General features: G+C 45.2%; 200 protein-coding genes, 2 tRNA genes and 2 pseudogenes. 70 read left to right on the top strand and 134 right to left on the bottom strand.

From position 1 onward, the window contains the following. Window positions 1-677 precede the first annotated feature (677 nt). The gene (gene aroQ / locus ACZ2XM_RS06900; protein WP_490587663.1) at window positions 678-1,229 is read left to right on the top strand and encodes a type II 3-dehydroquinate dehydratase; all 552 of its coding nucleotides are present in this window, start codon (window positions 678-680) and stop codon (window positions 1,227-1,229) included. 185 nt (window positions 1,230-1,414) lie between these two features. Continuing rightward, the gene (locus ACZ2XM_RS06895; RefSeq protein WP_490587662.1) at window positions 1,415-2,746 is read left to right on the top strand and encodes an ABC1 kinase family protein; all 1,332 of its coding nucleotides are present in this window, start codon (window positions 1,415-1,417) and stop codon (window positions 2,744-2,746) included. A gap of 45 nt (window positions 2,747-2,791) precedes the next feature. Here ACZ2XM_RS06895 and ACZ2XM_RS06890 read toward each other — a convergent pair whose 3' ends face one another. Continuing rightward, window positions 2,792-3,622: an ion transporter gene (locus ACZ2XM_RS06890; protein WP_490587661.1), complete on the bottom strand. Its 831-nt coding sequence runs from the start codon at window positions 3,620-3,622 to the stop codon at window positions 2,792-2,794. Window positions 3,623-4,186: 564 nt separating this feature from the next. Here ACZ2XM_RS06890 and ACZ2XM_RS06885 point away from each other — a divergent pair. Then, the gene (locus tag ACZ2XM_RS06885; protein ID WP_490587660.1) at window positions 4,187-4,945 is read left to right on the top strand and encodes a YebC/PmpR family DNA-binding transcriptional regulator; all 759 of its coding nucleotides are present in this window, start codon (window positions 4,187-4,189) and stop codon (window positions 4,943-4,945) included. Here the strand turns inward: ACZ2XM_RS06885 and ACZ2XM_RS06880 are convergent. The 3 genes from ACZ2XM_RS06880 to ftsY all read right to left on the bottom strand — a co-directional run bounded on the left by ACZ2XM_RS06880 (window position 4,914) and on the right by ftsY (window position 8,017). Next, window positions 4,914-5,729 (bottom strand): hypothetical protein, encoded by an 816-nt coding sequence (locus ACZ2XM_RS06880; RefSeq protein ID WP_490587659.1) that lies wholly within the window; start codon window positions 5,727-5,729, stop codon window positions 4,914-4,916. The two genes, ACZ2XM_RS06885 and ACZ2XM_RS06880, sit on opposite strands and share 32 nt — an antisense overlap. 337 nt (window positions 5,730-6,066) lie before the next feature. Continuing rightward, on the bottom strand, window positions 6,067-6,633 hold the full coding sequence (locus ACZ2XM_RS06875) for a methylated-DNA--[protein]-cysteine S-methyltransferase (RefSeq protein ID WP_490587658.1): 567 nt from the start codon (window positions 6,631-6,633) through the stop codon (window positions 6,067-6,069). A gap of 76 nt (window positions 6,634-6,709) precedes the next feature. Then, on the bottom strand, window positions 6,710-8,017 hold the full coding sequence (gene ftsY, locus ACZ2XM_RS06870; RefSeq protein WP_490587657.1) for a signal recognition particle-docking protein FtsY: 1,308 nt from the start codon (window positions 8,015-8,017) through the stop codon (window positions 6,710-6,712). Between the two features lie 543 nt (window positions 8,018-8,560). On the opposite strand from ftsY, the gene ACZ2XM_RS06865 reads away from it, so the two are divergent. The 3 genes from ACZ2XM_RS06865 (at window position 8,561) to ACZ2XM_RS06855 (ending at window position 12,319) form a co-directional block, all read left to right on the top strand. Further along, window positions 8,561-8,746 carry a hypothetical protein gene (locus ACZ2XM_RS06865; RefSeq protein ID WP_490587656.1) on the top strand — a complete coding sequence of 62 codons (186 nt, stop codon included), beginning with the start codon at window positions 8,561-8,563 and terminating at the stop codon, window positions 8,744-8,746. 307 nt (window positions 8,747-9,053) lie between these two features. Then, entirely contained in the window at window positions 9,054-10,469 is a 1,416-nt protein-coding gene (locus ACZ2XM_RS06860) for a M16 family metallopeptidase (protein ID WP_490587861.1), read from the top strand. Window positions 10,470-10,582: 113 nt separating this feature from the next. After that, window positions 10,583-12,319 carry a M16 family metallopeptidase gene (locus ACZ2XM_RS06855; protein WP_490587655.1) on the top strand — a complete coding sequence of 579 codons (1,737 nt, stop codon included), beginning with the start codon at window positions 10,583-10,585 and terminating at the stop codon, window positions 12,317-12,319. Window positions 12,320-12,400: 81 nt separating this feature from the next. Here ACZ2XM_RS06855 and ACZ2XM_RS06850 read toward each other — a convergent pair whose 3' ends face one another. Both ACZ2XM_RS06850 and ACZ2XM_RS06845 read right to left on the bottom strand, forming a co-directional pair. Then, on the bottom strand, window positions 12,401-13,027 hold the full coding sequence (locus tag ACZ2XM_RS06850) for a hypothetical protein (protein WP_490587654.1): 627 nt from the start codon (window positions 13,025-13,027) through the stop codon (window positions 12,401-12,403). A 325-nt stretch (window positions 13,028-13,352) separates the two neighbouring features. Continuing rightward, on the bottom strand, window positions 13,353-14,561 hold the full coding sequence (locus ACZ2XM_RS06845; RefSeq protein WP_490587653.1) for a D-Ala-D-Ala carboxypeptidase family metallohydrolase: 1,209 nt from the start codon (window positions 14,559-14,561) through the stop codon (window positions 13,353-13,355). A gap of 395 nt (window positions 14,562-14,956) precedes the next feature. On the opposite strand from ACZ2XM_RS06845, the gene rodA reads away from it, so the two are divergent. Beyond that, the gene (gene rodA / locus ACZ2XM_RS06840) at window positions 14,957-16,102 is read left to right on the top strand and encodes a rod shape-determining protein RodA (RefSeq protein WP_490587652.1); all 1,146 of its coding nucleotides are present in this window, start codon (window positions 14,957-14,959) and stop codon (window positions 16,100-16,102) included. Window positions 16,103-16,751: 649 nt separating this feature from the next. Then, entirely contained in the window at window positions 16,752-17,360 is a 609-nt protein-coding gene (locus ACZ2XM_RS06835) for a septal ring lytic transglycosylase RlpA family protein (protein WP_490587651.1), read from the top strand. A gap of 173 nt (window positions 17,361-17,533) precedes the next feature. On the opposite strand, the gene radA is transcribed toward ACZ2XM_RS06835, so the two are convergent. From radA to nspC, 18 genes are all read right to left on the bottom strand, one after another. After that, window positions 17,534-18,973, bottom strand: coding sequence for a DNA repair protein RadA (gene radA / locus ACZ2XM_RS06830; RefSeq protein WP_490587650.1), 1,440 nt, complete (start codon window positions 18,971-18,973; stop codon window positions 17,534-17,536). A gap of 376 nt (window positions 18,974-19,349) precedes the next feature. After that, window positions 19,350-20,108, bottom strand: a complete 759-nt coding sequence (gene lptB / locus ACZ2XM_RS06825; protein ID WP_490587860.1) for an LPS export ABC transporter ATP-binding protein — start codon at window positions 20,106-20,108, stop codon at window positions 19,350-19,352. Window positions 20,109-20,231: 123 nt separating this feature from the next. Beyond that, window positions 20,232-20,801, bottom strand: a complete 570-nt coding sequence (gene lptA, locus ACZ2XM_RS06820; protein ID WP_490587649.1) for a lipopolysaccharide transport periplasmic protein LptA — start codon at window positions 20,799-20,801, stop codon at window positions 20,232-20,234. A 197-nt stretch (window positions 20,802-20,998) separates the two neighbouring features. Continuing rightward, a complete protein-coding gene (gene lptC, locus ACZ2XM_RS06815) occupies window positions 20,999-21,577 on the bottom strand; it encodes an LPS export ABC transporter periplasmic protein LptC (RefSeq protein ID WP_490587648.1) in 579 nt (192 codons plus the stop codon). Then, window positions 21,574-22,143 (bottom strand): KdsC family phosphatase, encoded by a 570-nt coding sequence (locus ACZ2XM_RS06810; RefSeq protein WP_490587647.1) that lies wholly within the window; start codon window positions 22,141-22,143, stop codon window positions 21,574-21,576. The genes lptC and ACZ2XM_RS06810 overlap by 4 nt, the downstream gene beginning before the upstream one ends. 67 nt (window positions 22,144-22,210) lie before the next feature. Further along, a complete protein-coding gene (locus ACZ2XM_RS06805; protein ID WP_490587646.1) occupies window positions 22,211-23,191 on the bottom strand; it encodes a KpsF/GutQ family sugar-phosphate isomerase in 981 nt (326 codons plus the stop codon). A gap of 275 nt (window positions 23,192-23,466) precedes the next feature. After that, on the bottom strand, window positions 23,467-24,024 hold the full coding sequence (gene hfq / locus ACZ2XM_RS06800; protein ID WP_490587645.1) for an RNA chaperone Hfq: 558 nt from the start codon (window positions 24,022-24,024) through the stop codon (window positions 23,467-23,469). Between the two features lie 205 nt (window positions 24,025-24,229). Further along, window positions 24,230-25,372, bottom strand: a complete 1,143-nt coding sequence (gene miaA / locus ACZ2XM_RS06795; RefSeq protein ID WP_490587644.1) for a tRNA (adenosine(37)-N6)-dimethylallyltransferase MiaA — start codon at window positions 25,370-25,372, stop codon at window positions 24,230-24,232. Between the two features lie 10 nt (window positions 25,373-25,382). Beyond that, window positions 25,383-27,182 (bottom strand): DNA mismatch repair endonuclease MutL, encoded by a 1,800-nt coding sequence (mutL, locus tag ACZ2XM_RS06790; RefSeq protein WP_490587643.1) that lies wholly within the window; start codon window positions 27,180-27,182, stop codon window positions 25,383-25,385. A 218-nt stretch (window positions 27,183-27,400) separates the two neighbouring features. Next, window positions 27,401-27,913, bottom strand: a complete 513-nt coding sequence (tsaE, locus tag ACZ2XM_RS06785; RefSeq protein ID WP_490587642.1) for a tRNA (adenosine(37)-N6)-threonylcarbamoyltransferase complex ATPase subunit type 1 TsaE — start codon at window positions 27,911-27,913, stop codon at window positions 27,401-27,403. Then, entirely contained in the window at window positions 27,914-28,507 is a 594-nt protein-coding gene (locus ACZ2XM_RS06780; protein WP_490587641.1) for a 6-pyruvoyl trahydropterin synthase family protein, read from the bottom strand. 317 nt (window positions 28,508-28,824) lie between these two features. Next, window positions 28,825-29,658: a 1-aminocyclopropane-1-carboxylate deaminase/D-cysteine desulfhydrase gene (locus tag ACZ2XM_RS06775; protein WP_490587859.1), complete on the bottom strand. Its 834-nt coding sequence runs from the start codon at window positions 29,656-29,658 to the stop codon at window positions 28,825-28,827. A gap of 97 nt (window positions 29,659-29,755) precedes the next feature. Continuing rightward, complete coding sequence (locus tag ACZ2XM_RS06770) at window positions 29,756-31,540, bottom strand: potassium/proton antiporter (protein ID WP_490587640.1); 1,785 nt, start codon at window positions 31,538-31,540, stop codon at window positions 29,756-29,758. A 224-nt stretch (window positions 31,541-31,764) separates the two neighbouring features. Beyond that, window positions 31,765-32,655, bottom strand: coding sequence for a hypothetical protein (locus ACZ2XM_RS06765; RefSeq protein WP_490587639.1), 891 nt, complete (start codon window positions 32,653-32,655; stop codon window positions 31,765-31,767). A gap of 266 nt (window positions 32,656-32,921) precedes the next feature. Then, entirely contained in the window at window positions 32,922-33,461 is a 540-nt protein-coding gene (locus tag ACZ2XM_RS06760) for a hypothetical protein (RefSeq protein ID WP_490587638.1), read from the bottom strand. Window positions 33,462-33,657: 196 nt separating this feature from the next. Then, window positions 33,658-33,906: a DUF2164 domain-containing protein gene (locus ACZ2XM_RS06755; protein ID WP_490587637.1), complete on the bottom strand. Its 249-nt coding sequence runs from the start codon at window positions 33,904-33,906 to the stop codon at window positions 33,658-33,660. Window positions 33,907-34,101: 195 nt separating this feature from the next. Next, a complete protein-coding gene (locus ACZ2XM_RS06750) occupies window positions 34,102-35,376 on the bottom strand; it encodes a saccharopine dehydrogenase family protein (RefSeq protein WP_490587636.1) in 1,275 nt (424 codons plus the stop codon). A 332-nt stretch (window positions 35,377-35,708) separates the two neighbouring features. Further along, entirely contained in the window at window positions 35,709-36,884 is a 1,176-nt protein-coding gene (nspC, locus tag ACZ2XM_RS06745; protein ID WP_490587635.1) for a carboxynorspermidine decarboxylase, read from the bottom strand. A gap of 334 nt (window positions 36,885-37,218) precedes the next feature. On the opposite strand from nspC, the gene ACZ2XM_RS06740 reads away from it, so the two are divergent. The 3 genes from ACZ2XM_RS06740 (at window position 37,219) to ACZ2XM_RS06730 (ending at window position 40,453) form a co-directional block, all read left to right on the top strand. After that, window positions 37,219-37,863 carry a DUF924 family protein gene (locus tag ACZ2XM_RS06740; RefSeq protein WP_490587634.1) on the top strand — a complete coding sequence of 215 codons (645 nt, stop codon included), beginning with the start codon at window positions 37,219-37,221 and terminating at the stop codon, window positions 37,861-37,863. A 65-nt stretch (window positions 37,864-37,928) separates the two neighbouring features. Then, window positions 37,929-39,119: an alanine racemase gene (locus tag ACZ2XM_RS06735; protein ID WP_490587633.1), complete on the top strand. Its 1,191-nt coding sequence runs from the start codon at window positions 37,929-37,931 to the stop codon at window positions 39,117-39,119. Further along, window positions 39,107-40,453: a D-arabinono-1,4-lactone oxidase gene (locus ACZ2XM_RS06730; protein WP_490587632.1), complete on the top strand. Its 1,347-nt coding sequence runs from the start codon at window positions 39,107-39,109 to the stop codon at window positions 40,451-40,453. Before ACZ2XM_RS06735 ends, ACZ2XM_RS06730 begins: the two co-directional genes overlap by 13 nt. A 92-nt stretch (window positions 40,454-40,545) precedes the next feature. On the opposite strand, the gene rnhB is transcribed toward ACZ2XM_RS06730, so the two are convergent. Further along, on the bottom strand, window positions 40,546-41,445 hold the full coding sequence (gene rnhB / locus ACZ2XM_RS06725; RefSeq protein ID WP_490587631.1) for a ribonuclease HII: 900 nt from the start codon (window positions 41,443-41,445) through the stop codon (window positions 40,546-40,548). A gap of 104 nt (window positions 41,446-41,549) precedes the next feature. After that, the gene (gene lpxB, locus ACZ2XM_RS06720) at window positions 41,550-42,806 is read right to left on the bottom strand and encodes a lipid-A-disaccharide synthase (RefSeq protein WP_490587630.1); all 1,257 of its coding nucleotides are present in this window, start codon (window positions 42,804-42,806) and stop codon (window positions 41,550-41,552) included. 296 nt (window positions 42,807-43,102) lie between these two features. Here lpxB and ACZ2XM_RS06715 point away from each other — a divergent pair, with 296 nt between their 5' ends. After that, a complete protein-coding gene (locus ACZ2XM_RS06715) occupies window positions 43,103-44,185 on the top strand; it encodes a 3-deoxy-7-phosphoheptulonate synthase (RefSeq protein ID WP_490587629.1) in 1,083 nt (360 codons plus the stop codon). Between the two features lie 82 nt (window positions 44,186-44,267). Here ACZ2XM_RS06715 and pepN read toward each other — a convergent pair whose 3' ends face one another. Then, the gene (gene pepN / locus ACZ2XM_RS06710; protein WP_490587858.1) at window positions 44,268-46,877 is read right to left on the bottom strand and encodes an aminopeptidase N; all 2,610 of its coding nucleotides are present in this window, start codon (window positions 46,875-46,877) and stop codon (window positions 44,268-44,270) included. Window positions 46,878-47,332: 455 nt separating this feature from the next. On the opposite strand from pepN, the gene ACZ2XM_RS06705 reads away from it, so the two are divergent. The 3 genes from ACZ2XM_RS06705 to ACZ2XM_RS06695 all read left to right on the top strand — a co-directional run bounded on the left by ACZ2XM_RS06705 (window position 47,333) and on the right by ACZ2XM_RS06695 (window position 49,690). Further along, complete coding sequence (locus ACZ2XM_RS06705) at window positions 47,333-47,950, top strand: DUF6231 family protein (RefSeq protein WP_490587628.1); 618 nt, start codon at window positions 47,333-47,335, stop codon at window positions 47,948-47,950. A 315-nt stretch (window positions 47,951-48,265) separates the two neighbouring features. Then, window positions 48,266-48,817, top strand: coding sequence for a peptidoglycan-associated lipoprotein Pal (gene pal / locus ACZ2XM_RS06700; RefSeq protein ID WP_490587627.1), 552 nt, complete (start codon window positions 48,266-48,268; stop codon window positions 48,815-48,817). A gap of 180 nt (window positions 48,818-48,997) precedes the next feature. Further along, window positions 48,998-49,690, top strand: coding sequence for a 4'-phosphopantetheinyl transferase family protein (locus tag ACZ2XM_RS06695; RefSeq protein WP_490587626.1), 693 nt, complete (start codon window positions 48,998-49,000; stop codon window positions 49,688-49,690). A 161-nt stretch (window positions 49,691-49,851) separates the two neighbouring features. On the opposite strand, the gene ACZ2XM_RS06690 is transcribed toward ACZ2XM_RS06695, so the two are convergent. Further along, window positions 49,852-50,712, bottom strand: a complete 861-nt coding sequence (locus ACZ2XM_RS06690; protein WP_490587625.1) for a hypothetical protein — start codon at window positions 50,710-50,712, stop codon at window positions 49,852-49,854. 454 nt (window positions 50,713-51,166) lie between these two features. Between ACZ2XM_RS06690 and ACZ2XM_RS06685 the strand changes: the two genes are divergently transcribed. Next, window positions 51,167-51,928 carry an IclR family transcriptional regulator gene (locus tag ACZ2XM_RS06685; RefSeq protein WP_490587624.1) on the top strand — a complete coding sequence of 254 codons (762 nt, stop codon included), beginning with the start codon at window positions 51,167-51,169 and terminating at the stop codon, window positions 51,926-51,928. Window positions 51,929-52,115: 187 nt separating this feature from the next. On the opposite strand, the gene mmsB is transcribed toward ACZ2XM_RS06685, so the two are convergent. From mmsB to ACZ2XM_RS06645, 8 genes are all read right to left on the bottom strand, one after another. After that, a complete protein-coding gene (gene mmsB / locus ACZ2XM_RS06680) occupies window positions 52,116-53,057 on the bottom strand; it encodes a 3-hydroxyisobutyrate dehydrogenase (protein ID WP_490587623.1) in 942 nt (313 codons plus the stop codon). Window positions 53,058-53,290: 233 nt separating this feature from the next. After that, window positions 53,291-54,550, bottom strand: a complete 1,260-nt coding sequence (locus ACZ2XM_RS06675; RefSeq protein ID WP_490587622.1) for an enoyl-CoA hydratase/isomerase family protein — start codon at window positions 54,548-54,550, stop codon at window positions 53,291-53,293. Window positions 54,551-54,599: 49 nt separating this feature from the next. After that, on the bottom strand, window positions 54,600-55,382 hold the full coding sequence (locus ACZ2XM_RS06670) for an enoyl-CoA hydratase (protein ID WP_490587621.1): 783 nt from the start codon (window positions 55,380-55,382) through the stop codon (window positions 54,600-54,602). A gap of 119 nt (window positions 55,383-55,501) precedes the next feature. After that, window positions 55,502-56,674, bottom strand: a complete 1,173-nt coding sequence (locus ACZ2XM_RS06665) for an acyl-CoA dehydrogenase family protein (RefSeq protein ID WP_490587620.1) — start codon at window positions 56,672-56,674, stop codon at window positions 55,502-55,504. Window positions 56,675-56,780: 106 nt separating this feature from the next. Further along, the gene (locus tag ACZ2XM_RS06660) at window positions 56,781-58,268 is read right to left on the bottom strand and encodes a CoA-acylating methylmalonate-semialdehyde dehydrogenase (protein WP_490587619.1); all 1,488 of its coding nucleotides are present in this window, start codon (window positions 58,266-58,268) and stop codon (window positions 56,781-56,783) included. A gap of 618 nt (window positions 58,269-58,886) precedes the next feature. Next, window positions 58,887-60,914, bottom strand: coding sequence for a propionate--CoA ligase (locus tag ACZ2XM_RS06655; RefSeq protein WP_490587618.1), 2,028 nt, complete (start codon window positions 60,912-60,914; stop codon window positions 58,887-58,889). A 551-nt stretch (window positions 60,915-61,465) separates the two neighbouring features. Beyond that, the gene (locus tag ACZ2XM_RS06650; RefSeq protein WP_490587617.1) at window positions 61,466-63,136 is read right to left on the bottom strand and encodes a fatty acid--CoA ligase; all 1,671 of its coding nucleotides are present in this window, start codon (window positions 63,134-63,136) and stop codon (window positions 61,466-61,468) included. Window positions 63,137-63,503: 367 nt separating this feature from the next. Further along, window positions 63,504-64,643: an MFS transporter gene (locus ACZ2XM_RS06645; RefSeq protein ID WP_490587857.1), complete on the bottom strand. Its 1,140-nt coding sequence runs from the start codon at window positions 64,641-64,643 to the stop codon at window positions 63,504-63,506. A gap of 570 nt (window positions 64,644-65,213) precedes the next feature. On the opposite strand from ACZ2XM_RS06645, the gene cas1f reads away from it, so the two are divergent. Then, window positions 65,214-66,203 (top strand): type I-F CRISPR-associated endonuclease Cas1f, encoded by a 990-nt coding sequence (cas1f, locus tag ACZ2XM_RS06640; protein ID WP_490587616.1) that lies wholly within the window; start codon window positions 65,214-65,216, stop codon window positions 66,201-66,203. Between the two features lie 29 nt (window positions 66,204-66,232). On the opposite strand, the gene ACZ2XM_RS06635 is transcribed toward cas1f, so the two are convergent. Next, window positions 66,233-66,649, bottom strand: a complete 417-nt coding sequence (locus ACZ2XM_RS06635) for a type II toxin-antitoxin system VapC family toxin (RefSeq protein WP_490587615.1) — start codon at window positions 66,647-66,649, stop codon at window positions 66,233-66,235. Between the two features lies 1 nt (window position 66,650). Then, a complete protein-coding gene (locus tag ACZ2XM_RS06630; protein ID WP_490587614.1) occupies window positions 66,651-66,917 on the bottom strand; it encodes a type II toxin-antitoxin system Phd/YefM family antitoxin in 267 nt (88 codons plus the stop codon). 101 nt (window positions 66,918-67,018) lie between these two features. Here ACZ2XM_RS06630 and ACZ2XM_RS06625 point away from each other — a divergent pair, with 101 nt between their 5' ends. The 5 genes from ACZ2XM_RS06625 to ACZ2XM_RS06605 all read left to right on the top strand — a co-directional run bounded on the left by ACZ2XM_RS06625 (window position 67,019) and on the right by ACZ2XM_RS06605 (window position 74,183). Then, window positions 67,019-70,027: a CRISPR-associated endonuclease Cas3'' gene (locus ACZ2XM_RS06625; RefSeq protein WP_490587613.1), complete on the top strand. Its 3,009-nt coding sequence runs from the start codon at window positions 67,019-67,021 to the stop codon at window positions 70,025-70,027. Between the two features lie 25 nt (window positions 70,028-70,052). Further along, window positions 70,053-71,006, top strand: a complete 954-nt coding sequence (gene cas7fv / locus ACZ2XM_RS06620; protein ID WP_490587612.1) for a type I-Fv CRISPR-associated protein Cas7fv — start codon at window positions 70,053-70,055, stop codon at window positions 71,004-71,006. Window positions 71,007-71,014: 8 nt separating this feature from the next. Beyond that, window positions 71,015-72,022, top strand: coding sequence for a type I-Fv CRISPR-associated protein Cas5fv (cas5fv, locus tag ACZ2XM_RS06615; RefSeq protein ID WP_490587611.1), 1,008 nt, complete (start codon window positions 71,015-71,017; stop codon window positions 72,020-72,022). Window positions 72,023-72,032: 10 nt separating this feature from the next. Beyond that, window positions 72,033-72,632, top strand: coding sequence for a type I-F CRISPR-associated endoribonuclease Cas6/Csy4 (gene cas6f, locus ACZ2XM_RS06610; RefSeq protein WP_490587610.1), 600 nt, complete (start codon window positions 72,033-72,035; stop codon window positions 72,630-72,632). 339 nt (window positions 72,633-72,971) lie between these two features. Next, window positions 72,972-74,183, top strand: a complete 1,212-nt coding sequence (locus ACZ2XM_RS06605; protein WP_490587609.1) for a tyrosine-type recombinase/integrase — start codon at window positions 72,972-72,974, stop codon at window positions 74,181-74,183. A 91-nt stretch (window positions 74,184-74,274) separates the two neighbouring features. Here the strand turns inward: ACZ2XM_RS06605 and ACZ2XM_RS06600 are convergent, their stop codons facing one another. From ACZ2XM_RS06600 to ACZ2XM_RS06420, 37 genes are all read right to left on the bottom strand, one after another. After that, window positions 74,275-74,769, bottom strand: a complete 495-nt coding sequence (locus tag ACZ2XM_RS06600; protein ID WP_490587608.1) for a glycoside hydrolase family 108 protein — start codon at window positions 74,767-74,769, stop codon at window positions 74,275-74,277. A gap of 10 nt (window positions 74,770-74,779) precedes the next feature. After that, on the bottom strand, window positions 74,780-75,043 hold the full coding sequence (locus ACZ2XM_RS06595; protein ID WP_490587607.1) for a hypothetical protein: 264 nt from the start codon (window positions 75,041-75,043) through the stop codon (window positions 74,780-74,782). Next, window positions 75,040-75,558 (bottom strand): hypothetical protein, encoded by a 519-nt coding sequence (locus tag ACZ2XM_RS06590; RefSeq protein WP_490587606.1) that lies wholly within the window; start codon window positions 75,556-75,558, stop codon window positions 75,040-75,042. Before ACZ2XM_RS06590 ends, ACZ2XM_RS06595 begins: the two co-directional genes overlap by 4 nt. 35 nt (window positions 75,559-75,593) lie before the next feature. After that, on the bottom strand, window positions 75,594-77,723 hold the full coding sequence (locus tag ACZ2XM_RS06585; RefSeq protein ID WP_490587605.1) for a sialidase family protein: 2,130 nt from the start codon (window positions 77,721-77,723) through the stop codon (window positions 75,594-75,596). Between the two features lie 372 nt (window positions 77,724-78,095). Continuing rightward, window positions 78,096-80,753, bottom strand: a complete 2,658-nt coding sequence (locus ACZ2XM_RS06580) for a hypothetical protein (protein ID WP_490587604.1) — start codon at window positions 80,751-80,753, stop codon at window positions 78,096-78,098. 18 nt (window positions 80,754-80,771) lie between these two features. Continuing rightward, complete coding sequence (locus ACZ2XM_RS06575; protein WP_490587603.1) at window positions 80,772-81,689, bottom strand: phage tail tip lysozyme; 918 nt, start codon at window positions 81,687-81,689, stop codon at window positions 80,772-80,774. 9 nt (window positions 81,690-81,698) lie between these two features. Further along, on the bottom strand, window positions 81,699-83,354 hold the full coding sequence (locus ACZ2XM_RS06570) for a hypothetical protein (protein ID WP_490587602.1): 1,656 nt from the start codon (window positions 83,352-83,354) through the stop codon (window positions 81,699-81,701). Beyond that, window positions 83,354-83,956, bottom strand: a complete 603-nt coding sequence (locus ACZ2XM_RS06565; RefSeq protein ID WP_490587601.1) for a hypothetical protein — start codon at window positions 83,954-83,956, stop codon at window positions 83,354-83,356. The genes ACZ2XM_RS06570 and ACZ2XM_RS06565 overlap by 1 nt, the downstream gene beginning before the upstream one ends. A gap of 1 nt (window position 83,957) precedes the next feature. Further along, window positions 83,958-84,383, bottom strand: a complete 426-nt coding sequence (locus tag ACZ2XM_RS06560; protein WP_490587600.1) for a hypothetical protein — start codon at window positions 84,381-84,383, stop codon at window positions 83,958-83,960. Window positions 84,384-84,385: 2 nt separating this feature from the next. Continuing rightward, window positions 84,386-84,682 (bottom strand): hypothetical protein, encoded by a 297-nt coding sequence (locus tag ACZ2XM_RS06555; RefSeq protein WP_490587599.1) that lies wholly within the window; start codon window positions 84,680-84,682, stop codon window positions 84,386-84,388. Continuing rightward, window positions 84,679-84,999: a hypothetical protein gene (locus ACZ2XM_RS06550; RefSeq protein ID WP_490587598.1), complete on the bottom strand. Its 321-nt coding sequence runs from the start codon at window positions 84,997-84,999 to the stop codon at window positions 84,679-84,681. The genes ACZ2XM_RS06555 and ACZ2XM_RS06550 overlap by 4 nt, the downstream gene beginning before the upstream one ends. Then, window positions 84,986-86,404: a packaged DNA stabilization protein gene (locus tag ACZ2XM_RS06545; RefSeq protein ID WP_490587597.1), complete on the bottom strand. Its 1,419-nt coding sequence runs from the start codon at window positions 86,402-86,404 to the stop codon at window positions 84,986-84,988. The genes ACZ2XM_RS06550 and ACZ2XM_RS06545 overlap by 14 nt, the downstream gene beginning before the upstream one ends. Window position 86,405: 1 nt before the next feature. Beyond that, window positions 86,406-86,819 carry a packaged DNA stabilization gp4 family protein gene (locus ACZ2XM_RS06540; RefSeq protein WP_490587596.1) on the bottom strand — a complete coding sequence of 138 codons (414 nt, stop codon included), beginning with the start codon at window positions 86,817-86,819 and terminating at the stop codon, window positions 86,406-86,408. 5 nt (window positions 86,820-86,824) lie between these two features. Further along, window positions 86,825-87,268, bottom strand: coding sequence for a hypothetical protein (locus ACZ2XM_RS06535; protein WP_490587595.1), 444 nt, complete (start codon window positions 87,266-87,268; stop codon window positions 86,825-86,827). 84 nt (window positions 87,269-87,352) lie between these two features. After that, window positions 87,353-87,547, bottom strand: a complete 195-nt coding sequence (locus tag ACZ2XM_RS06530) for a hypothetical protein (RefSeq protein ID WP_490587594.1) — start codon at window positions 87,545-87,547, stop codon at window positions 87,353-87,355. Between the two features lie 10 nt (window positions 87,548-87,557). Continuing rightward, on the bottom strand, window positions 87,558-88,832 hold the full coding sequence (locus ACZ2XM_RS06525; protein ID WP_490587593.1) for a P22 phage major capsid protein family protein: 1,275 nt from the start codon (window positions 88,830-88,832) through the stop codon (window positions 87,558-87,560). An 18-nt stretch (window positions 88,833-88,850) separates the two neighbouring features. Beyond that, window positions 88,851-89,708 (bottom strand): hypothetical protein, encoded by an 858-nt coding sequence (locus ACZ2XM_RS06520; RefSeq protein WP_490587592.1) that lies wholly within the window; start codon window positions 89,706-89,708, stop codon window positions 88,851-88,853. A 100-nt stretch (window positions 89,709-89,808) separates the two neighbouring features. Beyond that, window positions 89,809-90,003 (bottom strand): hypothetical protein, encoded by a 195-nt coding sequence (locus ACZ2XM_RS06515; protein ID WP_490587591.1) that lies wholly within the window; start codon window positions 90,001-90,003, stop codon window positions 89,809-89,811. A gap of 36 nt (window positions 90,004-90,039) precedes the next feature. Continuing rightward, window positions 90,040-92,214: a portal protein gene (locus tag ACZ2XM_RS06510; RefSeq protein WP_490587590.1), complete on the bottom strand. Its 2,175-nt coding sequence runs from the start codon at window positions 92,212-92,214 to the stop codon at window positions 90,040-90,042. 6 nt (window positions 92,215-92,220) lie between these two features. Continuing rightward, complete coding sequence (locus ACZ2XM_RS06505) at window positions 92,221-93,498, bottom strand: PBSX family phage terminase large subunit (protein ID WP_490598326.1); 1,278 nt, start codon at window positions 93,496-93,498, stop codon at window positions 92,221-92,223. Next, window positions 93,498-93,890 (bottom strand): terminase small subunit, encoded by a 393-nt coding sequence (locus tag ACZ2XM_RS06500; RefSeq protein WP_490587588.1) that lies wholly within the window; start codon window positions 93,888-93,890, stop codon window positions 93,498-93,500. Before ACZ2XM_RS06500 ends, ACZ2XM_RS06505 begins: the two co-directional genes overlap by 1 nt. 21 nt (window positions 93,891-93,911) lie before the next feature. Then, on the bottom strand, window positions 93,912-94,184 hold the full coding sequence (locus ACZ2XM_RS06495) for a hypothetical protein (protein ID WP_490587587.1): 273 nt from the start codon (window positions 94,182-94,184) through the stop codon (window positions 93,912-93,914). Beyond that, window positions 94,184-95,020, bottom strand: a complete 837-nt coding sequence (locus ACZ2XM_RS06490; RefSeq protein WP_490587586.1) for a phage head spike fiber domain-containing protein — start codon at window positions 95,018-95,020, stop codon at window positions 94,184-94,186. The genes ACZ2XM_RS06495 and ACZ2XM_RS06490 overlap by 1 nt, the downstream gene beginning before the upstream one ends. 1 nt (window position 95,021) lies before the next feature. After that, window positions 95,022-95,267 carry a hypothetical protein gene (locus tag ACZ2XM_RS06485; protein ID WP_490610534.1) on the bottom strand — a complete coding sequence of 82 codons (246 nt, stop codon included), beginning with the start codon at window positions 95,265-95,267 and terminating at the stop codon, window positions 95,022-95,024. A gap of 171 nt (window positions 95,268-95,438) precedes the next feature. Next, entirely contained in the window at window positions 95,439-95,627 is a 189-nt protein-coding gene (locus ACZ2XM_RS06480; protein WP_490587584.1) for a hypothetical protein, read from the bottom strand. Next, entirely contained in the window at window positions 95,620-95,883 is a 264-nt protein-coding gene (locus ACZ2XM_RS06475; protein WP_490587583.1) for a DUF1456 family protein, read from the bottom strand. The genes ACZ2XM_RS06480 and ACZ2XM_RS06475 overlap by 8 nt, the downstream gene beginning before the upstream one ends. Continuing rightward, window positions 95,884-96,159 (bottom strand): hypothetical protein, encoded by a 276-nt coding sequence (locus ACZ2XM_RS06470; RefSeq protein WP_490587582.1) that lies wholly within the window; start codon window positions 96,157-96,159, stop codon window positions 95,884-95,886. Window positions 96,160-96,180: 21 nt separating this feature from the next. After that, window positions 96,181-96,519, bottom strand: coding sequence for a hypothetical protein (locus ACZ2XM_RS06465; RefSeq protein ID WP_490587581.1), 339 nt, complete (start codon window positions 96,517-96,519; stop codon window positions 96,181-96,183). Window positions 96,520-96,634: 115 nt separating this feature from the next. Continuing rightward, entirely contained in the window at window positions 96,635-97,063 is a 429-nt protein-coding gene (locus tag ACZ2XM_RS06460) for a hypothetical protein (RefSeq protein ID WP_490587580.1), read from the bottom strand. Between the two features lie 97 nt (window positions 97,064-97,160). Next, window positions 97,161-97,517, bottom strand: a complete 357-nt coding sequence (locus ACZ2XM_RS06455; protein ID WP_490587579.1) for a DUF3310 domain-containing protein — start codon at window positions 97,515-97,517, stop codon at window positions 97,161-97,163. Beyond that, the gene (locus ACZ2XM_RS06450; protein WP_490587578.1) at window positions 97,514-97,711 is read right to left on the bottom strand and encodes a hypothetical protein; all 198 of its coding nucleotides are present in this window, start codon (window positions 97,709-97,711) and stop codon (window positions 97,514-97,516) included. Before ACZ2XM_RS06450 ends, ACZ2XM_RS06455 begins: the two co-directional genes overlap by 4 nt. Continuing rightward, window positions 97,708-98,082: a RusA family crossover junction endodeoxyribonuclease gene (locus tag ACZ2XM_RS06445; RefSeq protein WP_490587577.1), complete on the bottom strand. Its 375-nt coding sequence runs from the start codon at window positions 98,080-98,082 to the stop codon at window positions 97,708-97,710. Before ACZ2XM_RS06445 ends, ACZ2XM_RS06450 begins: the two co-directional genes overlap by 4 nt. Beyond that, window positions 98,079-98,393: a hypothetical protein gene (locus ACZ2XM_RS06440; RefSeq protein WP_490587576.1), complete on the bottom strand. Its 315-nt coding sequence runs from the start codon at window positions 98,391-98,393 to the stop codon at window positions 98,079-98,081. Before ACZ2XM_RS06440 ends, ACZ2XM_RS06445 begins: the two co-directional genes overlap by 4 nt. 233 nt (window positions 98,394-98,626) lie before the next feature. After that, complete coding sequence (locus ACZ2XM_RS06435; RefSeq protein ID WP_490587575.1) at window positions 98,627-100,927, bottom strand: bifunctional DNA primase/polymerase; 2,301 nt, start codon at window positions 100,925-100,927, stop codon at window positions 98,627-98,629. Between the two features lie 59 nt (window positions 100,928-100,986). Next, window positions 100,987-101,142 carry a hypothetical protein gene (locus ACZ2XM_RS06430; RefSeq protein WP_490587574.1) on the bottom strand — a complete coding sequence of 52 codons (156 nt, stop codon included), beginning with the start codon at window positions 101,140-101,142 and terminating at the stop codon, window positions 100,987-100,989. Then, complete coding sequence (locus ACZ2XM_RS06425) at window positions 101,132-101,371, bottom strand: hypothetical protein (RefSeq protein WP_490587573.1); 240 nt, start codon at window positions 101,369-101,371, stop codon at window positions 101,132-101,134. Before ACZ2XM_RS06425 ends, ACZ2XM_RS06430 begins: the two co-directional genes overlap by 11 nt. Continuing rightward, the gene (locus tag ACZ2XM_RS06420) at window positions 101,368-101,583 is read right to left on the bottom strand and encodes a hypothetical protein (protein WP_490587572.1); all 216 of its coding nucleotides are present in this window, start codon (window positions 101,581-101,583) and stop codon (window positions 101,368-101,370) included. The genes ACZ2XM_RS06425 and ACZ2XM_RS06420 overlap by 4 nt, the downstream gene beginning before the upstream one ends. 139 nt (window positions 101,584-101,722) lie before the next feature. Here ACZ2XM_RS06420 and ACZ2XM_RS06415 point away from each other — a divergent pair, with 139 nt between their 5' ends. The 18 genes from ACZ2XM_RS06415 to ACZ2XM_RS06330 all read left to right on the top strand — a co-directional run bounded on the left by ACZ2XM_RS06415 (window position 101,723) and on the right by ACZ2XM_RS06330 (window position 111,704). Beyond that, a complete protein-coding gene (locus tag ACZ2XM_RS06415) occupies window positions 101,723-102,433 on the top strand; it encodes a S24 family peptidase (protein WP_490587571.1) in 711 nt (236 codons plus the stop codon). 15 nt (window positions 102,434-102,448) lie between these two features. Further along, window positions 102,449-102,946 carry a hypothetical protein gene (locus ACZ2XM_RS06410; protein ID WP_490587570.1) on the top strand — a complete coding sequence of 166 codons (498 nt, stop codon included), beginning with the start codon at window positions 102,449-102,451 and terminating at the stop codon, window positions 102,944-102,946. Between the two features lie 265 nt (window positions 102,947-103,211). After that, window positions 103,212-103,394, top strand: a complete 183-nt coding sequence (locus ACZ2XM_RS06405) for a hypothetical protein (protein ID WP_490587569.1) — start codon at window positions 103,212-103,214, stop codon at window positions 103,392-103,394. Between the two features lie 9 nt (window positions 103,395-103,403). Then, window positions 103,404-103,544: a hypothetical protein gene (locus ACZ2XM_RS06400; RefSeq protein ID WP_490587568.1), complete on the top strand. Its 141-nt coding sequence runs from the start codon at window positions 103,404-103,406 to the stop codon at window positions 103,542-103,544. Between the two features lie 74 nt (window positions 103,545-103,618). Further along, a complete protein-coding gene (locus tag ACZ2XM_RS06395; RefSeq protein ID WP_490587567.1) occupies window positions 103,619-103,822 on the top strand; it encodes a hypothetical protein in 204 nt (67 codons plus the stop codon). Between the two features lie 24 nt (window positions 103,823-103,846). Further along, entirely contained in the window at window positions 103,847-104,302 is a 456-nt protein-coding gene (locus tag ACZ2XM_RS06390; RefSeq protein ID WP_490587856.1) for a DUF7173 family protein, read from the top strand. A 1-nt stretch (window position 104,303) separates the two neighbouring features. Beyond that, window positions 104,304-104,453 carry a hypothetical protein gene (locus tag ACZ2XM_RS06385; RefSeq protein ID WP_490587566.1) on the top strand — a complete coding sequence of 50 codons (150 nt, stop codon included), beginning with the start codon at window positions 104,304-104,306 and terminating at the stop codon, window positions 104,451-104,453. Next, window positions 104,453-105,193 (top strand): ATP-binding protein, encoded by a 741-nt coding sequence (locus ACZ2XM_RS06380; protein ID WP_490587565.1) that lies wholly within the window; start codon window positions 104,453-104,455, stop codon window positions 105,191-105,193. The genes ACZ2XM_RS06385 and ACZ2XM_RS06380 overlap by 1 nt, the downstream gene beginning before the upstream one ends. Before the next feature lie 11 nt (window positions 105,194-105,204). Next, window positions 105,205-105,726 carry a DUF669 domain-containing protein gene (locus ACZ2XM_RS06375; RefSeq protein ID WP_490587564.1) on the top strand — a complete coding sequence of 174 codons (522 nt, stop codon included), beginning with the start codon at window positions 105,205-105,207 and terminating at the stop codon, window positions 105,724-105,726. Window positions 105,727-105,989: 263 nt separating this feature from the next. Then, entirely contained in the window at window positions 105,990-106,292 is a 303-nt protein-coding gene (locus tag ACZ2XM_RS06370; protein ID WP_490587563.1) for a hypothetical protein, read from the top strand. Between the two features lie 19 nt (window positions 106,293-106,311). Continuing rightward, window positions 106,312-106,800, top strand: coding sequence for a hypothetical protein (locus ACZ2XM_RS06365; RefSeq protein WP_490587562.1), 489 nt, complete (start codon window positions 106,312-106,314; stop codon window positions 106,798-106,800). Further along, window positions 106,784-107,785: a PD-(D/E)XK nuclease family protein gene (locus ACZ2XM_RS06360; RefSeq protein ID WP_490587561.1), complete on the top strand. Its 1,002-nt coding sequence runs from the start codon at window positions 106,784-106,786 to the stop codon at window positions 107,783-107,785. The genes ACZ2XM_RS06365 and ACZ2XM_RS06360 overlap by 17 nt, the downstream gene beginning before the upstream one ends. A gap of 191 nt (window positions 107,786-107,976) precedes the next feature. After that, on the top strand, window positions 107,977-108,402 hold the full coding sequence (locus ACZ2XM_RS06355; RefSeq protein ID WP_490587560.1) for a hypothetical protein: 426 nt from the start codon (window positions 107,977-107,979) through the stop codon (window positions 108,400-108,402). Between the two features lie 33 nt (window positions 108,403-108,435). Beyond that, entirely contained in the window at window positions 108,436-110,160 is a 1,725-nt protein-coding gene (locus tag ACZ2XM_RS06350; RefSeq protein ID WP_490587559.1) for a DEAD/DEAH box helicase, read from the top strand. A gap of 10 nt (window positions 110,161-110,170) precedes the next feature. Then, the gene (locus ACZ2XM_RS06345; RefSeq protein ID WP_490587558.1) at window positions 110,171-110,674 is read left to right on the top strand and encodes a hypothetical protein; all 504 of its coding nucleotides are present in this window, start codon (window positions 110,171-110,173) and stop codon (window positions 110,672-110,674) included. Continuing rightward, window positions 110,671-111,129: a nucleoside triphosphate pyrophosphohydrolase family protein gene (locus ACZ2XM_RS06340; RefSeq protein WP_490587557.1), complete on the top strand. Its 459-nt coding sequence runs from the start codon at window positions 110,671-110,673 to the stop codon at window positions 111,127-111,129. Before ACZ2XM_RS06345 ends, ACZ2XM_RS06340 begins: the two co-directional genes overlap by 4 nt. Beyond that, window positions 111,122-111,499: a DUF551 domain-containing protein gene (locus tag ACZ2XM_RS06335; protein ID WP_490587556.1), complete on the top strand. Its 378-nt coding sequence runs from the start codon at window positions 111,122-111,124 to the stop codon at window positions 111,497-111,499. The genes ACZ2XM_RS06340 and ACZ2XM_RS06335 overlap by 8 nt, the downstream gene beginning before the upstream one ends. 1 nt (window position 111,500) lies before the next feature. Beyond that, complete coding sequence (locus tag ACZ2XM_RS06330; RefSeq protein WP_490587555.1) at window positions 111,501-111,704, top strand: helix-turn-helix transcriptional regulator; 204 nt, start codon at window positions 111,501-111,503, stop codon at window positions 111,702-111,704. A 921-nt stretch (window positions 111,705-112,625) separates the two neighbouring features. Here ACZ2XM_RS06330 and ACZ2XM_RS06325 read toward each other — a convergent pair. Then, window positions 112,626-113,426 carry an ankyrin repeat domain-containing protein gene (locus ACZ2XM_RS06325; protein ID WP_490587554.1) on the bottom strand — a complete coding sequence of 267 codons (801 nt, stop codon included), beginning with the start codon at window positions 113,424-113,426 and terminating at the stop codon, window positions 112,626-112,628. 284 nt (window positions 113,427-113,710) lie between these two features. Between ACZ2XM_RS06325 and ACZ2XM_RS06320 the strand changes: the two genes are divergently transcribed. From ACZ2XM_RS06320 to ACZ2XM_RS06310, 3 genes are all read left to right on the top strand, one after another. Then, the gene (locus ACZ2XM_RS06320) at window positions 113,711-114,457 is read left to right on the top strand and encodes a hypothetical protein (protein WP_490587553.1); all 747 of its coding nucleotides are present in this window, start codon (window positions 113,711-113,713) and stop codon (window positions 114,455-114,457) included. 141 nt (window positions 114,458-114,598) lie between these two features. Further along, window positions 114,599-116,557: a bilirubin reductase, long form gene (gene bilR / locus ACZ2XM_RS06315; protein WP_490587552.1), complete on the top strand. Its 1,959-nt coding sequence runs from the start codon at window positions 114,599-114,601 to the stop codon at window positions 116,555-116,557. A 145-nt stretch (window positions 116,558-116,702) separates the two neighbouring features. Beyond that, window positions 116,703-116,936, top strand: a complete 234-nt coding sequence (locus ACZ2XM_RS06310) for a hypothetical protein (RefSeq protein WP_201499509.1) — start codon at window positions 116,703-116,705, stop codon at window positions 116,934-116,936. A 79-nt stretch (window positions 116,937-117,015) separates the two neighbouring features. Here ACZ2XM_RS06310 and ACZ2XM_RS06305 read toward each other — a convergent pair whose 3' ends face one another. Together ACZ2XM_RS06305 and ACZ2XM_RS06300 are read right to left on the bottom strand one after the other, a co-directional pair. Further along, window positions 117,016-118,248, bottom strand: a complete 1,233-nt coding sequence (locus tag ACZ2XM_RS06305) for a CAP domain-containing protein (RefSeq protein ID WP_490587551.1) — start codon at window positions 118,246-118,248, stop codon at window positions 117,016-117,018. A gap of 345 nt (window positions 118,249-118,593) precedes the next feature. Then, a complete protein-coding gene (locus ACZ2XM_RS06300) occupies window positions 118,594-120,078 on the bottom strand; it encodes an aldehyde dehydrogenase family protein (RefSeq protein WP_490587550.1) in 1,485 nt (494 codons plus the stop codon). Between the two features lie 301 nt (window positions 120,079-120,379). Between ACZ2XM_RS06300 and ACZ2XM_RS06295 the strand changes: the two genes are divergently transcribed. The 6 genes from ACZ2XM_RS06295 to ACZ2XM_RS06270 all read left to right on the top strand — a co-directional run bounded on the left by ACZ2XM_RS06295 (window position 120,380) and on the right by ACZ2XM_RS06270 (window position 128,023). Beyond that, complete coding sequence (locus tag ACZ2XM_RS06295; RefSeq protein ID WP_490587549.1) at window positions 120,380-121,030, top strand: TetR/AcrR family transcriptional regulator; 651 nt, start codon at window positions 120,380-120,382, stop codon at window positions 121,028-121,030. A 397-nt stretch (window positions 121,031-121,427) separates the two neighbouring features. Then, window positions 121,428-122,636 (top strand): iron-containing alcohol dehydrogenase, encoded by a 1,209-nt coding sequence (locus tag ACZ2XM_RS06290; protein WP_490587548.1) that lies wholly within the window; start codon window positions 121,428-121,430, stop codon window positions 122,634-122,636. A 58-nt stretch (window positions 122,637-122,694) separates the two neighbouring features. Next, entirely contained in the window at window positions 122,695-123,759 is a 1,065-nt protein-coding gene (locus ACZ2XM_RS06285; protein ID WP_490587547.1) for an NADP-dependent oxidoreductase, read from the top strand. A 47-nt stretch (window positions 123,760-123,806) separates the two neighbouring features. Continuing rightward, the gene (locus ACZ2XM_RS06280; RefSeq protein WP_490587546.1) at window positions 123,807-124,496 is read left to right on the top strand and encodes a type 1 glutamine amidotransferase domain-containing protein; all 690 of its coding nucleotides are present in this window, start codon (window positions 123,807-123,809) and stop codon (window positions 124,494-124,496) included. A 456-nt stretch (window positions 124,497-124,952) separates the two neighbouring features. Then, complete coding sequence (locus ACZ2XM_RS06275; RefSeq protein ID WP_490587545.1) at window positions 124,953-126,584, top strand: MFS transporter; 1,632 nt, start codon at window positions 124,953-124,955, stop codon at window positions 126,582-126,584. Between the two features lie 113 nt (window positions 126,585-126,697). Beyond that, the gene (locus tag ACZ2XM_RS06270) at window positions 126,698-128,023 is read left to right on the top strand and encodes an HlyD family secretion protein (protein ID WP_490587544.1); all 1,326 of its coding nucleotides are present in this window, start codon (window positions 126,698-126,700) and stop codon (window positions 128,021-128,023) included. Window positions 128,024-128,346: 323 nt separating this feature from the next. Here ACZ2XM_RS06270 and pdxH read toward each other — a convergent pair whose 3' ends face one another. The 5 genes from pdxH to cysS all read right to left on the bottom strand — a co-directional run bounded on the left by pdxH (window position 128,347) and on the right by cysS (window position 136,534). Next, the gene (gene pdxH / locus ACZ2XM_RS06265; RefSeq protein WP_490587543.1) at window positions 128,347-128,997 is read right to left on the bottom strand and encodes a pyridoxamine 5'-phosphate oxidase; all 651 of its coding nucleotides are present in this window, start codon (window positions 128,995-128,997) and stop codon (window positions 128,347-128,349) included. A gap of 175 nt (window positions 128,998-129,172) precedes the next feature. After that, complete coding sequence (glmM, locus tag ACZ2XM_RS06260) at window positions 129,173-130,537, bottom strand: phosphoglucosamine mutase (protein ID WP_490587542.1); 1,365 nt, start codon at window positions 130,535-130,537, stop codon at window positions 129,173-129,175. Window positions 130,538-130,833: 296 nt separating this feature from the next. Further along, window positions 130,834-132,306: an IMP dehydrogenase gene (gene guaB, locus ACZ2XM_RS06255; RefSeq protein ID WP_490587541.1), complete on the bottom strand. Its 1,473-nt coding sequence runs from the start codon at window positions 132,304-132,306 to the stop codon at window positions 130,834-130,836. Window positions 132,307-132,554: 248 nt separating this feature from the next. Next, on the bottom strand, window positions 132,555-134,714 hold the full coding sequence (locus ACZ2XM_RS06250; RefSeq protein WP_490587540.1) for a mechanosensitive ion channel family protein: 2,160 nt from the start codon (window positions 134,712-134,714) through the stop codon (window positions 132,555-132,557). Between the two features lie 362 nt (window positions 134,715-135,076). After that, window positions 135,077-136,534 carry a cysteine--tRNA ligase gene (cysS, locus tag ACZ2XM_RS06245; RefSeq protein WP_490587539.1) on the bottom strand — a complete coding sequence of 486 codons (1,458 nt, stop codon included), beginning with the start codon at window positions 136,532-136,534 and terminating at the stop codon, window positions 135,077-135,079. 283 nt (window positions 136,535-136,817) lie between these two features. Here cysS and ACZ2XM_RS06240 point away from each other — a divergent pair, with 283 nt between their 5' ends. Further along, the gene (locus ACZ2XM_RS06240; protein ID WP_490587538.1) at window positions 136,818-137,438 is read left to right on the top strand and encodes a cob(I)yrinic acid a,c-diamide adenosyltransferase; all 621 of its coding nucleotides are present in this window, start codon (window positions 136,818-136,820) and stop codon (window positions 137,436-137,438) included. Window positions 137,439-137,602: 164 nt separating this feature from the next. On the opposite strand, the gene ACZ2XM_RS06235 is transcribed toward ACZ2XM_RS06240, so the two are convergent. Beyond that, window positions 137,603-138,553 carry a hypothetical protein gene (locus ACZ2XM_RS06235; protein ID WP_490587537.1) on the bottom strand — a complete coding sequence of 317 codons (951 nt, stop codon included), beginning with the start codon at window positions 138,551-138,553 and terminating at the stop codon, window positions 137,603-137,605. A 596-nt stretch (window positions 138,554-139,149) separates the two neighbouring features. Here ACZ2XM_RS06235 and ACZ2XM_RS06230 point away from each other — a divergent pair. The 8 genes from ACZ2XM_RS06230 (at window position 139,150) to ACZ2XM_RS06195 (ending at window position 150,256) form a co-directional block, all read left to right on the top strand. Further along, window positions 139,150-140,100: a glycerophosphodiester phosphodiesterase gene (locus ACZ2XM_RS06230; RefSeq protein WP_490587536.1), complete on the top strand. Its 951-nt coding sequence runs from the start codon at window positions 139,150-139,152 to the stop codon at window positions 140,098-140,100. Window positions 140,101-140,626: 526 nt separating this feature from the next. Continuing rightward, window positions 140,627-142,018 (top strand): fatty acid desaturase, encoded by a 1,392-nt coding sequence (locus ACZ2XM_RS06225; RefSeq protein ID WP_490587535.1) that lies wholly within the window; start codon window positions 140,627-140,629, stop codon window positions 142,016-142,018. Between the two features lie 368 nt (window positions 142,019-142,386). After that, window positions 142,387-143,934, top strand: a complete 1,548-nt coding sequence (locus tag ACZ2XM_RS06220; protein WP_490587534.1) for a protein adenylyltransferase SelO — start codon at window positions 142,387-142,389, stop codon at window positions 143,932-143,934. Between the two features lie 371 nt (window positions 143,935-144,305). Further along, window positions 144,306-146,639 carry an NADP-dependent malic enzyme gene (locus tag ACZ2XM_RS06215; protein ID WP_490587533.1) on the top strand — a complete coding sequence of 778 codons (2,334 nt, stop codon included), beginning with the start codon at window positions 144,306-144,308 and terminating at the stop codon, window positions 146,637-146,639. A 199-nt stretch (window positions 146,640-146,838) separates the two neighbouring features. Then, window positions 146,839-148,068 carry a tRNA nucleotidyltransferase/poly(A) polymerase-related protein gene (locus tag ACZ2XM_RS06210; protein WP_490587532.1) on the top strand — a complete coding sequence of 410 codons (1,230 nt, stop codon included), beginning with the start codon at window positions 146,839-146,841 and terminating at the stop codon, window positions 148,066-148,068. 108 nt (window positions 148,069-148,176) lie between these two features. Beyond that, entirely contained in the window at window positions 148,177-148,944 is a 768-nt protein-coding gene (locus ACZ2XM_RS06205; protein ID WP_490587855.1) for a pteridine reductase, read from the top strand. Window positions 148,945-148,995: 51 nt separating this feature from the next. Beyond that, window positions 148,996-149,072, top strand: a tRNA-Ile gene (locus ACZ2XM_RS06200). 383 nt (window positions 149,073-149,455) lie between these two features. Beyond that, window positions 149,456-150,256 carry a DUF5020 family protein gene (locus ACZ2XM_RS06195; RefSeq protein WP_490587531.1) on the top strand — a complete coding sequence of 267 codons (801 nt, stop codon included), beginning with the start codon at window positions 149,456-149,458 and terminating at the stop codon, window positions 150,254-150,256. Between the two features lie 129 nt (window positions 150,257-150,385). On the opposite strand, the gene ACZ2XM_RS06190 is transcribed toward ACZ2XM_RS06195, so the two are convergent. Together ACZ2XM_RS06190 and ACZ2XM_RS06185 are read right to left on the bottom strand one after the other, a co-directional pair. Further along, the gene (locus tag ACZ2XM_RS06190) at window positions 150,386-150,769 is read right to left on the bottom strand and encodes a TehB family protein (RefSeq protein ID WP_490587530.1); all 384 of its coding nucleotides are present in this window, start codon (window positions 150,767-150,769) and stop codon (window positions 150,386-150,388) included. A gap of 241 nt (window positions 150,770-151,010) precedes the next feature. Then, entirely contained in the window at window positions 151,011-152,702 is a 1,692-nt protein-coding gene (locus tag ACZ2XM_RS06185) for an alpha-keto acid decarboxylase family protein (protein ID WP_490587529.1), read from the bottom strand. A 247-nt stretch (window positions 152,703-152,949) separates the two neighbouring features. On the opposite strand from ACZ2XM_RS06185, the gene ACZ2XM_RS06180 reads away from it, so the two are divergent. Then, window positions 152,950-153,024, top strand: a tRNA-Gly gene (locus ACZ2XM_RS06180). 154 nt (window positions 153,025-153,178) lie between these two features. On the opposite strand, the gene ACZ2XM_RS06175 is transcribed toward ACZ2XM_RS06180, so the two are convergent. The 4 genes from ACZ2XM_RS06175 to ACZ2XM_RS06160 form a co-directional block, all read right to left on the bottom strand. Continuing rightward, on the bottom strand, window positions 153,179-153,478 hold the full coding sequence (locus tag ACZ2XM_RS06175) for an AtuA-related protein (RefSeq protein WP_490587528.1): 300 nt from the start codon (window positions 153,476-153,478) through the stop codon (window positions 153,179-153,181). Continuing rightward, a complete protein-coding gene (locus ACZ2XM_RS06170) occupies window positions 153,479-154,822 on the bottom strand; it encodes an acyclic terpene utilization AtuA family protein (protein WP_490587527.1) in 1,344 nt (447 codons plus the stop codon). A gap of 21 nt (window positions 154,823-154,843) precedes the next feature. After that, window positions 154,844-156,133, bottom strand: coding sequence for a CitMHS family transporter (locus ACZ2XM_RS06165; RefSeq protein WP_490587526.1), 1,290 nt, complete (start codon window positions 156,131-156,133; stop codon window positions 154,844-154,846). A 357-nt stretch (window positions 156,134-156,490) separates the two neighbouring features. Then, window positions 156,491-157,846, bottom strand: coding sequence for an aminotransferase-like domain-containing protein (locus ACZ2XM_RS06160; RefSeq protein WP_490587525.1), 1,356 nt, complete (start codon window positions 157,844-157,846; stop codon window positions 156,491-156,493). 971 nt (window positions 157,847-158,817) lie between these two features. Here ACZ2XM_RS06160 and ACZ2XM_RS06155 point away from each other — a divergent pair. Next, the gene (locus tag ACZ2XM_RS06155; protein ID WP_490587524.1) at window positions 158,818-159,681 is read left to right on the top strand and encodes a leucine-rich repeat domain-containing protein; all 864 of its coding nucleotides are present in this window, start codon (window positions 158,818-158,820) and stop codon (window positions 159,679-159,681) included. A 190-nt stretch (window positions 159,682-159,871) separates the two neighbouring features. Here the strand turns inward: ACZ2XM_RS06155 and rluF are convergent, their stop codons facing one another. The 5 genes from rluF to ACZ2XM_RS06130 form a co-directional block, all read right to left on the bottom strand. Further along, a complete protein-coding gene (gene rluF / locus ACZ2XM_RS06150) occupies window positions 159,872-160,870 on the bottom strand; it encodes a 23S rRNA pseudouridine(2604) synthase RluF (RefSeq protein ID WP_490587523.1) in 999 nt (332 codons plus the stop codon). Between the two features lie 284 nt (window positions 160,871-161,154). Beyond that, a complete protein-coding gene (locus ACZ2XM_RS06145; protein ID WP_490587522.1) occupies window positions 161,155-161,595 on the bottom strand; it encodes an MgtC/SapB family protein in 441 nt (146 codons plus the stop codon). Between the two features lie 229 nt (window positions 161,596-161,824). Further along, window positions 161,825-162,826, bottom strand: coding sequence for a WG repeat-containing protein (locus ACZ2XM_RS06140; protein WP_490587521.1), 1,002 nt, complete (start codon window positions 162,824-162,826; stop codon window positions 161,825-161,827). Window positions 162,827-162,982: 156 nt separating this feature from the next. Beyond that, a complete protein-coding gene (locus ACZ2XM_RS06135; RefSeq protein WP_490587520.1) occupies window positions 162,983-165,184 on the bottom strand; it encodes a molybdopterin oxidoreductase family protein in 2,202 nt (733 codons plus the stop codon). 68 nt (window positions 165,185-165,252) lie between these two features. Then, window positions 165,253-165,993 carry a TetR/AcrR family transcriptional regulator gene (locus tag ACZ2XM_RS06130; RefSeq protein WP_490587519.1) on the bottom strand — a complete coding sequence of 247 codons (741 nt, stop codon included), beginning with the start codon at window positions 165,991-165,993 and terminating at the stop codon, window positions 165,253-165,255. A 325-nt stretch (window positions 165,994-166,318) separates the two neighbouring features. On the opposite strand from ACZ2XM_RS06130, the gene ACZ2XM_RS06125 reads away from it, so the two are divergent. The 6 genes from ACZ2XM_RS06125 to ACZ2XM_RS06100 are packed head-to-tail and all read left to right on the top strand — an operon-like array spanning window position 166,319 to window position 172,503. Continuing rightward, window positions 166,319-167,296 (top strand): trehalose-phosphatase, encoded by a 978-nt coding sequence (locus ACZ2XM_RS06125; RefSeq protein WP_490587518.1) that lies wholly within the window; start codon window positions 166,319-166,321, stop codon window positions 167,294-167,296. Between the two features lie 46 nt (window positions 167,297-167,342). After that, window positions 167,343-169,109, top strand: coding sequence for a trehalose-6-phosphate synthase (locus ACZ2XM_RS06120; protein WP_490587517.1), 1,767 nt, complete (start codon window positions 167,343-167,345; stop codon window positions 169,107-169,109). Between the two features lie 46 nt (window positions 169,110-169,155). Continuing rightward, window positions 169,156-170,250, top strand: coding sequence for an acyl-CoA dehydrogenase (locus ACZ2XM_RS06115; RefSeq protein ID WP_490587516.1), 1,095 nt, complete (start codon window positions 169,156-169,158; stop codon window positions 170,248-170,250). Then, window positions 170,238-171,050: a PIG-L deacetylase family protein gene (locus ACZ2XM_RS06110; protein WP_490587515.1), complete on the top strand. Its 813-nt coding sequence runs from the start codon at window positions 170,238-170,240 to the stop codon at window positions 171,048-171,050. Before ACZ2XM_RS06115 ends, ACZ2XM_RS06110 begins: the two co-directional genes overlap by 13 nt. Further along, on the top strand, window positions 171,043-171,780 hold the full coding sequence (locus ACZ2XM_RS06105; protein ID WP_490587514.1) for a class I SAM-dependent DNA methyltransferase: 738 nt from the start codon (window positions 171,043-171,045) through the stop codon (window positions 171,778-171,780). Before ACZ2XM_RS06110 ends, ACZ2XM_RS06105 begins: the two co-directional genes overlap by 8 nt. A gap of 6 nt (window positions 171,781-171,786) precedes the next feature. Further along, window positions 171,787-172,503: a glycosyltransferase family 2 protein gene (locus ACZ2XM_RS06100; protein ID WP_490587513.1), complete on the top strand. Its 717-nt coding sequence runs from the start codon at window positions 171,787-171,789 to the stop codon at window positions 172,501-172,503. A 221-nt stretch (window positions 172,504-172,724) separates the two neighbouring features. Here ACZ2XM_RS06100 and ACZ2XM_RS06095 read toward each other — a convergent pair whose 3' ends face one another. The 9 genes from ACZ2XM_RS06095 to ACZ2XM_RS06055 form a co-directional block, all read right to left on the bottom strand. Further along, entirely contained in the window at window positions 172,725-174,431 is a 1,707-nt protein-coding gene (locus tag ACZ2XM_RS06095; protein ID WP_490587512.1) for a class I adenylate-forming enzyme family protein, read from the bottom strand. Between the two features lie 161 nt (window positions 174,432-174,592). Then, complete coding sequence (locus ACZ2XM_RS06090; protein WP_490587511.1) at window positions 174,593-176,110, bottom strand: class I adenylate-forming enzyme family protein; 1,518 nt, start codon at window positions 176,108-176,110, stop codon at window positions 174,593-174,595. Between the two features lie 18 nt (window positions 176,111-176,128). Next, window positions 176,129-177,457 (bottom strand): short-chain fatty acid transporter, encoded by a 1,329-nt coding sequence (locus tag ACZ2XM_RS06085; protein ID WP_490587510.1) that lies wholly within the window; start codon window positions 177,455-177,457, stop codon window positions 176,129-176,131. A gap of 306 nt (window positions 177,458-177,763) precedes the next feature. Continuing rightward, entirely contained in the window at window positions 177,764-179,005 is a 1,242-nt protein-coding gene (locus tag ACZ2XM_RS06080; RefSeq protein WP_490587509.1) for a thiolase family protein, read from the bottom strand. 117 nt (window positions 179,006-179,122) lie between these two features. Next, complete coding sequence (locus ACZ2XM_RS06075; RefSeq protein ID WP_490587508.1) at window positions 179,123-180,685, bottom strand: class I adenylate-forming enzyme family protein; 1,563 nt, start codon at window positions 180,683-180,685, stop codon at window positions 179,123-179,125. 87 nt (window positions 180,686-180,772) lie between these two features. Further along, the gene (locus ACZ2XM_RS06070; protein WP_490587507.1) at window positions 180,773-181,777 is read right to left on the bottom strand and encodes an MBL fold metallo-hydrolase; all 1,005 of its coding nucleotides are present in this window, start codon (window positions 181,775-181,777) and stop codon (window positions 180,773-180,775) included. Window positions 181,778-181,849: 72 nt separating this feature from the next. After that, entirely contained in the window at window positions 181,850-182,626 is a 777-nt protein-coding gene (locus ACZ2XM_RS06065) for an SDR family NAD(P)-dependent oxidoreductase (protein WP_490587506.1), read from the bottom strand. 98 nt (window positions 182,627-182,724) lie between these two features. After that, on the bottom strand, window positions 182,725-183,537 hold the full coding sequence (locus tag ACZ2XM_RS06060) for an enoyl-CoA hydratase/isomerase family protein (RefSeq protein ID WP_490587505.1): 813 nt from the start codon (window positions 183,535-183,537) through the stop codon (window positions 182,725-182,727). Window positions 183,538-183,629: 92 nt separating this feature from the next. Continuing rightward, window positions 183,630-184,775 (bottom strand): acyl-CoA dehydrogenase family protein, encoded by a 1,146-nt coding sequence (locus ACZ2XM_RS06055; protein WP_490587504.1) that lies wholly within the window; start codon window positions 184,773-184,775, stop codon window positions 183,630-183,632. 247 nt (window positions 184,776-185,022) lie between these two features. Here ACZ2XM_RS06055 and ACZ2XM_RS06050 point away from each other — a divergent pair, with 247 nt between their 5' ends. Together ACZ2XM_RS06050 and ACZ2XM_RS06045 are read left to right on the top strand one after the other, a co-directional pair. Beyond that, window positions 185,023-185,664, top strand: coding sequence for a TetR/AcrR family transcriptional regulator (locus ACZ2XM_RS06050; protein ID WP_490587503.1), 642 nt, complete (start codon window positions 185,023-185,025; stop codon window positions 185,662-185,664). 104 nt (window positions 185,665-185,768) lie between these two features. Further along, window positions 185,769-186,437, top strand: coding sequence for a DsbA family oxidoreductase (locus tag ACZ2XM_RS06045; RefSeq protein WP_490587502.1), 669 nt, complete (start codon window positions 185,769-185,771; stop codon window positions 186,435-186,437). Window positions 186,438-186,498: 61 nt separating this feature from the next. On the opposite strand, the gene ACZ2XM_RS06040 is transcribed toward ACZ2XM_RS06045, so the two are convergent. The 3 genes from ACZ2XM_RS06040 to ACZ2XM_RS06030 form a co-directional block, all read right to left on the bottom strand. After that, window positions 186,499-187,371, bottom strand: a complete 873-nt coding sequence (locus ACZ2XM_RS06040; protein ID WP_490587501.1) for an HpcH/HpaI aldolase/citrate lyase family protein — start codon at window positions 187,369-187,371, stop codon at window positions 186,499-186,501. Between the two features lie 38 nt (window positions 187,372-187,409). After that, entirely contained in the window at window positions 187,410-188,264 is an 855-nt protein-coding gene (locus tag ACZ2XM_RS06035) for an enoyl-CoA hydratase (RefSeq protein ID WP_490587500.1), read from the bottom strand. A 180-nt stretch (window positions 188,265-188,444) separates the two neighbouring features. Beyond that, complete coding sequence (locus ACZ2XM_RS06030) at window positions 188,445-193,103, bottom strand: AAA domain-containing protein (protein WP_490587499.1); 4,659 nt, start codon at window positions 193,101-193,103, stop codon at window positions 188,445-188,447. Between the two features lie 307 nt (window positions 193,104-193,410). Here ACZ2XM_RS06030 and ACZ2XM_RS06025 point away from each other — a divergent pair, with 307 nt between their 5' ends. Continuing rightward, window positions 193,411-194,610: an MFS transporter gene (locus tag ACZ2XM_RS06025; RefSeq protein WP_490587498.1), complete on the top strand. Its 1,200-nt coding sequence runs from the start codon at window positions 193,411-193,413 to the stop codon at window positions 194,608-194,610. Between the two features lie 128 nt (window positions 194,611-194,738). On the opposite strand, the gene ACZ2XM_RS06020 is transcribed toward ACZ2XM_RS06025, so the two are convergent. The 4 genes from ACZ2XM_RS06020 to ACZ2XM_RS06005 all read right to left on the bottom strand — a co-directional run bounded on the left by ACZ2XM_RS06020 (window position 194,739) and on the right by ACZ2XM_RS06005 (window position 199,214). Then, window positions 194,739-195,500: an SDR family oxidoreductase gene (locus ACZ2XM_RS06020; protein WP_490587497.1), complete on the bottom strand. Its 762-nt coding sequence runs from the start codon at window positions 195,498-195,500 to the stop codon at window positions 194,739-194,741. An 80-nt stretch (window positions 195,501-195,580) separates the two neighbouring features. Then, the gene (locus ACZ2XM_RS06015) at window positions 195,581-196,348 is read right to left on the bottom strand and encodes an SDR family NAD(P)-dependent oxidoreductase (RefSeq protein WP_490587496.1); all 768 of its coding nucleotides are present in this window, start codon (window positions 196,346-196,348) and stop codon (window positions 195,581-195,583) included. 3 nt (window positions 196,349-196,351) lie between these two features. Further along, window positions 196,352-197,398 (bottom strand): NADP-dependent oxidoreductase, encoded by a 1,047-nt coding sequence (locus ACZ2XM_RS06010; RefSeq protein WP_490587495.1) that lies wholly within the window; start codon window positions 197,396-197,398, stop codon window positions 196,352-196,354. A gap of 10 nt (window positions 197,399-197,408) precedes the next feature. Then, the gene (locus ACZ2XM_RS06005; protein WP_490587494.1) at window positions 197,409-199,214 is read right to left on the bottom strand and encodes an acyl-CoA dehydrogenase; all 1,806 of its coding nucleotides are present in this window, start codon (window positions 199,212-199,214) and stop codon (window positions 197,409-197,411) included. A 262-nt stretch (window positions 199,215-199,476) separates the two neighbouring features. On the opposite strand from ACZ2XM_RS06005, the gene ACZ2XM_RS06000 reads away from it, so the two are divergent. Continuing rightward, complete coding sequence (locus ACZ2XM_RS06000) at window positions 199,477-200,475, top strand: GlxA family transcriptional regulator (RefSeq protein WP_490587493.1); 999 nt, start codon at window positions 199,477-199,479, stop codon at window positions 200,473-200,475. Here the strand turns inward: ACZ2XM_RS06000 and ACZ2XM_RS05995 are convergent. The 23 genes and pseudogenes from ACZ2XM_RS05995 to ACZ2XM_RS05885 form a co-directional block, all read right to left on the bottom strand. Beyond that, the gene (locus ACZ2XM_RS05995; protein WP_490587492.1) at window positions 200,411-201,676 is read right to left on the bottom strand and encodes a DegT/DnrJ/EryC1/StrS family aminotransferase; all 1,266 of its coding nucleotides are present in this window, start codon (window positions 201,674-201,676) and stop codon (window positions 200,411-200,413) included. The genes ACZ2XM_RS06000 and ACZ2XM_RS05995 overlap by 65 nt on opposite strands. A gap of 181 nt (window positions 201,677-201,857) precedes the next feature. Then, window positions 201,858-202,913, bottom strand: coding sequence for a GNAT family N-acetyltransferase (locus ACZ2XM_RS05990; protein ID WP_490587491.1), 1,056 nt, complete (start codon window positions 202,911-202,913; stop codon window positions 201,858-201,860). After that, window positions 202,900-203,529, bottom strand: a complete 630-nt coding sequence (locus ACZ2XM_RS05985) for a sugar transferase (protein WP_490587490.1) — start codon at window positions 203,527-203,529, stop codon at window positions 202,900-202,902. Before ACZ2XM_RS05985 ends, ACZ2XM_RS05990 begins: the two co-directional genes overlap by 14 nt. 87 nt (window positions 203,530-203,616) lie before the next feature. Further along, window positions 203,617-204,774: a glycosyltransferase family 4 protein gene (locus tag ACZ2XM_RS05980; RefSeq protein WP_490587854.1), complete on the bottom strand. Its 1,158-nt coding sequence runs from the start codon at window positions 204,772-204,774 to the stop codon at window positions 203,617-203,619. An 87-nt stretch (window positions 204,775-204,861) separates the two neighbouring features. Next, window positions 204,862-205,488 (bottom strand): annotated as a pseudogene (locus tag ACZ2XM_RS05975) (glycosyltransferase); the annotation flags it as partial. Between the two features lie 706 nt (window positions 205,489-206,194). Continuing rightward, a complete protein-coding gene (locus tag ACZ2XM_RS05970; RefSeq protein WP_490587489.1) occupies window positions 206,195-207,406 on the bottom strand; it encodes an O-antigen ligase family protein in 1,212 nt (403 codons plus the stop codon). Window positions 207,407-207,454: 48 nt separating this feature from the next. Further along, window positions 207,455-208,558: a glycosyltransferase gene (locus ACZ2XM_RS05965; RefSeq protein WP_490587488.1), complete on the bottom strand. Its 1,104-nt coding sequence runs from the start codon at window positions 208,556-208,558 to the stop codon at window positions 207,455-207,457. Beyond that, window positions 208,551-209,795: an oligosaccharide flippase family protein gene (locus ACZ2XM_RS05960; protein ID WP_490587487.1), complete on the bottom strand. Its 1,245-nt coding sequence runs from the start codon at window positions 209,793-209,795 to the stop codon at window positions 208,551-208,553. The genes ACZ2XM_RS05965 and ACZ2XM_RS05960 overlap by 8 nt, the downstream gene beginning before the upstream one ends. Beyond that, a complete protein-coding gene (locus ACZ2XM_RS05955) occupies window positions 209,776-210,801 on the bottom strand; it encodes an NAD-dependent epimerase/dehydratase family protein (protein WP_490587486.1) in 1,026 nt (341 codons plus the stop codon). The genes ACZ2XM_RS05960 and ACZ2XM_RS05955 overlap by 20 nt, the downstream gene beginning before the upstream one ends. Before the next feature lie 167 nt (window positions 210,802-210,968). Continuing rightward, window positions 210,969-212,297 carry a Vi polysaccharide biosynthesis UDP-N-acetylglucosamine C-6 dehydrogenase TviB gene (gene tviB / locus ACZ2XM_RS05950; RefSeq protein ID WP_490587485.1) on the bottom strand — a complete coding sequence of 443 codons (1,329 nt, stop codon included), beginning with the start codon at window positions 212,295-212,297 and terminating at the stop codon, window positions 210,969-210,971. Between the two features lie 64 nt (window positions 212,298-212,361). Next, window positions 212,362-214,134 carry a polysaccharide biosynthesis protein gene (locus ACZ2XM_RS05945; protein ID WP_490587484.1) on the bottom strand — a complete coding sequence of 591 codons (1,773 nt, stop codon included), beginning with the start codon at window positions 214,132-214,134 and terminating at the stop codon, window positions 212,362-212,364. Window positions 214,135-214,522: 388 nt separating this feature from the next. Beyond that, a complete protein-coding gene (locus ACZ2XM_RS05940) occupies window positions 214,523-216,787 on the bottom strand; it encodes a polysaccharide biosynthesis tyrosine autokinase (RefSeq protein WP_490587483.1) in 2,265 nt (754 codons plus the stop codon). 131 nt (window positions 216,788-216,918) lie between these two features. After that, on the bottom strand, window positions 216,919-218,079 hold the full coding sequence (locus tag ACZ2XM_RS05935; protein WP_490587482.1) for a polysaccharide biosynthesis/export family protein: 1,161 nt from the start codon (window positions 218,077-218,079) through the stop codon (window positions 216,919-216,921). Window positions 218,080-218,455: 376 nt separating this feature from the next. Further along, window positions 218,456-218,734 (bottom strand): hypothetical protein, encoded by a 279-nt coding sequence (locus ACZ2XM_RS05930; RefSeq protein WP_490587481.1) that lies wholly within the window; start codon window positions 218,732-218,734, stop codon window positions 218,456-218,458. Window positions 218,735-218,818: 84 nt separating this feature from the next. Then, window positions 218,819-219,784, bottom strand: a complete 966-nt coding sequence (locus ACZ2XM_RS05925; RefSeq protein WP_490587480.1) for a DUF4184 family protein — start codon at window positions 219,782-219,784, stop codon at window positions 218,819-218,821. Window positions 219,785-219,903: 119 nt separating this feature from the next. Next, window positions 219,904-220,914, bottom strand: a complete 1,011-nt coding sequence (locus ACZ2XM_RS05920; protein ID WP_490587479.1) for an ATP-grasp domain-containing protein — start codon at window positions 220,912-220,914, stop codon at window positions 219,904-219,906. After that, the gene (locus ACZ2XM_RS05915; RefSeq protein WP_490587478.1) at window positions 220,911-221,699 is read right to left on the bottom strand and encodes a metallophosphoesterase family protein; all 789 of its coding nucleotides are present in this window, start codon (window positions 221,697-221,699) and stop codon (window positions 220,911-220,913) included. The genes ACZ2XM_RS05920 and ACZ2XM_RS05915 overlap by 4 nt, the downstream gene beginning before the upstream one ends. 384 nt (window positions 221,700-222,083) lie before the next feature. Further along, window positions 222,084-224,039, bottom strand: coding sequence for an asparagine synthase (glutamine-hydrolyzing) (gene asnB, locus ACZ2XM_RS05910; RefSeq protein WP_490587477.1), 1,956 nt, complete (start codon window positions 224,037-224,039; stop codon window positions 222,084-222,086). 168 nt (window positions 224,040-224,207) lie between these two features. Continuing rightward, on the bottom strand, window positions 224,208-225,614 hold the full coding sequence (locus ACZ2XM_RS05905) for a capsule assembly Wzi family protein (protein WP_490587476.1): 1,407 nt from the start codon (window positions 225,612-225,614) through the stop codon (window positions 224,208-224,210). 241 nt (window positions 225,615-225,855) lie between these two features. After that, a pseudogene (locus ACZ2XM_RS05900) lies at window positions 225,856-226,737 on the bottom strand (DUF4184 family protein). 140 nt (window positions 226,738-226,877) lie between these two features. Continuing rightward, window positions 226,878-228,422, bottom strand: a complete 1,545-nt coding sequence (locus tag ACZ2XM_RS05895) for a hybrid nucleoside-diphosphate sugar epimerase/sugar transferase (protein ID WP_490587475.1) — start codon at window positions 228,420-228,422, stop codon at window positions 226,878-226,880. A gap of 26 nt (window positions 228,423-228,448) precedes the next feature. Continuing rightward, on the bottom strand, window positions 228,449-229,567 hold the full coding sequence (locus ACZ2XM_RS05890; protein ID WP_490587474.1) for a glycosyltransferase family 4 protein: 1,119 nt from the start codon (window positions 229,565-229,567) through the stop codon (window positions 228,449-228,451). A gap of 516 nt (window positions 229,568-230,083) precedes the next feature. Then, a complete protein-coding gene (locus ACZ2XM_RS05885; protein WP_490587473.1) occupies window positions 230,084-230,545 on the bottom strand; it encodes a hypothetical protein in 462 nt (153 codons plus the stop codon). Between the last annotated feature and the right edge of the window lie 141 nt (window positions 230,546-230,686).

Raw genomic sequence — 230,686 nt, 5'->3', positions numbered from 1 at the left:
GATGCTAGTACTAGCTCATAAATTACTAGTTAATAAATAACGAACTCTTAAATAGCTAGTAGCAATAAACTATTATGTCGCAACATCAGCGTAATCCCGATTACTTAAAAATATCATAGCATGGGCATTCAACAACTAAAAGCACTTTAAGCAAACATTAATAAATTAACTATTAAACTTTTATTATCAATACTAATTTATTATTACCGCCTATTTGCAGGTGCTTATTCTATAAGTTTAAGCTCGTAAAACTAGGACTGGTGTAATGTAGGCTTATGGATTTAATCATTTATTCATATATATTAAGGGGATAAATACTCCTAAGCCTTATACTATTATTAGTAATTGCTATAAGCTAGCTTTGTTAAATTTGCTCCCCTATAAATATGAACTTAACTATCTCTGCTTCAATACTAGCTAAGATAACATTAGCTGATCTATAGCTATCTTCTATAATTATCTAATGAAATATGGCTAAAGAATGTCGCAAACTATTATTACAACTCGAAACTATTAAACAGCTTGCTAAAAGACTGACTTGGCATAAAAATAACTTTATCACTCGCAATAGTTGATTCAAATTTATTTGACCTTGCCTATAGGATTGCGTCGTTAGAAGGAGTCGATTATGCTAGCCCTCTATATCCTTAATTAAATTGTGTACTGTGAGAGACTTTATGGCCGCTTCCCACCTCAATGATGACCCTAAGCTAGCTGATGCGAATACTGACAAATCATCACCCATCGCGCCTTCTTTATCCCGTAAACTATTGATAATCAATGGCCCCAATCTTAACTTATTGGGCAAACGTGAGCCGGAAATTTATGGTTATACGACCTTGCAAGATATTGAGAGCGATTTAGTAGCCCGAGCCGCTAAACATGGGGTAACGGTGGTCAGCGTCCAGTCTAATCATGAGGGAGAGTTGATAAGCGCCATTCAACAGCATGGTTTACTCAATGCTGCTGCAGAGCAGGTGGATGCCATTATTATTAATCCAGCCGCCTATACCCATACTTCAGTAGCCATTCGTGATGCCTTAGCTGCCACCAAAAAACCTTTTATCGAAGTGCACTTATCTAATGTGCATCAGCGTGAAAGCTTCCGTCATCACTCCTATTTCAGTGATTTGGCTGTCGGGGTTATTTGTGGTCTTGGTGCGCAGGGCTACCATATGGCCTTAGACTATTGGTTGGCCAATTTATACCATACTCCAGTAGCGTCTTAGCGCCACACTGGATTGTATTAAACAGTTAAGAAGAATAAGAAAAATTATAAATAAAATAAGTTAACTGCAGCAATAAGTGAGCTTAACCTTGGTATTCTGTATCTTGGTATTTTGTATATAGCTGGTCATGTCTTAGGGCTTACCTTTAATCCTGTATTTTGTGTCGTCACATAGCGGTGGAATCAATGAGCAACTCGTCTGGAAAACGCTTTTTAAAGTTGGCAGGAATGACTGCCAGTATCGCTGGCAAGGCGGCGAAAAACTCATTCAAGCACTTATCGAGTGATGAAGAAAAACGTTTGCAAGCCCGCTCTGAGTTAATGCAAGACGTGGGGCTACAGATAGCAGATACCTTAGGCGAGATGAAGGGCGCCGTCATGAAAGTGGGGCAAATTGCCTCGCAGTACAAAGATGTGTTCCCACCAGAGGTTGCTGCTGCCCTAGAAAAACTGCAAAAAGACGCGCCAGCTATGCCCTACTCGCAGATTAAAGCGCAGGTCGAACGCGAACTGGGTGCGCCTATTGAGACTTTATTTGAGCGCTTTGAAGAGCAGCCTTTTGCCGCAGCTTCCATCGGACAGGTCCACAAGGCTATTCTGCCGGATGGTGAGTGTGTGGTGGTGAAGGTGCAGTACCCTGATGTGGATAAAAATTGTGATAGCGATTTAAAACAGGTGCGGATGGCGCTCCGTATCGCCGGCGTACTCAATATGAGCCGCGAGCTGCAAGAGCAATTGTTTGCTGAGATTCGCCAGAGCTTACACGATGAGCTCGACTATATTAAAGAGGCGCATAACCTACGTGTGTTTGCAGCCTTCCACGCTGATGATGAGGGCCTTATTATTCCCCGCGTGATTACCAGCCACTCTTCTAAACGCATCTTAACCTTGTCGGAGGAGATGGGCGAGCCTCTGTCGGTTGCGGCAACTTGGGACAATGACATTAAGCAGAAGATTGCGCAACGCTTATTCCATTTTACGGCGGGTCAGTTGTTTGAGCTCTATCGCATGCATTGCGACCCCCACCCTGGCAACTTTGCCTTCCGTCCCGATGGCAGTGTCGTCGCTTATGATTTTGGTGGTATTCGCAGCTATAGCGATGCTGAGGTACAGCTGTTTAAGCGCTTTGCTTTGCACGCCATTAAAGGCGATGTGACGGCGCTAGAGCAAGACTTGGTCACCTTAGGCATTCGCCGTGAAGATGACAAAAATATCCCAGGTGAGTTTTATGAGTCTTGGCTAGCGATTGGTCTGAAGCCTTTGTCCATTGAACCTTACTATACGGGTGACTTTAAATTTGGTGAAAGCCAAGTGCATCATGAGGTCATGGCCTTAATGAAGACCTCTTTGAAATACTTTGGACAATTTCAACCTTCTGCCTCAACCATGATGTTAGATCGTACCGTCTCAGGGCAGTACTGGAACCTAGTCAATCTTGGGGTCACGATTGACTTATCTCCACTAGTGGCTGAATACTTAGATATTCCTACTCCAGCAACCCATGCAGTGACCTCATAAAACCCCCAAACAAAAACGCATGCCTATAACAGACATGCGTTTTTATTAAACATGCAAATCATGGCCACATCGATCACAGAACTCGGCCCCATTAGCATGGCCAAATTTACCACAGTTAGGGCAAGTGATAGGATGCAGCTGGGGTCGCATACTTTTGGTCAGCTCTGAGGTAAAGATGCCCGTCGGTACCGCAATAATCGAGTAACCCGTGATCATGACCATGGTTGCAATAGCCTGACCTAGCGGAGTCTTTGGTGACATATCACCGTAGCCCACCGTAGTCATCGTGACTACCGCCCAATAGATAGAAATAGGGATACTGGTAAAGCCGTTTTCCGCGCCTTCCACCACATAAATGACCGAGCCGAAAATCGTTACCAACAGCACTAGCGATAAAAAGAATACCGTAATTTTATGCTGACTGGTGCGCAGCGCCGATGCTAAAAATCCTGCCTGCTGCATATAGGACTTTAATTTTAATACTCTAAATATGCGCAGGATACGTAAGACACGCACGACGATTAGGTATTGGATACCGCCAAAGAATAAACTTAAGTAGCTGGGCAATACGGACAATAAATCCACTACCCCAAAAAAGCTAAAGACATAACGAAAGCGGTTGGGCGCCGAAAACAGTCTTAATAGATACTCCATGGTAAAGAGAATGGTAAAAAACCATTCGGCATAAAAAAATATAGTGCCATACTGCAAGCGCATATAGAGCACACTGTCCAACATCACTACCGCGACACTGACCACGATAGCTATTAATAGGACAATATCAAACAGCTTACCTAACCGAGTGTCTGTGCCCTCGATGATAATATGAATGCGGTTACGAAAGTGCGTGATGGCTTCTGAGGTGGGTCGTTTCATAAAGGTATCATATGAGTCAAAGACAAGTCACCGCATACAAGTCACGATGACAGAAAAAAGTTATCACTATAGCTAGCAACCAATAAGAATCGCATTGCCGTATAGTCTAGCCCTACCCTATTTAGCCAACAGTCTTGACCAAACCTTTTAGTGCCGCGTGGTTATGAATTTTAAACAGCGACAAAATAAGTGGTTTATAATAGCGGGGCTGTCATGGCAATATTTTGCTATAGCGCACTCTGTTATTGCTAGAGCGACTGCTCTGGGCACACGCAGGTGACAGTGTAGCAAATATCCCCAATAGGCAACATACATAATATATCAACTCAGGCGTAATCTTATATCTTTATAAAGGCTCGCTAAAACAGTGCTGGTCTTATAAAGCCGTATTAGGATCAGCTACAGCCTAAGATAACGTATAGTTATCTGTATATATAGAGCAGCTGTAAGGTCATATAAGACGCTATCACAGTGACTTATAGCTATTAGCGCTAGCGGCTATCCGTCACTTTATAACTGGCACTCAACCATAGCCAACTGAACTAACGAGAATAAGGAAAGAACATGGCAGGTCATTCTAAATGGGCAAATATTAAGCATCGTAAAGCCAGACAAGATGCGGCCAAGGGCAAGATTTTCACCCGTTTAATCCGTGAGATTGTGTCTGCAGCCAAGCAAGGGGATCCGGACCCTGAAAAAAACCCTCGTTTGCGCGCCGCTGTCGAAAAAGCCTTGTCGGCCAACATGACCAAAGATACGGTCAAACGCGCGATAGAGCGTGGTGCAGGCGGCGGTGAGAATGATAACGTCGAAGAGATTACTTACGAAGGGTATGGTATCGGTGGCGTCGCGGTGCTGGTAGAGACCATGACCGATAACGTCAACCGTACGGTGAGCGAAGTGCGCCACGCCTTTACCAAGTATGATGGTAATTTGGGCACCTCAGGGTCGGTCAGCTATCTGTTTAGCAAACGCGGCGAGATTAGCTATGATGATGTGAGCTTAGAAGATGAGCTGATGATGGTGGCGCTAGAAGCCGGTGCTCTAGATATCGAAAATGATGGTGAGAGCTTAATGGTCATCACCGAGCCAGAAAACTTTGGGGCGGTCCAAGATGCCTTGAGTGCAGCAGGCCTAGCCTCTGACAACGCTGAAGTGACTATGTCTCCGGCTACTACTGCAGTCATAGACAATATTGATGACGCGCAGAAAGTTATGAAAATGCTTGAGATGTTAGAGGACTTAGACGATGTGCAAGAAGTCTATAATAACGTCAACTTTACGGAAGAAGTCATGGCGCAGCTCGAGGAAGGCGCGGAATAACTTCTATCAGCTTATGGCTGGGATAGCGGGTGATATGCACTTGGTCAAAGTTGCTATTGTGACTTAACTGAGTGGCGGCCGCGGGCTCAGTTAATATATAGTTCGGTTGATACTGCTGCTGGCACTGATATTTGTCCGTGTGTATCAACAACCAAAGCTCATCAAGGGGTCGGCGTTTATGATAAGCCGATACCTTGTGAGCTTTTTTTTGCATGGCCGCCTCAATATCCATTTGCGTAATCTGCAAGCGTGGCAGCTGACGTGGGCGCTTGTTAGAGCCCTCTGTAGCCATATAAAGCGTCTTAACCGGCATCTGAAAGTTCAGATAGCTCGCCTGCTGTTGTCGCTGCCTGGCTATTGCTTGTAAACCCTGCCAATACCAGCGTTTTGCAATCAATGCCGTCTCCCCCATCTGATCCCATAACCTTGGCAAGGTGGTCAGCTCTATACCAACATAATATAAGCGGCACTGCCGATAAAAAATCAAGGTAAAGTCAGGCTCGCGGCCATCATCCTTCCCTGAGATGATGTGCAACGGATTCAGACCGCTAATCATAAGGTAATGACTGAGATATACCCATTCGCGTTGCCGTTTACTTTGGTTTTGGCGACTGCTACTGGCATAGCTATTGAGCAGCGTAGACACTACTGGCGCAGTATTTTGTGATGGTTTTAAGGGTGTTTGCTTTACAGGGGCGGGCTGATGAGATGGGGCGGTATCTAAAGTCGTTGGCTGAGCAGCTACAAGCGACTGAGTATCATCTAACCTACTGCCCGCTTTCATAATATCGGGGCGCTAGCGGTCAGCTCCGTCTCAATATTGCGGGTATTATAAGTTTTATTTTGCCAATAACCGCTGCTGCGCAAACTGTGTCGTCGGCTATATTGTCGGCTAGCCCTGACCATCCTCACCCCCTTTTATTAGCGTATGCCCTGTTAATCGCTTTTATCACTATTTATCTCTACTCTCTACTATAGCAAATAAGCGGGTCAACGATTAAGACGGTTTTATGACAGTGGTTAGCTGTTTTGCATAAGGCTATTAGCAAGGCTAGTTATTAACAAGGTTAGGGTTTAATAAGACAGGGAGATGCAGCAGCCTGATTAGCGCCATACAAGGGTTATGACGCCTCTATACTAAGCAGATAGCGTTTTTTATCAAGACCACCAGTATAGCCGCCTAAGCCACCATCACTGGCAATCACTCGATGACAAGGAATTATAATAGAAAAGGGGTTTTTGCCATTGGCATTGGCGACGGCTCGAAAAGCGGTCGGTTGACCAATATTGGCTGCTAATTGCGCATAGCTGATGGTTTGGCCATAAGGAATAGCCTGCAGGGCTCGCCAAACCCGCTGCTGAAAGGCCGTGCCCATGGAAATATCCAACGGCAGCTCAAAAGTAGCTAAGTTACCCGCCGCATAATCTTTGAGCTGTCGTATAGCGGTGAGCAGTAAATCCTGTAAATCGTTTTCCTTACTTAGGCTATTTTGCTGAACAAAGGTTGTATCGTCATCCGTAAGGCGATAGTGTTTTTTCAATTTACCCAGTGATTTACTGTCCTGCTCGGCGGTATGGGCATTATCTGCAGTGAGCCAATCTAAAAATACCAGCTTCGGCTGGCCGTCCACATAATGACTGGCCAGCAGTAACTCAAAGTTGGGTATGCTTGCCGCTGTCATTATCATGGTCATCTCCTAGGGTTTTAATTAGCAACACTGCCGCGCTTCACGTAGTCCTTATAGTCGTTGTTTTAGTAGCAACCTACTCATCAGTCTCAAATAAGGCTGCGACGAACTGCTTAGGACTAAAGGCACGTAAGTCATCGATAGACTCACCCACCCCAATATAACGAATCGGCACATTGGTGGTCTCAGCAATGTTGAAGACCACGCCGCCTTTTGCTGTACCATCTAGCTTGGTCACAGTAATACCGGTTAGCGGTACGGCTTGGTTAAAGATTTCTACTTGGTTAATAGCATTCTGACCGGTACCGGCATCTAGGACAATCATCCCTTCATGCGGCGCTTCGGGATCGGCCTTGCGCATAACGCGGACGACTTTTTCTAACTCTGCCATCAGATGCGTTTTATTCTGCAAGCGACCTGCAGTATCGGCGATAAGCACATCAATACCTCTAGCCTTTGCCGCTTGCATAGCATCAAACACTACCGAAGCACTGTCGGCGCCATGACCTTGGGCGATGACCGGAATATTATTACGCTCGCCCCAAACTTGTAACTGCTCAGTCGCTGCTGCACGGAACGTATCACCTGCCGCTAACATGACCGACTTGCCCTCACCTTGTAGGCGCTTGGCCAATTTACCAATCGTGGTGGTTTTACCCACGCCGTTGACACCGACCATAAGAATAACAAAAGGCTTTTTCGTCGTATCAATCACTAACGGGGCGACTTTGGGCTCTAAGATATCCACCAGCTCTTGCTGCAAGGCTTTATATAGCGAATGTGAATAAATCAAATCGCCACGCGCCGTCTGCTCAGTCAAACTCTTGATAATACGGTTGGTCGCATTGACCCCAATATCGGCCACCAGCAATTGGTCTTCAACTTCTTCTAACAGCTCGTCATCGATTTCTTTACCACCGATAAGGATGTTGACCATACCTTCGGCTAAGTTTTTCCGCGACTTGCTTAGCCCCGACTTCATGCGGTTAAACCAGCTGCCTTTTTTAGGTTCAGCGTCTTGAGGTTGCGCAGACTTGTTTGCGCTAATATTGGCTTGGCTAAAACTGTCGGTAGCGGTTTGATTGGCTACTGCGCTACTGACCGGCTCTGGTGTTTTTGGTGCAGGAGCTGGCGTTGGGTTAGCGTCTGCCTTAGTCTCATCAATAACGGTAATTTGCGGTGGCAGGTTTGGCACGATATCAATATCACTGTCCTCAGTAGGACTAGCAAGATCAGCGCTGGCTACAGGAGTACGGGGAGCCTCCTCTACAATCGCAACCGACTGCACCGGCATACTTGGCAGCGTAATATCATCGTCCTCTAACTCATCCAGACTTCCATCAAGATCAATGACTACTCGGGTTGGATTATTTTGGTTATTCATACACCTGGCCTATCATAAAGTTAAACAAAAAAGTTAGATGAAAATATCGAGGCAACGCACACCCTTGTGGGCTGTATTTAGCTTAACGTCCTGCCGCTGCTGGCCCTATAGTTTAGCATATTTCCTCTCAAGTCATATTTGCCTTTGTCAGTCTGATAGCATGATTAACATTGGTTATCTTAGTATTTATAAGCCCTTTTAGGTTTTATAAGACTCTTTATAGTCCTGCAGCCATCATGCGGTAACTGTGATAGATTAGAGAGCCGCTACTTACTCTGATAGCGAACCCTAACCTTGTGAGAGTTGCTTAAGAATTCATCACAAAAATAGCACCTAGACCACGTATACCCTAGCGTATAACTTAGCTACAGTCTGTTCAGGATGGTAGGGTATAAATTAGCATAATGGCTACCTTTTTATAGGGCAGCTCTTCATATACAAATATTTTATGCGAATATAGGCAAAAACTTTTCTATCCTACCTATTTTATTAGTTCACGTTTTATTAGCCTACGCTCTTTTTTATTACTTGTAAGGATTTACCATGTCTAAAGTATCAGCTATCACGGTAGCTTCTCCCTCTGTTAATGCTGCCAAATCAAAGCTACCGCAAGCGGTTATGACCCTAGCTACTCTGTTGGTGGCGGGTACGATAGCGACGGGTTGCAGCACTACCCCAACCGTTAAACCTACTGCTACGGTCATTATGGGCGTGCATACCAGTCTTTAATAGCCCGTTTTTTAATAGCGGCTTTTAATAATGGCTGTTAATAATAACGGTCACTACTGACTTTTTAACCACGGCTTTTTAACAACAACTGCCAGTGAAGCAAGCTAGTAATAAATAAGTGGCCTCTTTTGCCACCTATCTTAATCCATTATATTTACAGCACTCAATCCAATAATAAGAGAGTCCCATGCTGCCCTTTATCGACCTTATTGCTACCCCACGCTCAGCGCTTACGCTCGCCCGCCAGCCTATTTTTAAACCCGCTATCAAGATGGTGCTCACTATGAGTATTAGCAGCGTTCTGCTAATGGGTTGCCAGTCTCTATCATCACCAGCAACCAGCACTACGGCTCCTACTTCGGTGGCGGTGACTGATAAAGCTGAAGCAACTATTCCTACTACCAGCGGCAATGAGCAAGCTAATGCGCTAACTATGGATTTATCAGGCCGTCATGAATACCAGTTGGATAATGGCTTAAAGGTAGTGATTAAAGAAGACCACCGTGCGCCCGTGGTAATGACGCAGCTATGGTACAAGGTAGGCTCTAGCGATGAACCGGTGAATAAAGGCGGTATTTCGCATCTGCTCGAGCATCTTATGTTTAAGGGCACGGCGAAAGTCTCGAGCACCGACTTTGAGCGTTTAATCTCTAAATATGGTGGGGTCAATAATGCCTTTACCAGTTACGATTACACAGGGTATTACGAACTGTTCCCTGCCAATCGCTTGGGACTAGCGCTCGAGTTAGAAGCTGATCGTATGACCAACCTTAAGTTTGATGCGGGCACTTTTGCCAAAGAGCATCAAGTCGTCATGGAAGAGCGCCGCCAGCGTACCGATGACAATCCTCTGGCCAAAGCTTATGAAGAGTTTCGCTTATTGGCGCTACCCGACAGCCCTAAGGGAGAGTCCGTTATTGGCCCCATGGCTGAGCTCGAGTCGATTACCTTACCCGAGCTTAAAGCCTGGTATGAGCAGTGGTACGCCCCTAACAATGCCACTTTAGTCATCGTAGGTGACGTCAAGCCCGCAGCAGCGCTCGCCCAAGTGAAACGATACTTTGGTGGGTTAAAAGAGCGGCCTTTGCCCGCGCGGCCAAGTGTGCGCCAGACCGGATTCCGCGGCTATCAAGAGACTACGACCAAGCAAGCCGTCAAAGTGCCTACCTTATTAATGGGCTATAACGTGCCAAGCCTGTGGTCGGCCAAACAGAAAGAGTCCGCACAACCGCCAGTCGCCAGCAAAGATACTTTTGCGCTGTCCTTAGCCCAAGATGTTTTAGATGGTGGCTTATCTGCCCGTCTTGAGAGTCGCTTAGTGCGTGAGCAAGGCTTGCTGGCCTCCGTGGGTACTTCTTATAGTCTATTAGATCGTGGTGATGGACTCTTCTTAATTCAGGCCACGCCAAGAGATGGGGTGACCTTAGCGCAAGCGCAAGCCGCTATTCTGGCAGAAATCGACAAGTTAAAAGTCGAGCCTATCGATACCGATGAGATTGCCCGCGCTAAGACCAATACCATGACCGGGCTTATCTATGCCCAAGACAGTATGGAGGGGCAAGCGCAAATGATTGGCTCTTTACAATCTATTGGTCTAGACGATACCTTATTGGCACGCTTGCCAGCCGAGTTGGAGGGCATCAGCATTGCCGATATTCAACAGGCTGCTAAGACTTATCTGGTAAAAGACAATTTGTCAGTGATGTATGTCGAGCCTAAATAATGAGTCATAGCCTCCGTATTAATGCTAATGACTAATGATAAATTGCTACTTATCGAGAGACGCTCATGCGCCCTACCCTTGCTAACTATAAAAAAATTTTAGATAAAAATCTTATGATGAATAAACTTACTAACAATCAATCGGATAACATTAATTTAACGGATAACACGACTTTAACCGACCCTGTTGCTTTAACAGCCATCCGTAAACTCGGGCAGCCACGTCGTGTCTCCGCAGCGCTGATCTCATTACTCATCGGCACAGCAGCCACAGTACCGCTTAGCGCGCAGGCGGTAGCAGAAGAGCAACGCGGCGGTAGCGAAATATCGGCAGAAGAGGCTGCAAAACCTTTGCCTAAACTCAGCAGCTTAGCTAATACTAGCGAATTAACGCTAACTTTACCCGATATTCAAAAGTTTAAAACGGCTTCCGGCGTGCCCGTAGCTTTTGTCTCTACCCCTACGCTGCCTATTGTGGATATAGATTTACGGTTTAATGCCGGCAGTGCCAGAGATGCCGGTATCCGTGCGGATGGTTACGGTATTGCCAGTATGACGGCGACCATGCTTGAGCAAGGTACCAAAGATCTGAATGAAGATGAGTTTACCCGAGCGGTAGAAACTTTAGGTATCGAGCTTAGTAGCAGCGCTTACAAAGATATGTTTATTGTCTCGCTGCGCAGTTTGTCTGACGAGGCGCATTTAGCTCCTGCCTTAACCTTGGTCGAGCAGATGCTAGCTAACCCTAGCTTCGATGAAGCCACATTAGCTCGTAATAAAGCCCGTCTGTTGGTCGGTTTACAACAGCAGCAGCAAGACCCCGGTAGCATTGCCAGTATCGCTTTTAGTGAAAACTTATTTGGCAATCACCCTTACGCCCATCCTTCTAGCGGGACCCTAGAGACTGCCCCTAGCTTAACGCAAAGCGATTTACAGCAATTTAAAGACCGTTACTTGGTAGCCAATAATGCTACTTTAGCGATCACAGGCGATTTGAGCTTAGCGGAAGCAAAAGCGCTAGCAGATAGCCTAACCGGGGTCTTGCCAAAAGGCAGCGCTGCGCCCAAACTTCCAGAGCCTAAAGAACTGACGACCAGTAAGCGTATTCACATCCCTTTTGATAGCACACAAACGACCATCATCATGGGGCAACTGGGTGATAAACATGCACAAAACGTGAGCGAGCTGCAGAGTCGCACTAACTTTGCGGTGGGTAATGACGTGTTGGCAGGTGGCGATTTTAATGCGCGTTTAATGACGGAAGTCCGCAAAAACTTAGGTTATACCTATGGCATCTCCGGTGGCATGAGCCCTATGCAGACTCGTGGACCTTATCAAATTAGCTTTTCTACCCGTAATGACAAAGCGGAAGCTGCTATTGACGCCACTTTAGCCACTATTAACACTACTTTGAGCGAAGGTATTAGTAATGAAGAAATGGCGCTCACTAAAGACAGCATAAAAAATAGCTTTCCCATGAGTTTTGCCAGTAATGCCGGAATTAATGGCTTAATGGGCATGATGAATTTTTATCAATTGCCTGACAGCTATTTAACTGACTATTTAACCAGAGTCGATAAGGTTGATTTAGAAGGTGTAAATACGGCCTTACGTCAGAAAATTGATCCGAAGAAATTCTTGATCGTAACGGTAGGCGACCAAGCTAAAACGGTAGATGAGCAAAAACCAGCGACTCCAGAGGATACCGCAGCAGCAGTGGCTACTACCGTAGACGAAGGCAATGCTCCAACAACAAATGCTCCAAAAGCAGAGATTCCACAAGCCAATACTGAGCAAGCAGCTACTGAAAATAATATCGTAGAAAAAAGAACCATTAAAAGTATTAAGTAGTTAATATTGGACAACAAAAAACCGGCCTATCCTACCAAGATAGACCGGTTTTTTTATATCAGCTGACCGTCACTGTTATGACTAATCTTCTATGGTGACCACGACATCATAGCTCACGGGTTTTGGCTGATGAGCAATCCCATTATAAGTGATACGAATCACGTGCTTACGCGAGCTCTTAGCAATATAATCGCCGTTCTTAAAGCTGTACATTTCCGGCGAAATCAGTAAGGCTTCTAATAACGCATTGTTACTGGTCACTAAAATATGTTGGCCTGGCTGCGGATAAATAAAATAGTCACAATGTTTGTCAAACATGACATCATTGCTGCGTACTATCTCACTAGAATCCACCTCTTTTTGCAGCAATTTAGGGCAAACATCGTTATGCTTTGCTGCCAGACGAGCATAAGAGTTTCTTAAGCTTTCCTCTAAGGCTGCCGTCTCTGCTTCTGTCGATTTTCCGTGACTCTCGGCAATTCGCAATTTCGCTTCTGCCACCGCAGCACTCGTTACCTTGGTTTCTGCCGTCCCTTTGGTGGCTGAATCCATAGCGGCCTTATTTTGCGTCTCTTGTCTTTGCACAGTCGCTGGCTCGTTTGGCGCACAACCTATCAGCACTACGCTGCTTAGACTCAAGGCTATAGCGCCCAATCCTAGCTTATTAACGACTAAATGCTTAGTAAGTATTTTATGAAATAAGCTCATGTTTGATACGATCGGTCTCAATATTATTATATCTGACGAAGTCTAAAAGAGGTCATCTTACCTGCTTCCTCAACATAATGCTTAGCATTTTTAATGATAATTTCTGATAAATGTAATAAATTTTTATCAATCGACGGGTCTAAATGCTGTCTGCTGAGGCTGTATAGCTACTTTCCAAACCGCAGCATAGCCCATAAAAAAAGACCATAGCTAACAGCCATCGTCTTTTAAATCATTCGGGTAAGCAGAGCAAGCAATTAGCAGTGAAACCATTATTTTTTCAGTAGCGCCAACTATAACCCTACCCCTACCTTAGTCAGACTTGCTAGCCATAGCGACACGGAGAGCTGCTGCTAGAGTGATTACTGCCCCATTTACGATAACCTTGAGTATCTAAATGAATAGCACCGGTCGCATATAGCCCTAGACCAAAGTCGTAGGCCACGCCTTGATAGAGCCAAAAGTCGCAGAGACTGTCTTGGACACCGCTCCTAAGCCAAGGCGTATTCTGATATTCTGGTATCCAAATATCTATCGCACCCGCACTCATATGCTTACTGGCATTGGCACCACCCGCACACTGATTGAGATCAGGACTGCGATAGACAGAACGAATTTCGGTAGTAGCGGGCAGTAGACCTTGTTGCTTTAGCGTGGCATACAGCTTTAGAGTCGGTACCATATTTTGCCAAAGATACTGCGGCGGTAATTGGTAAGGCTCATAACCACAAGTCTCCCAACTGCGTGCAGTCGTTAATAATTGGTCCATTGGCGGCACGTTGCTCGCGCCCACTTGCTGACTTAGGTAACGCTTATACTCCGCCACTTGCTGAGCACGATAGGAATTAGCGTTTAACCACCACTCAAAATCCATGCCACTAACGTCGATGCCTATACTATAGTCTTCGTCATTGATATAACGCGTATTATTGCTGCCTTGTGCCCGTATCCGGCTATTCTCTTGTATAGAAAGCTGCGAATTTTGTACTTGCCCATACTGTTGTTGTTTTTGCTGAATTAGCCCCTGCATACTATCGCCTGAGACTTTCTGAGCACCAAACACATAGTTAGAGACATTGCCCGATAAATCATCACTGCCCGCCTTATTAGCAGCGGTGCCGTAACGGGTAGACGAGGTACTTACTGGGGTTTTGTTAACCTGTTTATAAGTGATGGTGTTGCTTGCAGGCGCTGCAGTGGCAATCGCACGAATTTGTCGCTCACTACTGTCCGTTATCACTTCAGCAGCGGCGGGCAGGCTCAACCCCGATAGCCCAACACTGACCGCAGCCAACCAACTGAGCTTATGACCCAAGCTACGTTTTTGTGTAGCGTCATTAGTAGCATGGCTATTAGCGGAATGACTATTATCAAAGCGGCTACTGGTGAGATTAGGCTCATGCGGTATTGTTAGCGTCATCGCTGCTCTCTTGGCCTGCTCTATTGAACGCTTATGCTCGTTCTGCGCGCCAGACCAAGCCGCCCACGGCATTTTATAAATATGACGGCTCAGAGTGCCTAATTTTAGACTCATAACAATTTATCATCGCAGCAAAAACATCTTGTCGATACTATCAAAAAATTGATTCGCAAGCTAAACTATTGACCCTGCATTGTGTAACTATCGTGACAGAACTTCTGTAAAATAGTCGCTACTAAGTGTTCTAAGTAACTTGCCTATAATTTATAAGCAACTTACCTATTATAGAGTTATACCACGCTGGTTCATTTATGCTAGCAAGCTTATTACCCGTAGCGTTCAGGTTTTCTAGTTGGATTTAAGCGGCGCCTGCCCCACTATACTGGCTTGGTTGCAAATACCTTTAGTTTTAAACCCCTTTAGTTTTAAATACTCTTTACTCTCATATAGCGCATCACTTCGCAGACCCTTACTGTCACCCCCTATTACCCTCAACTGATCCTGTGCTTATGTCTTCCAATCAGCAATACCGATTTTCCCGCCAAAGCCATCACTTAGGCCGAGATTTTGAACCTAAGTTTTGGGAACGCACCCATATAGACCCTTGGATTACGCTGTTATTATTAACTATTTGCTTTATCGGTTTAACCATTCTCTATAGCGCATCGACTCAAGATGTCGATATGGTCCTGCGTCAAGCCGTCAGCTATGGGATAGCCTTTACTGTCATGTTTGCCATGGCACAAATCCCGCCAAGTTTTTATCGAACCCTGACGCCAATTTTTTACCTGCTGGGCTTGGTATTGTTGCTGTTGGTCGACGTGATTGGTGAGGTGCGCATGGGGGCGCAGCGTTGGATTCGTATACCAGGATTTGGTAGCGTCCAGCCTTCAGAGTTTATGAAACTGGGCATGCCAATGATGTGTGCTTGGTATTTGTCTAAGCGCGACCTACCTCCCAACTTGACCAGTGTCGCAACCACGCTAGCTTTAATTGTAGTGCCGGTATTACTAATCGCTAAAGAACCCGACTTGGGAACTTCGCTATTGGTTGCGGCCAGTGGCATATTCGTCCTGTTTTTAGCAGGGCTGCCTTGGTGGATGATTGGCGGTGCCGCAGCGCTCTCCGTGCCTCTCGTTGCTTTTGCTTGGCAGTTTTTATTGCATGACTATCAACGTACTCGTGTTTTGACCATGCTTAATCCCGAGGCGGATGCCTTAGGCGCTGGCTGGAATATCATGCAGTCTAAAACAGCCATTGGCTCAGGGGGCTTGACGGGTAAAGGCTTTTTAGAAGGCACGCAATCGCATTTGCATTTTTTACCTGAAGGTCATACGGATTTTATTATTGCCGCTTTTTCAGAAGAATTTGGCCTGCTAGGCGTTAGCTTATTAATGTTTTTATATGCCTGTTTATTACTGCGCGCGCTCTATATTACTTTTGTGAATCCTGATGTTTATTCACGGTTATTAGCCGGGGCAATCGCCCTGTCATTTTTCGTTTATGTCTTTGTGAATGTAGGCATGGTCGGCGGCATATTACCGGTGGTAGGGGTACCGCTACCCTTTATTAGTTATGGCGGTACGGCTATTGTAACCCTCATGGCGGGGTTCGGTTTACTGATGTCTTTACATACTCATCGCAACAATCGCTAGTGCGATATAGGGGAATTATTGGCGCTATAAAACCACCGTTACAAAAATATTCTCATCTGCAGCATAGGGTTATAAAATAATGGCTTGCGGGTCTAAATAGAATATTTTTGCCAAGTTGTCTAGAATATTTTTACTTGTCATTAACAATTTTTTGCGGTAACCTCTAAATCTGGTAAATATCCACACAAAAAATATACAGTTATAGATTATAACCTACGTAAAGTTCATAATGAGGTTATATTCGTTTGTTAGTATTCGCGATTAGTAATTCAATCCAAATTTCTAAGAGTTTGTAAAATTTAAGGTAACAATGATTTAATATCCTACTGAATGGGGCTAGTGATCAAAGGACTTGAGAGCCAACCCAACTAAGTAGTCAATACTGTCATTAATTAATATACCTTGAAATTTGTCATACATGCTCTTATATCATTACCCGGTGACAGCCCGAACGGTTAATTAGTTTATTAATAGTCGACTAGCACTGAGTAATAAAAACTGATTCTGACTACTCTAGTTACTATCCTCTTAGCATAAGGTTGAGAGACATCTATTGTCCTTATAGTGGCAATGACCGACTAGAGATATGGAATGGATGTTCACGGCAATTTGCCAAGTCCGCCATCGGTCAAAACAATATGAGGTATCTATGAATAAGCGTCTATCTGGCCTAATCCTTTCGTCAGCAGCTCTATGTGCTGGTATGGGAATGGCCTCAAGTGCCAACGCTGTTAGTTCACAAGCTCCAACGATTTCTCAAGACTCAGGCTCAAATATAGACCGTGTCCTGAGCGAACTCACTAAACAACACGACAATGCCTCAAGTTTAGTGAAATCTGCCCGTCAACCTACTTCTCTCGCCTTAAATAGCCCACTCCTGAGCGCCCAAACTGACGTTACTGCTACTGATGAAGACGTGCTTGAACGTTTGACAGCCGTGGCTTCAAACACAGTGAGCAAATTTAAGCAGACTGGCCTCGCCTCTTGGTATGGCCGTAAGTTTCATGGTCGTAAGACGGCCAGCGGTGAAACTTTTGACATGAATGCAATGACAGCAGCGCATCGCTCGCTCCCATTGAACTGCTATGTGAAAGTTACGAATAAGTCTAATGGTAAGAGCGTCGTGGTCAAAGTGAATGACCGTGGTCCTTTCCATGGTAAGCGCGTCCTTGACCTGTCTTACGGTGCTGCGAAGAAATTAGGCATCACTAGTGAAGGCGTAGGTAACGTAGCTATTGAGCGTGTTGCTGGACCATAATGCACAGCTGTGAATTATAGACAGCTTAAAACTATATAAGTTTAACCCTTGAAGAAGCCCCAAGTTTATTAGCTTGGGGCTTTTTTGTGGCCTTACAAATTAGCTATCAAAACAGCTGTAAAAACAACTTTTAAAATAGACAGCTGAATCATAACAGCGCAGGTAAGCTTTCTTTAACCCTGAATCTCAAACGCCCGCTCTAAGGCATCATCCAAGCGTTCTACCGCAATGACTTCAATCCCTGCAAACTGCGGCGAATTTTTCGCTGGTGCATTGCCTTTAGGGACGATGGCATAAGTAAAACCATGTTTTTTAGCTTCTTTTAAGCGCTCCTGCCCATTGGGTACAGGGCGAATCTCACCTGATAGCCCCACCTCACCGAAGACAGCTAAAGATGAGGGCAGCGGCTTCTCTTTGATACTCGAGGCACAAGCCAACAGTACTGCCAAATCTGAGCCGGTCTCGATGACTTTTACCCCACCGACCACGTTGACGTACACGTCTTGACCGCTAGTATGGATACCACCGTGTCGGTGCATAACCGCTAGCAACATTGATAAGCGCTGAAAGTCTAGACCCAGTGCCATCCGTCTGGGCTGCCCTTGTGCATCATCTACGAGTGCCTGCACCTCAACCAATAAGGGCCGCGTCCCCTCACGACTGACCATGACGATAGACCCAGCTATAGGCTTATCATAGCGGCTTAAAAATATTGCCGATGGATTGGCCACTTCTTTTAGGCCTAAATCGGTCATCCCAAAGATACCCAGCTCATTCACCGCACCAAAGCGGTTTTTTACGGCGCGAATCATACGAAAACGCGAGTCCGACTGGCCTTCAAAATATAATACCGTATCTACCATATGCTCGAGTACACGCGGCCCTGCCAGTGAGCCTTCTTTGGTGACGTGACCGACCAAGAATAAGGCGGTGCCCGTTTGTTTCGCATAACGGGTTAGCATGGCTGCCGACTCACGGATTTGGCTAACCCCACCTGGCGCTGAGCTAATAGCATCGGTATAGATAGTCTGAATCGAATCGATAATCGCAATGGCTGGCTGCTCTTGTGTTAATGCCGCACAAATCGTTTCGACATTGGTCTCTGCTAATACGCGCAACCGGTCTGCGGGCAATCCTAAACGCTGCGCCCTCATGGCTACCTGCGAAAGGGATTCCTCACCCGTAATATACAGGGCACTGCCTGCAGGCGAATCTATCTTGGCCATATTGGTCGCTGTCTGCAAGAGTATCGTGGATTTACCAATACCGGGAGGCCCACCAATCAGCACGACTGAACCAGCGACTAGCCCGCCACCCAATACCCGATCAAATTCGCCAATACCAGTTGGTAAGCGAGAGTCAAAAGTGACATTGACGGCATTCAGTGGCATGACGGCACTGCGTGAGCCGGCGTAGTTTCCAGCTGGGCCTTTGGTACTGACAGTGGCTTTACTACCGCCACTCTTTGCTGCATTCGGCTTATGGTGCGGCATACTCACATTTGGAGCTTCAATTAGCGTATTCCATTCGCCACAATCGCTACACTGTCCAGACCATTTACCAAAATGTGCCCCACACTCTTGGCAGACGTAGCTGCTTTTATTTTTTGACATCGATAATATCCTTGCTTAATAAGATCTGCTTTGCAGCTATCTAAGCCGCTTGGCAGCTAAAATAGAAACAATGAGAGGCAATAAGGTCATTGAGCCAATAATACTCGGCATGGCCTTAATAGATTGCATATATGAATTATAAGTTGAGTTTATTTAGAATAATAAAATTTTGCGACTCCCTCAGAGTGACTGATGCTAAGAGGATAGTCAACTATGGAGAGAATGACGGATTATGATAATGGCTAAGGAGGTGTCGCTATTTAGAGATAATAGCGACAGAGGGTGACAACCACAATGGCAGGTCATATTTAGAATTTACAGCTTATCTAAATTTAGAGCTTATCTACAGTCTAGTTAAGCAAGGCTAGCTAAAAGCTTATACCTGAAAGTCTTTTCCTAAGTAGACCGATTTTACTAAATCGTTATTTAAGATATCTTCTGGCGTGCCTTCAGCAATAATAGCCCCTTCCGAGACAATATAAGCTTTTTCACAAATTGCTAGGGTCTCACGGACATTATGGTCAGTGATTAGAACCCCAATACCGCGGTTTTTGAGCGCCAAAATGACGTCTTTAATATCGCTGACAGAGATCGGGTCGACCCCTGCAAAAGGCTCATCTAGTAAGATAAATTTTGGATTCGCCGCTAAAGCACGCGCAATTTCACAACGGCGCCGTTCACCACCGGACACGCTCATGCCTAACGAATTGCGCACATGCTCTAGGCTAAACTCACCAACGAGCTTTTCCAGTTCGGCTTTTTGCTGCTTGCTATTGAGGTCTTTACGAGTTTGTAAAATAGATAAAATATTATCTTGAATCGATAGCTTACGAAAAATAGAGGCTTCTTGCGGCAGATAACCAATACCCGCACGCGCGCGCTCATGCATGGCATACTTGGACAAATCCATCTTACCCAAGGTCACTTGGCCTTTATCCATGTTCACTAGACCTACCACCATATAGAAGCTGGTCGTTTTGCCCGCTCCATTGGGCCCTAGCAAACCCACCACTTGGCCTTGCTCTACCGAAAAGGACACGTCTTTGACCACCCAACGCTTGCCATAGCGCTTGCCTAAATGCTGCATCGCTAACCGAGAAGTCTCGGGCGTGGTATTAGGATAGGTACTGGGCATCTGAGCGTTATCATTGAGCGCAGCGCTAGGCTCTAGCACTGCGCTAGATTGGCTATCAACAGCCTTGATAGACCGCTCATTGTCATAGTCATTCGGGCGCGGATTAGAGGAGGTAGTCATAGATTAACGTAAGCTTTTTTGGTTGGCGCCATTACTCGGTGGGAAGACCAACTCAACCCGCTGATTGCCGCCTGCTGTCGCTTCTACATCCCCTGCTTTTAGGCTATAACGAATCACGTTACCCGCAAAGCTCGCGCCATTTTGGACTAATTTAGCATTGCCAGTCAAAGTGATAATTCCGCTGACGGCATTATAATCAATCTTATTCGCTTGACCCTTAGCGAGACCCTTTTCTTTGGTTACTACTTGCTGCATGGTCGCTGGACTGCCCGTAGCTACTGCAGAGTTGATGCTTCTGGATGGTGATAGGTTGACCGTAATATCGTTGGCCGTCAGGCGTAAGGTGCCTTGAGTAATAATGACATTACCCGTATAGCTGGTCACACCCGTACGCTCGCTATAGGTGGCTTTATCTGCTAGCAGCTTGATAGCCTGATTAGAGTCTTCAGGCAAAGCATAGGCTGAAATACTCACGCCTACGAGACTGCCTAGCAAAATAGTCGCGGCCAATTGCTTGCGACGCGCAAGCGTTTTATTAAAAATATAAGACACGCTACTAGGAGTTGAGATCATAAATAGTACTCTATATGCAGACAGTAGATAATGAGGGTAGACTGACGCCAATTCAATGATTACTCTAAGATAAAAGCCATGGCTTCAATAGAAAAACAGCATTTAACTTAGAAAAACAGGGGCTATCTTAGAAAATCAGTAGAGCTCTTAGGAAAGCAGTTATTTTAAAGGCTATTATAACGGTTTATTGGCGGCTTTTAGAATAACTTTGCGTCTTGGCGTGCAGCCGGCATAAAGGTGACCGCCACCTGCCCAAACTCATAATCACCCGCTTCTAAATCTGCTTGCATACTGGCGGCTTCAAAGCGATTATCGCCCTGCTCTACTTTGACCGGCTCCTTACTGTAGACCGCTCTTTTTTTAGTATTACCAAATAACGTTTGCCCGGTCACTTTAATGGGCGTTGCCTTTTCGCCAGTTCCTTTACTGGTCAACACAAAGCCACCAGTAAGCTTCAGCTCACCTGTCTCTTGGTTAATAGAGGCAGTACCTGCTGAAATTTGATAGCGCTGCTCAGTACCAGGCGCCCAATCCATAGTAATGCCGGACATCTCGTCTTCATTGGTCGTAGGATTGTGGGTTAGCGAGTCGGCATTGAGCTCATACTCGGCCTCGCCCTCATCATTGGTCTGCACCGCTTTGATATCTGTCGCCTCATAGTCGACTTCAGAAGGGGCTATGTTGACGGTAGGCGTGACTGAGTCTTGCTTATAAAAAAACCATCCGGCAATAGCCGCCATCACTAGCGCCAAAACTATCAGAATACGCGTATTCACGAGCGGTCATCTGCAGTTGTAGTGCTATCTAGAGTATAGCCCGCAATATACTCATCATAATGACCGTGACCTTTCAAAATAAGATCGCAGACTTCACGGACAGCACCATCGCCCCCAGCGTGACTAGTGACCATATCAACCCGATTGATGACTTCTAAATGAGCATTAGGTACTGAGGCGGCAAAACCTACAGTCTGTAAAGCTTTGATATCCGGCAAATCATCGCCCATATAAGCACAGTCTGCTGCCTCGATTTGCTCACCCTTCTCCTGCAACTCTTGCAGCAACTCTTGTAGCGCAACCAATTTATCATCACGCCCTTGAACGACATAATCAATGCCAATCTCAGTAGCGCGTTTTGTGACCATAGGGCTACTACGCCCAGTAATAATAGCGGTTTTAATACCGTATTTATTCAATGCTTTAATACCAACGCCGTCCTTTACGGAGAAAGCCTTGGTCTCGATACCATTCGCATCATAAATAATTTTGCCATCAGACAAGATGCCATCGACATCCAATACTAGCATCTTTACCTTACCTGCTTCTTGAATCAAATCTTTCATAAAAGTCTCTTGTTATGGTAGCTAGTTTAATAATGGAGAAACTGGGAAAATCCGCTTGCAGAATCCGCTATTTTACACCAGCTTGCAATAAATCGTGGATAGTAATAATACCTTCTAAAGTTTTATCACTGTCTAAAATTAATAACTGGTTAATGCTTTTTTCATTCATGACACTGAGCGCATCTGAGGCCCGCATATTTTTGCTAACCCCTTGCGGGTCTTTGGTCATAATATCTTGCATAGGGGTGGCTAAGTCGATGCCTTTTTCTAGGCCCCGACGCAAATCCCCATCGGTAAAGACTCCTACCACTTTATTGTTGTCTTCAACCACCACGGTCATACCTAAGCGGCCACTGGTCATGATAAATAAAGCTTCATGCAAAGGCGCGCTGGTTTTGACGATAGGGAGTGACTCGCTAAAGGGATGCATCAAGTCTTCTACTTGCATTAGCAATTGCCGACCTAAAGCCCCTGCTGGATGCGATAAAGCGAAATCTTCTGAGGTAAAACCGCGTGCATAAACCAAGGCTACGGCTAAGGCATCGCCCAAAGCTAAAGTAGCTGTGGTACTAGAGGTTGGCGCTAATCCTAAGGGACAAGCCTCTTCTGACTTGCCTAACGTTAAGGGGATATCGGCGGCTTTTGGCAACATACCACGCTTATCTCGGCTGATACTAATCAAAGGGATTTTTAGACGTTTCACAACTGGGAGTAAGGTTTTGATTTCGTCCGACTCACCTGAGTTAGAAATAGCGACTAACACATCGCCTTGCACCAACATGCCTAAATCACCATGACCCGCTTCGCCAGGATGCATAAAAAAGGCCGGAGTACCTGTAGACGCCAAGGTAGCCGCTATTTTACGACCTATTAAACCTGACTTGCCCATGCCCGTCACAACCACCCGGCCTGAGCAGTTTAATATAATTTCACAAGCACGCACAAAACGACTGTCCAATTGCTCAATCAGTAAGCTCAGCGCGGCCTGTTCAGTTTGAATGGCTGCGACTGCATTGTTAATAACTTGATCATCGCTCAATAGCGTCATAAGAGGGCTCTATACTTGGGGAGAATGGACTGGGTAACGGTAGACTAAGGATTTAATCACTTTAATTACAATAGATCTGAATTATAGTAGATAAAGCTAATAGCTGACTGAGATAAGCCGGACTAATACTCAAAAAATTCCTAAAAAATGACCTACTTAAGAGTAGGTCAGAATATAAATACAAATTAGGCAGTCATCTACTCACTAGCTTGAATGAGCTCAGCAACTTTATCCATGGCCATCAGCAGCTTAACGGACTACTGCTAATTAACGGATTACTGATTGTTATTGCCAAAGTCATCTTTTGGCGGCTGATCATCAAAGTCATTTTGATCTTCTTTAGCGTCAAAACCACGGTCTTCAAAGCCGCGGTCTTGGCTAAAGCCACTACGGTCAAAACCACGGTCCTGACCAAAGCTACGGTCTTGTGAAAAGCCGCGATCTTGGTTGAAACCACCGCGGTTAAAACCACCACGATTGCCACCAAAGCCGCCTTGGTCAAAATTGCCACCTGCGCCTGCATTACTGCCCATGCGATCACCACCACGATCAAAGCCACCGCCCATTGAGCCGCCACCTTGATAACCGCCTTGCTGAATACCACCGGTCGCCGTTGGGCTGCTGCCGCGAGGATTGCGCGCAGGCACGACGGTAGAAATCGCATGCTTATAAACCATCTGACTGACCGTGTTCTTTAGCAGTACCACATATTGATCAAAAGATTCGATTTGGCCTTGTAGCTTGATGCCATTCACCAAAAATATAGAAACAGGGATGCGGTCTTTACGCAACGAATTTAAGAATGGGTCTTGTAGGGTTTGACCTTTAGACATGAGATGACTCCTGAATGTGGCGTAATAATAAGTATGTTATAAATAATTTATAAGGAATATTAGTTAAATGTCGTTATTAGCTGTTGTTAAATGATACGGTCACAAGAAACGGGTGCTATTCTGCCACACCTCTAATCAGATTTAAATACACCTATTGCAAGAAGAGCCATTCACTCATAGTTTGAATACATACTGCCCTTCAAAGTTATTCTAAGTATGGTTTTATTTCTTGGATATTGCTAAAAGTATAAAATACGGGAACGGTAGCAGCACGTTGATCTGCGGCTACGTTAGATGAAAAGTCATGAGGTGGCTTAGTTATCTTCCGCAACCATGTATATTGGCGTTTGGCCAATTGCCGTGTAGCATATAATGCCTTATTTCGCATAGTAAGACAAGCAAGCTTGTATGCATCACTGTGGTGGTTTAGTGGAGAAACTGTAGCCAAGTTTGCGCTATTATCAGCGTCTAAAAACGTTTGATAAAAAGCAGCGGTATCAAGATGAGCACAGCTTAAAACAGGATGAGACACAGCTACTAAATACTCTAACACTTGGCGATAGCCGACACAGCGCATGGCGGCCATATTAGGAGTCAATGGGTAGTTCTCTAGCAGGCCAATTACCTCCTCAATTAGCCCTTGCTCCCACATAATATCCAAGCGCCTATCAATACGCTCATGCAGCCATTCTCTATCCGGCATCACGGCCAAGCCATACCATTGGGTGTCGCTGCTGCGTGCCAAGGCATTTTTAGGTTGATCTTGCCACTCACTAAGCGCCCGCCCTGTCTGTTTATAGACCTCGATAGCCCGAGTAATCCTTTGCGTATCCGTAGGTTTTAATCGAGCATAGGCGGCGGGATCAATGTGCTCTAGATACTGATGGAGCGCCTCGATACCTGCTGCTTGCCGCCATGCCTCTACCTCTGCGCGTACTGCAGCAGCACTTTCGGGCACGTTAGACAACCCTTCAAACAATGCCATGTAATACATCATAGTGCCACCGACTAGCAGAGGGATTTTGCCACGGCCATGGATTTCTTGGACCAATTGCTCAACATCCCGTACAAACTCTGCCACGCTATAACTTTCTGTCGGATCGATAATATCGACTAAATGATGCGGATAACGTGCCAACTCTTCAGCGGTTGGCTTGGCCGTACCGATATTCATATCGCGATAAATAAGCGCGGAGTCCACTGAGACGATTTCGTAGCGACCACTGTCGTAGAGCTCGTATGCTAAAGCGGTCTTACCACTGGCTGTTGGCGCCATTAAGCACACCACGCTATTGTCAGCAATGTTATTCAAGGCGCTCTCTTTAATCATAGCTATATCTTCAGTCATGAGAACCACCCTATTTAGTTTTTGAATTCAGCATTATAGTTAGTAATTGCGGCACGTCTATCATCGCCAACGCCTGCTCGTTTAAGTTTTGGTATAGCCAAGTTACAGCGCTGCCCTTTTCATCAACATCAACATCAACATCAACATCAACATCAACATTAACATCGACATCAAATGGCTGAAGACTAGCTTGGTAATGCTGAACAATAGCAGCTTCGGTCATTTGCTCAGCGCCCTCGTCTTGTTGCGCTAATAAACTTAACCAAACATCATAATGAATGAGGTAATGCTGCTCGCACCAGAATAGTAATAATAGTGGTGACTTCGAGGCTACTGCTTTCAATGAGTCGTCTAACAATGGCGCAGTATCTGTAATGACTTTAAGTAATACCGGCAAATCACCAATCTGCGAGTCGGCTGTCTCATTGATTGGCTGGTTTACTATGGCAAGAGCGTTAGTAGAAACAACTTCGCTATTGGCAAAAGGGGCTATTGCGTCTGCAAAGGTGGGCTGTGGTGTGGTTACTTTAGGAAAGTTATTGGTAGTTTGATAGCTTGATGTAGGCTCACGTACTTGATTAGTGGACGGTTGTGATACGCGATAATCACTATGATGTGCGGTTTTTTCAAACGAGGCATAAGGCGTATCTTTTGGCGAAAACGCCCCTAACTTGGCTTTAATCGCATAATTAAGGTGCGCCATGATATTAGCCAGCGCATGGATGTTAATGCGTTGTTTGCTAGGATGCACATTGACGTTGAGCCAAGCGGTGGGCAGCTCAAAATATAAAGCATAGCCATAATGATTGAGCGCAAGACTTTGAATAGCCTGGCGCAATTGACCTGCGATAATAGGGTCTTTTATCAGGCGCCCATTGACATAAATAAGCTTGGGTAAAGGCTGTGCGCTATGGTTAGCGACCCATAGCCACCCTTGTATTTGCGGCGTATCGATAGCACCACTATAAGTATCCTTATCAGTATAACTGTCGCTATCGGCAGTACTGGCTATAGGATCAGTCCCTGCTGCCCCTAATGAGTCACCCAATAGCGCTGATAAATCTACCAATAGCGCCATACTTTGCGACTCTAGCGACATGCCCAAAGCTTGCTCAAGGCGGGATAGTGGTAGTCGAGAAATAGCCTCCCCTAGACCCTCTTCTCGCTCAGCGGTATGCGCTAGCAAGATAAGCCGCTTACGGTGATCATGGTATAACGTCAGACTCACATCCGCATGCGCTAAAGCGACCTCGCGTACGACAGACTCTATATGAGCAAACTCAGTAGCGACTGACTTCAGGTTGCCGCGCCGCGCCGGGACGTTAAAATACAAGTCTTTGACCAAGACGGTCGTGCCCTGCTCTTGCACTATTGGGGTCAATACTGGCGTATCCTCCAAGATACCCGCCACACTCAGTTGCCGGCCAATGCCACTATTGTCATGACTGCTCGATAGTGTGAGTCGCGATACTGCTGCTGTCGAAGCCAAAGCCTCCCCGCGAAAGCCTAAGGTACGGATGCCTTGTAAATTCGCCACATCCGCCACTTTACTCGTGGCATGACGAGTGACCGCCATGACCATATCATCGGGATGAATACCGCAGCCATTATCACTGACTTCTATCATCCCCATGCCACCTTGGGTGACCTTAATGTCAATTATCGTGGCACCGGCATCAATGGCATTCTCTAGCAGCTCTTTGACCACTGAAGCCGGTCTCGTGACAATTTCGCCCGCTGCCAGTTGATTGATTAGCAGAGGGGGCAGTTTTTTAATACGGGTAGTCATTGTGGAATTTGGGGTTACCATAGAGAGGAGAGCTTATTATTAGAGGGTATTAATACGAATGGTTTAAGAGGGTGTGGAAATATTAACTATTAAAAAAGTAGCAAGCTTAATAAGAAAGCAATATTAGTAAATTATTTGCTTAGGCTATTTTAAAGACTGTTTTTCGAGGCTAGCATAATTAAAGCCTGAACATAATCAGGCCTGCTGTTATAGAGAGTTCTCTAATTAATAAATGACCTCTAGAAACTGGCCAACGCGGCTAAATCGATAGCTACTGCAGCCCCTTGCTCGGTTATTTGCAAGGTTACGCGGCGAGCTTCGCTACTGTCCGCTTGCGCAATATCAATCAATAGTACAGGGGCAGCTAAATACTCCGCTGCGCGACTCGCCCACTCAATAATAAGTAAGGCATTAGCATCGTCCTGGTACTCGTCAAAGCCAATAAATGACAACTCTTCAGGGTCTTGCAGGCGATATAAATCCACATGATACACAGGCTTAGTACTATTGGTACTGCTGTCACCTCGTAGGACAATATCATACGGCTCTACTAAGGTATAAGTCGGGCTTTTTACTGCCCCCGTATGACCTAGAGCTTGTAACCAGTACCGTGTCAACGTGGTCTTGCCGGCGCCTAAATCGCCCGATAACCAAACACTACCCGATAGATTTAACGCGGCCAAGGCTTGCGCCAAACGTTGGGTATCAGCTTCTGATTGCAAAGTTAACTCTAAGAAAGTTTGCGTCGCCATTTAAGTCACCTGCAATTGCACAGTAGGGTTAATAAAGGGTTGACCTGCAATCAGTTTGGTAAACATTTCTGAATCATGCCATTCCATTTTTACCTGCTCGCTAAATTCGAAGTCTGCCAGCTCAAGCTGACCCATATGCTCGTTGCTTACGTCCTCATTGAAACACTGGGCATAGCCCGTAGCCGTTTCATGAGCAATCACAGAATAAACGCTGACATCCGCCTCACCATTTTGCATCTGCGTCTGCTGCAAAATAGACTGCGCCCAAAAGAAAATGACTCGCGAAAACTGCTCAGCCGACGGTGATACCGGCAAACTAATCCAACGAGCGCTAAATTTTTTGCAGGCCTCGATATACTCGGGGTCGTCTTTATTCCAAAAGCAGATGGCATGGTCAAAGCTGTCGATGATGTCTTTAATCGAAGATTTCAGCAGGCCAAAGTCATAGACCATCTGGCCATGATCGAGGCGATGCGCCTCTAGGATCAGCTCAATCTGATAGCTGTGCCCATGAATAGAGCGCTTACAGCGGTCTGAGCTACAGTTGCGCACAATATGAGCGTTTTCGAATTTGAATAACTTGCGGATACGCATAATTGACTATGAATCATTATTAATTAAGATGACTTCATTATAGCAAAGAGCGTCTAGGCTAGATATTGATAATACAAAATCTAACTTTTGGCCCTTTTGATTGGTCAAGTTCAGGGCGTTTCCTCAATTAACAACACTATCGTGTAATGGACTAAAACTGGCTATATTTCTACCACTCTGCGAAAATTTCTAGACAATATGCTTATATTCTCTGCAAAATTTCCATGGACTGGCAAAAATCTATCTCACTTTTAGTCTCATGATTCAATTGAGGACACGCCCTAGGATCGTATTAGTGACATTAGCAATGAATACCCTTACGGTGAGAAAGCTTGTAAGCCTCCGGTATGAATAAACAATATCCGGCTGTTAGGCGCAAACTCACCTTGCTCAATTAGATCTAATAAACGATACATCGCTTTACCCGTATAAATAGGCTCTAAAGGCACCTCGTACTGCTGTTGCACCTCATTGATAAACGCTAATAAAACCTCATCAAACTTGCCATAACCGCCGAATACTTCTTCAGAATACAGCGTCCAGTTTTGCTTATTACTATCTGTCCACTCCTTAACATCGGCTATTAAGAAGTCGCCTTTTAACGCTGAAAACCCTAATAAGTGTTGCTTAGGATGACTGGCATTAATTAACCCCGCAAACGTACCCCCCGTCCCTACCGCACAGACAATCGTGTCAAAGTCCTGTCGGTCTTGCTCACTGAGAATTTCTTCACAGCCTTGTACCGCCAAGGTATTGCTGCCCCCTTCGGGAATAATATAAGCGTTAGGATAACGGGCTTGTAGTTCCGCCAAAAACTCAGGAGTATGCTTGAGTCGATAGTCACTGCGAGCAATAAACTCAAATTGCATACCCAAACCTTGCGCCGTAGTCAGGGTTGGGTTTAAGGGTTTATCTGCTAATTCGGCTCCACGGATAATCCCAATACTGGTAAATCCGTACTCGTTAGCAGCATGCGCTAAGGCATGAATATGATTGGAATACGCACCACCAAAACTCAGCAGCTGCGAATACCCTAATCGTTTCGCCTCAAGCAGATTGTATTTGAGCTTAAACCATTTATTACCCGAGATAGTCGGGTGCACTTGGTCAATACGCTTAACAGTAATGGTGATACCGTGTGGTAACCGCATGGTTTGATAAGGAATGGTTTGGCAGGAAAGCTTTTGCTCATCAATAGCGAAAGGAGTAGACGATGGAGAAACGCACATATTATTAGGAAGGCGCATATTAAGACGCCTTTTTCTGCTGTTTTAGACCAATAGTACGCAGCACCCCTTTACCATCAATATCTTTAATGACCAGTAACCACTCATCATTGATAGCGACCGTATCTCCAGCGACAGGCGCCGACTCTAAATTAGCATTAATATACTCCGCTACCGTTTGCTGCCAGATGTTTTCTGAGTCGGCATCTGCAGCTTTCGTCACGCCATCCACAACTAGATTGACCGGCATATCATCACTAAAGAAGGGCAAGTCCACCAGCTTTACACTGGGCGACACCATCCAATCTCCATAGAAATCTTCTATAGCCCTCAGATCAAAATTGGTGTCATTAAATATCTGCGCGATATCGCGAGCATAGTTACCGCGCATCGCATACCAGACACTGTCGCCAAATTTTAGCTGGGTATTTTCGTCAATGACCATAATCCTTTGATTACGCACCAAGGCGAAAACATCAATATCTTCACTGCTGATTCTCCTAGAGATTACCTTGGGATGACGACCAGTAGCAAAGGCGCCCGCTTTTACTTCAAACTCATACAAGGTAATACTGGCCTTATCCGAGACCCAAATCTCACGCTGTTCTTTAGGGTCTTGATTCATCGGAATGCGCACTTTGAATAAGTCAGCCATAAAGGAAATAGTAGTGCCTTGCAGTACCAAAGACAGCACCACGACCCCAAAAGCAATATCGAACAACATAAAGGCATCATCGACCATCGCCATGACTGGCAAGATCGCTAGGGTAATCGGTACTGCACCGCGCAGGCCGACCCAAGAGATAAATGCCGCCTCACGGTCTTTAAAGCCAAACGGTTTTACGCTGGTAAAGACGGCAATGGGGCGCGCCACAAAAATCATAAAGGCGGCGATAGCGACCGAATAAGGCCAAAGTTTTATGACGTTTGATGGGGTAACCAACAGTCCCAACACCACGAATAGTACGGCTTGCGATAACCAAGCAAAACTGTCCATCACCCGCAGCACATGCTCAGTAGCTCGTACCTTGCGGTTACCTATCAGCACTCCAGTGAGATAGACCGCTAAGAAGCCACTACCGCCAATCATATTGGTCGCCGCAAATACCGCCAGACCCGCCGACATAATCAGGATGGCATACATACCATCGGCAAGCCGCACCTTAGGCAGCATTCTCGATAGCACATAGCCTGCCAGTATCCCAATCACGAGACCAAAGCCCAGTTGCTGTGCTAATAAACCCAGAAAACCCAGTATCGTCTGCCCTTTGGGATCGACATTCAGAGCAATCAATCCTGTGACCAATAAGATAGCTAACGGGTCATTGGCCCCTGACTCTAACTCCAGAGTCGCCTGCACCCGGTCATTTAACTTGACCCCACCATTACGTAATAAGGAGAATACCGCTGCCGCATCGGTTGAGCCGACAATCGCGGCCATCAGTAGGCCGACCCGCCAATCAACATCGAGCAACCAAGTGACGAAAATACCTAGAATAAAGACTGTAGCGATAACACCCCACGTGGCTAAGGTAACCGCAGGTTTCAGCCCGACTCGAAAAGATTTAAAGGCAGTCCGCAGTCCGCCATCGAGCAAGATACAGGCTAAGGCGGCTTGACCGACAAAGTTGGCTAGCGCATATTGGGAAAAATGAATCCCTAAAATACCCTCCTCGCCTGCTAGCATGCCGACTGCCAAGAATAGCAGTAGTAAAGGGACACCTAGCCGCGCTGATAAGGTGCTGGCCATAATGCTGGTAAATATTAATAACGACCCTACCAAATATAGGATGTTCAGGGTTTGCATTTTATAGACCTATGATTCAGTCAGGTTGGTTTTAGTTGTAGGGTATAAGCAGGCAGCATTAAAGCCACAGTTTCTGTGTTGCTGCAGCATATTTTAAAGGGGTCGTAGCATGAGTTACGAGGATACAAGGCTAACAGATAGTGTAGGAATAATGCCTATGTTAGTGCAGACTAACCTTAGCTTACTTTTGCGAACTTCAAGTTAGTATTGAGTTAACAAAGTCATCAACTTATTGGTAAAAATTCCTCAGGGTGCGGGGCAGGTAGCGCCAGATATGAAGTCTGATAAGGCGCTAACACCTGCTCCATATGTCGCCGCTGCTGGTAATACTGTAGGGTCAGCCATTCAGCATCATTTCTATGTCGTAGGGTTAGCGTATAAAAAGCGGTCTTATCTTTGCTATTTTGAAAACATAGGGCATAAACACTGCCTTGAAATAGGCACTTTCTCTGAATACTGGCATCCACTTTTTCATACAGCGTTGGGTTGCCCAGCTGGCTCATAATACTTTTTTGGAAGTCGTCTATATAGTAGCCTACCAGTAGTTTAAATAGACTTTTCTTTTTGGAGCTGGTGTCTTCACTGATATAGATGGCCTGAACCACTACTTTATAGGTTCTCTCCGTGGTCATCACTGAGCGATACTTAATAGATAAGCTCTGATCTTTAGCTTTTAGTTTAATGTTAGATGGGTTTGCTACAGTACTATCTTTCTCATGCTTTAATCGTTGTAATGCCTCTTGCGCCTCCATATAAGCATAGTAGCGCTGCTTGGCCAACTCACACTGCTCATCACTCACTGCCCAAGCTAGACGCCGATGGTACTCTAATGGCAATACCGTGACCACCTTGCCATAGCGAGGGTCCTGAATCGCCACAAAACACGTGTCATCGGGTGCGCTATAAAATAGCAAGTGGCGACGGTGCATGCCAGCGTGATAGCCCATATTGACGCAAACGTCTGCATCCAAGTAACTCATTAGTTTTAATAGGTCTATAGAGGTACGCTGAGCTATCCGCTTGCGGGCATGAAACGACGCATAGGCAAACCTTTGGCCGGCGACTCGGGAGCTAGACTCTGTGCTTAAGGTATCCTTGATGCCAGTTGCGCTCATGACCGCATGCCTAATATAGTAGGAGCTGTGAGTTATTAGAATCTTTGATTAGCATAGTGTTTATTAATCAAAGCTTAAGTAGTCGTCTGCTAGGCATATCATGGGATATAAAGCAGGCGTAACGCGCCTTACCCTTAGCCTACCCTACCTAGCGCTTTAGGACAATACCAACTGTAGAAATATCAACAATGATATGCGGTTAGAGAAAATTGTTAGCAATGGCGGGTTGAGCGAATTGATAAGTTTAAGAGCTGATAATCGACTCGTTATACAGAGCGCGATTCACGTAATGTACTGCCCCTATATACAGAGCTTTCTGTTATTTCCGGTAGCTTAATATAGCTAAAACTCTCGCATATCTCTTTACTTATATCGAATTGAGCGATTGGATTGTTTTTTGCATCAGAATAGATAAAGTGAATGCTAATGCCTAAGGCAAACATCTTTACTATTTTCGGGTCTTGGCAAGCTTGGTGGGTGATGTCGTTTCTAACAGCCTGAGTCCACTCCACCACATTTAACTTATCAATGTCAGCATTTACTAAAGTGTAATAATATTGCACCTCTAAACCAGAAACCTCCACCTTCTCAAGCCTTGTAGCGCCATCTACCATGATGGGCAGCCTCTTATTCATATCCGTTACCATCTCTGTTATATAGATGGCTAATTCATCATCTTTATTGACTTTTTTGTTTACCGTATTGCCAATACCTTTGACGGCTGCAAGTGTTACTAAAACTACTAAAATTATCAGCACCACCCCGATGATTTGTTTTGCTGTATTTTTCTTTGATGTGCTGCTCATTATTTTTCTCTGGTTTATTATATTTTTTACTTAGATGGTGGGTTATCAAGCCACCCTACGGTCCTATTAAAAAAATAACGGGAATTGAAGTTATAGCTATTATTTAAAAAAGTTCGTAGCGTGTGGTTAGCGAAGCGTAACCCACGGAATTGATGAAAACAATCTAAAATAAACCTCCTAATCTATTACTCCAAACTCAATTTTTCTTAAAAGCATGCATGTCTTCTAGAATACCAGTAAAGCGGTCGTACAACCACGGTTCCATATCCTCTATGACCTGATTGTATATCGTCGGCCCTATGGTCTCGATGATAAAGTCTAGCAGGAACTTGGCGGGTAAATTGCCGATATCCACATCAAACTCTTCGCTCATATAACTTCGTAAACTGTCCAACACAATATCTTCGTCTTCCTTTGATAAATCGATTAACTTTTCCTTACTCATGGTAAATCCTTACTTTACTCGGGGATTGGTCTAGCAAAAAATATAACTCACTCCATCATAATGCTTTAAAAAATAATAGGTTAATCAGTAACAACTCTTCATAAAATTGACGCAAAAAAGCCCGACTATGATAGCCGGGCTCTTGTTAATCTACTTTGCTAAATCATCACTTACTAAGCCAATTGCCTATAAGTCTTAAATATCAAACTCTAAAGGACGGTCGCCATCTGCATCTTTAATACGCGTTGGCAGGCCAATCTTGTTCAATAAGTTAATAAACGGGCGCGCGTCCAATTCTTCGACGTTAACCATCTTGCCAGCATCCCATTCGCCAGTAGCGATTAGCATAGCCGCAGCAACTGGTGGCACGCCAGCCGTGTAAGATATACCTTGGCTGCCCACCTCGTTATAAGCGTCTTTATGGTCAGAAACGTTATAGATGAAGACTTCAGCATCTTCGCCATTTATCTTACCTTTCACTTGGTCGCCGATACAGGTCTTGCCCGTATAGTTTGGCGCCAGTGAGCTTGGGTCTGGAAGGACCGCTTTCACAACTTTCAATGGCACTACTTCTAAGCCTTCAGCAGTTGTGACCGGTTGCTCAGACAGTAAGCCTAAGTTCTGTAGGACAGTGAAGACGTTGATATAGTGCTCACCAAAGCCCATCCAAAAGCGGATGTTTGGCACATCTAAGTTGGCGGATAATGAGTGAATCTCATCGTGACCCGATAAGTAGCTGTTCTGCTCACCAACAACAGGTAAATCGTCAGTACGCTTCACTTCAAACATCTTATTAGACTGCCACTGGCTGTTCTGCCAAGAGTAGACCGTACCAGTAAATTCGCGGAAGTTAATCTCAGGATCAAAGTTAGTCGCGAAGTATTTGCCATGGCTACCCGCGTTGATGTCGATAATATCGATATCCGTCACGCTGCCTTTATCCATCATGTCATAGCCCAGACGCGCGTAGGCATTGACCATACCGGGATCGAAGCCCGCGCCTAAGATAGCAGTGATGTTATTGTCGGCACAGCGCTGTTTGCGTTTCCACTCGTAGTTGGCGTACCACGGTGGCGTTTCACAAATCTTGCGTGGGTCTTCATGAATGGCCGTATCGATATAAGCGACGCCCGCCTCTATACAAGCTTCAAGAACGGTCATATTGATGAAAGCTGAGCCTACGTTTAGGACGATTTGTACGCCGGTATCACGGATAAGCTGAGCTACTGCTGCGGTATCCATCGCATCCACTTCATGCGTGTGTAGGGTGGCGGCTTGTTTAAAGCTGCCCTTCTCTACGACACTAGCGGCGATTTCATCACACTTAGACTTGGTACGCGAGGCGATATGGAGCTCACCTAACACGTCATTGTTCATGGCACATTTATGCGCGACGACTTGCGCTACGCCGCCGGCGCCAAGGATAAGAACGTTACGTTTTGGGGTTTTAGCTGGGTTGGTGGTGTTCAACAGGTGAATCCTCCTTTGTGTGCCGTAAGGTTAGGTGTGGCACGGGTTAGTGATGTACGTGAATTAAAAAGGAAGACCAGAGGAAAACCCACGTACCCGAATTGTGCTGTAATTTTTGTGCTATATATCTTGTTGTGTGGCTCTTGTTCTATAACCAGTGATAAAAACTTTTAGAACTGCTATTTATATTAGGCGCTTAGCTCACTATTACAAGGCAGCTTAACCAAATAAGCCCATAGTACGTTAAATCAATTGCACTCAATAACGCTTATAACGCTTATAACGCTTATAACGGCTAAGCTACCTAGAATAATAAAAGATTAACAGGCTGCTTACGACAAGCTGGCTTTAAATTCTTCGTAACCAAAGGTCTTTTGTACCTGCAGTACCCCGTCATCATCGCAAATCACGATGGCGGGCATAGCGACTCCATTAAACCAGTTCTTTTTGACCATGGTATAACCAGCAGCATTACCAAAGGAGACTCGGTCGCCCGTCTTTAAAGGTTGCTCGAGCTGGTATTCACCAAAGATATCACCGGCTAAGCAAGATTTACCGCAGATGATGGTGTTTTGTTGGTCCACATCGCTATCCGCTGCAACGGCCGTCAGTTGAAAAGCCTCACCGTTAATCTCAACTACCGGCGCAGTCTCACGATAAATCAATAAATCAAGCATATGCGCTTCGATTGAGGAGTCGACTACCGCTAAAGGTTTGCCATTATGGAGCGTATCTAGCACCGTCGTGACCAATTTGGCGGCCCCATGAATACAAGCTTCGCCAGGTTCTAAATAGACTTGCACACTGTACTTCTCGCTAAAGGCTTTAAGTCTGGCGGCAAGCTGCTCTAACGGATAATCCGGCGCAATAAAATGAATACCGCCACCCAAGCTCACCCACTCAAGCTGATGGAATATCTCTCCAAATTTGGTTTCGATATCATCCAGACTAGCGCTAAAGGCGGCAAAACTGTTATTTTCACAGTTGTTATGAATCATAACGCCTGTGATATCGCCCAATACTTCGCTCACTTTGCTAATATCGTGTTCACCCAAACGGCTAAAGGGACGCGCAGGATCCGCTATCAAAAATGAGGAATTACTGGTTTGCGGATTTAGACGTAGCCCAACCGGGACATTTTGCGCTTGCGCTTTGGCTTTAAAAGCGTTTAACTGATTGAATGAATTAAAGATTATTTTATCAGCGTATTGGAGTACTTCGTCAATTTCAGCTTGAGAGTAAGCGACACTATAAGCATGCGTTTCTTTATCATGACCATTGCCAAAGGTCTCTTTACCCAAGCGCACTTCATTGAGTGACGAAGAGGTCGTACCATGTAAATACGGGCTCATAAAATCAAACACGCCCCAAGTCGCAAAGCATTTTAGCGCGAGTAAGGCCTTGGCACCCGACAATTCGCATAGGCGCTGTACGATGCTTAAATTATGGCGTAGTGCGGGCACATCGATTTGATAATAAGGCGTATTTAGGTCGGTAGCTGTTGTCATGGTTAGAGCCTTTGGCAAGTCGTCGTCTTTAGCGGGCCACTATACAGGTCGATAATAGTAGCTTGGACTATAAGAGCGATGTAAGGTCAAAAAATCGCGGCAATTATAATAGGTTATGGCGTAGAACCCAATATTAAATCTCAGTATTTAACACATTAATTGGCCCTACTTAAATGAGCCGTAATATTTGCTGAGAAATAATGGGTTACCGGTCGCCATCTTACCTAATATAAGCAGCGTATACCAATGGAAGTCTTAGATTTTTGTGAGTAACGGGTAATACTGCAACCAAACTGTATTTATTAAAATATTGTATTAATAATAAGGAAGTTATATGACAACTGTGAGTAATGAGCTGTTAATAAAGACCCACCCAGATGCAGTGGCAGTACTGGATTTTTGGTTTGCAGAGGCGCATCAGCCTTACTGGTTTGCCAAGGATGAGGCGTTTGATGAAGCGATTGCTGAGCAATTCTTTGCCAATTGGCAACAAGCGTCGTTAGGAGAATGTGCGCATTGGCGCGAAGATGTATACGCTGAGCAAGATACTAAAGAAGCTAATAGCCCTGCTACAACCCCTCGCTTGCTCGGTAATCTCGCCGGTCGGCTAGCCGAGATTATTGTCCTAGACCAATTCTCTCGCAACCTCTTTCGTGAGCAGCCACAGGCTTTCACGCAAGATACGCTAGCCTTGGTATTGGCGCAAGAAGCGGTCAAACACCCTGACTATGCCCAACTGCCCGCCTCTTGGCAACCGTTCGTTATTATGCCCTTTATGCACTCTGAATCCACGCATATCCATGATATGGGTCTGCCCTATTTTAAAGCGTTGCGGGATGGCAACACTTTAGAGTTTGAATATAAGCATCGAGAAATTCTCGATCGCTTTGGTCGCTACCCCCACCGTAATGCGGCTTTGGGTCGCGATAGTACTCCTGAAGAAATTGAGTTTTTGCAGCAGCCTGACAGTTCTTTTTAGGAGCTTGGTTGTTTCTTTCGCATGATGTTTGTTTAAATATTGGTTCTTATAAATAAGGAAGCAAAATGGATTTTGCCCAGATGGACTTTCAAAACATTACCCCACCCTATGCCCCCTCTGCGTGGCTAGACTTAGACGCTCTAGATGCCAACATTCAGCGCGTTAATGCCATGACGCAAGCCGTGAATCTACGCATTGCCACTAAGTCAGTACGCTCTCTTGAGATACTTAAATATATCGAAGCGCAGACCCCGAATTTTATAGGCTTAATGAGCTTTTCTGCTAGCGAGTCTGTCTACCTGCTTGAGCAAGGCTTTGATAACATTCTGTGCGCTTACCCCAGCTTTGATCGCAACGCTATCGCCAAGACCATTCCTTTTGTCCAAAATGGCGCGACGATGGTTTGGATGGTGGATAGTCTCGAGCACTGGCAAGTCTTAGAAGATATCGGACGCGCTCACGATACCGAACTCTCTCTATGTCTCGATATTAATATGTCGATGCCGCTGCCTAAGCTGTATTTTGGCACTAAACGCTCAGCCTTATTTAAGGTAAGCGATGTGAAAAAACTGCTGAAACAAACGAAGAAATTTACCCATGCAAAAGTTACCGCAATGATGGGTTATGAAGCGCAAATTGCGGGTTTACCTGAAACCTTACCGGATAAAGCCCTACTTGCTCCTGCCATTCGTACCCTAAAATCGCTTTCAAAAAAACAAGTCAGTACTCGCCGGCCCAAAGTCGCTGACTGGTTAAAAAAACAAGGCTATGACTTAAATATCATCAATGGTGGTGGTAGCGGCAGTATGGCCTTTACCTGCGCCCAGCCTGAAGTGACCGAGATTACTGTAGGGTCGGCGTATTATTATCCGGCATTATTTAGCCATATGGACAGTATGCAGGACTTCTCGCCAGCAGCAGGGTTTGTGTTACCCGTTACGCGCCAACCTGAGCCCAATGTAATTACCTGTCACGGTGGCGGTTTTATCGCTTCTGGCTCTCTGGGAGCGGATAAATTGCCGCAAGTGCTTTATCCCGATAACCTAGCTATGCTAAAAGATGAAGGCTTCGGTGAAGTACAAACGCCAATGCAAATCACAGGTAAACAGACCGTGGCTATCGGCGATTATGTCTGGTGTCGTCATGCCAAGGCGGGCGAACTTTGCGAGCATTTTAATGAGCTCATTACCTACCGTGATAATAAAGCTTGCGGCACTATGCTAACTTACCGAGGAGCGGGCCAATGTTTTCATTAAGCGAATGGCAAGGTAATACCCAGTGGCAGAATTGGACCGGCTATGTCACCGCCATCCCTGAGCAGAAACTGGCACCGGACTCTATTGAAGCGCTGCAAGCTATCGTCAAGACGGCAGTGCAAGAGAATAAACGGGTACGGGTCACAGGAGCCGCCCACTCTTTTAGTGGTTGTGCGCGACCGGAAGAGATAGCAGTGACATTGCACCATCTGCGCGGTATTGATGCAGTCGATAAAGGAGCAAAAGAAGTCACCGTCTTTGCCGGCACTTACCTGCATGAGATAGGCGAAATGCTACGCGAGCATGGCTTTGCGCTAGAGAATATGGGCGATATCCAAAATCAAACCATTGCAGGCTCTATTAGTACGGGCACGCATGGTACGGGCATTACCCTCGGCTCGGTATCAAGCCAAGTGGTTGCTTGGGAATGGGTCGATGGTACAGGGACGCTACGCAGTCATCGCCGTGCTAAAGAACCTACGCATGATGATCTATCGCAAGCGCTGCATATTAGCATGGGCATGCTGGGTATTTTCACCCGTCTGACGCTGAAGGTGGTGGACATATTTGGGCTGCGTGAGGAAAGCGCAGTCTATAGCTTTGACGAAGGGTTGGCGCAGTTTCATCAAGCCACGCAGGCACACCGTCATATGGAGTGGTTCTTATTCCCAGGTACCAATAAGCTACAACAGAAAACCCTCACCATGATTCCACCGCAGCCCATGAGTGGCTGGCAGAAGTTTAAAGATGGTATCGAAAGCAAGGTGGTGTTAAATGGGGCCTTCTACCTAATCTCCGAGGTCGCTCGAAAGAACCCTAAATATACTCGTCAAGTCAGTCAACTCTCGTCGAATAATATCCCTAATACGGTTCGCGAAGGCTATAGTTATGAGGTCTTTCCCAAACCGCGGGGCGTAGTCTTTAATGAGTCAGAGTACTTTATTAAAATGAGCGATTTTGAGCGTTGTATTACTGAGATAAATGATGCTTTATTAGAAGATACCAAAGGCTCGCATTTCCCTATCGAGGTCCGTTCGCATAAAGCGGAAAGGGGGTTTCTTAGCCCGACACAAGGGCAAGACAGCATTGCCCTCTCCTTTCATGTCTATAAGGGTATCGATAGCGAGCCGTTTTTTAATTGGGTAAAAACCACGATGGCAAAATGGCAGGGACGACCGCATTGGGGCAAGGTGAATAAATTGAGCCGTGACGAGATAGCTGCGCTGTACCCAGACTTACCAAAGTTTCTGGCATTGCGTGAGCGCTACGACCCGCACAATGTGTTTATGAATACTTGGTTGGATGAGAAGTTTTTGGGAAAAACAGCTCTTTAAAAAGGGTTGATAGAATAAATAGGTCTAAAATTATCTACCATTTTATTAAAGATTGCTCCCTTCCTTTCTTAAAGGAAGGGTTGGGGATGGATTCAACCTTCCAAAGCCCGTCGAACAGGCCCAAAACTACGGCGATGAGCCGGCAAAACCCCATGCTCAGCAATAGCCGCTAAATGCGCTTTAGTAGGGTAGCCTTTATGCTGCTCAATACCAAACTGTGGATACCGCTTCGCCATTTCATACATACCCAAATCTCTGCCTACTTTAGCCAACACACTGGCGGCGGCAATACTGGTATGGCGACCGTCGCCTTTCACCCAAGCTTGCAAATCAATCTGCTTACGATGCAGACCTAGTTCTGCAAACCGAGCAAAATCAAACTCAGGGCAACGATTGCCATCGAACAATAACTCGACTTTCAGTCTAGCGGCATCCAATAAATTGCCATTCTCCCCGGCCCCTTGCACGCCTGCCCTTTGCACCTCAAACACCACACTTTGCAGCAATTGCTCGGTACAAAGCTGCATGCCTAGCATGGTCGCTTGCAAAATATTGACCTGGTCAATCACTATAGCCGGTACTTCCGCCACCACATAACCTAATGCTTGCTGCTGGATTAACGGATACAGTAAGTCGCGTTTGTTTTCACTAAGCTTTTTGGAGTCGGTTAAGATGGCCAATGCTGTGTCCTGCAAAGGTTGGTCTTCGATTTCACCAGACCAAGCGCTAGGCAAGATAGCCGCTGCTACCACCACATCGCCCAACAGGGGCCCCCGCCCCGCTTCATCCACCCCGATTTGCAGCACTATATCAGCTGACTCTGTGTGACCAGTCGCTAGCTTATTGATATCGCTAAGCAATTCGGCGACATTTAACGAGCCGGTTAATCGGATGGGCGCTTCAAGGTTGACATATTGGCCTTTAACAACCACTTGCTGAACGTCTTGTAGGATGGACTGCGGATTAGCGGACACAGGGGAGCTAGTAGTCATAACAATATCTTTTGGGTTAATGGGTCGTGAGTTAATGAGTAAGTAGGCAGTCAAATAAGAATAAAAAAGGAACTTCTGACCAACCGAGTGCCTTTTTCATAAAACTAACGATGCTGCTGGGCAAGCCAATATTCAATGACCGTATGAGCAGGCTGTTGATTACTTTGCGCTTGCATATCAGTTTTAGTAGCAATGAGAGCCTCCTGCTGCGCTTTATACGCCCGCACTTGCAGCAATTGGGTCACGGTACGGCAGATACTCTCAGCCGTCGCTTGCTCTTGAATCAGCTCGGGGACGATTTCTTCACCCGCTAAGATATTAGGCAAGGACACATAAGGGACTTTTAGCATACGGCTGACCACTTTATAAGTGAGCTTATTCATCTGATAAATCACTACCATAGGCCGCTCAAGCAGCATGGCTTCTAAAGTCGCTGTGCCGGATGCAAGTAGAATAATGTCAGAGGCTGCCATCGCTTGCTGACTGAAATTAGGTTGATCTTGGTCATACACTACCGTGACCGCCTCACGCAGCTGCGGCGAATGTTGATCAATCAGGTCTTGCACGATATATTGATGGTTTTGATCGACAGTAGGTACGATAAAGCATAGTTTTGCATCGACCAATAGCAGCTTTTCCATACCCTCTAACATCAACGGCAAAATAGCGTTAATCTCGCCCCGTCGCGAGCCTGGCATCACACAGATAAGCTGACTGACCTCGTCATAACGCTCAATAAAGTACTGCTGCAGGCCGTTATTGTGCCAAACCAAAGCACTGCGCAACTCTAGGGTTGGGGTGTCATGCAGCTCGGCAGGGATTGTATGCAATAGCGGATGCCCCACACAAATAGCCGGATGATTGTGTTTCTTATATACCGGTAGCTCAAAGGGGAATAAGCACAAGACTAAATCGGTGGCCTCTTTAATCCCCTTAATACGCGATTCGCGCCATGCCCAGATAGAGGGGCTGACATACTGCACACAGAATATGCCCTTAGGCTTGAGCTTTTTAGCGACCCTTAGGTTAAAATCTGGCGCATCTATGCCAATAAATAAGTCTATATTAGACTTTCTAAATGCCGTTAATAACTCACGGCGGGCTTTTAATAAGTCAGGCAACTGCGACATAACCTCGACCAGACCCATCACCGCCAGACGCTCTAAAGGAAAGATACTCTGCAGCCCTTGCGCTTGCATCTTGGCACCACCAACCCCTACCCACACGATATCTGCCACCAAATTATTCATCTGTGCCATGAAATCGGCACCGAGGCTATCCCCTGACACTTCGCCGGCTACGATACCGATGACTAAGGGCTCAGTACGAGTATTTACGGTAATAGGGGTAGAATGTGTCATAAGCCTCTCATCTATAACAATTAAAATTTACTCAATAGCTTTTTTAGTTAGAGTATTGGTTTTTTTGAATCTAGTTATTAGTTCTTTGTAATCTTACCGTAGCATAGCCCCGCTATCATCTAGGCCCAATTTGGCATAAAGTCAAATCAGTACTGGGCTTGCAAAGATTGAAGTATAACAAATTTTTCGTTTTCACATTCCTTATATGAGTCAATAAACTCAGGAGTGCCCTTGTCATCTGTGCATTTAGGCAGCATAATAAATGATTCCATTTAATAGCTAGTAGAATGACGATCATGATGACACCAGCCACTAACAACGCAGATATTGATGACGTGAATATTGAAGAATTTATCCCATTAGTCACGCCCGCTGAACTGAAGACTGAGCTCCCCTTATCGGAGGCCGCCTATAATACCGTGTTGCATGGCCGTACCACTATCCAAAACATCTTGGATGGCAAAGACAAGCGCTTATTTATTGTCATTGGTCCTTGCTCTATCCACGATGTGGAGGCCGCCCACGAATATGCGGACCGTTTAGCGACTTTGGCCAAAGAAATCGACGACACTATCTTTGTCGTCATGCGCGTGTATTTTGAAAAGCCACGTACGACCGTGGGTTGGAAAGGCTTAATCAACGATCCGGACATGAATGACAGTTTTGATATTCAAAAAGGTCTGCGGATGGCGCGTAAGCTACTACTAGACCTAAATGAAAAAGGCTTGCCGTGTGCTACTGAAGCGCTAGATCCGAATACGCCGCAGTACATGCAAGATTTGATCAGCTGGTCTGCTATCGGCGCGCGTACTACAGAAAGCCAAACTCACCGTGAGATGAGCTCGGGCCTATCTTGCCCAGTAGGCTTTAAAAACGGTACGGATGGCGGTATGACAGTCGCTGTGAATGCTATGCAGGCCGTAAAAGCAGGTCATAGCTTCTTAGGGCTATCTGCGGATGGCAAAGTGTCTATCATCAAGTCTAAGGGCAACCCATACGCGCACGTAGTGTTACGTGGTGGCTCTGATGGTCCTAACTATGACGAAACGGCGGTAGCTCAAGCTGAGAATGAATTGGCGAAAGGCAAAACCAGCGGCAAGATTATGATTGATACCAGCCATGCCAACTCGGGTAAAGACCCTTACTTACAGCCTATGGTCATTAAAAATGTCGCTGAGCAAATCAGAAACGGCAATAAGTCTATTATCGGCTTAATGATTGAAAGTCATCTAAAAGGGGGCAGTCAGAGTCTAACGGCAAACCTTGATGACTTAGAGTACGGCAAATCGATTACAGACGGTTGCTTAGACTGGGAAAGCACAGTCGCTGCCCTACATAACCTACGTGACGAAATTAAAGACGTGATTGCCAATCGTTAATAGGGTTAGACCCTAGCCCAAACTTTTAAAACTAAAAAGCCCATCATATCGATGGGCTTTTTATTGTCCTAACTTCTAGATACTAACCTTCCGCACTTAACACGTTGCCTAGGCTCTCTAATACATGCTTAGAGGTGGCTTTATCACGCAGGGTGAGCAGTTGCTCATGCGCTATCGCTTTACGCTCAGGCACTAGCGTATACCAACGTGCTAGCACTTGCAGTAAACGCGAGGCCAATACAGGGTTGGGCTTATCTAACTTTGCCACGACATTCGTATACAGTTGCAGACCTTCAGTCGTCCACAATACTTCAGGCTGAGCGGCAAAGGCACCGATGACCGCACGCACACGGTTCGGCGTGCCCCAATCGAAGTCTGCATGGTCCAGTAGCGCCGCCACCTCAGCAACCGTCACCTCTTCTGCTGAAGCTTGCACACTGAACCATAAGTCGATAACCAAGTCTTCGTCATTAAAACGCTGATAGAAATCCGCCAAAGTATTGGCTGCCTCTGGATGGTTATGATTGACCAACGCTTTGAGCGCACCCAAACGTTCGGTCATGCAGCTAGCGTGAGTATACTGGTGCACTGCCCAATCCTGGGCTTCCACAATATCTGCCGTTAGTGCCATATCTAAAATGACGTTTCTCAAAGCACGCTGGCCACGGGCAGTCGGTGAATCCACAAACTCCGTAAGCGGTAGCGCTTGGTACCACTCACTCCACTGCGCTTGTAAATGAGTCGCCACTTGTTGATATAGCCCTTCGCGTTTTTGCTTCATCACTGTAGGATCATAATCCTGGCTGATAGCTGTCGCCAGTTCACGCTGTGATGGGATATCAAACAGACGCGCGGCTAGCATAGGGTCGTCAGCAATCAAGGTCGGCAAAGTGGCTGATAACGCTTCCAGATAACGCTCTGCGGGCTTATCCTGTAGCAAGATTTTATTCACCAATACTTGCGTCGCCTGCCAACGGTTAAAGCCATTGGTCTCATGCGTCATTAAGAACGCTAAATCATCATCGCTATAATCAAACTGCAACTGTACGGGCGCACTAAAGTCTCGTAGTAATGAGATAACTGGCGCTTCCCCATTACCCGTCGCAATATTTTCAAAGATATAGCTCTGCTCTGCCGAATCTAATAACAACATCCGCTCTGCGATAATCGCGCCACTGTCGCGATCAAACAGCGCGGTCGCTACGGGAATAGGCAGCGGCTTGGGCGCATCAAAGCCGGCAACGTGGCGAGTAGACTGCCCTAACGTAATGGTTAAGGTTTGCGCTGCACTATCATAATCATAGCTGCCAGAGACCACAGGCGTGCCTGGCTGACGATACCACGCTAGGAAAGGCTCAACGCTGATATCAGTGACACTCATGGCGGACAAGAAGTCCTCTACCGTCACAGCTTGGCCATCATAACGGCGGAAATACTCGTCGCTACCTTGACGGAAGCGCTCTGCGCCCAAGGTATTGGCAATCATACGAACGATTTCTGCGCCCTTCTCGTATATCGTGGTGGTATAGAAGTTATTAATCTCAGCAAAGCTCTCTGGACGCACGGGATGCGCTAGCGGCCCCGCATCTTCACTAAACTGATGCGCCCGTAGCATGGAGACATCGTCAATACGTTGCACTGCGGCGGACTGCTGATCGGCAGAAAAAGACTGATCGCGGAAGACCGTGAAGCCTTCTTTTAAGCACAATTGGAACCAATCACGGCAAGTAATTCGGTTGCCAGTCCAGTTATGGAAGTATTCATGGGCGATGACGGCTTTCACATTAAAGCTGCGCTCATCGGTGGTGGTATCTGGGCTAGACAGCACACAGGACGTATTAAAGATATTTAGCCCCTTATTCTCCATCGCCCCCATATTGAACTGGCTGACCGCAACAATCATATAACGGTCTAAATCGTAGGCACGGCCATAATTGTCTTCATCCCATTGCATAGCATCTTTTAGCGCTTGCATGCCCACGTGACATTTATCAATATCGCTGGTTTTTGCATAGAGCTCGAGCAACACTTCACGACCTTCAGAGGTCGTATAATGATCGGTCAGCACATCAAGATCGGCGATTACACAGGCGAATAAATAGCTGGGCTTATTGGTCGGGTCTTCCCAGATCGCATAGTGGCGGTTCGTCTCGCCGGCTACTTCACCGCTCTCCACCAAGTTACCGTTACCTAGCAAGGTCGGAAAACGCTTATCCGCTTCTAGACGCGTAGTAAAAGTCGCTAGCACATCGGGACGGTCAGGGTAAAAAGTGATTTTACGGAAACCTTCTGGCTCACATTGGGTGACGAACATCGTCTCCGCACCCTCACCCGCAATATATAAACCCTCTAGCGCTGTATTCGTATGCGGCAGAATCTTGACTTGCGTCTGTAGAGTAACGGCATCAGGCGTGTCGTGGATAGTGAGATGCTCGGCATCCAAATCATAAGCACTGCTAGTTAATGGCTCACCATTGACGCTAATCGCCAATAGCTCCATATCCTGACCGTGTAATGTCAAGGCGCCAGCAGCTTGGCGGGTCATTTGCAACGTACTGGCCACAATGGCATGGTCGTCGAATAACTTAATATCCAAATACACGGTATCAACGTCATAGCTTGGCGGCTGATAATCTTTTAAGAATATCTTAGTCGGAGGCGTGGCCGGATTGGTTGGCGGCACATCTGCCATGTTGGCGTCGATGATGGGGGTATCGTTAATGGCCTCAGACATAAGCGGGATCCTTTATTAGGTAATGGCAGCAGTATTTATAAATACATTATTAGTAAAACAGTAGTAATGAAATAGGGCTAAGCAAAAAAATGATGAAAACAGTAAAAATAGAAATACAGTAGGTAATAGGCACGCAAGCTAGTGCTGTAAACAATAGGGCCTAAATAACGGCCTAAATTTAGAAAAGGCCACACAGACGCTAGGCGAAAAAAGGTCGGTCTGCTAAAGTACATTTGTGGCGTAAACTTATGCCAGCATGCTAACTTTAAGCCTTATTTTAGCTATTATAAATATTTAATCAGGGTCGCTATAATAAGCTTATACCCCCTATAATAGTTGGCGCAACTGCGTAAATTTCAAGGGGTCTGCCCACAAAATTCGCTACCAACGCTCTTATTTGGAATCTGTACTTTATGACCACCTCTCAAGATAACGCCACTACGCCTGCCTCTCCAAGCTTATTAGTACAGTTTGAGCATTATATCGACGGCTTATTGTTAGACACTAAGGCGCCGAGTACTCAAGGGACCACTACCGCATCAATCGACGCTCAGGCAGCAGCAAAACGTAAAGTATTATGGGTCACCGAAAGTGCAGATTACGCCCAGGCGCAGACTGAGCTTAAAGATCAAGACGTAGAGCTGATTAATATAGACATGCTCAGCCAATCGCCCCCAACAGAGCGTTACGAGCTGATTTGCTTCTGGTTGCCCTCTCTCAGGGATGCCGAATTTAAAACTTATCTAGCAACATTGATGCACAGCCGCGACCTCTATGCCGAGTATACGCTTATCGTGTTAGCCGATTCGATAGACTTAGTCGCTTATGGCTTTGTACATCTGGACGGCTCACCGCTCGATGCGGTTAGCACCACTACGGATCAACCTAAGACAGCCAACGCTGCTACTCAAGGCCAGCTACACCAGCTCAGGGCTTGGCAGTTCAATCTATTTGACTATAAGCCACGACCACATTGGCTCAACGCACATTATTGGGCCAACCCAGAAAACTGGGGAAAATACCGGTGGTAAAGCGCACTTATTTTTGATTAATTTATTGCTAATATTTTAGTCAGAGAGTGCTGAAATCGTCTGAGTAAACAAAGATATAAAGACTGCTCAGGTATGTTAAAACGATGATTGTTGGTGAAAAAGCTTGTAAAGCAAAGCCAACTTTGTCATCATTTACAGTAATGCTACTTACATAACGTAACATTAGATTTACTATGCTTATCATTGCAGTACGGCGACAATTAATAATGATATTACGTCGTAATTGCTACCCATTTTATTGGACCCATATTGCAACAACAACGCGCTTCCTCACCGGAAGTTTAGGAGCTTTATATGTTATCTGCCTTGTCATCTATCCGCCAAACCTCTAAGCAAGCTACTAAAGTAGCCGCCTTTGCTGTGCTAGCCAGCTCTGTAGTATTCGCTACTGGTTGTGCTAATAAGCGCACAGGTACTTCAGAAGTCGTCGTCGCCCCGCTAGGTATCCCAGGTGGCCAAGGCCTATACACGGGTGGTGCTATCGTTAGCAACTCAGGCGCTATCATAGATGCTGCACAAAACATCCAAGCGACTGTCTATTTTGACTTCGATCGCAGCGATATCAGCAGCGAAGCCGCCGCTGTTCTGAACCAGCATGCTGCCCTATTAGCCAGCAACCCTTCTGCTAGCGTGCTAGTAGCGGGTCACACTGATGAGCGTGGCAGCCGTGAATATAACATGGCTCTAGGCGAGCGTCGTGCCCAAGCTGTGCGTACTTACCTTGCGTCTCAAGGCGTGACTGGTGGTAACGTGCAAGTAATCAGCTATGGCGAAGAGCGTCCTATCGCTACGGGTAACAACGAACAGTCTTATCAGCAAAACCGTCGCGCTGAATTGTCTTACTAAGTTAGACCTTTAGTTTAAACCAGTAAGGTTAAACTAGCGCATAAACCCCAGTTAAGGTATTAATATCTAACTGGGGTTTTTTTATGCTGAGTAGCCGTCGTCAATGGCTATACATACCTGCTCTACCCTATTTGCAACACTCCTTTCACTCTTACATTTTATAAGATAGTAATAGTCATTATGCCAACTGCTGCGTTCGCCCAACCTACCTTAATTAACCCTAGCTTCGTGCAATTAGACGCAGAGTGCTGGTGTGGTATTGCGCAGGTCTTAGTGGCAGAGTCACCAGCCACTAATAAGACGCCGTTAGCCGCTCAAAGACTGGCAGTCAGAGCATTATGCCAACAGCTCTTAATGCAGATAAACCGGGTTGATGAGATTGATGAGAGTCAGTTTCCCTATCACTTAAAACAGCATGGCGACTATCTATGTTTCACCCATTCGCACGATTATGTCGCAGTAGTCTTAAACGCTAGCCGGCCTTGTGGTATTGATCTCGAATTAAGTGAAGTGCGTTGGCAGACGGTGCAGCGTTTTTATCATTCAGACGAGTTAGCGCTGTTAGAGGGTATTGCGCCCGATTTAAGACAAGTACTTTGCCGGTATCTATGGCAAATTAAAGAGTGTATCGTCAAAATCGAGCAAGGCCAGTTAATTCCAACGCTTGGCCGATCCTTAGCAGCTTATATCCCTGAGCTGCTTACTATCCTGACACCTTATAGCTCTCAAACGGCCTACCCTATTCCTATGACAGAGGCATCATTAATTGGAGAAAACCATAGCTGCATCAAGCTCTCACTGCCAATGCATGTAGATAATAGCGATTACTATATTTATCTCTCACCATACTCCCGACTTGTCAGTGTATCTTAAACCTGTTATTAATAAGCCGCTTGCTAGAACATACTCTGCTAACAGCCTATCCTTGCAAAGCTTTATAGACAGCAATTAGAGACAAAAGTTATAGACGAAAAAAAACGCCCCGAAGGACGTTTTTTTATGACTACTAGCAGTGCTTAATATATTAGCAATGCTTAGAAGCGGTAAGTAGCACCAACTTTAACGATTGGTAACCACTCTAGGTAATCTTTTGATTCAAGTTCTTGCTGAGCTTTCTTAGCAACGTCATTGGCAGTAGTGATACCATCTTCAGAAGTCACAAGGCTATTACCTTTTTCTGCATTAACTGTAGCACTAGTCTTACCTAGATATGCAGCACCAATCTCGCCGAATACACCCCAATGGTTATTGATGTTTGGACGGAAGCCGATAGTACCATAAGGAGCTAGTTTGTTGCGATGATCGACAGAACCTGTTAATGCACCAACTTCAGCTGCATCATACTCAACGCCGTCAACTTTATAAACAGCGTTAGTATCGCCAGTAGGGTTAGCAGTTACATCGATGCTGTTGTCAGGAACGATGATACCAGCGCCCATAGTGAACCAGTTGCCTGCAGGACGTAATTGTACACCCATGTATGGGTTGCTGAAATCTGAATCAACTTCGTAGTTTACGTCGTTTGCGTCAAAGTCGCCGCCAAATAGGTCAGCTACGTCGCCACCAGCCCAACCGGCTTGTAGTTCAGTTTTGTCGTTAAGGCCCCAAGCGATGTTTGCGCCATAACCTAAAGTACCTACTTCAGCGCTTACAGCTGCTGGATGAGTTACAGTGTCAAACAAAGTGCGAGTAGTACCAACAACAGCACCAGTAGTGTTGCGGATAAGACCAGCGTCAGCATCATATTGATAGCCAGTCGCTACAGGTTGAGCTACAACTACAGGTTGAGCAACCATTACGTCGTCAGCATCAACAAGCACTACAGGTTCAGCAGCCATAGCAGCAGTAGAGGCGGCAACAGCAACAGCGATAGCAGATAATTTAATAAGTTTCATATACTTCTCCAAAAAATAAACAGGCCCTAAAATGATTAACAAGCTCTCAGCTTCAGAACATTAATTAGACATAATCAATCATTTTGTTGGGCAGATTAAAACAATTTTTGACACAAATGTCACCCCCTTAACCCATAGAGTTTATTTGCCATTGTGTAACCATTACGTATATCTTGTAATAAAACAGCGACAGTTCGCAAACTTGTAACTTCGTGTTACATTATGGTTTACGTTACTAACATAACTGCGTCAGATTATCGGCTTATTTTACGCGTTACCTGTTTGAGATTTAGAATGGTGTTAGAAAGAAAACAAGCTTATCAACAGCTGTATGAATGAAGAATAATCTATTGTTGCTGACAATCTCTCTTGTCCTTCTCATTATTGTATAATGGTGTCATTGGTGTTAATCCGTTATATTATTTCGCAATTTATCAAGTATTGAGTCCTAATCATGCCAAAAGTCTCTTCGATCACTCGAGTTCTGCAAATTATTGAAGCGGTCTCCTATGCTCCTAAGCCGTTGACTCCGCTTGAGTTGGCCCAGCAATTGGAAATCCCTAAACCGACCATTCACAGACTGATTCAACAGCTGGTGGATGAAGGCTTTGTGGCTGTGGATATCACAGGTGGTATTATCGCTGGTAAACGGGTGCGTAACCTCAGTGTCGAGCTCTGGCAACAGCGGCAGTTTTCTACTGAGCGCCAAGTCATTTTGCAAAAGCTCGTCCATGACATTAAAGAGACTTGTGGTATTGGTGTGCCGCATGATATGGATATGGTCTACAGTAATCGCGCTCAGACTGAGTTACCGCTACAGATATACCTACCCATCGGCGCCAAGTCTCCCATGTGGTGTACGGCCACAGGTAAGCTCTATCTGAGCCAATTGTCCCCACGCAGTCGTAGCAAAATGCTTAATAACTTACCCTTAGTTAAATTTACCAAAAATACTATTATCGATATTGATAAGCTAAACATCGAGCTTGATAAGATTGCAGAAACTGGCATTGGTATTGATAACGAAGAGTTTATTTCTGAAATGGTAGCCGTCTCTGTCCCTATTACCGATAAAAAGGGACGCTACTTGGCCTCGCTATACGTGCATGCGCCTACGGTACGAGTCTCCCTTGATGATTTATTAGCTTATGTGCCACGTCTACAAGAAGCCGCTGCAGACATTCAAGCCTTGGTATACGACCTGCAAAGTGAGTAACGCTGACTTACCGGTTTAAGACAATCTAGGTCTGCCTTGTGTCTTTACCTTTATGACCGGCAATAAAAAAGCACTCGATTGAGTGCTTTTTTTGCTTTAGATAGGGTAGAAATACAGCATTTGCCGACCCTGCTAATAGGCTTAAAATTAACGCTTATATGGTATAGGGTTTAACAGCGCATTGACGCTATGATTTAACATCAGCTAGCAAATCAGGAGCGTAATGGCCAATGATGCTGGAGAAATCTTGTTCTGCATAATTTTCTACATGGCCATCGTACAACTCAGTAGCTTGGCTGCCCATCGGCACCTCTACTCCTGTATCTGCCGCAGTTTGTAGCGCTAGGTGCAAATCTTTATGCATGTGCGCGCTCATAAAGCCCCCAGCGTAGCCTTTGCTAGCCGGCACGCTCTCTATGACATTAGGATAAGGGTTATAGACCTCGAGCGTCCAGTTGCGCCCTGAGCTTTGTAGCATGATGTCAGACAGCACGGCTGGGTCTAAGCCATTTTTGACCCCTAGGTTGAGCGCTTCCGCCGTACCACTCATCAAGATACCAAGCAGCATGTTATTACAGATTTTGGCAACCTGTCCTGCGCCGTGATCGCCGGCATGAAAAATATTTTTGCCCATAACCGCTAAAATAGGCTTCGCACGCTCAAATACCTCAGCATCTCCACCCACGATAAAGGTTAAGGTACCCGCCGCGGCTCCTGCCGTACCACCAGAGACTGGCGCATCTAAAAACGCCACGCCATGCTCACTAGCGGCTTGCGCTACTACTCTAGCATCAGCGGCAGCAATAGTACTGCTATCAATCACTAAAGTACCTTTAGGTAGGGCGGCTAATAGCCCCTTATCGTCGCCACCATCGCCTAAATACACACTTTTCACATGCTTGCCAGCCGGTAGCATAGTGATGACTACTTCAGCCTGCTCAGCAGCCTGTAATGGCGATGTGGCCGTTTTAGCACCGGCTTCACTAAGGGTGGCTAAAGCGGTGTCTGATAAATCAAATACGGTCACGTCAAAACCATGTTTAAGTAAGTTTTTAGCCATGGGAGCGCCCATGTTACCGAGTCCGATAAAGGCTATTTTAGACGGTGTTGTGCTAGCGTTGTTGGTCATCTCATCACTCCTTGATGAAGGGGGTTAAGGCCTTCGCAAACCACGAATGCCTATAAATTAACAATTGAAAATACCGATAAATAAAAATACTGGTCAATAAAAATAGATCTGGCGCTAAAAAATGTCGTAGTGAGGCCAGGCTTAGTGGATAACCCTAAGCCTAGAACTTACTGCTAAAAAGTATTAAAAGAGGGCTTAACCTGTTACTTAAAGAGAACTTATCACTTAAAGAGTTAGCGTACGGCTTGGACAGCGAAAGCTTGCTCGGTTAGCCAGTTGGCAAAAGGATGCTCACCCACCGCATAAGGGGAGTCAAAGTGGCTATTGATATAGTCTTGACCCTCTGGGGTGAGACACTCTGCTAAGGTCTTTGACCACTGGGGATTTTTGTCTTTATCAATTAACAATGCCCGCACCCCTTCCCTAAAGTCTGGATTGTTAGCACAGTTAGCGGCAATATTGGTCTCAAGATAGAGGATTTGCTCTAGCGATAAGTCGCCTACTCGCTGATAGATTTCATAGGTTAAAGCTGCAGTAGCCGGACAGCCATTACGATACGTGGCCACCGCTCTTTGCGTCCAAGTTTCAGCCGCAAAGTTGGCATCAATAGCTGCAAGTTTTTCGTCATCTTGTAAGATAGCGTCGATATCCGCTAGCCCACCACTGGTCATCAGCGCTTGGATAGGCTGCCAGTATTCGAGCAGCTTGCTAGGTTTTAGCGATAGCTGCGCTTTTTGCGATTGCGATAAGGTAGCCAACGCGCGACTGGTCGTCGCTTCTAAATGACGTTGGGTCGCTATAGCCTCTCCCTGCTCTGAGCGCCAATCTGCAGTCGTCAAAGCGGAGATGACAGCCTGATAGCCATCACTAGCCACGGCATATTCCGCTAAATTTACTAGCAAAGCATCCGCACCATTACATTGCGCGCCTGTTAATCCGAGGAACAAACCAATCTTGGCCGGCATCCGTTGCAGGAACCAACTGCCCGTCGCATCTGGGAACAAGCCAATGGTAATCTCCGGCATAGCAAAGCGCGTGGTGTCGGTGATGACCCGATGACTACAGCCCGCCATCAGACCCATACCGCCGCCCATGACGATACCATTGCCCCATAAAATCAGCGGCTTGGTATAAAAATGCATCTGGCGGTATAAGTCATACTCATTACCAAAAAATGCGGTGGCATAAGGATTGGGGGTGCTCGGGTCATGATCCGCCATACTGTCATACAGTTTACGGATATCCCCACCTGCACAGAATGCCTTTTCGCCGGCACCACGCAGCAGGATAGCGACCACATGGTCATCATTTTGCCACTGGCTTAACTGCTCACTCATACGCTGGCACATATCAATGCTCAGTGCGTTTAAGGAGGCTGGCGAGTTGAGGGTCATCTCACCAATGACATGCCCACAGTCGGTAGGATAAGTTTGAAATAATACCGACGGCGCGTCCTCTGCCATATTCGTCTTAGCTTGTGCATCATCTGTCATGGTTTTACTCATTATTCGCTTACCCTATTGGCTATATGAATGGACTGTCTTATTTGTTTTGCCAAGTAGGCTTACGCTTTTCTAAGAAAGCTTGCACGCCCTCTTGCTGATCTGCCGTATCAAATAACTTAACGAAAGCTTCTCGCTCACAAATCAGGTTTTGCATAGGTGGATTTTGTCTAGCTGCTTGAATTAAGCCTTTAGAATAGCTGACTGCAACAGGCGACTGCTTCGCGACTTTCTGTGCAAGTGCTTGCCCAGCTGCTAGACCAGCGCCTTTTTCAGTGACTTCTTCAACCAAACCAATCCGCAAGGCGGTCTCGGCATCGACGCGCTCACCACATAAAATCATGCGTTTTGCCCAACCTTCACCGACCATCCAAGGTAGGTTTTGTGTGCCACCTGCACAAGGCAATAGACCCACGCTAGCTTCTGGTAAAGCCATCACAGCGTGCGCTTCGGCAATACGAATGTCACAAGCTAAAGCGCACTCTAATCCGCCGCCCATCGCATAGCCATTAATCACAGCGATACTAACACCGCGGTATTTCGATAAAGCTTCAAACGCTTCGCCAAACGCAATCGCCATAGTGATCGCGTTGCCCTTTTCTCCATCGGCAAAAGTATTTAAATCAGCACCGGCGGAAAAGAATTTCTCGCCTTCACCATGAATCACTAGCGAATACACAGAGGTGTTATTATTCAAATCCGCTACTAATTTTTTCAGCGCGTTTAAGCTGTCTAACGTCCAAGTATGGGCCGGCGGGTTATTTAAAGTTAGCGTCGCTACCGAACCATCGATAGTTAAATTCATATTGGTATAGTCAGTCATGACAAATCCTTTTGTGCAAAATTTTCTATTTTATTTATAAGCTACTTTGGTATGCAATGCAGTCTTGATAATAGAGCTTAGGCTATTAATGCCTAAACTCTATTAAAACGTTTATCTACCTAGCGTAACGATAACAAAGCATCGTCTTGCGCCATCGCCTTAGAGACAATGACCCGCATGATTTCGTTCGTGCCTTCTAAGATTTGATGGACCCGCAAATCGCGGACATGACGCTCAAGTGGATATTCATTTAGGTAACCGTAGCCCCCATGCAACTGTAGCGCTTGGTTCGCCACTTCAAAGCTTAAATCCGTGGAGATACGTTTGGCCATAGCACAGTACGCAGTCGCTTGAGGATCGCCTTTATCGACTTTATTCGCAGCTAAATATAACATTTGGCGGGCAGCAATCGTCTGGGTCAACATATCGGCAAGCTTAAACTGTACCGATTGTAGCTCACCGATAGGCTGGCCAAATTGACGGCGTTCTTGCACGTAATTGCTGGCAGTCTCTAGCGCCGCTTGCGCAGTACCTACCGCACAGATGCCGATATTAATACGACCACCATTTAGACCTTTCATGGCAAAGCGGAAGCCATGCCCTTCTTCACCCAATAGATTGGCTGCAGGTACTTTGACGTCTTTAAAATGAATGCTGCGCGTTGGTTGCGCTTTCCAGCCCATTTTTATCTCGTCTTTACCAAAGCTAATGCCCTCACTGTGGGCATCCACGACGATAGCTGAGACGCCTTTAGGGCCTGGGCCACCAGTACGCGCCATCACCACCAACACATCGGTTGCGCCTGCACCGGAGATAAAGGCCTTCTCGCCATTCAATAGATAGTAGCTGTCCTCACCGTCACCGTGTTTGACCGCTTTCGTGGTCAGTGAAGCGGCATCAGAGCCGGCGTTAGGCTCAGTCAAGCAATAGCTCGATAACCATTCGCCCGTCATCATTTTGGGCAGAAAGCGCTCACAAACGTCTGCGCTACCAAACTCGCCAATCATCCACGACACCATATTGTGGATACTAATATACGCAGCTACTGAGGTATCGCCCCAAGCCAACTCTTCAAACACAATGGCTGAGTCCAATCGCGGTAAGCCTAGGCCACCGAAATCAGGATTGGTATAAAGGCCTAAAAAGCCCAACTCGCCCGTGCGTTTGATGACATCGACCGGAAAGTGCCCTTGGCGATCCCACTCAGCAGCATGCGGCTTAAGCTCATTCAGGGCGAACTGGCGTGCGGCTTGCTGATAAGCGAGCTGGTCCTCATTTAAGCTAAAATCCATTTTATTACCCTTAAATTAGTGTGCGACTGCCCCACTACTGATTATCTGTGCGTACGATTTATACTGCCTCAGATAACCAGCCTCTCGGTGGCAAGTCCTATAATGATTACATAGAGATAGTCGTGTTAACCTTACCTTTGCTCGCTTCATCATCGAACCAACGTGCTGTAATCGTCTTGGTTTGCGTATAGAACTGGACGGCTTGTTTGCCATATGGTCCTAAATCGCCCAATTTACTCGCACGTGAGCCTGAGAAAGAGAACATAGGTAGCGGCACAGGGATAGGTAAATTAATACCGACCTGACCCACATCGATATCCTGTTGGAATTTATGCGCAGCGGCGCCGGATTGGGTAAAGATTGCCGTACCGTTACCGTTGGGATTGGCATTGATAATCTCGATAGCCTCATCCAACGATTCCGCGCGCATGATACATAATACAGGACCAAATATCTCTTGAGAATAAATTTGCATATCTGTAGTGACATGATCAAAGATAGTCGGGCCCACAAAGTTGCCTTTTTCATAGCCTTCAACCACGATACCACGGCCGTCTAGCAGCAGACTTGCACCTTCTTCCACACCGGTTGCAATCAAACGCTCAACACGAGCTTTTGCTGCAGGACTGATGACTGGGCCTAAGTCTTTATCATGCTTACCCGCTGAGATCACTAAGCTTTCAGCTTTGGCTTTAATATCTTCGATCCAGTTGCCGGCCTCGCCTACTAGTACCACTACGGACAACGCCATGCAACGCTGACCTGCCGCGCCAAAGGCTGCACCGGCTAATTGATTTAGGGTCTGTTCTTTATTGGCATCCGGTAGAATGACCGCATGGTTCTTCGCGCCCATCATACACTGCACACGTTTGCCTGCTTGACCGGCACGCTCATAGACGTGTTTGCCCACGTTGGTTGAACCGACGAAAGAGACGGCTTTAATATCAGGGTGGTCACAGATAGCGTCAACTGTGGCTTTACCACCGTGCACGACGTTTAATACACCTTCAGGAATACCGGCTTCGACGGCCAGCTCTACCAGACGCATAGTAACCATAGGGTCTTGCTCAGAAGGTTTTAAGATAAAGGTGTTGCCCGTAGCGATTGCCATAGGGAACATCCATAGCGGAATCATCGCTGGGAAGTTAAACGGGGTAATACCCGCACAGACTCCTAGCGGCTGCCAAACGCTATAAGTGTCTACACCATTGGCGACGTTTTCAACGAAATCACCGACTTGTAGGTTGCCTACGGCTGAGGCATGCTCAACCACTTCTAGACCACGGAAGACATCACCGCGAGCATCAGCTAGCGTCTTACCTTGCTCCGCCGTTAAGATTTCTGCCAACTCTTCCATATGCTCACGGATAAGCGCTTGATAACGTAAGAAAACGCGTGCGCGAGTAGTAATAGGTGTCTTGCGCCAAGTCTTAAACGCTTCTTTAGCAGCGGCTACCGCCTGATTGATTTCATCATCGGTGGTCTGCGGCACTTTGGCGATGACTTCTTGGGTCGCAGGGTCAGTTAAGTCCAACCACTCTTCAGTAGCAGAATCAACGAATTGGCCATTAATAAGTTGTTTAACGTGATGCATAAGATGTCCTTATCTTAGTCTAATAGAGTATAGAAATGATGGGTACGGATTTTATAGTGGCACTATAAGCAGTCGTTATACGCCCTACTTATAATTTAATACTAATAAAACGATATAATACGTATCATTATTTTCGATAACTGACTATAGCAAGGTTATAAATTGCGGGTCAAGTCAATTCTATGAATTTATACGTGCGCGTTTAGATAAGACAGTGATTAACGGGCTATTTAGCAGAAGAAGGTTTATTTAATAGGACGGTGTCATTATTATTGTCATTATCATAATTGAAGCGTAGCGTGTGGTTAGCGCAGCGTAACCACGGAATCTACCGCATCATGGCTGTGGGTGCTACCGAAGCTACGGTAGAGTATTAATATAGCCTGAGCGTAGGCTAGCGCTTGAGCCCAGCAATTATTAATTTTGAAATTCTCCCAATATTTATGTTCGTGGGCTTTATCCATGCTACGGGTTATTTAATATGAAGCATTGCAATAATCATCGCTTATAATTCCGTGGGTGTTACCCACGCTACGGGTTATTTTTCGATAAAAAAAGGTGGGTTACGCTGCGCTAACCCACCCTACCGTATATTATTTATTAACTGACATTACTTGTTTAATAATGCGCAATAGCCGCCTTCACCGCATCGATGGCCGTTGGATCATCCAAGGTCGACATATCACCCGGCTCTTTGCCTTCTGCCAAGGCTCGAATAGCACGGCGCAGAATCTTACCCGAACGGGTCTTGGGCAAGGCTTTCGGGAAATAGACGGCAGCCGGTCTAGCAATAGCCCCTAGAGACTTAGACACTGTCCCAATGATCTGCTGCTCAATACGGAAGCGATTTTCGGTCTCATCGACGATCGTAGGATCGCGTAGGATACAAAAAGCAATCGGCAACTCGCCCTTAAGCTCATCGTGTATCCCCACCACCCCACATTCGGCCACTTCAGGGTGCTCACTGATAGCGCCCTCAATCTCTTGCGTGCCTAAGCGATGCCCCGCCACATTAATCACATCATCGGTACGACCTAGGATTGAATAGTAGCCGTCCTCATCCACCACAGCATAATCTGAGGTAGAGTACTGCCTGCCGCCTGCAAGGTTAAAATAGCTCTTGATAAAACGCTCATCATTGCGCCAGACAGTGCTGAGACAGCCCGGTGGCAATGGGGCTTGAATAGCTAATAGACCTTTTTCACCCGCTTGACACGGTTCACCTGTTTCTTCATTAATCACCTGAGCTTTATAACCATACATGGGATAGCCTGGCGAGCCCTGCTTGTGCGCTTTATGGTTAAACTTCGGCGCATGACTTAGGATAGGCCAACCGGTCTCCGTCTGCCAGTAATGATCTAAGATAGGCACGCCTAAATGACCGGATAACCACTCTGCTGTCGGCTCATCCAAGGGCTCACCCGCTAAGAAGAATGATTTGACGCTGCTGGTATCGTAACGGGTCAACCAAGTCTCGTCTTGTTTTTTCAGCATACGCACCCCTGTCGGAGCGGTAAAGAGGATATTGACCTTATTCGCCTCAACAATACGCCACCAAATGCCTGGGTTCGGGCGATGCGGCAGACCTTCATACATAATACTGGTCAGACCGGCAAGTAGCGGCGCATATATAGTGTATGAGTGTCCAACAGCCCAGCCGATATCGGAGATGGCCCAAAAGGTCTCGCCGGGTTTGGCATCATAGATATAATCCATCGAGGTCGCTAAGGCAACGGCATGTCCACCCGTATCGCGCTGCACCCCTTTTGGCGTGCCGGTAGTACCGGAGGTATAAAGTAAATACGACGGCTCATTGGACTCGACCCATACTGGCGCAACGATAGCACCGGCTTCACAGCTGATTTTACGCTGGTCGGCATAATCGACATCGATAGCTTGAGGCTCAAATGGCATGATACCGCGATTGATCACTAACACATGCTCAGGTTTACACTTAGCTTGCTCAACGCCTTGATTAACCAGATTCTTATAGTTAATAACCTTACCGCCGCGTAGACCGGCATCCACGGTGATGACCATTTTGGCTTCGGCATCGTCCATACGTACCGCTAAGTTATGCGCAGCAAAACCACCGAATACTACCGAGTGAATCGCCCCAATACGCGTACACGCCAGCATAGCGTAAGCGGCCTCTAAAATCATCGGCATATAAATCACTACCCGATCGCCACGCCCTACCCCATGACGCTGTAACACGTCAGCGAAATAGTTCACTTCTTTATAGAGGTCGTTATAGGTCAGACGGCGCTTGGCATAATCGGTATAGAATTCGACGTGATTTCCCAAACGCTTAAAGGCATCGGCGACATTCGGATGGTTGTCGAGTAAATCTTGGTTAATCTCTGAAGAGATCCAAACAAAGGCATCTTGCTCTGCCCGATCTTCCAGATGACGATCCACACAGTTATAACAGGTATTGGTCTCGCCACCGACAAACCACTTTGCAAAAGGCAGGTTGCTATCATCCAAGATTTTATCAGGCGCTTTATGCCAATAGATACGCTCAGCTTGCCGGCCCCAAAAGCTAGCAGGGTCGCTCATAGAGTTTTGATAAAGGTCCACAAACGAGGTATTAGAGGTATCGACATTGAACGGTAAACTGGTGAAAGCGTTATCTTGACTCATGGAGGCTGTCCTTAGCTGAGGGATTATGAGAAGAAGGGGTACCATGGCAGTCCTTGCCACGTCCTATGATAACCAACTTTTATAAGGAGTAAATGGATAAATATACTCATCGTAGAGCCAAACTTATAAAAGGTGCGTTACCATCTATCTCTAGTGATGGTTTATCTACCAATTGTAATTTATATAAATGATACATATTGTCTCATTTAAATTATATCTCAAATTTAGCAGAGTCATTATTAAAGGTCAATGATTTCCCTTAATTAAAATGTGGGTTAATCCGGTGTTGCGCTTAACGGCTAGTTAGTTAGTTAGTTAATGAATTAATTGTTGATTAGCCTGCATTAGCTTTTAGTCATTAACGAGAGATTCCTGCTAGTTTGCTAAGTACCTCCTTAAACACAACCTACAATGAGGTAATTAGGGAATGTCCATAAATAGGGAGCGCCCATAAAAAAGCCACGAGCGAACTCATGGCTTTTGCATTAACTTTCTAATAGCACTGACTTTCTAATGCCACTATGCCCTGCTAATAAAGAGCTGGCCTAATATTAGATACCGGTCTGATTGGCATAGATTTCACGCATGACTTTCTTATCGTGTTTACCCACTGACGTCTTAGGCAAATCATCTACTAATAAGAATTGACTCGGTACGCCATATTTAGGAATCATGCCTTTTTCTACCGCCTGCTCAGCGACAGCCTTGATATCTTCTACCGTCGTATCTTTGCAATTTGGTTTTAAGACGATAGCCGCTAAAGGACGCTCGCCCCACTGCTCATCACGCACCCCAATGACAGCGACGTCTGCAACTGAAGGATGCAGCGATAAAATAGTCTCGATTTGTAAGGAGGATATCCACTCCCCACCTGACTTAATCACGTCTTTTAAGCGGTCAGTAATTTTAATCGTACCACTGGCCGTCATATAAGCGATATCTGCGGTGTGCATATAACCGCCTGCCCACAACTCACGACCTGCATCATCATTTTTAAAGTAGCTCTGTGTCAGCCAAGGGGCACGCAGCACCAATTCACCAGTTTGCTCACCATCATGCGCCAGCGACTGCTGCTCTTGATCCCAAATTTGGGCATCGACCATCATCACCGGATTGCCCGTCATACAGCGGCGCTCGATATCTTGCTCTAAACTCATCTCCGGCTCATTGATACTGAACGAGCTTAGGCTAATGAGCGGTGCCGTCTCAGACATCCCATAACCCGTATAAACTTCGATATCGCTCTCAAGCGCTGCTTTTGCCACCCCTTCCGTCAAGCGTGAACCACCAATAATCATCTTCAGACCATTGAAACCAACACCACGCTGTTGCGCCTCACCCAAAATCATCTGCAAGATAGTTGGCACACAATGAGTAATGCTGACCTTTTCTTTAATAATAAGATCCATCAACGTATCCGGCGCATAACGACCAGGATAAACTTGCTTGAGACCAATCATCGTCGCGGTGAATGGGAAGCCCCAAGCATGGACGTGGAACATTGGCGTCATCGGCATATAGACATCACCAAAGCTTACGCCTTGCTTTTGTGGCAATACGCCCAGTGAGGCTGCTTCTGTCAAAGTGTGTAATACCAACTGGCGATGGGTAAAGAACACCCCTTTTGGATCACCCGTAGTACCTGAAGTGTAAAAGGTGCTAGCAATGGTGTCTTCAGCAAAGTCGGGGAAGTCAAACTCAGGACTAGCCGCAGCTACTAGCGCTTCGTACTCACCGACCACTCGGTTTTCGTTGCGACCAAACACGCCCTCGTAAGACACGCCATTATCATCCAACCAGATAATATGCTCGATAGAAGACTCCTCGAAGGGGTAGTCTTTGACCAAAGGTGCAAACTCAGAGTTCACCAATAAGACTTTAGGCTTGGCATGGTTAATTGTGAAAAGTACTTTTTCTGGTGACAAGCGAATATTGACTGTCTGAATCACGTACTCGGACATCGGCACCGCAAAATACGACTCAAGATAGCGATGGCTATCCCAATCCATCACCGCGACCACATCGCCTTTATCCAAATTAAGGCCGTCTAAAACATTGGCAAACTGACCGATACGCTGAAAGAAGTCTGCATAAGTCATGCGTTTTTTATCGGCATAAACGATTTCTTGCTCGGTAGAGACGGTCTTGGCGCGGTTTAAAAGCTGTTTGATAATCAAAGGATAAGCGTAAGCGGAAGGCGCGCTGCTGTAATGATTAGACATAGAGAGGGTGACCTTATTGCCAGTTGGTTGAGCGTTATAATTATTAAAATAATGCATTACTTAAATAATTAGGCTCAGAAAATAGAACATTATGAAGAATAATGGGTTTGTTTATAGATTGAACTTTTACCCACCATTACAGTGAATAGATAAACATAGAATATAGTAGTATTTAACCACCTCATGATAGTAGGTAAAAAAGACAGCTTTGTAAAGGTGGACTCTATGGTCTTCTGTTTACCTATTATTTACCTATCATTGCGCTAGCCATAATTTTTTACTCGTTGTACGACCGATCATGACTCAGGTTTCGGTGAGCTTATCTCTAGCTCAACAATAACCTTGCTAAACCCGCGCGACTTGAGCGTTATGCAACGACTTTTCGCGGCGTTTTTACCATACCAATATTCGCAATCAGCAGTGCCAACACTTGCAAGCCGAGCAACACCCATACCGTCCAAAGCCAATCCCCCTGCGCATAGGCCAAACCGCATACCCACGCCCCGAGCGTCCCGCCCGCATAGTAAGCCATATAATACAATCCCGAGGCCAACGAGCGCCCTTCTGTAACATTGGAAGCGATATAGCTAATGGTCGCCGACTGGGTGATAAACACCCCTGAGGACATAATGGTCAGACCAACGATAATGAGCCATAAAGGGGCAGATAAGGTTAACAATACCCCGACCATAGAGATAATGACAGCAGCTATCACGGTGCGCGCTGAACCAAATCGGCGCACAATTTTGGTGGATAATGGGGTAATGACCACGCCAATTAAATAGACGGCAAAAATATTGGCCAACTGCCCCGTGCTTAATTGATAAGGCGCTGCTGATAAATGTAGGTTAATAAAGGTAAAGCAGCCGACCAAAGAGAACAGTACGCAAAACCCTAATAAACAGGCAGATAAGACATAACGGTTGGTTAGATGCCGACCTAAGGTTGCTAACGCCGTGCGAAATTTAGGACTGGGCACAAAGTGTTGCGAGGCTGGTAGCGATTTGGCGACCCATAACGCCCCTATTAAAGTGAGACCCGCCATCACGTAATAAGCACTACGCCAGCCTATCCACTCGTGCAGATGCCCCAAAATGAAGCGCCCCATAAAGCCACCGAGTACGGAGCCTGCCACATAATAGGACATCAGCTCGGCTAAAGCGTTGCCTTCATACTCTTCGCCAATATAAGCAATGGTCACAACCGTGATGCCCGGCACCGACAGCCCCTGCAAAAAGCGCCAAATTGCCATCCCTTCAATACTGGTACTGGTCGCAATTAGCGCCGTGGGTACCGCTAAAAATAAGATAGCACCAACGATAATCTTTTTGCGCCCTACCGCATCAGACAGCATCCCTAAAAATGGGGACATCAAGGCGACAGCAAAGACGGTAGCTCCCACTACCATACCCACTTGCACCTCGGTCGCCATTAAGTCCACCATCAATACAGGCAGAATGGATTGCACCGAATAAACCTGCAAAAACGCAAACATCCCTATCAGCATAAAAGTAATTTTAATAATGAGCGTTGGCGGCTGAAAAGGGGCCGGCTTGTCTGGATGTGATACGGATGCTGAGGCATCTGGAGTGTGCTGGGCTGAACTTACAGAAGAGGACATCAATGACCGAACCTGACTCTGGGAGTCAATAGGGATAAAGGAAGAAAGTAAGGGTAGCGAATAGCGTGTTATTACGAAGGATGATAGAGATAAATAGTGATTTTGCGCAGTTCATCGCTTAAAAATACGCTGCTAAATAGGGTTGGAATAATAGCATAGGAAGGACAGATAATGACTTAAGAGTTTGTAGGCAATTTACGCTGTGTATAACTTTTGGCCCACTTTGTGCAAAAAACTTTGCAGTGCTATAGGAGAGACAGCTGCTTAATCTTTGTTGGATACGATCAGTTAACTACTAGATAGCTGTAAGGTAATTGCCAGAATAAGCCAGTCGCGCGACATCTATTGTCGCTTAGGATTTAACTGACTATTGTCAATTAACATAACAGCCAGTATTATTTAAACGAGTCTTAAATAATAAAAATATTAATTATAACAACATCTAATGAGGCTGACATGTCTAAACCCAGCAATCCTTACACCGATAATAGTTTTGCCTCATCTGACCTTAAAACCATTTTGCACTCCAAACGTGCCAATATTTATTATCTGTCACATTGTCGCCTTATGCAGAAGGACGGTCGCGTCTTATATCTAACCGAAGACGACAAGGCCAACCTCTACTACAACATCCCGATAGCGAATACCACCTGCCTACTCCTAGGTACGGGGACTTCGATTACCCAAGCTGCCATGCGATTGCTCTCGCAAGCCGGTGTATTGGTCGGGTTTTGCGGTGGTGGCGGCACACCTTTGTTTATGGGTACAGAACGCGAAGTTTATGTGGAGTGGATGACGCCGCAATCTGAATATCGCCCTACGGAATATATGCAGGGCTGGATGCAATGGTGGTGGGATGATGATAAGCGCTTGGCCGCTGCCAAACTATTGCAACACGCCCGCCTCGCCTACCTGCAAGCTGTCTGGAGCAAAGATCCAGACCTCAGACAACACGGCTTTGACAGTCGGAACGAAGCTATACAGTCATTGCTGACTGACAATATTCGCCAAATCAATGAACAGCAAGAGACAATGCATCTATTGCAATTAGAAGCTCGTTTGACAAAAAAGCTCTATCGCTTAGCGGCAGAAAATACCGGCTATTCGGGCTTTAGTCGCGACCATGAAGGGATAGATAAAGCCAATGGCTTCCTTAATCATGGCAACTATCTGGCTTATGGGCTAGGAGCGACGACGGCTTGGGTACTCGGCATCCCGCATGGCTTCGCCGTCATGCATGGTAAGACACGGCGCGGAGCATTGGTATTTGATATTGCCGATATTGTCAAAGACGCTTTAGTACTGCCCTTGGCCTTTATTTGCGCTAGCGAAAACTTAAGCGAACAGGAATTTCGCCAAGAGTGCTTGAATATGTTCACTCGGCATAAAGCTTTGGATTATATGTTTGAGGCTGTGAAGGCATTAGCTTTGAAAAAGGATTGGTAGGTTTAGTCAGATAATTTAACCAAGCTCATTTAAGTGAATGGATTTAATAATTTGACACCGGTATGAATAAAATCGCTGGTATTACGAGTCACTAAGGTTAAGTCATGAATTAGGGCGGTAGCCGCAATAAGGGAATCGTTAGCTGGCTGTTTGTCAGGGACATGCAAGGCAGCGCAAGCTAACGCTACTCTTTGATCAATGTTAACCACGTTATCATCAAAGGAAGGCAGAACCTTATTATGTAACCAGTTTTTTAACAGGGAAGCTTGAACTGTATCTCTACGCTCCAGTCTTAAAATACCCTGCTCTATTTCCATTAAAGAGATGACACTAACATACATTAAGGATTGAGAGGCTTGCCTCGTCCATTCAGCGACACCGGCATTTGCTTTGCCTAAATTTACCTTACGAATTTCGGAAATCACATTAGTGTCAAGTAAATACATATTAAAACTCGACAGGTCGAAAGCATATTTCAACGCGTGGCGGATCAAAATCAATATCAGCAACTTCACGTGAGCCACTAAGGGCATCTGCTGCACTGATAAATGGTTTGGTGTCTTTTTTGACCGTGTGAATAGCTTGATATTGCTCAAAGCTCATTATTACTCGTTCAGGCATGCCATGTTGGGTGATTAGAACAGGCTCATTGTCTGCCTGCTGTAATACCTTATCAGGACTCTGCCTAAACTCTTGGTTAGTAACTTCCTGCATGACTTGCCTCCTGCACTGAGTGGCATTGACGTATTTTATTATAGCACCACTTTAAAACTGATGTTTGGCATGAGCAATAATCAAATTATGGAAATCAAATAATGATCGTCACCTTTGTCTCGCAATGCGAAAAGAACTCGCTTAAACGTACTCGGCGTATCTTGGACGCTTTCGCCAATCGTATCGGTAGCAATGTTTGGCAGACGGCCATTACGGAAGATGGCCTCGCTACTGTCAAGCAGTTGCTGCGCAAGTCTGCTACCAAATCGACCGCAGTGAGCTGTCATCGCATCAAGAATCGTAGGCAGTCTGAGCTAGTGTGGATTGTGGGTAACAAGCGTAAGTTTAATGAGATTGGGATTGTTCCAGTGAACTGGACTAATAATGAGGTATTTATGGACTTACCAGTAACAACAGCTAACATTTTAGCGAACACAAATGAGCAACCTCTTAGTCAGCATCTTTTTGCTGTGGGCTACCTTGGTTATAAGATTATTGAAAGGATGCAAATAAATAATCCGAAACTTGCTCAAGCAGCCTTAATAGCTGGCATTTTGCATGATATAGGTAAACTAGACCCACAGTTTCAAGAATGGTTGAAGGTCAAAATTGGTAAAGAACCGTTAGATATGTCAGAAGATATATTGCCCAATCTACCTGATGATGGTGTGCATATTGACAACAGTATCCGAGGTCATACAAAGTTTACTTTTGAAACACATCCTCGACATCACGAGATATCTTGGCTATTGGCTCAATCTATTTTGCCTACTGAGTCGTTGAACGCTATGCAACGCAATCAAGTCTTTCATGGCATCTACTGGCATCACACTCGCCCATATCGCAAAGATGATAAATTTTTTACTCAGGCAAAAGGGATTCACAAGCTGTTTGTAAAGTCGCTTAAATCTGACTCTCTAAATAAAGTGATGGATGAACTAGCAGCGGTATTAGCTGATGTTGATAAAATTAGTGCAGGCTATACCGATATTGATTTTAATACTTTAGTACCAAAATGGAATAAAAGCTTTCAACTAACTCAAGAAGATTTACCAAGCTATAAAAATTATGATGAATTTACTGTAGATATCAAGCCTAATGCTTTAAACAACCTTATCCGTACAGCGGTTATTAGTGCTGATAGAATCGTGTCAGCTATGACTGCTGAAGACCTCGCTGACTATATTAGAGAAGGTAGTTTAGAGCAAGCTATAGACAATATTCTAATCGAGGATAGTCATCTGTGTCATGAAATAAATAAGTGTCTATCAGGTTTCGAAGAGCGTTATCCAAATAGCGATCGTAACTACTCGCAAACTCAAGCTGCTAATAAATTAGCTGAACTAAAAGAAGTTGCTGAATTTGATGGGGCTGACAATATTGGTGTATTACAAGGACCTGCTGGTTGTGGTAAGACCAAAATTGCTCTTGAATGGGCAAGCAAGACAGAGGCTAAAAAAATTATTTGGGTGTGTCCACGTGTGCAAGTTTGTCTAGGCTTGCTAAATGATTTAACTCAATCTGAATATCTACCTAATAGCCGAATTGAAATTTTCACAGGTGAATATAAAAAGATTATAACCAATGGCATGAGCATGGACGGTGTGCCTGATACTGCTGAGAGTGATTATTTTAGCGGAGATATTGTGCTTACTACGATTGATCAAGTTATTAACAATATCATTTCACACCATAAAGTTACTACTCAAATGACTGACTTTATGCAAGCTCATGTGGTATTCGATGAATTCCATGAGTTAATTCCCATGCCAGCTTTTAACTTGCTGTTTTCTGAGCTAATAGAGGCAAAAAAATGCCGTGGTCACAACGCTAATACTCTATTAGTGTCAGCCACACCGCACGATTATTTTGTTAGAGAAGTATTAGGAATTGATGACTCTTATATTGTTCGGATTGATAGCTTCAATCAAGCAGCCTACCGATTAGACTTTGTCAGCTATGACGAAACTCAATCCCCGAATCCGTTAGTTAACGATGCCATTAAGACAGATAAAACAACTTTTATCATTACTAACACCGCTCAAGACGCCCAGATTGGCTTTTTGCTGCATCAAAACAGTGAAAATAGCGTGTTATTACATTCAAAATATACTCGTACTGATAAAGCAGACTGGTTCAATCAAGTGTTCGATAGTTTTAAAGAAAAAGGCAATCATCAATATCAAGTATTACGTAGCGGGCCTATCGTACAAGCATCGCTCAATATAACGTGCGAGCAAATGCACACTGACTTGACCAGTCCTGAAAATTGGTTACAACGATTAGGACGACTTGACCGCTTTGGGGAGAGTAATGAACCGAATATCTATACTACAGTGATGCCCGATAGCGCTAAAAAAGGTAAACAAAGCAGTCGCCAAGCTAAATTTTTGGCCAGTTTATGCGTATGGAACAGTACAGTAGCATGGCTTAATTACTTGCAGAGTTATTTATATGATGAAAGCATTGATACGGTCACGCTTAATGAGCTCTATAAGGTTTATCAAAAATTCTATGAAGATAGTAATTGTCGAGAAAAAGTTGCTGATGATATCGCTAAAACCTTAAAACAAAGCGTTAGTTTAATTGATGCCAAAGTGATTGACCCCATCAGCGTCCCTCCTAAGTCTAAACGTACTAAAGACAGTGTTGCCAAAATTTCAAAGAGTTCATTAAGAGGTAATAACCGTTTTGTACAAATGGCAGTCTGTAAAGTTGATAATGAGCTGAACACTACTTTCACCAATGATTATGCTTATGATGAAAGTACAGACCATAGCAAAGTTACGGTCGGATTAACTGAATCAGTAGAGCGTCTTCGAGGATATGGTGATAGTGCAAAAGACCTATTGGGCTTTATGCAAGCAAAGCACCACAATATTAAGAAAAGCGATGGTGTAAAAAAAGCTTTTAAAGACTTCATGCTGTTAACAGAAGCGCGCTCACCTGAGTATCCAATTTATTTAAGCTACACACCCGAAGATTTAGAATCTATTGGTGGGGAGCGAGAGCGCCATCAATACGCTATGTATTACGTTATAACGGATAAACAACCTGTTGGCACAATGCCAATTAACAAACTTACTACCCTCAATTCAGTCGATGACTGAAATTTTTAAACCTAGGAGAAATACTATGAGCAAAGTAACAGGAATTAAAAGCGTTGACTTTAAAATTAAAGCATTCGGACATGGTGTCGTCAACTGGAACGGACCAACTACTCTGAGCAATGAAGGAGTCGAAGTTAATAATCATACGATGCCTAAATTACGAGGGTTTAGTAACCTAACAGGTAAAATTAAAGAAGGTACTGGCTATAAGTATAAAAAAGAAGCTACTGATATTAACTTTAAAGAAACGCCGTTATATATCAGCCAAAACTGTATTCGTCATCATCTTTTCCGTGATCAAGCCTTTGATTTGCATTTCGCTGGCGAAAAAAGTTTAGATAAAGTACTTGCTTCAATTACAGGGTTAGTACGTGGTTACGTGGTTCCTGCAAGCCAATGCAAACGTACTAGTCCTTTGTTACTCGAAGACTTTGTTGACCAGCTAGGTAATGGTAATTTTGAGCAGTTTGGACAAGCAGGTGAGCGTGATAGCTCGTCATTTTTTTCAAAAACAACTTTTGGCGATACTGAGTACCTCTCTTACGGCTCAATCAGTATAGAGCAGCTACAATTTATTTCACTCGATAATAAGTTTGATCGCGCTGCTATGGTTATTAAGGATAATCAAGGCGAAGCTATTGCCGAGCAAGTGCAAGACTTCATTAAATCACTTGCACCAGAGAGAAATCCGAAAGCAACTTTTCATTCTAACTACGTGCGTAAAGGCACTATCTACAATGAAGGTGAAACTGGAATTTTACTTGACCAAGTTGCGATAGATATACTGATCAATACAACGTTAGATATGATTAAAGAGCTAGCAATACGTCAAGCCAAAGGTTACATGTATGTCGATAGCATCGAAGTGGATTATAACGATAGTAATAAGATGATGCGTATCAAGCGCAGTCCTGATGAAGCCAATAACACGCCTGGCTCAGATTATGCAGTTTATTTTGAAGCTAAAGATGAGGGATAGGAGATATTATGAGAATTATTATCGACTATGAAGCGTCATGGCGAAATTCATTCTTAGATGGAAGTAATAATGAGCCTCTTCCAAAAAAAGGACGTAACTATGTTGCATCAATGACGGAACTAAAAAAACCTGAAAACTATCTTCAAAGAACTGTTAGCAAAAACACGATATTAGGAATATTGAGCCGTTTAATAGGTGACCAACGCAAGTTGTACCAGGCACGCCAAAGCGAACATTTTTACTTTAAAGATATTGAGGATGTCATTCACTTTGAAGACAAGCCGAAAGTAGTAAATAATGAAATTGCCTATCTTCGTAATATGAAGGGTAGTACCGATCAAAATTCTTTTACAGGAATGATAAAGGTCAATGATCCTATATTTCAGTCTGATTATTCACAAGAGTTTTGGGGGGTATTAGCGCTAGATGTGGATGAGTTGTGTGATTTTATTTTAAATGACACGCCAGTTACTGCAGAAATTCCTCTTGACCCTATTTCAATTATGAATACCTTAGATAGCATCGGTAAGTTCAAGCCAGTAGTCCCTGAGGGAAATATAAAGCTAGCTTCTGAGCAACTGGCATCATTATTTGAAAAATATAAACCCTTAAATAATAAGGAACAGCAGCTGATTTTACCGCTGTACTGCTCTGCTTTATATCTACAATTGCAAAGACTAGAAAGACAATATGATATGAGTAGTGCAAAGACTAAAGCAGGTGGTATTAGTGGTATATCCAATAATGGATTTACCCCTAAAGACTTCATGAAAACCTATGTCACGGGTGGCAAGAAGCTTATTTATGGCAATCCATTTATCCGTGATGAGTTTGTAAAAGGTGAAGGTAAAATCAAGCATACTTTGACCAAAGCAAGTGGACAACTTGAAATTACCTTAGACATTGACGTTACACAAGCTAAAAAACTTAAGCAGATGATAGACGATGCTGGCGTATCCTCATTTTATTTAGGAAAAAAGGGTTTAGCTTATGTGTCGGACATCCGGCTACGCTAAGGAGTAATGAATGAATTATTATCAAGAAATCACTTTAATAGATGGTGATAAGAAGCTCTATGAAATATGGAGTGATGTTTTTAATCAAGTTCATATTGCTTTAGCGGATATCAAGAACAAGCACAGTATTGACTCGATTGGCATTAGCCTTCCTAGCTATCGATATGAAGAAAAAAGTGGCAGAACATTCGCTGGTTTAGGCGATAAACTACGGCTCTTTGCTCCAAGTCAGGCGGATTTAGAAATGCTTGATTTAGAGAGCTGGCTGTCGCGCCTCACCGATTTCGTTCATATTAAAAGTATCAGTGCGGTCGGTAATAAAGCTAAAAGCCATGTAGTGGTCAAACGCTACCGTCATAAAGATATTAAAAAAGTGGCATTAGATTTTGCTAAGTATAGGGATATAGACTACGAAGCAGCACTGATACATTGTAGAGAACATAAGCAATCTGCTAAACCCTACCCATATATCAATCTTAAAAGCGAGACGACAGGCGTACCGTATAGACTGTCTATCCTTCAAGAAGTGGTAGATAGCCCTGTTAAAGGGTCGTTTAATACCTATGGTCTCAATACCATGACTACCGACGTAACCGTACCTCATTGGTAATGCTCGCTCTAAAATTTATAAATGGTAATGACGAATTACCCAAAAATTGGGCGTAAAAACCCTTTTTTTGAGCTATTTAAAAACTTACTATTAAATCAATAAGTTATGACAAGGTGAAAAATGGAGGGTAAAATAAGGTTTTTGCTCTCCAAGCCTTGTTATAACTACTTTTTAGGGTCTATAATTCCTCTTCCACACCGCTGAAGGGATAGTAAATCCGCTGTTTTCCGCTTGCGTCCGCTAAGCGTTATGAATACTATAGCCTTACGCTATATTAACTCCGCTTGCGTTCGCTCATGTCCGCTTAAATCCGCATTTTTATACAGTACGGTTTACAGTATGCCAAAAATAACCCCTCCCCTCACCAACACCGAGGTCGCAAAAGCCAAATATAACGGCAGAAGTTATAAGCTGTATGACGGCAAAGGCTTGCAGTTATTAATAACTAAAAACAGTAAGCTGTGGCAGTTTGCATATCAGCGACCGGTCACAAAAAAAGCGAATACGATAGCTATTGGGAATTTTAACGAAGTCAGTTTGGCGCAAGCGAGAAACAAGAGAAAAGAGTATAGAGAGCTACTGGCTGACGGTATTGACCCTGCTGCTTACAGAGACGAGCAAGAGCGACAAGCGCTATCTGAGAGCCGAAATACTTTTAATGCTTTAGCTGACGAATGGTTTGCACGTCAATCTTACGATAGTCCTTACACGCCAAGTTTGCACTTGAGCTACGCCAAGGCTGAGATTGGTCACAAGTCGATAACTGATATTACTGCTTATGATGTGCTGCAACTGTGCCGTATTTATGAAAAGCAAGGCAAGCTAACTACTGCAAATAGCGTCAAAGTAAAAGTAGGTCAAGTGATGAAGTATGCCATCGCTGAGGGATTGCTTAAATCAAACGTGGTAAATGATTTAGCTGGAGCGCTATTATCACCGGTCACAACTTTAGAGCATCATGCTGCGATCATTGAGCCTGACGAATTCGGACAGCTTATAAGAGACATAGAGTCATTCGAGCGCTGCCACTATATAGTAAAGCAAGCACTGAAACTTTTGGCGCTTGTGTTTTGTCGCTCAGTCGAGCTTAGGACTATGAGAATAAAAGACATAGACTTTAAGCGCAACCAATGGCGCTACACTCCGTCAAAAACCAGAAAGAGCACGGCTGTGTCAGTTATTGTACCGCTGTCTCATCAAGCGCTAGTTATTATCAAAGATGCAATCGAGTTTACTGGCTCAGATGACCTAGTGTTTCCATCGATTCATGGCAACAGCAAGCCCGTGGATAGAAAGACGCTCAGCGGTGCGCTATTGAGCATGGGCTATAAAGATAAGCACGTGCCGCACGGCTTTAGAGCATCAGCAAAAACAATATTAGAAGATGAATTTGACTATGACCCTAGGTTTACTGAGATGCAGTTGGGGCACGTAGTGAAGGGTAGCAACGGCACGGCTTATGGCAGGGGTAAGTTTTTAAGACAGCGCACAGAAATGATGCAATTTTGGTCAGACTGGATTGATAGCTTAAAAGCGGCGAAATCGCCATAATTGCTTGTCAAGTCGCAGACACAAAAAAAGAGCCGCTAAATTAATAGCGGCTAAATGTAGCAAGATTTGCGTTCTTTTGCGTTCATGTTCGCTAATTATCTTGCGCAGCCCATCGTAAGTTACCAACTACACGTCTTGCCCAGCCACGCCCAAAGGTGGGCCATGTGCGCAGGTCAGTAAAAAACTGTAGGCGCTCAGCTAAAAATAAAAACACAACGTCATTTTTATCCTTGGCCGCTACTGCTGCCAGTGTTTTTGGCCCAATAATGCCGTCAGCCGTAACGCCTACCGCTTTTTGCAGAAACTTAACAGCTTGGCGGTTGCCGTGATTGTAGGCCGCATCGACCAGTTGCCATGCGATCATTTTATCGAGCTTATCACCCTGCACCGCTTGCCAATACAGCTTGTCAGCAATAGCTTGCGCTGTGGCTTTAGGCAATTGACGCATTGGACCAGTATAACCATACTCACGAGCGACACGCTTAGTCACGCCCCACATGGTTTCACCGCCCGGGTCTTTTGGGTTGTTAACGTAACCGCCCTCATGTGCCATCAATCTATCAAATAAGTCTGTAAATATACTCATATCAAATCCCCTAGTAAGCGTCACACCGTCTGACTTTGACCAAGTACATCACAAGCCAAACCATAATAAATAAAATCAATCTAGCAACGGTCGTCTGCCACACTGGTAAAAACCCTTCTATCCAATCGGCCCAGATTAAAAATAGCCACAGCACTAGAGCAAGCATAAAAAAAGCGCCCGTAGCACTTGGTTTAGTAAAGTAGTGTTGGCTGCGCATCGCATAGATGACTTGAGCGACCCCAAGCCACGGCAGCGCATCATTAACCCAATTCATGACGTACCCCCTGGCAGCTTACTAAGCACCCATTTAAGCGCATTTACTAAGCTGCTTTTTGTCGCATCTGACACATCATCGAGCAGTTGTTGGTCGTTAAGCAGCCTTGCCGTCAGATACAGCAAAACAGTACCGGCATAGCTGCCAAGTAATGAGACAACCATCATGACCAGCATGTTAGGCGTCTCAGTAGCAGCAGGCGTAATGATAAATGAGCCGACTAAACCAACGGTTGTCGCTGTCAGAATCTTACCAGTGACTGAGCCTTTACCACGTAATGTATCGGTAGATAATGACCAAAATGCGCCCAAGAATGACAGCAGCACACAGGCAACTAAAAACCACCAAAGCGGGATTTGTAGGCCCATGTATATCTGCGTCTTATTAAGCTGTGACCACAAGCTCTCTGATTGTGCTGCGGTAACAGCAGCCCCTACCAACGTCATAGCTGTGCCGATGCTAGAGAGCATTAGGCACTTAGCGACGTAAGCAGCGGCAAAGTATCGCTCGGGCATAAACCCTCCTTATTTTAGTCGTAAAAAAACCCTCGTTAGAGGGCTTTAAGTTGATTGACTTGCTCAGATAGCTCTTGCACTGCTGCAATTAGCACCGGTATTAGCTTACTGTGGTCGACTTGTTGCAGCTCCGGCAATCCGCTCTCTGACACAGCGTCCTTCTCGCCTGTCACAGCATACGGGCAAACTGTTTGCAGCTCATGAGCGATAACCATTGGCTGAGGGCTTGCATCAGCGTCACGACTAAACACCGCATCATAAATATTGATATTATTTACAACACTGAGCGCATCTTGATAGTCGCCCATTATCGTCTTAACACGATAATCCGATGTTGTGTTGTACGATGCTGCCGAGCCTGTTGTTGATATTGAGCCAACCGTACCGCTACCATTATTGAATAATATATGTCTGCGAAGTGCTGTGGAGTTTGTCCAAGACAGCATTGACGGTGCGCTTTCACCATCAACTGATGCATTGATTCTTGCGCCAAATTCAACCGCCACAGCAGGTGTAACTGTGCCTACAACAACCTTGTTGCTAAAGACCACTGGCACGTTTGTGTTAATCTCAAATAGCGACAGACCACGCATCTCAAGCCTATTATCTCTTAGTTGCAGATACTTAGTCGGGTCAGATTTTGCAGTGATTTTAAATGGAAATCCAAGGTCAGTCTCTTGTATCAAATCGACCAGTTTTAGTCTTGCGTTGTTAGTGGCCATCTTGTTGGTTAGCGCACTAACCTCACCGGTTGACGAGATAAAGTTGCCGACTAATATCTGAGCTGCGCCAACACCATTCACTTCAGCGCAAGTAAGAGCTGTTGCCCATTCGCCCCGTATCTTTGCGGGTGCAAGGTACGCTGTAAACCATTCAGGAAACGCTGCTATGACTTTATACTTGGTAAGACTGCCAACCATGCCACCCGCTGCATAAGCGGTTGTAGCGTCAATCCTAGCCTCTAATAGTGTGTTATCGGGATAGCCGACAACAGGTCGACCGCCACGGCTAGGAGTTAATATCACAATGTCATCATTAATGTCATCATAGACGATTTGTGGCGGATTGCCGCCAAGACCTAAACCGCTATCTTTCCATGTGCCCCAGTTAAGCGGGTTATTAGTCACCCAAATAATCATCTTGGGATTCCAGCCACTTGCTATTTTCGAGCGTGTGACAAATATCCATCTGTCAGTGTTACCAAGTCTGCAACCTGCCCACTCGCTAATCCCTGTGACCTCGCCGCTATTGACTGCGACCTCATCAACTTGCACCCAAGTATCGCCATTATTAACTGTCTTTAGCGCATCAAGACCGTCTGCTGACAAAAATCCGTAAGCCACAAAGCCTTGTGTATCATGTCCGCCAACCGATGCGGGAAACTCAATCATGCCGCCTGTTGACTGAAAAGTGTAAGGTTTGGCTGATGGAATCTCATTAGTCTGCCACGTTACACCCTCATCATCTGAGTACATGAAATAAGCGGGGAAGTAACCATCTTCTGTCGTGGTCGCTCTATTAATAAATGTACCAGCTCGGTTATTCGCCATTAGCTTTAGCGGGTCTGGTCGTAAATCGTGCTCGGTGCTTTGCAGTATTAAACGGTCTTTACTCCAAGTAACACCACCATCAAAGCTATCTTTTGCCCATATTTCGGCATTGTTCAAGATGGCATGATTTGCAGCTCTGCGATAGATAAACGTTAATTTGCCTGACGCAAACTCGACATAGCTGCCCCAACCGCAGTGATCTACACCCTCAGCACCGGCTAAAAACTTAATGCCTGACTGTTTAAATATGCCGTTTTTATCAAACTTACCTAACGCATCATTAATGGACTGCTTTATATCCTCAACATTAAAATCAGTGCGTTCCATTTTGGGCTTGTAAAACACCTCAACACCATGACTGTCTAGGACTTTGACGCTGTAATAACGCTCGCTTGCGTAAATCTCCACCATATCGCCCACAGCGTTTAAAAAACCGCCCTTAGTGCGCACTGGCTGAGCTGCTGCAATCGTTAAAGCTTCGTCATAAAAAATATCAATAGGGTAAAACTCAGGGTCTTTATCGACTTGACCAAAATAGACCATGCCGTAATCTAATGGGCGACCTGTTGAGTCCCCAATATACAAATGCGGCTGAACAGCTAACGAGGTGCGCATATTTCTTACTCCAAAAAAAGCCCGCACGATGGCGGGTAAAATGCAGGCAATAAAAAACCCTCCGACTTGGGAGGGTTTAGGGTTTGCTAAGTTATTGAGCTATCACTACCATGAGTAAAATAGCCGCTAAAAACGGCAACTGTAGATACAAGGCTGTAGATACATTCTTGTTCCGCCAGTATTTAACGTAAAAGTAAATAGCGGGGAATAGTGGTATAAACAGATTGACCAAAAATAAGGCTTTACTGGCTCGCCACATTAAAACAAATGCCCATATTCCGCCAATTAAGGCAGGTATGCAGAGCATCATAAAAACCACTTCCCAAGCGTTCATGACATTGCCTATCGTTATTATTGGATAATATCAATATATCAGAACGTTGGAGCTAAAGCATCATCTTCGTAGCTGTTAGCGCCTTGCGTCAACAGCGTAAGCACGTCAGCGTTGTTTATAGCGGCTTTAGCAGCTTTAGGCGGCAATGACTTAGCATAAGCTTTCCAAGCGTCTGAGACGGTCAATTTACGCTGTAAAACCTTGAGTTTTGTCTCATTCGGCTTTGGTTTTTCAAACTCGTCAATGATGGCTTTCATCTCGGCCGAGTCGATAACATCACCGACAAGCTTTGCATGAGCCTCACGGTAAACCTCTGCACGCCTCGGATTGATAGACGTATCATAGTCAATCTTGTTTTGTCTATTGGTCAGCTCAGCTTTAAACTTGCGACTGATTGCCTTGCCAACAAGACCGGCGCCAACACCAATAATGGCGCTGCCGCCAGATGCTATTGCGCCGCCCACCCCTGCTGCTGCGCCTGCTGCATTCTCAGCACTGTTCCAAGCATCGATGTTCTGAGCTGTAGTCGCTGTGCCTGATGGGTTTGGATCATGATGCTGTAGCACATTTCGAGCCGCTATATAGTTATCCATCTTAGTGACAACATCTTCACTAAAGATAGCTCCGGCTTTGTGCTTGCCCTCATCATTCGTCTTGCGATACTTCATCCACTCTTGATTGACGGTTTTTAAGCCGTTCTTAGCTAGCACACTCTCAGCAATGGTCGCTTGTATCTCAGCTTTAGCACGAGCCGCTTGTGGTTTAATGGCATCAGGCACCTCATCAAGCAAGCCGTAAATATGGTTAAACTGCTTACCGTCTTTGTCTGCTAAGAGCTGGAGGTTTTTACCAACCTGCTCAGCCGATACTTTAGAGTTGATGCCGTCAATATCTAAAATCTTAGCAATGCCGTTAGGGTTATCGAAAGTCTCTTTATACTTACGATAGCGAGCACGAGCATCAACATAACCCGTATCATCAAGCGTGGCAAACACGCCATTATCAATCTTTTCATTAACACGGCCAATAATACCTGCGCTTTCGTGTGACCACTGACTATTGATGTATTGACGTAAACCCTCAGCCTGTCTTGCTGTCATCGGCTTAACTGTAGCCGTCTTGTTGTCATACAACTCCATCTCTTTTAGATAGGATATAATGCCACGTCTTAAACTTTGGTTCTGGTCTTTACCCTGCCAACTGCTGCTTCTGTTGAGTTCGGTTTCAAACTCGGTAAGCTTGATGCCGCCTTTTCCGCCTGATACTTGGTCAGCCTTTTTATAATCAGCCGCCACTTGCTCTTTGTACCAGTCTTTATAGCCTTGCAGAGCGTCAACAATGACTTGACCGCGGCTCTCAGGGCTTGCGCCTGCTCTTGCGCCAATATCATCCTCAATGATGCGATTGGCGTATTCGTTCATTTTCTCAAATTCAACATCCATCTGCTCACGCATCTTAAGACCCTCGGGCGTATCAAGCTTAGACATTGCCTTTTCGGTTTCAAGCTGCGTTATATCTCCAGTGATTGAGCCTTTTCTTACACCGTCATCAGTCAGTCCAATATCCTGCAGCACTTGAGCACGTAGCCCCTGAATCTCTGGCTGAACCCCTCCGACACGAGGTCTTGATTCATCCAAGCGTAGCAATGGGTCAACGTTTGACATTCGTGGGCCAGACCCTTGTGTTGCTGTAGGAGTTGGCGGTACTACTGGCTGAGGTGGCGTAACTGGTAGCGGTTGATTTTGTAGAGCGTCAAGCTGTGCCGCTACGTTATCTACTGCACCCACTGTGCGGTTAGTTAATGCTGCACCCGTGGTTGGTACGGCTTGCGGCTGCGGCGCAACTGGTGGTGACTGAGGGTTAACCGGTGGTGGATTATTGGCTTGTCTTGCAGTCCTGACGGCCTCGGCTCGTGCTCTGATTTGCTCACGGGTTAGGGGTCTGCCAGTTGGCGGTCTTGGTGGCGTAGTTGGTGTAGGAGTTGGGGCGTCTGGCGCTCTACGCCCCTTGCCTTTAGCGCCTGCGGGCAGCACCATTGATAGTAAGTTTAAGCCAGTCTGTACACCTGCACCAACAGCGGGGCTGCCGGTAGAGTCGTAAGCCGCATCGCCTGCTGTGACAAAAGCATCATCGACAATGCCTAGCACGTCCATAAGCTTGCCACCTGTCTCAGTGCGAGGTGTTGCACCTGCTTTTAATACTCGACTTGCTCCAGTGCCTCGGTAGTTGCCAACGCCTTTATCATAACCCTCAAGCACTGGTTTGCCCGTGACCGCTGCACGACCCATGCCGCCTAAGCCTGCCATACCCTCCATTGCCATATCACCCATGCCGCTTGGCACTGCTAGGGCCGCATCAGCAAGGCCGCCGATATTGGAGAATCCGCCATCGCTGTAGTTATTGCTTAATATCTGCTTACCAGCGTCTTTGATTTTATCGACCGAGCGACCGACTAGGCCCTTTTGTTTTGGTTGCTCTTTTGGCTTTGCATTAATATCCAAGCCGAACGAGCGTGCTGCCTGTGCTTTCGGGTCAGAAACTTGGGCAGCGCCATGACGATTGACAAGCGTATTCATGTTTTTTCCGATAATATCCTTACGCTTTAAAAGGTCACTGAATATCTTGTCGTCACTTTCACCTGCCGACCTTTTTGCCTCGATAATTTTTATTACGTGGGCTTTATCTACTTTCGCCATGGTTAATCCTTAAGCTTGTCAGCCAAATGTGTTGAGCTCAGGCCGCTCACTGGTTTGAGGTTGTATGTCTGCGGCTTGCTGCCATTCGGGGGCTTGCCATGACGATGGCTCATTGTCGGCCATGGTATCGGGCGGTGCTTGCTCCGCATCAGCCGATTGCCATTCGGGGGCTGTAAATGTATTTTCAGGGTCTTGCCACTCGGGAGCTGTAAAGGTTGGTTCGGGTTGTTTCTGCCATTTTGGTGCTGTAAACGTGCTCTTAGGTGGCGCTTGCCAAGATGGGGGTTGCCACGCTTGCACCTCTTGCGCTTGCCATTGCGGAGCTTGCCACGTTGGTTGCTCAGGCGTGGCGCTGTAATTCGTATCACCGCCCAACATTCCGCTAAGAGTATTTAAGTGGTTTCTGCGCCTAACATCGTGTGATTTCCAGTCAAACGCCTGTCTTGTCCCAGGCACTTTACCTCTGATCGTGTCTTGCCCATACGCCCACACAATGTAATTCTTGCCAAGCTCACGAGCGTAAGTTTCAGGACTCGCATTGGGATTATTCCAAAAGTTTTTAAGCTTGCCTTTGTACGTGGGGCTTTTCATTTCCTGAACGCTAAATTGAGCCTGTGCGTTAAGATTTGCTTGCGTCTGAGCCATGCGACCATTAGACATGACGCCTTTTTGCTTTAAGTGGCGCTCCAGTTGATTGTCACGCCCCTGATTCCACGACAGCATACCCAAGTTGCGGATAGTGCCGCCTTTTTTGTTAGGCGCAGGGTCGATGTGATTGCCAAACAAAGTACCCGCATTAAAGCCATTCTCACGCCCCACCTCAGCCGTGACAGCTAAGGCTTGAGTGTGAGACAACCCCGCATTGCGATAAGCTTTATACACCGCCACGTTGAGCGGTGTACCGTCACCTAGTTTACTGCCGCTATACTTAGCCATTTAAAATCCTTAAAACAAGTCATCCTCTTTTACTTGTGACGACTTGTTTAAATCAGCATATTTTTTGTTCAAGCCCTCGATAGCATCAAGAGCTGCAAGGCGCAGTGCTCTCGGCATGGTTGCGGATCCCACATTGCCTGCCATTTCTTTATAGAGCGCAACGTCTTTATCGGACTGTGGACCCTCCATTCTTGGCATCATCATAACCAACTGACCGCCCAATGACTTAAGCTTGGCCGCTGCCGCTGCGCCATCTGTTGTCACGCCGAATCCTCGTGCAAGGTAGTCAATGCCAACGCCCGCTACACTGCCTGTCGATTCAGGTATAAGAGCTCTAATTTCGGGAAGTAGTACCGCAAGCTTGTCTTGTCTTGCTTTCTCTTTGCGATATTCAGCCTCAATACTTGGGTCGGCCTTTTTGCTAATCATTGGCTTGCCAGTTTCAGGGTCAATCACTGGCTTCATCTGCCCTAGATTGTTAAACAGCATTACACGGCCATCAGGCATGGTTTTTTGCGTAAATTTACCTGACTCTAATTCTATCTTTTGCTGGGCTAAGTAGTTATCAAGCGCTATCTTGTCACGCTTGGTTTGCTCAGCATTAGCCGCCGTTTGCGCTGTTCTCTGACTATTAATGTCAGACTGCTTCACCTGCAAGGCGACGTTACGCTCAGACGCATCAACCGAGTATTGAGTATTCGGACTAACCCCTTTCGTCATTACGCCTGTGGTGCTGCGAGTTTCACCTGACATAGGACTCCACTCAATGCCCTCAACATGACTGCCTAGGTCGATGAACTTATGCTCAGTTTTAAACGCCTGCGCAATCACAGGATTGCCCATTGCTATGCTGCGTAACTCAGCAGCAGCAGCGGCAACATCTTCGCCTGACAGCTTGGCTCGCAGTGAATCCTCAAGAGTGACAGGAATAAGCCCTTGGTCAGATAGACGCTCAACAATGCTCATAAAGTGCTGTGGATTCTGCGTGACAGCAGCGTTAGAGATAATAGTGTTAACCGCATCTTCGGTTTTTGCTCTTACTTCGCCAGTCTCAGCATTGGTTTTATTCGCCGTAGCATTGGTAGCGCCAGTAGTCGCATCAATACTTGCAATCTCATGCGGTGCTTTATCTTCCGCAATATTTCCATCGGTGTATGATTTAAAGTTAGCGCCTGACTTATCGGGACTTAAAACAGCGTAATTCATCATCAATGCTTTACGTGCTGACACTGGGTCTTTGGCCATCCACTCTGCCATTTGACGGTATTCTTCCGCCTTTTCTTCGTTGCCCATATCAGCATAGGCGGCTGCCTTTTCTCGCATATTGTTAACCGCGATTTCAGGGCGACCACTATCGATTGACGCAATACTTTTGCTCATGTCAGCAAGCACCGCCTGCTGCTCTTTAGCTTCCATTTTATTGTAATAATCTTGCGCTCCTTTGGTGTATTCGGGGAACTGAGCGACAACTCTAGCGATTTCATCTTGATTAGACCAATCAAGCGCCTCTAACTGCTGCTGAGCGGTAATTTTTCGAGCCTGTTCCGCTTGCTGTGCTTTAAGCAAGTCGCTGTTTTGGCGCAACACTTGACCTTGACCATACGACTCTAGTACGCCGCCAAAAGGATTAGACATGCCTTGTAGGTAACTGGTAGCTTGTTGCATTAGAATCCACCTCCAAAGTAAGCAGCGCCTGCGTTCAAGCCAAAGTTAAGCAAGCTTTGATTAACTTGGCCTTTAGCAAGCTGATAGCCTGCTTTAGCTTGACCAATATCGTTATAGCCTTGAGCCATGTTATTGCCAAATTGCAATGCCTGACCGCCAAGGCCTGCTGCTGCGCTTTGGCCATTACTCGCAACACCGCTAAGGTTTTGCAATTGCTGCTGCACGTTGCCATAAAGCATGTTAGAGCGATTGTCAGCTAGCGCTTCTTGGAAGTTGCCACCACGCAGACCACCAGTAGCAGCAGCGTTTTGACGCATGGCATTCTCGGCTTGCTGATACTGCGATTGAAAAAACGGTGACTTCTCAATATTGCTAATTGCGCCTTGCTGCTTATCAAAGCCGTTAAGTCCTAGCAAATCTTGCTGGCCGCTTAAGCCTGCACTGCCTGCTTGAACGTAAGGGTTCATTAGCTGCTGCAATACGTCAAACTGGCGGCGCTGTTCTTCCATGCCCTGCTGCGTTGCTTGCTGCTGCGCCTGACTAGCCTCTTTAGCAGCCGTTTTACCTGTTAGACTGTCAAAGCCTTTTTTAATAAAGCTCATGTCACACCTCGCAGTAATATAGTTTTTCTAATGGTTTAAACTGGTTGCGCTCTAAGAACCCATCAATTGGGTGACTGACTCGACTGGCTGCATACCAATAGCTCACGCCAATTGATTTTAAGTGGTCACGGATGCCGTCAATAAACTCTGAGCTATTGCCACGATATTCGGGCTTAACCCACAGTACATCGGTTTGAGCGTCAAGCAAGGACTCATTGCGCATAGAGTCAGACACGAATATCAGCGCCACGCCTTTGACAGTGCTGCCATCCGTCCACAACATCGGCTTTAATACGCCCGCCTCGTCAATATTAATGTAATACTGAATAGGGATAGCGACCGGCTGCGGCTCAAGATGCAGCATATCCATCATCATCGCCGTTATCTCGTCTTGATAATCGGCAAACTTAACCTGCTTGACTGACATACTTACTCCGTAATCTCTACAACAGTCAGTAGCACATTAGCGCCCTCGCCTGTCATTGCTAATGCCTCAGCCTTTTTGATTTGATGGTTAAAAAGCTGCCCTAGCACTTCGGTTGCGCCATTTGTCACTGTCTTTGTTATATAAACCTTGCCGCCGATTGATGCAGTTACATCGATATTTTCAGCAGTAGGATTATGCACCGTCAATGCTCTAATCTGCGCTTCAACTGATGACTGATAGACGGTGTTATCAGATGCGACTAAGGTTAAATTAGCGCCTTGTTTGTTATTAAATTTCATACGCTCACCAAATAGTTGAATTGATCGCCACACGGCAGATTGACGGGATTAAGATTGACTGAGGTGTCAGTAGGCACGCTCACAGCGTTAAGCTGCGGATAGTGTTGCTCACGGGGCTGATTGGCTGCAATGGCCGCTTGTATTGCGACAGCCATCGTCTCGTTAACGCTTTCAATAATTAGTTTAATTTCAGCCGGCGTCTTTTCAAAAACATCCTGCTGCAAACCCTCCATAGCTTTGATGGCTTGCGGATTGTCGTTAAAAGCACCCGCTAAGATGCTACGGGGTATCTTTAGCTGTCTTTTATTGTCCGCCATTGTTAAACCCCTCTACATCGACTTCAACGGCGGTAAAGCTCGCTAGAGAGTCATCACAGCCACGGAATTTAAGCCCGACAACATGCCGAAACATACCAACCGCTCGATGCCAGATAATGCGCTTGTTGTATTGTCCTCGCATACCTTGCCTATGCAGTCGCTCGTTTGACCAGCGTAAGCCGTCTTTAGTCCAACTTAAAAACACTTTAGGGTCTGGCATATCATTAGTCCGGCCAGTTAAACCGACAAGCTCAATAGATTTGATTTGCCCAGCCATGCCGCCGTTATAAATAAAGGTTGTTTGAATCTGCCATGTGACCGGCTGCCCGTAATGGCTGCTTAGCTTGTTATCTAGCGTACCTATGCGCCCATCTTGTCTATCGCCTACAATCCACTTGTTGTAGCACCACACATGGTTAATCGCTCGATATGCGCCTTTACCATCGCTTGATGATGACAGCTCAAACCACACGGGCTGCTGCATAACTTGACTAGATGCAAAGTCATAGACCATCGTCTTATCAGGTAAGTGCAGGTATAAATGCTGATGCATGTCCTGTTCTTTTGCCTCAAGTACAATCGTTGCAAGCTGTGCATCTGAATACTCGGACAAGATACGCTCAATCTCACGAGTGGCAACTTTAGACAAGCCGCCATTTGCACCTAGGTAAACGCTGCAAGGCTCGTTTTTACCACTGCCAACAAACGCAAAAGACTGCGCAAACTGGCATTTAGCATGAGTGCCTACCAAGCCTTTCGTCATCATTGCGCCATCAACACGGGTAAAAGCAAAGCCCTCACCCCCTGTATTGTCAAAGACTTCAATGGTGTAGCGGTTTAATACGCATAGCTCGTTTCGGACTTTTAACAAGCCAATGATCGGGTCGGGGTCAGCTTCACTGCTGCCGTACTTGGTAGGCTCTACTTTGGTGGGGTCGTTTAATTCGGTCTGAACAATGTATTCGCCATCAGTGGTGACAAAATAGCCGTCAATCCACTCAACATCGACCACTTGCCCTAAGTTAGTGTTAGTAACTTGAGATAGCGTATTGCCTTGCAAGTAGTAAAGATTGCCACCTGCTGCAATGCCTAAACGGTCGAATGAGTAGCTAAACGAGCATTGCCCATTACCTGCTACAGTGCCTACGATTTGACACTGTCCGTTTTTAGGCACTCGATAAAGTATTGAGCCAATAACTCGATAGCAGGCGCCATTCCAGTTGATGCCGCCCCTATCGATGCCGCTGCGAGGCGCATTGCAAAAGACTTTGATGCCGTCAGCTTTACGAAGATACCCTGCACTAATGCCGTTTTGCTTTGGCACTGGCACAAGATTTAAGGGATATGAGGTGCGATAGTCAGCAGTTACATCAGTAAAGATGCCGTTAATAATTGGGATTTGCATGCTACCACCACCGTATTTTATTGCCTGCACCAAACTGCCAAGTTTCGCTGTGACTGACCGCATCGGGTATCTGCTGATAACGTGTCAGTAATGCGTGGTAAGCATCGTCTGCCTGGTTTACGAGTAATGCAGGCGGAGTCTTGCCAAACAAGCTACAGATGCGCAGGGCTAGCTTGTGGGCGATGCCTGATAGCGCATCACGCTTGATACCTGACACATCGCCTAAGTAACTATCGACAATGCTATCGGGTACGATATAACCAAAGTCATAATCATCACCTTGTAGCTCTGCCATCAAGTCATCAAGCGTCTGTACAATGTCTTGTTCGTCTTCCGCATTATCGTCTAATTCAAATCCGCTCATAGAGAGCAGCTTAAAGGCACGGTCTACTATGTCGCGTTTAAGAATTGTCATTGCGTTTACTCGCTGTCTTGAGCTAATTTAACTAGAGCGTCTTTGCTGTCACGGGCTTTGTAGTCAACTTTGCGCTGCTCTAATAACGCTTGCAGCTCTTTACTGGTCATCTCGTCATAATCGACTTTACCGTTGCCGTTGGTGTCTTTTACTGACTCGTAAACGGCTAGCTTGTCTTTAAGTGTCTTGACTTCGCTCTCAAGCTCTTTGATGCGCTTATTACCGTCAAGATTATTGAGCTTACCTTTCATTGCTTCATTCTCACGCTGCAATGCTCTAGCGTCCATCTCGTCAATCACGGCTTGTGGGTTATTCTGCCAACCGTCCGCCTTAGCCGCATCGACTGCATCTTTATCACTAGGGTCGATTGCCATTACTCGCATATCGTGACCCCAAACGTTCTCAACATTGCCGCCGTTAGCATCTAGGCTTGCATAAATCATCATCATAGCTACTTCCTTATTTGAGTAAATCTATCGCAATATGCACCGACCTGAGCCAGTGCATATAACTATAAATCTCAGTGGTGGTTACTAAGCAGGTAGGTCGAGAAACGCTAGTGGATTGCCAGCACGGTACGTGACCACAGCATGACGCTTGGCTTGATACTCAGTATCGCCTACACCCTCAGCCTTTGCGGTTGTGCCGCTTACTGTGTAGCTTGCTTGATACAAGCCAGTGATAGCATCACGCTTTACGACTACTGCGCTAAAAGTAGGGACTGCCATAACTTACTCCTTAGGTTTGATTAAATAACTGAATGCCGGCCATCTCTGGGTTGAGTAGAGCTGTACCAAACACAATATCCCAACGATATTTAGTCGATAGGTTGTTGATGTCACCTTGACGGGTGTAGTAAATCGTCAAGCCGTTATCAAGTGTCGCCTTGGTAGTTGCCCAGCCGTCTTGGCTATCAAGCGCAAGAGTTGACGGGATAAACTCAAGAGCGCCTTTAACAAACGCAGTGTTTGCATAAGATGCGTTTTTGTTAAGCAACGTGATTGCAGCACCGTTTGCAGGTGTAGCAGAAACGTTTTTGTACGCTGATTCAGCAGGCGTAGGGTTCGCACCGTCATCGCAAACAATCGCAGGGACAATCTCAATGCTAGTGCTAGATTTCACGCTAATAACACGGAATGTCTTAAGCTCTTGCGTCTGCTGCTTAGACTTCATGTTGACTGAGTAAACACCTGCGATAGTGAACGCATCGCCGACCTGCATATTACCTGTAGCGGCGATGGTCAATAACATAGAGCGGTTATCAACGTTATGCTCATCACCGGTAACAGGGTTTTTCTCAGTCGCTTGCGGAATGTGACGTTGATTAGCAGCAGCCACAGTGACAGCGGATGCAACAGCAGCAGGCAGATAAACACCGCTTGCGTCTTTGTGTACGTCAAAGCCTGCAATCTCATTGATATACGCTTTCTCGTATGCGGTCTGAGTCTTGCCTGATAGAGTCTGACGGCTTGCTAAGTCAGCAGCCATTTTGACCATATCACGTGAGCTATAGAACGCCATGCGGTCAGATTCAGGAACGCCCAAATCATCAAACTTAGCCATCAATGACGCAACATCATTAAAGCCAGATGCTGCACCTGCCTGTACGTCAACAATAGAGCCGTAGTAAGCCACTTGACGGCGTAGCGCATCGTTCACATCGCTAGCAAGTTTCTGCTTGGCAGCACTACCTTTGCGGCGCAACACGTTAGGGTCACGTAGTTCACGGCTGTTAATCGTGCCGGGCACTGAGCGCACACGGTCAACGGTAACAGGGACTGCCAGTTCTTCGTGACCTAAAAAGTTACCGGTTTGATCCAAGCCCTCTTGGCTATCAACTTGCAATGGCATTGGACGCCATACAGTATCGTTAGCACGAGCTGACGCAGTAGCATCGCCAAGGTTAAATCGTTCAGCAGCACGGGTATAGACTAGCGTTTCTTCAAAGTCTGCAATCACTTCGTCAAACATGACAAGCTCTTGTTTCAACAGACCGTTTTTAGTTCCAGCCATGATGGCCTCCTTAATGGGTTATTTGTTTCGTAAACGTTTTTTGTAAGCAACTACAGCAGAGCGGTCGCCCGTCTTGTCAGCAGCAGCCTCTAACCTTGCTAATTTGGTATCGCCACCACCTGCACCGCCTGATAACTCATGCGATTTAGGTTTAGGCTTGTTGGGATTTCGGGATTTTGTTTGGGTCATTTGCATCTCCAGCTGACCAAGTCGAAATGCAAACTCAACATCATTAAGTTTGCTAAGCTCATCTAATTTACTTGGCGAGTTGCCTAGTGCTACGACCATACGAGCTGGATTCTTACAAGCAATCTTGAGCATCGCTTGTCGTGCCGGTGGCAGTACATCAACTATCGTCTGTTCGATGTCATCGTAATCAGCGACTTTCGCTCTTACGTCATCAACATCCGCCATATAACGCTCGTCATATTGTTGATACTTTTGCCGCTCTTGCTGCTGCTGCTGCTCGTACTGTTGACGCTCTCCATACCATTGCTCCAAGTCTTGTTCAAACGCCTCAGCATCGTAGTCGTAGGCTTCAAGCGTTGGTTTCTCACGCAATGCTTGTTGCTGCGGCTGTTCATGCTGTTGTCGCTCTCGCAGTTGACGCTTAAGGTCACGGTTTTCCTGCCTAACCTTTTTCACCCACTCGGGCGCAGGTTTTCCGGCATACGGGTCACTTTCATCAGCTTCACTATCGTCATCAAAAGAAAAACCCAGCTCATCGGCTGGGTCATCGTCTGTAGATTCGGCGTCTGCGTCGTCATCTGGCTCGTCGTCTTCATAGTCGTCATCAACATCAGCATCAATCTCTGATACCTCGTCAATGTCGTCATAATCAACGTCATGCTCGTCTTGTAAATCTTCAATGCTCATTACTCACTCCCTCAGATTAAGGCATCTGGTTGCCGTTTATTAAATTCTGGACATAAAAAAAGCCCACTCAATTGAGGGGCTTAGTTGGTGCTTAATTTATCTATAGGTTTTTGATGTACTCAATATGAGCAGCTTTCTCGGATTCAGTGTATGGCTCGCTGTCCATTATCCGCTCAACTTGAAAACCATATCTACCGTGCTTGATTATCTCATCGAAAGCCTTGTCGAATTTCTCAGCTAACTCAGGGCTTTCTTTAATCTTAGCTACTAGCTCGCTTATTTTTTTGTCATCCATAATAACCTCCTTATTCGTATAAAGAGATTATAGCAGCTACATACCCATATCAGGCGGCATTTCACCCATCATCTCAGGCGGCATATCAGGCATGGGCATCTCTCCCATTTGCGGCATTGGCGGCTGTGGTGACACTTCTTGCTTAATCATCTGCTCACTCTGCATCTGTGATTCTTGCATAGCTTGCAATATCATCATCATCTGTTGCATGGTCTCTTGAGTAGCTAACTGCCCCTGCTCAAGCTCCATAAGCGTCTTAGCAGTGTCAGCCCGTGACTTATCAACATCAGCGAGCGTTTTCTGAGTGTCGGCTTTCGCTTTCTCAGCACCTGCTAGGGCTTTAGCGGCCTCTGCCTCAAAGTACTGGTCTTGCGGATTAGGTGGCTGCTGTTCTGCTGCGGCTTTCGCTGCGGCTAACTCTTGCTGTTCTTCCTCGTTCGGCTCAACCACGCCCATATTGATTAGCTGTTTACGTGCAAACTTAGACAAGTCATGCAGACCCTCGCCCTCTTGATTAGCAAGAATAGTCTGGGTTAATGCCGCCTGTGTCTGTGGGTCTGCGATCATTGGCAGTAGCTCAACCAAACGCTTGACCGTCTTATCACGCTGAGTGCTAAACGCTTCGCCAATATCAACGGTGACTTTATAAGCACCGCCTTGTATATCGTTCTCAAACGCCAATTTGCCGTCTTTAATAGTCGGTTTATTGATTGTAATGTCAGTGTCTTGGTCGTCATGCGTCAAACCTGACATTTCTCGCTCTTGTTCGTCATAAATGGCTTTAGCTTGACTGAGCCAAATGCGGCCAACGTGCGCCATTGTCTTACCAAAGTTATCTAAGTAGATATAAGCCTGAGCATCAACCTTATCTTGCACCATCTCAACCGCTTGCGTTGATACGTTAGAGACTAACTGCTCACCGTTTGCCTGATTGCCGGTCAACTCTGCAACGTCACGCCCTGCCATCTCAATGAGCGCACCCATTGTAGCAGGGATTTGCGGTGATTTGGTGTAGCTTTGTGGTCCCACTCCTACGATATTGCCCTGAGCATCTTTGGTAGCGTTAATTGTTAGATATGGCTTTAGGTCAATCTCTTTACGTGCCCATAAGTGCTCATGGCCCTTAATCTGAGCAGGGGTAAAGATTGGCAGCTCGTCTTGCGGTTTACTTGCTAAGTGGATTAAGCCTGACATCTTAACGTTATATGCTATCTGAGCGTCACGAGATAAGCGCACATGGCCTTGCGTAACCTCACGACCGCTAACGTACATGCGCTTACCGTAAAATGGCGCTACGGGCAGATAGTCACCGGCAATCACGCCTAGCTTATCAATGACGCCCTCACCATCTAGCACATAGCCTTTGACGACTCTGCGCTTAACCTTTTTGCTTAGCGTTGGTTGATAGCCTTGGGCCAGCAAATCCTCAAGCTCTTGTTCATGAGCTAGCATTGCCTCAGCGTCACGCTTGTTTGGTACTTCAAGCGTTACTGGGTCGCTGTGCTCTTGCTCAAGCTTTAGAATATCAACCTTGGTCTCTGTCAGCTCGTAATGCTCAGCTACTCGGACGCTCTCACCATCACGCCAATCAAACCTAATACCTTGCGCACTATCAAAGCTACATGGCTCTTTGTTGTACTTAGTCTTAAAAGCGTCCTTACTCATTGTCGTAACGATGGTTACGTGCTTAGCATCTGCCTTGTCGTAGCGTTTAGCGTTAGCGTCCCAGTAAACTGTCGTGTCAGCTTCAAAGATGGGCTTAAAACGGATTCGCTGCTGCTCGTCATCTTCGCTGTATTCATCTTCGTATTCAGGTATAACTTGGATGGCGCCGATACCGCCACTGATACCCTCAAAAAAGGCAGTAGAGTAAGCTTCATCAGCGTTGCTATCACGCTCGTCCGCTCTAAATAGGTCTTGTAATGCCTCGGCTGTCTCAGCGTCTGCAACGTGGTTTTTCGGGCGAAACTCAACAGTAAAGCGGTTTTTCGCCCACTCGTTAAAGATGCGGACAACGCTTAGCTGAATCTTGTTAAACTCAAACTTTGGGCGACCCTCAAACTGACGGCCAATATCACCGTCCCACTGCGCACCTGCCACAAAGCAAAAGCGGCGGTCATCGTAAGACTCTTTTTGATTGTCGCTTGACTGCTCGTAATCTGTATCGATGCGCTCAAGCAAGCGCTGGTCTAAGTCTGTTTGCTTGCTCATAATTGGTTACCAATAACTTGCCATAGTGGGGATAGGTGCGATTTCGGGTTCTTTGCGGATTACCATGCGGTCAACTGATAGCGCGACATAGCGCAGAGCATCAGCAGCATGAGACGCCCAGTCGTGCACCGGCCGCGGCTTAAACTCTTGCATCTTGTCGTTATACTCGCGGCGATAGTTGCGGACACACTCAAGACCACGGGCACAGCGTTTCTCGTCAATCCATACTTTTTTAAGTAGCTGACGAGTTGCGTCAATGCCGTCATCGACTGAGATATTAGTAACGATAGTAAAATCGATGCCCATTGCTGCTGCTGTCTCAAGTCGTGATTTACCGCTCGTAAACTCTCGAACTCTAATATCATGCGGTGCAAAGTGACCGCCATAATCGTAGCCTTTTGAGTTGACCAGTTTGATATAGTGGTCGATGCCCTCGCCATTGGCCTCGTAATAATCAACCAGTCTTGGCTCTTTGCCGTAAACTTGGACAAACCATATAACCGTTGAGTCGCTGACGCCCAAGTCCCAAACAGTGAACACTGGGAGAATGTCATCGACTGGTACGCTAGTTATGCGGCCGTCAGCTTTAGCTTTATGTAATTCGTCTTTGTAGATAGCGCCGTCCGCCACAAGTTTTGGCTGCCCATCGTAGATATTGAGCCATGAGTCATAATCGTCACGCTTCATGTTTTCAGCAAGTCGCATGATTTCGGGCGGGCAATGCTTGTTGTCTGTGTAATTGACGCGGATTAGCGTCACGTCATCGCGCTTACCGTCTAGCGTCGGCTGTATGTAGTCACTCCACACCGCATCGGTCAGCAGGTACGGGTTGAGACTCATAATCACTTGACAGTCAGTAGTTCTGACCACCGTGGGGATTAGAATATCTAGCGAGCGCTTGGAGACTGTCTGCGCCTCTTCAATCCATGTTCTATTGCAGCCCTCAAATGACTTGATCGTGTCGCTTGTGTGCTCAAGTAGTCCGGTGTAAATAAACAGCGTACCATTAGCACCCCTAATCTCAGTCTCTAAAACTTGGTAGAAGTGGCCTAAATTCCATCGCTTAATCCTATCTTTGAATAACTGATGCACCGATTGTTTGATTGACTTTTGCACTTCACGGCAGCATAGATTTCGGTTAACATTCTTGATGCCGTCAAATAGCAGATAGTCAGCGATTTCCCAAGATTTACCACCGCCACGGCCGCCGTACAAGACACAAAAAAGCCGCTCACGTAAGTAAAGCGGCTTAAATAGCGCGGATTTAGTCTCTGATATTTGCATTACTCAAACCCGATGTTGATGCTAATCGACCCCTCTGTCTTTGTCTCAGCTTTATCGATTAGTAGCCCTAGCATCTTAGCCTTGCCCATTGTTGCAGCGACCATTGCCGAGCCTTTGCCCTCTTGCTGGGCTAAAGTCCGAGCCTCCTCCAACTCATCCAGTAAGTCATCAATCGTCAAATCATTGCGCTTGGCAATCTTAGCGCGACCTTTATCGATGGCTGCTTTAATGTGCGGCTCTTTGAGCAGCGCACACGCCTTTTGCGGTGCTGTTTTCTCGCTGTAGCCTGCACGAATGGCCGCATGAGCGCCGTTACTGTCAACTAGATACTCGTCAACAAAGCGGATTTGCTTATCAGTCAATACTTTGCCCTCAGGCGTCTTGTCTGTCATAACGCCCTCCGGCATTGTTAGTTAACTAAAAGCGTGAACTGGTGTATCGGGATAAACTCGATACTCATCTAGTGCATTGTTATCACTGAGCAGTCGTAAGTCTACGTGCCATTTATCCGACACGATAATCACAACCGGCTCTGCATCAATATCTTGCTCGTCATACTCATAGCGTTTGATTTGCCCGATGTCATATCTGACAAATTCCCATGGTTTAAGCTTACCTAAAATCGGCTCTAGCACATCGTCAGCTTGCTGCTCATCATCAAATCGTAAGCTGTAATCACTAAACATTACATAATCTCCAAGCTGCGTATGCGACCATAGCCGCTATGCACTAGCTGACCGTCAACGATTGATAGCGTTAACGTGCTGTCCCAGTCGCCTGTGACTGTTGTACCTGTTACCGCTGCTGATAGGTAGTCAGCGGGGCGTGTGACTGCTGCACCGCTTGTCTGTATCAATGACGATGCGTGCGACTTTGGCTCGACTTGAAAGCCCCATATATCAAGCGTCGCTGCTAGATTGTCGTAAAATCCACGATGGTCAATAAATACAGCGATGTTCAAAACCCTCCCAGTCTCGACTTTGAGTCTATCCCACCCGCCTGTGAGCGTAAAAATGCCGTCTGTTGCATTAGAGCTATCATAAAACAAACGAGATTTTGTCTTTTTGCCCGCAGCGCCTTTTGCATAAAAAGAGACTGATGCGGCTTCAGGTGCAAGAGCTTGCAGTGCCGGTTTAAATAAGTTTCCTGAATTTGTCGTAATTCTGCGACTAACGATGCCCGCAAACGTATCACCGTCACCGTCAATTGACAAGCCGTTAGCTGCTTGTATGCTTGCAGCAGTCAAGCTCGTACTGCTGCTTAGTACGTTTGTAGACTCTTGCTCAATTAAAAGCCCACCATCAAATCTTGGCACGTTTGCTGCATACTCTTGCAAACCATCGCTTTTAACGAGCCACGCTTTGCCCGCACGGCTAAACGTAAACAGCTCAGCAAAGCTCTTGCTCACACCGTCTTTTGAGTAAGTGCCTGCTACAAAGTCGGCTGTAATACCCGATTCAGCAATGCCAAACCCTAAGCGTCTAAGCTGCCCGACTGTCTTGTCAAATCCAAAATATCGCATATCACTTAATCACATTAAGAGTTTCGGTCGTTTTAGTGCTGCTGTTCGTGAGTCGTGCCCAGACCGCAGTTTTATAAGCAAACGTAGTCGGCTCAGCGAGTGATAGCTGGATATAAGCATCGCTTGGCGTAGTCGCATTAATCGCAATTTGCATCAGCTCATTGTTAGACGTTGACTGCACAGTACAATCGCCGTCTGCAATCTTAGTCCACGTTTTGCCGATTGTTACTTGAGTAGTCGTTGCCATTTTTGTTTCTCGCATAAAAAAGCCCACCGGATTAGGGTGGGCAAATCAAATAGTTTTGGTGAATGTCAGACACAAAAAAAGGCGACTAGAGTTAACTAATCACCTTTCTGCTGCGGATGCAGACACCATATCACATTTATACGTTATCTTTGGGAGTAAGTCAATAAATAGCTAAGCTTTACTTTTAAAATACTCATCAAGCGCTTTGAGCACAGTTTGCTTGCGATTGCCCACAGTTTGTAGTTGATCGTAAATACTGCGCTCAAAGTCATCATCTAAGTACAAGTCAATCGGCAGACGCTTGGCTTGGCGCTTTTTTCGATGACGCTCCGAGTATTCGCTGTCTTTTGTTTTAGTCATAATCATTGCTCAAGTAGATTGTTATTAAGCCGTCTTTATTTGCTTGCTGTATGCCGTCAATAAAGCTTTCAAGTGCTTTGTCGGGCATTGGACGATAGTTTCTGTTGTTAACGTCATGAGTGCGCCACGATTTAACTAATGACTTCGTGACTTCACTACGTGTGCCGCCAAGCTCAAAGACTTTAGCAGTTAAGCCGTGATTGCGACTTAAATCAAAAGTCGCAAGTAGACGCTGGAAGATATGGTTATTTGTCATTTATATGCTCTCGCAATCTTGACTATCAAGCGTATCTCTAATCGCTAGGTACAAGTCGCTAGCTTCGCTGCCGTCTCTAATTGCATCTTTCACAAGCTCGTTAAGATGCTCGCTCTCTGACAAGCAAGTTATCTGCAAGTCATAATTTTCAGTATTGCCCGTTTCGGGGTGGGTATTAGACCACTCGATGACGAAATACTGCTTACGCTCTTGGTGGTAGTACATAACATTGACAGTATTCTCATTAGTTCTAAACGCTTTGATTAAAGTAATCATTATCTTATTCCTTTTTGATGTTTAGTATTGAACTTCGATTGATGGCTTTTTGCCTTTGTAGCTACGCATGATTGCGTTAGTTGCATAGTCATAAAAGATTTTATTGCTTTTGTCGCTAAGGTTATAATCACGATTAGTTGCTTTGTTGAATTGCTCGCAAGTCATGTAGATGCGCTTCATTGCGCCTTTTTCCCAAACTTTTAAACCCATTGCTAAAAGCGCGTCAGCAGCGTTAGCTTCCTTAGATTCTGCGTAGACGACTTTTAAGCAGATTGCGAAAGTTGCTGAGTAGCTATCACCAGTTTTGATAGTAGCTTTAGCTAGAGCGTGTGCTTTTTTGAAGATAGTAGATGTGTTCATGATTCGACCCTCTGGGTGATGTTTAAGTTGTCTTGCTTGGTATGTGCTCATTATATCTAATGTACGTTAGATTGTAAACAACTAAATGCAATTAAATGAAAATAAAAAAAGAGGCCTAAGCCTCCTGTCTTATTAACACTGCGATCAAGTCCTCGGCATCATCGACCAGGTTTGCCGCTGTCTTATGGCACATACTCATACCCGCTTTAATTCCGCCCCGTTTGTACTCCGGCAACTCTTTAGTGAGCTTAGCAGCTAAGCGCTGGTACGAGTAGCCGTAGCGATAGCGTAGATTTAACAGCTTGTACGACCACTTATCGTTGCGCATAAGGTGCGCCATGGCGTGCTCAACTCTTAGCGCCATATCATCGCTGATAAAGACGCCTGAGCGTGGGCAGCGTCTCACTTCGTGCTCGTCAGCATCCTGATGCGGTGCAAACTGTGCAAGCTTTTCCCATACTGACTTAAAGCCGGTGCCACTGCTCGTCTTAGTCCAAACACCCCAAGCCGTCAGCAATTCTTTTGTATTTAAATTATCAATCATAAACGCCACAATCCTTAACTTTACTAAACTTACCCGAGGGCAAAGAATGTGCTGATAAAAAACGCCGCTACTGCCACTGTGATTACTGTGTCGATTGTCATTGACTGCTCTCCAAGCGCTCAATCTCATTTTTGATAAACAGTGCAGCTTCAAGCCACTTGCCCCACCGTATCGCCATCATTGCTTTATGCACATAACCCTCTCGATATCTCGCTACCTCTCTAATATTTCTACGCCAATCATTGTCGCTCGGCTGGACATCATTGTTAATCCAAGCCCGCTCTGCGTACCAAGCCGCCTTGCCCAGCTCTTGGATAGCCTCGTCTTTATTGCCCAGTCGATAGAGGTATTTAAAGCAATTGCCGCCGCAAAACATCATGTGCTTTGTTACTTCGATGCACTCGACTCCTGATGCATCTTTGTAATGCGGCGGGTGGTTTACCATGTCTGTCATCTCAACTCCTCCAATCTGTATTTTTTATAAAACTCTTCCTGGGACAGCGTGACTCGCTCTTGACCCGCCCAACTCCAAAACGTTATCTCGCCGCTAGGCAGCTTGCGACTGCTCGTAGCTACCAACTTACCGTTTAAGTTTCTAACCGCTAAATTCGGGCGATATGAGCCGCTGTGATAGGTTGTTTTGGTCATGGCTCAATCTCACATATCACACAATCAACACGACCACCTTTTACAATACCGCCACGTTTTATGGTTATCTCGTCAAACTGTTCGTCGTTCTCGAATAGCCCAGCGTTCTCAAGTGCATCCAGGATCATCTTCATTCGATTGTCTAAATCATACTTTCGCTTAGTTGGAGCATGGATAACAAACTCACCGGCTAGGCGTGCGCTAGATTCGCGCCGTAGCGCTTTAGTGGCTACCAAGGTTTCAACGTCAGCTTTGTATTGTTTCGCCTTGTCTGTGAGCATTACACCCCCACCACGGCGACGTTGTGTGTAGTGGTTGACGCTCGGCGGATAAGGTATGGATATTTCTGCCAATAGTTTTAATTTGTTCACTGCTCACCCTCCACCGGGACCAATGCGATGCGCTTACGTCCGCGACCGCTTTGCGACTCCATTGTTACTTGCTTAATAAGACCCTCGTCGATTAGGTCTGCCACTATCTGATCAATTGCTCTTTGGTCAATCTTCTGTAGCAGCCTAGAATCGCGTTTAAGCTGTCTTACTGTTGCTCCCTTACGTTTCCCTGCCCTTACTACCAATCGGTTAACCTCGGCGTATCCCTTGGCTATATTCACGCGTTCTTCTAGCTCTGCCAGTTGGCTCTCATAGCTGAGTACGATATTTACTGCTTCTGATAACTTCATAATCAAATCCTTTAATTAAAATCTATTCTTTTTATTGTTGAGATGGGTTCTGTCTCGTTTACAGCCCTTACTGTGTATAGGTTATAATCATTGATGCAGACAAATAGGGGGGTGTACCCTTATATATTTAGGGGGTGTATATAGTGTCTCGTGTCTGCAACAATGAGCTAATGTCTTGATTGGTAAGGGTTAGAGGGCAAAAAAGCTGTCTGCAACAATGTCTGCAACAATGGTTATTTAGTCTCCATCGCCGCCTCATCAAAGTGTTCCGGCAATATATAGGCGACTCGCTTGCGGCCCCGACCAGATGCTGACGGGATTGCCACTTGGATGATGCGAGACTCGGACAGCAGGGCTTTGAATGCCTGCTCTCTATCATGTGGTCGACTTGCAGCAAATAGACGACTGTAAGTTGATAAGTCACGCTCAGTCATGCCCTTGCTACCAGCCCTGCCAACCAACTCATATATGTTCAGATAGAGACGATGGAAGTCACCATCTGCAACTCGCGTGGCTGCGCTATCCATAAATCTTTGACCGTAGAAAGTGATGTAATCAACGCACCATCCGGCAAGCTCAGCAGTAATGATCGGGTCTTCTGAGTTCTCGCAGACTGCCAACGCTGTGGCCAATCTCATTGAGTTCTCGACCCAGCGTCTTGTTAGGTCCGGCAGTGCAAATTCATTGTTCTCTTCGGCTTCTGCCAGGGCATCGAACAGACCATCAAATATCAACATGGCAGCATCATCGATAGCGACAACGGTTGGCGTGGGGCTTGTATCAAATCCAGTTTCAACACCGCTTAAATCTTGACGACTCTTAGGCTGCGGATTGCGGATATTAAAGGCCCATTCTCTTAGATGGTCCGGCACCGGCAAACGCTTGCTGCGCTGACGTGGTGCGGACGGCTCTGAGATTTCTACAACGTGCAGACGGTTCAAAAAACCATCTTCAATCTCGCCTGACGTCAAGTTATCAAACACCTGACCACCGGTCGCTAGACCTAAGTTAGTAATGGCTGGCCAATGGACCACAATCTTTTGCTTAAGCTCGCCCTTACCGGTCGTCAGCTCACCCATGTTCGAGTAGTTGCGCGGAATCATATAACTGGTAGTAGATGAATAAGCTTCGGTCAATGTGCTGAAAGCTTCAGCCATTTGACCATTCGACTGCTTTCTTGCTGTCTGCAATTGCTTACCAACTTCGTCAGCAATCTGGATATGGCAAGGTGCCCGGCAAAGTGCGGTATAGACTGCACCGGCTGACGTGTTACCGCTACCGGATAAGAGGTGATCAAGACCTGACTCAACTAAAAACGCTTGAATGGTTGTCTTTGCGTAGTTCTTACCAACACCAGTGTCAGCTAAAAGCATGAAGTACATTGAGCTGGTATTCGACTCTTCAGAGCGATAATTACGACCAGCTAACACTGATGCTAACGCCATGGTCGCTACTATTGAGATTTCACGTTGCGGCTGACGGCTGTGTGTTTCCATCCAGTGCATAACATCGCTTAGAGACTTAACTGGTATGTCTAATAGGTGTGCCGGTACCGCTTGCTTACTGCGGTTCTTATCTAGCTTGACCGGCTCTTGAATATCGACCATCGGCGCCGAGCACATCGCATCAATGCTAGACTTGGTATTAATCCAACCGGCGTTCTGTGCAAGCTTAAAAACAGTTGGCAAATCAACACTTGATAAACCTTTATGGCGAAATGAGCGCCAAACTCTGTACTGGTCTTTTTGGTCGTACTTATCGCTTGTTGCTGACCAATCACACCACATCTCATAAGCACGTTTATCGTTCGTCGCATGTAATGCCATACCGACTGTTAACCATGTGTCACGATCATCAGCATTGATAAACGGCAGTGCTTCTAAAGCGTCATAATATTGGTCATCTGTCATACCACTATTAATAGCAGCGCCGCTTGTATCAGCGGCAGTCGATGTACTAAAAGAGCGGATCCAGTCCGGCAATGGCCCAGCTACGGCACCGTCTAATGGATTGCTTGACGCTTCCCAAATGTATTCGCCGCCTGATATATGGTTGCTAGGCTCAGCGATAATGTAGCCGTTAAGTTTCAAATCGATGCCTTTGCCAAGCGTGCCTGGCAAGGTGCCTTCCGGTCTTAAAAACAATCTATGCTCGCCGTTACCGCCGGTCAGCTGCACGATATCCGCTTCGATTTCACCGTGGGCGGCTTCCAATTCTTCAATCGTGTAGTCGCCCCCGTTGCGAGGGTCGATGTCCACTGCGCAAAGTCCGCTACCAGCTAAATAGATAGCGATATTGGCATCAGGATGCGAGCTCCACCACTGAGTAATAACAGCCTTATCACTGGTCGCAGAATCTTGACCACGCGGCGCTAGGCTCGATATAGGGTGCTTACCGGGTGACTTGCAATCTGTGCCACAAGCACATACGCCATCAACGATTTGCCAGCACGGGAATATCTGCCAGGCTAAATCGGCGTACTGTAAAGCTGTGGTTAGATTGATTGATTGTTCTTGCAAATTCGTCTCTCTCATTGTAAAATTACCTTGTCTTGACTACTCATCATTTAAGACACCTAACCCCAATCAGCTCGTTACTGTTGGGGTTTTTCTTTGTCTGCATTTTCTCTTTGCTTTTTCATCATTTCGATATGAGCTTCGATGCGCTCCCAATCTGCACCATCAGTTGGGGCGTACATCCCTTCATGGCAGCACTTCCCTTCTGTAAAGTTTGGACAATCACATATCATCGTCATCATCCCCAAAATCGTTTTCATCGTTCTCACAGTTCGCTAGATTGCCCAATGCTTGCATAGTAGTTTGAGCTTGTAAGCGGCGCTGTCTGACTTCCCTTTCAACCAACTGACGAACCCACTTACTAGGCTTCATGTCTTCGCTAAATGCTAGATTCTTAACAGCGTTGGCAAAGTCATCGGTTAGGTGGACTGGGATAGACGAGGTTAGCTTTCCTTTGTTCATGCCATGGCCTCTTCCAGTGGTTCGATGTCGTAGCTACTAATGTGCCGAACATCGTTGATATCTTTAACTAAGAAAAGCTCGGGATAAGCAATCTTTGCATCGCGGGAGATGCCCCGAGTTAACCAGTTGTGAACGGTCGTGTAGTTATAGCCAAGTGCATCAGATATAGCTTTCACTCCCCCCAGTTTTTTGATTAGGTCTCTATCGTTCATATCGAGCTCCATAGAAATATTTAAACAATCCCAATGGTACACATAGTGTGAATAAAAAGCAATCCTTAGTTTGCATGGTGTGCAACATATAATCCACACCCCGTGTAAAATATAAATATAACTAATGATGAGGTGATTTATGCACAGCAGTATGAAGCGCCTACAGGAAGTGGCAGGCACTACCAAGAAGTCCGATATAGCTCTGGACTTGAATGTAGGGCCATCCACGGTGACCAATTGGGCAAATAGAGGGGTCTCTAAAGAGGGAGCATTGGCAGCCGCTGAAAAATATGGCGCAAACGCTAACTATATATTGACTGGTGAAAACTCAGAGACTGATAAGAAGGTTTCTATTGATGAGCTCAAAGCCAAGATAGAGGAGCTCCAGAAGAAAGATAGAGATTCGCGAGCACCTGATGGCACCCAGTATGTTGACCTGAATACCTCAGGAGAAGTCCCTATCATTAGCTGGGTGGCAGCAGGTAGTTGGACTAATATAGACCCAGTGTCGCTTGAAGACCGCATGGGTGGTGCGCCTAGGCCGTCCAATCTATCCAAAAATGGCTTTGCATTAATTGTTAAGGGTCGCAGTATGCAGCCGAAGTTCGACCCAGGCGATATTATCTATGTAGAGCCGGAGGTCGGTCTGTATAGCCTTAAAGATGGTGATTTAGTGGTAATATCATGCAATGACGATACTGAAGCCACATTCAAGCAATTCGTCATTGGCGACACTTCAGAAGACATGTACCTAAAGCCGCTTAATCCAAACTGGCCGGATCAGGTTATGCGACCAATGAGTGAATGCACACTGGTAGGCAAAGTGATAGGGAAATACGTTACCTGTTAATTAGCGAGAGTTTTTATGAAAGCGTTTATGGCAATAATTATTGGTTGCTTGACCTGTAGTGCGTCTTTAGCGGCAAGCAACACGGACAAGGAGCTGTTGGACCTTGGTATTGTGAACCAGGACTATGTTTTTACAGACTATCCGGCAGCGGCAAACTACTTTCGCTATATAACTAATGCCCTGGCGCCCTCTTTTCCAGTTAAGGGTAATAGTTATATGGAAATCACCGCTATGATTGCCACCCCATTTAGTGCTGCTTATATTTACAAATACACCGTGCCTATAAATGAATCTGAGGCCGCTGATATAAAAAAGGATTTCTTGAGTGATGAGTCAATAAACGAACTGTGTATTGATTCGCATAGACAGCACATGTTCAAAAAGGCGAATAATTACGAAACCGTATATATATACAATGATGTCGATAGTAGAAACATAGTTAATGTGAGGTTAAATAACGCCACATGTAGCAAAGCACTGACAGAAGTTCTAAGTAAAGACTTGTTCGAATAAGCGACCTTTAGCAACAACCAGACCACCCTAGTCGGTGGTTTTTTTACGCCTATAAAACACACACCATGAAAATAATTATAAATAATTTCACATTATGTGCATTTCATTGTTGACATAATTTCACACGGTGTGTAATATACCAAACATCAAGACGGCAACAACAGATAAACGGCCTTTATCTGCACTATTTAACAACTTAACTAGCTATCAAGTTATAGCCGATTTCAATAGTCGGCTATGCCGTGATAACTAGAGGAGAACGACCATGAGTAGCGCTGTAGCCCAACCGGATTTTCACAACCGTTTAATGGCCGCACTTAAACGCGACCAAGAGCAAGCAAGACAAGCAGTCGAAGCTCGAAAATTACTACCTGACTGTCCACGCTGCAAACGCAACAAAGTACAAGGCGTAGGTTTTAGAGTCTGCCTGTCATGCAGCTACTGCTAAGGAGCAACCATGAAAACATTCGAAGTTAATTTTTTTCAAAAGAAAATCTACATGACGGTTTACGTCAACGCTGACACAGCGACCCAAGCTAAAAATATCGTTATGAACAAGGAAGGCCGCGTTAAGTTCGACAGCATCAAAGAAGTTTAAGAATAACAGCTAGCAAATATAAGCGATTGGGAACAGTCGCTTACAGCTTACTAACTGCGTAGGAGATTTTAGAAATGAACAAAGGCATGGCTATTTTCGGTCTGTTTAGTTTTTTAACTTTTTTAGCTCTTCTAATTCTGTCCCTGCTAGGACAAGCGTTAGATAAAAGTTTCGAAAATGACGATGCACGTATTCGTCAGCACAAAGCGCAGATTTATATCAGCGCCACTGATCAAGCGTTAATCGACTGGACAAAACAGTCAAACGAAAGCAAGTAAACAATCAAAAGGACCAAAACTGTGATGAATAAATTTGTACAACAAGCGACCCAGGCGAACAACGCTGCCACCAATGCGATTATCGCTAAAGCTGCTAGCACTGACCCGCTAGACCTCTTGGCGCACGAATGGCAGCAAATGAAAGAGCTTGAGGCGCAAGCAAGAGAGCGTCGCATCGAAATCGAGCAAGACATTATCAACCTGGTAGGCCTGCAAGACGAAGGCACCACCAACCGCGAGACCTCGCAATTTAAAGTTAAAACAGTCGGCAAGCTCACTCGAAGCTTAGACGAAAAAGCAATACAAGCGGATTGGGACAAGCTGCCTGATGCCATTAAGAAGTGCATCAGATGGAAGCCGTCGCTTGATACTAAGAGCTTACGCGCCCTTGAGTCGATGCGTGAAGACTTGCTGCCAACGGTAGCGCATTACATGACAACCAAGCCTGCTAAGCCAAGTATTAGCGTAGAGGGGAAATAAGATGAGCGATGTAACAGACTGGGAAACGGAGTGCGAATGCTGCGGTCAAGTTCCCACCATTAATGGCATGGATATGTGCGCAGTCTGTACCTTTGGTGAAGCTGATGCTCAGCAAGAATTAATTAACGGCGAAATGAAGGAGCTTAAATAATGGCAATCGTACTAACCACCACCCGTGAACAAGCCCTCACTAACGGCGTGAAGGTACTGGTCTATGGTCAAGCAGGGGCTGGTAAAACAGTTCTTTGCGCAACCACTCCTGACCATGCCAGAACCATCATTCTAAGCGCTGAAGCTGGCCTGCTCTCTATTGCTGAAGCTGATATACCGGTCATTGTTATTGAGTCTGTGCAAGACCTAACAGACGCATATACATGGCTAACAACAGACGATGTTGGCAAATCATTCGACTGGATATGCCTTGACTCAATCTCAGAGATTGCTGAGGTCGTGCTCAACAAGGCTAAAAAGGACTCGAAAGACCCTCGTGCAGCTTATGGTGCAATGCAAGAGCAAGTCGAAGATATTATTCGTGGCTTTCGCGACCTGCCTAGAAACGTCTACTTCAGCGCAAAAATGGAGTCTTACCAAGATGATGCAGGCGTTGTCCGTTACCAGCCAATGCTGCCAGGTAAACGACTACCTGCCGGACTAGCTTACTTTTTCGACGAGGTGTTTTTACTGAGAGTCGAGAAAGATGATCAAGGCGTACCAGTGCGCTATCTGCAAACTCAGCCTGATATTAAGTACCAAGCAAAAGATCGCAGCGGAAAGCTCGCTGCAACCGAATGGCCGAACCTAGCTGACATCGCTGCGAAGATACGCGGCGAGCAGCAACAAGCAGTGCAAACGCAAGAAACTATCGAAACTCAAACTACTGAATCAATCTAAGGAATAAGACCATGGCTTTATTAAATATGCAATTCGACCAAGCAGAAATCGCACAAGCTCAAATCAATGAGTTTGAACCAGTGCCAGCCGGTACCTATGCAGTCGAAATCACTCGCTCAGAAGTGAAAGAAAACAATTCAGGCTCAGGCAACCGTCTAAGCCTTGGCTTTAAGATTTTAGATGGTGCCCACGCCGGACGCTTAATCTTTCAAGATATTACGCTCCGCAACACCAATCAAATCGCCCAGCAGATTGGACGCAAGCAAATGGCGCAACTCTTCCACGCTTGCGGAAAGTTATCAGTAGCCGAATCAAGCGAGCTGCACGGAATCCCAATGGAAGTCAAAGTTGCTATCCGCATCGACAAGACCGGTCAATACGAACCAAGCAACGAGATTAAGAAGTTTGCCCCGTTAGCCGGTAAACAAGGCTTTACCGCTCCGCAAGCCCCACAGTCTCAACCGATGCAGCAGCAGCCACCGCAAACTCAGCAAGCCAATGCTGGCGCCGCTCCACCATGGCAGCGTGGCTAGCCCTATCTTTAACAATTAACTGGTAACCCTGCCGCTGGGGACAATTAGCGGACGCGTGAAGGCTCGATGATCATGCGGTTAAAAGAATCGCGAGCAGCTAAGACCGTGGCTCCTACCGCATTAGCGGAAAAAGCGTTTCAAGACGCACACGGGGCAAAGCCGACTGACTGGCGTAACCAGTTCAATTTTGCGAACCGTTTAGGTGTCCTTCCTTCGCTTGGACGGTTCGCAAAATTGGAGACTTAATAAAAGGGGATAGACCAATGTCAGATTACGCAGATTATTTAGTGACAGTGAAACTGCCGCGCGAATTAGAAGGCGCGCATGTAGGTTTTAAAGTGCGCGCCGCGGGAGGGGTGCAGCATTACGTAAACGCCAGTAAATGTGTCACGTTATATGTTACCGCAGAATGTTTAGAGGGCGCGCAGGCATACGCAGAAACCCTTACGGGGCAGATGCCCTTAGACTCCAGTGGCGTATTTGACGAATACGCGGGCTTAATAACGGACGCTAAAGAAGAAATGGGGCTCGCGGGTGGCACGGTCTTAAAGGTTGAGCGGATTTAATTTAAAAGGAGATAGACCAATGCTGATCAAAACTAACTTGCCGGGTGCTAGAAAGAACTCGATATCCATCGAAGATGGCGACAAGTGGTTAGAAGAGAACAAACACCGCAAAGCTGAAAACATGGACGGCCAGGTTAATTCTGACGCTGACAAGTTTATGCCAGGGTACGACTCATACCGCATTAAAAACAACCGTGACGCTGCCCGTCAGCGTGACGCCAAGGTAACCCAAGCTCTAAGAGCAGGTAAGCCAAAGCGCAAAGCTACCAAAGCGACTGCACGCTATGAGCGTGACTACGAGATGCTTTTAAACCGCCTATTGGCCGGGCAAATCGTAAAGCCTGCTGACATAGAGGGCAGCTCCAAGCAAAGAACGTGCACCATGATTAGCCGGATGCGCGAAGAAGGCCACAAGGTCTTTACGCTATCAGTTGGCGCCGGTGTGTTAACCGGCTGGGTTATGCAGGCGACGTTAGACAAGGTGGTGAGTCATGGCAAATCTAACTGAATTTACCAAAGATACAGCCACGCTTAACGCACTGTATAACGGCATCAAAACCAAGCACAACGAGCAGCCACGGCAGTACCTTGGCGGCTCAATTATTGGTAAGAGCTGCGCGCGTCAACTGTGGATGGATTTTCGGTGGGTTCACTTTGAAGACTTTGACGGTCGTCTTTTAAGACTGTTTGAGACTGGTCATTTAGAAGAGCTCCGAATGGTTCAAAACATGCGAGATGCCGGCATTGAAGTTTATGAGGTTGACGACCGCACTGGTGAGCAGTTTGGCGTCATCTTCCACGGTGGTCACTTCCGAGGTCATGCTGACGGCGTTGCCCTTGGCATCCTAGAAGCTCCAAAAACTTGGCACCTATGCGAGTTTAAGACGCATAACGACAAGTCTTTTAAATTGCTTTTAAAGAATGGCGTAGAAAAATCAAAGCCGATGCACTACGCCCAGATGCAAGTTTACATGCAGGGGCTCGGCTTAAAGCGTGCTTTCTATCTTGCGAAAAACAAGAACGACGATGAGCTATACGCTGAACGTATCGAGTATGACAAGACCGCAGCCGATGAGCTTATCGAGCGTGCCGGACGCATCATATTTGCCAATGAGCCGCCATTGAAAATCAGCGATAGACCGGACTGGTTCGAGTGCAAATTCTGCCCCTATAGCGATTACTGCCATGGTGGGCCCGAAGTTATCCCCAATCCGCTACCAAATGTCAACTGCCGAACGTGCATACACAGCACACCGCAAGCCAACGGCACATGGCTGTGCGAGCGCAATAACGAGCCGTTAGATTATGACAAGCAATTGAAAGGCTGTACCGATCACCGATGGGTGCCGCAACTGCTGCCCAACCTTACTTTTGACACAGCTCACAATACCGAGCTCGGCCCATTAATTGTCAGCTACCAAGACAAGAAGGACAACACATGGGTTAACAACGGCAAGGGCTCGATTGTCAGCCTTGAGTCATTTATTTTTTAGGGAGTGATTTATGGCACTAAATAGCGAAAGACCCTACTGCTTAGAATGTGGTCATGAAATAGAGTCTGAAAGACTTGTGAAAGATGAACAGCATTATTTTTGTAGCGTTAATTGTCACGCCCGCTGCGTAGGCTTTGTTTATGTAGCTAACAGGGGATATCTGCCAGAAGACGAAACCGGGAGACTAAGCAATGACACGTAAGAAACTTACAGCAGGTCAGCGCAAGCGCAAAGCAATGGCGGACAAGCTGCACCAAATCAAAGTAGCGCAGGGCAAAGCGGAGCCAATCGAAGAAGAGAAGCCGCTATCGTTCACTGGCTATATGCAATTTTTCTTAGACTGCGACACATTAGAAGAGATTCTAAAAACGACAGTGTTTACAGGCCATTGGGCGACCAAGCGCTTCGACCTAATGAAGCACCCGCGAACGTACCGCGTGAATCTTCATATGTACGACATCTTCAACAAAAAGGCACACGAATCAGTGCAAATGATAGATGCCGGCTGTATCGAAGATTTGTGGACAGTCATTGTCGAATACGCCCAAGCGATTATTACAGCCAATCCCGACATTATCTTCGACCGTAAGCGGTGTAATGCTGTCATACGGGCATAAACAAACGAAAGTAACAAATAGAAGGAGCGAGAAATGTACCAATTAAGGCCATATCAAGAGCGAACGCTCAATGAGCTGTACGACTGGTTACAGCGTCACCCGGAGGGCAATCCAGTAGTTGATGCTTGCGTAGGTGCCGGCAAATCAATCGTTATCGCTGAGTTTTGCAGACGAGCTATTGAGCAATACCCGCAGACTCGTATCGTTATGTGCGTCGCATCAAAAGAATTGTGTCAGCAGAACTTAGAAAAGCTGCGCGCAATATGGCCGGAAGCACCTGCGGGCGTTTGCTCTGCAAGCCTTGGCCACCGTGACACTGACAGCCAGATTATCTTTGCGACCATCGGTAGCATTGCTAAACGAGCTCATGAGCTTGGCACCGTAAATCTGCTTATAGTTGACGAGTGCCACAACGTAAACCCTGATAATTCGGGCATGTACCGCACGTTTATCAACGATTTGAAAAAGTACGGCAGCCCATACCTTTGCACAATTGGATTCACCGGCACCCCATTTAGAGGTGATGGGGTATGGCTGTGGCAAGGCAAAGACCCGCTATTTATGGGGACTGCAACAAGAGTCAGCATGGATGAGCTACTAAAGCAGGGGTTCTTAGCCCCACTGGTAGTCGATACCGGAACGCCTGAAATGATAGATACGACTGACGTAAAAGTGGTCGCTGGGGATTATGTAGTCAAAGAGCTTGAACAGTCTGTCATTGATCCGGCAATCATCCGAGCGACCATCGACGATATGTTCATCCGTGGCGGCGACCGTAATAAGTGGCTGATATTTTGCGTCACCATCGCCCACGCTCAGGCAGTGCTCGATGAGGTGCAATTAATTAACAGCTTAAATGCTCACATCGTCACAAGTAAGACGCCCATGGGCGAACGTGCGAAGACACTAGAGCGTTATAAGCTGCCATACAATCACCCTGATGCCATCAACTGCCTGGTGAACGTTGCTTGCTTGACCACTGGATTTGATGCGCCAGAGACTGATTTAATCGCATTGCTCCGCCCCACTAAATCGCCTGTTTTGTACGTCCAGATAGCCGGTCGTGGCATGAGGATAGCAGACGGCAAGCGTGATTGCTTGTGGCTAGATTACACGTCAACCACTCGGGATTTGGGCCCAGTCAATCTTATCAAAGGCCGCAACAAGCCTACACCAGTCGAAGGTCAAGGCGCACCGTTTAAGTATTGCCCAGACTGCGGCAACCCGAATCCCGTCCACTTGGAAGAGTGCATGGAATGCGGCGCACCAATGCCAAGCGAAGCAAAAGACCCGCATGGTTTTAAAGCAGGTGTTGCGCTACCACTGCATGGATTTCAGGCGCCGCCAGAGGAGTGGATTGACGTTAAGCGCATCGGCTATTACAAGCACCCTGGCAAAAACGGCAAGCCGCCAACCATGCGAATCGATTATTACTATAGCGACTTTGACGACCCAATCAGCGAGTGGAAGTGCTTTGAGCATGACGGCTTTGCGCTAAGAATGGGCTGCCAGTGGTGGTCTGACCATATGCCGCACACGTCAGTGCCGTTTACCGTCGATGAAGCACTAGAGAAAATCCACGACGTAACGGACGGTGCTATCAATCTGCCAACTCGCATCCTTGTGCAAGATGACGGCAAGTACAAACGAGTTAAAAAATACGATTATGACTTGTCTCGAGTGTTAGAGCAGCCAAAAGTCATTACTTACAAGCCCATGCTCAGCGAAGAAGAAGCTGACGAACTAATACCGTTTTAAGGAGAGATTTATGGACAATAAAGTGCATTACGGAATTATAGAACAACTGCCTTGCGGTCGGATTAGACAAATAGGCATGACTAAGCATCAGCAAGAATTATTGCAAGTATCGATGACTGCCATCTCCAATACTACACAGCCCTTTGTTCACGTAGGCGAAGAGTATGACTTAATCTTGAAAGCCGAAGTCAAAGGAGAAAACAAAATGGGTAAGTTGCCGTTAAAGCCGCTCAAGTGGACGCATTATGTTGGAATCGATAGCACGTTTACAAACGAGGTGATGAGGACAAAAACACTAAGCCATGAGTATGTAATACGCGTACGAACGGATTTAATGTATTACGTCGATTACCGCAGATTTGATACAGATGACGATAACGCACGTAAAGATGAGCCGCCCGAGTTTGAATCCTGCAAGGCTGCGGCTGAATGGGTAGAGCACACCCACTATCCGCACACAATGCAGCCGTATGTGCTAACGATTGACGAAATCAAAAAGGAGTTGACGCAATGAGCGATACATTAAAAGAGATACTGCAATGGTTTGAGATTGCAAAGCCTGAGCCTACAGTCAGCGACCTTTGTACACAAATAGGCTGCCATTACGAGGAAGTATCAGAAATGGCTGTTGCTATTAGCAATCCCAAAGACACCGAGTTTTCAAGAGTAGTAAGCCTTACCGCAGACTTTTTTAAAAATGCACCAATACCTAAGGAGCTGACCGCTGCCGATGTCGTTGATGATAAGTTGGAATTGCTAGACGCTCTATGCGACCAAATCGTAACAGCAATGGGCGTGGGCTATATGATGGGCTTTGATATACAAGGCGCACTAGCCGAGGTTAGTCGCTCTAATATGTCAAAGTTTGAGAATGGCAAGGCTGTGTTTTTTGACAATGGCAAGATAGCAAAAGGCAAAGATTATAGCGAGCCTGACTTGGCTAAGTTTTTGGGAGGGCGCAATGACTGATGACGAAATTAGAGAAAGGGCACTAGCTAACGGCTTTAAGCGCAAGCTACAACCGGATGGCACGATGGATTTAAATCCGTATGTTTTTAATGCCATTCGAGCTTGTCAGTCGCAATGGATTAGCGTTGATGAGCGACTGCCTGTCGAGAATCGCCCTGTAGCAGTGGCTTACCAAGCATTGCTAAGCGGAGGGGTTAAGTGGTTTCAGATGTTTGCATTTTTAGAGGACGAGCGGTGGTACAAGTCAATGGATTATTTTGGTAGTTATCCGATTGGAGGGCGTGAATTTGCTAGCGACCCGTTAGAAGAAATAAGCGGAATTGAAATTACACACTGGATGCCGCTACCTGAGCCGCCTAAAGGAGAGTGAGATGAGTAATAAGCGATTGATGCGGCTATCAGATGTGGTAGACTATATTGGATTCGGCAAGACTTTTATCTATGATGAGATAGCAGCCGGTCGATTTCCCAAAAATATCCCCATCACTGAAAAATCAGTCAGATGGCTAAGAGAAGATGTTGACGACTGGATAAATAGACAAGTCAGCAAGCATCGTCAAAAAGATTTAGCGTGATAAAAAGCCCAGCTCAAATGAGTTGGGTTTTTCTTTTTGCAGTACCTAATACAGCACAAATTATATTTAGTATAAAAATTACTTTAAATATCAATGATTTGAGCATACAAACCTCTTCCACACCGCTCAGGTGACTTATGAGCGCCGTTAAAAAATTGCATGCCAATTTTAGGCAGCGCAAGGAAAATCCTTTAAATAGGATTTTCAGGAGTTATACTTCCTAGCATAGCTCTGAATCGGAAAATCGTAGATTTCCCCTTGCGTCGGGCTGGAGGCTCCCCAAACCTCTAAAATACTCCGACTCACACCGCCCAGGTGACTTATGAGCAGCGTTAAAAAATTGCATGCCAATTTTAGCTGCGCAAGGAAAATCCTTTAAATAGGATTTTCAGGAGTTATACTTCCTAGCATAGCTCTGAATCAGAAAATCGTAGATTTCCCCTTGCGTCGGGCTGGAGGTTCCCCAGACCTCCAGAATACCCGACTCACACCGCTCAGGTTGAGACCCGTTAAGAAAAGGTCTGGGAGACCTTTTCAGGGTTGCAAGACAAGAGCTTCGCTCGCAGTAAAAGCGTTAAAAAATTGCATACCAATTTTCACTACAAGCATGGCTTTACGACTTGCGCTGCAGTTGACTGTCCACTGGACACTCACTGATCCTTGCTCATGTGCCAAGAAAATTCTTTAAATAGAATTTTCACAAGTTATACTTCCTAGTTGAGTTCTATATCGGAAAATAATAAACCTCCCCTACCATCGAACTAGTATTCATTACAAAAAATTAATCTATCAAAAATTCTTTGCTGAAATTTACTCTTAAACCAAAAAAGGCCACTAACAAACAGCTAGTGGCCTTTTTAATTTCATCAACAATGACAGCAAGTGGTCACAGCATCTAATCAATGCCTAAATACAACCCACTTACTCACAACTCGCCTTACCCGTACGGTGATTAATAGCCCCATTCTCAGCCAACACCTTCTGCATCTCGACATGGCCGCGCGTACACGCATACGAATAAGCACTTTGATTATACGAGCCCATTTTCTTATCTTTAGTGGTCGCCACTAAGTTTGGCTTTGTCCCTTGTGCTAGCAAGTACTTCACGGTCTCAATGCGATTATTACTCGCCGCTACCATGATTAAAGTCTCGCCATCGCTCTCTACCGTTTGGTCATTCAGATTGACTGGCTTATCTGCATTTAATAGCTTATGTACTTTTTTGACAACATTAGTATTTTTACCCAATACAGCAGACTTCATGACGTTATAGACGTCGCCTTTATCAGTGGCATAGAGATCGGCTCCCTGTGCGACTAAATAATCTACCATATCTTCATAGCCAATAAATGCTGCCCAGCCTAGCGCCGTTTGCTCAAGACTGCCTGTGTCTTTGGCTTCTAAATCTTGGCCATGTGCCACCATATATTTGACCGTAGCTAGGTCGCCGCGCTTGACCGCATCAAACCATTTGGCGTCCGCGCCTGTAGATGGCTTGTCATAGAATACCCGCCAAGAGAGTTTGTCCTTATTAGCGATGTCGAAGTTTTCCGCGTCACTAAAGCGAAAGCCCTGTTGTGGTACAGGCGCTTTATCCGTAGCGATGACCTGGACGGTATTGACTGCCTTGCTGCTACCACTATCCGTACTCATATTGGAGCAGCCAGTGACTAACATAGCGGCCATAGCAGCAGACAAGCCTAAAGTGGCAAAATGTTTCATAGTAAGACCTGCAAAGTAGTGGGTAAGGTGAATAATAAGTATTGTGCCACATAACACAACTCAGGGAATTATAACGACAGAAATACCCTTAAGTATATGGGTGGTAAGGTTTTATTATTAAGTCGCTATGGCATGGAGCGCTAGTAAACTCCACATCTTTTCTATAACAGACTTTTAGGGGCTAAATCGCCATACTCTATTTCATACTCTACTTAAAGCCAAGCATTAAGCCGATACTGGTCAGCTGTTCTTGGTATCCTATTATCTAATAAGGAAAAATAAAAATGACCGATAAAATTCATGATTTGGGCGCAGGATTTTGGAATATTGAAGGCACTTTTCGTATAGGCGGTATCCTTGATATTGGCACACAGTGCTCGCTGGTACGCTTAGAGTCGGGACGCTTTATCTTTTTGGACAGCTATAAAATGAGTGGTGAGGTGCGCAATCAGGTGATGGCCTTGACCAATGATGGAGCGGATGTAGAAGCGGTCTTAAATGTGCACCCCTTTCATACGGTACACTGTGCTGAGATGGCTCTAGACTTTCCGCAAGCTACCTTTTATGGCAGTAGCCGTCATGCGACGCAGGTACCTGAAGTGCAATGGTCAGACGACTTAGTAGAGAGCGCCGCCGTCGCACAACGTTACCCTGAGCTTGAGTTTTCTTTACCGCAAGGGATTCACTATATCGCCCCTAATGATAAAGTTCATGCCGGCTCGCTGCTGGTCTATCATCCTGCCAGCCGCAGTATCCATGTGGACGACACTTTCATTAGTCCGCCTACCAAGCTGCTCAAAGCGGTGCTGCCCGAATTACATCTACACCCGACTACCAAACAAGCCTTAATCGATGCCTCTGATGCCGGTCAGCAATATTGCGACTGGGCGACCCAGCTTGCGCAGGATTGGTGTGAAGTTATTAATTTCTGTGCGGCGCACTCAGGATTGGTCGTCTTCAGGTCTGGAGAGTTTACCACCGCCCTATTGACCGCTATTGATAAAGCTCGTCCAAAACTTGAGAAGGCTTAACCTGAGCTATTGCGTTAATATTTACTAAGCCCATCTTCTTAATCATTACTACCTCATAATATTACCCTAGGCAAAAGCACGCTCTTGTCTGGGGTTTACTATGCCTTACCGGCTAGCCCGTCAAGGTAAAAGAGTCACGCTATGCAAGTCTTACAACCGATTACTATTGGTCATACTGTCTTTAAAAACCGTGTTTTATTCCCCCCACTAACCACAGGTTACGAAGATGCTGACGGCAATATTAGCCCGCAGAGCCTAGCCTTTTATACCCGTTTGGCGCAGGGTGGCGTGGGCTATATCGTACTGGGTGATGTGGCACCCATGCGTAGCTTTGCGGTCACGCCTAAACTCTATGACGATAGCCAAATCGAGAGCTTCCGCCGACTCGCGGATAATGTGCATGCTTATGGGGCAAAGCTTGGCGTGCAGATATTTCATCCCGAATATGATTGCGATGCCTTAAACGCCTTGTTTGATGCCGGTGAAATTCAGAAGGTACGCGCGCAACTGCATCACGATATGGCCTATTTCGTCAATGAGGTCAGCGAAGCCGCCTTAATGATTAGCATTGAAAAGATGTGTGCTTGTGCTCGCCGAGCGCAGCTGGCCGGTGTCGACGTGATTCATATCCATGGCGATCGTTTGGTGGGCGCCCTATGCAGCCCCCTTATGAATCAGCGTAGCGACCAGTTTGGTGGCTCGCTAGAGAATCGCACTCGCTTTGCCTTACTGCTAGTGCAGGCGCTAAAAGATGCTGTGCCTGAGCTGCTGATAGAATACAAACTTCCCGTGATTACGCCTGAACGGGGTAAAGGCGGCGTGCCTCTGGCTGAAGCCCCAGTGTTTGCCCAATGGTTAGAAGCTGCAGGTGTGCATATGCTGCATGTTGCGCAGGCGAACCATACTGGGAATCTAGCAGATACCATCCCGCCAATGGGCGTGCAGCCGTATTGTTTTTTTGCGGATATTACTCATGCCGTTAAACAGGCGGTCACTATCCCCGTCAGTACCTCGGGGCGTATCATTGACCCACAGATGGCGGAAAATATGCTTACTGAAGGCAAGGCCGATATGATAGGGATAGGTCGTGCCTTACTGGCAGATCCTGATTGGGTAAATAAAACGGCTGCTGGGCGACCCCAAGATATTTGCCGCTGTATCTCCTGTAATGAGGGCTGCGTAGATACCGTGCTCAATCGTTCATTTATTGCTTGCGTAGTCAATGCGGAAAACGGCTTTGAAGCAGTGCGTTTTATCACGCCTGCAGAGCAGCAAAAGCATGTCGTGGTCATCGGTGGCGGTCCTGCCGGCTTAGAGGCTGCGCGAGTAGCGGCGGCAAAAGGCCACCAGGTTACTTTATTAGAAAAAAATGCTTATCTTGGTGGGCAATTAAACATCGCTTCAGTCCCGCCACGTAAGCTTGAAATACGCCGAACTATCGAAGATTTGACCCAAGCCAATCAAGTGCTAGGGGTACAGATTAAGCTTGCGCATGATGCCACACCAGCCAGTGTATTGGCGCTAGCCCCTGATGCGATAATTATCGCGGTCGGCGCTACTAGCTTTATACCGCCCATTCCTGGTATTGACGGTGCTACTGTCTGTGATGCTTGGCAAGTATTAGCAGGCGAGCAACAGGTAGCGGGACGGGTAGCTATTATCGGGGGCGGGATTGTCGGCTGTGAGACGGCGGAATATCTCGCCGAGCAAGGGTGCCAAGTGGCTATTGTCGATAGGCTTGAGCAAATTGGGGCGGACATTGGTGCTACCGTATTACCAAGCGTGTTGGCTACCTTTAAAACTTATGGGGTCGCTCAATACCCTGGGCTTACCGTAACCCATATCGAAACCCCTATCGAAACCACTACGGCTAGCGAATTAGCAGACAATACTACTCTGCAATGTATTGATAAACAGGGTAAAGTAGTCTCTATTCCTTGCGATTTTTTTGTGACCGCCAGTGGCGCACGACCTGTTGATTTTGATACCACTCTTTTTAATGCTCAAGGTATCGAAGTGATTAAGGTCGGTGACTGCCAGCAAGTAGCTGATATAGCTTACGCTATCAAAACGGCTTACGATGCGGCCAATTTACTTTAACGGTATTCATCTTTTAACCCTGCTCATTTACTACAAGGCTCTATATCAAAGCTCTACATCACAGCTATATTGATAGCTGTTTTAATTAAACGTAGGCTTAAGCCGCCTATTACTATAATGTCTTTCTATCACTACTGAGACCACTATGACTGAAGAAAATAACGCCAACAGAAAACGTAAAATCCTCGATAAGTTTATAGAGAAACTCAATCAAGAAGATCCACAAATGTATTATGCCTCAACCTCAGAAGTCGCGCGCGCCATCCATCTTATGGTGCGGGAGCATACCAACCGTCTGCCAGTCGAAGACCAATTGCTGGTCAAGCATATGAGTCTAGAAGAGATTGAGATGCTGCTTGGGTTTCATGAGAAAAAGTAGCAGGTTTTTTAAGGAAGAACAGCTCTTATTTTTGTCATGAGAAGTAGTTGTTTCTTTTAATAAAGAGCAGTAAATAGGCTTAGTCCCCATAGCTGCCCGTAGTAAAGTCAATGGAGCGCTGTAGGGTTTTGCCGTCGTCAATCTGCACGGTAAAACTAGCCCGATACCTGGTATTAGCATTAAGACCGCAGTTATTATGGACTGAGCGTCCCTGCGCAGTACAATTACTAAAGCTATCCGTGAGGGGAATAATAAAAGCGCTATTGGCAGGTAATTCCGCTGCAGTGTTTTTATGCGGATCAGAGGTTGCGTCTAATAAATAAGTCGGTACCGGCTGTTGGGTACGGGTATCAATAAAGCGAATACGGCTTACCCGAATCTTTTTGGCGGCGGGATAAGTGATGTAAACAGGTTGGCCGACAGGGTTTGCACGTAAATCACGGCCTAGACCTTGCACCGGATTGGGCGATTCATTATCGAGCATACGGGCCGTATTACGACTGCCATCACAAGGATAGGTCAGTAGCTTGTCGGGTAAAGGCAATTTTTCACTAGCACCATTAGTGGTGACTAGGATAAAGCCACGCGCCTTCGTATAGTCTTTATGATGCGGCACAAAGCTAATAATACTGGTGCCATTTTGATTAAACGCTGGCGATAGTAAAGTGGCCAAATGATAGGGGGCGGCGAGCAAGGCCGTCAACATCTCCGAGGTGACCTGCCCTGTGTTTAGTTTGCTAAGCCCTGCCGACTCATACAGTAAACGGGTACCAATACTCTCTCCTACGATGTTATCGCGATGCTGATAGTTGGCCGCCTGTACGCGTGCTAGTAAATCCCCCCCTGTATAATAAGGGTTTTGCGCACCGGTCACTCCTATAAACCCAGACACGGGCTGTTCAGAATGTGGAGCATAGTGCTTAGGCATAGCGTCTGCTTGCACAAAAAAGTGCTGAATATACTTTGCATGCTGTTCAGACAAAGCCATCAGCGCCTCATTCCTCTGTAACTGACCAAAGCCACAGGCTTGCCGGCGTTGATTGAGCACCTCTATTGCGCTTACTGCCAGTTGGTGATGGTTGATAGAGACCGCGGGAAACTTTGCTTTGGTCAATTTATAGTCTAGCGCTTTACTGCCTATTTTATTACTCCCTGCCTTATCCGCTAAATGACTTACGGCGGGCCATGTGGCTATGGTTTTATCTAATAATTGGCTAATGCGGTTGCCGGCGACTAGATTGCTGCCGTCACAACCCCCTATAAATACACTAGCTATAGCAATGACTAACCCGGCTCTATATAAAGCGTTCATCACAAACTTCCTCTAATTAACGCAGTAAAAATCACCCCTAGCAAGCGGGTTGAATGACTGTTTGTGAGTGAGAAAATTATTATTAAAGCAGTTAGCAACCTTCATACACTTTACTTTTATTAAACTACTCGTTTATTATTTTTAACGGTCTATATTATGGGAATTTGTTACTCCGTTGACTGCTATCAGAATTTTTAACGTGGTTTTTAACGTGGTTTTTAATATGACTTTTAACATGACTTTTAATATGAGAATGTAAAGCGATTAGGCATAAAAAAAGGCCACCACAAGGATGACCAATTTGAAAATGACTAACGGGCTAAATCTGCTGCTACTTGACCACTTTTAGAACGGATAGTCGCGTGGCTTATGCTGCACTGAAATCCAATGCAAGGTAGTGAATTCTTCTAGTATCCACTCGCCATTAAAACGGCCAATCCCAGAGTTTTTCTCGCCACCAAAGGCCATAAAGCTTTCATCGTTCACTGAGATATCATTAATGTGGGTCATGCCCGCTTTGATACCCCGCGCGAAACGTAAACCTGTCGCCATATCTTTGGTAAATACGGCACTCGATAGACCATACATGGAGTCATTGGCAATCGATAGCGCGTCCGCCTCGTCTTTGGCGCGGATAATACCGACTAGAGGACCAAACACCTCATTCTTAGATAAATCCATCTCGCGGGTGACTTCGGTAAAGATATGCGGCGGCACCACCTGCCCTTGAATGTCACCGCTGAGAATCATCTTCGCGCCCTCTTCTTGAGCTTTGGCAATTTTCTCTTTTAACGACTCCAGTTGTTGCTTATTTATGATAGGGCCGACGGCAGTATCTGGCTGCGCAGGGTCACCGACTTTAAGGGTCTCGACATGCGCTTTAAAGCGGCTCACAAACTCATCGTAAAGGCTGTCTTCGACGATAATACGGTTAATGGCAATACAGATTTGACCTTGATGTAAAAATTTACCAAAGGCAGCGGCGCGTACAGCTTGCTCTAAATCGGCGTCTCTTAAGACGACAAACGGACTGTTGCCACCCAACTCTAGCGCGACTTGTTTAATATAGTCACCGCCATTGGCCAGCTTACCAATGTGTTTGCCCACGTCCGTTGACCCTGTAAATGAGACCAGACCCGGCACATCATGCTCGACGATAGCATCACCAATTTCACTACCAGCACCGACGACCACGTTGAGCAGACCTTTCGGCAGACCCGCTTCTTCAAATATTTTGGCCAATAGCAAACCACCCGTCACTGGGGTATCACTAGCTGGTTTCAGCACTACGGCATTACCCAAAGCTAAGGCTGGGGCAATAGAGCGCTGAGTAAGATGGAGGGGGAAGTTCCACGGGCTAATCACAGCGATGACGCCCATAGGCTCGCGGTAGATAAAGTTTTCTTTACCCGGGATGTTGGACGGGCGAATCTCACCGTGTACTCGACTTGGGAAGCTAGCCGCCTCTAGAGTAATGGCTCGCGCACTGCCCCACTCTACCATGGCCTTTACTTGGGTGCTGCCCGACTCTTTTACCAACCAATTGATAATCTCGTCTTGGCGTTGATCAAAGATATTAACGACGTTATAAAGCACTTGCGCACGTTCAGCCGGGGTTTTTTGCGCCCATTCTACCTGCGCTTTTTTCGCCTCTGCAAACGCTTCATTTAACTGGTCTTTCGTGGCTTGTTTAATTTCTACCAACGTCTCGCCATCATAAGGGTTGGTATCGGTATTGACGCTATCGTCTTTACCTTCTTGCCACTCACCCGCAATGTATTGCAGATTAAAGTCTTTATATGATTCTGAAGTTTTATTAGCGTTTGACATAATTATCCTTAGGTCTTGTTATTAAAGTTCTCAGTCTTAGCAACGGGTAATTCAAGCTATTATTCACTTAACCTTACCATAAGCGCCTTGCTAGACGACTGGTCTAATGCTACCATAAGTTCAATTAGTACAGGGTGGTATTATCCTAAAATAGTGTTGAGCGTACGTAAGCGCTAGAGCTCACGACACCCTATAAATGCATAACGATAAAGTTTATCTCTACACAACAGGTATACTCTGTCCCCTACTAAAGCCAATTTATAATTTATCTGATCTCTCCTATAAGGAGCATTGCCCTTTTATGATTATTACCGAAACCAAATTAGTCCCTGAAACCCCTAAGAAAACTGCTGTAAATACGGCCAACTCTGCCCCTAAAGACACTAAAGCCCATCTGCTAAATACGGGCTATCAATTGATTGCGAAAAAAGGCTTTACGGGTGTAGGCATCAAAGAAATATTAGATAATGCAGGCGTACCAAAAGGCTCGTTTTATCATTACTTTACTTCAAAAGAAGCCTTTGGCGAGGCCATCATCGCCCAGTACTTTGAGAAATATAGACAACGCTTAGATACTATTGCAGCTCAAGATGTGAGCGCGCAGCAGAAGATTTATGACTACTTTGAGCAGTGGTATGACACGCAACAATATGGCTGCGATGAAGGCCGTTGTTTAGTGGTCAAACTCAGTGCTGAGGTGGCCGATATCTCAGAGCCTATGCGAGAAGTACTCGCTAGCGGCTACCAACGAGTGATTGCTTGGTTGAGCACACAGATTAAAGCCGGTTGGGAAGATGGTTCGGTGCCACGCCCTGCGAATATTGCGGCAGAAAGCTTAGCAAAACGTTGGTATTACGCTTGGCTCGGCGCCAGCTTAATGGCAAAAACCAATCAGTCTAATACCCCACTCGCTGAAGTGTGGCAAATGACCACAACTGAGTTAGGCCGTTAGTCTCTAACCGATACTCAACCAATAGTGGCGCCATCATTACTGGCTTAGTTAATAGCATAGTTATTAACTAAGCTATCAGATATACCCCTATCTGACTATTTAGATAGGGGTCAATGTTCTTTATTTTTTACCTATCATTTAATAGCCGTCATATTTAATAGCCTTCACCCTTCCTACCCTTTATCTGAGCTATGCCAATAATAACGGCCCTTATTCACAAGTATGTTAGTTTTGTAAAATTATCTAATTTTACTAGACGACCGGTCTAATTGGTATACAATAGCGTCAAGTTAAACGACCTATTCAGTTGTTTATTCAATAATCATACGGTCTATTGACCCGCAAAAATAATCACCCAAAACTCATTATCAAATTCACCAACCTCTTTAGGAAATTTATGAATAACTTTCAATATTACAACCCCGTCCGTATCGTCTTTGGCGAAGGTCAAATCGAGCAATTGGCAGATTTAGTCCCTAATAACGCCCGTGTTCTTATTACTTATGGCGGCGGCTCTGCCCAACGTACGGGCACTCTAGATGAAGTCAAAAACGTTTTAAATAGCAATGGCGAGCGTAGTGTCTTTGAGTTTGGCGGTATCGAAGCCAATCCAGAGTTCACCACTTTGCTGAAAGCCGCCGACATGGTCAACGAACACGATATCGACTTCTTATTGGCGGTGGGCGGTGGCTCAGTGATTGATGGCAGTAAATTTGTCGCCTTAGTCGCGGGTCTGACCGAAGATGGCAGCAACACCGTATCGCGTGAGCAGGCATGGGACGCGCTAACCAGTGGTTGCAGAAGTCTAGATACTGCCATCGATTTGGGCGCCGTATTAACTATCCCAGCCACGGGCTCTGAGATGAACTCTGGCGGCGTCATCAACTATAGTGAGCGCAGTGCCAAGCTCCCCTTTGGCAACCCGTTAGTTTTCCCTAAATTCTCTATTCTTGACCCGACCAAGACTTTGACCTTGCCTGAGCGCCAAGTTATGAACGGTGTTGCGGATGCTTTCGTCCACGTCATGGAGCAGTACCTCACCTACCCAGTCAATGCCAAGGTGCAAGACGCCTTTGCCGAAGGTCTGCTAAAAATCCTTATTGAAGAAGGTATCGCCGTCAAAAACGACCCGACCAATATGGCTACCCGTAAAAACCTTATGTGGACCGCGACCATGGCGCTAAACGGCCTTATCGGTACGGGTGTGCCGCAAGACTGGACCACCCATATGATTGGTCATGAGCTGACCTCACTGCACGCTATCGACCATGCCCGTACCTTAACCATCGTATTGCCATCAGTGATGCGTGAGCTTAAAGACAGCAAAAAAGACAAGCTGTTGCAATACGCTCGCAATGTCTGGAACTTAGATACTGATGCGGAAAATACGCTCGATGAAGAGAGCTTAATTGAGCAAGCTATAGCTAAGACTGAAGCCTTTTTCCGTGAATTAGGCCTGCCTGTGAGCCTCACCGATGCTGAACTGGATGAGAGTGCTATCGAGCCTATCATTAAGCAATTAGAAGCGCATAAGATGGTCAAACTGGGTGAGCACCGCAGCAACGATTTAGAGGTGTCGCGTCGAATCTTACAACGTGCGGTCTAAACCCTAAGCCTACGCTCCTATATAAATGAAATAAATCAAAAATTAATAAGGAATAATTATGAGCTTTAATAACTCTAAACAAGCCGACCAACAAAACGACCAACAAAACCGTCAGATTAAACTGGCCAGTCGTCCTCATGGAAAGCCTACAACAGCAAACTTCGAATTTGCCACGGCAGCCATCCCTACCCCGAATGACAGCCAAATGCTGCTACGCACGCTTTATTTATCGTTAGACCCGTATATGCGCGGTCGTATGAGCGATGCCAAAAGCTATGCGGACCCTTTACAGGTTGGTGATGTGATGATGGGTGGTACTGTGGCGCAAGTCGTTGCCTCCAACGTTGATGGCTTTGCCGTAGGTGATTTGGTAGTGTCGAATTCAGGTTGGCAGGACTATAGTGTCAGTAATGGCGAGGGCGTAGTCAAGCTAGATAACAACATGCCCAATCCTTCTTATGGCCTCGGAGTACTGGGTATGCCTGGTTTTACTGGCTACATGGGCTTAACCGATATCGGCAAACCAAAAGCCGGCGAAACTCTAGTAGTGGCTGCGGCTACTGGTCCGGTTGGCGCTACCGTCGGCCAAGTCGGTAAGATTAAAGAACTCAATGTCATCGGTGTCGCCGGTGGTAAAGCAAAATGTGATTACGCTGTCAATGAATTGGGCTTTGATAAATGCCTAGACCATTATGCTGACGACTTCGCTGAGCAATTAGCAGCCGCCTGCCCGAATGGTATCGATATCTACTACGAAAACGTCGGTGGCAAAATCTTTGATGCTGTGCTGCCGCTATTGAACGCCCATGCCCGTATCCCTGTTTGTGGACTGGTCTCACAGTACAATGCTACTGAAACCCCCGAAGGTAAAGACCGTTTAGGCATGCTCATGTCCATGATTTTACGCCAACGCCTAACTGTGAAAGGCTTTATTATTTTTGAAGAATACGGCAATCATTTCCCAGAGTTCTTACAGACTATGGGCGATTGGGTAGCCACAGGTAAAGTCAAAACCAAAGAGCATATGGTCGATGGTTTAGAGCAAGCGCCACAAGGTTTTATCGATATGTTAGATGGCATTAATTTTGGTAAGACTGTGGTTAAAATCGCTGATCCTGCTTAAATTGATTATTAATACTGTATAACCATAATGGATAAAAAGGACTGATAATGAAAATTTTAATGGTATTAACCTCGCATGACCGTCTTGGCGATACGGGGGAGAAGACTGGCTTTTGGTTAGAAGAATTTGCCGCGCCGTATTACACTTTTAAAGATGCTGGTGTCGAGGTAACTTTAGCTTCTCCTGCAGGTGGTCAACCGCCCCTCGACCCAAAAAGCGATGCTGAAGATGCACAGACCGAAGCTACCAACCGCTTTAAAGCAGACACTGCTGCACAAGCTGATTTGGCTCATACTACGGTCTTGGCTGAAGTAAATGCGGCAGACTTTGATGCGGTATTCTATCCTGGCGGCCATGGTCCTTTATGGGATTTAGCCATCGATCAAAACTCTATCGCCTTAATTGGAAACTTTGTGCAGCAAGATAAACCTGTGGCCTTCGTCTGCCATTCACCTGCGGCCCTAAAAAATGTCAAAGTGGACGGCGAGTATTTAGTGAAAGGCAAAAAAGTCACCGGTTTTAGCAATAGCGAAGAAGCAGGCGTTGGCTTGACCGACGTGGTACCTTTCTTATTGGAAGATGCTCTCAAAGACAATGGCGGCCAGTATGAAAAAGGCGCGGATTGGGAGTCGTATGTGGTAGAAGACGGCCTGTTAATCACGGGGCAAAACCCAGGGTCTTCAGCTGATACCGCCAAGCAGTTATTAAATAAACTCGATAGCAAAAACAATCAGTAAGTGTCAATCAGTAAGCGCTAATCAGCTAAGATTTTTTAGTAGATAATAGGGCTAGGCAGTTGTCATTAGCAGAAGTCAGCTAGTTATGCTGTCTCCAACGGCATTCTTGGCGTCTCATTGGCGCAGAAGAATGCCGTTTTTTATTGTAATTACGTACCTTTAGCACGGTATAATATCCAATGTTTTTCGTATTGACTAAAATTGTATTGGCCTATAATGAACCTCTACCCACCCGCTTGAGCCCACTGCACACTTTGCACTCATAATCGCTAAGACTTAAAGCTATTAAAATTCAAAGCTACTAGAACTTAAAGCCAATAAATAAAAAAAGCTAGTCCACAAAAAATTAAAATATCAGCCTGCTTAGGCTATTTTAATTACCAGCCTATCTGTTATGGCAACCTCCTATTTTTTGCATTATCGCCTTCTTATTACCCAGGTAAGTATTTACGCCTTATGAGTACGGATTATCAATTTAAGCCCCACGAACAGCCTATCATGGTCGGCTCCCCTGCCAACCCTGATCATCCCACCTCGCGTAAATTTTGGTATCTCACGGTTGGTATCCTGATTGGTCTCACCGCTGGCTTTCAAAATGGTTTATTGGTGGCGAACCTAAATCAAATCCAAGGTCAGTTTGGCCTAACCCCGGTAGAGGGTGGTTGGATATCCGTGGCCTATAATATTACCAATGCTTGTATCACCGTATTGCTTTATAAAATTCGCCAGCAGTTTGGGATTGCCTTATTTACCAAGGCTGCTTTACCCATTTTATTGTTTGCCAACGCTCTGCAATGGTTTGCCAGCAGTGATTTATTCCTATCCGACACTGTGCCTCTCTTTGTTTGGTTAGATGCCTATTATTTAGAGATTATCGCCCGCGGTTTGAGCGGCATCGTGGCCAGTGCCATGACCATCTTATCGATATTTTATTGCCTGCAAGGGATGCCCACTGCAAAGCGTATTAGCGGCCTTATTTTAGGCTTTGGCTTATTACAGTTTGGCGTGCCGCTATCGCGTATTATCACGCCTTATCTGGCCATTGATGGTCAACTTGATACTTTATTTATGTTTCAGTTCGGATTATCGCTGCTGTGTTTCAGCGCCATTAGTCTGCTGGATTTGCCCCAAGGCATGACCGAGAAAGTCTTTGAAAAATTAGATTTTGTCAGCTTTGGTTTTATTGCCATTGGGCTAGCGGCATTGGCCGTCTTCTTAGTACAGGGCCGGATTCTTTGGTGGGATACGCCTTGGCTGAGCCTACCTCTGTTGATAGCTTTTATCTGTATCAGTATTGGCATGTGGATTGAGACCCACCGCAAAAAACCCATGCTACAAGTGCGCTGGATGCGCAGTCGCACAATTATCGCCTTCATGATTACTGGAGCTGCCGTACGACTATTGCTCTCCGAGCAAACGGTGGGCGCGGCTGGCCTGCTCAGCATATTGGGCTATGGCAACGATCAATTGATTGGTTTTTATGGCATTATTTTAGCCGCTAGTGCGCTGTCTTTAGTGATTAGCGCTTGGCGCACCAATGCTACGGAACTGCGACGCCCCGTCATCTTTGCGGTAGCGTTGATTGCTATTGGCTCATGGCTCGACACAAGTGCCTCTCTGAATTCCACGCCCGAAATGTTTTATTTCAGTCAGTTTTTGATTGCCTTCGCCGCTATTTACTTTATGGGGCCGCTGGTGTTTGAAGGGATGTTCCGTGCTATCGCGAACGGTCCTGCTTACATTATTAGTTTCTCTGTCATTTTTGGTATTTCACAGACCGTCGGAGGTCTAGCAGGGGCGGCTGGTATTCAAGCGTTCACTACGATACGCACGCAAACCTATTATGCGGACATGGTGAGCTCTATGGTGGCTAATCCTGCCCCTACGCCGCAGATATTGCAAGGCATTAAACAGCAGGCTACCGTCGCCGCTTATAGCGATTTATTTTTTATAATTGCCGTGGTCAGTACTATTACGGCCATCATACTGTCCATAAATTATGCCTATTACCGTTATAAAAAACTTAATCCTTTGGCTAAAGAATTGGCCGCATTGGCCAAAATGCGCGAAGGTAAAGAAGCTAAATAGCCGCTCGCTAGCGGTATAATGACCCTCGTTATTACAACCAGATATTACATCAGCCACTACAACAGCTATTACCCCCATTTTATTATATTAATTATCATTACTAGGAGATTTCCATGAGCCAAACGCCTAAAGAGGACTCCGCTGCAGTCAAGGCACAGAACCAGGCACAAGATTTGGCTCAGCCGCACAATTCGCCTGCCGAGCAGCAGCCAGCAGAGCGTACGGATAGCGATATGGCTGCGGTCAGCATACCTATCACTAAAGAGGAAACTGAGCAAACAGAGACTGCCACAGACAGCGAGCGCTCAGAGATTGATCCCAATGTGAAAGACGACGCTACGGCCCCCCGTAAGGAGCCTATTCCCTCCGCTACCGGATGGTCGCCGAAGAAAAAATCTTTAATTAGTCTAATTGCCCTTATCAGCTTGCTAGTTATCGGCACGCTAATCATCTTATACGCTTGGAAACTACCGCCATTTATTCCTACGGTACAGCAGACCGACAACGCCTTTATTAAAGGCAAAACGACCATTATTAGCCCGCAAATCTCAGGTTATGTAACCGACGTGATGGTGGGTGATTTTGAATCGGTAAAAGCTGGGGATGTGCTAGTCAAAATAGATGACCGTAATTTTGCTCAGCAGTTGCAGCAAGCCCAAGCTAATATTGATATCTCCTTGACGGATTTAGCATCCAACTCGCAAGATACAGGAGCAAGCCAAGCTCAGATTGATGCTCGCATGGCAGATTTAAATAGTGCGAAAGTAAAAGTCGCTAGTGCCCAAGCAGACGTCGCCCGCTATCAAGGCTTGTTAGAGATTGGGGCGGTATCAGAAGCGGAAGTGATGCATACCAAAGCGCAATTGGCGCAAGCACAAGCCGGTGTCGAGCAAGCGAAAGCCAATGTCGAAGTAGCCGTTGAAGCCGCCACTAAGACCACAGGCAGTAAATCTTCACTAGATGCCAAAGTAAAAAGTGCGGAAGCTGCCGCCAAACAAGCCCAAATTGGTTTAGAAAATACCATCATCAAAGCGCCAGAATCGGGTCAGCTCAGTCAAGTGACTGTCAAGCCGGGACAGTTCGTCAATGCCGGTACGCAATTAATGTACATCGTCCCTGATGGGGTGTGGGTGATTGCTAACTTTAAAGAGACCCAGGTCAAAAACATCCAGGTGGGTGAAGCGGCGACGATACGAGTGGATGGTCTAGGTGGTCAAAACTTTACTGGGCATGTCAGCAGCCTTTCACCAGCGACTGGTAGTGAGTTAAGTGCGGGTGCCGCCAACCCAGCGACTGGCAATTATATTAAAGTGGCACAAAGAATCCCTGTGCGCATCGACCTCGACCCCAAACAGAATAATCTAGAGCAACTGCGTCCGGGCATGTCGGTTGTGGCTAGCGTGGATACTCAGTCTAAGGGTGTGGTTAAGAGTAATTAGCCTATTGACACTATATATTGAGAAAATTATAAAACATCTGAGTTATGAATCTGAGTCTAATTCATTAAAGTTGTCGAATTCCATATCAATCCCCTTTATTTATAAGTAGAGACTAGGCCAAACACCCACAGTATTTATGAAAAATCGCCCCCTCCTTTTCTAAAGGAGGGTTGGGGAGGATTTAGGGGCTGGGGTGGATTTATCTTTGCTAATTCAACCAACCATTATTAATGCGTCCTCAATAAAAACACCCCTATATCACACGATAAGGGGTGTTTTTTATTGGCGCGGAAAAAAGTAATGAGCTAAGCCATCTTATTCATTTAAGGCAATAACCGACTCGTAGTCCAAGTCGCATCCGCCTGTTTACTATAAACAATACGGTCGTGCATACGATTGGCACGGCCTTGCCAAAACTCAATCTCTGTAGCGACTAACTCATAACCGCCCCAAAATTCAGGAGTAGGAATCTCACTGCCTTCAGGGAAGCGCTGTAGCAAGTCATTAAAGTTAGCCTCCATGATCTCTCTAGAGGCCACTTCACCACTTTGCGGCTCACTTACCCAAGCGGCAAGCTGACTGTCGCGCGGACGCTTATGGAAATAGGCATAGGTCTTAGCCGCAGCGACTTTAGCGATTTTGCCACGAACACGGACTTGGCGCTGCATCTCATGCCAAAAGAACAATACTTCTGCTTGCGGATTGTCCGCAATATCTTGGCCTTTGGCACTGTCATAATTGGTATAAAAAACAACCCCTGCCTCAGTAATCTCACGCATCAATACGATGCGGACGCCGGGCTGACCATCGCTACCACAAGTGGCCAGGCTCATCGCATAAGGCTCTGGTGCGCCCTGCTCTATCGCTTCTGCGACCCAGTGTTGCAATAGCGGTAAAGGCAATTCAGGTAAGGTGCTAGCGTCTAACTCACCTTTTTCATAAGACAATCTTTGATCAGAAAAATCAGTACTCATAAACGGCTCCACTGGCTAGCTACCTCTATAGCAAATAGCGGCTTTAAGAAGGGCTAGCGCACTCTAATAGGACTTAATACGGGGCTAGTTATAGCAGCGGTATTGAGCTCAATAACGGCATTTAATTTAACTTAGCTTAGCTTAGCTCAGCTTAGCTTAGACTAATAACGGTAATTTAACCCAATACCGTACGGATTCTATCCGCCAGTTTATTAGCGACCATATCGCATTCAATCTTATCGTCTGACTCGACCATTACTCGGATGACCGGCTCTGTGCCCGATTTACGAATGAGTAAACGGCCACGCCCGGCCAATTGCTGCTTGTAGCCGGCAATCATTTCAGCCAACTCAGCATTATCATAAGGGTCCTGCATCTTGCTCAACCGTACATTTACCAACTCTTGCGGCAATAAGGTAAAGCCTTCGGTTAATTGTCCTAGCGTCTTGTCCGTTTGCTTCATGACCGCCAACACTTGCAACGCAGCTACGATAGCATCACCTGTACGGCTCTTATCTAAACATAGCACGTGACCCGAGGGCTCACCGCCGAGTATCCAATCATTGGCCTCGAGTTTTTGCATGACATAACGATCGCCCACATTCGCCCGCTCAAAACCAATATCCGCTTTATTAAAGGCCAGCTCTAATGCCATATTGGTCATTAGCGTGCCCACGACTCCGGCAACGGGTCTTCCTGTTTGCGTGGCAAGGACATAGAGAATGCCATCACCATCCACAAGGTTGCCGTTTTCGTCGACCATGACGATACGATCCCCATCACCATCTAGCGCGATACCGACATCGGCATTGTGCTCTTGTACTGCAGCTTGCAGGCTATCAGGATGGGTAGAGCCGCACTCATCATTGATATTCACCCCATTCGGCGTGTTGTGCAGTGGGATGACAGTAGCGCCAAGTTCCCGCAGTACACGCGGCCCTACGCTGTAGCCGGCACCATTGGCACAGTCGATGACTATGGTCATGCCATTGAGGTCATATTGATAAGGGAAACTGCCTTTGCAGAATTCGATATAGCGACCTTTAGCATCATCCACTCGGCGGTTTTTGCCCAACTCTGCCGGATTATCAATCGGCATCAATTCATTACTGCCATCAGCGCTCATGATAGCGTCTAACTTCGCATTGATAGCCTCTTGCATGCTGTCAGACAGCTTGCGACCATCCGCAGAAAATAGCTTGACGCCATTGTCTTGATACGGATTATGTGACGCTGAAATCACTACGCCTGCATCCGCATTAAAGCTGCGTGTTAAATGAGCAATAGCTGGGGTGGGCAATGGACCGAGCATATACACATCTACGCCCGCCGCATTAAAACCCGCTTGCAGAGCCGCTTCGATGACATAACCCGAGAGCCGCGTATCTTTACCAATGAGGACGCAAGGCTTGCGGCCCGGATACGTGTTACTTTCAATGAGCACTTGGCCCGTGACATAGCCGAGCTTGAGCATAAAGTCAGGCGTAATAGGCGCCTGTCCAAATTGACCACGGATGCCATCGGTACCAAAATAACTCATAAATAACTGTCCTTTTTTATAGGGTTAATGGCCAGCCTGCCCGATTTATCAGACAAGATGACCTATTAAATAATGCTTTGATTAAATAATACTTTAATAGTGGATTGCTACTCTTTACTAGCCACTTATAGCAGCATTTATTAAAGTCATTGTATAAAAAAACAGCCAACAAAGCACTTAACTTGTTGGCTGTTCTAGTAGCAGCAGTCACCAAAGTATTTAGCACTACCTTAGCACAGTTACTGCCGCCTTAATTACTACTATATTGACACCTTTATACAGGCAATGAGCCCATATTAATTCACCCGATAGTTCGGCGCTTCTTTGGTGATCTGCACGTCATGGACATGCGACTCTTTCATACCCGCTGAAGTCACCTTAATGAACTGCGGCTTGCTGCGCATATCGCTGATAGTACCACAGCCGGTATAGCCCATTGATGAGCGCAGACCGCCCACCAATTGGTTGACGATACCGTTGACTGGGCCTTTATAAGGGACGCGACCTTCGATGCCTTCTGGTACCAATTTTTCCACGCCGTCTTTAGCGTCTTGGAAATAACGGTCAGACGAGCCATTTTGACCGGACATCGCGCCTAAGCTGCCCATACCGCGGTAGGCTTTATAATAACGGCCTTGGAACAATTCAACTTCGCCTGGCGCCTCTTCGGTACCGGCCAATAGCGAGCCGACCATGATGCAAGAGGCACCGGCAGCGATAGCTTTGGCCATATCACCAGAGAAGCGGATACCGCCATCAGCGATTAAAGGAATAGTATCTTTTAGCGCGCTTGCCACATTATCGATGGCTGAAATCTGCGGTACACCAATACCAGCGATGATACGCGTGGTACAGATAGAGCCAGGGCCAATACCTACTTTCACAGCATCTGCACCAGCATCTCTGAGCGCTAGCGCGGCATCACCGGTAGCGATATTACCGCCGATTACTTGGATGTGCGGGAAAGTTTTTTTGATCCAAGCCACTCTATCAATCACGCCTTTAGAGTGACCATGCGCGGTATCGACGATAATCACATCAACGTCGGCTTCCACTAGCGCAGATACACGCGACTCAGTCTCAGCACCGGTACCAACCGCAGCGCCTACCCGCAAGCGACCTTGGGCGTCTTTACAAGCATTCGGGTTGTTTTCCGCTTTGCTAAAGTCATTTACGGTAATAAGGCCACGTAGGTTGAAGTCATCATCGATAACGACGACTTTTTCGATACGATGTTCGTGCAGCAATTTTTTGATATTTTCGTTGCTCTCGCCTTCTTTCACCGTGACCAGCTTGTCTTTTGGGGTCATGACATTGCTAACCGGCTGCGACAAATTGGTCTCAAAGCGTAAGTCACGATGGGTGACGATACCGACGACTCTTTCTGTGCCACGCTCTACCACTGGTACACCAGAGATATTATTGTCTTGCGTAATTCTTAAGAGCTCACCGACGGTCATCTCAGGATGTACAGTAATAGGATCTACCACGGTACCGGCTTCGAATTTTTTCACGCGGCGTACTTGGGTCGCTTGCTTACTGATATCCATATTTTTATGCAGAATACCCATACCACCAAGCTGTGCCATAGTGATGGCCATCTCAGATTCGGTTACGGTATCCATAGCAGCAGAAATAAGTGGCAAGTTTAAGGTAATGTCACGAGTTAGGCGGGTCGAAAGATTAGCAGATTTTGGCAGGATTTCAGAATAGGCGGGCAACAACAATACATCATCAAAGGTTAAAGCTTCATCGACAATTCGCAACATACATACCCCTTAGCGTGGTCATGGTCATTTGGGAATGAGCCGGCAGCGGTAATGAATGCTAATAGATTCACAATACCCTATTGCTGACTCATTTAAATAACGCCATATTATACCAAACTATGAGAGTAATCGCATGACATATTTCAGATTTTGCCGGTGACCTTGACAGAACGTATACCAAAAATCAGACCGATAAAACCTTGCCATTACTGCGGTTATAGACCCGTCATCCTCGCTGTTTAGCACATTTACTCATTTGTTTCCGCTGGAGTAGCCGCTACCTCACCCGTTATTTGGGACGGCTTGAAAGTAATTCTTTCCGTGGGCAGATAAGCGCTTTGGTCTTGATCAAGATACTGCAGCATCGTTTCACGCACGGCACATTCTAGCGCGAAAGCATCCTTAGGATTATCAGAGGCCACCTTACCACGCAGCTTAATGGTGCGCTCCGTCACCGAGTGCACCAACAGCTCCGGTTCGGTCTCGCCATCCCATAACTCATGGGCGCTCACTACGGCTTTAAATTTGTCGCGAATCTTGGCAATATCAGCCCCATAATCCACGTATAAATACACCACGCAAGCTTGATGCACATCAGTATGCGACCAGTTTTCTAAGACTTCCGTGACAAAATACCGCATCGGCACAATGAGGCGGCGCTCATCCCAAGCCAATAACACCGCATAGGTATAGCGCAAGTCCTCAATCGTGCACCAGTCGCCCTCTAAAATCACGGTATCGCCGATACGGATTGGCTGGGTAACCGCTACTAAAACCCCCGCAATAATATTGCCCAAAATAGGCTGCGCAGCGATACCAATCACCGCTCCTGCAATACCCGCAGAGGTCAATAAAGTTTTGCCCAAGCCTTCTATATTGGTAAATTCGCTCAGACCAATCCAAAAGCCTCCCAGTATCATGGCAAAGATAAAGATACGGCGAAATATGGACAGGTAAGTACGGTGGCGGCGCTCGGTATGAAACTGCTCTTCATCCAAACTTTCTATTTGTAAGTCTTGATAGCGATTGGCAAAAAAGTTGATGGTACGAATACCTAGCCATAAGGTGACAATCACCAACCCTATCCAAACGATGGCTCGCGTTGAAGAGGCTACAGCATCCACATAAGGATAAGCACCTGAGACCAGCGCAAACACTAAGGTAAAACTAATGGTAAAGGTGAGCGGTACAATCAGCTTATTAACCAAATCAGGCAGGCTGTCTTTTTTAGTACGGATGGGATTATCCACATCTTTATCATCGGCATACCAGTTTATAATCTTGCCAGCGGCACTACTAAGTAACCAGCCTAAGCCCAAAGTCACCGTAAAGAAAAATACTAGCGCCAGATACTCCCAAATGGCTATACCAAAAAAGCGTGCGGTTAACCAATTGGGCAAATACTTCGCAAATTCAGCAGGTTTATGCTGGTCGTAGAGCATCTCGATATTCTCTACCGTTTGCGCAGAGAAGACCCACATGGGGGCGCCTTTCCCTACCCGTACTCGCTCTAAAAACAGCGGCACCCGGCGCGAGTCGTAATCGATATAGCCCAGCTTAATCGAGCGTCTAGGAATGCCATCAATGCTGCTGGTACTGCCTAGCGGGGGCTCGACCAAGCCATCGGGACGATCTGGGATAGCATCAAATAAATACAGCTCTTTTTCGGTCAATAAGAAGTCTAGCTTGCGCACCAACTCACCGGCTTTAGAGCTTTGTACTTTTTTATCGATTAAGTTCATGTTTAGAGCATAAGCGGCCAGCGCAAACTTCTTTTGGATAATAGCCGTTTGAAAAAACTCTAAGGTAGATAACGGAGTTTGCAGATTGACGGGACGCTCTAAGACTGGCAAGCCCGCATTCAGTTCAGACAATTCGTAATAAGCAGCGTTATAGTCCCCCGTTAAAGAGGGCTCTGCCTGCAGGCTATACGTTTGCTCCTGCGTACTTTCTCCTATAGCAGCGGCCGTTTCACTGAGCTCTACGCCCACTTCTTCAGTAGCCGGCTCCGTACCATTGAGCTTACGCTTGATCTTTTGCTCCACCTCGTGAGCTTGCTGCTCGACATACTCTCCCAAATTATCAGGGGTATTGCTGACAGGTTTAGGGGCCGATAAAGCCTCTTTCGCCCCGGTTTTATGCTCAGGGTTGCTGATGATATCTTGGCTGTGGTCTTGTACTCTATTAGTGGATTGGCGGCCATCGATGATAACGGCGCGTGATGCCGTATCCGGTTGATTTTCCGCAACTGCTTTTAGCGGCAACGAGCCCATAATTAAAGTGAAAACTAGCAACAACGCCGTATAAATAAACCCCGAATCAACGGAGTAAAAAGCCGCACTTTTTTCCTTTACCGCACTCGTTTGATAGGCAGTCGCCGCTATTACCTTGGTTTTACCCACACTCATCATCATTTACCTTATTGCCCACTCTAAACGTTACTTACCCTGAATTTTTAATCTCAGCCTATAGCTAAGGGCTAGCCTTACCATATGCCAGCTACCCTTATTACAGGAAATCTTAACCCATAAAATTTGCAAACCTTGTAAAATTCGCCAAAACCTTACGGCAAGCAAGCTTATAGTACGCTAATAGCCTGTGTAGCATGGATAATAACTGATTAAATGCCTATTTTACTATGTAAACTCGTCGTGGCTAAAACTGACTAAGACAGACTTTTTAGACAGAAAAAAGCCAGCATAAGCTGGCTTTAGAGGTACTACAATAAAGGAACTACAATTAAAATAGTGGTGTTGATTGACTCGAACGCTTAAGCGCGGCGCCAAGTGGTACCAGCACGGCTGTCTTCTAATTCTATCCCAGCGTCTTTAAGTTGCTCGCGAATCTCATCGGCACGGGCAAAGTTTTTATTCGCCTTAGACTCAGCACGCTCGATAATTAAAGCATCAATTTCAGCATCCGCTAGACCCGCTTCTGCAGGCTCACCAATAACTGCCTGTAAGAAACTTTGTGAGGGCAGCTGTAGCACATTTAACACCTGCGCTAAGGCTTTAAGAATTAATGCTTGCTCACGGGCAGCGGCCATATCTTCCGCTTTGACCGCTTTATTAATATCACGTGCCAAGCCAAACAGCACACTAACCGCTTGCGCTGAGTTAAAGTCATCGTTCATAGCGGCGGTAAAGGCTATGCCAGCGTCACTGTTATAAGCCTTGCGGATAGTCTCTTCGCTCACTACTAACGCTTGGCCACCTTGCTCGGCCGCTTTAAGCGCTTGATACAGTCTACTTAGGCTATTATGCGCCTCATCTAACGCGCTATCTGAGAAGTTTACCTGACTGCGGTAGTGACTCGATAATAAGAAAAACCGCACCGTCTCCGCATGATACTTGGCGATGACATCACGAATGGTAAAAAAGTTGCCCAAAGATTTAGACATCTTTTCACCATCGACATTGATAAAGCCAACGTGCATCCAGTGGCGGGCATAGTCACAGCCAGTGCTCGCTTCAGATTGGGCGATCTCGTTTTCATGGTGGGGAAACTGTAGATCGTGGCCGCCGCCATGAATATCAAAGGTATTGCCAAGGCAATCGGTCGACATGGCCGAGCACTCAATATGCCAACCAGGACGGCCTTGACCCCAAGGAGACGCCCACTGTGGCTCGCCAGGTTTGGCGGCTTTCCACAATACGAAATCAAAAGGATTGTGCTTTTGCGACTCGACCTCGACCCGTGACCCTGCCTGCATATCGGCAAGCTTACGCCCAGACAGCTTGCCATAGCCGTCAAATTTCTCCACAGCATAGTAGACATCGCCATTGTCGGCAGGGTAAGCATAATCGCTATCGACCAAGGTCTGAATCATGCTTTGCATATTATCAATATAGTCGGTGGCACGCGGTTCGGCATCAGGCGCAGCACAGCCTAGTGCGGTCTCATCCTCATGCATCGCGTCGATAAAGCGTTGGGTAAGAGCGCCAATCTCTTCGCCATTTTGCGCAGCGCGAGTGATAATTTTGTCATCAATATCAGTGATATTGCGCACATAATTGACCTCATAACCGAGCTGACGCAACCAACGGGTAATCACATCAAACGACACCATAACCCGCGCGTGACCCACGTGACAGTAGTCGTAGACGGTCATACCACACACGTACATGCCAATTTTGCCCGCGGTCATGGGCACAAAGGTCTGCTTTTGAGAGGTCATTGAGTCGTAGATGCTCAAATTAGGCATCGCGTCGGTCAGCGCTACGGGCATAGGAAGATGGCCTTATTAAAAATAAATGGGGTTACTGATTTAGCATCGCTATCTTAGCGAAATTGCCCCAAAAATGCCATGGATGCCGGCATATTCCTTATGAATTTGCCACCAAGCGCACACGAGCATGGCATTGCTTGGCCTGCCCCCTTATAATCAACGCTACATAATCAACGCTACGTAATCAATGCCACTTTATAACAGCTACTCTTTTCTACACACTTGATTTAAGCACAACTTTATTTAAGCAAATTTTTAATATAACTCACCACATGGATTATTTATGGGCAACCGTTTAAGCAAAATTTATACCAAGACCGGCGATGATGGCAGCACCGGTATGGCCGATGGCAGCCGCGTCAGTAAAGCGGATTTATTATTTGAGGTCATGGGCGATATTGATGAGCTCAATTCACAAATCGGCTTAGTGCGCTCCTATTATCAGCTAGCAGATAGCGCGGCGGCTAATGCGGATTTGACCGACCATATGGCGCAACTGGACGCGCCTGACTTTGGCCAAGTCCTGCAGATTATTCAACACCTGCTATTTAATTTAGGCGGTGAGCTTGCCATGCCAGAATACCCTGGGGTTAGCGAAGCCCATACCCACTGGCTAGAGCAGCAAATCGATGCTATGAATGCTCACTTGCCGCCACTAAAAGACTTTATTCTCCCCACCGGCTCGGTGTTGGTCAGTCAACTGCACATCGCCCGTTGTGTTTGCCGCCGTGCTGAGCGTCATGGCGTGGCCTTACGCCAACATAACCCCGCAGCCATTCGCGCCTCTGCGCTAGCTTTTGTGAATCGGCTATCCGACTGGCTGTTTGTTGCCTCACGCTTCTGCTGTGCCCCTGCGCAGCGTCAAGAAGTGTTATGGGATGCCAAAGTCTTACAGGACCTTTAGTCTGGCGGCTATTGCGGCAGCTTAGTCCAATAAAAGTCGCTATAGACTATAGATAGCAAATCGCTATAAAAAAAGGGTAACGTCTATACGCTACCCTCTTTTAATTATGAATTATTAGCCTGAGCCATTATCTGGCTGGTCTAATCTTGTATTAAAATCTTATATTAATAAGTGCTGTCTTCTTCAATGATGACCATATCGATGGTTTTATCGGTTGGCGGGGTCAATTTTTTAGTGTCTTGTGCTGGTGCATTAGGGGTGCTAGTGACAGAATCCTTTGGTTTGGCCGTTGGCGCTGGGTTACTAGCCGCAGGTGCTGGTTTTGACGGCGTAGTAGGTGCAGCAGGCTTCGTGACCGTAGGCTGACGAATCTGGGTGTCTGCTTGCTCACGACGACGCTCTTGCTGGGCGGCACGGCGCTCTTGCTGACGGCGTTCTTCTTGCGCATTAATTTCAGCACGGCGGCTGGCAATAGCGTTTTGCACTAGCGAGCCGGCCATCACATCCGAGACCATCCCGATAATCGCAGGTTCACCGGCAATACGAGTTTGCAGCTGACCCCCTTGTTGGCCGACCACATAGCTAAAGCTATCATCAACCAACATATTATTATTTAAGCTAATGTTTTGCTCAGCTAGACGCTCTTGTAAGCTCGGACGACCGGCTGCTGAATAGACTTGATTGGCTTGATACAAGTCTTGGCTAGGCAAGGTCATGCTGACGCTCGCTTGGCAGGTGGTCATGCCATTACTATTGGTCGCCTGCAACACCGTTGGGTTTTGAATATCAATCAGTACATTGCTAAGTTGGCCAGATAACGCGCTTGATTCTAGGCTCATATTAGCTTGCTGAGCATAAGCGCTTGCAAACCCTTGTGCCTTTTGATTCAAAGCATTCTGTAAAGCAACTTTCAACCGATCTTGTACCATAGGGTCGTCACAATCGGCAGCAGCCACACTCACCACTTCGGTATCCGTCTCTGTTTGTGCCACTTCAGTCTCGGTCTCAGCCTTCTCTTTGTCGCTGCGGTCACAGCCTGAAAGGGCTAACGTGCCAACCAGCCCAACGCCGACCAAGGTGAGCCAGCTTTGCTGTTTGTACTTTTGGAAATTCATAATGACCTCATTTTAAAATTAACGGTATCGATGGGTTGCAATGGGGATAGACCTTGCCGCGACTCTACTTTAGAGTGTAAAAGGGAGTGGCGACGCAAGATAGGCTTTGATGGAGCATTGTTTAATAGAGCACTGTTTGATAAATAATTTAAAACATATAGTTAACACGTAGCCAACGCAACTAGTTAAGCCAAACAATGGGACAAAGTGACTCTTAATACAAAATCACTCTTAATACAGAGAATAATCACCTTGTCCGACAATGCTATTGTCATAAAATCTCGCTATTATACGAGTTTTTATAAGCTGCTTCATTATTAACTTATGTTGATTTACGTCACTAAACCCGCTATTTCTTTACATGAAAGCTGTATTATTCGTAAAACTAGCCTAGTAAATCTGAAATACTAACAATAGCTATTAATTAGAGTGGCTAATATTATATTACACTACAAGCTATAGCTTAAGTCGTTATATTGGCAGTGATTTATGTTGGTAATAGTTTATATTGGTAATGAGCATGGCATACAACTTAACGCCTGTTTTATGTCACTAAAGCGTTATAAATATTTTTAGGATTCAAAAGGACCGTAGTAATGACTATAACGGCTGGCTATGTGGCCTCCTCTAGCGCAATAGCTCATGGCAAAATTAGCGAGCCAGAAGATACCGAGTCTAAAGATTCAGCCGCCTTATCACGTCTGGGTAATAGTAGTGCGCTGCTGGCGGCGACCTCGCCTTTGCTATTGGGCCATCGCGGTGGTCGTGCAGAGTCTGTAGAAAATATGCCGGCGGCCCTTGTACATGCCTGTAATCTACAGAATCGAGGCCTCGCTGGTATCGAGTTTGACGTGCAACTGAGTGCTGACGGTCACCTCATTATCTTCCATGATGAGACGCTACTGCGTTTGGGCAAACAGCAAGCCCGGATCGACCAGATGACGTTAGCTGAGATCCGCCGTATTCGGATTTTTAATGAGTCGATCATGGCGCTCGACGACTTACTCACCTACCCATTAGCGCCCGTGTCACTAGCTAGCCGTACGCTCCTCAAGGGGCAAGCTAACGTTCAACCAGCGACGCCCCGCCCCGCTACACTTTATAATGCCATGATGGGCTTTAATCATATCGAGCTTGAGATTAAGACCCATGAGCGTACCAACTATACTATGCTCGTCCGCGCCCTCGAAGACAGCCTCATTCGTGGCGGGATTGCTAAGCTGCCCTTAGTATTGACCAGTTTCGACGTTACTTTATTGAATATGCTCTACCGCCACCCCATATTATCTAAGATACCGCGCGGTTTATTGAGTGAGACGCCGGAGATGATAGCCCAACTAACGCATACGGCCACACGCCTAGCCTGCCGGCAAGTGGGCGTACATTATCCGCTGATTGATGCCACTTTGGTCAAGCAGTGTCGCCGTGCCGAGCTGACAATTAGTGCCTGGACAGTCAATGATAGAGATGAGGCGAATAAACTGCACCATTTAGGGGTGGATGTCCTAATTACCGATCACCCTCGTGCTTTTTTAGAATTTATGTAAGACTATGATTTATAGGATAATAAATTTTTAATTGGCAAGTTTTTTGGCTGTCCGTTGTACATTTAGCAATAACTGAGTAATAATTATTGCTTAACTATTTTTTAGTGTATGAGTGTTCACTTTTAAATCTATTTAGCGTATTATGTAGGCGAATAATAGACAGCTAGAGACTAGCCTAGCGTGTTAATGACCCTGTCTTAACTTGGGTGACCGATTGCGGGACAATCGCAGTTACGGAACCCTATAAGTTATTAGTAGACTAAGGTATTAGCAAAGCCGATTGGCTAGTGACATTAGCGACCCTGAAACTCAGTAGTTACTATTTACCTCATTTTCTATAACTTAACCAAGACGCTATAACTTAATCAAAACTCTATGACTAACTAAGAGCTTTTAACCGTTGTAATTTTTCACCCTTGGTCTTTCTTACTTATTTTCTATAGCCTGCACCATCTACTGTGCACCCCAATAACCCGTAATACTTTTTAATTTATTTCTCTTAAATTCACTTATTTAGGAACGCTCTATGCTAGCGAAACTTGTGACCACTTTACCGCTAAAAAGCCTACGTGCTGCCATGCGGGCCTCCTCTTCTTTGATTGGGGCTGCAGGTGCACAGGCTGTAAAGTCAAAGTCTACTACTACCTCTGCTGCTCAGCAAAACGCGGTGCAAGCAGACACTGGCAAAGCGGTGGCTAAACTACCTACAGGTAATTTAGTCCCTGCCGATGCGACCGCCGCTGAAGTCCAAGAGTGGGGCTTTAAACACGCGCCTATTAATTGGATACCAGCAGCAGTATTGATAGCCACGCCTCTAGCGGCGGCCATTATCACCCCTTGGTATTTAATGACCCATAAAGTGAGTGCGCCCGTTTGGGGCGTGTTCGGAGCCTTTATGGTTTGGACCGGCATGAGCATTACGACCGGCTACCACCGTCTAATGGCGCATCGTGCCTATAAAGCACATCCGCTAGTGCGTAACTTTTTCTTGGTAGGCGCAACCTTAGCTGTGCAGGGCTCTGCCTTTGATTGGTGTTCAGGTCACCGTACCCATCACCGCCATGTCGATGATCCGATGGATGACCCGTATTCAGCCAAGCGCGGATTTTGGTTCAGCCATATCGGTTGGATGCTACGCGAGTACCCAAGTGGTAAGTTTGACTATAAAAACATCCCGGATTTGACCAAAGACAAAGTGCTGCAAATTCAGCATAAATACTATGGTCTATGGGTATTGGCCGCCAATGTTGGCTTGGTTGCCGCCGTCGGTTGGTTGGTTGGCGATGTCAAAGGTACCTTGGTACTTGCTGGTCTACTACGTCTGGTATTAACGCATCACTTTACTTTCTTTATCAACTCGTTATGTCATATGTTTGGCAGCCGTCCTTATACGGATACCAACACAGCACGGGATAACTTCTTACTGGCTATCTTTACTTGGGGTGAGGGCTATCACAATTACCATCACTTCTTCCAGTATGACTACCGTAATGGGGTCAAATGGTGGCAGTATGATCCTACCAAATGGACCATCTTGGCGCTATCAAAACTGGGCTTAACCAGTGACTTACGTACCGTTGATGATTTGACGATTAAGCATGCTGAAGTACAGATGCAGTTTAAGAATGCTGAAGCGCAAATTGAAAAGGCTACTAACGGTCAGCTTGATATGGGCGAAAAAATGCATCAGTTTAGAGATCGTATTAAGTTTGAATACGATGCCTTTACCCAGACGGTTGCAGAGTGGCAAGAGTTGAAAGCTAAAGCTATCGAATTGAAAAAGACCGAATTTGCGGATCGTCTCCATGAAGTTGACGAAGTCCTAAAAGGTGAATACAGCAAAATCGAGAAGAAAATCTTTACGCATAATGATAACTTGCGTCAAGCTTTCCGCAGCGTAGGCTACCGTCCTTCTTAAGCGCTATTCACCGCAGTAGCTTAATTTGAGCGACTGTTGGTTTACCCTATTAATGTCCTGTTTTCTCCTGCCCTTTATTCTAAGAATAGAGGGTTTTTTTATGCGTTAGAACTTTGCAGAAAATAGCAGTGCTATAGATAAGCTAGGAAGGGACAACGGTCAGCGCCTAGTAACATACAACCGTCATAAATACACTCAGCTGGCTTAACCTAAGGGGAGAAATGGGCTACACTAGAGCTTATAAGGTTCTTTTTATGGACCTAGCCTTTATAGATTTAACCTTTATTCACCCAGTCTTTATTAGATAAGGCCTGCTACGACCCTGCCCGACCTAACCCCTTCTACCCAGCTCCCTAGCGATGCCTCTTATGAATTATCAAAACAGCTACGCCCGTCTTGACCCTCGCCTTTATCACCGTCAGTCACCGACACCGCTGACCAACCCTCAAGCCGGTCACTTTAATCCGCAGGTCGCGCAGCACCTTGAATGGGACCAAGACGAGACCTTGATGGCGCGTTGGGTCGAGATCTTGGGGGGTCATTATGTGCCTGAAGCATTTGCTCCCTTATCCATGGCTTATGCAGGTCATCAATTCGGCCAGTGGGCTGGACAGTTGGGCGACGGTCGCGGGTTATTGATGGCACAAGTCGTCGATAACACCGGCAAGCTGCAGGATTTACACCTAAAAGGCTGTGGGCTTACCCCGTATTCGCGGATGGGCGATGGTCGTGCTGTATTACGCAGTACCATTCGTGAGTATTTATGCGGTCATGCGCTCAATAATGTGGGTATTGCTTCGTCGGATGCGTTAGGTTTTGTGGTATCAGAAACCCCAGTTCGCCGTGAGCGTATGGAACAAGGCGCCGCGTTAATGCGTGTGGCAGACTGCCACATCCGCTTAGGCCATATCGAATGGATAGCGAGCTTTGCCCCCGATTTACTAGCAGAATTTACCGACTATATGATCGACACTTATTATCCTGAGTGTCGCCAAGCCGATAACCCTGTGGCCGCTTTTTTAAGTGAAGTAGTGATTCGTACTGCGCATATGATTGCTGATTGGCAGCTGATTGGTTTTGCCCATGGGGTGATGAATACGGACAATCTATCGATTACCGGCAGCACGCTCGACTTTGGTCCATTTGGCTTTATGGAGCGCTTCAATCCCGGTTGGATCAATAACCACTCTGACCATACAGGACGCTATAGCTATCAGAATCAGCCCGCTATAGGCCATTGGAATATGAATGTGTGGCTGCCCCACTTTATGCGCTTGCCCAATATCGACCGCAGTACTTTAGCAGACTGCTTGGAGCCGTACGAGACGGCCTTTATGACCCGCTATCAGCAAGGGCTCTGTCGTAAGCTGGGTCTGCCGTTCTCACGCGATAGTATGGCGTTAGCTTTCGAATGGCTCACCTTGATGGAAGACCATGAACTGGACTACACCAATAGCTTCCGTGCGCTGCTTGGGTTGCTGCGTAGCGAGTTGCTACCCGACACAACGGCGGCGCCTGACTACGAGCATGAGCAGCACTTATTGCAGACCTTGGAAGCTGAGCTTAACGACGCTGGTACTGAGGCCTTCACGGAATGGCAAGGCTGGCGCACGCGCTATCTAAATGCGATGCAAGCCGCTAGTGTGGCTGCAGATGACGCTAGCAATGACGCCTCTAACTCTAAGTCTTTAGCCGACCTCTTAACCGTCATGGCTATGAACAATCCTGTCTATATCTTACGCAATAGTATGGCGCAGACCGCTATCGAGCAAGCCACGCTAGGCGACTTTGCTGAAGTCGATCGCTTATACCAGCTATTGGCTGCCCCTTATCAAGTGCATCCTTTAGCGACGTCTGCGGACACGCAACCGCCAGCACCAAATGCGCCCATGTTACCCATCAGCTGCTCGTCCTAACTCAGCGTGGCGCAATTGGTACAAATGTAACCTGAAACTAAATAAAGACCTTAATTTAGCGCTTTTCCCTAGCTGTGACTGGTCAGTGAAATATCATTGATGCTAGAATACCATTACCATTATATGCTTAATCGCTTTTTAGTAAGTGCAGCTGCTTGACATTAAAGCGGCTCGCACTACGTGTTTTGAAAAGGGCTCATCTCCATAGGCCCTAGTAAACCCATAATAAGCGAGTAAGCATTCCGTTGCTAACGCGAATAAATTTCGCCACCATCCGACACTGTACCCTAGGTCATAGGCTTAGGGGCTCGGCCTGTCGTCTAGGTGTGTGATTTATTCCTCCAATCCCGACCAACCGCTTTTACTATCTTATGAATGAAACCAGCACTTCCTCCGCCTTAAAGGACATAAAAGAAATGGATCAACAACAGTTCGAGCAAGCCGCCCTTCATTACCATGAGCACCCACGCCCAGGTAAAATCTCAGTCACGCCTACCAAGCAATTAGCCAACCAGCGTGATCTGGCGCTTGCCTACTCGCCTGGCGTTGCAGTGCCTTGCTTAGAAATTCAAAGAGACCCGAAACTGGCCGCTAAATATACGGCCCGTAATAACTTAGTGGGCGTTATCACTAACGGTACTGCAGTATTGGGCTTGGGAGATATTGGTCCTTTAGCGTCAAAGCCGGTCATGGAAGGTAAAGGCGTCTTATTTAAGAAGTTTGCTGGTATCGATGTTTTCGATCTTGAGCTTGCCCAAAACGACCCTGATAAATTTATCGAAGCCGTAGCCGCCCTAGAGCCTACCTTCGGTGGTATTAACCTAGAAGATATTAAAGCCCCAGAATGCTTTAAAATTGAGCGCGAATTGCGCGAGCGCATGAATATCCCGGTCTTCCACGATGACCAACATGGTACTTCTATTATCGTTGGTGCCGCCCTATTAAACGCGCTACTGCTCACCGGTAAGAAAATCGAAGAAATCAAAGTGGTTTGTTCAGGTGCCGGTGCCGCTGCCATCTCTTGCTTAAACCTAATCTGTGCCCTAGGCGTCAACTCAGCCAATATCTTTGTCTCTGACTCACGCGGTATCATCTCTACTAGCCGTGAAAACTTGGATGAATCCAAGCTACAGTATGCTCGTGATACCGATGCCAAAACCCTTGAAGACGTCATCGCAGGGGCAGATATGTTCCTAGGCTTGTCTATGCCGGGCGTGTTAAGTGTGGACATGGTTAAGAGCATGGCCAAAGACCCTATCATCTTTGCTTTAGCCAACCCAACGCCTGAAATCATGCCTGAACTTGCGCATTCAGCCCGTCCTGACGTGATTATGGCTACCGGTCGTTCAGACTATCCAAACCAAGTGAATAACGCGCTTTGCTTCCCTTATATTTTCCGCGGTGCTTTAGATGTGGGTGCCACTACGGTCAATGAAGAGATGAAAGTCGCTTGTGTGAAAGCTATTGCGGCCATGGCTCATGTTGAGCAGCAACCGACTAAAAACGTGCGTAGCTTAGAGAGCATGAAGAGCTTTGGCGCTGATTACCTTATCCCTGGTCCACTAGAGCCAAACCTAATCATTGAAATCGCTTCTGCGGTAGCTCAGGCTGCGATGGAATCTGGCGTCGCGACTTTACCTATCGAAGATATGAAGGCTTATCGTCAGCAATTGTCTGAGTTTGTTTATAACTCAGCATTCGTCATGAAACCTATCTTTGCTAAAGCCAAGCAAGACCCGAAACGTATCGTGTTCTGCGAAGGCGAAGACCAAAACATCCTATTGGCCGTGCAGGTCGTCGTTGATGAAGGTCTGGCTTATCCTATCTTAGTAGGCCGCCCTGCTGTCATTGAAGCCAATATCAAATCATTAGGCCTACGTCTAGTCAGCGGTGAAAACATTGATATTGTGAATCAAGACGATGACCCACGCTACAAAGACTACTGGCAGTTCTACTACGAGCGTAACAAGCGCCATGGTGTGAGCGTTGAGCTCGCCCGTCGTGATGTGCGTCGTAAGACCACCCTTATCGGCTCACTATTGGTCGAAAAAGGCGATGCTGACGGCATGATTTGCGGTACTTTCAGCTACTACAGCTTGCACTTGAAATACGTCCAAAACGTCATTGGCAAAAAAGAAGGCGTGAATGACTTTTATGCAATGAACGCTATCTTGATGCAAGACCGTAATATCTTCATCGCAGATACGTATATTCATGAAGACCCAACCGCTGAGCAATTGGCAGAAATGACCGTGTTGGCCGCTTCACAATTGCGCCGTTTCGGTATTACGCCTCGCGTTGCCCTAGTTTCGCACTCTAACTTTGGTACTTCTGACAAAGCCAGTGCTGTGAAAATGCGTAAGGTACACGAGCTATTATCCAATATGGACGTGGACTTTGAATTTGATGGTGAGATGCATGGTGATGCAGCGCTTAGCGAAAATATTCGTAATGAAGACTTGCCCTCTAGCACGCTGCAAGGCTCAGCTAATCTGCTGATTTTGCCAACATTAGATGCTGCTAATATCGCTTTCAACTTATTGAAAACAGCAACCAACAGCGCTTCTATTGGTCCTATCCTATTGGGCGCTAGCAAACCCGTCCATATCTTGACGCCATCCGCTACTGCTCGCCGTGTGGTCAATATGACTGCGCTAGCCGTGACCGAAGCGCAAGACTTAATCGCGGAAGGCGCTGCTAAATAAGCCAGCCTGAGCCATGAGTCTTTACGGTTATCTAAACTAGCCGTAAGCCTCTGCTATACTAAAACCCGACCATTCTATCTTAGAGTGGCGGGTTTTTTAGTAAGCGGGCTTTACTGGCTAACTTTACTTACTAAGCCTAAAAAATTCGAATTTAAATAATACACACTCTAGTAATTAGCGTCATTTTAAGGAAGTTGCCATGCGTATTTATTTGGTCGGCGGTGCCGTTCGGGATCAATTGTTAAATAGACCGTTAAAGGACAAAGACTTTATGGTCGTTGGTGCCACGCCGGAGGAGATGCTAGCCGCTGGATTTTTGCAAGTGGGCGCTGACTTTCCCGTATTTTTGCACCCAAAGACCAAAGAAGAGTATGCTCTGGCGCGTACTGAGCGTAAATCTGGGCATGGCTATCAAGGCTTTAGCATTCATGCCAGCCCTGAAGTCACCTTAGAAGAGGACTTACAGCGCCGTGATTTAACGATTAATGCGATGGCGTTAGAAGTCACTAGCTTATTTGACGACACCCCACTTACCGGGGAAGTCATCGATTATTACGGGGGCCTAGCCGATATCGAGACTAAGCAATTGCGCCATATCTCGGCCGCCTTTAGTGAAGACCCATTGCGAGTCCTCAGGGTAGCGCGTTTTTACGGTCGCTATTACGATTTAGGCTTTACCATTGCCGATGAGACCTTAGCTTTGATGCAGCAGTTGGTCAGCTCCGGTGAGTTGACGCATCTGAGTGCGGAGCGGATTTGGACGGAGTCTAGCCGCGCCACCATGCAGACTTCGCCACAGGTCTATTGGCAGCAGCTGTTTGCCATTGGCGCCTTAGCAGCTAACTTTGCGCCTCTGCACGAGGCTTGGCAAGATACTAAAATTCGTGAGACCGTACAGACTTCCCTATATTTCGCAGGACAAATGCAGCTGAATTTATCGCAGCGTTGGGCCTTACTAATGAGCAGTCTGCAGCCTAGTCTGTTCTACGGTGAGGCAATGGTTAGTGAGGCAGTGGCTAGTGAGATAGCAGCGGATCAATTAGCCGAAGCGCTACCCGCCATCGCTACTATGAGTCATACCGCGAAAGTCCCCAAAGAGCCGTCGCAATTTGCCACAGCTTTCTTACAACAAGTAGCGCAGCTGGCCACGATTGAGCAGTTGTCTGCCGCAGACAAATTAGCGCTAGTACAGGCCAGTGGCGCACATAAGCAGCCGGAAAAACTGGCACAGTTACTAGTCACGCAACAAGTTCTCGCTCTCGCCCGCCAGCACCGCGAGATGATGCTCGCACTCAGCAGCTATCATGCCGTCGGTATGGACGCTATTGACGCTAATCTAAAGGGGGCTGCGATTGGCGTAGCTTTGCATCACGCACGCACGCAACATTTAGAGCAAGTGCTAGCCAATGATGACCCAGGTCACGCCTAAGTAAGAGTAAGAGTAAGAGTAAGAGTAAGTTATCGTAAAATTGGTAGTTAGGAGACCGTCAAATTGGCCATTCCTGCAGCAACTTTAGACCAGACAGCGGCTCCAGTCATGCCCGTAATGTTAGTCACGGGCAGTGCCAAACGTATTGGTGCGGCTATCGTGCGTACAGCGCATGCAGCAGGCTATCGTGTGCTTATCCATTACCATCGCAGTGAGCAGGCCGCTACAGCGCTGGCTGATGAATTAAACGCTATACGAGCGCAGAGTGCTGCCCTGCTACAAGCCGATTTGAGTATAGTGAATAATCCTGAGGCGTTAAGCCAATTTACCCAACAGATTATCGACCAGTTTGGGCAGTTGGATGTGCTGGTGCATAACGCCTCACGCTTTTATCCCACCGCTATGGGCGCCATCACCTCATTACAATGGCAAGAGTTGTTTCTTACCAATGCCAAAGCGCCTTTGCTCCTTACGCAAGCCCTGACACCTTATTTAGCAACGCAGCAAGGGTGTGTCATTAGCCTATTGGACATCCATGCTCACGATAAGCCCTTTCCCAACTATACCGTCTATAACATGGCCAAAGCCGCGCACCGCTCGATGGTACAGTCTTTAGCGTTAGAGCTTGCCCCCGCTATTCGCGTCAATGGTATTGCCCCAGGCGTAAACATATTACCCGACCCTAGCAGTGATCAGGCTATCGATCCACCGGTGCAGCTGGCCGTTATCAAGGCCATTCCCCTACAACGTATTGGCACCCCTGCCGATATCGCTGACTGCGTATTGTATTTGGCACAAGCGGCTTATATCACAGGACAAATCATCGCTATCGATGGCGGCCGTAGCCTAACGTTAGCCGGCAACCTTAGCCCATAACTTTTACTTGAATATTTTATAGATTCAGGTATCATTATGCGTCTATTGCTAGGGCCCATAGCTCAGTTGGTTAGAGCGTCCGACTCATAATCGGCAGGTCGACAGTTCAAGTCTGTCTGGGCCCACCACATTCAACCCCAATGAACTTTATGTTTATTGGGGTTTTTTATTGCCTAAAATAACGTGGTTTTTTCTCTATACCTATAATTTTTAAAATTAATAGGCAATTAATCCTAGAAAATAATATGGTAAGTTAATAAATACAAACCATAACTTTAGCTTACTTTATTAATATAAATTTACGTAAATAGTCTTTATTTTTCTTTTAAAATTTATTGTTACTGGGCATGAAATATGGTTAACTGGTTAAAGCCTTGTTAATAATTTTATTAATGGGGCTCTCAAATCTAGGCTTATAGTAATACTAGCGATAAGAAAATCTGATTTTGCTTATTATCTGGTTATTGCTTATAAGTTTTGAAGGACTAATTACCTATTATGGAGCCCCACTGTGAGTTTAGACCTATCTACTGTCGTATCTGCACCCTATCATTCTGCTAGCTCCACCCCCTCAAACAAAGTTAAAGCCCTCACTCAACTCACTGTTGCCCTATGTACGTTAGGGGCGCTCACCAGCGTCCAAGCGAAAACCTTGTTTACTGACACCAGCATCTCTGGCCTTTATGGCACAGATTATGAATTAGTACCGGATGGTACTCTAAAAACCATCACTTTAGAGCATGCGTCTAGCCATGACTGGGGCGGCGTATTTTTCTTCGTGGATCGCCATCAAGGCGAAGACGATGCTGCTGGCAAACAATTTAAAGAAACGTACGGCGAGCTGTCCCCTAAGCTCAAACTGGCACAATTCGATAACAGTGGTTTTATTAAGCAGGTAAACCTAGCGGGGACCTACGAGTTTGGCTCCAACAGCAATGGCTTTAGCCAAGACAATTACCTAGTGGGGGTTGGCGCAGATTTAAACGTCCCTATCCCGGGGATGAAATATGCCTCTGCCACGCTCTACCATGCCTTTAATGACAACACGGCTGATGACCAACAAATCACCCTAACCTACGGGTGGGAGCGCAATAATATCGTGATTGATGGCTATATCGATTACTCTTTTAATAACGATGATATCGAAGACAACCTGCATATTAATCCGCAAATTAAATACAATCTGCAACAGGTATTGGGCATTGATAACCGTTTAGAAGTCGGTATGGAATACAGTTATTGGAAAAATAAGTATGGCATCGACGGTGTAAATCAAAGTACGCCGAGTGCCTTAGTAAAATTCCATTTTTAGGTCGTATTATTGACGTGTATTAAACGTTATGCAGCCCTGTTGCTTATACTAGGCCCCATAAAAAAGCCCCACTCACTCTTGGAATGGGGCTTTTTTAGTCTAATGGTTTGTTAATCCAACAGTTTTGAATCACTCAGTAGCACCATCAAACAACTTCTCAATAGGTTTACTATGAATCTTCGAGCTGCTAAACATCGCTTTGCCCTCAACATCACCTTCCGTCCAGAAATTGATATTAAACTGGGCATCATCACTTAACTCTACCCGGTGCCAATATTGCGGCGGACTGGTCGCAAAGCTGCCCGCTTGAATCACTACGGTCTGCTCAGGCTCAGTAGCGGCCTCATCTGGGAAGCCATAAAAAGTAACCGTACCTTGCATCACACAAATCTGGCCAAACACGCCTTCTGCCGTATTATGATGGGTCAATAGCGCTGGCGGTACATTATCCTTGGTAAAAAAAGGCGTAGAGCGTTTGACTCGCCAATGGCTAGGAATGACTAAATGACTCATGGTAACTCCTTATTATGTCAGATTATATTAACTCTGTTTGCTATTATCTTATCGCTACCAACCATACTACGCTTTGCCGGCACGAAGTCAAATAACCCCTCTAGTGAGTAGCAGGCCAGCGCTATAGCACTTAAGGCTTACTCCCTAAGCACTATTTGCAAGAGCCCTATTTGTATGAGCCCAATTTATATAAATAGCAACAGCAGGGCTGAAAATCTATGCCGCGTTATGAAGTTATGGATTAATTCGCTTTAGGCTTAAGCGCAGCCGTAATATGCTTTAACAAGGGCGGAATGTCCTGCTTATCCGTCATTATTTCTAATAGCACTAACTTATCACGGGTGCCATGGATATGCTCTAGTGCCGCTTTTAGCTCACTTGGGGTGCTGACTTTGAGCGTTAGGCAATTGTCCTCAGTACCGCCAAAGGCGTAAGGCATCATCTGCCAATTACATTGGGGAATATCATTGTAAGGCTGTAACTCCCCATGAATGGCGCGTTCAACCGTATAGCCGTCATTATTAATCACGATCAGCACTGGATTGAGCTTTTCACGAATCATCACGCTTAGGTCTTGAATGGTCAGGAGTGCGGAACCATCACCAATCAGCAGCACAGTGCGTTTATTAGGAGAGGCAATCCCTGCCCCCAGACTGGCCGGTAAAGTGTAACCGATAGAGCCCCACATAGGCTGACCATAAATCGTCACGCCAGCGGGCAGACGCACATCGCTAATGCCAAAATACGACGTACCCTGCTCGGCAAAGACCAGGTTACGCTCATCCAATTCTTCAGCGATGATATGCCATAGGTCGGCTTGCAGAATAGGGCCGTCCTCTGCCCCCTCTTGCTCATGGACGCCATCAGGATTATTCAGCGGCATAGGCTTGACGTCAATACCTGAGGTCAATACTTCGTGCAAGGCCTGAAGCGCATCCTTTAATCCTAGCGGGGCAAAAGACTTATCGCCTACTGTAGCGCGCTCATAACGAATATCAATCACGCAGGTGTCATCAATATTTTGGCTAAAGCCTGCCGTCGTGGTATCGGTATAGTTTACGCCGACTTTAATCAAACACTCGCAGTTCTCAACCGCATCTTTGACCACAGGGCGTGAAGCTACTCCGGCATAGACCCCAGCCCAACGCTCACTGCACTCATCGAGCAAGCTCTTGCCCCAAGATAACGTCGAATAAGGAATCTGGGTATCGGCTATCAGCGCTCTTAATTGCGGCTGTAGGCCAAAACGATGCACAATTAAATCGGCTAATAATGTGGTGGTCTTACCCGGAATAAAGTCAGTTAGCGCTTGCTTAAAGTCGGCCAGTGCTACTTGACTGGTGATATTCTCTTCGCTATCAGCCAGTTTGGTAGTCGGTGGATAAATCGGCAACTTCGCCACATCTGGGGATAACATGAGATAACCCGGACGATGGGTCTTTTGAATCATACGAATCACGCGGTCAATCTCTGAAGCCGCATTTTCTGGGGTGATACGGCCACACGCAACCGTAACCGGCTCTACCATACGCATAAAGTGATCAAAACCACCATCGCCCAAAGTATGGTGGATACGACGCTTGGCGTCTTGTAACGCAGTGGATGGCGCGCCAACAATATGCAAAACAGGCACATACTCGGCAAACGAACCCGCTGTGGCATTAATCGCTGACAGCTCGCCCACCCCAAACGTCGTCACCAACGCCCCAAAACCTCGCTCTCGTGCATAACCATCCGCGGCATAACCGGCGTTAAGCTCATTGGCATTACCTACCCAGCGCAACTTATCTGAGGCGATAATATTGTCTAAAAAAGATAGGTTGAAATCGCCTGGTACGCCAAATACTTCGCTAGCGCCAGCTTCTGCTACTCGGTCAAATAGGTAATCAGCGATCGTATAGTTTTGATCCGTGGTCATCTTTGCAACGGTCATTATGAAAATCCTTCTCTCTTATGTTGTTATGGTTAAAGGTTTTTTATCGATATTCACTAAGCTATTTCATGGCTTAAATGAGGTCTGCGCCTAGTGAATAATCAAACAAATAGTTATAACATGTATTCCATAAATTGATAAGGTAAATATTATGCAAAATTTTGCCTTTATTTTAAAAAGGGTGTTGACAGCCAAATGAAATCACGTATAATACGACCCCACAGCGATACAGCAATCGTTGTAATTAGCGGGATTAGCTCAGTGGTAGAGCATAACCTTGCCAAGGTTGGGGTCGAGAGTTCGAATCTCTTATCCCGCTCCAAATACGCTTTGAAACATAAGCAACCGAAAAAAGCCTCATTACTCTTTGTTGAGTTTTGAGGCTTTTTTTTGTCTGGTTTTTGGGGCTTATCAATTTAACTGATATACACTTTTACTCTATCGAACACAACACTCTATTGAAGAGTTTTTCTCATTTATATGTCTAAATCCAATAATTTAGAACTTAAACTTTTCCCATGCATATCCTGTGCTAAGGATTTTGTAACACCACCACCTAAGGCTCCATACATAACAAAGTTGAATGCATGAAGGTTTGGCAGTTCATAGCGGACGACCTGTCCTTGAACAATGTCTTTGAACCATTCTTTTACTACCCTCTCAGTAACTTTCTCTTTAATTAACTGATAGTCTTCGCTTTTGAATGCTATAAGCGAAATATTTGATATATCACCTTTATCACCGGTTCGAGAATGAGCTATTTCGCGCAATTTCATTTATATTACCTCAAAATATGAAATTTTAATATTTGTATCTTCTTCTGGAATCAAAATTGAGCCTATTGAAACGATCTCTTTAATGTTCGAGCGTACCCCACCACCACCTGCAGGACCATTTGTATAAAGTGACTCCACTTCTCGAATAATAGCTTCAGCCATTACATTATTTTCGACTCTTGTAGCAATACGAAGTCTCACCTCATACGCTTCCTGCGTGCTCAGTATTTTTTTTCCGTATAATGAGTTCAGCCCGATAAAATCATAACGAATTTCAGTGAACTCTATGTTTTGAGCAGCTAGCCTTTTTTGAATAATTTCTTTTGCTAAATTGGCTCTTTGCACTGAGCCTGAACCCCCATAGCTGATTTCTGCCTCAGCAATGTAGCCCTCTTTATATCCTATACTGGTTTTTAGCAATCCTGTTTTTGGCTTACCAGTCCCCCCAAATACTCTAATGACATTGCTCTCTACCTCTTCGACTTGAATCTTAGAAAAGTCAGCAATAACATCGGGAGTCAGGTAGTTGGCTGGATCATGAATTTCATACAGCAATTGTTCTTTCACAGTTGCCAGAGAAACCAAACCGCCAGCGTCATCCAGTTTAGTAATGTTATAGTCACCTTTTTCGTCCACTGTCATAATCGGGAACCCTACGTTCCAAAGTTCTGGCACCTCTTTATATCCAGGATCTGCAAAATAGCCACCCGTGATTTGAGCACCGCACTCCATAAGATGGCCACCTATACTTCCTTTACCTAGCAGTTCAGTATCTTCAAAAGACCAGCCAAACTCATACATCATAGGCCCAAGAAATAGTGACGGATCAGCTGCTCGACCAGTAATCACGATATCAGCCCCCGATTCAAGCGCTTGAACAATTCCTTTTGCGCCAATATACGCGTTAGCAGATACAATTGACGAGCCAAGTTCTTTAATCTGTTTGTTGTTTTCTAATAGCTTTTTATTCTGATAATAATTAATTCTTGAAAATACATCATCGCCTGTGACTGCTGCTATTTTTAAATTATGTAACCCTTGCTTTTGTGCAATATTTTTGATCATTTCGGCAGCCGCTTCTGGATTAGCAGCACCCATATTGCTGATTATTTTTACTTTATTCTTCACACAAAGCGGTAACACCTGTTCCATGCGATATTCAAGCAAGCTATCATACCCTTGCTTTGGATTTTGCATTTTCAGTTGCTGTGCAATAGCAATCGTACGTTCTGCAAGACATTCAAAAACAATGTAATCGACTTCTCCGTACTGCATGATATCAAGTGCAGGTTGTAGCCGGTCATCTGAATAACCTGCGCCCGAACCAATTTTGATGGATTTCATAGCCTACTCCATTTTTTCTATTTATATAATTACACCGGTAATCACGGCCACTATAGTCATAACGATTGTGGTACCAAACGCCCATTTGAATACGAATTTTTGATGGTCAGCCAGCTCTACCCCTGCCAAACCAATTAATAAGAAGGTTGATGCGGTCAGTGGGCTCAATGGAAATCCCGTTGTCATTTGTCCCAACATCGATGCTTGACCAATTTGTACTGGATCAAGTCCGTAGGCACTGGCTGTTTGCGCGAGAATTGGCATGACACCAAAATAATAAGCATCTGGCGTGAAAATTAAACTTAATGGCATACCTATTACGGCGACAATAACGCCCATAGAGCCACCCACGGTCTCTGGAATGATATTGACCAATGAAGTAGCCATAGCAGTGATCATACCCGTGCCTGAAAGAATACCTGTAAAAATACCTGCTGCAAAAATAATAGAAACCACGGTAATCATGCCTACTGATTGGGTTCTTATTTGCTCCATCTGATCATTTGGTTTAGGGTAATTTATAAGGACAGCGACTGCGAATGCCACCATAAAGACAATTGGTAAAGGCAACCAAACTTGAACCAAGGCCACAATGGTTAGAATGGTTAAAATCAAGTTGAACCAAAACAGTTTCGGACGGCGCATACTGCGCTCTTCTTCCGTCATCTCATCATGTAAACTATGCTCCATATCTTTAACACCTAAGCGCTTACGCTCTTTTTTGCCCACCAGATATGCTACAAAAATAATCCAGACGATACCCGCTATAAAGGCTGGGATGATAGGATTAAATAATTGTGCCGTACTGACATCTAGTGCGGCGGCAGCTCTCGCGGTCGGCCCGCCCCAAGGCGTTAAGTTCATAGTGCCTGCGCCAAGAGCCACCATACCCGCCAGTACAATTCTGCTCATTCCTAACTTATTGTATAGAGGTAGCAGCGCAGGGATGGTAATCAAAAAAGTGGAAGCTCCCGACCCATCTAAGTGAGCAACCATCGCAATAATGACCGTTCCAATGGTAATTTTTACTGGATCTCCTTTAACCAGTTTTAAAATCCTCGAAATCATCGGATCAAATAAACCTGCATTATTCATCACGCCAAAAAACAAAATAGCAAATCCTAACATGATGCCTGTGGGTGCGACGCTGACAATACCGTCCAACATAAAGGTTCCCAGCTCACTGCCAAAACCACCAATTAAAGCAAAAATAATCGGTACTAAAATTAGCGAAACAATTACGGATACTTTCTTAGTCAGTATCAATCCCAAAAATACAGCAATCGTCAAAAATCCCAATAAAGCCAACAAATTTACTCTCCTTTTAAAAGTTAACTTCTTCCTTGTAATACCTTTACAATTCCACCTTGGCATAAGCTGATGACTTGCGTTAGGTGCTAATAGAAATACCACGGAAGGAATACGCTTCCAAGGGTACAGAGATGATTTTTCATATAAAACTGTACCCATTTTTAGTGGAAATTCATGCTTTAAGACAGGCAGTTAATGGGGAAAAGTGAGGTGTGGAGAGGTACAGCAATATCATCAAATATCACTATATTCTTAGAGTATTTTTACTGCATTGGCTTTTTGAAAGTACACTCTGAATATTTTCTAAAGACATTGAAAATAGAGCTAGTGCTGGTAAATACTGAGAATGACAAGGTTTTAGTGATTATTAAATATGATTGTTTTAATGAATTTAACCGTGGTTTTATCTATATAGAATTTATTAACTCTTAAAGCAAAATAAGCGGGGACAGATGGGAAAAACAGGTTGCCTGGAGCAATAAAAATATTATTACTTTTTGCATTATTAACCGCTTTTTTGTCATCCATCGGAATACGAAACCATAAAAAATTACCGCTGAAATTGTGAGGATAAAGCGTGAGTCCGTCAATTTTGCTCAGCGCGGTGATGGCAGCGTCTGATTTCTCATAAGATATACTTTTAAGTGCTTGTAGATGATTGGCTAAAGCACCGCTGGTGATGAGATGATTAAGAATATTTTCAGTAATTGATGAGGTGTTAATAACTGTAATCATTTTTAATCGTGTTAGTGATTTGATCACAGGTTTAGAAGCAGCTATAAAACCGCACCTGAGTGAAGCCGACACTGTTTTTGAAAAACTACTCACATAAATAACTGGACAATCTTTATTAAAAAAGTAACTTGCAGCGTTATTTCTTGTCAATAAAAATGGGTCATTTTCAACTATGAGCACATTATAATTCATGCATAATGCCTGAATAGCTACCATATTGTCGACAGTCAAGTCTGTCCCTGTCGGATTGTGGGCAAAAGGCTGTAAAAATAAAATCTTAGGGTGGGTTTTTTGGATGATGGACTCTAAATTGTTTAAATCTAAACCAAACTTAGTTCGCCTGATAGCATTTATATGGACTTGATGTAAGTCCAACTTACTAAATAATGGATAGTATCCAGGAGACTCTACGATGACATGATCTTCTTTGGTCAAAAAGTGCCTAATGATCAAGTCCAAACTGTGATTAGTACCATAGGTCATCAATAAATTCTGAGGCTCAACATTCAACTCACGCCTACTCAGGATATCCACAATTAGTCCTCGAAGTAAGACATTGCCCGATGGGTCACCATTGCCACGGTCGAAGTGTAATACTTCATCGCTTTCACTTACCTGCCCCAAGTAGCTTTCCAGATTAAGCCTATCCATATACTCTTTAGGGTAGCGTCCCGCACCAGGTTTATGGTGAGACTCGTTTATCATCTGTTGTTCTAATAAATCAATGCCAGTATAAAAAGGGGTTGAATTCAGCATCGGTGTATTGGATAAATCTTCACCGACATAAAATCCTGATTTCGGTAGCGCCTTGATCCAATGTTGCTCGAGTAAGATATTATAAGCATTTACTATTGTGTTCTTAGATACCTTGTGTTTTTCTGCCATCGCTCGAATCGAAGGTATTTTATCCCCAACTTTTTTTCTACCAGACTTGATATCATCAATGACCAATAGACATATTTCTTCGAACTTCTTCACCTTTCAACTCCAATTTAAATAGAAGACTTACTAAATACCATAGTAAACCTTTATAAGCATATAGCTTAAACTTCCTAATAGGACCAATTTAGCAATTAATAGGTTACTCAGAATAGACCCCTATAATGGCAGCCGATGCTGTATCAGTATCCTCGTAACCACCTTTTGGCATCTACTCTGCTTTAAAGCTCCTGCACAACCTTTCAGTTGGGACATTATCATAATAATTTCCACGACGGCTCATGCTTTGCATCATACCCACGCAACCAACGACTGATTCAGCAAAATTATTGCTGGTGTAATGGGTTCCCTAATCGAAGTGAATCAGCACATCAATTGGTTTCAGGCGGTTATGGTACGCCATCTGCAGCGCTTTAGCGGTCAGCACACTGTCAGGTTCAATTGACTGCTTTTAAGGCCTAGCTGAGCCATCAGCTTACCTGCCATATAGCGGGTCAGCTTGATGCCATAGTTATTCACAATTTAAATGTCTTCAATTTCTTGAAATTGCAATTTTGACAAAATAAAGACCGCTTGCTATGATAAAAAAACATCGTGGGTTTAAGGCTACTTCCAGCGCGATGAAAAACAAAGACTGGTAAAACGCACACCTCCTTTTCGCTCTGTAAGGTGACTGTGTCGTTTCAATTTGGCACAGACAGAGCAACAGGAGATTTCTTGATGACTATTTCTAGTCAATTTATTTCTATCTTTATATTTTCTAAAAACCTTTCTCATACTCAGTCAATGGGTCCTACGAGTACTTTTTGCCGTCCTCATTTTTTCAACAGGCCATCCGGTAAGCTTCACAACTCTTTATCATTCCTTTTAATGCTAAGCCACACTAAGCATAGGTTCTGCCTTGATGGTATTACTGCGCCTAATTACTTTTAATCTTGTCACATAGCAAGAAAACCAGCTAAAAATTTGAATGCACTCACCTCATTTAACGAATATTAAAAGGCAAAATTATGACAGCACATAGCGGTAAAACCAACCAAGACAACCATACTAATCACAAGCAAGATGCGGGAGTTGAAGACTGGATGTTAGAGATATGGGACTGGATGGATAACCATAATATGTATGGTAGCCCTGATAGCATTGTCCCTCGTGAGCCTGAAGCATTACTTCAGTTAGAGCGACTTGATTTAGGATATGGAAAATTAACGCATTATAACTATATTGATAATAAATCAGTATTACAAAGCGAAAGTGAGTCCACTAAGCCATTGCCAAGCGCTATCGGCAATTTAAAAAATCTAAAATATCTTAGATTGATAGGCTTTGCAGAGCTACCGGAAGAGATTGCGCAGCTAGATAAATTGGAGAAGCTGGTTTATATGCATAGCGCTTGTACTGAATTTTCAAAGGTATTGTGCCAATTAAAGACTCTTAAGTCGCTTAATATCTTTTCAAAAGCCTTAGAAAAACTTCCTGATGAGCTTGGCAATCTATCGGAGCTTACCAGTTTCGATATGAGAGGATCTAAGGTACAGCATCTACCCGACTCTATTGGCAATCTAACCAAGCTCACCAGTATTCAACTGTCTGCCAATAGAGATTTGAAGGACTTGCCTGATAGTCTCGGGAACTTAACAAACCTTGAAAAATTAGACATACGTGGTTCTGATTTAAAAACTTTGCCAAGCTCTATAGGTAATCTGAATCAACTAAAAAGCCTGGGGCTCTATCACAATGGGCTACAAAATCTGCCCGCCAGTATCACCAACCTAAAAGCATTGGAACAACTCGATGTTAGCGAAAATCCTCTCTCAGATATCTCAGACACTGTCAGTCAGTTTTTGGATAGGTTTGGCGGTCAAGCAACCTAGAAATGAGGTGACTTAGAGAAAAAGGCAGCTTAGAGAAAGTTATCTGTGACTATGGTTTATGACGCATAGATAAAGAAAATAAACAGCTATTAAACATCAAAAAACCCAGACCACTTAGGTAGTCTGGGTTTATGTATTACAAGTCTATCTCTTATAAACTGCTCTAATTAGGTAAACCATTCGCCCTAATCTATTTTCGCGAAGACCGACGCGGACCGCGACTTTTTGCAGGACCTCTACCATTAGAGGCCGGTTTGCCATTGCGTCCAGTCTTTTTGCTATCTCCAAATGGACGTCTGTCTTTTCCTCTAGAGCCCGTTGGTTTTTTAGGACCGTCTTTAGAATGTCTAGCATTCCCCTTTGCGCCATCCGCTGCTTCTGCAGACGCTTTGGACTTGGGTGAGTTATCGGCACGCGGTTTTTTTGGCGGCGTCTTATGAGATTTCTTGGGCTTAGTACTGCCATCTGAAGAGGAGCCTTCTATAGACTTAAGCAGCACTGCCAACTCTTTTTGGGTTAAATCTCGCCATTCACCAAGGGCAAGACCCTTAATATTCACATTCATGATCCGCGTACGTTCAAGCTTGACCACGTCATAGCCAAAATGCTCACACATACGCCGAATTTGACGGTTCAAACCCTGCACTAGCGTGATGTTAAAGACATTAGGCGACACTTTAGTAACCTTACATTTCTTTGTCATCTTGCCCAACATAGGCACGCCACCCGATAATCCCTTAATGAAACTATCCGTTATCGGCTTATTTACTGTTACCAAATACTCTTTCTCGTGATTATTACCCGCACGCAATACCTTATTGACTAGATCACCGTTATTGGTCAAAAAGATTAGACCTTGAGAGTCTTTATCCAAACGGCCAATGGGGAAAATACGGACGCCATGTTTAACAAAATCAACGATATTATCTTTTTCAGAGCTTTCTGTGGTGCTCACAATGCCCACGGGCTTATTCAAGACAATAAAAACAAAGTTGTTTTCGCCTTGTGGTTCAATGACCTGCCCGTTTACTCTAACCGTATCGCCAGCACCCACCTGATCACCGATCGAAGCACGCTTGCCATTGATGTACACATTACCTTGTTCAATAAAGCGGTCAGCGTCTCTGCGAGAGCAAATACCGCTGGCGCTGATGTATTTATTTAAACGAGTCGAGGAAGCGTTAAACATAGAGTACCGTTTTTACCTAATAAAAAGCCTTTCTTGCTAAAAAAAAGCTTAAATTGAATGAATAATAGACAATGAAATGGCTTACATTATATAGGAAATTCAGCGCTCGTTTCAGGAGAGATGGGCAGAGCCTAGAGATATACGCAAAATGGTATAAATTGGGATGGCGTAGTCAGAGCTTTTCAGGAAGTTACACGCCAGAGAAGCCGCTACTTGCTCCTGCCACCATCTTTAACAGCAGCAGGATGTTTTATCTTTAGAATTGCCGTTTGGCACAAGTATGCTTATTGCTCACCTTTTGGTTTTGCTTTGAACGGTTCTGAGAACTGCAAAATGAGGAAATTGACTACCGCCAATATAATTGCAATCTCGTAACGCCCATAAGCCACAGAAATCCCAATAGCAGCGGTATTCCATAAGCTCGCTGCAGTCGCGGTACCTTTGACCGTATCATTGCCTTTAAAGATGGCCCCACCACCGATAAAACCCATACCCGTAATAATAGCGTACATAATTCTCGCCTCAGGCTCTGATCCATGGTAGATATCGACAGCAACTAGCATGAAAGCGCACGAGGCAATACTCACTAGCGGAAAGGTTCTTAGCCCTGCCCCTTTATCTTTCATCTCACGATTAAGCGCAATCGGTAGCGAGAGTACGAAAGCAATGCCCAGTTGTAAAAAATGATACCTTAACAGGCTGAGGCTTAAGTCAAATTCAAACATAGCTCGTGACGCTCTTTCACAGGGAGTTATCAGCGAGACTGGCTTACGATGCAGCCAATCTCAGTAATTAGTTAATAAAAATCAGTAAATTAAGGATATATTTTTTTAAGAGGAATTTCTATATGTTGGTAAGTATATAGTCAATCTTATGTACTTTAATCACTAAGGTGTTATTAGTTACAGCCAGTATTGGCGCGGATAAATGGCCTTAACTATCAGTCTCAGCTATTTATTCATAATATTCAGGATGACGCACTTTCTCGATCTCATTCCAATCCGCAAAGGTCTTTTGCTCAATAATTTTGCCTTGTCTATTTAAGATATAGCGAGTGATACTGCCATAATCCATATAGGAGCCCGCCCCCGCTTTATTTAAGTTATATACCTCAAGCTTGCCGTCTTCATAACGACCCCCATCCACATCGATAGCGTCGCCCATCGGCTCAATATAGGCCATGTCATATTTAGGGGCGACTATCTGCTTGCCAGACTTATCAATGACGCCCCATTTACCCGTATCATAATCCCCTACTTTGACCACAGCGAGACCTTCAGAGAACTCCATTGCCCCATCCCATTTTGGCGGAATAGCTACCTTACCCGACTGGTCAATAAAACCAAACTTACCCTCTTCTCCCCAATCGCCCACTCTATATTTTGCTAAGCCTTCTGAATAATTGTCTAACCAATCAAATTTAAACGGCACGACAGTTTTGCCATTTTTATCGATAACACCATATTTTTCATTGCGACTCACTACGGCTAAACCATCATTAAAGTCGCCTGCGGTATCATATTGATAAGGAATCGTCAGCTTCTCCGATTTATTCATATAGCCATACTTACCATTTTTATAGACCGCTAATAGACCTTGATGAAAGTCTCGATAATCTATTATCACACCATCGAATAGTGGCGCTTCGTACTTAATAGGTATGACGAGCTTACCGGTTTCATTGATATAGCCTTGCAAATAGATGCCATCTTCATAACCATCTTTCATTATCGGTTTCATAATCGATACCCGCGCCAGCCCTTCAGAAAAGTCGCCACACCCTTCGTATTTGGCCGCAACTACGATTTGACCTTTGTCATTTTTATAGCCACAGCTATAGTTATCGCTTGATTCGTCTTGGAAGGCTTGCAGTCCCGCTAGTGCCGAACCTGAAGCTAATAATGCTCCTAGGCTTAGCGCTAACATCAGAAGTGGTTTTTTATTATTAGAGGGCATATTTTTGTCCTAAATTTTAGTTGGAATGGCATTCATTATATTATTCAACTAATATCGATTAATCAATGGTTTAGTAGTTTTACTTTTGCGTATTGTCTTGCAACTAAATAGGCTTTACTTGCCATCTAGCCCATATATTAATAAGCCTACTTACCCTTATCCTAAAGCTCCAGCAGTCGAGTCCTCAAGCTCAGACCGCAAATTAGCATCAGCCGCCACCTTTAGCGCCTCTAGCCGCACCGGTACCCCATTTACCGCCGCATTGCCACACAATGCATCGATTGCTGTATCGTCCGTTAGATCATTGACGCTGACCCCCGCATGCGCTTGAGCGATTTTTTGCTGCACCCCTTTACGCCCATGGCCCCAGCCGTGCGGAATACTCACTACCCCTGGCATCAGTTGCTCGGTGATCTCAGCCACGATGGTCACACTGCCCACCCTTGAGGTCACTTTGACATTTTGCCCGTCTGTAATAGCGTGGCTTTTGGCCGTGTCAGGGTGCAACATTAGCGTGCAGCGCGGCTTGCCTTTGACCAGACGCTGACTGTTATGGAGCCACGAGTTATTACTGCGTACATGCCGGCGACCGATCAACAGGATCTGCTCGGCATCATACTGTTGCCTCATCGTCTCTACCCGTGCCAGATCCGCCCGATAAAAATCTACGTTGAGATGGATCAGTCTGTCTTTGTGCGTCAAGGCTTGCGGCAAGCTGCTTTCTAGTGGTCCCAAATCGATACCGTGCGGGTGTTTTTTGAGTTTATTAAGGCTCATCTTTTGGTAAGGGCCACGCCTTAACCCTTGATCCAGTAAGAACTTGGGTCCCAATGTCTTGATCAGTCGTCGCTCGATCTTAGTGGCGATAGGCGCTTTTTTGTCCAAGCGTTGCGCCAGCTCTAGGTAGATTTGCCAATCGTGCATCGCCTTTTCTGGTTTAGCAAACAAAGCGGGAGAATACTTAGCCACATTGTGTACGGCAAAACCATTAAAGGTGAGGTCGTAATGGTCACGCTCTAGCGGCGATACGGGCGGTAAAATGATGTGGGCATGACGGCTAGTCTCTGTCAAGAAATAGTCAAAGGAGACCATAAAGTCTAGCTTGGCTAGCGCCTCGTCTAATTTTTCACCATTAGGCGTGCTCAATACTGGGTTGCCCGCGACCGTGATAAAGCCCTTGAGCTGCCCTTCGCCGGGTACCAGCATTTCATCGGCCATAGCGACGACCGGATACTCGCCATTGAAATCAGGCAGATTACTCACTCGGCTGTGGCGCTTGCCTAAGTATCCAGGACCGGTATTGCCGACCACATCGACGGCAGGCTGGGGAAACATGACCCCACCGACCTCATCCAAGCGACCTGTGACTAGGTTTATCACCATGATCAGGTACTGACTTAATAGACCGAAGGCCTGTACCGATACCCCCATGCGGCCATAACAAACAGCGCTGTCGGCCTCACAGAACTCTTGCACCAGACGCTTAATCTCAGCAGCAGGAATACCGGTAATATCGGCGACTGACTCGGCGCTATAGCCGGTAGCAAAAGTCTCAATTTGATCAATCTCTGGTGCCAGAGCCCCTGCTCTATTACGCGCTTGTGCCCTTTTGGCATAACCTTGAGCATAGATTTCGTTGAGCATGGCCAATAATAATAAAACATCGGTCGCTGGCCGAATAAAGTGATGCTCGCTGGCCATTTCAGCGGTCTCTGTGCGCCTAGGGTCAATGACCACCACCTTACCACCGCGGGCTTGGATGTCTTTTAGCTTTTGCCGCATATTCGGCGCCGACATAATGCTGCCGTTAGAGGCCAATGGATTGCCACCGATAATCAGCATATGTTGCGTGCGGTTGACGTCAGGTACAGGGATCCGCAACATATGACCGAATAAGTGCATACACACGATATGATGCGGCAGCTGGTCGATGGACGTGGCGGTAAAGCGGCTTCTGGTGTTGATGCTGCCAAGCAAATGCCGCACCGTCAGCATGCCGCCTAAATTATGTACGTTGGGGTTGCCCAGATAGATACCCACAGCGTTTTGGCCATGCTTTTTTTGTACAGATTTGATGCCCGCTGCGACTTTATCCAAAGCCTCAGACCAGCTGATTTTTTTCCAGCCCTCAGCCGTTCTCTCTACCGGCTGGCGCAGACGGTCCGGATCTTCATGCACATCTTCTAAAGCGGTCGCCTTAGGGCAGATATAGCCCTGCGAGAAAGGGTCTTCTTTATCCCCTTTGATTGACAGCACTTTTTTACCATCGTGCTTGATAACGATGCCACACATCGCTTCGCATAAATTGCAGGTTCTAAAATGGGTTTGTGCTTCAGTAGCGGTAGGCTGTTGCTGCATGGTCGGGCTTCCTTGTCTGTTTTTTCTATAGCTTTGTCTATAGAAATTCCTTTTTATTGACGGGGTGCTTATGCTTTGCTGGCGCTAAAAAAAGAAGCGAATAAGGTATCAAAATTTAGGCTCAATCTATGGATCGCTTGCGACTGCTCATAACGCTGTTGATAGCAGCCCAGTATGAGCTCGTGCACTTGAGCGGCCGCCATATCGACACATAGATGCACCTCGGTACGGCGAAAAGACGCCCCTGCTGCCGTGAGCCCTTGGATGAATATCTCTGTCCACTCGTACTGGATATCATTCATTAAGTGGCCCAAACCTTGGTTTGTTGAGCGTGGTTTGCTCAAAGACTTAGAGGGCAAATCTCGTTGGTCTACCTTGGGACTACAGCACATACGGTCTTCAAGTAGGCGCTGAAATAGATCAATATTCTGCAAGGCCACGGTAAATATCAGCGACAAACAATGCTGACAACGCTGATGAAATTGCTCTTTGCTCAATGTAGGATAATCCTGCAGCATATCGACCCAAGCGCTGCGCATCGGCAATAAATAACTCTCTGTTAATAGCTGCCCTAGCTCTTGTTGCAGCGCCTCTAAGCTCGCAAAATGATTATAAAAACTAGGCTGCGCAATTCCTGCCCCTTGTGTCACTTTATTCATACTCATACCACAAGAGCCTTCCAACTTGTAAAACCTTAGGGCACTTTTTAAGAGGTCACGACGGGTCTTAGCTTTGGCCAACTCTCGCTTCGAGACGGTCGCTGCTGGGGTATGCTGCTTAATAAGGGTTGAGTTAATAGATTCCTGCACTATGTGTCTGCCTTTATGCAATAAGATGATTTACTGGACAAAATAATTTCAGCTATAAGCTTATAGCTATCTAAACTATAAGTCTATAGCTGAGTTTTAAAGGAATATTTAGTCGTTGGAATAGTAGTTGGAATTGATTAAAACTATAGGGTTATTGAACTTAAAATACTTTTAGTTACACCCTCACAGCGGTGTCACTAGTAATGGATTTACTAAAAAAGGTAGCAAGTTACTTTTGTTTAGTGTTTCAATATTTAGTATCTCGCTGTAGCCGCTTGCCGAAGATATAAAATCAATTAAGAATAAAAACTAAAGAGGCATAACTATGACTCAAGTAATAGGCGCCCGTTTAGATAAATCTCCTAAATATCTGCAACCCAATCATCTTGCAGACTATTTATCCCCGCAGCAGAACTATGCTTTGTTCTTAGATATCGATGGCACACTGGCCGACTTTACCCTAAATCCAAAAGACAGCTTTATCCCAGAGAGTACCTTAGCGCTTTTACAGGAGATTCAAAATCGTGGCGTTCAAATCGCTATTGTGACCGGTCGTAGTCTTGCTGAAGCAAAGGCAATGCTATCGCCTCTGCAACTGCCGATTGCTGCCACTCACGGGTTAGAGATAGACTTTGCGGATGATGCCGACTATGACCATGATTATTACAATAACAGCGACAGCGATAAAATTAGTACCGGGCCAGTTGATAGCACCGTGCATGTCGATAGCACTGTGCAGGTCGATACCTGCGAACTTACTGCCATCAAGCAGACCATTCGCCAAGCCTGTCTATCCCATGATGGCTTTACCATAGAAGATAAACCGCATTCCGTTGCCTTACATTATCGGAAGAATCCTGCGTTAGCTGAGGTGGCTGCTGACATAATGGCCCAATCCTTAAAGGACTATCCCAATTGGGCATTAAAACCAGGCAAATACGTGTGGGAGGTAGCTCCCAAAGGGGTTAATAAAGGCAGCGCTATTTTGACCTTGCTGAATAAAATGCACACCAATACTAAGCTAGGCTATGGGCTTTGCCCTATTTTTATTGGGGATGATATTACGGATGAGGCAGGGTTTGCGGCAGTACAGGGAGATAACAGCTCTAATAAAACCAATGGAGTATCAACACTAAATCGTGCTATACCGGTATCACAAAACCCAATAACGGGCCTAGGTATAAAAGTTGGTATCGAGCCAACTTGTGCCCATTATTATGTGTATACTATTTATGAGGTACATTCTTTACTTAAGAGTTTTTTAATATTTATAAAACAATGTGGCGCTTCATCGCTTGACTGAGTAAACACTGCCTCGCCACCGTCAAAAAAATAACGAGATATGTGCTATGAGCCGTTTGATCGTTTTATCCAATCGAGTAAAGCTGCCGTGCCATGATCCTATGGCTGGAGGGCTTGCGGTAGCCTTGCACAATTTATTGCTCTGCAGCTCGGGGATCTGGATGGGCTGGGATGGCACCATCCTCGACACGAAAGGTGGCAAAGATAGCACGAATAATAGCGACTTAGAGTTTGCTAACAATGACTTTGATAGCACTTACAGCAAGTCCTCAGCCAGCACAGCGGGCCAAGCTGCTGATAGTAAAATCACTTATCTGACCACGGCTCTAACGACCTCGCAATATCAGCAATTTTACTGCGGGTTCGCCAATAATGTCCTGTGGCCTTTATTGCACGAGCGTAGTGATTTAATTTGCCAAGCCCCGCAAGATTATGTGGGCTATCAGGCGGTCAACCTGCTGTTTGCGAGACAATTAAAGCAAGTTATGCAACCCGATGATGTGATTTGGGTGCATGACTATCATTTTTTAAGCGTGGCCTATCATTGCCGGCAGTTGGGGATGCGCAATCGCATTGGGTTTTTTTTGCATATCCCGTTTGCCCCTTTAGCGTTTTGGCAACCGCTTGCGCAAAGTGCTGAGCTGATTCACCATCTTGCTCACTATGATATGCTTGGCGTGCAAACGTACCGCGATAAAGCCAATAGCAGCGTAGTCTTCGCACACTATTTAAAAAACTACCTAATAAGCGATGATTACCGGCAAGAAAAGGGAGCAATTGACTATAAAGTGATTAATCGTTTAAAAGACTCACAACCACAGGCTGTGACCACCCAAGCAAATTCTGCTAAGACTAGCCGGTCAGCGCCGCTCTCATTACTCCTTAAGGTAGACTCCAAGTCTGCTGCCCCGCACCTGCTAGCCATTAACGCCTATCCCATCGGGGTTAATGTAGCGAAAATCCAACAGCAAGTCAGTCATTTACCCTCACAAACACTCTGTCACTCTTCAAACCCTATCCAGAAAAATAACGCTATAAAATCTGCTGCTCAACAGATTATTGCGGTGGATAGGATTGATTATTCTAAGGGTCTATTAAAGCGCTTTTCGGCGTATCAGTCTTTTTTGCAGCAGTATCCCCTCTATCAAAATCAACTTAAATTATTACAGATTGCCTGTCCAAGTCGGTTAAGCTTACCTGTATACCAACGGCTTTATGATGAAGTGAGACAAACGGTTAATGAGGTTAATCAGCAATTTATACCTAGCGAGTGTGCAACAGCTAGCTTTATGGCCACTGCTTTAAAAGCCAATACTGTAGAGGCAAGCCATGTAGAGACCAACCACACTGGTAATTCTTGGCAACCGATCACTTATAATGAAAGTGTGTTAAGCCATGCGGCCTTAATGACGGTGTTTTGGCAGAGTGATGTTGGTTGGGTGAATTCGCTAAAAGATGGTATGAATCTGGTTGCCAAAGAATATATTGCGGCGCAAAATCCTGATAATCCTGGGGTATTGTTGTTGTCACGCTATGCTGGGGCATCTGAGCAAATGCAAGCCGCAGTCATTATCGATCCACAAGAGCCTGAAAATATCATTGATGGTTTAAGAACGGCTTTAACGATGCCTTTAGCAGAGCGCAAAACTCGCTATCAACTGTTATTACAGGGGTTGCAACAAGATGATTTACACAGCTGGCAGCAGCGTTTTTTAGAAGATTTGTACGGGCAAAAACAGCCAATAATGCGTAGCCAACGCTTTGCCACAGAGTCATTAACTGACTTGCCGCCCCTATCTTATAAGCACAAGTAAGCTCATATAAACAACTAGGCTCATAAGAATAAGTAGGAACCGTCCGATGTTAGCTAGCAAAAATTCTTTATTACTCAACATTCAAGCCGCTATAACGGCGCTTATAGCCAGTGATGGTCAAACCTTGCAGTCGCTGGTTATGAGTGACAAATTACGCCATGAGATATTAGCCGTTTTAGTGACTTATAGCCCCAAAATCCCTCATCCTGCCCATGGTAGCGCAGATAGTCCGAGCACCTTATACCGCTGGCAAATTTTGGCCTATGTTGCGGGTATTGATTTAACGATTGCCAAATGGTTTGAATCGCACTTAGATGCTTTAAGTATCCTCCATGAGCTGGGCTATGAGCAATCGACTGCAGCACTGTGGGCGATTTGGGCGGCTGAAGGTCATCCCGACCCTATTCGTTATGAGCAAGGCAAAGTTAGCGGCACCAAAGGGTGGTGCTCAGGAGCTAATATGGTGGATCATGGGCTGCTGACCTACCGAGATGATGATGGTCAGTCGCAATTACTTATCGTAGCTATGCAGCAGCCTGGGATTGCAATTGATAATAGCGAATGGCAAGCGGTGGGGATGCAAGCTACCGATACGGCCACAGTGAAGTTTAATCAGGTAGCGGCTAGCAAGGTGGGCGCGCCGAATGCCTATCTGGACCGGGTTGGGTTTTGGCATGGCGCAGCAGGTGTTGCCGCTTGTTGGTATGGCTCTGCAGCTGAACTAGCCGCTTATTTAATCGAAGCTTACCAGCACAAACCTAATGATTATAAAGCCATGTATTTGGGGCAGATTAGCACTGCATTGACTATAACCCAGCAGTATTTTCGTCATATGGCAGAGTTAATAGATACTCAACCACAGGATAGCCATGAGCTCACCATCCGCCAATTAAGAGCCCAAGTTGAACAGACGGCTCGGCTCGTAATAGACACTGTCGGTCAGGCGTTAGGGGCAGCACCATTTTGTCGTAATGCTCATTTCGCCCGATTATCGGCAGATTTAGCCGTATTTATTCGCCAAAGTCATGGGGCTTTCGATAGTCAAAAAATTGGCGAGTTAACCAGCCAGCTAGCCAGCCAAGACGCTAGTGATTCAGCGGACAGCTTGACTGCAACACGGGACAATATATGGCAACTATAGCTGTTAAGCCGTTAGAAACATCTGAGAACCTCCACCCTATTGTTGGTGACCGAGTCATAGAAGGTAATGGTACCAGTTCAGAGACATGGCAAAATTGGCAAGGTTTGCAAGCGTTACCACGATTCAATACAGCTGATACTTTTGCTCCGCAGCGACGCGTATGTATTTTTTCACCGCACCCTGATGATGAGATACTAGGCTGTGGCGGTTTGCTACAGCAAGTAGCGGCGAACGGCAATCCTATCGTACTAATCCATGTGACCAATGGAACGCAAAGCCATCCTGACTCGCAGATTTATCCACCGGAACAGTTGGATAGCATCCGACCACAAGAGAGCCAGTCAGCGCTACAGGCCTTGGGTATTGCACAGCAAGTCACAACTATTGGGCTAGGTTTGACGGATGGCAACGTCTTTAATGAGCAAGCGCAATTTAATGAGCAGTTAACCGCTATCATTCAGCCTAACGATATTTTAGTGGCGCCTTTCGCCCATGACGGCCATCCTGATCATGAGGCCACCGGTCAAGTCGTTGCCGCCTTTGCTAAGCAGCATCAGCTAGCATGTTATCAAGTGTTGATTTGGGCGTGGCATTGGGCAAAGCCTGCTGATCATCGTATTCCTTGGCACTGTGCTACAAGAGTCGATTTGACCACGGAACAAGCCGAGCGTAAAGCTCAAGCTATTACTTGTTTTAAAAGCCAAATTACCGTGGATGAAAGTACCGGTAACCCGCCCATACTATCCCCGCAAACTATCGCTAGAATTAGCCAGCCTTGGGAAGTTTATTTATATGAGTGATACTCGCACAGACGACCAATCTAATATCTATTCAGAAAGCTATTTTGATACGTTATACAGCGGTAATAGTGACCCTTGGCAGTATCAGACCCGCTGGTATGAACAGCGCAAACGCGATATGTGCTTAGCCGTATTGCCGCAAGCTCATTATAGTAATGCTATTGAGTTGGGTTGTGGCAATGGCGTATTTAGTGAATTACTGGCGCAACGGTGTCAGGCTTTGCTTAGTATTGATGGCAATAATAAAGCGGTGCAACTGGCTAGGCAGCGTCTGATAGACACGCCGCACGTTAAGGTCATTCAAGGAATTATTCCTAGTGTCTTATTAAATCTAACAGAGGTGCTCGAGCAAACTTATCCTTCGTCAGAATTACCAAAAAGCTCGCTCACTACTACTCCACTCTTTGATTTAATCGTCATTAGTGAAATTTTATATTATTTATCAGCCGATGATATTGATGAGGTTATTACTTGGATCGGACAAAATCTAGCTGAAGGCGGTACTCTATTGTGCTGTCACTGGCGTTACCCTATTGAAGGCTTTGCGATGACTGGTGAAACGGTACATCAACGTTTTTATAAAGCCTTTAATGGAGCTAATGATGCCAATACTGCCAACTCTAAACCAATGACTTTTACCCAGCAAAGTCAGACAGTAGATAGAGACTTTCTACTGGATGTCTGGCAAAATTCGTCAAAGTCAGTTGCAATGCAAGAAAGCTTGGTATAAAGGGGTATGAAAGTCGATAAAATCACCGCAGATATAAGGCCACAGACAAAGATAGCCATTGTGATTCCCGCTCATAACGAGGAGCTGACCATTACTCAGTGCTTAACCTCGATAAAGAGTGCTATCGAGCAATTGCCTGCAAACATTACGGCGTATCCGTTGGTAGTCTTGGACAGCTGTAGTGATGACACACTGGCGTTGGTAAAAGCGGCGGAAGTCGATTATATAGCTGGTAATTATCGCTGTGTTGGGCAAGCACGCGATGTAGGCATTCGTCATGCTATCGATAACTATAGCGCGACTTGGCTCGCCTGCACCGATGCCGATACAGTAGTGACAGACGATTGGTTGCTGCAGCAAATCGCCCATATTAACAGTCAGCCTACCGATATGATTTGTGGCGTGGTGAGTATTGACAGTTGGGCGCATCTCTCGCCGCAGACGCGCAAAGAATATCTCGCGCATTATCAAGATAAGATGGGCCATCATCATATTCATGGCGCTAATTTAAGCTTTAGTAGTGCGGCTTATGTCGCTGTCGGTGGCTTTGCGCCCTTACCTTGTCATGAAGATGTGGTTTTAGTTGAGCAGTTTGAGAATGCAGGCTATGCGATTACTTGGAGCAATCGGGTGCGGGTGATTACTAGCAGTCGCTTGCAAGCACGGACAAGCGAAGGCTTTGCGGCATTTTTGGTAAAGTTAGAACAGAGCAATTCATCCTAGCTATATTTAAAAATCCTCATAAAATCCTACTTAAGAAATACTTTTAGCAAACTAAGATAATTCAAACCTACTCTAATTTCAACACTCATAGAAAAAGGCCACCAATGCTATTTAGAAATAGAATTGATAGCCTTTTTTGTTTTGTACGTTTTATTTAGGTACTGGTTATTTAGCTGCTAGTCTTAAAGATAGACCATACCAACTTATCAGCCCACTAAAATTTATTCCGTTAATTGCTCACGCAGCGCTGTTTTAAGCACTTTACCGATAGCGTTCCGTGGTAACGAGTCTACGATTTCTAAGCGCTCTACTTGTTTAAAGATGGCCACGCCTTTATCGTCACGCAGATAATTGTTAATAGCCTCTAATTCTACCACCTGATCCTTTTTAGGGACGACAAAAGCACAAACACGCTCCCCCATAATCTTATCAGGGGCGCCAACAATCGCTACATCGGCAATAGCTGGATAAGCCATTAATAAGGTTTCAATTTCTACGGGCGAGATATTCATCCCTCCACGAATCACCACATCTTTTAAGCGACCAAAGTACTCTAAAAACTCTTTGTCCTCGCCGGCAATTCGGAATAAATCACCCGTTTTAAACCAGCCATCCGCATCAAAAGAGCGGGCGGTGACCTCAGGCGCACGCCAGTACCCTGAGAATACTGCCGGTCCTTTAACCCGTAGCTCCCCGATAACCCCAACTTCTAAGATTTCCTCTTCGGTATCAGGATCAACAATACGCGCTTCAAAGCCATCTGTGGTTAATGAACCATCTTTACTTTGCGCAAAAAATCTAGGGAAATAGCGAGCTCTAAGCACAGGGTCAGAGATAACCCCGTACGAGCTCATCAAAGCAGAGCCTTCATTGGAGCCAAAAAGGTTAGTGATGTGTACATCATATTTTTCTTGATAGCCGGTGACCATCCATTCGGACAATGGTGCAGACCCAGAGCCAATAGTTCTTAAGCGGTCAAAGTTGATGCCTTTTAGCATGTCATCGTTTTGCAGTAATAGATTCAGCAATGTTGGTGGCGCTGAAGTATTGGTAATATCTTCATCGCGAATTTGCTGAATAAACAAGCCTAAATCAAAAGGATGATGCTGTACTAATGTCCCACCGTTGATTGCCCAAGCAAAGAAGCAGGTGCCAATACCGGCCATGTTGACCATAGGGAAAGGATTTAGGAAATTAGCGTTGCTCTGTACTTCATTCGCCTCACTAATCAATCGTGCTATAGACAGCCATTCGTTATAACTTCTGGGCACGCCTTTAGGAGAAGATTCTGTGCCTGAAGTCCAGCAAATGGTAAAGACATCGTCTGCGCAGACATTAGCAGTATTAACGGCGTCTGCCACCGCAGCAGCATCGTCATCTGTATAATTTAGCAGCTCGGCTTCTACCACTACCACATCGATGCTGTCATCCACATCACCCAGGCAAAATACTTTTTCCAGCATGGGACTAGCGGCCTGCAAACGTAGAGCTAGCGCAGCGTGATCACAGTTGCCAATACAAGCGGCGGTAATAATAGCTTTGGCATCTACTTGCTGAGCAATGTCTTTAAGCTCATTATCACGGTACAGCGTCGGCACAGGGCTGACAATGATACCTAAGCGAGCACAAGTTAAATAAACAATAGACAGATCAACGATATTGGGCAGCTGTACGATTAAAACATCATCTTTTTTTAGACCATGTCTCGTAAACATAGCGGCATAGCGCATGACCCGCTCTTCAGACTGCTGCCAAGTGAGTCTAGTAGGCTCGCGGCCATAAAGATCCATCGTATTGGGCGCATCAACGAGAGCCATATTATCAGGATGGTCAGCGGTATGCTTTTTGAAGATATCATCTAGCGTGACTTCTTGCCACCAGCCTTTCTCTTTATAGTTTTCGATTCTTTCTTTTGGAATAACAATCATTTATCCACATCCTTATGTCGTTTAAATTTAAAATCAGCACGCTAGCTGGTTGGTTTTTTTAAAGCTTAAAATAGCTGTAATGGCCTTTAAGCCGTCTCCTGCATCATAGCATTGATACAGGAAACGGATGTGCTCTAAAAATTACTGTTGAGATATTTGAATCACTTGTTACGCAATAAATTTTTCTGAATTTTCCCAATAGAAGTTCTAGGAAAATCATCGATGATGCGAAACTCTTGCGGCACCTTAAAATAGGACAAATACTGCTCACAAAACTGCCTTAACTCATCATCTGTAACTTGCTGCCCCTCGTATATTTTAATATAGGCTATAACGGCCTCTTCACGCAGGTGATCGGGCTCACCGACCACAGCGCAAGCTTGTACAGCTGGATGTCCCGATAGAATATTTTCAATCTCCATTGACGAGATGTTTTCGCCTGCTCGTTTAATCATATCTTTATTGCGATCGACAAACCAAATAAAACCGTCGCTATTGATATAGCCATTATCTCCCGTAAACAGCCAGCCATTTTGCAGCGTTTTTGCCGTAGCTTCTGGGTTTTTATAATAGCCTTTCATCAGCGAAGGACCAGTCAATACAATCTCCCCTACAGCCAAAGGGGGCAGCTCTTGTCCGTCTTCATCCAAGATTTTCACCTGATGACCGAGTGCAGCTTTGCCAATGGCGTAGATACCCGTCTTTGGGTCAGTAGGCATCTCTTCGTATAGCGGCGTGACAATATTGGAAGTGATAGATTCAGTTAAGCCATACCACTGGAACAACTTAATGCCAAAACGTTGTTGAAATTTATCAAGGTCATCTACTGTGACTTGTAAACCATAAGCGGCTTGACGAATGCTGTTAGGCTTTTCATTAGCTTGCGCAGGGGACTCTAGCAGCATCTTAATAATAGTGGCTGTTAAGCTGCTCACCGTCGGTTGGTGTTTTGCTACCGTGTCCCAAAACGTTGAGGAGCTAAAGCGTCTTTCTAAAACTATAGTACCGCCACAAACGAGCATGGCCATAGAGGTATAGTATTGCGAGTTAACATGAAACAAAGGTAAAAAGATAAAATAGCGGTCTGCTGGGGTTAATTGCTGATATAGAACAGATGAGTGACCCGCAAATAAGTAATTCTCATGGGTAATCAGTACCCCTTTTGGCTTAGCCGTAGTGCCTGAGGTATACATGATGGCGGCGACATCATCCGGTGTAACCGCACAATCGATGCTATCGTCAGATAATAGCGACAGTTCCTCTGACCAAGTCAAATCGCTATCTTGACAAAAAGCCAAGTTTCTTTGACCTGCCGTTTCGATATGGCGGGCATCAACCAGTTCTTTTTCGTAAATAAAACCTTTGCTTTCAGAATGCTCTAAAAAATAATCTAATTCAGAAGCTGTAGAGGCTGTGTTAATAGGCAGCAGTACAGCCCCTATCGCTCCGCAAGCCAACCAAGCTTCATAAAATAATGGTGAATTACCTAAGAAAACCGCTACGACATCTCCTTTGTTAATGCCTTGTTGTGTCAACCAACGTGCCAGTTGATTCACGCGTTGCAACATCGAAGTGTAGGTGCGGTGACAGTCGCCAAAAATGACAAAATCTTTTTCAGGATGCTTTATGGTTTGCTTTTTTAGCATCGTATAAGTCGTGTGGTGGCCATGCGTTAGCATAAATAAAACTCCTTTTTATTAAGAAATTAACGGAATGACAGTGACAATAACGCCACTTACAATCATTAATAAAACCATCGAAACCAGACAATATCCCCAAATGTCTTTTAACCCGAGTCCTGATAGGCCCAGTGCAGGGAGCACAAAGAAAGGCTGCATCAAGTTGGTTACTAAATCACCAATGGTTACAGTGTTGACGACCGTAGCAATAGGAATACCATAGGCGCGCGATGCCTCTAGCATAATTGGTCCCTGAATTTGCCACTGGCCACCCGCTGAGGGCACAAAGACGTTCACAAGGGCTGCTGATAACATGGACAGCAAGGGAAAGGTATATTCGTTTGAAATAGAAACGAAAGATTGAGAGATGACAGTGATCAATCCTGAGCCGACCATCATACCCATAATGCCGGCATAAAAAGGGAACTGTAAAAGAATACCGGACGCTGAAGGCATACCAGCGGTAATAGCATTCACATAACTTACAGGAGTGCCATGAAGGGCGAGACCCAAAATAATGAAAAAGAAATTTAAAATGTTAAGCTCTAGGTTAAAGCCATTTAACACCACATATTGACCCAGCCACAGCATGCCTAGTGCCACGAGGATATAATTAATAATTTTGCTACGGTCGAGTTTTTCAGCAAAAGTTTTAGCTTCTGCAAATTCTTCTACGACGAAAACATCTACGTCTGCTTCAAAAGGAATCACTTCCTCTGGCTTTGGCATCATCTTGATATAAATAAACAACACTACAGCCAGTCCAATAAGGGCAGTGAGCATTAGGGTTGGACTGAAGATGGTTTGCGACAATGGAATGAGGCCGATTTCCGCTTCAAGCGAGTGACCAGGAGTATTCACGAGTAGCGGCGCAGTGACCGTAATACTGGCCGGTAATACGGCAATAGTACCGGTATAAGAGGCGGCTATTAGAATACGAAAGTCAGCAGTTTTGACATTTTTTGCGACTTCAATAGCGAATAGCGTCCCTAGTACTAGACCAAGCCCCCAACTAAGATAGCCAGCAACAGCAGCGACCAGAATGGTCATGATTAATGCGGACTTCTGTGTTTTCGGTATTGAGGCCATACGTAGCATCAATTTTTGTACAGGTGGGGCTTTAACCAAGGCATAACCCGTGATTAATATTAAAATCATTTGCGTGGTAAAGGCTAAAAAGTTCCAAAACCCGCCATACCAATGGGTCGTCATCTCAGTTACGGTTTGGTTAGTCACCGTTACCCCAAGAATCATAGTAATAAAAGTTAGTAGAATGGCAAAGATAAAAGCATTGGGTAAATAGTTTTCGACCCCAACATTAAAACTTTGTGAGATTTTGCGTAACATGTGGCTGTACTCCCTTCCTTGGTAGGCGCTTACACTCTTCCATGTATAGTGTATGACGGTATAAATTTATCTAAAATTTCCTAATGCTTACTGCGGCTTACCTGATGTAGCTAATAAAATAAATAAAACTTGAAGGCTTATAAATTTTAAACGCACAAATACCGACCAAGTTACTGAAAATTAATATTTTCAATAACTTAGCCGTAATTTATAAAAGTAGATGATAGGTTAGATACGCGTAGAATTACTTTTTTTAAGTTTAACTTTGCTGTTATTTAATAAATAAACTAGGGCTTAACCAATAACCTACTGTCTAGCCAAGATATTAATAACCGCAGTAGCCTCTTCCACCCCATAAATCCCGCCGCCATTTTCTTGAATAGCGATACGTGCTCCCTCTACTTGACGCTTGCCCGCCTCACCACGCAGTTGGGTCACGAGCTCATAGACCTGACCCAAACCTGTCGCGCCAATCGGATGGCCTTTAGATTCTAGACCTCCTGAAGGATTGACAGGGATGCGGCCACCAATCGTCAGCTCGCCAGCTTCAGCCGCTCTACCCGCCTCGCCATAAGCTGTCAGTTGGAGATTTTCCACTTGGATAATTTCGCCCATAGCCGTGGCATCATGCACTTCAGCTACGTCGATATCTTGAGGAGAAACGCCTGCCTTCTCATAAGCTTCAGTAGCGGCAAGCGCAGTAAGGTGGTTTTTATAATCCTCAAAACTACGGTCTGAGCTTGAGCGCACCACACTGCTTAATAGTTTAACAGCACGGCTGGCCTCACCTTTCAGGCGCTTTAAGCCTTCGGCATTACATAAGACGGTAGCCGATGCCCCATCAGAGATTGGCGCACACATCGGTAGGGTTAAGGGATAGGTAATCGGCGGCGCTGCCAACACTTCTTCTATCGTATAAGGGCGTTGATATTGTGCTAGCGGGTTGTGTACCGAATGGGTATGGTTCTTCGCACAGACCGCCGCGATTTGCCTTTGCGTGGTGCCAAAGGTAGTCATATGTTGGCGGCTAAAAGCAGCATAGACATCCATAAACATAGAGTATGGTTTAGGAGATTGCGAGCCTTCAGGGCATTCGAAACCTGCACCCATAGCCAATAAAGTATCGCGGTTATCCTCTACGGTACTGACATCCCAAGCCGAGTCAAAAGCGGCAAACATTTTCGCTTTATCCTCATTAATCATCTTCTCAGCGCCTACCGCGATGGCGATATCACACGAGCCACTTTTAATAGCCATCGCCGCCAGATGCAAGGCGGTGCTTGAAGACGCGCAAGCCCCTTCGATATTAAAGATAGGGATACTTTGAAAGCCCATCGAGCGTAACGCCACCTGACCAGGAATCATGTGTTGACCCTGCATAAAACCGATGACACAAGAGGCAAAGTAAGCTTGCTTGACTTGGTCTAATTCCGCACCGGCATCGGTCAACGCTTGCTCTACCGCTTCACGCGCCAAATCTTTATAACTGCGCTCTATATGACGGCCAAACTTGGTCATGCCGACGCCTGCGATATAAATGTCATTCATAAGTCATTCCTTAGACTAATTGTAGGGCGTAATGGTTTATTGATTACTATAGGGTTGTGAGTATTTTATTTTGAGTAGTAGGTTTTAACTACTACCACCTGCATAACAGCGCTGTCATTAAGCAATTTTACGGCTCGCATTCCAGTATTTTTCCCGCACTTTTCTACGTAGCACTTTGCCCACCACACTAGTAGGAATGTGCTCAACGATAAGAATAGTTTTGGGTGCCTTATACTTGCCAATCAGACTTTTCACATGAGTAATCAGCTCAAACTCTGTCAGGCTCACGCCCTCTCTAAGGATAACTTCAGCATGGACAGCCTCCCCCCATTCTTCATGAGGGATACCGACCACTGCAGCCAGTAACACATCGGCATGGCTATTGAGCGCAGACTCGACTTCATTGGCATAAATATTAAAGCCACCTGAGATAATCATGTCTTTTTTACGATCTACGAGGTAGATAAAACCCTTATTGTCCATATAACCCAAGTCGCCCGACTTCCAAAAACCATTGTGAAATTCTTCAGCCGTCAGCTCAGGCAAATTGAGATAGCCTTGGCAGACACTGCGCGAGCGTACCCACAGTTCGCCCGTCTCACCCTGCGGCAACTTATTGCCTTCGCTATCCACGATAATACACTCGACCCCTGGAGTGGGCTGACCGGCAGAGCCCAATCTTACTTCATCCGCTTCTGTTCTGATGATATGTTGCTCGGTACTCATATTAAAGGCAAAGCCAAAATGCTCGGTAGAGCCATAGCCTTGGATAAAGATATTACCCAACTTTGCCTGCAGCAATTTGAGCTTGCCAGGGCTCATAGGTGCAGCGCCATACAACACATATTTAAGTGTGCTGAGATCAGACTCAATCTCTAGCAGACGATATAGGATGGTCGGTACTAGGAAAGTTAGCGTGGCTTTTTCTTGGGCAATATTATCGCAGTAAGCATTTAAATCTGGGCTATTCTGCGTGATAGTACAGCCGCCCGAATATAAAGTCGGTAATACCAACATACCACTACCATGACTAATAGGGGCGACATGAATACACCTTGGAGAGTCGGCCCACATCGCCTTATCATCAAAAGCAAAAGCCGTATCACGGCAGCTAAACCAATTGTCCATACTATACATGGCTGGTTTACCCTTACCCGTCGTGCCGCCAGTAAAGCGAATCAACGCACAATGCTCACGATCGTCTAGTTCAATATCAGGATTATTATCAGAGGCTTGCGCTACCAATTCCCAAAAATAATGCACCCCGTCGAGCATCTCTTCTGGCTTGTCCATCACAACGATAGTGACGCCCTGCGCTCTTAGCATGTCATAGTGGGTGGTCAAGAGAGCCGTTTCTATAAAGGCAACTTTGGCATTAGCGGCGGCCACTTGCCAAGTGTGCTCTTCTAGCGAGTCTCTGAAGTTGGTAAAGGCACCCGTAGCGCCGCCCTTAAAAATAGTGGGGGCATGAATGAGAGATAGGTTGTCATTATCGAGAATATTGATAAAGCAATCGCCAACCCCTAGCCCCAAATTGACCATCATATTGACGATTTGGTTGGTTAATAGGTGAAATTCAGAGAAAGTATATCTGCGATTGCGCTCTATATTGACTATGGCCTCACGCTCGCCATAACGCTGTGCCAATGCGGCCATATGATTGCTGAAATTGATAATCATGGTTATCTTCCTTGATAAGTGCCTTGGGTCTACTATAAAAAACCCTGCTATAAAAAGCTCTTGCTATAAATCGTTCTGTCTTACTAATTAAGCCAATTGATAGTATAAAACCCCAGAGGGCTCGTCCGTCTTACAAATAACCTCTCCGGTATTCACTAAATAAGTAATGTGGGCAAAGGTCTCTTCCAGTGCCATACACCGGGCAAACCCTTGTTTTTTCGCCCACCCTAATACCGAAGCCAATTCATTGACCGTACGCCATTGCTCGAGACTGCCCCGTAATTTTTCTAACGAGGTTTGATGGTGTTGCAACACTTCACGAACGCGGTTTTCGCCGTGATAAAAAGGCTTATTATGCGCCGGTAAAATCTGGGCTTTAGGATTAATCCAGGCCAACATATCGGTAAGCCCTGCTAGCCACCCTGCTAATGGGTCTGCCTCTTGACTTAGATAATTGATACCGACATAGGGGGTGATATGCGCGATAATTTGATCCCCGGCAATTAAGACTTCTCCGGAAGCTTTTTGGAGACACAAGTGCTCAATAGAATGGCCTGAACTGGACCACAGCTGCCAGTCTTCACCACCGATTTCTAGCGTATCGCCAGACTGCACGATAGTGACGTCAGTAGGTAATGGACCAAACATCTTATCGACATACTCCCAGACGGACTCTAGACTTTGCATATCTTCTGCTGACGCTGCCAACTGGCTATAAAAGGCAGGCAAGCCACTGTAATTCTTGGCACTGCGATATTGATTTTCTAACTTTGCTTGCGCCATTTCTTGGGCAGAGATATATAGCGGCGCTTGACAGTAATCCTGCAACCACCCTGCCAGCCCAATATGATCTGGGTGAGAATGGGTGACTAAGATGCCGGTAATGGTAGAAGTTTCAGGTAGGTTTGCGAGCAAATTTCGCCACAGCTCACGATTTTCATCGGAGGCCGGTCCAGTATCAATGACAAACCAGCCGTCCACATCCCTAATGAGATAGATATTGATATGATCGAGCTTGCTAGGGATTTTAAAGCGAGTCCATAGCACCCCATCACTGACGGCCAACACCTCACCAAACCCTGGTGCTTTCATATAGCTTCCTTGCTGCTTGTTCATACGCTTACCTTGTATTGACTAACCTATTCCTTTTGCTTACAGCTTGACTTATCTAGCCTGCAAAATAGTTGCCGCATCCAGACGAATATAACGGCCATTCATATAGCTATTTTCGATAAGAAAAGCGCAAGTAGAGGCAAATTCTTCCATATTGCCCATACGCTTAGGTGCTTCACACATAGCAATCAAGGCTTCGCTAACTTTAGGATCGAGCGATTCAACCATAGGGGTGGCAAACATACCCGGAGCAATAGAGTTAACGCGAATCCCCAATTTGCCAAACTCACGCGCAGCAGGCATGTTAAGACCATTGACCCCAGATTTTGATGCGCCATAAGCGCTCTGCCCAATTTGCCCTTCCCAAGCCGCACCAGAAGAGACGTTGACGATGACGCCGCGCTCGCCTTTTTCATCCGGCTCATTCAATGCCATCTTTTCTGCACATTTTGACATGACGGTATAAAGACCAATCAAATTTACGTTAATCACGGCTTTAAAATTCGCTAACGCCGAAGCTTTGCCTTCTCTATCTAGAATCTTTGCCGGCGCAACAATACCTGCCGCATTAATATCCGCATGGATAGCCCCAAACTCGGCCATGATAGCCGCCATAGCGTTATCAACGTCTGCCTCTATAGTTACGTCTGTCCGGCAGAACATCGCCTTATCATCGCCCAACTCAGCAACAGCAGCGTCACCCGCTTCTTGATTCATATCTAATAGTGCGACTTTAGCGCCTTTAGTACGCACCATATATTTCGCAGTAGCTAAGCCCAATCCTGAGGCACCCCCACTGATAACGACGACTTTATTGGTTAAATCCATGATTCATTCCTTTGTATCTGTTTATCTGACTGTCTATGTTTATATATTTAGTAATTAATCATAAGACGGTTAAAAATTAATAACCGCGAAGCAATAGACTAATACCCACGAAACTCTGGTTTACGTTTTTCACTAAACGCTTTTAAACCTTCCTGCATATCGTATGAGCGCATATGTTGACGGAATAATACTTGCTCTTGTTGTAACGCATCATCTCGAGATTTATCCGCAGTGGCATTAGCGACCACTTTCATTCTTTGCAGTACTATCGGGCTTTTATCTGCGATTAATTCTGCCAACTTCTGCACCTCTTCCTGTAAGCTATCTGGACTGACGACTTTATTCACAAACCCATAGCCCATCATCTCTGTTGCAGATAGCGTCTCGCCAGTGAACAATAGATATTTAGCGACATTTAGTGGGATTAATCTCGGCAATACCGCCGCACCACCCGCCCCAGGATAGACGCCAAAATTCGCATGCGCATCGCCGATTCGCGCAGTATCCGCAGCTATCACGATATCAGCACACATAGCCGTCTCTAAGCCACCTGCCATAGTAATACCATTAATCGCAGCAATAACGGGCTTCGAAAAGTTGCGCAAGACATCGAGCACATTGACCGTTAAGCGATCAATAAAGTCTGCTTCACCGGCAGGCGTATTGTTTGAAGCTAAGATTTCTTTCAGGTCAGCCCCAGCACAAAAAGCTCTACCATTGCCAGTAATTACTAAAACTTTGACGCTGTCATCTGCAGCGATTTTTGGTAATAAGGCTTCATACTTATCCAACATCGCCAAGTTAATAGCATTCATAGCGGCTGGTCTATTAAGGGTTAGCCAAGCGACTGGCCCTACTTGTTTAAATTCTACCGTGTTGTTTTCCATGTCTTTTTCTATATTAGTGTCCATTGGGTATGCTCCTATTGACGGTATTTTTTAAGGTACTCTGCCCTTGAGTAAGCGTTAGCACCGTTATCTATTAATAATTTTATCGGACCCGCTTATCTAAAAGCTTGAATGCCTGTCAGCGAACGCGCTATCAATAATTTTTGGATTTCGGTAGTACCGTCTGGGATGGTGCCGATGATGGCCTCACGAGCTAAGCGCTCCACGATATACTCTTTGGTTACGCCATTACCGCCATGAATCTGCACGGCATCACGGCAAACTGTAACCGCCATTTCGGTGCTATACCATTTGGCCATGGCACACTCTTTATCACAGCGAATGCCCTGATCAATCATGGCAGCCGCTCTCAAGGTCAATAATCTGGCCGCATCTATTTTGGTGGCCATATCCGCAATTTTAACGGCTATCAATTGATGACCCGCGATCAGCTTACCGTGTTGAAAACGCTCTTGGCTGTACTTAATCGACTCTTCCATCGAGCGACGCGCAATAGAGTAGCCCCATGCCGCCATATGGCAGCGCGCCCGCTCAAAGGTTACTAGGGTATTTTTCAAGCCAGAGCCCAACTCGCCCATAGTGTTACTCACAGGGACCCGCACATCACCAAAGAATATTTGCGCCGTTGACTGACCGTTTAGCGCCATTTTTTTGATACCGCGCACCTCAATGCCTGGCGTGGTCATATCGACTAAAATATGGGTTAACTCCCCTTCTCCCGTCTTGCAAGTACAGATAAAAATATCCATATGCTCGCCGTTAGAGATCCAGGTTTTTTCGCCATTGATAATCCAATCGTCGCCATCACGTACTGCCCGGGTTTTCGCGCCAGCCACATCCGAGCCAGCATCGGGTTCAGACACGCCAATACCTATGAATAAATCTCCTGACAGCAAACCAGGCACATACTTCTCTTTGATATGCTCTGGCGCATTTCTAATTAACATATCGGCACCAGAGACATTAATTAGGATGGGCAAGGCCAAATCTATCGAGCTGACACCGACCTCTTCCCAAAGTAATAAATGCGTTACCCAGTCCAAGCCTAAGCCACCCCACTTCTCCGCAAAGGGCGCTCTAATTAAGCCGTAGTCTGTCAAAGTCTTGATAACTCCCTTTAACATCTCTTTAGGAATAAAGCCTTCCCCGTGAGCTCGCAGCTTTGGTTCAATCTCGTTGTCTAAAAATTTACGCAAGCCCTCAGTGGCCAGTTTCTGTTCTTCTGTCATTAATAAACTCATGGCGTCCTTTCCTAATTGCGTCTGCTCAGAAACCTTATTAATACAGGCTTCTATAGATATAAAGTTTTATTTATAAAATAAGGATAATTCAAATTATCCTATGCTATACTTCATAAAACCTTGCTTTAATAGTATCCCTGCGAATTATATTAGGCAGTTCTATTGGAAATAGCAATGGACAACCAATTAAAGATAATTATTATTATCCTTAAATACTATTAAGATAAACAACGACAAAGGGATGAAGATGACCATAGATAAAGAATTGCAGGAAAAAAAGGCAAAGCAAGCGTTAAAGCCCCTTTCGGCTATGCGACCTGCTACTTTAAATAAACTTGAGAAAGCCGTGTTGTTGTTATTCTCAAACCATGACCCCACTGAAGTCAGTATGATTCAAATAGCCACTACGGCGAATATGTCACTGAAAACACTATATAAATACTTCGGTGACAAACAGACCATTATCTATACGATTTTGAATCGAGTGTTGGGTCGCTTAGCGGTGCGGATGATTGATCATTTGCAGGGTATTGATAGCGTTCGCGACCGTTTGCGGAAAACGCTTTGGGTGTTCTTTGACTTCATTGATAAGAGTCCGGATGCCATGATGCTGTTATCGACGGCGGTTCCGGCCTCGCGCTATCGTGAGATTGATATTTATGATAATAAAGAATTGGTCGATGGTTTTATGCAGGTATTAGGAGACGGCCAACGCGAAGGCATTTTGAATAATACAGTGCCGTTGTACACGTTATTTGATGTGTATATAGGCTTTATCACCCGTATAGGTCTGATGCATATTATCCGCAGAAACCCCGATCCCTTAAATGACCGCTTTGATGAGCTATTCACTATTTTATGGGGCGCGATTAAACAGCCAGATGCTTAATAATTGCCACTACTAAGCTACTCTAGCCAGCGAGCAAACCACACTTTTACATTGAAAATTTTTGCCCCAAAACTTTCTATACCCAACAACAGGGAATCACCATTATGACCACCTCCCAACCCCCACTAAGAATAGACATCGTCTCAGATGTTATGTGCCCTTGGTGCATCATCGGTTATCGCCAGTTGGCTTTAGCTTTAAAGCAGACCAATACGCCGCATGAGATTCATTGGCACCCGTTTGAGCTCAACCCAAACATGCCTGCTGAAGGGCAAAACATGCGTGAGCACATTGTTGAAAAGTATGGCAGTAGCGTCCAAGAATCAGAAGCCAGTCGCGACAAGATGACGGCCATCGGTAAAGAGCTCGGTTTTGATTTCCGCTTTACGCCTGATATGCGCATGCACAATACCTTTAACTTGCATCAACTGCTGCATTGGGCAGAGCAACAAGGGCGTATGCATGATTTAAAAATGGCTTTATTTAGCGCGCACTTTACCGAGCAGCGTAATCTATCTGACAATGAAGTCTTAGCAGATATCGCAGCAGAGATAGGCTTAAATCGTGAGGAGGCATTGGCCGTATTAACCGAGCGACGCTTTGCTCAAGAGGTACGCGAAGAAGAACGACATTGGCAGCAGCAAGGTATTCAAAGTGTCCCTGCCGTTGTCTTTAATAACCGTCATTTGGTTAGCGGTGCGCAAGGGGTGGAAAACTTTACCCTTATCCTAAACCAGTTGGCGCAAATGGCTAATGATGAGGCTGACAAGTAAAGTCACAACTTACTTGCTGCTCATTTACTAGACTCAATAACAGTGTGGGCTTATGCGCTTGCTAGTCATTGATTTTACTAAGTAAGCGCTGACAACGCTCAATCACTGGCGCATCGACCATATTGCCGTCTATTTTAAACACGGCTTGCCCGGTGCGCTCATATTCTGCCACTACCCGCTTAGCAAAGTCGATTTCATTATCGGATGGGCGTAAGGCAGTTTGGACAGTAACGACTTGTTTGGGATGAATACATAGCATGCCGGACATACCCATCTGCGACCACAATTGTGCTCTTTGCGCTAGCCCTTCACTGTCACTAAAGTCAGGATAGACGCTATCGATAGGGGCTAGCAAGTTATGGACTTTGGAAGTGAGAATCATCTGATAGCGAATCTGATTAGCGATAATATCGGCTGCCGGCGTGCCTACTTGTACCTGCATATCGTTGCATATATCTAAAAAGCCATAGCTAAAGGCCACAATGCCTGCAGCTTTGGCCATAGCGTCAATATGATATAAGCCTATGACGCTTTCTATTTGCGCTATTACAGGCAGGCCAGTCGCCTGATAAATATGCTCAATATCCTCTGCGCGCTCAGCTTTGGCTAATAGAATCCCTGCTAGCTTAGGCAGCCGCTCACATAGCTTGATGTCCTCTGTGAACTCTGGACTGCTGGCTCTATTAATACGTACCCATACCGGTTGATAGTCACTACTATCATGATAGCTCTGTAAGTCGAGACGCGCTTGGGGCTTATCTGCGAGTGTCACTGTATCTTCTAAATCGACAATCACTGAGTCAGCGTCACGGTCAAAAGCTTTAGTTACCAACGGCATATTAGTGGCGGGGACAAATAACCACGTGGTCTTATAGGCTAAACTGGCAATGACCGCTTGCGGGACATTTCGGCTGGGACTAGCGGGTGTATTCATACTCTATATCCTTAACTATCAGGGGTAGACTTATGCTATTAACGCCCCGTCCAAACCGCAGGTCGCTTAGCAATAAAAGCATCAATACCCTCAGCCACATCGTCTGCCATCATATTCTCTACCATTACTTCTCTAGCGAAGTCATAAGCATCTGGCAGGCTCATATCTAATTGTTGATAGAACATCTGCTTGCCCGTGGTTACCGCTACAGGCGATTTCGAGACTATAGCATCGACTAAATTCTGTAGCGTAGCGTCCAACTGCTCAGCGGGGGCTACGCGATTGATTAGTCCCTGCTGCATAGCTTCTTGCGCATCGATGAACTCACCTGTGATGAGCATCTCAAAGGCTTTTTTGCGCGATAAATTGCGACTGACCGCGACGGCTGGCGTAGAGCAAAACAGCCCAACGTTAATACCAGAAGTGGCAAACTTAGCTGTATCGGCAGCTACTGCTAAATCACAAGCCGCGACCAACTGACAACCGGCAGCAGTGGCAATACCTTGCACTTTGGCTATGACCACTTGCGGCATGCGGTTAATGGTGAGCATCATTTGGCTGCATTGATTAAATAAGGCATCCTGAAAAGCTCGGTCGGGGGTCGCACGCATCTCTTTAAGATTATGCCCGGCACAAAAAGCTTTGCCATTGGCTTGAATCACGACCACTCGAATACCGCTATCAGCAGCGATAGTGTCGAGCTCAGTTTGCAAGGCGGCTAAGACCTCGACAGACAGCGCATTAAACTGTTTGGGTTGGTTTAACGTGAGGGTCACGACTTGGTAGTTATGCTCTCTGATGACCAAAGGTTGATCGGCATTATCAATTGATGTCGGTGTAGATACGGGCGTGGAATTTGTAGCAGCTGTGGTATTAGAGTTAGGCGTGGTCATTCGTCATCCTTAACGAGGGTTAGTGAAATCTGGGGTGTTTTTATAGTATAGCAGTTATATATTTTTGGGCTAGCGACAGCCTGAGAATGACGTTTCTTATTCAATAAAAAGGGCACCTAACCGTTTAAGTTAAATGCCCTATATTAAAAAATTATTATCAAATTAACAGTTACTATCCTATTAAAGCATTGGCATAACTTCATTCCCACTATCAGCTACCGAGTCTATTTCGTCTGCGATTGCTGTTACGGTGCGAGTCATAGTATATAAGTTGCTCACCGGTTGAGCTGAAGATATCGGATGAATATTAAGCTTAGTCAATTCACCTACTAACTCTTCTATGATGGCTTCTTTATGCATTACGAAAGTCGAGGCAAAGCAACGCCAAAATCTCCAACCAGCTCTCTCTAAAATCCGTTGCCTATTGATATCGCTTTCCCACTTATCAGGACCATGATAACGATCGCCATCACACTCGATAGCCAAACTATTATCATCTTCACCCTCAACCACCATATCAATGCGATACTGTCCAACCTCTACCTGAGGAATAACGCGATATCCATGCTCCGTCAATATATCAAAAACCTCTTCTTCAAAAGGGGACTCGCATTTACTACGCAGGCTCTCCACTTGCTCTTCATCGTGCAAATAGGGCTGCTGAAAATGTCTAATCAATTTAGCACGATACACATCTGCCGAACTTAACTCATCTAATTCGATACTACGCACCAAATACATTCTATCTCTTGCTCTCGAAGCGGCGACATTAATACGTTGAGCAAAGGACTCTTTCGTTTGTGCAAAGGCGTCACCTGGCGACACTATTAGCGACAGAAACATAATATCTCGCTCTTTACCTTGAAAGGTTCTAGCGTCTCCACAAGCTATATCAAATTCAGTAATTGTTTTTTCGCCCAACTCGCGACTTAACATTTCCATAATTTCACGAGCTTGTTCGTTGCCTAATAAAGAAACCACCCCGATAGTTCTTCCTTTATAAATAGGATCTTCTACTATAGTACGAATCTCATCAACGATAAATCGAGCTTCAGGTGGATTAATTTTCCTATTATTTCTATAGCCATCCGTCACATGCACATCAATCAAAGGCGGATCTAGTCTTTCTGAAACTTTAGGTTTGCGTAGTGGCTTGAGCTCATGGTCATAAAATTCACGTTTAGAGAATTCAATAATTGGCGGTGCACAGCGGAAATGCTCTTTAAGCATTACCGCACTTCCAGCAAAGACCACTTTAAATAAATCGTATATAGATCTCTCTGGGGTCATCTGCGAGCGATAAAGATCGACTTGATCTGTCAAAAATTGATTCATCAAATCTTGAATCTTTTCTTCCTTTAAACCTACAGCATCAGGAGAAACCTGTTTATCATCCCCTACTACTAATACCTTTTTCGCCCGCATAAGCGCTGGTAAAGCGGTTAAATCAGACTGTGAGGCCTCATCAATAATCACCAAATCAAAACTACCGAATTCAGCCGGTAAAGATTCACTAATACGATAATGGGGCATAATCCAACAAGGGATAGCGGCGCTTGCCCGCTCGGATGCTTCTTGCGCTTCTCTGCGATAACGTGGAGCGCGTTTACCCGTTCCTTTACCAATCCGGACGATAGCCGCACGATATTTTTCTAGAGCTGCTCTCACATCCGGAGTAGCATTCTCCGCCAAGTGCAACCAAGTTCTCTTAGTAATAACCTCTTGATAAAGTCGAGCTAACGTACTTTCCAGCTCTTTACGTTTACTAGCCAGCTCTACCAACTCATGGCGAGCATCAATATGATTAACAAAGCTAACTAAACGATTCAATCGCCATACTTGTCGCCAGTTATCAGGTAATAACTTGTCTTCAGTGGCTAAGACTGGCTCAGTACGAAGTTTATCCGCCCACTTTATCGCTCCTGAATTTTCAATGGCTTTGGTCACTTCGTTAATAACTTGGAAGTCATCGGCTAAATCATGAATATGTTGTAGCTCGCCTATTAAACCCAACCACTCCTTTTTAATACTTTCCTCTGACACCTTATCATTGCCAATTTCATAGTTAATAAAAGCGTCAAACTTACTAGTGATAGCGCCCGTTTTTCCTAGTAAAACGTTGCTTAGGTTTTCCTGCAATAACTGTATTTTCGATAAAGAGTGCTTGGTTAGGTGTTGTTGCAGCGTTTTTTCAATAGTAGCTATAGCCTGTAAAGAGTAATTATCCTCTTTGCTTAATGACCAGCTTGGCAAAATCGATTGTAGAACTGCTTGTATTTTCTGCTCCAACTGGTAACTTGAATAAAGTGTCTCGATGAGCTCAATTGACGACTTTAAGGATGACAAGCTTTCAGCTTTAGGGTCAAATACAGGTAGTGATATCTCATCAGTTAAGGCATTCCATCGAGTAATAAGTACTTTTGCTGCTAGCCTAAATTCAATAAAAGCGTAAACATGTTGCCAATCTTCAATAGTGACGGCTTTAGCACCTAGCACTTCAATTTTATCTAATAGCTGTTTTTCAGCTTTTTTACCAAACCAACCTGCTAAACCAAATGGCTTCTTATCCTCAGATAAATCTTTCACAGCTTGTACTAACTCAGCATTGTTATCAAAATCTTGAGGAAGGCTAACCGGCTTAGTAATAAAGCTTGTTCTTTTGGCTAATAATTCATCAATCTCTGCTTTTAAACCAAAGAAATACTGAATAACCTCTGTCTTATTTTTATCATAAAAACACTGTTTTAATGATTGTAACCAAGGTTGTTCGGCTGTATTGATTGCATTCAATAGAGATTCTATCTGATGAATATCAGGAAGCGTGTTTTCGATAGACTGAATAGTGGTTATATCATTGTTAGCTAATGGCGGTAGCACACCTTCACTCTCAGCCTGCTGTAAATCAGCAAGTTGCATCAGGTTAGCGTGCAGCTCCATAATTTGAGTTACAACTGGAAAGTCATCAAGATAAGGAATAGGTTGGTTTAAGTAGTTCAATTTATCTTTGATACTACCTCTAGCCTTCTGTAGGCTGACAATATCAGCATTTGCAAATTGTGGTTTGAACTTATCATCTATTCCTAAGCTATCAGGAAACCAACTGATATTCACCTGTTCAGAGACGACTTCTTTTGCGGCTTCAAGTGGGGTTAAATGCTCATTATCAATAATAACATCTTCAAGATTTAGCCTACCCCATTGCTTTATAGCTGTATCTGTAACCGCTAAATTTGCGTGAGTTTTATCAATCTCTTCTTCCACTTGATTAATGATGGTTTGGTATTTTTTACGATCTATACTAGAGACTTCGCTCGATATTTTTCTTATAGAGGATTCAAATTGCTTTATCGAATCAGTTTCACTACTCAGTAAACTAACTGCAAGAGGTTGTATTTTTTCAGGTAGCTTCTCTTGTAGTACTGATAATGCCGGGTCTTTCATAGAAGTTACTAGCACACGCTTACCAAGAGCTAGGTAGTGACAAATAACGTTAGCAATAGTATGGGTTTTGCCTGTACCTGGCGGTCCCTGAACGACTACGCCATCATAGGCTTGTAGCATCTGAATGATTCGAACCTGTTCATCATTATAAGTCTTAGGAAAATATAAATCATTCGTCCTACTATGGCTATTATCACTACCTGTTACTGCAGAAATACCACGATAAGCCGGTAACACTACCTCTCTATTGAAAGTATCGGGCTCAGTCAAAATAGCAGCTAATACCCCAGATATATTTTCAGAGGACATATCTTGTAATTTATCTATAAATTTTTCTAAATCCTGTAGTAAAAATCCATCACTTCTTGGACGTGCCATCAACACCCAAGTATCAGTAACGATTAGATTATCAGTAACCTTAGGTAGCTTTCTGTCTTCCGTAGTTTCATAGTCTGGTTGATTAGGCCAGTACATTCCTGAGGGGTCTATTAGTGAAGCAGCTGAATTTAGAATTGGCGCATAACTACTTACTTTAAAAGGACTAAAAGATGACTCTTCATTTTTAAAGAACAACTTGCTGGTCTCTACTACATCGACTAGATTTGGCAAGTCCATGTCAGAAAATGGTTCGGTTTCTAACTTTACTGGTGACAAGCTCGGTTTCACTGATAAAGCCATAGTGTCTTTGTCTAAGAATATCTCTACTGCTTGAGTGAGTAACGGATATTGAATGATGTCTGTCTCTGATTTCTTCCATAAGGACATCCCTACGCCCCATACTAGCTCTAGCTTTGCGTCGGCTAAATTTCCTTGCAACTCTTTAGAAAGCATAAATAAATCAGAATAAAGCTTAATAGTTTTTCGTCTTTGTTTCTCTTCTTCTAACCACGGTTGCCATTTAGTTTTAACATAGCTAGTCAGCGCTTCTTCAATAGACTTTTTATCAAAAAATTCTATTAATTCTACATATTCGAGCGCTTCTTCAGCCTCAAGCATCTCATCATTCTGGCTAGACGAGTCATCATTAGTTCTTATAGTTAATAAATTAGGATTTTCATGTGGGAATACTACCCCTAAATCTAATAGGCTAGACTTCAATACTCGCTCTTTAAGCGTAGGCGCCTGATTAAATTTATGACTAAAGGCTATCCATAGTTGTAAAACCTTATTTTCTGGCAGTGGCGCTGAGCGTTCATGTAAACGTTCGATATACAGCCAAGTTTCATCATCTGTGTCCACACCTTGGTTAAATCTCACCCCTGGTAGACCCTGCACTTGCTCCTCTAACTTCGTAAAATAAGTATGCTGAGAAATATTAGTAATTGGGTTTTTACCCATTATTAAGGTTTGTTGCGTAAATTTTATTAGTGCAGATAATCTGTCTTTTTGCATACTCATAATGAAGTTTTTCCGGCTTAACAAATAGGTAAATATGATCGTTTTAATAGTCAGTAATATAAGTAATAGAGTTCAAATTGACTATTATTTAAGTTAATTCAATAAAAATTATAAATTCAGTATATTTAAAAAAATTTTTCTATATATAACTGAACAATTGTATCACTAAATATAGGAAATTGAAGAGAATTATAGATTTATACAAGTCGTCAAAAATCTCTGAAAATAGTTCCAAAGTTAACCATCAGTAACGGAATGCAAAGGCCAGATGCTATACAATCCGCGCTTGTTTTTAAAAGCTATTATTATGACTACCTCAACCCCCTCGCTAGACCCTACCGAATTTACGCCTGACCCTAATGCAGGCCTGCCCATCTGGAAACTGCTCGTCTTTACCCTCGCCGGTTTCTTAACCATCATGACCGAGACCATCCCCGCCGGACTGCTACCGCAAATCAGTGAGTCTTTAGGCGTGTCTAAAGCCTTGGCCGGTCAGTTGGTAACTTTTTATGCACTTGGCTCGGTATTAGCGGCCATTCCCATCATTGCAGCTACCCGCAGTTGGCACCGCCGCACCTTATTTTTGACCGCTGTTGGTAGCCTATTACTGTTTAATATCATCACGTCGTTAGCCAGTCACTACGGGGTTATTATTGGCGCACGCTTTGCCGCGGGTATGGCTGCAGGGGTAATCTGGGGGCTATTCCCCGGTTATGTCTTACGCTTAGTACCCGATCATTTGCGCGGACGGGCTTTAGCAGTCGCCGGGGTCGGTCAGCCTATTGCGCTGGCGATTGGCGTACCCCTAGGGACTTGGCTAGGTATTTTATTTGATTGGCGCGGTGTTTTTTGGATTATGTCGGCGCTGACCCTATTGCTGCTCGTCTGGATTGTCTTGACCATCCCTGACTTTAAAGGCCAGTCCGAGGAGCAGCGTATTTCCGTTTGGCGTATCTTTGTGATTCCCGGTATTCGCCCTGCGCTAGTGACGCTATTTATTTGGATTCTGGCACACAATACTTTATATACCTATATTGAGCCTTTCTTAAGCTCGGTCGGACTGGCGCATCGTGTCGATGCATTGCTGCTGCTGTTTGGCGTGTCTGCCATTGCCGGTATTTGGCTCACTGGTTTGCTAATAGATCGCTTTTTGCAGGTGCTGATGCTAGCAAGTTTAAGTCTGTTTGCTATAGCGGCTTTACTACTGGGTATAGCGGGCGGCTCTACTATTAGCGTCATCATTGGTATCGCTATTTGGGGACTGACCTTTGGCGGCGCACCCACACTACTGCTGACCGCTTTAGCTGGTGCTGCGGGTGACAATGCCGATGTGGCGCAGTCGATGTTTGTGACCATCTTTAATCTGGCTATTGCTGCGGCGGGTGTATTTGGCGCAGTATTACTACAAAATATAGGCGCGATGTCCTTACCTTGGGCAGTTATGATTTTGGCGTTATTGGGCTTAAGTGTGGTTTGGACTTGTAAAAGGACTTACTTTCGCAATTAGTATTAACTCTATGCCCTAAACTAAAAAAGACCTCAAATATGATTTGCGGTCTTTTTTTTATAATTATAAAACTATTTCTAAATCTATTGAGGACATCATATTAGGCTGTGCCATACCTACCCTATCCCCTAGGCCAACATACCACCATCTACAGTGACGCAAGCGCCCGTGGTATAACTCGAAGCATCTGAGACCAAATACAGTACCGTACCCGCCATTTCTTCAGGCTGTGCCACTCGCCCTAACGGAATCGAATGCAGCGCCATCTTCAAGACTTTATCGTTGCTGGTTAAAGCGGAAGCAAATTTGGTGTCGGTTAAGCCCGGTAATAATGCATTCACCCGGATATTTAGCGGTCCGCACTCTTTCGCGAAGGCTTTGGTCATGCTAATCACCGCAGCTTTGGTAATAGAATAAATGCCTTGCATATCGCCCGGTACGATAGCATTGACCGAGGCGGTATTTAAAATCACCCCACCGCCCTGCTCGCGCATCATCTTGCCAGCAGCGGTCGACATGAAGAAATAACCGCGAATATTCACATCAACGGTCTTCTCAAAAGCGGCCAAATCCGTATCTAAAATATGCCCATAGTAAGGATTGGCAGCCGCATTATTCACGAGAATATCCAGACGACCAAACTCGCTTTGAATATGAGCAAAAATAGCGTCAATTTGTGCCATATCACCCACATGGCAAGCAAAAGCACTAGCTTTACCGCCATCCGTTACAATGCTGTCTGCTACCGCTTGGCAAGCGTCAATCTTACGGCTAGAGACGATCACATGCGCCCCTCTTGAGGCCAATAGACGTGCGATAGCTTCACCAATACCGCGGCTAGCGCCTGTGACTAAAGCGGTCTTGCCGGTTAAATCAAATAAATCTTTCATAGTTATAAGTCCTTATATTTTTTAAATAAATCAGTGGTCTATATATTGGCTAACGAATTGATAGCTTAAATAGAGATCTATTAAGCCATCATCCCGCCATCTAAGGTAAAGGCATGACCATTCATAAAGCTGCTCTCATCGCTAGCTAGCCAAGCTATAGCGCTAGACACCTCTTCCACTCGACCTAGACGACGCAAGGGACTTGCCTTGACAATAGACTGCTGCCCACGCTCATCAAGTTTCGCCAAAGTATTCTGCACCATAGGCGTGTCGATAAAACTGGGGCAAACCGCATTAAAGCGAATATTAGCTTTTGCATATTCAATAGCCGCGGTTTTAGTCAGCCCTATCACGCCATGTTTAGACGCACTATAGGCAGAGAGCACGGGCGCTGAACGCAAACCCGCAATTGACGCTACATTAATCACGTGACCACCGCCATTGGGTGCCATACAAGTAATCGCAGCGCGCATACAATGCCAAACGCCTTTTAGATTGACCGCGATATTGCGATCAAAGTCTTCATCGCGCAGTTCGTGCATAGGGGCTGGCATATGATCAACGCCGGCATTATTGATGACCACATCCAAACCACCGAGCACTTGCATGGCAAAAGCAAACAGCTCTCGCACTTCATCGCCACTGGTGACATCGACTTTTTTAAACATGACTAAGTGACCCGCATCTTGGCCTTGTTGCGCAACTTGCTCGCCTAACTCTTCCGCCAAATCTCCAATTACGACCTTAGCGCCACGACATGCCAATAACAAAGCACTGGCGGCACCGATACCCGAAGCCCCACCCGTGATTAAAATCCGTTTTCCCGCTACATCTGCTACAGGTGTCATAGTCTACTCCTCTACCTTAAGGACCAATTTGCCAAAATTTTCACCATTAAAGAGCATCATTAAAGTCTCAGGGAAAGTTTCGATACCCGTGACCACATGATTTTTTACTTTTAGCTCGCCCGACTGAATCCAGCCGGCGATATCTTGCATAGCGATAGGGTATTCTTTTACATTATCAAAGACCACAATGCCTTCCATGCGCGCGCGATTAACCAACAGAGACAAGTAGTTTGCCGGCCCTTTCACCGGGGTAGTATTATTATATTGGCTGATAGCGCCACAAATCACGATGCGGGCTTTTCTATTAATCTGCGTAAGTACATCGTCTAGAATATCCCCACCGACATTATCAAAGAACACATCGACGCCTTCTGGACAGGCTTCCCGTAAGTCCTTTTTTACATTGCCATTTTTATAGTCGATCGCAGCATCAAACCCTAGCTCATCTACTAGAAACTGACACTTTTCCCCACCACCAGCGATACCTACGACGCGGCAACCTTTAATCTTAGCGATTTGCCCGACCAGACTACCAACGGCGCCAGCTGCTCCAGAGACTACAACGGTCTCGCCGGCTTTGGGCATACCCGTATTCAACAGACCAAAATAGCCGGTCATTCCTGACATACCTAGTGCGCCTAAATAATGCGGTAAAGGGGCTAAATCAGCATCGATTTTATACAGACCTTGACCCTCGCTAACCGCATAAGATTGTACGCCTTCGTTACCACAGACATAATCACCGGCAGCGAAGCCATCAAGCTTACTGGCAATGACCTGACCTACTGTGCCGGCACGCATCACATCCCCGATTTGCACGGGTTTGATATAAGATTTGGCATCGTTGAGCCAGCCGCGCATTGCCGGATCGATAGAAATATACTCGTTTTTAATCAGCACCTGACCGTCGGCAATTTCAGGTACCTCCGTTTCTGTATACTCCCAAGTGTCTGCGTTAGGCTCACCTATAGGTCGCTGTTTTAACCGCCATTGTTTATTGGTAGCTTGTTGCTCAGTTTGTTGAAGTGCTGCTTGCTGTGCATTAGTCATTGTTCTCTCCTTAGAACCACTCGGCTTGCATATCCGTGCAGACTGAATTGTCGTTAATTAATAGCTCGATATCCCGGCTAATCGTGGGCAGTTCCCAATCGATAAAGTATTTAGCCGCTTGCATCTTACCTTGATAGAAATTTTGTTTATCACGGTCTTGCGTTGCAGTTAACTGCTGTTCGGCTTTACTCGCCTGCCGAATCCAAATCCAACTCATTACGATAGCGGCGAAAATATTCATCAACGCTTGCGCATTACCAGTTAACGTTATAGCTTTCTCGGTCGGTAATATTTGACTTAGATGCAGCAATATATTCTGTAATTGACCGCTATAAGGGTTTAATTTAGCGGCTAATTGCGCGCTCTCTGGCGTGTTAATAGACTTCAAATCTCGCATAATTTCCCGCTGTAAAATCTGAATGCCTAAGCCTTGGTTTTGCCACAACTTACGGAAGGATAAATCCAGTGCTTGCACCCCATTTGTGCCTTCATGAATCGGATTTAACCGATTATCGCGCCAAAACTGTTCAGCGAAATACTCACGGGTATATCCCGCCCCGCCGAGTACTTGAATACCTAAGTCATTGGCTTTCGGACCATATTCTGACGGCCACGCTTTAAGCACTGGAGTTAATAAATCCAGCAATTCGGTCAGCTCAGCTTTTAAGGTAGCGTCATCGGTAGTATTAATACGGTCAATCAGATTAGAGCCGTAAAGACATAGGGAAATACCGCCTTCGCTATAAGCCTTTTGTGCCAATAGCATGCGTTTGACATCGCCATGTTGGATAATGGCAGTCGCTGGATGTTCGGGTTTATTGTTCGGTGCAATACGTCCTTGGGTGCGATCTTTGGCATAGGCTAACGAGTACTGATAGCCGCGATAACCAATCATAGCTGCGCCAAAACCGACCGCAATACGGGCTTCGTTCATCATTTTGAACATATAGCGCAGGCCAAAGTGAGGCTTACCAATTAAATAGCCGTGACACTCATTATTATCCCCAAAACTTAAAGCGGTCGAGGTAGTGCCTCTATAACCAAGCTTATGCAGCAATCCCGTTAGATGCACATCATTGCGCTCACCTACTTCGCCGTCTGCTGTTAAACGATACTTTGGCACGACGAATAAGGAAATACCCTTAACCCCACCGGGGCCGCCTGGGATTTTAGCCAAGACTAAATGGATAATATTGTCCGACAGCTCATGATCACCACCGGAAATATAAATCTTACTGCCCTTAATTCGATAAGACCCGTCCGGTTGCTCAGTGGCAGTAGTGGTGATATCGGCTAATGATGAACCAGCATGTGGCTCGGTCAATGCCATAGTACCGGTAAATTCTCCGGTCAGCATCCGCGGCATAAAGGCTTGCTTGATATCGTCACTGGCAAAGTGCGCCAACACGTTAATCGCAGCGGATGTCAAAAAAGGATAGGCCGTCGTGGAAGGGTTTGCCGCCATAAAATAACCGGCTAAGGCGGTAGTAACAGTTTCGGGCAGTTGCATACCCCCTTCGTCAAAGGAATAACGCGCTGCAATAAATCCCGAATCTCTAAAGGCATCAAAGGCCACCTTTACCTCATCAATCATACTGACTTTTTTGCCGTCAAACTGCGGCTCGTTTTTATCAGCAATATGATTGTGCGGTAAGAACAAATCCGTAGCTATCTTATTAGCGGTCTCTAAGCTCGCATCAAAAGTCGCGCGGTTATGCTCGGCAAACTTAGGATGCTGACATAGCGCTTCGGTATCGAGCACCTCGTACAATTGAAAAGGCAGTTCAAAGTTATTTATCAGGGTATCGACAGCCATAGCAGTATCCTTACAGGTCAATGGGCGTTTATTAAAGGCTATTTAGCACAGCGTGTTAGTAATAGTAGTCTAGTTCGTACCGACATCCCATTGTCATTTATGACATAATTAAGGGCATAACTGACATTTAATTCTTATGGTTTAACTCGATTAAAACTTATTAAGCTAAAGTTATCAGGTAATCCCTATCACAAATAAGGTCCTTACCGCAGGTTCCCTATTAGTGAGTAACAAGTGAAATTTTTTAAAGGAATTGGCACTAATGACAGAACAACACCCTTTTAAGGTGATCGTACTGGGGTTTAATGGCGTGCTAGGCAGCGCTCTAACCGGCGCTTTAGACTTGTTTTCATTTACGGGAGTAAGTTGGCAGCGATTTTTAGGGCAAGCAGTAACACCCAAATTTAATGTGCAAATTGCCAGCTTAGGCGGTGCAGATATTCGTTGTAGCAATCGCCTGATTATGCAGGCGCACTGTGCAATAGAGGCGGTGAAGGACTGTGATTTATTATTGATTCCCACCATTGGTGATTCTATTGATAAGGTATTGCAGCAAAACCAGAGCTTATTGCCGCACCTACAACGTTTGGCGGCGGCACAAACCGATATAGCTAGCAACTGTAGCGGGGCATTTTTACTCGCTGAAGCCAGTCTTCTCGATGGCAAGATCGCCACGACACACTGGGGCTATGCTAATAAATTTAAGGCAGACTACCCATTGGTAGAGTTGCAAGACAATCAGTTTGTTACCCAATCGGGTAATATTTTTTGCGCCGCTGGTGGTAGTGCCTTTTACGAGCTAGCGCTATTATTAATTGAGCGCTATTGCGGTCGTGAAATCTCGACCCAAGTGGCCAAGACACAGATTATCGATAGCAAACGGGGTAATCAAAACAGCTACACCAACGTCACCCTGCATAAGCCGCACTCCGATACGCTCATTAAACAAGTGCAGAGTTATATTGAAAGCCACTTCCGAAATGCTATTCAGGTTAATGAGTTAGCTGCTATGATTAATGTCACCCCCCGTACCCTAAATCGGCGCTTTCAATCCTGCGTAGCCATGCGCCCTATCGAATATATTCAGGCAGTTCGGATTGAGCAGGCCAAGCGGCTATTAGAGTCCGGCGAAGTCTCAATCAAATCTTTAGCAGATCAGGTCGGTTATAGCGATTTGTCTTCGTTTACACGTTTGTTTAAACGCGCGACTGAGCTGACACCAAAGGAGTATCAGGCGAAGTTTTCTCGTAGAGCGGTTTGATGGAGCTTGCAACGGCTTCGAACACCACATTTATAGCTGCAACTGTTTGGGCAATCTCTGCAGGTGTCAGGGTCGGATGTACCAAAAACATCAAGCTGGTCTCCCCCAATTGCTTAGCAACTGGCAATCTTTGCTGTGGTCGTAAGCCGGTATCCTCAAAAGCCTTTTCCAAATATACTTCCGATGCCGAACCTGAATAGCAAGGTACCCCTTGCTCGGTAATAGCTTGGATAATACGAGCTCGCGACCAGCCTGCCGGCAAGTTTTCCGGTTGTACATACACATACAGTTTATAGTAAGCATGTACTGCATCTGCAAAGGGCTCTGCCACCACTATCTTAGGTACGCGCAGATAGCCTTTATCCGCCCATGGCTCACAAGCGGCTAAAATGGTCTGCGCATTAGTCGTACGTTTGGTCGTCCAGTCTAGCATTCTTCTAAGTTGAATCCGTCCGATAGCGGACTGCATCTCGCTAAGCCGCGCATTGGTGCCAAAGCTCTCGTGCAGCCAACGGTAGCCGGGTGGGTGGGGCTTTTCATAGACTGCGGCATAACTTTTACCGTGGTCCTTAAAGGCCCACATCTTACGCCATAGCCGCTCATCGCTCGTGGTCACCATGCCGCCTTCACCACCCGTAGTCATAATTTTATCTTGGCAAAAACTCCAAGCACCAATATGGCCAATACTACCAACGCTTAAGCCTTTATAGCGCGCGCCATGTGCTTGTGCGCAGTCTTCGATAACGTATAAATTATGCTCATCGGCTAAAGCCATAATGGCTTGCATCTCACAGGGCCAGCCGGCTAAATGCACACAAATAATAGCGCGAGTGTTTTCCGTTAAGACCGCTCGGATAGTCGCAGCAGTGATATTGCCACTATCGGCATCGACATCGGCAAAAATAGGCGTCGCGCCCGCATTGACCACACTAGAGACACTGGCTAAAAAAGTGCGCGGTGTCACAACCACTTCATCCTCAATATTGAGGTCCAACGCATGGAGTGCCACATCGAGAGCGACCGTACCATTAGCCAAAGCGATGGCATAGTCACTATCCGACCAACGCGCAAATTCTTGTTCAAACTGACGACCTTGCCGTCCTGTCCAATAATTGACCTTGTTAGACAACAGCACTTGACTGACTGCTTCGGCTTCCTGTCGAGTAAAGCTAGGCCAAGGGTGAAATGAAGTATTTAGCATGATAAATTCCCTACTGCTCTATAAAGCTAGGGTGAATAAGTCATAGCTGCAAGGTTATAACCGCCACTCATAGAATACGTTACCTCTAAAATGGCATGACGATTATACTTGCCCTTACAGCATCGACCTCTGGGACCTCTGTTACGTTACCTCTTCTTAATGCTCAAACCTCGCTTATGAGTTAAGCGGGCTTTCTATATAGCGGAAAAAAATCAGATGCTGACTCATCATCGATATGCTCAGCGGCCTTGATTAAAGCCTGATATTTTTTAGGATTGGTAATAATCCTATGCGTTTTAAACACCAGCTCGTTTGAACTGAAGCCTTTTTTATACTCGTAGAGTGAGTCTTGATTGGTGCCGACTCCGCCCCCCAGATGTAAAAACTGATATCCCGCCTCCCTCCCCCAGCCTCTCGCGACATGGGTAATCAATTTCGAAGGTTGCCATTGCCTGCCTGCCTCCAAGGTGCCACCCAAATGAAATTGCATAATCCCTGTCTGCTCACAAGTGGTATAGATGGACGACGCAATCGCACTATCGTCTTTATTGGCCGTAATCAGTAGCAGTCGTTGTGGCAGTTGTCGACACAGCTGCTGAAAATAGCACTCATCAAAAAAGTAGTACTCATTGGCCGCGACACTCGTCATAGTCTCGTTATAAATCCCGCTAAAGACTTGCACATTATCTGGCGATAGCGTTTCTATTTTGGTGACCACTTCTGCCTTTAATGCTTTCTTGATACCGCGGCGATGGCGATTCTGGGTTTCCTGCCAATGCTCATCCGCTGATTTCGTCAAATCAGAGACTAAAGTCGGACCATGCTGGATGGTTTGCCCCACATCAACATTCCAGTCCTTATTGAGGATAGGGTGCAAGCGGATAAACCAAGAGACACAGCCTTGCTCACAGAGAAAGTCAGCGGCGGCTTGCATCATAATATTAATATCTGTCTGGCTCAGCGATTCATCCACTATAGGGCCACCATAACCATAAGTAGAGGTGGCATCCCACCCCGTAACTCCTGCCCCAGTAGCACTAGCAATCTCTCTTATAATAATAGGATAAAACATTTTTTTATGGTTATAGCTGACCATAATGCCCTGCGGTTGGCCCTTATCGATAATGGAGGAAGCGCTCAACCAACCGCTCAGATGGTAGACATCAATGGGATAATTTTTGACCTCTTGGTCCCAAGCGCTATCAATCGCTTTAAAGCAGACGCTAAGTGACGACATGAGAGTTCTCCTTCTCGGGCAGCCCAAACTTGGCCATAATGTTGCCGTTACTGTCATTGATATTTTGTTTAGTAAGGACTTGCCATACCGTCTTGGCCAATATTTTACTATCTAACCACAGCGACTGATGGTCGACATACCACGTATCGAGGGCAAACTTTTCGTCCCAACTGATGCCATTACGACCATTGACCTGCGCTAGACCTGTAATCCCCGGTCGCACTAGATGCCGCCGTGCCTGCACTGCGTTATAACGCGGCAGATATTCCATCAGTAGCGGACGCGGACCTACCAAACTCATCTCACCTTTAAGGACATTCCACAACTCGGGCAGCTCGTCCAAGCTAGTACTGCGCAGCCATTGACCAAAGGGGGTAAGGCGCGCGCTATCGGGCAGTAGCTCCCCTTGCTCATCGACCCTATCGGTCATCGAGCGAAACTTCACCATTTTGAAGGGTTGGCCATGTAAGCCTGGGCGCTCCTGCCAAAATAGGACTGGCGATCCCAGATTGCGTTTAACTTTATAAGCAATCACGACACATAGTGGCGATAAAACGAGTAACCCCGCACTGGCCGCGGCGATATCTAACCCGCGTTTAAGCCGCTTTGGTGGCATCTCAGAGGCGGGCTCCCTACTGGTATCATGGGGAGACCGACGACATTTTATGAGTGGCAAATTGAACAATCTTTTCATCATGAAACTTCACTCCAAATTCATAGCAGTAATCAGACGGTTATTGACTTTATGCACATCGTATTTGGCCAAGGCCAGTCGCCTCGATGCGGCGCCCATCCGTTGATATAGATGAGGTTGTTGAATGAATTTACGCATCGCCGCCACCAATTCATCGACCGCGCGCACGGGCACGAGATAGCCATTATCGCCATCAATTACCGTCTCTCGGCACCCTGGCACATCAGTGGTAATAACAGGCCGGCCCATCGCCATCGCCTCAAGCACTGTATGCGGAGTGCCTTCACGATAGGACGGCAGGACATAAGCTGAGCAGGCCGAGATTGCAGTGCGCACATCACTCAGCTTGCCCCAATAGGTTACGAGGTCTTGCGCCACCCAAGATTCTAGTTGCTGTGGACTGATTGCTGTGGGGTTCTCATCTATCCACCCCACCAGATGAAACTCAGCCTCTGGATGCTCCGATTTTATGCGTTTGGCCGCCTCGACATACTCCGCCACCCCTTTATCCTTCAGCAGACGAGCAATCAAGAGAAACTTGGGTTTAACCTCTCCGTTCTCATCTCGCGGGAATGGCATAACTGAAAATTCAGCCACATCAATTCCTGAGCCATTGACTACCTCTGTAGCGGTCTCCGGTTGGATTAATTGCAACGCTTGAAATAGGGCTAGGTCATCAGGATTTTGAAAAAATATCTTATCGGCTAAAGCTAAGGCCTTTCGGTACAACCCGTGAACCAGACGTTTGAAAAGACGACGTTGGCGCGAACCCGCAGCCGACATAAACACATAACCTACCCCCGTAATCAGCACATAGCGATTGGGTACCCGTGCTAGCCAAGCGGCCAACGTGCCATAAATGACCGGTTTAATGGTATACGCCAGCATATGGTCCGGCTGGAGCTTGCGTAATAATCGATACGTCGTTAGGAAGGTGCGCAAATCGGCCAAAGGATTGGTACCGGTACGCTGCATAGGAATCGACCGCACGTCATAGCCTAGGTCGCTTAAGACTTGATAATCTTCAGGATAGTCGGCCAAATCGGGAGCAAAGATATGGATGTTATAGCCGCTGTCAGCGATAGTCTCGAGTAAATTGCGGCGAAATTTTAAGACCGAGGGCAAATAACTGGCAAAAAGTAAGAAGTTTTTGCGCGCATCCTGCAGGGCTAATTGACGAGCTTGCTGCCAAAACTCAGCACGCCGCTCCGCTAAGAGTTGTTGATCATAGTGCTGGGCCGTTTGATAATTCTGCTGACCGGCTTGATAACGTAAGGCCACCGACTGCATAAAAGCGGCAATCTGATCGGCTAGTGCGGGCGTATCGCGTGGCGGTATTAGGTGCTGTTGCGGCATTAATTCGGGCACGCCGCCGACTTGAGTGGCCACTGCCGGCAAGCCCACACTCATAGCTTCAATAAGCGCACGCGGCAACCCTTCGCTATAGCTAGGTTGCAGGTATAAATCTAGCGTTCCCAACCAAGACAATACCGCATCGCCACCTTCAAGCACCCCATCAAAATAAATACAGTCTGATACGCCTAGCGTTTCTGCGACCGTCTCATAGTGGCTTTGTAGCGAACCCGACCCTAAGATATGCAGGCGAGCTTCATAACCTTTATCTCTAATAATTTTGACTGCGGTAATGGCCTCATGAAGGCCTTTATAAGGGTTATTAAATGAACCAATAAGACCGATCTTAAAGACGGTATTTTTCACCTCATAGTCGGTTGGCTTAAGCTCTCGGTCTTTGACAGATACTTCGACATTAGAAGCATAACTGGTGAGACCTTGGGTAGGATATTTTCCTTGTAGCGCATGCTCGGTCACATAAATGACCCCGTCCGCTCGTTTTATAAAATAGCCATTCAGAAACTGCATAACTTGGGTAAAGGCCTGATAAGTTAGCCCCGGTTTTACTTTAGCGCTTAACAGAGCTTCCTGTACATCTCCCACCACTTCAATGAAGTGTCGCTTCCTAAATAACAGATTGATAGAGAGTACATAAATGCCCAAAAAGCTGGGCAGCCGCACCACAAGAAAATCGGAGTTCGTCACCTCAGCCATCACCAGTTGCGTGTTAGGCAATAGGTAGGCCGTAAAGGCTTTGTAAAAAGACAGGCCTTTCACAGGTAAAAATTTAAGGTTGGGCAAAGTGAGCTGCGATAAGTTGCTCCAATCCGCCACTTCACTCATCCTACTGATGATTGTTAGCTTACTATCCACTGGAACATAGCGTGAAAATACGGCGTCGCTCATGTTGCCTTCAGAATAGAAGTGCTGGGCATTTTTTTTAAATTTATGATCGTGCACATACAAACAGTTTAAAGAATAGCTCTTCATAATCCGTATATCCCAAGCCCGAAGGCTTAATAAAGGAATAATACTTCTGATATATTCTATTGCGATAAAACTATTTAGCTCACTTCATCTACTTTATGATTACTATTTAAAGCCTTCTCCTTACTAAGATTTTTTAATTACTAGATGCTCATCAATAACCACCAATTAACAACCATCGATTAGAAAGCTAATCATTAACACTTAAAATTACAACCAATAACAAATAACAAATACTCATGATTTTTTAAAAATCTTGCACTTTAGTATTCCCAGTAGCATCAAAAAACTTTTGCGTACCATAAAAATAGAACAGCCACCAAATTAAGCTAATAGACCAGTTCTTCAACCAAAAAAAATCAAATAGAAAACTGGGTAAAGTACTAATAACGCCAAAAATTATGATGCGAATATAACTGTCTTTAACTCGCATAAAATTACGGAAAATGGGTAAAAATATATAAGCCACTATCGTCAAGCCAATCAGTCCCAACTCTGTCAAAGCCCATAAAATCAAGGAATGGGGATGATAGAGCAGGTAACCCTGTTGATTAAGTATCAAGCTGTATTGCACGATATTTCTATGGGTAGTGTCTTGAATATACCATTGCCATACTGTGCCATAACCACTACCAAAAATTATATTGCCCCAGTCTAGCGAGAATATCTTTAACGAAGTGCTCAGGTTCTCGGTCCGACTATAATCCTCAATACTAATCCGCTCAACTGCGAAGAAATTATTGAAAATAAAGACAGTAGCTATAGACAATAGAGCAAATAAAAACACCTTCTTAAAGGTAATATCGCGAATTAGAAATATAAGCCCAAAAAGCAATAGCCCCAATAATGCTGACCTAGAGCCTGTCAATATAATTAAAAATATAGATATGACGATAAAAATTAAATTAATATTCTTACTGCCATAACCACTCCATAAATTAGCAGCAAATACGGATATGCATAATAAAATCATGACATGAATAGAGGCTGCATTGCCCAGTGGTCCTTTTAAGCGATTATAGCCACTATCCCCTAGAGGGAAATAGAAAGCATAGACCAAACTAATCAATACCAGCAATAGCGAGAGTAAATATAAAAACCGCTTATAATCTACAATATTAATAAAATAAAGGTACGACACCAGTAAGGAAACTAAGTATAAAAATAGAGGGTAAAAAATATAAGAGAACGCTAAGTCATACTCTCTAAATATAGTAGTAAGGTAAGCATATAAAAATAAAATTACGGGTAATATTATTATTCTCTTAATTCTTACTCGGCGCAGTAAAAACAACAATATAAAAGACAGGCTATAAAAGACCACAATGGTTATTTCTTTTAGATATATGGGTAAGCCTTTAATGACAAATTCTTGATTGTGCGGATTTAAACCCAATACCATAATAAATAGCAGGTAGATAACTATAACCAAGTCGGAACGCTGTAACTTAAAGCTCATTATGAATTATCCATTACTGGCGTACTGATTTAGGGCATCCATTAAGTCTTACTGGGTATATATCTTATATAGCTCTGCGCTATCCTTAACAAATGGGGAGTTTGCGAAATCGTATCGAACTCGATGTTTTTTATTAGATCTTTTTCCTTTGTAAGCCTTGATATCCAGTAGACTTTTTACCCACTGTGACTTCTCTAGCGCCATAAACTGCAGGTGGCCACAATCGGCTTCCTGAGGGACTCGGTCAGAGGCCAATACGGGCAAACCTGCCATTTGCGCCTCTACTGCTACCAACCCCAACCCTTCCCATAAAGAAGGAAAAACGAAGACGTCGAATACACTTAACATTAATACGGGTACATCCTGACGTAACCCCAAAAACTTCACATAACGGCTCAAGTTGAGCATGGCTACCTGAGACTCTATATGAGCTTTAAGCGACCCTTCACCTACTAAGACCAGATAAGCATTAGGGTCTCTTTGATGAATTTCCTCAAATACCTCAATGAGGAACTGATGGTTTTTAGGGAGTTCAAACCGTCCTACATGACCCATGACAAATGCTTTATCAGGTAACCCTAAGCGTTGCCTTAGGCTGACATCCTTATGCTGCACATCGTATTGCTGCAAATCTATGGCGCAACATAAGACCTTACAGTTTGGTTTATCTTGCCAAGTGCGCCCATACAAGTTTTTGGCAGCACTCGCGCTAACGGCTATACGGTGGGTGGCAAACATTGCTAACAAGGCCTGCATTGAGCGAAAATACAAGCGATAGACCCTAGATCTGTCTTGAGCATTGGCATTACTATGGCAATGACTTATCCTAATTTTGACTCGGCTTAGATAGGCTACCGCTAGCACCCAGCCACTAAAAGCATGCAAATGACTGTGCACAACATCCGGCTGTATTCGCCTAAAATTCTTGTATAAGTTGACCCCATGCCGCAAAGGGTTAGTTGGCCGTGGACAGTAATGTATCTTGCCTCCTAACCTTCTGATTTCATTGTCATAAAACCCTGGCTGCTGGTTATGCACGATAAACTCATGCTGGATGACTTGCGGGTCGGTAGTGCGTAATAAGGTCATCAGCCAAGCCTCTACCCCTCCCACATTCATTGCTTGTAAAACATGCACCACAGTCTTAGTCATGAGCGGTCATCCTATGAATGTTTACCCCGACTAAACTTGCGCTAATGATCAGCTGTGACAGCGCGGAAAGGATGGTCGTATAAGCAGCGCCCAACACCCCATATTTAGGAATGAGAATATAGCTATAGACTAGGGCCATAGCGGCTAAAAACATAAAAATAGGCAGTTGTATTTTAAGCAGCTGTAAGCTCGTCAGCAGATACCCAAACACTATCGATAAATAGGTGAATACTCCGGCTGCCATGATATAAGGCAGTAAATAGCTGTATTCCGTATAGTCACTGCCATATATGATTTGGATAATGAAATGATGTAAAGGTAGCGAGACAGCTAAGCCAGATACCCCTAAACCCAAGGCAATAACTAACGCCTGTTTGACTACTTTCGTTAGCTCAGCCTTTTTTGACTGTTGATAATATTCAGAGAAATAAGGGCTTAAATACTGACAAACCGAGCCGATAACGATGCTGCCTATCAATAAAAAATAATAAAGAATGGTATAAGCTCCGACCAACTCAACGCTAAAATAGCGCTCCAAAAAATATCGGGGAATATTAGTTTGTAAAGATATCATCATCACAGATACTCCTAGCGGTAAGCCCATAATCGCTAACGCCTTGAGCTGCTTATCCGCTATCTTTAGGGGTTTTAAAGCGGATTTACTCTTGCGGATATCCATCAAAAATAATACTGAGACATAACCTGCTAGCGTAGCGGCCAACGAATAAACCAGGTTATGCGTTAGATATAAAGCGACAAAGGATAAGCTGACCAGCAATGCCGACTTCAGGGTAAGCGACTGGCTGATAAAGACGGTTTTTTTATTCGCGTTGTAATGGGCATAAATAATGTCTGACATCGCCTCACAAGCCTTTAAGATAATGACAAGCATAAAAATGCTCATAGCCAGTCGGTTTTGCCACTCTATAAACAGCAAACATAAAATAATAGCCAGTGCTACAGTGATTACTCTGAGCGAAAAGTATTGTGAAAACTGAAACCTATTATCTAAGTTGATATCTGCAATCAATAGCGGCCTAAGTTGCAAATTACTGAGTAAAAAAATAGGTGCGGTAATAGCTAAAGCATAAGAGTAATACCCCAATTGCACAGGGCTACTAAAGTTACTGAATAAAATCAGTAGGAGCCATTGCGAAAAAGCAAAAAGTACGTTGCCGCCCAATAGCCACTTCGCTTTATGCAATAACGCTATAAAATCATGCATATTGCTTGACATACCATTTCATCGCCTGCGCAATTCCCTCACGAATGGGATAGCGAGGCTTATACCCCAATAAGCGATTAGCTTTCGTAATATCAGCCTGCGAATGCCGCACATCCCCCGCTCTAAAGTCGCGATATATGGGCGCTAGCTCATAAGATATGTCATGCTCCATCAAAGCAGATTGCAGATAACAAAACAGCTCATTGAGACTGGTCCTATCGCCGACCGCCACGTTATAGACTTGGTTTTTGGCCTCCGGGTTGTCGGTAGTAGCTGCTAGGATATTGGCTTGCACAGCATTCTCAATAAAGTTAAAGTCACGGCTGGTCTCCCCATCGCCATTGATATAAATCACCTCATCAGCAATCATCGCGGCAGTCCATTTAGGGATTACTGCGGCATAAGCCCCGTCCGGATCTTGACGCTGCCCAAAGATATTAAAATAACGGAGCCCGATAGTCTCAAAGCCATAATTACGAGCAAAGACTTCGGCATACAGTTCATTGACGTATTTCGTGACGGCATACGGAGATAACGGTTGCCCAATAATGGCCTCTATTTTGGGTAACGCAGGGTGGTCTCCATAGGTTGAGCTGCTTGCCGCATAGGTAAAGCTGGTCACCTCAGCATCGCGGGCGGCGACTAGCATATTTAAAAAACCATCGATGTTGACGGCATTCGTCATGACAGGGTCTTTAACAGAGCGGGGCACTGAGCCTAAGGCCGCTTGATGCACCACATGAGCCACTCCTTTGCAGGCTTGGCGACAGCTACCGAGATTGCGGATATCCCCTTCAATAAAGTGAAAACGTTGCCACTGCTCTCTAGTGACTAGTGACTCTACTTCCTCCAAATTTTGTGGTTGGCCGGTCGCAAAGTTATCGAGGCCAATGACGGTTTGCTCAAGCTTCAATAAGGTCTCTAAAAGATTAGAGCCAATAAACCCAACCACCCCAGTGATGAGCCAGGTTTGCGGCTCTTTAACTAGACGCTGGCACACTTGCTCATAGTGACTCATCTGCACTCTCCATTTTTATAGCCCTTTTTGTTGTGTTTTTTGGGCAAGTTATTGTTATAAGGCATCTAGCATTACAAGCGTTGCTTAGGATATTTTTTTACTGCCATCCAGTAGTTATAGCCACGAACAGTACCCATCACTGCGAACACTGCTTATGGCCACGTAAGTCATAAGCGAATATCCGTTTTATCCTTGGTAAATAAGTATTTGAGGTCATACAGAACATGCTCTTGTTTTCCCAAGGCTCGGATGTTTTCGACCTGCATCTGCGCAAACTCTTGATGGGCTACGGCCAATATAATGCCGTCATATTGATTGGGCTGCGGTGCCTTAATAGGGGTTATGCCATACTCACGTTGAGCAGCGCTACCATCCACCCACGGATCGTAGACATCGACGGCAATGTTATAGTCCTGCAGCTCGTGAACGATATCTATAACTTTGGTATTACGAACATCGGGGCAGTTTTCTTTAAAGCTAAGCCCCAATATCAGCACCTTAGAGCCTTCTACTTGAATGCGCTTTTTGATCATGGTCTTAATTAATTGCGTGGTGACATACTCGCCCATGCCGTCGTTAAGACGCCTACCCGCCAATATAATCTCTGGGTTATAACCAATCGCTTGAGCTTTGTGGGTCAAATAATAGGGGTCTACTCCGATACAATGGCCACCGACCAGCCCCGGGCGAAATGGCAAAAAATTCCACTTGGTGCCAGCTGCTGCTAATACCGCCTCGGTATCGATATTCATCTTATTAAAAATCAGCGCAAGCTCATTAATCAGAGCAATATTTACGTCTCTTTGCGTGTTCTCAATCACTTTTGCAGCTTCGGCTACCTTAATACACGGGGCTTTATGCGTGCCTGCCGTGATTACCAAGTTATAGACATCGTCGATTAGGTCTGCTATTTCGGGAGTAGAGCCTGCAGTCACTTTTAAAATGGTGGTCACGCGATGCACCTTATCGCCTGGGTTGATCCGCTCAGGACTATAACCTGCATAAAAGTCTTGATTAAAAACGAAGCCAGATATCTCTTCTAATACTGGAATACATACCTCCTCCGTCGCGCCGGGATATACTGTCGACTCATAGACCACAATGTCACCCTTTTTTAAGACACTGCCAATGACTGCCGAAGCTTTAATCAGTGGGTTTAGATCGGGCTGTTTTGAAGAATCGATGGGCGTGGGCACAGTGACGATAAAAAAATTACAGTCTGCAAGTGCTTCAATATCTGAGGTAAAACGTAATTGTGCCGCGGACAATAGCTCTGCCTCGCTTATCTCTAAGGTGCGGTCTATCCCTGAGGCCAGCTCGATGATGCGCTTGGTATTAATATCAAAGCCGAGTACAGCCCGCTGCTTACCAAACTCGACAGCTAAGGGCAGGCCAACGTACCCTAGACCGATAATGGCTATCTTGATGTCATTGATATCTTTTCCATTGATATCCTGCCTATCGCTAATATCCTTTTTTTCTTTGATATGTTTCATCTCTCTCATGCCTCCCATGGCATCCCTCTAGCTGATCGATTTATAGTTATTATTTATCGCCCACTTAAATCAATTCGGTAGTCGCTATTGCAGCAGATGGCTTCTTAACCTCGGTAGCCTGCTGATAGCCCGACACAAAGTATCGAAACTGCTGCTTGAGCCAGCTGATATCGTCCTGTTGTGCCCGTTGTACCAGTTGTTCTAAGGTCTCCTCGATATCTGGCAAGGAAAAACAGTGCTCTCTAGCTTGCTTAATTAACGGGTGTTGCGTGCTAGCGATATTGTCCTCGCCGATGATGAGCTCTTCATACAACTTTTCGCCTGGTCGTAGGCCACTAAAGACAATCTCGATATCACCATGGGGGTTGGCCTCATCTTTGATTTGACAGCCACTCAAGTGCACCATTCGCCGCGCCAAATCGACTATCTTGACCGAATGGCCCATATCTAAGACGAACACCTCCCCCCCTTTTGCCATAGCACCTGCTTGAATGACCAAATTAGCAGCCTCCGGAATCGTCATAAAATACCGAGTTACCTCAGGATGCGTGACGGTAATCGGCCCGCCATGCTCAATCTGCCGAGTGAATAAGGGCACTACCGAGCCTGACGACCCCAATACATTGCCGAAACGCACCATACTAATACGGGTGCGGTGGTCACCTAGCGCGTTATCCGATTTGTTAACCTCCCAACTTAGGGCTTGGCAGACGAGCTCAGCCAAACGTTTGGACGCCCCCATAATATTGGTAGGTCGCACGGCTTTATCAGTAGAGATTAGGACAAAGGTGGTCACTTGTGCTCGAATAGCAGCGCGCGCGCAGTGGTAGGTGCCTTTAGCATTATTGATGACACCTTCAAAGGGGTTTTGTTCCACAATGGGCACGTGTTTATAAGCGGCGGCATGATAAACCGTCTGAATGTGATACGTCGCAAATACCGTTTGCAGTTTGTGCTCATTGGTGACATTACCTATTAGTGCTACGATTTCGCTACGCTCTTCTAATGGTAAGGCTGCTTGCTGTGTTAGTAGCTCCTGATGGATGGCATATAGGGCATACTCCGATAGCTCAAATAGCACCAAGCAGCGCGGGCGGTTTTTGAGGATTTGGCGGCACAGCTCGCTCCCAATAGAGCCGCCTGCCCCCGTGACTAAAACCCCTTTATTGCTGATATTTTGTCGTAATAACTCGGCATTTGGTGCGGCTGTCTGCCGATTCAGCACGTCTAAAATATCCACTTGCCTTAAAGTGCTGACCGTCACTTTGCCATCGGCAATTTCGGTTAGACTGGGTAGTTTCTTGATTTTGACAGAGATATTAGAGAGGGTATCGATGATTTGGCGTGTGCGCGCGCGGCCCATAGTAGGCACAGCCAAGAAGACTTGCTCTATATTGAATTTAACTACTAGCGCTGGCAGGTCAAGGGGAGCATATATTTTCTTATTAAACAAATGGGCGCCCGTCAATCGCGAATCGTCATCGACAAAAGCTATGACCTGGTAGCGACTGGTGTGCCTAAGCGCCTCGTATAAAGCTTTGCCGGCTGCTCCTGCACCATAAATGATGACTTTTTCACACCTTTCCGATCTATTGCCACGAAATTCCTGTTGCTCCTGCCCATTCACCAACAACTCGCGCAGGGTTAAGCGACTGCTCCATAACCAAATGAAAAATAGGAACAAATACATAGCGGGCACAGAGCGAGGAATAGCACGCAAACTACCGAGATAGTGAATCACGCCAATGGCGACTAGTAGCAAGACAAACAGCTGTAAAACACTGCGCATTTCTCCATCGAAGAATATGCGGGTCACGCCTTTATAAAACCCAGTCATATAAAGGCCAAGTACAGGTGCCAGTGCACATAGACTGAGCAACATCCCACTGATATGCGACTCAACCGTACCAAAGCGCAACGATAAAGCCAGAAATAAGCAGAGACAAGATATTAAGTAATCGCTCACTAATAAGATGCACCGCTTAGCATAGCGTGGTAACTCTAGCAAACTAGCGGACACACGGTATCTCCAACTGGTGGCAGCACGAGGTTCTAAAACAGCTAGACTATCCTCAGGCCGGTGGAGCTTATTAGCATTACTGTCTATATTCATAGTCATGGTATCGCACCACTGCTTACGCTGATTAAAGAGAACCTCTTTGCTTGCTGTTGCTAACAGCTGTTACTAAACTTAGTACTTACAAACTTCTATTTAAAGTCACAAGTTACCTTAGGCCCTCTTGAGCATAGGCATAACTATAGTGGTAGCTATACCTGCCTAGCACCCCTTGGCGGATGTCATTGAGGATGATCCCATCAACCTCGATATTAGCCTTTTGCAACTGCTTGACCACATAAGCCAACTGGCCTTCGATAGAATGGCTGTATCGGGTCACCATCAGCACTTTGTCCGCATACTGCGCAGTAATCATGGCATCAGACGCGACCAACACTGGGGGAGAGTCAATAAAAATATAGTCATACAGCGGAGTTAACTGAGCCATCAACTCAGCAAAACGATCACTTGCTAGTAAGGAAGTCGGGTTTTTGGGATGGCGACCGCGAGGCAGTAGGTCTATATGGTCAAAGGCGGTCGGATGAATGCACTGCGTCAGGGCTAATCCATCCGGTGGTAGCTCATCAGAATGAGTGGATGAAAGCGATGATGGTGGCGCAAGGTATTCCGCCAAACCCTGCTCTTGTTGCGCGGGTGTAAGAGTAAACACCTTATGCAAATGACCTAGACGCATATCGCCATCCATCACCAAGACTTTTTTGTCCAAATGGGCAAACACTTCGGCTAGATTGGCAGTGATAAAAGATTTGCCTACCCCGGGACTCTCCCCCGTAATTAAGATAACTTTACCTTTGCCCGCCGCCTTATGTACTGCCGGCATCCCAAACATTAAGAAGGTGCGCAGACTCTTGATAGCTTCGTAAGTCAGGCCATCGTGATCGACTTGCGCCAATAAACGCTTGCCCGCTCGCTTGTTATTGCTGAGACGCTGTAAAGATCTTGAGCGTGGCACCGTCGCAATCACAGGTACCCCTGTCTTAGCTTCCAGATGCTCGGGGTCCTTCACGGTATTGCGCATCAAGTTGCGCAAGAGTACGAGCAGCGCCCCTAGCAAGGTGCCAAGCAAAAGCGACAGAATATAAATCTGTAACTTCTTGGGTGCAATTGGTTTGAAAGTACTAATAGGCAAATCAATGGCGCGCACATAACCAATCTCGCCGGCCCGCACAATTTTAAGTTGCTCGTGATTTTTGAGCATCGTTAGATAAATCTCACGATTGATCTCCATGTCTTCTGACAGCTGGAGAAACTCGCGTTGGATTTCGGGTAAGCGGGCAATCAGCCTTTTGACCTCTTTACGCCGTGTGCGCAAAACCTTGAGCTGATCCTTAATTTGAATGACTAGCGGGTGCTCATTGGTATAGTAAGTACTGAGTTCGGCCAACTTTAGATTGAGCTCATTTAATTGTGACTCGATCTGATAGCTCTCGGTCAATAGCAGCTCGGCCTCTTTACTGACATCAATAGTGCCGTAAGTTTCGCGAAATTCGTTAAAAGTGGCTTCTGCGGCTTCTAGCTTTTGTTTTAACTTAGGAATTTGCGACTTCATAAACTCAATAGTGTTGGTCGTCTGCTCAGAGCTGCGCTCTTGGTTTTGCGTGACGTAAGAGTTGACGATTTGGGTCAGAATACGCCGAACTTGCTCTTGATCACTACCGGTTAGTTTTAGCTCGATAATGCCCGTTTGTTTGCCCCGCTCGGTGACTGATAAGGCTGTGTTTAAGGCATCAGTGCTGGCCTGAAGCGACTGCTTAGTGAGACGAATTGGATGCTCATCCTGAGGCAGTGACAGTACAGTGAGGGTGATATTCCCTGCGGTAGTCTTAAAGGTAGTCTTTTCTCCTAGCGGCCCAGGGAAGTTATAAATACCATCACTAAGGACAAAGCCCGATAGCGTAGCTCGCAAAGTAAACGTATGATTCAGATAAGCTTGCGGCACTTCAAACACACTCACCCGAGCGGGTCCATCTCCGGTATCTAGCGTCACGCCATCATTGCGATGAATAGGTGTCGCCGTTTGGGCCTGCAGAAGTCTGTCTAAAGCATTCTGCTGCGGATCTACCATTTGGATATCGAGATGCAGCAAGTCCACCACTGGCTCCAATACCATGCGCGATTTGATGAGCTCGCGCTCGGTTTGCGCCAAACTGACTTCAGGGGCGACCAACTCCGAAATATTGGCTCCTAAAGCGGACAGACCTAGCGACTTTTCATCAAGCTGCAGCAGCGCGTTGGCGCGGTATGTGGGATTAACATAGCGGCTGTACAGCACGCCGAATAACAGGCCTAGCACTGCAAAGGCCAGTACAATCTTCCAACCGCGTAGTAATACGCCTAATAAAGCCAGTAGATCAATTTCATCATCCTCAACTTTTGGCGTCGCTCTCGGTAATTTTGGTGGCGTTATACTCATAAGTTATACTCGTAAACCAGCACTTGTTATTGTTATTTTCCCAATCGAATCTCTGCTTTTTGCTATTTATAGCAGCGCTCTTTATTTAAACCTTTCAATTGCCTCAATTATGATGGCCGCCTCTATTAGAGTTACAGCCCCGTGATTAAAGAAATTGCTGATGCAGAAGGCAGGATAGACTCTATAAATCTTGACCAGCGAGTGATACCGGTAGGATCAACATAGATAATGTCATCAGTCTGCATCTTGAAGCGATTGGCCAAAGCAAGATTGGTTACTGAGCGCATATCCACATAATAGATATCGGCATACCGGTATCCTGGACGATCACGAATCACATAAACCTTAGCCGCATCAGCGGTCTCGGCATCTAAGCCTTTGGATTCTCCCAAAACATGCGCCAAACTCAGCCCCTGTTCAGGGATCTCCAGCGGCTCTATCTCACCAAACTCCCCCAACACGTAAACTTTGTTGCGATCGCGATTATTGATATGCAGTGCATCGCCATCCTGCAGATAAATCTGATTGGGAGAGACACCTTGATTTTGTAAATTGCGTAATCCAAGCTGATAGCGGGTCCCTTGGCGAGTCAGCTCGATACTGTTAGAGTCGCCGCTCGCCAGTGCCCCGCCCGCCATAGAAATTGCTTCTACTAAGGAAACCGGTGCATCGGCCATGTTGAATTCACCCGATTGCTTTACCGCGCCATCTACAAAGTACTTTTTGCCACGATAATTGATGACCTTAACTTGCGGGTCTGGATATTTGAGATAAGTTTTTAATTGCGCGCGTAACTTAGCCGTAAACTGCGAGACACTAAGTCCGCCGGCTTTGACTCGACCAATCAAAGGAAACTGAATGTAGCCTTGCTGATCCACTGCAAAGCCCGAAGCATAAGGATTGCTAGAGCTAGTATTGGCCGCTGGAATAATCTCGGGATAGTCTATTAGCGCAATACTCAGAATATCTCCTGCGGTAATGCGGTAATCAGCTTGGTTGGAGGGCTTTAATAACGAAGATAGGGAGTGGTTGGTATAGGCTTCATGGTTAGTCAGAGGAGAGTTATTATGGTCAGTAGTCGGTAACGAAGCAGACGGTAAACTCGCTAAGCTCAATGATTGGATATGGAACTGCATGCCGTTTGACGCTAAAAAGCGTCCTGACTGAGGCAAATCACCCGCATGAAATCCAGAAGTAACCGCACAACTTGCGAGTAATCCAAATAGCCCAAAAAACAATACTTTGCTAAGCACTGCAGCAGACTTCTCCAAGATTATTGCTGTAAATTCCATAAGTTACGCTCAAATAAACTGATTTATTGAAACTACTTGAAATCTAACAATAATAACTCTATCTAATGTTATTATTAAATAATACTACAATAACAATTTAAAGTAGTAAACAAATATATAGTTATAAATACCACATTTATTATTTAAATTTAATTAACAATATGAAGTTGCAGATAAATTATTTATCTCTGATAAACGAAATAAATGTAACTGAGCTAAGCGAGGATTGATAAGCTGGGATTGGAGCGTATTGCGAAGGGTGTTTGCGAAGAACGGTTAAAATCAGTTAAAAAGTGCAGTCAATAAAAAACCACACTTCACAGTGTGGTTGCTAAAAATCATTGGGTTCAGCAGTAGTAACAGACCATGCTACTCGTCAATACAATTGCCACTCTAAACCGACACCTGCTCCTATATCACTAGAGTCGACCTCTGAATCTACCGCCCAAACTCTGGTTGAGATAAGGGTTTGCGGTTTAAGCTGATGATCCCAAGCAATATCAATCGCTTTGAGTTTATCCGTGGTCGGAAAAGCTTGGTTGGTCACTCTATCGGATTGGTTCACTTTGGCGTATTGGAATTTATTACGTACGAAGTTATCTGCATCTAATTGCTGCTTACTGCCTGTTAAGGTAATTTCGGTGTCACCACTCAAGCTCTATACTTAGTCACACGCTCAGTCCTTTATATTTTAGTTGGGAGATCATAGTTGTTTGCTTTAAATATTGCGGTGTCGTGACTACTGTCGGTAAATATTCGGTAATAGTAAGGCTTTTCGAACTTGTAAATACAGATGGTAAAGCAGCGCGTAGACGACTAATAACAACCCGCCTCCTTGCATAAAACCCACAGTAATCTTCGCTAGAAAAAAATAACTATCAGACACTAGTAGGGTATGCCATTTAGCAGCAGCCTTTAAACTGAAAATTAAGGTACTAGCCAAAATAAGACTAATGATAACAAGACTATGAGAGTTTTGTAGAGTTAACGGTTGGAGCACAGTATAGCTAGAGGAATACTTTTGCGATGTTGTACTGGGATAAGCGCTATCTTGAGGCTGATAGCTCGAGCTAGGCAACCAATAGGTCAAATAAGCGAATCTGCCTAACATTAGCAATCCTAGCAGGGAGCTTAGGTATTGCAGTAAACGGGCGACCGGTATCTGCCCTAACCCATATATAATGACGGTCTGCTGCAGCATACTCACTTGCTCAGCGATAAAGCCATTCGGATGTGTCGTGCCATCCCAAAGCAAATGGGTCACTGAGCCTAAGAATAGGCCTACCCCGACCTTAGACCAAAAGGTGCCACCACGCTTTAAGGCAAATCGCAAGCGATTCTTTAAAAGGTAAGGTGTATGGGATGTAGAAGAATTTGGCACATTTGCAGGTGGTAGGCGCTCTCCTGCTGATCTCTCCAGCCAAGGCTGCGCTAAGGCTATTGCCGCAGGTTTCAACCCCCAAAACCACACTCCAAATACCAAGAGCCCCCAGGGCAGACAATAACTAAATAGACCCGACCACTCATGAGAATGACGAACTACCGTACTGGCAGACCCTATGAACAGCCGCTGCAAAAAGGCTAAATCCAAAAAATAAGGCAAGTCGGGCAACATAGTACCGATCAATAGCGCGTCAAAATTCAACCAACGACGGCTACGATAAAAAGGTAAAGCGGCTGCCATGTGGGCGACGGTAAAGGCCATCTAGGGTTTATTCGACTCCGTGCTTTTAAGGTTTGAATGGTAGGTTTTGCGGCTTTAGTTCGTGCTACATAGTTCCAGTTCTTACTACGCCGTTTAAATTTGTGCAATCTAAATTAATACTACATATTGGAGACTTTAAGGGCAGAAACCTTACCATGAAGATTTTGCTTAATATTATCTAAAGTTTGTTTTTTTAAGACTATCTCTGTCCAGTGACGCAAAATGACTTTGTCATAATCTATATGACTTTGATAAGGCAAGCCTAACTGAGCTTTAAGACAGAATTCCACAGGATTAAACCCCAAATGCGCACAAAAAGGTGTAGTACCCGAAAAGCGACTGTTAATCTCAAACAGTTTGGGTATGCCGGCCTCACTCACTCTCAGCTGAAAGTTACAAGACCCTGAAATCCCTAATTTTACTGCAATCTCTCTGACATAGTCCTCTATCACCAAAGAGTGTTCCGGAAAAGCTCTGAAAGTATCGCCCGACCTTAGCTCCCTACGCAAACATAAGACATCTGAGACCACCCCCTGACAGATAGCGATGGTGCACGTATATTCGTAGCCCTCGATATGCTCTTGCACAATAGGCGCCTGTAGCGAGTCTATGGCCATTTTAGCTTGATTTAGATTATGAACTAAATGCACTCCAATAGAGCGGCAGCCGACTCTAGGCTTGATAATTAATGGAAATTCAATCTGGCTCCACTCTACTTCATGCGGCAATAGCGTAATTGGGTAACCTAAATGATGCTCTTGCAAAAACTCGACGGTCTTTAGCTTATCGTTGGCTATTTCAATCACGCTAATGGGTGAAATTATAATATTTACACCAAGGTCGGTCTTAAATTCATCGGCATGGTTGGCACAATTAATCAGTTCAACATCAGTACCGGGAAAATAAAAATCGATAGCATGAACGACGCAAATCTGCTTAATCTTAGCAAAGTAAAGACTATGGCTGGCCGCGGGGACTAAGTAACTATAATCGCCCCCATACAGTCCGGAGGCCAGCTCGCTCATATCCGCCGTGACGATATAAATCTCTAAATCTTTGATTAGCTTTAAAGATTTAATAATCCCTTGGCCAACCCCTCCCCCCGCTCCTGTCACCAAAACTCTAATCATGACAAAACCTCGCTATAGTAGCTTAATAGTTTTTGTTGAGTCTTAGTCGTAAGGTTAGAGTCGATAATGGACTGACAATGCGCAGCAATATCATAATTCATAGGCACAGACCTCAAGGCAACCTTATTATCGTCAATCTCACAAACTAAGAAAGATGCAACAGAACCTCGTGGCTGACCTATACTGCCATTTGTCACTAAAAATCTATCAGCCTGATAGAAATCAATATTGGTATTGATGGGTAACTTTTTAATATCAGTACTTATACCATCGCATTGATATTTTTTATATTTAGCTCTATGGGTATGGCCAAATATAGCACCACGCCAATTATTTTTAATTAAAATATCATAATTTAAAGCAAAATCTTTTTCGCTATTTAAATAAGACCAATTCCCATATTCACATAGATTCGCATGCGAAAAAATAATATCTTTGTAACAAAAACTATTAACCCAAGCAAACTCATTGATTAAAAGACCATCTAATTTATTAACTGTGTCTAATACGCATTCTAAAATAAAATCTGGGAACTTTTTATATTGATAGTCTTGGCTATTTTGATAATCAAAATAAATCTGATCGTGATTGCCTTTAATAAAAATACAATCATATCTCTCTGCTAACCTATGCATTAAACCTATAGTTTCTTTGACATTGACCCCATAACTTAAAAGATCTCCTAAGAAGACCAATTTATCAATGCCTAGGGTTAATAATATCTTAGAGAATTCTTTTAAGGCAGCGCTATTTGCATGTATATCATTCACAACGATAAATTTCATTATTCATCCTATGCCATGCATTGGTTCAGAAACCATATGATAAACATTTTATTCTGTGCTAGCTATTCATTAGTTTAAAAAACCATTTCTTCAAAGCACCAAGTTACTATTTTTTACTTTGTTTAAAATCATAAGCAACTCTATTCATTAATATTTTTTCTATCCCTAGTATTAAAAAATCTGCCGAATATAAATAATTTTTCTTTAAATAAAAAATCTGGCTGAGCGATTGAAGTGATATAAGAGAAGTATGTTAGAGCACTACAAAAAGAAAAAACCACACTTATTAGTGTGGTTTTTAAATTAGATTATTGGCAGCGGTAAGAAGCTCATTAACTATATAAATCTTAATTAACTAAAGCCTAGTCTACATGTTAATGTTTTTTACTGAGTTTCTAGCCAAGCCTGGAACATAAGAATACTCCATAACTGATGCTGATGATTATAGGCTCCACTTAAATGCTCTTGCCACATTCTACGTATAGGTGCTGGGTGAAAGTAGCCTTGTTTCTGCAATAAACTTTCCTCTAATAATGCCTCAGCCCAATCCCGTAAAGCCCCTCTTAACCAGTTATGAATAGGTATAGCAAAACCCATCTTAGGTCGCTCAATAAAGTCACGAGGTACATGACGAAATAGCACTTGTTTTAATAGCCACTTACCTTCACCCTTATGTATTTTATACTCTAACGGCATACGCCATGCCAATTCAGCAATACGATGATCCAGCATAGGTACTCGTGTCTCTAAACTATTGGCCATAGCCGCTCGATCAACCTTGACTAATATGTCATCAGCCATATAGGTCTGCGCGTCCATAGCCATCATAGCGTGCTGAAAGTTATCTGTTTGAGGCCAGCAATTTAGGTCACTGATTAGCGTCTTTGGTTCTTGTGCACCAATCACTAATTGAGCTGGATAGTCCCAATGACTAGTGAGCTTCTGATAGAACGCCTCCCCACTATCTATATTAAGAACTCCCGCTAACTTATGTGCCTTATCACCCGGTGTACGTAAACGTAGTTTTTCAGGCAGAATAGGATCGAGTTTATCAAACAAGCTATCCCAAGTTTTTGGAGCTATCCCCGTAAGTCCCGCTGCTGTTAGTTGACGAATAGGTTTTGGCAATTTACGACATTTATTCCATACCTGTTGAGCCGTAAGGTAACGATTGTAGCCACCGAAAAATTCATCACCCCCATCACCGCTTAAGGCAACCGTTACATGTTGACGGGCTAACTGACTGACTAAAAAAGTGGGAATCTGTGAGCTGTCCGAAAAAGGTTCGCAATAAATAGAAGCTAGGTTAGGGATTACGGAAAGCGCATCTTCAGGACGTACATATAACTCAGTGTGCTCAGTCCCAATATGTTTTGCCACCGCTTTTGCATGAGTGGCTTCATTATAGCCTGCATCATCAAAACCTATGGTGAACGTCTTAACGGGCCGCTGACTTTGTGCTTGCATTAACGCCACGACAGTACTGCTATCAATACCACCACTCAAAAAAGCCCCAAGGGGTACATCAGATTGCATCTGACCACTAATACTTTCTGTCAATGCAGTCTCTAAAGTATCAACAGCTTGCGTTGGAGTGCCTGTAAATGGATTGGCCAAACCTGTTTCCACGATGTCATTAAAGCGCCAATAGGCTTGAGGGCGTGCACTTTTGGCCTTTTCTAAATTCGATAAAGGTAATTGCAACCAATGGCCGGGACGTAGCTTTTCGATATCCTGATAAATACTATAGGGTGCCGGAATGCAGTTATGCTTTAATAACAAAGTTATGGCATCACGATTAATCACCGGTTTGAAAGTAGGGTGTGCTTTAATCCCCTTCAATTCTGAGCTAAAGTATAGACTTGACCCTTGCCACCCCCAATATAGAGGTTTCTCACCCATACGGTCTTTTGCTAGGGTCAACACTTGATTCTCACGATCCCATAAGACCACTGCAAACATGCCCACCATGCTTTTCAGCGTTCTTTCTATACCCCAAGCTATAAAGCAAGCCAACAGCGTCTCTGTATCAGAATGGCCACGCCAAGCTAACGAGTAGCCTTCGGATAGTAAACGAGCACGCAAGTCTAAATGATTATATATTTCACCATTAAAGACCAAAACATAGCGACCGCATACAGAATGCATTGGTTGCGCGCCAGCTGGCGAAAGGTCTTGTACAGCCAAGCGCTGATGACCGAGAGCCAAGCCTACTGCTTCATCTAACCAAAAATCACCGGCATCTGGACCTCGGTGATGGATAGCCAAATTCATTTGAGCTATTACATTTTGCGCAGCTATATTTGCGTGCGTATTAAAAAAACCATTGACACCACACATGGTGGATTACCTCACTTACTATTATTTTTACTATTTAAAACTCATGAATTTACAGATTAATAAAGCAAGCGGCAGCTTACTATACCTATAATTGATGAAGGTATTTTTGAGTATAAAAGCATACTACAATCTTTATACTATATTTTCTATTATAGAAAATGAATTGACTTAATATATCTGCCACTCTAAACCTACGCCCGCGCCAATATCACTAGAGTGTATGTCAGAGTCTACAGCCCAAACTCTCGTTGAGACCAGTGCTTGTGGGTTAAGTTGATGGTCCCATGCAATGTCAATAACTTTTAATTTATCAGTCGTTGGAAAAGCTTGGTTGGTCACTCTATCCGATTGGTTCACTTCAGCATACTGTAATTTAGCACGGATGAAGTTATCTTCACTGAGCCATACCTTACTGCCTAAAGATATGCTTTCAGCATCGCCCCCTAAGCTATGACCTAATGGATAGCCCTGCTGATAGTAACCGTCGCGATAAACGTGATGATTATACGAAATACCACGCACTTCACTACCCGTTCGAGTATCCGCGTATTCAGTGTATAGCTGATAAGGCATTCCATTTATTGAAGATGCATAATCCGCCCCAAGTAAATACATATTTTTGGAAGGTAAGCCGCCTGCCTCATCCTCCCCTACCAACTGAGCATAGACGCTAGCTGGCACCTCTACTAAAGGCGCTAGATTCATACGCAAATCAAAACCTGCCAGCTGATTGGCAGGGTCACCCTCACTTGTATCATTATTATCTCTAATACCTGTTAAAGCATCGAAAAATGAACTGGCGCTTTCTGGCCTACCTTCACCACCCCACATAAAGGTACGAGAGGCTCCTAGCTCTAACCATCGAAAGGGAGTCGCCGATAAACGCATGCCGAACAGTTTAGCTTCTGGTACAGCTTCATAGTCATCCAACTGACCAGCAAACAGTTGGTACTGCCAAGGACCCGCCCAAGATAAATAGGGAGAAGTGGGAGCAGTCTGTTGGTCGCGCTGCATAGTCACCCCCACGACAGGACGACTAGCATCCCCTCGTATTAGGCTACCATCCACGCCAGGTCCCCACCAAGTCGGGACTTGCCCAGCAATCAACCACTGATTGATTGCTGTACCTGCGATATAACTCCCCTCAAAGCTAATATCTGATCCGTCATCATTATTAGAGGCAGTCTCTATCAAGTCGTCATTCTTGAGGTTAGCTTGTAGATTAGTTTCCCATTGTGGCTGGCTATATCCCAAAGATACTGTTGCTTGTTGGCGAGCTAATTGATTATCTGCAAAAGTTTGTGGCAGTTGCTCACGGTCAGATTGTAAATAGACATCTAATGATGCATTCACGCCTACTGCAGAGATCCTATCTAGCGACCGTTGTACTGATTGCAAGACCTGCTGCTGCGCTAGCGTAGTTGCTTTAGCTGATGCTAGTCCGCGACTAATCTCGTTAGTAGTTAGCGGCCAAGTACTGGTACTAATCTGCGTTACTCCCTGCGTATTTAGCCAATCTAAGTCAGACTTTAGGCGGATATCATTCATCTGCAAGCTTTGGGCGGTACTTAACATCGACATAAGTCCTAAACTTAGTAATAAACTCAGTCGCTGATAATTCACTCTTGCATACATAATATCTCACCTTTCTTTTGCTGCATGATAATGAGGCCAAAGATTTCAGTCTCATCTTTTAGCCCATTATATACTGCAAATACGATAGTAAATATATCGAAAATACTTATATTAACAGTTGCATAACCATAGCAGTGATATCTCTATGGCATAGGCATAATGATAAATAACGGCCGCAAAGCTAGCGCAGACGTACCTGCTTTATCAAATAGTGTACCACTGCATAAACTATGAATACCCCACTAGCACCCTGTAAGAAGCTGACTGAGACTTCGGCGAGAAAATAGTATTTATGCGTTGATAATACATGACGCCACTTTAGAGCAGCCAAGACACTACCTACTAGCGCACTGATTAACATCAAACCAAGAATAAGTAAACTATGATTTTTTTTAATAACGAAGGGCGAGAGATTTAAGCTCAGTGCCAATATGCATTGCTCATTGGAGGAGAGATTACTTGTACGAAGTGTGATGAGTCTAAAGTAGGCAAATCTAAACAATAATCCTAAGCCAAGTAACGAGCTTAGGTACTGTAACAACCGTGCGACTTTCATATCGCCTAATAAGGGCAGACTGACTGGATACTGTAGCCACCAAACTTGCTGAGCAATAAATCCATTGGGGTGAGTGATACCATCCCAAAGTAGATGGGTAGCAGCCCCTAAGACTATACCAGCTATTACTGTCAGCCAGAAAATCAGCAGTGGCTTGTATATAGCTAATGACAATGTCTTTTGAGTGTCACGCAAGGTGCGATAGCTAGCACTAGACGGTTGAAATAATGGTGTGCTAAGCCAAGGTTACCATAGCGACTTAGCCGCTGGCTTTAAGAGATAAAACCAGAGTAGAAATACGAGCAGTCCCCAAGGTAGGCAATAGCTAAATACTCCTAACCATTGGTGAGACTGCTGAGCAGCGGTACAAGTCGGATTAAAAAAACGAGGTAAGAAATATGGCAGATCTGTCAGCATAGTGCCAATGAGTAAGGCTCCAAAATTTAGCCAACGAGTGCTGCGTTTAAAAGGAAAGGCAGCAGCCATATGCGCAAATGTGAAGGCCATCTATAGCTTATTATATCTTGTGTTTTTCATTTCCATTATTAGCGCTATATATCTAACCTGCAATAGTCATTAACTCTATATCAGACAAAATAATACTTAACTGTTTATATATATTATTGACCTACAGACAGTACCCTCCCTCAAACCTCTCTCTTAACAGCATCGCCACTACCTTTACCTAAAGCTGTACGAACAATATAGCTAAAATATTTTTTCAGATTAAGGCTTTCAATCATCCGCTTATCTGTTTCAGCAAGCAGCTCAGGTGTGGACATATCAATGCCACTTAGTTGAGCCAATCCAGTCACGCCAGGTAGCACATCATACACACCTTGGCTATCCCGAGCCTCTATTAGATCCTCTTGGTTAAATAAATTAGGTCTTGGACCTACTAAGCTCATCTCACCTTTTAATACATTTACTAACTGAGGCAGCTCGTCTAGCTTAGTCTTGCGTAATATCTTACCCAGCTTAGTAATAGAGCTGTTATCTGCTAAGTGACTGGCTACAGAGGCAGTATCAACTTTCATAGTACGGAACTTAACCAGCTTAAATGGTTTTTTATCCTTACCTACACGCTCTTGAATAAACAAAGGTGAGCCAGTATCAAAATAGCCAATTATAGTCGTACCGATTAGTAATGGTGAAGCCATTACTAAGCCTGTCGCTGAAAAAACCACATCTAAAGGTCTCTGTAAGCTCATAGGGGTATGATCAGCTAAGTTTAACTTATAGAATTGGGCAGCTTTCTGAATTGACTCGCTGGTAGAGTATTTAGGCTGCCAATCTAATAAGCTTTTTGATTTACTAATATCTACTTGTAGTGAGCCCGATAACCTTTGAGCAATGCCGGGCTTACCTAAGATAGTTGCGGCTTTATCTATTACACTGGCCGGTATTGGTAATGCTTTATTTTTGACGCCTAATCCTTTTGATATCTCTTGCAACAAACCAGCTGTCGAAATATCATCATCATCAGATATCAAAAACACTTCATTTCTGGCATTTTTATGTTCAACACAGGTAATGATGAAATCAACTAAATTATCTACAGACACCAAACTCCGTAAGTTTTGTTTAATACCGCCTATTGGTAGAGGTAAGCCTTTATGAGTCCACTTGATTAGAGACTGGAAATTACCCTTGACGTTTTTACCATACACTAAGGTCGGACGAATAATCACTACTTCTAATGGCGTAGTCTCGGCTAGCTTAAGTAACCCTTGTTCCGCCTCATATTTAGAAATACCATAAGGGTCAACCGGATTCGATTGAGAGTCGGCCGTATAAGGATGACCTAACTCGGTACCCTCACCATTAACTTTGATAGAGCTAATAAAAATGAACCGTTTAACCCCGGCAGCAGCGGCTTGACGTGCTAAATTCAAAGTACCCTCTACATTTACTTTTCGAAACTCAGCCAGAGGGTCAATAGACTTATCATTCATCAAGTGTACACGAGCAGCCGAGTGGATGACAGTGTCTACACTTTGTAGAGCATCTGTCCAATCGGTCGTAGCAGTCAAGTCATCAACTTGTACGACCCTTACAGTGCTAGACGTATTGACAACACGTCGTACTGCGATAGTTAAATCATAATTGCCATCAGCAAGTATGCGTTGCTGCAAAGCACTACCGACAAAGCCAGTAGCACCAGTAATAAGTAATCTGTGAGCATTAGTCATCAAGTAAACATCCCAAAATAAAACTATTAGTCTATTTGTTTATATATAGACAAGTGTGTATCAACCACTTGCTCAATAGAAAAAACCTTTTCTGCAAGTTGACGTCCTGCAGTGCCCATTTTTACTCGAAGGTCAGCATCTATAATTAGTCTTTCAATAGCGCATGCCAGCTCTGTAGAATTTTTAGCTGCTACTAATAGACCGGTTTTATTTGCTTCTATAGCATCCCGGCAGCCTGGTACGTTAGTTGTGATAACTGCTCTTCCGCAAGCTGCAGCTTCAATCAGCACTTTAGGTAGTCCTTCACGGTAAGAAGGCAATACCACAAGGTTAGAGTGTTTGAAGACAGCAGCCATATCTTTTTGATAGCCCACCACAGTTAAATTAGGAATAGACTGCCATTGCTCAATATCTTTGTCTTTGGCACTAGTAGGATTACCTGAATCTATATCACCGACTATCTGATAGCTGGCTTCTAAGCCTTTTTTATTCAAAATTTTAATAGCTTCAATGTACTCAGCTAAGCCTTTATCAAATAATAACCGGGCAGCAAAAGTAACCACAGGTTTGTTGCTTAAATTTTCAGGAGTAAAATTAAAATCCAAGAGATCCACTCCCGAACCGCGAATTAACACTGTCTGCTCTGACTTTACTATTTTAAGATTTTCAAGCAGCTGTTTATCGTCAGGATTTTGAAGAATTACGGTAGTCTTTTTAGAACCCAATGCTAAGCGGTAGAGTGAAATACCCACTTTACGCTTAGACGCTGCTATAGCACCTTCAGATAAAAACAAAGTCCCTAAACCTGATACAGCCGCAACGACTTTTTTTATAGGTGTAAATCGAGCCGCAATTCCACCGTATATCACCGGCTTGATAGTCACTAAATGCACTACATCAGGTTTAACTTCCCTTAATAGCTTCCAGATAGTAAACAAGCTATTTAACTCACTAGGTATACTACTGCCACTACGTGTTAGTGGAATTTTATGATGAATAAAGCCCATATCACTGATTTCTTCTACTGCCATCCCAGCTCTAGTCGCTACATGTACAGTGTCACCTTGCTGCTTAGCCGCTAAAGCAATAGGTAAACGATGAGACAAAAAAAACCAAGGCTCATTGACTATGTATAAAATATTCAACCTATATCCTATTAAAATAATTTATATTAATATAGTAGCAACGAAAAAAACATCTGTACATTATGAAAACTGACTGCAACTTAATGACGTACTAGTAAGTCATTATTTATAATTAGTATTACAATTACTATAACGTCTATTAAATCATCAAATCCTCTCTATAAACAATAATTTATTGCGTGTATCAAGTAAGCTATAAAAAATAATTTGATATCGAATTCTTACTATAGTTGATATCAATTAGAATAGACACATCACTTTATGAAATGAGACTGTGATGATTTTTCTAGCTTGCTATGCCTATGTCGACAGAGACTGCAAAAAACTAATCTCAATCTCGCTATATCGTTTTCAGTTATAAAAAATATAAGCTAAAAACCTATAAACTGGCTACACAGAAGTACAAATTAGTTATAGATAAAATAAAATCTATTATTTTACTTTACAGACCAGTATAGTTAAACGCAATAAAATTTAAAAACCGTTATTCTAAATATAATAATATATAGATATTATCTATTTAAAATAAGTCTTCGCCAAACGCCTAGCAAATTTTAAATAAGAATACAAAAAAACACCTAAGAAGTATATTATATTTATATCCCTCCTCTTATATAAATTTTTAAAGTTTTTAATTTGCCCTTTTTGCATCTCAAATAAATGCGAACTTAAGCCTGAATGCCCATATGCAGCTTTGTATATATAAACTAATTCTTTATCTAAACGAGCACATTTTTCATCCGAAAAGCAAATGTCTAACCATAAACTATAGTCTTCTGAATATCTTCTACCACTAGGAAACCTTTGTTTTAAATTTCTTTTTAACATAACTGAAGGCGTCGGAAACCTATTACTAATAAGTAATTTATACTTTCCAATATTATAAAAATCCGAACTTTCAATTAAATCTTTTTTATCGTCAGTTGTTAACTCTTTAAAAGCATGACCGGTTAGTGCAATATCAGGATTTTTACTCATCCAAGAATATTGGATAGCTATCTTACTTGGATGCCAACTATCATCTGAGTCTAAGAAAGCTATATATAGTTAAGTCTTTATAAAATCGATACAGCCCATATCATGAAACAGTTTAGGTAGATTATTCTCCATCCATCCTTG

This window comes from Psychrobacter sp. CoH-33_TS_01 (genome assembly GCF_058189395.1).
The sequence above is the reverse complement of the archived record's forward strand: the minus strand, read 5'-3'. Positions and strand labels throughout refer to the sequence as shown.

What these genes read in the sequence shown, in the direction of transcription:
- aroQ (WP_490587663.1), top strand. Translation starts at nt 678, where the DNA reads ATGGCCGCTTCCCACCTCAATGATGACCCTAAGCTAGCTGATGCGAAT.
- ACZ2XM_RS06895 (WP_490587662.1), top strand. Translation starts at nt 1,415, where the DNA reads ATGAGCAACTCGTCTGGAAAACGCTTTTTAAAGTTGGCAGGAATGACT.
- ACZ2XM_RS06890 (WP_490587661.1), bottom strand. Translation starts at nt 3,622, where the DNA reads ATGAAACGACCCACCTCAGAAGCCATCACGCACTTTCGTAACCGCATT.
- ACZ2XM_RS06885 (WP_490587660.1), top strand. Translation starts at nt 4,187, where the DNA reads ATGGCAGGTCATTCTAAATGGGCAAATATTAAGCATCGTAAAGCCAGA.
- ACZ2XM_RS06880 (WP_490587659.1), bottom strand. Translation starts at nt 5,729, where the DNA reads ATGAAAGCGGGCAGTAGGTTAGATGATACTCAGTCGCTTGTAGCTGCT.
- ACZ2XM_RS06875 (WP_490587658.1), bottom strand. Translation starts at nt 6,633, where the DNA reads ATGATAATGACAGCGGCAAGCATACCCAACTTTGAGTTACTGCTGGCC.
- ftsY (WP_490587657.1), bottom strand. Translation starts at nt 8,017, where the DNA reads ATGAATAACCAAAATAATCCAACCCGAGTAGTCATTGATCTTGATGGA.
- ACZ2XM_RS06865 (WP_490587656.1), top strand. Translation starts at nt 8,561, where the DNA reads ATGTCTAAAGTATCAGCTATCACGGTAGCTTCTCCCTCTGTTAATGCT.
- ACZ2XM_RS06860 (WP_490587861.1), top strand. Translation starts at nt 9,054, where the DNA reads ATGGGTTGCCAGTCTCTATCATCACCAGCAACCAGCACTACGGCTCCT.
- ACZ2XM_RS06855 (WP_490587655.1), top strand. Translation starts at nt 10,583, where the DNA reads ATGATGAATAAACTTACTAACAATCAATCGGATAACATTAATTTAACG.
- ACZ2XM_RS06850 (WP_490587654.1), bottom strand. Translation starts at nt 13,027, where the DNA reads ATGAGCTTATTTCATAAAATACTTACTAAGCATTTAGTCGTTAATAAG.
- ACZ2XM_RS06845 (WP_490587653.1), bottom strand. Translation starts at nt 14,561, where the DNA reads ATGAGTCTAAAATTAGGCACTCTGAGCCGTCATATTTATAAAATGCCG.
- rodA (WP_490587652.1), top strand. Translation starts at nt 14,957, where the DNA reads ATGTCTTCCAATCAGCAATACCGATTTTCCCGCCAAAGCCATCACTTA.
- ACZ2XM_RS06835 (WP_490587651.1), top strand. Translation starts at nt 16,752, where the DNA reads ATGAATAAGCGTCTATCTGGCCTAATCCTTTCGTCAGCAGCTCTATGT.
- radA (WP_490587650.1), bottom strand. Translation starts at nt 18,973, where the DNA reads ATGTCAAAAAATAAAAGCAGCTACGTCTGCCAAGAGTGTGGGGCACAT.
- lptB (WP_490587860.1), bottom strand. Translation starts at nt 20,108, where the DNA reads ATGCCCAGTACCTATCCTAATACCACGCCCGAGACTTCTCGGTTAGCG.
- lptA (WP_490587649.1), bottom strand. Translation starts at nt 20,801, where the DNA reads ATGATCTCAACTCCTAGTAGCGTGTCTTATATTTTTAATAAAACGCTT.
- ACZ2XM_RS06810 (WP_490587647.1), bottom strand. Translation starts at nt 22,143, where the DNA reads ATGAAAGATTTGATTCAAGAAGCAGGTAAGGTAAAGATGCTAGTATTG.
- ACZ2XM_RS06805 (WP_490587646.1), bottom strand. Translation starts at nt 23,191, where the DNA reads ATGACGCTATTGAGCGATGATCAAGTTATTAACAATGCAGTCGCAGCC.
- hfq (WP_490587645.1), bottom strand. Translation starts at nt 24,024, where the DNA reads ATGTCTAAAGGTCAAACCCTACAAGACCCATTCTTAAATTCGTTGCGT.
- miaA (WP_490587644.1), bottom strand. Translation starts at nt 25,372, where the DNA reads ATGACTGAAGATATAGCTATGATTAAAGAGAGCGCCTTGAATAACATT.
- mutL (WP_490587643.1), bottom strand. Translation starts at nt 27,182, where the DNA reads ATGGTAACCCCAAATTCCACAATGACTACCCGTATTAAAAAACTGCCC.
- tsaE (WP_490587642.1), bottom strand. Translation starts at nt 27,913, where the DNA reads ATGGCGACGCAAACTTTCTTAGAGTTAACTTTGCAATCAGAAGCTGAT.
- ACZ2XM_RS06780 (WP_490587641.1), bottom strand. Translation starts at nt 28,507, where the DNA reads ATGCGTATCCGCAAGTTATTCAAATTCGAAAACGCTCATATTGTGCGC.
- ACZ2XM_RS06775 (WP_490587859.1), bottom strand. Translation starts at nt 29,658, where the DNA reads ATGCGGTTACCACACGGTATCACCATTACTGTTAAGCGTATTGACCAA.
- ACZ2XM_RS06770 (WP_490587640.1), bottom strand. Translation starts at nt 31,540, where the DNA reads ATGCAAACCCTGAACATCCTATATTTGGTAGGGTCGTTATTAATATTT.
- ACZ2XM_RS06765 (WP_490587639.1), bottom strand. Translation starts at nt 32,655, where the DNA reads ATGAGCGCAACTGGCATCAAGGATACCTTAAGCACAGAGTCTAGCTCC.
- ACZ2XM_RS06760 (WP_490587638.1), bottom strand. Translation starts at nt 33,461, where the DNA reads ATGAGCAGCACATCAAAGAAAAATACAGCAAAACAAATCATCGGGGTG.
- ACZ2XM_RS06755 (WP_490587637.1), bottom strand. Translation starts at nt 33,906, where the DNA reads ATGAGTAAGGAAAAGTTAATCGATTTATCAAAGGAAGACGAAGATATT.
- nspC (WP_490587635.1), bottom strand. Translation starts at nt 36,884, where the DNA reads ATGACAACAGCTACCGACCTAAATACGCCTTATTATCAAATCGATGTG.
- ACZ2XM_RS06740 (WP_490587634.1), top strand. Translation starts at nt 37,219, where the DNA reads ATGACAACTGTGAGTAATGAGCTGTTAATAAAGACCCACCCAGATGCA.
- ACZ2XM_RS06735 (WP_490587633.1), top strand. Translation starts at nt 37,929, where the DNA reads ATGGATTTTGCCCAGATGGACTTTCAAAACATTACCCCACCCTATGCC.
- ACZ2XM_RS06730 (WP_490587632.1), top strand. Translation starts at nt 39,107, where the DNA reads ATGTTTTCATTAAGCGAATGGCAAGGTAATACCCAGTGGCAGAATTGG.
- rnhB (WP_490587631.1), bottom strand. Translation starts at nt 41,445, where the DNA reads ATGACTACTAGCTCCCCTGTGTCCGCTAATCCGCAGTCCATCCTACAA.
- lpxB (WP_490587630.1), bottom strand. Translation starts at nt 42,806, where the DNA reads ATGACACATTCTACCCCTATTACCGTAAATACTCGTACTGAGCCCTTA.
- ACZ2XM_RS06715 (WP_490587629.1), top strand. Translation starts at nt 43,103, where the DNA reads ATGATGACACCAGCCACTAACAACGCAGATATTGATGACGTGAATATT.
- pepN (WP_490587858.1), bottom strand. Translation starts at nt 46,877, where the DNA reads ATGGCAGATGTGCCGCCAACCAATCCGGCCACGCCTCCGACTAAGATA.
- ACZ2XM_RS06705 (WP_490587628.1), top strand. Translation starts at nt 47,333, where the DNA reads ATGACCACCTCTCAAGATAACGCCACTACGCCTGCCTCTCCAAGCTTA.
- pal (WP_490587627.1), top strand. Translation starts at nt 48,266, where the DNA reads ATGTTATCTGCCTTGTCATCTATCCGCCAAACCTCTAAGCAAGCTACT.
- ACZ2XM_RS06695 (WP_490587626.1), top strand. Translation starts at nt 48,998, where the DNA reads ATGCCAACTGCTGCGTTCGCCCAACCTACCTTAATTAACCCTAGCTTC.
- ACZ2XM_RS06690 (WP_490587625.1), bottom strand. Translation starts at nt 50,712, where the DNA reads ATGAAACTTATTAAATTATCTGCTATCGCTGTTGCTGTTGCCGCCTCT.
- ACZ2XM_RS06685 (WP_490587624.1), top strand. Translation starts at nt 51,167, where the DNA reads ATGCCAAAAGTCTCTTCGATCACTCGAGTTCTGCAAATTATTGAAGCG.
- mmsB (WP_490587623.1), bottom strand. Translation starts at nt 53,057, where the DNA reads ATGACCAACAACGCTAGCACAACACCGTCTAAAATAGCCTTTATCGGA.
- ACZ2XM_RS06675 (WP_490587622.1), bottom strand. Translation starts at nt 54,550, where the DNA reads ATGACAGATGATGCACAAGCTAAGACGAATATGGCAGAGGACGCGCCG.
- ACZ2XM_RS06670 (WP_490587621.1), bottom strand. Translation starts at nt 55,382, where the DNA reads ATGACTGACTATACCAATATGAATTTAACTATCGATGGTTCGGTAGCG.
- ACZ2XM_RS06665 (WP_490587620.1), bottom strand. Translation starts at nt 56,674, where the DNA reads ATGGATTTTAGCTTAAATGAGGACCAGCTCGCTTATCAGCAAGCCGCA.
- ACZ2XM_RS06660 (WP_490587619.1), bottom strand. Translation starts at nt 58,268, where the DNA reads ATGCATCACGTTAAACAACTTATTAATGGCCAATTCGTTGATTCTGCT.
- ACZ2XM_RS06655 (WP_490587618.1), bottom strand. Translation starts at nt 60,914, where the DNA reads ATGAGTCAAGATAACGCTTTCACCAGTTTACCGTTCAATGTCGATACC.
- ACZ2XM_RS06650 (WP_490587617.1), bottom strand. Translation starts at nt 63,136, where the DNA reads ATGTCTAATCATTACAGCAGCGCGCCTTCCGCTTACGCTTATCCTTTG.
- ACZ2XM_RS06645 (WP_490587857.1), bottom strand. Translation starts at nt 64,643, where the DNA reads ATGCTGATAGGGATGTTTGCGTTTTTGCAGGTTTATTCGGTGCAATCC.
- cas1f (WP_490587616.1), top strand. Translation starts at nt 65,214, where the DNA reads ATGTCTAAACCCAGCAATCCTTACACCGATAATAGTTTTGCCTCATCT.
- ACZ2XM_RS06635 (WP_490587615.1), bottom strand. Translation starts at nt 66,649, where the DNA reads ATGTATTTACTTGACACTAATGTGATTTCCGAAATTCGTAAGGTAAAT.
- ACZ2XM_RS06630 (WP_490587614.1), bottom strand. Translation starts at nt 66,917, where the DNA reads ATGCAGGAAGTTACTAACCAAGAGTTTAGGCAGAGTCCTGATAAGGTA.
- ACZ2XM_RS06625 (WP_490587613.1), top strand. Translation starts at nt 67,019, where the DNA reads ATGATCGTCACCTTTGTCTCGCAATGCGAAAAGAACTCGCTTAAACGT.
- cas7fv (WP_490587612.1), top strand. Translation starts at nt 70,053, where the DNA reads ATGAGCAAAGTAACAGGAATTAAAAGCGTTGACTTTAAAATTAAAGCA.
- cas5fv (WP_490587611.1), top strand. Translation starts at nt 71,015, where the DNA reads ATGAGAATTATTATCGACTATGAAGCGTCATGGCGAAATTCATTCTTA.
- cas6f (WP_490587610.1), top strand. Translation starts at nt 72,033, where the DNA reads ATGAATTATTATCAAGAAATCACTTTAATAGATGGTGATAAGAAGCTC.
- ACZ2XM_RS06605 (WP_490587609.1), top strand. Translation starts at nt 72,972, where the DNA reads ATGCCAAAAATAACCCCTCCCCTCACCAACACCGAGGTCGCAAAAGCC.
- ACZ2XM_RS06600 (WP_490587608.1), bottom strand. Translation starts at nt 74,769, where the DNA reads ATGAGTATATTTACAGACTTATTTGATAGATTGATGGCACATGAGGGC.
- ACZ2XM_RS06595 (WP_490587607.1), bottom strand. Translation starts at nt 75,043, where the DNA reads ATGAATTGGGTTAATGATGCGCTGCCGTGGCTTGGGGTCGCTCAAGTC.
- ACZ2XM_RS06590 (WP_490587606.1), bottom strand. Translation starts at nt 75,558, where the DNA reads ATGCCCGAGCGATACTTTGCCGCTGCTTACGTCGCTAAGTGCCTAATG.
- ACZ2XM_RS06585 (WP_490587605.1), bottom strand. Translation starts at nt 77,723, where the DNA reads ATGCGCACCTCGTTAGCTGTTCAGCCGCATTTGTATATTGGGGACTCA.
- ACZ2XM_RS06580 (WP_490587604.1), bottom strand. Translation starts at nt 80,753, where the DNA reads ATGGCGAAAGTAGATAAAGCCCACGTAATAAAAATTATCGAGGCAAAA.
- ACZ2XM_RS06575 (WP_490587603.1), bottom strand. Translation starts at nt 81,689, where the DNA reads ATGGCTAAGTATAGCGGCAGTAAACTAGGTGACGGTACACCGCTCAAC.
- ACZ2XM_RS06570 (WP_490587602.1), bottom strand. Translation starts at nt 83,354, where the DNA reads ATGCAACAAGCTACCAGTTACCTACAAGGCATGTCTAATCCTTTTGGC.
- ACZ2XM_RS06565 (WP_490587601.1), bottom strand. Translation starts at nt 83,956, where the DNA reads ATGAGCTTTATTAAAAAAGGCTTTGACAGTCTAACAGGTAAAACGGCT.
- ACZ2XM_RS06560 (WP_490587600.1), bottom strand. Translation starts at nt 84,383, where the DNA reads ATGTCAGTCAAGCAGGTTAAGTTTGCCGATTATCAAGACGAGATAACG.
- ACZ2XM_RS06555 (WP_490587599.1), bottom strand. Translation starts at nt 84,682, where the DNA reads ATGAAATTTAATAACAAACAAGGCGCTAATTTAACCTTAGTCGCATCT.
- ACZ2XM_RS06550 (WP_490587598.1), bottom strand. Translation starts at nt 84,999, where the DNA reads ATGGCGGACAATAAAAGACAGCTAAAGATACCCCGTAGCATCTTAGCG.
- ACZ2XM_RS06545 (WP_490587597.1), bottom strand. Translation starts at nt 86,404, where the DNA reads ATGCAAATCCCAATTATTAACGGCATCTTTACTGATGTAACTGCTGAC.
- ACZ2XM_RS06540 (WP_490587596.1), bottom strand. Translation starts at nt 86,819, where the DNA reads ATGACAATTCTTAAACGCGACATAGTAGACCGTGCCTTTAAGCTGCTC.
- ACZ2XM_RS06535 (WP_490587595.1), bottom strand. Translation starts at nt 87,268, where the DNA reads ATGATGATGATTTATGCAAGCCTAGATGCTAACGGCGGCAATGTTGAG.
- ACZ2XM_RS06530 (WP_490587594.1), bottom strand. Translation starts at nt 87,547, where the DNA reads ATGGCAGTCCCTACTTTTAGCGCAGTAGTCGTAAAGCGTGATGCTATC.
- ACZ2XM_RS06525 (WP_490587593.1), bottom strand. Translation starts at nt 88,832, where the DNA reads ATGGCTGGAACTAAAAACGGTCTGTTGAAACAAGAGCTTGTCATGTTT.
- ACZ2XM_RS06520 (WP_490587592.1), bottom strand. Translation starts at nt 89,708, where the DNA reads ATGAGCATTGAAGATTTACAAGACGAGCATGACGTTGATTATGACGAC.
- ACZ2XM_RS06515 (WP_490587591.1), bottom strand. Translation starts at nt 90,003, where the DNA reads ATGGATGACAAAAAAATAAGCGAGCTAGTAGCTAAGATTAAAGAAAGC.
- ACZ2XM_RS06510 (WP_490587590.1), bottom strand. Translation starts at nt 92,214, where the DNA reads ATGAGCAAGCAAACAGACTTAGACCAGCGCTTGCTTGAGCGCATCGAT.
- ACZ2XM_RS06505 (WP_490598326.1), bottom strand. Translation starts at nt 93,498, where the DNA reads ATGCAAATATCAGAGACTAAATCCGCGCTATTTAAGCCGCTTTACTTA.
- ACZ2XM_RS06500 (WP_490587588.1), bottom strand. Translation starts at nt 93,890, where the DNA reads ATGACAGACAAGACGCCTGAGGGCAAAGTATTGACTGATAAGCAAATC.
- ACZ2XM_RS06495 (WP_490587587.1), bottom strand. Translation starts at nt 94,184, where the DNA reads ATGTTTAGTGATTACAGCTTACGATTTGATGATGAGCAGCAAGCTGAC.
- ACZ2XM_RS06490 (WP_490587586.1), bottom strand. Translation starts at nt 95,020, where the DNA reads ATGCGATATTTTGGATTTGACAAGACAGTCGGGCAGCTTAGACGCTTA.
- ACZ2XM_RS06485 (WP_490610534.1), bottom strand. Translation starts at nt 95,267, where the DNA reads ATGGCAACGACTACTCAAGTAACAATCGGCAAAACGTGGACTAAGATT.
- ACZ2XM_RS06480 (WP_490587584.1), bottom strand. Translation starts at nt 95,627, where the DNA reads ATGACTAAAACAAAAGACAGCGAATACTCGGAGCGTCATCGAAAAAAG.
- ACZ2XM_RS06475 (WP_490587583.1), bottom strand. Translation starts at nt 95,883, where the DNA reads ATGACAAATAACCATATCTTCCAGCGTCTACTTGCGACTTTTGATTTA.
- ACZ2XM_RS06470 (WP_490587582.1), bottom strand. Translation starts at nt 96,159, where the DNA reads ATGATTACTTTAATCAAAGCGTTTAGAACTAATGAGAATACTGTCAAT.
- ACZ2XM_RS06465 (WP_490587581.1), bottom strand. Translation starts at nt 96,519, where the DNA reads ATGAACACATCTACTATCTTCAAAAAAGCACACGCTCTAGCTAAAGCT.
- ACZ2XM_RS06460 (WP_490587580.1), bottom strand. Translation starts at nt 97,063, where the DNA reads ATGATTGATAATTTAAATACAAAAGAATTGCTGACGGCTTGGGGTGTT.
- ACZ2XM_RS06455 (WP_490587579.1), bottom strand. Translation starts at nt 97,517, where the DNA reads ATGACAGACATGGTAAACCACCCGCCGCATTACAAAGATGCATCAGGA.
- ACZ2XM_RS06450 (WP_490587578.1), bottom strand. Translation starts at nt 97,711, where the DNA reads ATGACCAAAACAACCTATCACAGCGGCTCATATCGCCCGAATTTAGCG.
- ACZ2XM_RS06440 (WP_490587576.1), bottom strand. Translation starts at nt 98,393, where the DNA reads ATGAAGTTATCAGAAGCAGTAAATATCGTACTCAGCTATGAGAGCCAA.
- ACZ2XM_RS06435 (WP_490587575.1), bottom strand. Translation starts at nt 100,927, where the DNA reads ATGAGAGAGACGAATTTGCAAGAACAATCAATCAATCTAACCACAGCT.
- ACZ2XM_RS06430 (WP_490587574.1), bottom strand. Translation starts at nt 101,142, where the DNA reads ATGATATGTGATTGTCCAAACTTTACAGAAGGGAAGTGCTGCCATGAA.
- ACZ2XM_RS06425 (WP_490587573.1), bottom strand. Translation starts at nt 101,371, where the DNA reads ATGAACAAAGGAAAGCTAACCTCGTCTATCCCAGTCCACCTAACCGAT.
- ACZ2XM_RS06420 (WP_490587572.1), bottom strand. Translation starts at nt 101,583, where the DNA reads ATGAACGATAGAGACCTAATCAAAAAACTGGGGGGAGTGAAAGCTATA.
- ACZ2XM_RS06415 (WP_490587571.1), top strand. Translation starts at nt 101,723, where the DNA reads ATGCACAGCAGTATGAAGCGCCTACAGGAAGTGGCAGGCACTACCAAG.
- ACZ2XM_RS06410 (WP_490587570.1), top strand. Translation starts at nt 102,449, where the DNA reads ATGAAAGCGTTTATGGCAATAATTATTGGTTGCTTGACCTGTAGTGCG.
- ACZ2XM_RS06405 (WP_490587569.1), top strand. Translation starts at nt 103,212, where the DNA reads ATGAGTAGCGCTGTAGCCCAACCGGATTTTCACAACCGTTTAATGGCC.
- ACZ2XM_RS06400 (WP_490587568.1), top strand. Translation starts at nt 103,404, where the DNA reads ATGAAAACATTCGAAGTTAATTTTTTTCAAAAGAAAATCTACATGACG.
- ACZ2XM_RS06395 (WP_490587567.1), top strand. Translation starts at nt 103,619, where the DNA reads ATGAACAAAGGCATGGCTATTTTCGGTCTGTTTAGTTTTTTAACTTTT.
- ACZ2XM_RS06390 (WP_490587856.1), top strand. Translation starts at nt 103,847, where the DNA reads ATGAATAAATTTGTACAACAAGCGACCCAGGCGAACAACGCTGCCACC.
- ACZ2XM_RS06385 (WP_490587566.1), top strand. Translation starts at nt 104,304, where the DNA reads ATGAGCGATGTAACAGACTGGGAAACGGAGTGCGAATGCTGCGGTCAA.
- ACZ2XM_RS06380 (WP_490587565.1), top strand. Translation starts at nt 104,453, where the DNA reads ATGGCAATCGTACTAACCACCACCCGTGAACAAGCCCTCACTAACGGC.
- ACZ2XM_RS06375 (WP_490587564.1), top strand. Translation starts at nt 105,205, where the DNA reads ATGGCTTTATTAAATATGCAATTCGACCAAGCAGAAATCGCACAAGCT.
- ACZ2XM_RS06370 (WP_490587563.1), top strand. Translation starts at nt 105,990, where the DNA reads ATGTCAGATTACGCAGATTATTTAGTGACAGTGAAACTGCCGCGCGAA.
- ACZ2XM_RS06365 (WP_490587562.1), top strand. Translation starts at nt 106,312, where the DNA reads ATGCTGATCAAAACTAACTTGCCGGGTGCTAGAAAGAACTCGATATCC.
- ACZ2XM_RS06360 (WP_490587561.1), top strand. Translation starts at nt 106,784, where the DNA reads ATGGCAAATCTAACTGAATTTACCAAAGATACAGCCACGCTTAACGCA.
- ACZ2XM_RS06355 (WP_490587560.1), top strand. Translation starts at nt 107,977, where the DNA reads ATGACACGTAAGAAACTTACAGCAGGTCAGCGCAAGCGCAAAGCAATG.
- ACZ2XM_RS06350 (WP_490587559.1), top strand. Translation starts at nt 108,436, where the DNA reads ATGTACCAATTAAGGCCATATCAAGAGCGAACGCTCAATGAGCTGTAC.
- ACZ2XM_RS06345 (WP_490587558.1), top strand. Translation starts at nt 110,171, where the DNA reads ATGGACAATAAAGTGCATTACGGAATTATAGAACAACTGCCTTGCGGT.
- ACZ2XM_RS06340 (WP_490587557.1), top strand. Translation starts at nt 110,671, where the DNA reads ATGAGCGATACATTAAAAGAGATACTGCAATGGTTTGAGATTGCAAAG.
- ACZ2XM_RS06335 (WP_490587556.1), top strand. Translation starts at nt 111,122, where the DNA reads ATGACTGATGACGAAATTAGAGAAAGGGCACTAGCTAACGGCTTTAAG.
- ACZ2XM_RS06330 (WP_490587555.1), top strand. Translation starts at nt 111,501, where the DNA reads ATGAGTAATAAGCGATTGATGCGGCTATCAGATGTGGTAGACTATATT.
- ACZ2XM_RS06325 (WP_490587554.1), bottom strand. Translation starts at nt 113,426, where the DNA reads ATGAAACATTTTGCCACTTTAGGCTTGTCTGCTGCTATGGCCGCTATG.
- ACZ2XM_RS06320 (WP_490587553.1), top strand. Translation starts at nt 113,711, where the DNA reads ATGACCGATAAAATTCATGATTTGGGCGCAGGATTTTGGAATATTGAA.
- bilR (WP_490587552.1), top strand. Translation starts at nt 114,599, where the DNA reads ATGCAAGTCTTACAACCGATTACTATTGGTCATACTGTCTTTAAAAAC.
- ACZ2XM_RS06310 (WP_201499509.1), top strand. Translation starts at nt 116,703, where the DNA reads ATGACTGAAGAAAATAACGCCAACAGAAAACGTAAAATCCTCGATAAG.
- ACZ2XM_RS06305 (WP_490587551.1), bottom strand. Translation starts at nt 118,248, where the DNA reads ATGAACGCTTTATATAGAGCCGGGTTAGTCATTGCTATAGCTAGTGTA.
- ACZ2XM_RS06300 (WP_490587550.1), bottom strand. Translation starts at nt 120,078, where the DNA reads ATGTCAAACGCTAATAAAACTTCAGAATCATATAAAGACTTTAATCTG.
- ACZ2XM_RS06295 (WP_490587549.1), top strand. Translation starts at nt 120,380, where the DNA reads ATGATTATTACCGAAACCAAATTAGTCCCTGAAACCCCTAAGAAAACT.
- ACZ2XM_RS06290 (WP_490587548.1), top strand. Translation starts at nt 121,428, where the DNA reads ATGAATAACTTTCAATATTACAACCCCGTCCGTATCGTCTTTGGCGAA.
- ACZ2XM_RS06285 (WP_490587547.1), top strand. Translation starts at nt 122,695, where the DNA reads ATGAGCTTTAATAACTCTAAACAAGCCGACCAACAAAACGACCAACAA.
- ACZ2XM_RS06280 (WP_490587546.1), top strand. Translation starts at nt 123,807, where the DNA reads ATGAAAATTTTAATGGTATTAACCTCGCATGACCGTCTTGGCGATACG.
- ACZ2XM_RS06275 (WP_490587545.1), top strand. Translation starts at nt 124,953, where the DNA reads ATGAGTACGGATTATCAATTTAAGCCCCACGAACAGCCTATCATGGTC.
- ACZ2XM_RS06270 (WP_490587544.1), top strand. Translation starts at nt 126,698, where the DNA reads ATGAGCCAAACGCCTAAAGAGGACTCCGCTGCAGTCAAGGCACAGAAC.
- pdxH (WP_490587543.1), bottom strand. Translation starts at nt 128,997, where the DNA reads ATGAGTACTGATTTTTCTGATCAAAGATTGTCTTATGAAAAAGGTGAG.
- glmM (WP_490587542.1), bottom strand. Translation starts at nt 130,537, where the DNA reads ATGAGTTATTTTGGTACCGATGGCATCCGTGGTCAATTTGGACAGGCG.
- guaB (WP_490587541.1), bottom strand. Translation starts at nt 132,306, where the DNA reads ATGTTGCGAATTGTCGATGAAGCTTTAACCTTTGATGATGTATTGTTG.
- ACZ2XM_RS06250 (WP_490587540.1), bottom strand. Translation starts at nt 134,714, where the DNA reads ATGAGTGTGGGTAAAACCAAGGTAATAGCGGCGACTGCCTATCAAACG.
- cysS (WP_490587539.1), bottom strand. Translation starts at nt 136,534, where the DNA reads ATGCCCGTAGCGCTGACCGACGCGATGCCTAATTTGAGCATCTACGAC.
- ACZ2XM_RS06240 (WP_490587538.1), top strand. Translation starts at nt 136,818, where the DNA reads ATGGGCAACCGTTTAAGCAAAATTTATACCAAGACCGGCGATGATGGC.
- ACZ2XM_RS06235 (WP_490587537.1), bottom strand. Translation starts at nt 138,553, where the DNA reads ATGAATTTCCAAAAGTACAAACAGCAAAGCTGGCTCACCTTGGTCGGC.
- ACZ2XM_RS06230 (WP_490587536.1), top strand. Translation starts at nt 139,150, where the DNA reads ATGACTATAACGGCTGGCTATGTGGCCTCCTCTAGCGCAATAGCTCAT.
- ACZ2XM_RS06225 (WP_490587535.1), top strand. Translation starts at nt 140,627, where the DNA reads ATGCTAGCGAAACTTGTGACCACTTTACCGCTAAAAAGCCTACGTGCT.
- ACZ2XM_RS06220 (WP_490587534.1), top strand. Translation starts at nt 142,387, where the DNA reads ATGAATTATCAAAACAGCTACGCCCGTCTTGACCCTCGCCTTTATCAC.
- ACZ2XM_RS06215 (WP_490587533.1), top strand. Translation starts at nt 144,306, where the DNA reads ATGAATGAAACCAGCACTTCCTCCGCCTTAAAGGACATAAAAGAAATG.
- ACZ2XM_RS06210 (WP_490587532.1), top strand. Translation starts at nt 146,839, where the DNA reads ATGCGTATTTATTTGGTCGGCGGTGCCGTTCGGGATCAATTGTTAAAT.
- ACZ2XM_RS06205 (WP_490587855.1), top strand. Translation starts at nt 148,177, where the DNA reads ATGCCCGTAATGTTAGTCACGGGCAGTGCCAAACGTATTGGTGCGGCT.
- ACZ2XM_RS06190 (WP_490587530.1), bottom strand. Translation starts at nt 150,769, where the DNA reads ATGAGTCATTTAGTCATTCCTAGCCATTGGCGAGTCAAACGCTCTACG.
- ACZ2XM_RS06185 (WP_490587529.1), bottom strand. Translation starts at nt 152,702, where the DNA reads ATGACCGTTGCAAAGATGACCACGGATCAAAACTATACGATCGCTGAT.
- ACZ2XM_RS06175 (WP_490587528.1), bottom strand. Translation starts at nt 153,478, where the DNA reads ATGAAATTGCGCGAAATAGCTCATTCTCGAACCGGTGATAAAGGTGAT.
- ACZ2XM_RS06170 (WP_490587527.1), bottom strand. Translation starts at nt 154,822, where the DNA reads ATGAAATCCATCAAAATTGGTTCGGGCGCAGGTTATTCAGATGACCGG.
- ACZ2XM_RS06155 (WP_490587524.1), top strand. Translation starts at nt 158,818, where the DNA reads ATGACAGCACATAGCGGTAAAACCAACCAAGACAACCATACTAATCAC.
- rluF (WP_490587523.1), bottom strand. Translation starts at nt 160,870, where the DNA reads ATGTTTAACGCTTCCTCGACTCGTTTAAATAAATACATCAGCGCCAGC.
- ACZ2XM_RS06145 (WP_490587522.1), bottom strand. Translation starts at nt 161,595, where the DNA reads ATGTTTGAATTTGACTTAAGCCTCAGCCTGTTAAGGTATCATTTTTTA.
- ACZ2XM_RS06140 (WP_490587521.1), bottom strand. Translation starts at nt 162,826, where the DNA reads ATGCCCTCTAATAATAAAAAACCACTTCTGATGTTAGCGCTAAGCCTA.
- ACZ2XM_RS06135 (WP_490587520.1), bottom strand. Translation starts at nt 165,184, where the DNA reads ATGCAGCAACAGCCTACCGCTACTGAAGCACAAACCCATTTTAGAACC.
- ACZ2XM_RS06125 (WP_490587518.1), top strand. Translation starts at nt 166,319, where the DNA reads ATGACTCAAGTAATAGGCGCCCGTTTAGATAAATCTCCTAAATATCTG.
- ACZ2XM_RS06120 (WP_490587517.1), top strand. Translation starts at nt 167,343, where the DNA reads ATGAGCCGTTTGATCGTTTTATCCAATCGAGTAAAGCTGCCGTGCCAT.
- ACZ2XM_RS06115 (WP_490587516.1), top strand. Translation starts at nt 169,156, where the DNA reads ATGTTAGCTAGCAAAAATTCTTTATTACTCAACATTCAAGCCGCTATA.
- ACZ2XM_RS06110 (WP_490587515.1), top strand. Translation starts at nt 170,238, where the DNA reads ATGGCAACTATAGCTGTTAAGCCGTTAGAAACATCTGAGAACCTCCAC.
- ACZ2XM_RS06105 (WP_490587514.1), top strand. Translation starts at nt 171,043, where the DNA reads ATGAGTGATACTCGCACAGACGACCAATCTAATATCTATTCAGAAAGC.
- ACZ2XM_RS06100 (WP_490587513.1), top strand. Translation starts at nt 171,787, where the DNA reads ATGAAAGTCGATAAAATCACCGCAGATATAAGGCCACAGACAAAGATA.
- ACZ2XM_RS06095 (WP_490587512.1), bottom strand. Translation starts at nt 174,431, where the DNA reads ATGATTGTTATTCCAAAAGAAAGAATCGAAAACTATAAAGAGAAAGGC.
- ACZ2XM_RS06090 (WP_490587511.1), bottom strand. Translation starts at nt 176,110, where the DNA reads ATGCTAACGCATGGCCACCACACGACTTATACGATGCTAAAAAAGCAA.
- ACZ2XM_RS06085 (WP_490587510.1), bottom strand. Translation starts at nt 177,457, where the DNA reads ATGTTACGCAAAATCTCACAAAGTTTTAATGTTGGGGTCGAAAACTAT.
- ACZ2XM_RS06080 (WP_490587509.1), bottom strand. Translation starts at nt 179,005, where the DNA reads ATGAATGACATTTATATCGCAGGCGTCGGCATGACCAAGTTTGGCCGT.
- ACZ2XM_RS06075 (WP_490587508.1), bottom strand. Translation starts at nt 180,685, where the DNA reads ATGATTATCAATTTCAGCAATCATATGGCCGCATTGGCACAGCGTTAT.
- ACZ2XM_RS06070 (WP_490587507.1), bottom strand. Translation starts at nt 181,777, where the DNA reads ATGAAAGCACCAGGGTTTGGTGAGGTGTTGGCCGTCAGTGATGGGGTG.
- ACZ2XM_RS06065 (WP_490587506.1), bottom strand. Translation starts at nt 182,626, where the DNA reads ATGGATTTAACCAATAAAGTCGTCGTTATCAGTGGGGGTGCCTCAGGA.
- ACZ2XM_RS06060 (WP_490587505.1), bottom strand. Translation starts at nt 183,537, where the DNA reads ATGGACACTAATATAGAAAAAGACATGGAAAACAACACGGTAGAATTT.
- ACZ2XM_RS06055 (WP_490587504.1), bottom strand. Translation starts at nt 184,775, where the DNA reads ATGAGTTTATTAATGACAGAAGAACAGAAACTGGCCACTGAGGGCTTG.
- ACZ2XM_RS06050 (WP_490587503.1), top strand. Translation starts at nt 185,023, where the DNA reads ATGACCATAGATAAAGAATTGCAGGAAAAAAAGGCAAAGCAAGCGTTA.
- ACZ2XM_RS06045 (WP_490587502.1), top strand. Translation starts at nt 185,769, where the DNA reads ATGACCACCTCCCAACCCCCACTAAGAATAGACATCGTCTCAGATGTT.
- ACZ2XM_RS06040 (WP_490587501.1), bottom strand. Translation starts at nt 187,371, where the DNA reads ATGAATACACCCGCTAGTCCCAGCCGAAATGTCCCGCAAGCGGTCATT.
- ACZ2XM_RS06035 (WP_490587500.1), bottom strand. Translation starts at nt 188,264, where the DNA reads ATGACCACGCCTAACTCTAATACCACAGCTGCTACAAATTCCACGCCC.
- ACZ2XM_RS06030 (WP_490587499.1), bottom strand. Translation starts at nt 193,103, where the DNA reads ATGAGTATGCAAAAAGACAGATTATCTGCACTAATAAAATTTACGCAA.
- ACZ2XM_RS06025 (WP_490587498.1), top strand. Translation starts at nt 193,411, where the DNA reads ATGACTACCTCAACCCCCTCGCTAGACCCTACCGAATTTACGCCTGAC.
- ACZ2XM_RS06020 (WP_490587497.1), bottom strand. Translation starts at nt 195,500, where the DNA reads ATGAAAGATTTATTTGATTTAACCGGCAAGACCGCTTTAGTCACAGGC.
- ACZ2XM_RS06015 (WP_490587496.1), bottom strand. Translation starts at nt 196,348, where the DNA reads ATGACACCTGTAGCAGATGTAGCGGGAAAACGGATTTTAATCACGGGT.
- ACZ2XM_RS06010 (WP_490587495.1), bottom strand. Translation starts at nt 197,398, where the DNA reads ATGACTAATGCACAGCAAGCAGCACTTCAACAAACTGAGCAACAAGCT.
- ACZ2XM_RS06005 (WP_490587494.1), bottom strand. Translation starts at nt 199,214, where the DNA reads ATGGCTGTCGATACCCTGATAAATAACTTTGAACTGCCTTTTCAATTG.
- ACZ2XM_RS06000 (WP_490587493.1), top strand. Translation starts at nt 199,477, where the DNA reads ATGACAGAACAACACCCTTTTAAGGTGATCGTACTGGGGTTTAATGGC.
- ACZ2XM_RS05995 (WP_490587492.1), bottom strand. Translation starts at nt 201,676, where the DNA reads ATGCTAAATACTTCATTTCACCCTTGGCCTAGCTTTACTCGACAGGAA.
- ACZ2XM_RS05990 (WP_490587491.1), bottom strand. Translation starts at nt 202,913, where the DNA reads ATGTCGTCACTTAGCGTCTGCTTTAAAGCGATTGATAGCGCTTGGGAC.
- ACZ2XM_RS05985 (WP_490587490.1), bottom strand. Translation starts at nt 203,529, where the DNA reads ATGCCACCAAAGCGGCTTAAACGCGGGTTAGATATCGCCGCGGCCAGT.
- ACZ2XM_RS05970 (WP_490587489.1), bottom strand. Translation starts at nt 207,406, where the DNA reads ATGAGCTTTAAGTTACAGCGTTCCGACTTGGTTATAGTTATCTACCTG.
- ACZ2XM_RS05965 (WP_490587488.1), bottom strand. Translation starts at nt 208,558, where the DNA reads ATGACTAAGACTGTGGTGCATGTTTTACAAGCAATGAATGTGGGAGGG.
- ACZ2XM_RS05960 (WP_490587487.1), bottom strand. Translation starts at nt 209,795, where the DNA reads ATGTCAAGCAATATGCATGATTTTATAGCGTTATTGCATAAAGCGAAG.
- ACZ2XM_RS05955 (WP_490587486.1), bottom strand. Translation starts at nt 210,801, where the DNA reads ATGAGTCACTATGAGCAAGTGTGCCAGCGTCTAGTTAAAGAGCCGCAA.
- tviB (WP_490587485.1), bottom strand. Translation starts at nt 212,297, where the DNA reads ATGAAACATATCAAAGAAAAAAAGGATATTAGCGATAGGCAGGATATC.
- ACZ2XM_RS05945 (WP_490587484.1), bottom strand. Translation starts at nt 214,134, where the DNA reads ATGACTGGGTTTTATAAAGGCGTGACCCGCATATTCTTCGATGGAGAA.
- ACZ2XM_RS05940 (WP_490587483.1), bottom strand. Translation starts at nt 216,787, where the DNA reads ATGAGTATAACGCCACCAAAATTACCGAGAGCGACGCCAAAAGTTGAG.
- ACZ2XM_RS05935 (WP_490587482.1), bottom strand. Translation starts at nt 218,079, where the DNA reads ATGGAATTTACAGCAATAATCTTGGAGAAGTCTGCTGCAGTGCTTAGC.
- ACZ2XM_RS05925 (WP_490587480.1), bottom strand. Translation starts at nt 219,784, where the DNA reads ATGGCCTTTACCGTCGCCCACATGGCAGCCGCTTTACCTTTTTATCGT.
- ACZ2XM_RS05920 (WP_490587479.1), bottom strand. Translation starts at nt 220,914, where the DNA reads ATGATTAGAGTTTTGGTGACAGGAGCGGGGGGAGGGGTTGGCCAAGGG.
- ACZ2XM_RS05915 (WP_490587478.1), bottom strand. Translation starts at nt 221,699, where the DNA reads ATGAAATTTATCGTTGTGAATGATATACATGCAAATAGCGCTGCCTTA.
- asnB (WP_490587477.1), bottom strand. Translation starts at nt 224,039, where the DNA reads ATGTGTGGTGTCAATGGTTTTTTTAATACGCACGCAAATATAGCTGCG.
- ACZ2XM_RS05905 (WP_490587476.1), bottom strand. Translation starts at nt 225,614, where the DNA reads ATGTTAAGTACCGCCCAAAGCTTGCAGATGAATGATATCCGCCTAAAG.
- ACZ2XM_RS05895 (WP_490587475.1), bottom strand. Translation starts at nt 228,422, where the DNA reads ATGACTAATGCTCACAGATTACTTATTACTGGTGCTACTGGCTTTGTC.
- ACZ2XM_RS05885 (WP_490587473.1), bottom strand. Translation starts at nt 230,545, where the DNA reads ATGAGTAAAAATCCTGATATTGCACTAACCGGTCATGCTTTTAAAGAG.